The organism is Pandoraea capi, from assembly GCF_902459735.1.
GTDB classification, from domain to species: Bacteria; Pseudomonadota; Gammaproteobacteria; order Burkholderiales; family Burkholderiaceae; genus Pandoraea; species Pandoraea capi.
In genome coordinates this window covers 114158-344843 of the sequence record NZ_CABPRV010000005.1, presented here as the reverse complement: position 1 = coordinate 344843, position 230686 = coordinate 114158, and the positions used below count along the sequence as shown (strand labels likewise).

General features: G+C 62.1%; 222 protein-coding genes, 3 tRNA genes, 1 other RNA gene and 2 pseudogenes (2 of these 228 cut by a window edge). 71 read left to right on the top strand and 157 right to left on the bottom strand.

The genetic code is table 11. The features are described from left to right. The 14 genes from PCA20602_RS13505 to PCA20602_RS13435 all read right to left on the bottom strand — a co-directional run. Positions 1–207 carry the start of a phage terminase large subunit family protein gene (locus tag PCA20602_RS13505; protein ID WP_246182148.1) on the bottom strand. The gene continues 1947 nt to the left of window position 1, outside the view, so the window shows 207 of its 2154 coding nt (coding positions 1–207); the start codon lies at positions 205–207; its stop codon lies beyond the left edge, outside the window. Next, positions 143–736 (bottom strand): hypothetical protein, encoded by a 594-nt coding sequence (locus tag PCA20602_RS13500; protein ID WP_150721648.1) that lies wholly within the window; start codon positions 734–736, stop codon positions 143–145. The genes PCA20602_RS13505 and PCA20602_RS13500 overlap by 65 nt, the downstream gene beginning before the upstream one ends. 134 nt (positions 737–870) lie before the next feature. Beyond that, the gene (locus tag PCA20602_RS13495; RefSeq protein ID WP_174981095.1) at positions 871–1452 is read right to left on the bottom strand and encodes a phage tail protein; all 582 of its coding nucleotides are present in this window, start codon (positions 1450–1452) and stop codon (positions 871–873) included. A gap of 471 nt (positions 1453–1923) precedes the next feature. Further along, positions 1924–2325, bottom strand: a complete 402-nt coding sequence (locus PCA20602_RS13485) for a hypothetical protein (RefSeq protein ID WP_150721645.1) — start codon at positions 2323–2325, stop codon at positions 1924–1926. Between the two features lie 50 nt (positions 2326–2375). Continuing rightward, on the bottom strand, positions 2376–2765 hold the full coding sequence (locus tag PCA20602_RS13480) for a nuclease domain-containing protein (protein ID WP_150721644.1): 390 nt from the start codon (positions 2763–2765) through the stop codon (positions 2376–2378). A gap of 17 nt (positions 2766–2782) precedes the next feature. Continuing rightward, positions 2783–3055, bottom strand: a complete 273-nt coding sequence (locus PCA20602_RS13475; protein WP_150721643.1) for a DUF3310 domain-containing protein — start codon at positions 3053–3055, stop codon at positions 2783–2785. Next, on the bottom strand, positions 3052–3369 hold the full coding sequence (locus tag PCA20602_RS13470; RefSeq protein WP_150721642.1) for a hypothetical protein: 318 nt from the start codon (positions 3367–3369) through the stop codon (positions 3052–3054). Before PCA20602_RS13470 ends, PCA20602_RS13475 begins: the two co-directional genes overlap by 4 nt. Continuing rightward, complete coding sequence (locus PCA20602_RS13465; RefSeq protein ID WP_150721641.1) at positions 3366–3848, bottom strand: DUF1064 domain-containing protein; 483 nt, start codon at positions 3846–3848, stop codon at positions 3366–3368. Before PCA20602_RS13465 ends, PCA20602_RS13470 begins: the two co-directional genes overlap by 4 nt. 9 nt (positions 3849–3857) lie before the next feature. Continuing rightward, positions 3858–4331 carry a hypothetical protein gene (locus tag PCA20602_RS13460; protein WP_150721640.1) on the bottom strand — a complete coding sequence of 158 codons (474 nt, stop codon included), beginning with the start codon at positions 4329–4331 and terminating at the stop codon, positions 3858–3860. Positions 4332–4540: 209 nt separating this feature from the next. Continuing rightward, positions 4541–5197, bottom strand: coding sequence for a DUF6475 domain-containing protein (locus PCA20602_RS13455; protein WP_150721639.1), 657 nt, complete (start codon positions 5195–5197; stop codon positions 4541–4543). Next, entirely contained in the window at positions 5194–5994 is an 801-nt protein-coding gene (locus tag PCA20602_RS13450; RefSeq protein WP_150721638.1) for a helix-turn-helix domain-containing protein, read from the bottom strand. Before PCA20602_RS13450 ends, PCA20602_RS13455 begins: the two co-directional genes overlap by 4 nt. Beyond that, entirely contained in the window at positions 5991–6254 is a 264-nt protein-coding gene (locus tag PCA20602_RS13445) for a helix-turn-helix domain-containing protein (protein WP_150721637.1), read from the bottom strand. Before PCA20602_RS13445 ends, PCA20602_RS13450 begins: the two co-directional genes overlap by 4 nt. Positions 6255–6371: 117 nt before the next feature. Beyond that, entirely contained in the window at positions 6372–6611 is a 240-nt protein-coding gene (locus tag PCA20602_RS13440) for a hypothetical protein (RefSeq protein ID WP_150721636.1), read from the bottom strand. Then, positions 6601–6909: a DNA-binding protein gene (locus PCA20602_RS13435; RefSeq protein ID WP_150721635.1), complete on the bottom strand. Its 309-nt coding sequence runs from the start codon at positions 6907–6909 to the stop codon at positions 6601–6603. The genes PCA20602_RS13440 and PCA20602_RS13435 overlap by 11 nt, the downstream gene beginning before the upstream one ends. 156 nt (positions 6910–7065) lie before the next feature. On the opposite strand from PCA20602_RS13435, the gene PCA20602_RS13430 reads away from it, so the two are divergent. Together PCA20602_RS13430 and PCA20602_RS13425 are read left to right on the top strand one after the other, a co-directional pair. After that, on the top strand, positions 7066–7293 hold the full coding sequence (locus PCA20602_RS13430; RefSeq protein WP_150721634.1) for a hypothetical protein: 228 nt from the start codon (positions 7066–7068) through the stop codon (positions 7291–7293). 298 nt (positions 7294–7591) lie between these two features. Next, positions 7592–8119, top strand: coding sequence for a hypothetical protein (locus PCA20602_RS13425; protein WP_150721633.1), 528 nt, complete (start codon positions 7592–7594; stop codon positions 8117–8119). A 2-nt stretch (positions 8120–8121) separates the two neighbouring features. Here the strand turns inward: PCA20602_RS13425 and PCA20602_RS13420 are convergent, their stop codons facing one another. Next, positions 8122–8367: a transcriptional regulator gene (locus tag PCA20602_RS13420; protein ID WP_150721632.1), complete on the bottom strand. Its 246-nt coding sequence runs from the start codon at positions 8365–8367 to the stop codon at positions 8122–8124. Positions 8368–8452: 85 nt separating this feature from the next. Between PCA20602_RS13420 and PCA20602_RS13415 the strand changes: the two genes are divergently transcribed. The 3 genes from PCA20602_RS13415 to PCA20602_RS13405 all read left to right on the top strand — a co-directional run bounded on the left by PCA20602_RS13415 (position 8453) and on the right by PCA20602_RS13405 (position 10775). Beyond that, positions 8453–8863 carry a hypothetical protein gene (locus PCA20602_RS13415; RefSeq protein WP_150721631.1) on the top strand — a complete coding sequence of 137 codons (411 nt, stop codon included), beginning with the start codon at positions 8453–8455 and terminating at the stop codon, positions 8861–8863. Between the two features lie 932 nt (positions 8864–9795). Next, on the top strand, positions 9796–10050 hold the full coding sequence (locus PCA20602_RS13410) for a hypothetical protein (RefSeq protein ID WP_150721630.1): 255 nt from the start codon (positions 9796–9798) through the stop codon (positions 10048–10050). 23 nt (positions 10051–10073) lie between these two features. Next, positions 10074–10775 carry a hypothetical protein gene (locus tag PCA20602_RS13405; protein WP_150721629.1) on the top strand — a complete coding sequence of 234 codons (702 nt, stop codon included), beginning with the start codon at positions 10074–10076 and terminating at the stop codon, positions 10773–10775. 172 nt (positions 10776–10947) lie between these two features. On the opposite strand, the gene PCA20602_RS13400 is transcribed toward PCA20602_RS13405, so the two are convergent. Beyond that, positions 10948–11427, bottom strand: coding sequence for a hypothetical protein (locus PCA20602_RS13400; protein ID WP_150721628.1), 480 nt, complete (start codon positions 11425–11427; stop codon positions 10948–10950). 398 nt (positions 11428–11825) lie between these two features. On the opposite strand from PCA20602_RS13400, the gene PCA20602_RS13395 reads away from it, so the two are divergent. From PCA20602_RS13395 to PCA20602_RS13380, 5 genes are all read left to right on the top strand, one after another. Continuing rightward, positions 11826–12074, top strand: a complete 249-nt coding sequence (locus PCA20602_RS13395) for a hypothetical protein (protein WP_150721627.1) — start codon at positions 11826–11828, stop codon at positions 12072–12074. A gap of 135 nt (positions 12075–12209) precedes the next feature. Beyond that, on the top strand, positions 12210–12356 hold the full coding sequence (locus PCA20602_RS25630; protein ID WP_174981092.1) for a hypothetical protein: 147 nt from the start codon (positions 12210–12212) through the stop codon (positions 12354–12356). Next, positions 12353–12706 carry a hypothetical protein gene (locus PCA20602_RS13390; protein WP_150721626.1) on the top strand — a complete coding sequence of 118 codons (354 nt, stop codon included), beginning with the start codon at positions 12353–12355 and terminating at the stop codon, positions 12704–12706. Before PCA20602_RS25630 ends, PCA20602_RS13390 begins: the two co-directional genes overlap by 4 nt. Further along, on the top strand, positions 12703–13608 hold the full coding sequence (locus PCA20602_RS13385) for a hypothetical protein (protein ID WP_150721625.1): 906 nt from the start codon (positions 12703–12705) through the stop codon (positions 13606–13608). Before PCA20602_RS13390 ends, PCA20602_RS13385 begins: the two co-directional genes overlap by 4 nt. A 2-nt stretch (positions 13609–13610) precedes the next feature. Then, complete coding sequence (locus PCA20602_RS13380) at positions 13611–14138, top strand: hypothetical protein (protein WP_150721624.1); 528 nt, start codon at positions 13611–13613, stop codon at positions 14136–14138. Between the two features lie 7 nt (positions 14139–14145). Here the strand turns inward: PCA20602_RS13380 and PCA20602_RS13375 are convergent, their stop codons facing one another. Further along, positions 14146–14832, bottom strand: coding sequence for a hypothetical protein (locus tag PCA20602_RS13375; protein ID WP_150721623.1), 687 nt, complete (start codon positions 14830–14832; stop codon positions 14146–14148). A gap of 34 nt (positions 14833–14866) precedes the next feature. On the opposite strand from PCA20602_RS13375, the gene PCA20602_RS13370 reads away from it, so the two are divergent. The 6 genes from PCA20602_RS13370 (at position 14867) to PCA20602_RS13345 (ending at position 19263) form a co-directional block, all read left to right on the top strand. After that, complete coding sequence (locus PCA20602_RS13370) at positions 14867–15478, top strand: DNA polymerase III subunit beta family protein (protein WP_174981090.1); 612 nt, start codon at positions 14867–14869, stop codon at positions 15476–15478. After that, positions 15475–16068 carry a DUF551 domain-containing protein gene (locus tag PCA20602_RS13365; RefSeq protein WP_150721621.1) on the top strand — a complete coding sequence of 198 codons (594 nt, stop codon included), beginning with the start codon at positions 15475–15477 and terminating at the stop codon, positions 16066–16068. The genes PCA20602_RS13370 and PCA20602_RS13365 overlap by 4 nt, the downstream gene beginning before the upstream one ends. Beyond that, entirely contained in the window at positions 16065–16331 is a 267-nt protein-coding gene (locus tag PCA20602_RS13360) for a hypothetical protein (protein WP_150721620.1), read from the top strand. Before PCA20602_RS13365 ends, PCA20602_RS13360 begins: the two co-directional genes overlap by 4 nt. A gap of 382 nt (positions 16332–16713) precedes the next feature. Then, complete coding sequence (locus tag PCA20602_RS13355; protein WP_150721619.1) at positions 16714–17085, top strand: hypothetical protein; 372 nt, start codon at positions 16714–16716, stop codon at positions 17083–17085. Then, positions 17078–19000, top strand: coding sequence for a hypothetical protein (locus PCA20602_RS26025; RefSeq protein WP_246182147.1), 1923 nt, complete (start codon positions 17078–17080; stop codon positions 18998–19000). The genes PCA20602_RS13355 and PCA20602_RS26025 overlap by 8 nt, the downstream gene beginning before the upstream one ends. Then, positions 18997–19263, top strand: a complete 267-nt coding sequence (locus tag PCA20602_RS13345; RefSeq protein WP_150721618.1) for a hypothetical protein — start codon at positions 18997–18999, stop codon at positions 19261–19263. Before PCA20602_RS26025 ends, PCA20602_RS13345 begins: the two co-directional genes overlap by 4 nt. A gap of 1 nt (position 19264) precedes the next feature. On the opposite strand, the gene PCA20602_RS13340 is transcribed toward PCA20602_RS13345, so the two are convergent. After that, positions 19265–19813: a hypothetical protein gene (locus PCA20602_RS13340; protein ID WP_150721617.1), complete on the bottom strand. Its 549-nt coding sequence runs from the start codon at positions 19811–19813 to the stop codon at positions 19265–19267. Between the two features lie 33 nt (positions 19814–19846). Between PCA20602_RS13340 and PCA20602_RS13335 the strand changes: the two genes are divergently transcribed. Beyond that, positions 19847–20671: a DNA adenine methylase gene (locus tag PCA20602_RS13335; protein WP_150721616.1), complete on the top strand. Its 825-nt coding sequence runs from the start codon at positions 19847–19849 to the stop codon at positions 20669–20671. Beyond that, on the top strand, positions 20668–22080 hold the full coding sequence (locus tag PCA20602_RS13330) for a DNA cytosine methyltransferase (protein WP_217432419.1): 1413 nt from the start codon (positions 20668–20670) through the stop codon (positions 22078–22080). The genes PCA20602_RS13335 and PCA20602_RS13330 overlap by 4 nt, the downstream gene beginning before the upstream one ends. Positions 22081–22115: 35 nt before the next feature. Here the strand turns inward: PCA20602_RS13330 and PCA20602_RS13325 are convergent, their stop codons facing one another. Continuing rightward, positions 22116–22409: a hypothetical protein gene (locus tag PCA20602_RS13325; RefSeq protein ID WP_150721615.1), complete on the bottom strand. Its 294-nt coding sequence runs from the start codon at positions 22407–22409 to the stop codon at positions 22116–22118. 137 nt (positions 22410–22546) lie between these two features. On the opposite strand from PCA20602_RS13325, the gene PCA20602_RS13320 reads away from it, so the two are divergent. Both PCA20602_RS13320 and PCA20602_RS13315 read left to right on the top strand, forming a co-directional pair. Continuing rightward, positions 22547–22777, top strand: coding sequence for a DUF4224 domain-containing protein (locus PCA20602_RS13320; protein WP_150721614.1), 231 nt, complete (start codon positions 22547–22549; stop codon positions 22775–22777). Then, a complete protein-coding gene (locus tag PCA20602_RS13315) occupies positions 22740–23936 on the top strand; it encodes a site-specific integrase (protein ID WP_174981087.1) in 1197 nt (398 codons plus the stop codon). The genes PCA20602_RS13320 and PCA20602_RS13315 overlap by 38 nt, the downstream gene beginning before the upstream one ends. A gap of 731 nt (positions 23937–24667) precedes the next feature. Here the strand turns inward: PCA20602_RS13315 and PCA20602_RS13310 are convergent. Both PCA20602_RS13310 and PCA20602_RS13305 read right to left on the bottom strand, forming a co-directional pair. Further along, on the bottom strand, positions 24668–24988 hold the full coding sequence (locus PCA20602_RS13310; protein WP_150721612.1) for a cellulose synthase: 321 nt from the start codon (positions 24986–24988) through the stop codon (positions 24668–24670). A 587-nt stretch (positions 24989–25575) separates the two neighbouring features. Then, entirely contained in the window at positions 25576–25878 is a 303-nt protein-coding gene (locus PCA20602_RS13305; RefSeq protein ID WP_150721611.1) for a hypothetical protein, read from the bottom strand. 204 nt (positions 25879–26082) lie between these two features. Between PCA20602_RS13305 and PCA20602_RS26280 the strand changes: the two genes are divergently transcribed. Then, entirely contained in the window at positions 26083–26469 is a 387-nt protein-coding gene (locus PCA20602_RS26280; protein WP_150721610.1) for a type II toxin-antitoxin system ParD family antitoxin, read from the top strand. Positions 26470–26596: 127 nt separating this feature from the next. On the opposite strand, the gene dusA is transcribed toward PCA20602_RS26280, so the two are convergent. Beyond that, positions 26597–27610: a tRNA dihydrouridine(20/20a) synthase DusA gene (gene dusA, locus PCA20602_RS13295; RefSeq protein WP_150721609.1), complete on the bottom strand. Its 1014-nt coding sequence runs from the start codon at positions 27608–27610 to the stop codon at positions 26597–26599. Between the two features lie 267 nt (positions 27611–27877). Here dusA and PCA20602_RS13290 point away from each other — a divergent pair, with 267 nt between their 5' ends. Continuing rightward, positions 27878–28762 (top strand): EamA family transporter, encoded by an 885-nt coding sequence (locus tag PCA20602_RS13290; RefSeq protein WP_150721608.1) that lies wholly within the window; start codon positions 27878–27880, stop codon positions 28760–28762. Here PCA20602_RS13290 and PCA20602_RS13285 read toward each other — a convergent pair. Together PCA20602_RS13285 and PCA20602_RS13280 are read right to left on the bottom strand one after the other, a co-directional pair. Next, entirely contained in the window at positions 28731–29195 is a 465-nt protein-coding gene (locus tag PCA20602_RS13285; protein ID WP_150721607.1) for a GNAT family N-acetyltransferase, read from the bottom strand. The genes PCA20602_RS13290 and PCA20602_RS13285 overlap by 32 nt on opposite strands. A gap of 178 nt (positions 29196–29373) precedes the next feature. Then, positions 29374–29450: transfer RNA gene (locus PCA20602_RS13280), tRNA-Met, on the bottom strand. Positions 29451–29660: 210 nt separating this feature from the next. Between PCA20602_RS13280 and PCA20602_RS13275 the strand changes: the two genes are divergently transcribed. The 6 genes from PCA20602_RS13275 (at position 29661) to PCA20602_RS13250 (ending at position 34791) form a co-directional block, all read left to right on the top strand. After that, positions 29661–30272 carry an NUDIX hydrolase gene (locus PCA20602_RS13275; protein ID WP_246182158.1) on the top strand — a complete coding sequence of 204 codons (612 nt, stop codon included), beginning with the start codon at positions 29661–29663 and terminating at the stop codon, positions 30270–30272. A gap of 95 nt (positions 30273–30367) precedes the next feature. After that, positions 30368–31126, top strand: a complete 759-nt coding sequence (gene aat / locus PCA20602_RS13270) for a leucyl/phenylalanyl-tRNA--protein transferase (RefSeq protein ID WP_150721605.1) — start codon at positions 30368–30370, stop codon at positions 31124–31126. Positions 31127–31128: 2 nt separating this feature from the next. Next, positions 31129–31914, top strand: coding sequence for an arginyltransferase (locus PCA20602_RS13265; RefSeq protein WP_069344450.1), 786 nt, complete (start codon positions 31129–31131; stop codon positions 31912–31914). A 185-nt stretch (positions 31915–32099) separates the two neighbouring features. After that, complete coding sequence (locus tag PCA20602_RS13260) at positions 32100–33128, top strand: quinone-dependent dihydroorotate dehydrogenase (RefSeq protein WP_150721604.1); 1029 nt, start codon at positions 32100–32102, stop codon at positions 33126–33128. Positions 33129–33187: 59 nt separating this feature from the next. Further along, positions 33188–33985 (top strand): transporter substrate-binding domain-containing protein, encoded by a 798-nt coding sequence (locus PCA20602_RS13255; RefSeq protein ID WP_150721603.1) that lies wholly within the window; start codon positions 33188–33190, stop codon positions 33983–33985. 146 nt (positions 33986–34131) lie between these two features. Next, positions 34132–34791, top strand: a complete 660-nt coding sequence (locus PCA20602_RS13250) for an amino acid ABC transporter permease (RefSeq protein WP_069344453.1) — start codon at positions 34132–34134, stop codon at positions 34789–34791. 110 nt (positions 34792–34901) lie between these two features. Here the strand turns inward: PCA20602_RS13250 and PCA20602_RS13245 are convergent, their stop codons facing one another. From PCA20602_RS13245 to PCA20602_RS13235, 3 genes are all read right to left on the bottom strand, one after another. Then, entirely contained in the window at positions 34902–36311 is a 1410-nt protein-coding gene (locus PCA20602_RS13245; protein ID WP_069344454.1) for a lactate utilization protein B, read from the bottom strand. A 107-nt stretch (positions 36312–36418) separates the two neighbouring features. Then, positions 36419–37144, bottom strand: coding sequence for a (Fe-S)-binding protein (locus PCA20602_RS13240; protein ID WP_150721602.1), 726 nt, complete (start codon positions 37142–37144; stop codon positions 36419–36421). 90 nt (positions 37145–37234) lie between these two features. Continuing rightward, the gene (locus PCA20602_RS13235; RefSeq protein WP_150721601.1) at positions 37235–38713 is read right to left on the bottom strand and encodes a hypothetical protein; all 1479 of its coding nucleotides are present in this window, start codon (positions 38711–38713) and stop codon (positions 37235–37237) included. Between the two features lie 260 nt (positions 38714–38973). Here PCA20602_RS13235 and PCA20602_RS13230 point away from each other — a divergent pair, with 260 nt between their 5' ends. Then, on the top strand, positions 38974–39798 hold the full coding sequence (locus PCA20602_RS13230; protein WP_069344457.1) for an IclR family transcriptional regulator: 825 nt from the start codon (positions 38974–38976) through the stop codon (positions 39796–39798). A gap of 74 nt (positions 39799–39872) precedes the next feature. On the opposite strand, the gene pbpG is transcribed toward PCA20602_RS13230, so the two are convergent. The 4 genes from pbpG to PCA20602_RS13210 form a co-directional block, all read right to left on the bottom strand. Then, complete coding sequence (gene pbpG, locus PCA20602_RS13225) at positions 39873–41138, bottom strand: D-alanyl-D-alanine endopeptidase (RefSeq protein WP_069344458.1); 1266 nt, start codon at positions 41136–41138, stop codon at positions 39873–39875. Between the two features lie 188 nt (positions 41139–41326). After that, positions 41327–42154, bottom strand: a complete 828-nt coding sequence (locus PCA20602_RS13220) for a nitroreductase (RefSeq protein ID WP_150721600.1) — start codon at positions 42152–42154, stop codon at positions 41327–41329. Between the two features lie 142 nt (positions 42155–42296). After that, positions 42297–43232 carry a DMT family transporter gene (locus PCA20602_RS13215; RefSeq protein ID WP_150721599.1) on the bottom strand — a complete coding sequence of 312 codons (936 nt, stop codon included), beginning with the start codon at positions 43230–43232 and terminating at the stop codon, positions 42297–42299. Positions 43233–43300: 68 nt separating this feature from the next. Next, a complete protein-coding gene (locus PCA20602_RS13210) occupies positions 43301–44251 on the bottom strand; it encodes a histone deacetylase family protein (protein WP_150721598.1) in 951 nt (316 codons plus the stop codon). Positions 44252–44756: 505 nt separating this feature from the next. On the opposite strand from PCA20602_RS13210, the gene PCA20602_RS13205 reads away from it, so the two are divergent. Further along, positions 44757–45317, top strand: a complete 561-nt coding sequence (locus PCA20602_RS13205; RefSeq protein ID WP_069344463.1) for a phasin family protein — start codon at positions 44757–44759, stop codon at positions 45315–45317. 385 nt (positions 45318–45702) lie between these two features. Here the strand turns inward: PCA20602_RS13205 and lpdA are convergent, their stop codons facing one another. The 4 genes from lpdA to aceE all read right to left on the bottom strand — a co-directional run bounded on the left by lpdA (position 45703) and on the right by aceE (position 52622). Continuing rightward, positions 45703–47481, bottom strand: coding sequence for a dihydrolipoyl dehydrogenase (lpdA, locus tag PCA20602_RS13200; protein ID WP_150721597.1), 1779 nt, complete (start codon positions 47479–47481; stop codon positions 45703–45705). Between the two features lie 20 nt (positions 47482–47501). Beyond that, positions 47502–48083 (bottom strand): Ntn hydrolase family protein, encoded by a 582-nt coding sequence (locus tag PCA20602_RS13195; RefSeq protein ID WP_047907736.1) that lies wholly within the window; start codon positions 48081–48083, stop codon positions 47502–47504. A 79-nt stretch (positions 48084–48162) separates the two neighbouring features. Further along, complete coding sequence (gene aceF, locus PCA20602_RS13190) at positions 48163–49839, bottom strand: dihydrolipoyllysine-residue acetyltransferase (RefSeq protein ID WP_150721596.1); 1677 nt, start codon at positions 49837–49839, stop codon at positions 48163–48165. A gap of 95 nt (positions 49840–49934) precedes the next feature. Then, complete coding sequence (aceE, locus tag PCA20602_RS13185; RefSeq protein ID WP_150721595.1) at positions 49935–52622, bottom strand: pyruvate dehydrogenase (acetyl-transferring), homodimeric type; 2688 nt, start codon at positions 52620–52622, stop codon at positions 49935–49937. Between the two features lie 343 nt (positions 52623–52965). Here aceE and PCA20602_RS13180 point away from each other — a divergent pair, with 343 nt between their 5' ends. The 4 genes from PCA20602_RS13180 to PCA20602_RS13165 all read left to right on the top strand — a co-directional run bounded on the left by PCA20602_RS13180 (position 52966) and on the right by PCA20602_RS13165 (position 59667). Continuing rightward, positions 52966–55449 (top strand): PAS domain-containing sensor histidine kinase, encoded by a 2484-nt coding sequence (locus PCA20602_RS13180; RefSeq protein WP_224786829.1) that lies wholly within the window; start codon positions 52966–52968, stop codon positions 55447–55449. Next, a complete protein-coding gene (locus tag PCA20602_RS13175) occupies positions 55446–56114 on the top strand; it encodes a response regulator transcription factor (protein WP_069345158.1) in 669 nt (222 codons plus the stop codon). The genes PCA20602_RS13180 and PCA20602_RS13175 overlap by 4 nt, the downstream gene beginning before the upstream one ends. Positions 56115–56394: 280 nt before the next feature. Beyond that, complete coding sequence (folD, locus tag PCA20602_RS13170) at positions 56395–57246, top strand: bifunctional methylenetetrahydrofolate dehydrogenase/methenyltetrahydrofolate cyclohydrolase FolD (protein WP_150721594.1); 852 nt, start codon at positions 56395–56397, stop codon at positions 57244–57246. A gap of 342 nt (positions 57247–57588) precedes the next feature. After that, a complete protein-coding gene (locus tag PCA20602_RS13165; protein ID WP_150721593.1) occupies positions 57589–59667 on the top strand; it encodes a M3 family metallopeptidase in 2079 nt (692 codons plus the stop codon). Positions 59668–59894: 227 nt separating this feature from the next. On the opposite strand, the gene PCA20602_RS13160 is transcribed toward PCA20602_RS13165, so the two are convergent. The 17 genes and pseudogenes from PCA20602_RS13160 to ndk all read right to left on the bottom strand — a co-directional run bounded on the left by PCA20602_RS13160 (position 59895) and on the right by ndk (position 77445). Further along, positions 59895–60527 (bottom strand): DUF4189 domain-containing protein, encoded by a 633-nt coding sequence (locus tag PCA20602_RS13160; protein ID WP_150721592.1) that lies wholly within the window; start codon positions 60525–60527, stop codon positions 59895–59897. A gap of 300 nt (positions 60528–60827) precedes the next feature. Further along, positions 60828–61364 (bottom strand): phosphoribosyltransferase, encoded by a 537-nt coding sequence (locus tag PCA20602_RS13155; protein ID WP_069345154.1) that lies wholly within the window; start codon positions 61362–61364, stop codon positions 60828–60830. A 27-nt stretch (positions 61365–61391) separates the two neighbouring features. Next, positions 61392–62732, bottom strand: coding sequence for an adenylosuccinate synthase (locus tag PCA20602_RS13150; protein ID WP_069345153.1), 1341 nt, complete (start codon positions 62730–62732; stop codon positions 61392–61394). Between the two features lie 73 nt (positions 62733–62805). Next, a complete protein-coding gene (locus PCA20602_RS13145) occupies positions 62806–63966 on the bottom strand; it encodes an ATP phosphoribosyltransferase regulatory subunit (RefSeq protein ID WP_150721591.1) in 1161 nt (386 codons plus the stop codon). A 42-nt stretch (positions 63967–64008) separates the two neighbouring features. Continuing rightward, the gene (locus tag PCA20602_RS13140) at positions 64009–64197 is read right to left on the bottom strand and encodes a DUF2065 domain-containing protein (protein ID WP_150721590.1); all 189 of its coding nucleotides are present in this window, start codon (positions 64195–64197) and stop codon (positions 64009–64011) included. 71 nt (positions 64198–64268) lie between these two features. Then, the gene (hflC, locus tag PCA20602_RS13135) at positions 64269–65168 is read right to left on the bottom strand and encodes a protease modulator HflC (protein WP_150721589.1); all 900 of its coding nucleotides are present in this window, start codon (positions 65166–65168) and stop codon (positions 64269–64271) included. A 12-nt stretch (positions 65169–65180) separates the two neighbouring features. Beyond that, complete coding sequence (gene hflK / locus PCA20602_RS13130; RefSeq protein ID WP_246182146.1) at positions 65181–66518, bottom strand: FtsH protease activity modulator HflK; 1338 nt, start codon at positions 66516–66518, stop codon at positions 65181–65183. 326 nt (positions 66519–66844) lie between these two features. Then, positions 66845–67924, bottom strand: a pseudogene (hflX, locus tag PCA20602_RS13125) (GTPase HflX); the annotation flags it as partial. Positions 67925–68023: 99 nt separating this feature from the next. Beyond that, a complete protein-coding gene (hfq, locus tag PCA20602_RS13120) occupies positions 68024–68260 on the bottom strand; it encodes an RNA chaperone Hfq (RefSeq protein ID WP_010807283.1) in 237 nt (78 codons plus the stop codon). Positions 68261–68386: 126 nt separating this feature from the next. Further along, positions 68387–69724, bottom strand: coding sequence for a ribosome biogenesis GTPase Der (gene der / locus PCA20602_RS13115; RefSeq protein WP_150721587.1), 1338 nt, complete (start codon positions 69722–69724; stop codon positions 68387–68389). Between the two features lie 79 nt (positions 69725–69803). Next, on the bottom strand, positions 69804–70997 hold the full coding sequence (gene bamB, locus PCA20602_RS13110; protein WP_174981110.1) for an outer membrane protein assembly factor BamB: 1194 nt from the start codon (positions 70995–70997) through the stop codon (positions 69804–69806). A 98-nt stretch (positions 70998–71095) separates the two neighbouring features. Continuing rightward, positions 71096–71725, bottom strand: a complete 630-nt coding sequence (locus PCA20602_RS13105) for a YfgM family protein (RefSeq protein ID WP_150721585.1) — start codon at positions 71723–71725, stop codon at positions 71096–71098. Between the two features lie 32 nt (positions 71726–71757). Further along, positions 71758–73134 (bottom strand): histidine--tRNA ligase, encoded by a 1377-nt coding sequence (hisS, locus tag PCA20602_RS13100; protein ID WP_069345145.1) that lies wholly within the window; start codon positions 73132–73134, stop codon positions 71758–71760. A gap of 76 nt (positions 73135–73210) precedes the next feature. Then, complete coding sequence (ispG, locus tag PCA20602_RS13095) at positions 73211–74491, bottom strand: flavodoxin-dependent (E)-4-hydroxy-3-methylbut-2-enyl-diphosphate synthase (protein WP_150721584.1); 1281 nt, start codon at positions 74489–74491, stop codon at positions 73211–73213. 18 nt (positions 74492–74509) lie between these two features. Beyond that, positions 74510–75577: a helix-turn-helix domain-containing protein gene (locus tag PCA20602_RS13090; RefSeq protein ID WP_174981078.1), complete on the bottom strand. Its 1068-nt coding sequence runs from the start codon at positions 75575–75577 to the stop codon at positions 74510–74512. A 261-nt stretch (positions 75578–75838) separates the two neighbouring features. Next, positions 75839–76960: a dual-specificity RNA methyltransferase RlmN gene (gene rlmN, locus PCA20602_RS13085; RefSeq protein ID WP_150721582.1), complete on the bottom strand. Its 1122-nt coding sequence runs from the start codon at positions 76958–76960 to the stop codon at positions 75839–75841. Between the two features lie 59 nt (positions 76961–77019). Further along, positions 77020–77445, bottom strand: a complete 426-nt coding sequence (gene ndk, locus PCA20602_RS13080; RefSeq protein WP_150721581.1) for a nucleoside-diphosphate kinase — start codon at positions 77443–77445, stop codon at positions 77020–77022. A 406-nt stretch (positions 77446–77851) separates the two neighbouring features. On the opposite strand from ndk, the gene PCA20602_RS13075 reads away from it, so the two are divergent. Beyond that, positions 77852–78553 carry a Bax inhibitor-1/YccA family protein gene (locus PCA20602_RS13075; protein ID WP_150721580.1) on the top strand — a complete coding sequence of 234 codons (702 nt, stop codon included), beginning with the start codon at positions 77852–77854 and terminating at the stop codon, positions 78551–78553. 294 nt (positions 78554–78847) lie between these two features. On the opposite strand, the pseudogene rlmD reads toward PCA20602_RS13075, so the two are convergent. The 12 genes and pseudogenes from rlmD to PCA20602_RS13020 all read right to left on the bottom strand — a co-directional run. Then, a pseudogene (gene rlmD / locus PCA20602_RS13070) lies at positions 78848–80245 on the bottom strand (23S rRNA (uracil(1939)-C(5))-methyltransferase RlmD); the annotation flags it as partial. Between the two features lie 134 nt (positions 80246–80379). Next, on the bottom strand, positions 80380–81156 hold the full coding sequence (locus PCA20602_RS13065) for a 3'-5' exonuclease (RefSeq protein WP_150721579.1): 777 nt from the start codon (positions 81154–81156) through the stop codon (positions 80380–80382). 152 nt (positions 81157–81308) lie between these two features. Further along, the gene (rpoS, locus tag PCA20602_RS13060) at positions 81309–82415 is read right to left on the bottom strand and encodes an RNA polymerase sigma factor RpoS (protein ID WP_150721578.1); all 1107 of its coding nucleotides are present in this window, start codon (positions 82413–82415) and stop codon (positions 81309–81311) included. 15 nt (positions 82416–82430) lie between these two features. Then, positions 82431–83219, bottom strand: coding sequence for a peptidoglycan DD-metalloendopeptidase family protein (locus PCA20602_RS13055; protein ID WP_150721722.1), 789 nt, complete (start codon positions 83217–83219; stop codon positions 82431–82433). 85 nt (positions 83220–83304) lie between these two features. Further along, the gene (locus tag PCA20602_RS13050; protein ID WP_150721577.1) at positions 83305–84441 is read right to left on the bottom strand and encodes a protein-L-isoaspartate(D-aspartate) O-methyltransferase; all 1137 of its coding nucleotides are present in this window, start codon (positions 84439–84441) and stop codon (positions 83305–83307) included. Beyond that, the gene (gene surE, locus PCA20602_RS13045) at positions 84438–85199 is read right to left on the bottom strand and encodes a 5'/3'-nucleotidase SurE (RefSeq protein ID WP_150721576.1); all 762 of its coding nucleotides are present in this window, start codon (positions 85197–85199) and stop codon (positions 84438–84440) included. The genes PCA20602_RS13050 and surE overlap by 4 nt, the downstream gene beginning before the upstream one ends. A gap of 159 nt (positions 85200–85358) precedes the next feature. Further along, positions 85359–86177, bottom strand: a complete 819-nt coding sequence (locus PCA20602_RS13040; RefSeq protein ID WP_069345135.1) for an ABC transporter permease — start codon at positions 86175–86177, stop codon at positions 85359–85361. A gap of 45 nt (positions 86178–86222) precedes the next feature. After that, the gene (locus tag PCA20602_RS26210) at positions 86223–86345 is read right to left on the bottom strand and encodes a hypothetical protein (RefSeq protein ID WP_281354658.1); all 123 of its coding nucleotides are present in this window, start codon (positions 86343–86345) and stop codon (positions 86223–86225) included. 6 nt (positions 86346–86351) lie between these two features. Next, a complete protein-coding gene (locus PCA20602_RS13035; protein ID WP_150721575.1) occupies positions 86352–87164 on the bottom strand; it encodes an ABC transporter ATP-binding protein in 813 nt (270 codons plus the stop codon). Then, positions 87164–88195: an ABC transporter substrate-binding protein gene (locus PCA20602_RS13030; protein WP_150721574.1), complete on the bottom strand. Its 1032-nt coding sequence runs from the start codon at positions 88193–88195 to the stop codon at positions 87164–87166. Before PCA20602_RS13030 ends, PCA20602_RS13035 begins: the two co-directional genes overlap by 1 nt. Before the next feature lie 108 nt (positions 88196–88303). After that, positions 88304–89506: a CaiB/BaiF CoA transferase family protein gene (locus tag PCA20602_RS13025; protein WP_150721721.1), complete on the bottom strand. Its 1203-nt coding sequence runs from the start codon at positions 89504–89506 to the stop codon at positions 88304–88306. A 342-nt stretch (positions 89507–89848) separates the two neighbouring features. Continuing rightward, a complete protein-coding gene (locus tag PCA20602_RS13020) occupies positions 89849–90574 on the bottom strand; it encodes a helix-turn-helix transcriptional regulator (protein ID WP_150721573.1) in 726 nt (241 codons plus the stop codon). 392 nt (positions 90575–90966) lie between these two features. On the opposite strand from PCA20602_RS13020, the gene PCA20602_RS13015 reads away from it, so the two are divergent. Further along, positions 90967–91437 carry a hypothetical protein gene (locus PCA20602_RS13015; RefSeq protein WP_150721572.1) on the top strand — a complete coding sequence of 157 codons (471 nt, stop codon included), beginning with the start codon at positions 90967–90969 and terminating at the stop codon, positions 91435–91437. A 210-nt stretch (positions 91438–91647) separates the two neighbouring features. Here PCA20602_RS13015 and PCA20602_RS13010 read toward each other — a convergent pair whose 3' ends face one another. The 12 genes from PCA20602_RS13010 to ffs all read right to left on the bottom strand — a co-directional run bounded on the left by PCA20602_RS13010 (position 91648) and on the right by ffs (position 103718). Further along, complete coding sequence (locus tag PCA20602_RS13010) at positions 91648–92979, bottom strand: hypothetical protein (RefSeq protein WP_069345179.1); 1332 nt, start codon at positions 92977–92979, stop codon at positions 91648–91650. Between the two features lie 324 nt (positions 92980–93303). Beyond that, positions 93304–94053, bottom strand: coding sequence for a peptidase C39 (locus tag PCA20602_RS13005; protein WP_150721570.1), 750 nt, complete (start codon positions 94051–94053; stop codon positions 93304–93306). A 12-nt stretch (positions 94054–94065) separates the two neighbouring features. Beyond that, positions 94066–94776, bottom strand: coding sequence for a C39 family peptidase (locus PCA20602_RS13000; protein WP_240493735.1), 711 nt, complete (start codon positions 94774–94776; stop codon positions 94066–94068). Positions 94777–94828: 52 nt separating this feature from the next. Continuing rightward, entirely contained in the window at positions 94829–96208 is a 1380-nt protein-coding gene (locus PCA20602_RS12995; protein ID WP_150721569.1) for a hypothetical protein, read from the bottom strand. Between the two features lie 30 nt (positions 96209–96238). Beyond that, a complete protein-coding gene (locus tag PCA20602_RS12990) occupies positions 96239–96874 on the bottom strand; it encodes a hypothetical protein (RefSeq protein ID WP_150721568.1) in 636 nt (211 codons plus the stop codon). After that, positions 96871–97377 carry a hypothetical protein gene (locus PCA20602_RS12985; protein ID WP_150721567.1) on the bottom strand — a complete coding sequence of 169 codons (507 nt, stop codon included), beginning with the start codon at positions 97375–97377 and terminating at the stop codon, positions 96871–96873. Before PCA20602_RS12985 ends, PCA20602_RS12990 begins: the two co-directional genes overlap by 4 nt. 5 nt (positions 97378–97382) lie before the next feature. Next, the gene (locus tag PCA20602_RS12980; protein ID WP_150721566.1) at positions 97383–97949 is read right to left on the bottom strand and encodes a hypothetical protein; all 567 of its coding nucleotides are present in this window, start codon (positions 97947–97949) and stop codon (positions 97383–97385) included. A 705-nt stretch (positions 97950–98654) separates the two neighbouring features. Next, the gene (locus PCA20602_RS12975; protein WP_150721565.1) at positions 98655–100013 is read right to left on the bottom strand and encodes a sigma-54 dependent transcriptional regulator; all 1359 of its coding nucleotides are present in this window, start codon (positions 100011–100013) and stop codon (positions 98655–98657) included. A 250-nt stretch (positions 100014–100263) separates the two neighbouring features. After that, positions 100264–100866: a recombination mediator RecR gene (gene recR / locus PCA20602_RS12970; protein ID WP_150721564.1), complete on the bottom strand. Its 603-nt coding sequence runs from the start codon at positions 100864–100866 to the stop codon at positions 100264–100266. 34 nt (positions 100867–100900) lie between these two features. Next, positions 100901–101227, bottom strand: a complete 327-nt coding sequence (locus PCA20602_RS12965) for a YbaB/EbfC family nucleoid-associated protein (RefSeq protein WP_010807314.1) — start codon at positions 101225–101227, stop codon at positions 100901–100903. 169 nt (positions 101228–101396) lie between these two features. Next, positions 101397–103307 carry a DNA polymerase III subunit gamma/tau gene (dnaX, locus tag PCA20602_RS12960; RefSeq protein WP_150721563.1) on the bottom strand — a complete coding sequence of 637 codons (1911 nt, stop codon included), beginning with the start codon at positions 103305–103307 and terminating at the stop codon, positions 101397–101399. Between the two features lie 312 nt (positions 103308–103619). Continuing rightward, positions 103620–103718: signal recognition particle sRNA small type (gene ffs, locus PCA20602_RS12955), an RNA gene on the bottom strand. A gap of 303 nt (positions 103719–104021) precedes the next feature. Here ffs and trxA point away from each other — a divergent pair. The 3 genes from trxA (at position 104022) to PCA20602_RS12940 (ending at position 107047) form a co-directional block, all read left to right on the top strand. After that, the gene (gene trxA, locus PCA20602_RS12950; RefSeq protein ID WP_150721562.1) at positions 104022–104345 is read left to right on the top strand and encodes a thioredoxin TrxA; all 324 of its coding nucleotides are present in this window, start codon (positions 104022–104024) and stop codon (positions 104343–104345) included. Between the two features lie 190 nt (positions 104346–104535). After that, positions 104536–105798: a transcription termination factor Rho gene (gene rho, locus PCA20602_RS12945; RefSeq protein WP_039399112.1), complete on the top strand. Its 1263-nt coding sequence runs from the start codon at positions 104536–104538 to the stop codon at positions 105796–105798. A 235-nt stretch (positions 105799–106033) separates the two neighbouring features. Continuing rightward, the gene (locus tag PCA20602_RS12940) at positions 106034–107047 is read left to right on the top strand and encodes a tetratricopeptide repeat protein (protein WP_174981075.1); all 1014 of its coding nucleotides are present in this window, start codon (positions 106034–106036) and stop codon (positions 107045–107047) included. 166 nt (positions 107048–107213) lie between these two features. Here the strand turns inward: PCA20602_RS12940 and PCA20602_RS12935 are convergent, their stop codons facing one another. Beyond that, positions 107214–108266: an extracellular solute-binding protein gene (locus tag PCA20602_RS12935; RefSeq protein WP_150721560.1), complete on the bottom strand. Its 1053-nt coding sequence runs from the start codon at positions 108264–108266 to the stop codon at positions 107214–107216. Positions 108267–108850: 584 nt separating this feature from the next. Here PCA20602_RS12935 and PCA20602_RS12930 point away from each other — a divergent pair. Then, entirely contained in the window at positions 108851–109810 is a 960-nt protein-coding gene (locus tag PCA20602_RS12930) for a patatin-like phospholipase family protein (protein WP_150721720.1), read from the top strand. Between the two features lie 213 nt (positions 109811–110023). On the opposite strand, the gene PCA20602_RS12925 is transcribed toward PCA20602_RS12930, so the two are convergent. The 5 genes from PCA20602_RS12925 to PCA20602_RS12905 form a co-directional block, all read right to left on the bottom strand. After that, entirely contained in the window at positions 110024–110734 is a 711-nt protein-coding gene (locus PCA20602_RS12925) for a C40 family peptidase (protein WP_150721559.1), read from the bottom strand. Between the two features lie 333 nt (positions 110735–111067). Further along, positions 111068–112672 carry an ABC transporter ATP-binding protein gene (locus PCA20602_RS12920; RefSeq protein ID WP_150721558.1) on the bottom strand — a complete coding sequence of 535 codons (1605 nt, stop codon included), beginning with the start codon at positions 112670–112672 and terminating at the stop codon, positions 111068–111070. Next, entirely contained in the window at positions 112669–113778 is a 1110-nt protein-coding gene (locus tag PCA20602_RS12915) for an ABC transporter permease (RefSeq protein WP_150721557.1), read from the bottom strand. The genes PCA20602_RS12920 and PCA20602_RS12915 overlap by 4 nt, the downstream gene beginning before the upstream one ends. 1 nt (position 113779) lies before the next feature. Next, on the bottom strand, positions 113780–114835 hold the full coding sequence (locus tag PCA20602_RS12910) for a microcin C ABC transporter permease YejB (RefSeq protein WP_150721556.1): 1056 nt from the start codon (positions 114833–114835) through the stop codon (positions 113780–113782). A gap of 2 nt (positions 114836–114837) precedes the next feature. Then, positions 114838–116697: an extracellular solute-binding protein gene (locus PCA20602_RS12905; RefSeq protein ID WP_150721719.1), complete on the bottom strand. Its 1860-nt coding sequence runs from the start codon at positions 116695–116697 to the stop codon at positions 114838–114840. A gap of 409 nt (positions 116698–117106) precedes the next feature. Between PCA20602_RS12905 and PCA20602_RS12900 the strand changes: the two genes are divergently transcribed. Beyond that, positions 117107–118006, top strand: coding sequence for an aspartyl/asparaginyl beta-hydroxylase domain-containing protein (locus PCA20602_RS12900; RefSeq protein WP_246182145.1), 900 nt, complete (start codon positions 117107–117109; stop codon positions 118004–118006). Positions 118007–118124: 118 nt separating this feature from the next. Here PCA20602_RS12900 and PCA20602_RS12895 read toward each other — a convergent pair whose 3' ends face one another. The 8 genes from PCA20602_RS12895 to cysS form a co-directional block, all read right to left on the bottom strand. After that, the gene (locus tag PCA20602_RS12895; RefSeq protein ID WP_174981071.1) at positions 118125–119357 is read right to left on the bottom strand and encodes an MFS transporter; all 1233 of its coding nucleotides are present in this window, start codon (positions 119355–119357) and stop codon (positions 118125–118127) included. 155 nt (positions 119358–119512) lie between these two features. Next, entirely contained in the window at positions 119513–119854 is a 342-nt protein-coding gene (locus PCA20602_RS12890; RefSeq protein WP_069345115.1) for an FKBP-type peptidyl-prolyl cis-trans isomerase, read from the bottom strand. 158 nt (positions 119855–120012) lie between these two features. Next, a tRNA-Ser gene (locus tag PCA20602_RS12885) sits at positions 120013–120106 on the bottom strand. A 256-nt stretch (positions 120107–120362) separates the two neighbouring features. Continuing rightward, complete coding sequence (locus PCA20602_RS12880) at positions 120363–121613, bottom strand: aspartate kinase (RefSeq protein ID WP_069345114.1); 1251 nt, start codon at positions 121611–121613, stop codon at positions 120363–120365. 778 nt (positions 121614–122391) lie between these two features. After that, positions 122392–123858, bottom strand: a complete 1467-nt coding sequence (gene tilS / locus PCA20602_RS12875) for a tRNA lysidine(34) synthetase TilS (protein ID WP_174981069.1) — start codon at positions 123856–123858, stop codon at positions 122392–122394. 115 nt (positions 123859–123973) lie between these two features. Continuing rightward, entirely contained in the window at positions 123974–124942 is a 969-nt protein-coding gene (locus PCA20602_RS12870) for an acetyl-CoA carboxylase carboxyltransferase subunit alpha (RefSeq protein WP_069345112.1), read from the bottom strand. A 201-nt stretch (positions 124943–125143) separates the two neighbouring features. Beyond that, positions 125144–126292 carry an endonuclease III domain-containing protein gene (locus PCA20602_RS12865; RefSeq protein WP_150721553.1) on the bottom strand — a complete coding sequence of 383 codons (1149 nt, stop codon included), beginning with the start codon at positions 126290–126292 and terminating at the stop codon, positions 125144–125146. A 26-nt stretch (positions 126293–126318) separates the two neighbouring features. After that, positions 126319–127722: a cysteine--tRNA ligase gene (gene cysS / locus PCA20602_RS12860; RefSeq protein WP_150721552.1), complete on the bottom strand. Its 1404-nt coding sequence runs from the start codon at positions 127720–127722 to the stop codon at positions 126319–126321. A gap of 256 nt (positions 127723–127978) precedes the next feature. Here cysS and PCA20602_RS12855 point away from each other — a divergent pair, with 256 nt between their 5' ends. The 4 genes from PCA20602_RS12855 to PCA20602_RS12840 are packed head-to-tail and all read left to right on the top strand — an operon-like array spanning position 127979 to position 130764. Continuing rightward, entirely contained in the window at positions 127979–128695 is a 717-nt protein-coding gene (locus PCA20602_RS12855) for a tetratricopeptide repeat protein (RefSeq protein ID WP_174981066.1), read from the top strand. Positions 128696–128744: 49 nt separating this feature from the next. After that, a complete protein-coding gene (locus tag PCA20602_RS12850) occupies positions 128745–129350 on the top strand; it encodes a peptidylprolyl isomerase (RefSeq protein ID WP_150721550.1) in 606 nt (201 codons plus the stop codon). A gap of 45 nt (positions 129351–129395) precedes the next feature. Further along, a complete protein-coding gene (locus PCA20602_RS12845; protein WP_150668310.1) occupies positions 129396–129890 on the top strand; it encodes a peptidylprolyl isomerase in 495 nt (164 codons plus the stop codon). Positions 129891–129918: 28 nt separating this feature from the next. Continuing rightward, positions 129919–130764 carry a UDP-2,3-diacylglucosamine diphosphatase gene (locus tag PCA20602_RS12840; protein ID WP_246182144.1) on the top strand — a complete coding sequence of 282 codons (846 nt, stop codon included), beginning with the start codon at positions 129919–129921 and terminating at the stop codon, positions 130762–130764. Between the two features lie 133 nt (positions 130765–130897). Here the strand turns inward: PCA20602_RS12840 and cysE are convergent, their stop codons facing one another. Together cysE and PCA20602_RS12830 are read right to left on the bottom strand one after the other, a co-directional pair. Continuing rightward, positions 130898–131707, bottom strand: coding sequence for a serine O-acetyltransferase (gene cysE / locus PCA20602_RS12835; protein WP_150721549.1), 810 nt, complete (start codon positions 131705–131707; stop codon positions 130898–130900). A gap of 326 nt (positions 131708–132033) precedes the next feature. Continuing rightward, on the bottom strand, positions 132034–132843 hold the full coding sequence (locus PCA20602_RS12830; RefSeq protein ID WP_150721548.1) for an RNA methyltransferase: 810 nt from the start codon (positions 132841–132843) through the stop codon (positions 132034–132036). A 310-nt stretch (positions 132844–133153) separates the two neighbouring features. On the opposite strand from PCA20602_RS12830, the gene PCA20602_RS12825 reads away from it, so the two are divergent. Further along, a complete protein-coding gene (locus PCA20602_RS12825; protein ID WP_174981064.1) occupies positions 133154–134020 on the top strand; it encodes an inositol monophosphatase family protein in 867 nt (288 codons plus the stop codon). A 134-nt stretch (positions 134021–134154) separates the two neighbouring features. Here PCA20602_RS12825 and gltX read toward each other — a convergent pair whose 3' ends face one another. The 6 genes from gltX to ssuE all read right to left on the bottom strand — a co-directional run bounded on the left by gltX (position 134155) and on the right by ssuE (position 139950). Next, positions 134155–135546 (bottom strand): glutamate--tRNA ligase, encoded by a 1392-nt coding sequence (gene gltX / locus PCA20602_RS12820; protein ID WP_150721547.1) that lies wholly within the window; start codon positions 135544–135546, stop codon positions 134155–134157. A gap of 255 nt (positions 135547–135801) precedes the next feature. Further along, positions 135802–136017, bottom strand: a complete 216-nt coding sequence (locus tag PCA20602_RS12815; protein ID WP_010807342.1) for a TOBE domain-containing protein — start codon at positions 136015–136017, stop codon at positions 135802–135804. A gap of 109 nt (positions 136018–136126) precedes the next feature. Next, entirely contained in the window at positions 136127–137170 is a 1044-nt protein-coding gene (locus PCA20602_RS12810) for an ATP-binding cassette domain-containing protein (RefSeq protein WP_150721546.1), read from the bottom strand. Then, a complete protein-coding gene (gene ssuC, locus PCA20602_RS12805; protein ID WP_150721545.1) occupies positions 137167–138030 on the bottom strand; it encodes an aliphatic sulfonate ABC transporter permease SsuC in 864 nt (287 codons plus the stop codon). Before ssuC ends, PCA20602_RS12810 begins: the two co-directional genes overlap by 4 nt. 153 nt (positions 138031–138183) lie before the next feature. After that, entirely contained in the window at positions 138184–139335 is a 1152-nt protein-coding gene (ssuD, locus tag PCA20602_RS12800; RefSeq protein WP_150721544.1) for an FMNH2-dependent alkanesulfonate monooxygenase, read from the bottom strand. Between the two features lie 18 nt (positions 139336–139353). Further along, a complete protein-coding gene (ssuE, locus tag PCA20602_RS12795; protein WP_150721543.1) occupies positions 139354–139950 on the bottom strand; it encodes an NADPH-dependent FMN reductase in 597 nt (198 codons plus the stop codon). Between the two features lie 283 nt (positions 139951–140233). Between ssuE and PCA20602_RS12790 the strand changes: the two genes are divergently transcribed. The 4 genes from PCA20602_RS12790 to PCA20602_RS12775 all read left to right on the top strand — a co-directional run bounded on the left by PCA20602_RS12790 (position 140234) and on the right by PCA20602_RS12775 (position 144735). After that, positions 140234–141016, top strand: coding sequence for an AraC family transcriptional regulator (locus tag PCA20602_RS12790; RefSeq protein ID WP_150721542.1), 783 nt, complete (start codon positions 140234–140236; stop codon positions 141014–141016). A gap of 139 nt (positions 141017–141155) precedes the next feature. After that, on the top strand, positions 141156–141521 hold the full coding sequence (locus PCA20602_RS12785) for a tRNA-binding protein (protein WP_150721541.1): 366 nt from the start codon (positions 141156–141158) through the stop codon (positions 141519–141521). 194 nt (positions 141522–141715) lie between these two features. Then, on the top strand, positions 141716–143365 hold the full coding sequence (locus PCA20602_RS12780) for a phosphoethanolamine transferase (RefSeq protein ID WP_150721540.1): 1650 nt from the start codon (positions 141716–141718) through the stop codon (positions 143363–143365). Positions 143366–143493: 128 nt separating this feature from the next. After that, positions 143494–144735, top strand: a complete 1242-nt coding sequence (locus tag PCA20602_RS12775) for an MFS transporter (protein ID WP_150721539.1) — start codon at positions 143494–143496, stop codon at positions 144733–144735. 194 nt (positions 144736–144929) lie between these two features. Here the strand turns inward: PCA20602_RS12775 and PCA20602_RS12770 are convergent, their stop codons facing one another. The 26 genes from PCA20602_RS12770 to PCA20602_RS12645 all read right to left on the bottom strand — a co-directional run bounded on the left by PCA20602_RS12770 (position 144930) and on the right by PCA20602_RS12645 (position 174089). Then, a complete protein-coding gene (locus PCA20602_RS12770; RefSeq protein WP_150721538.1) occupies positions 144930–145823 on the bottom strand; it encodes a hypothetical protein in 894 nt (297 codons plus the stop codon). Positions 145824–146670: 847 nt separating this feature from the next. Next, entirely contained in the window at positions 146671–147744 is a 1074-nt protein-coding gene (gene hisC / locus PCA20602_RS12765) for a histidinol-phosphate transaminase (RefSeq protein WP_150721537.1), read from the bottom strand. Beyond that, the gene (locus tag PCA20602_RS12760) at positions 147741–148928 is read right to left on the bottom strand and encodes an O-succinylhomoserine sulfhydrylase (protein ID WP_069345093.1); all 1188 of its coding nucleotides are present in this window, start codon (positions 148926–148928) and stop codon (positions 147741–147743) included. The genes hisC and PCA20602_RS12760 overlap by 4 nt, the downstream gene beginning before the upstream one ends. Positions 148929–149195: 267 nt before the next feature. Beyond that, positions 149196–150716, bottom strand: a complete 1521-nt coding sequence (purF, locus tag PCA20602_RS12755; protein ID WP_150721536.1) for an amidophosphoribosyltransferase — start codon at positions 150714–150716, stop codon at positions 149196–149198. Positions 150717–150771: 55 nt separating this feature from the next. Then, positions 150772–151716 (bottom strand): CvpA family protein, encoded by a 945-nt coding sequence (locus tag PCA20602_RS12750; RefSeq protein ID WP_150721535.1) that lies wholly within the window; start codon positions 151714–151716, stop codon positions 150772–150774. A gap of 1 nt (position 151717) precedes the next feature. Then, the gene (locus PCA20602_RS12745) at positions 151718–152749 is read right to left on the bottom strand and encodes an SPOR domain-containing protein (protein WP_150721534.1); all 1032 of its coding nucleotides are present in this window, start codon (positions 152747–152749) and stop codon (positions 151718–151720) included. A gap of 45 nt (positions 152750–152794) precedes the next feature. Further along, the gene (folC, locus tag PCA20602_RS12740) at positions 152795–154093 is read right to left on the bottom strand and encodes a bifunctional tetrahydrofolate synthase/dihydrofolate synthase (RefSeq protein WP_150721533.1); all 1299 of its coding nucleotides are present in this window, start codon (positions 154091–154093) and stop codon (positions 152795–152797) included. An 83-nt stretch (positions 154094–154176) separates the two neighbouring features. Continuing rightward, complete coding sequence (gene accD / locus PCA20602_RS12735) at positions 154177–155052, bottom strand: acetyl-CoA carboxylase, carboxyltransferase subunit beta (protein ID WP_069345089.1); 876 nt, start codon at positions 155050–155052, stop codon at positions 154177–154179. Positions 155053–155246: 194 nt separating this feature from the next. Next, a complete protein-coding gene (gene trpA / locus PCA20602_RS12730) occupies positions 155247–156071 on the bottom strand; it encodes a tryptophan synthase subunit alpha (protein ID WP_150721532.1) in 825 nt (274 codons plus the stop codon). Then, a complete protein-coding gene (locus PCA20602_RS12725) occupies positions 156025–156954 on the bottom strand; it encodes a DNA-methyltransferase (protein ID WP_242558755.1) in 930 nt (309 codons plus the stop codon). Before PCA20602_RS12725 ends, trpA begins: the two co-directional genes overlap by 47 nt. A 74-nt stretch (positions 156955–157028) precedes the next feature. Then, positions 157029–158231 (bottom strand): tryptophan synthase subunit beta, encoded by a 1203-nt coding sequence (trpB, locus tag PCA20602_RS12720; protein ID WP_150721531.1) that lies wholly within the window; start codon positions 158229–158231, stop codon positions 157029–157031. Positions 158232–158290: 59 nt separating this feature from the next. Next, complete coding sequence (locus PCA20602_RS12715; RefSeq protein WP_150721530.1) at positions 158291–158950, bottom strand: phosphoribosylanthranilate isomerase; 660 nt, start codon at positions 158948–158950, stop codon at positions 158291–158293. Then, a complete protein-coding gene (gene truA / locus PCA20602_RS12710; RefSeq protein WP_150721529.1) occupies positions 158947–159747 on the bottom strand; it encodes a tRNA pseudouridine(38-40) synthase TruA in 801 nt (266 codons plus the stop codon). The genes PCA20602_RS12715 and truA overlap by 4 nt, the downstream gene beginning before the upstream one ends. Positions 159748–159947: 200 nt before the next feature. Further along, positions 159948–162905: a FimV/HubP family polar landmark protein gene (locus tag PCA20602_RS12705; RefSeq protein WP_174981061.1), complete on the bottom strand. Its 2958-nt coding sequence runs from the start codon at positions 162903–162905 to the stop codon at positions 159948–159950. 200 nt (positions 162906–163105) lie between these two features. Then, complete coding sequence (asd, locus tag PCA20602_RS12700) at positions 163106–164236, bottom strand: aspartate-semialdehyde dehydrogenase (RefSeq protein WP_072617453.1); 1131 nt, start codon at positions 164234–164236, stop codon at positions 163106–163108. 60 nt (positions 164237–164296) lie between these two features. Then, a complete protein-coding gene (leuB, locus tag PCA20602_RS12695; RefSeq protein ID WP_069345084.1) occupies positions 164297–165364 on the bottom strand; it encodes a 3-isopropylmalate dehydrogenase in 1068 nt (355 codons plus the stop codon). 99 nt (positions 165365–165463) lie between these two features. Then, a complete protein-coding gene (gene leuD, locus PCA20602_RS12690) occupies positions 165464–166114 on the bottom strand; it encodes a 3-isopropylmalate dehydratase small subunit (protein WP_069345083.1) in 651 nt (216 codons plus the stop codon). 122 nt (positions 166115–166236) lie between these two features. Next, complete coding sequence (locus PCA20602_RS12685; RefSeq protein ID WP_023596599.1) at positions 166237–166365, bottom strand: entericidin A/B family lipoprotein; 129 nt, start codon at positions 166363–166365, stop codon at positions 166237–166239. A 55-nt stretch (positions 166366–166420) separates the two neighbouring features. Then, positions 166421–167830 carry a 3-isopropylmalate dehydratase large subunit gene (leuC, locus tag PCA20602_RS12680; protein ID WP_069345082.1) on the bottom strand — a complete coding sequence of 470 codons (1410 nt, stop codon included), beginning with the start codon at positions 167828–167830 and terminating at the stop codon, positions 166421–166423. A 284-nt stretch (positions 167831–168114) separates the two neighbouring features. Further along, entirely contained in the window at positions 168115–169416 is a 1302-nt protein-coding gene (gltA, locus tag PCA20602_RS12675) for a citrate synthase (protein WP_150721527.1), read from the bottom strand. A 29-nt stretch (positions 169417–169445) separates the two neighbouring features. After that, entirely contained in the window at positions 169446–169718 is a 273-nt protein-coding gene (locus PCA20602_RS12670; RefSeq protein ID WP_150619538.1) for an FAD assembly factor SdhE, read from the bottom strand. Between the two features lie 10 nt (positions 169719–169728). Continuing rightward, complete coding sequence (locus tag PCA20602_RS12665; protein ID WP_039368514.1) at positions 169729–170433, bottom strand: succinate dehydrogenase iron-sulfur subunit; 705 nt, start codon at positions 170431–170433, stop codon at positions 169729–169731. Positions 170434–170445: 12 nt separating this feature from the next. Further along, positions 170446–172221 carry a succinate dehydrogenase flavoprotein subunit gene (gene sdhA, locus PCA20602_RS12660; protein ID WP_069345080.1) on the bottom strand — a complete coding sequence of 592 codons (1776 nt, stop codon included), beginning with the start codon at positions 172219–172221 and terminating at the stop codon, positions 170446–170448. 3 nt (positions 172222–172224) lie between these two features. Beyond that, complete coding sequence (gene sdhD, locus PCA20602_RS12655; protein WP_069345079.1) at positions 172225–172590, bottom strand: succinate dehydrogenase, hydrophobic membrane anchor protein; 366 nt, start codon at positions 172588–172590, stop codon at positions 172225–172227. A gap of 1 nt (position 172591) precedes the next feature. Next, complete coding sequence (sdhC, locus tag PCA20602_RS12650; protein ID WP_069345078.1) at positions 172592–173005, bottom strand: succinate dehydrogenase, cytochrome b556 subunit; 414 nt, start codon at positions 173003–173005, stop codon at positions 172592–172594. A gap of 232 nt (positions 173006–173237) precedes the next feature. Next, positions 173238–174089, bottom strand: coding sequence for a GntR family transcriptional regulator (locus PCA20602_RS12645; RefSeq protein ID WP_139133428.1), 852 nt, complete (start codon positions 174087–174089; stop codon positions 173238–173240). Between the two features lie 351 nt (positions 174090–174440). On the opposite strand from PCA20602_RS12645, the gene PCA20602_RS12640 reads away from it, so the two are divergent. The 7 genes from PCA20602_RS12640 (at position 174441) to PCA20602_RS12610 (ending at position 183401) form a co-directional block, all read left to right on the top strand. Continuing rightward, positions 174441–175424: a malate dehydrogenase gene (locus PCA20602_RS12640; protein ID WP_069345077.1), complete on the top strand. Its 984-nt coding sequence runs from the start codon at positions 174441–174443 to the stop codon at positions 175422–175424. Positions 175425–175663: 239 nt separating this feature from the next. Then, the gene (locus PCA20602_RS12635) at positions 175664–176029 is read left to right on the top strand and encodes a tyrosine-protein phosphatase (protein WP_150721526.1); all 366 of its coding nucleotides are present in this window, start codon (positions 175664–175666) and stop codon (positions 176027–176029) included. A 44-nt stretch (positions 176030–176073) separates the two neighbouring features. Beyond that, positions 176074–176571, top strand: a complete 498-nt coding sequence (locus PCA20602_RS12630) for a hypothetical protein (RefSeq protein WP_150721525.1) — start codon at positions 176074–176076, stop codon at positions 176569–176571. Positions 176572–176778: 207 nt separating this feature from the next. Continuing rightward, positions 176779–179487, top strand: a complete 2709-nt coding sequence (acnA, locus tag PCA20602_RS12625; RefSeq protein ID WP_069345075.1) for an aconitate hydratase AcnA — start codon at positions 176779–176781, stop codon at positions 179485–179487. 477 nt (positions 179488–179964) lie between these two features. After that, positions 179965–181470 carry a DNA-3-methyladenine glycosylase 2 gene (locus tag PCA20602_RS12620; RefSeq protein WP_150721715.1) on the top strand — a complete coding sequence of 502 codons (1506 nt, stop codon included), beginning with the start codon at positions 179965–179967 and terminating at the stop codon, positions 181468–181470. Next, positions 181467–182057, top strand: a complete 591-nt coding sequence (locus PCA20602_RS12615; protein WP_217432417.1) for a methylated-DNA--[protein]-cysteine S-methyltransferase — start codon at positions 181467–181469, stop codon at positions 182055–182057. The genes PCA20602_RS12620 and PCA20602_RS12615 overlap by 4 nt, the downstream gene beginning before the upstream one ends. A 165-nt stretch (positions 182058–182222) precedes the next feature. After that, positions 182223–183401: a DUF2863 family protein gene (locus PCA20602_RS12610; RefSeq protein ID WP_150721524.1), complete on the top strand. Its 1179-nt coding sequence runs from the start codon at positions 182223–182225 to the stop codon at positions 183399–183401. A 137-nt stretch (positions 183402–183538) separates the two neighbouring features. On the opposite strand, the gene trmB is transcribed toward PCA20602_RS12610, so the two are convergent. Next, positions 183539–184234, bottom strand: a complete 696-nt coding sequence (trmB, locus tag PCA20602_RS12605) for a tRNA (guanine(46)-N(7))-methyltransferase TrmB (RefSeq protein WP_150721523.1) — start codon at positions 184232–184234, stop codon at positions 183539–183541. A 533-nt stretch (positions 184235–184767) separates the two neighbouring features. Here trmB and PCA20602_RS12600 point away from each other — a divergent pair. After that, positions 184768–185415 carry a BspC domain-containing protein gene (locus PCA20602_RS12600; RefSeq protein WP_150721522.1) on the top strand — a complete coding sequence of 216 codons (648 nt, stop codon included), beginning with the start codon at positions 184768–184770 and terminating at the stop codon, positions 185413–185415. Between the two features lie 199 nt (positions 185416–185614). On the opposite strand, the gene PCA20602_RS12595 is transcribed toward PCA20602_RS12600, so the two are convergent. After that, complete coding sequence (locus tag PCA20602_RS12595; protein WP_150721521.1) at positions 185615–186763, bottom strand: M14 family metallopeptidase; 1149 nt, start codon at positions 186761–186763, stop codon at positions 185615–185617. A 65-nt stretch (positions 186764–186828) separates the two neighbouring features. Beyond that, the gene (gene yaaA / locus PCA20602_RS12590) at positions 186829–187608 is read right to left on the bottom strand and encodes a peroxide stress protein YaaA (RefSeq protein WP_150721520.1); all 780 of its coding nucleotides are present in this window, start codon (positions 187606–187608) and stop codon (positions 186829–186831) included. 58 nt (positions 187609–187666) lie between these two features. Here yaaA and PCA20602_RS12585 point away from each other — a divergent pair, with 58 nt between their 5' ends. Together PCA20602_RS12585 and PCA20602_RS12580 are read left to right on the top strand one after the other, a co-directional pair. Then, positions 187667–188182 carry a putative toxin-antitoxin system toxin component, PIN family gene (locus PCA20602_RS12585; RefSeq protein WP_150721519.1) on the top strand — a complete coding sequence of 172 codons (516 nt, stop codon included), beginning with the start codon at positions 187667–187669 and terminating at the stop codon, positions 188180–188182. Positions 188183–188366: 184 nt separating this feature from the next. Continuing rightward, on the top strand, positions 188367–189554 hold the full coding sequence (locus PCA20602_RS12580; protein ID WP_150721518.1) for a pyridoxal phosphate-dependent aminotransferase: 1188 nt from the start codon (positions 188367–188369) through the stop codon (positions 189552–189554). A gap of 60 nt (positions 189555–189614) precedes the next feature. On the opposite strand, the gene PCA20602_RS12575 is transcribed toward PCA20602_RS12580, so the two are convergent. Both PCA20602_RS12575 and PCA20602_RS26205 read right to left on the bottom strand, forming a co-directional pair. Further along, entirely contained in the window at positions 189615–190271 is a 657-nt protein-coding gene (locus PCA20602_RS12575; RefSeq protein WP_150721517.1) for a glutathione S-transferase family protein, read from the bottom strand. Between the two features lie 136 nt (positions 190272–190407). Further along, on the bottom strand, positions 190408–190542 hold the full coding sequence (locus PCA20602_RS26205) for a hypothetical protein (protein ID WP_281354657.1): 135 nt from the start codon (positions 190540–190542) through the stop codon (positions 190408–190410). 198 nt (positions 190543–190740) lie between these two features. On the opposite strand from PCA20602_RS26205, the gene PCA20602_RS12570 reads away from it, so the two are divergent. From PCA20602_RS12570 to PCA20602_RS12540, 7 genes are all read left to right on the top strand, one after another. Next, positions 190741–192306, top strand: a complete 1566-nt coding sequence (locus PCA20602_RS12570; protein WP_150721516.1) for a 3-hydroxyacyl-CoA dehydrogenase — start codon at positions 190741–190743, stop codon at positions 192304–192306. A gap of 15 nt (positions 192307–192321) precedes the next feature. After that, positions 192322–193101: an oxepin-CoA hydrolase, alternative type gene (locus tag PCA20602_RS12565; protein WP_150721515.1), complete on the top strand. Its 780-nt coding sequence runs from the start codon at positions 192322–192324 to the stop codon at positions 193099–193101. A gap of 215 nt (positions 193102–193316) precedes the next feature. Next, positions 193317–194033, top strand: a complete 717-nt coding sequence (locus PCA20602_RS12560; RefSeq protein ID WP_174981104.1) for a histidine phosphatase family protein — start codon at positions 193317–193319, stop codon at positions 194031–194033. 175 nt (positions 194034–194208) lie between these two features. After that, a complete protein-coding gene (locus PCA20602_RS12555) occupies positions 194209–195312 on the top strand; it encodes a phosphotransferase (RefSeq protein ID WP_150721513.1) in 1104 nt (367 codons plus the stop codon). Between the two features lie 11 nt (positions 195313–195323). Beyond that, complete coding sequence (locus PCA20602_RS12550; RefSeq protein ID WP_150721512.1) at positions 195324–196559, top strand: acyl-CoA dehydrogenase family protein; 1236 nt, start codon at positions 195324–195326, stop codon at positions 196557–196559. 356 nt (positions 196560–196915) lie between these two features. Next, a complete protein-coding gene (locus PCA20602_RS12545) occupies positions 196916–197608 on the top strand; it encodes a glutathione binding-like protein (protein ID WP_150721713.1) in 693 nt (230 codons plus the stop codon). Positions 197609–197929: 321 nt separating this feature from the next. Further along, on the top strand, positions 197930–198265 hold the full coding sequence (locus PCA20602_RS12540) for a YegP family protein (protein ID WP_150721511.1): 336 nt from the start codon (positions 197930–197932) through the stop codon (positions 198263–198265). A gap of 152 nt (positions 198266–198417) precedes the next feature. Here PCA20602_RS12540 and PCA20602_RS12535 read toward each other — a convergent pair whose 3' ends face one another. The 24 genes from PCA20602_RS12535 to PCA20602_RS12420 all read right to left on the bottom strand — a co-directional run bounded on the left by PCA20602_RS12535 (position 198418) and on the right by PCA20602_RS12420 (position 221195). Beyond that, positions 198418–198873 (bottom strand): MaoC family dehydratase, encoded by a 456-nt coding sequence (locus tag PCA20602_RS12535; protein ID WP_069345057.1) that lies wholly within the window; start codon positions 198871–198873, stop codon positions 198418–198420. A gap of 179 nt (positions 198874–199052) precedes the next feature. Continuing rightward, positions 199053–199511 (bottom strand): DUF1178 family protein, encoded by a 459-nt coding sequence (locus tag PCA20602_RS12530; protein ID WP_150721510.1) that lies wholly within the window; start codon positions 199509–199511, stop codon positions 199053–199055. A gap of 72 nt (positions 199512–199583) precedes the next feature. Beyond that, entirely contained in the window at positions 199584–200177 is a 594-nt protein-coding gene (locus PCA20602_RS12525) for an NUDIX domain-containing protein (RefSeq protein ID WP_150721509.1), read from the bottom strand. A 78-nt stretch (positions 200178–200255) separates the two neighbouring features. Next, complete coding sequence (locus PCA20602_RS12520) at positions 200256–200567, bottom strand: DUF2818 family protein (RefSeq protein WP_150721508.1); 312 nt, start codon at positions 200565–200567, stop codon at positions 200256–200258. Positions 200568–200690: 123 nt separating this feature from the next. Further along, a complete protein-coding gene (gene nuoN, locus PCA20602_RS12515) occupies positions 200691–202160 on the bottom strand; it encodes an NADH-quinone oxidoreductase subunit NuoN (protein WP_150721507.1) in 1470 nt (489 codons plus the stop codon). Positions 202161–202180: 20 nt separating this feature from the next. Beyond that, entirely contained in the window at positions 202181–203662 is a 1482-nt protein-coding gene (locus PCA20602_RS12510; RefSeq protein WP_150721506.1) for an NADH-quinone oxidoreductase subunit M, read from the bottom strand. Between the two features lie 18 nt (positions 203663–203680). Next, positions 203681–205732, bottom strand: a complete 2052-nt coding sequence (nuoL, locus tag PCA20602_RS12505; RefSeq protein ID WP_069345052.1) for an NADH-quinone oxidoreductase subunit L — start codon at positions 205730–205732, stop codon at positions 203681–203683. Positions 205733–205746: 14 nt separating this feature from the next. Then, positions 205747–206058 (bottom strand): NADH-quinone oxidoreductase subunit NuoK, encoded by a 312-nt coding sequence (gene nuoK, locus PCA20602_RS12500; protein WP_023596640.1) that lies wholly within the window; start codon positions 206056–206058, stop codon positions 205747–205749. A 9-nt stretch (positions 206059–206067) separates the two neighbouring features. Further along, on the bottom strand, positions 206068–206703 hold the full coding sequence (locus PCA20602_RS12495; protein WP_150721505.1) for an NADH-quinone oxidoreductase subunit J: 636 nt from the start codon (positions 206701–206703) through the stop codon (positions 206068–206070). An 80-nt stretch (positions 206704–206783) separates the two neighbouring features. Beyond that, on the bottom strand, positions 206784–207275 hold the full coding sequence (gene nuoI / locus PCA20602_RS12490; protein WP_039399235.1) for an NADH-quinone oxidoreductase subunit NuoI: 492 nt from the start codon (positions 207273–207275) through the stop codon (positions 206784–206786). A gap of 23 nt (positions 207276–207298) precedes the next feature. Then, entirely contained in the window at positions 207299–208363 is a 1065-nt protein-coding gene (nuoH, locus tag PCA20602_RS12485; RefSeq protein ID WP_044455301.1) for an NADH-quinone oxidoreductase subunit NuoH, read from the bottom strand. Beyond that, entirely contained in the window at positions 208364–210676 is a 2313-nt protein-coding gene (gene nuoG, locus PCA20602_RS12480; RefSeq protein ID WP_150721504.1) for an NADH-quinone oxidoreductase subunit NuoG, read from the bottom strand. 29 nt (positions 210677–210705) lie between these two features. Next, complete coding sequence (gene nuoF / locus PCA20602_RS12475; RefSeq protein WP_069345048.1) at positions 210706–211998, bottom strand: NADH-quinone oxidoreductase subunit NuoF; 1293 nt, start codon at positions 211996–211998, stop codon at positions 210706–210708. Next, a complete protein-coding gene (nuoE, locus tag PCA20602_RS12470; RefSeq protein ID WP_069345047.1) occupies positions 211995–212495 on the bottom strand; it encodes an NADH-quinone oxidoreductase subunit NuoE in 501 nt (166 codons plus the stop codon). Before nuoE ends, nuoF begins: the two co-directional genes overlap by 4 nt. 170 nt (positions 212496–212665) lie before the next feature. Further along, positions 212666–213919 (bottom strand): NADH-quinone oxidoreductase subunit D, encoded by a 1254-nt coding sequence (locus tag PCA20602_RS12465; protein WP_150721503.1) that lies wholly within the window; start codon positions 213917–213919, stop codon positions 212666–212668. 9 nt (positions 213920–213928) lie between these two features. Beyond that, a complete protein-coding gene (locus PCA20602_RS12460) occupies positions 213929–214528 on the bottom strand; it encodes an NADH-quinone oxidoreductase subunit C (protein WP_069345045.1) in 600 nt (199 codons plus the stop codon). A gap of 12 nt (positions 214529–214540) precedes the next feature. After that, positions 214541–215020, bottom strand: coding sequence for a NuoB/complex I 20 kDa subunit family protein (locus PCA20602_RS12455; RefSeq protein WP_010807413.1), 480 nt, complete (start codon positions 215018–215020; stop codon positions 214541–214543). 48 nt (positions 215021–215068) lie between these two features. Beyond that, positions 215069–215428, bottom strand: coding sequence for an NADH-quinone oxidoreductase subunit A (locus PCA20602_RS12450; protein ID WP_039368621.1), 360 nt, complete (start codon positions 215426–215428; stop codon positions 215069–215071). Between the two features lie 130 nt (positions 215429–215558). Then, a tRNA-Leu gene (locus PCA20602_RS12445) sits at positions 215559–215643 on the bottom strand. A 142-nt stretch (positions 215644–215785) separates the two neighbouring features. Next, positions 215786–216154, bottom strand: coding sequence for a preprotein translocase subunit SecG (secG, locus tag PCA20602_RS12440; protein ID WP_150721502.1), 369 nt, complete (start codon positions 216152–216154; stop codon positions 215786–215788). A gap of 102 nt (positions 216155–216256) precedes the next feature. Then, on the bottom strand, positions 216257–217057 hold the full coding sequence (gene tpiA, locus PCA20602_RS12435) for a triose-phosphate isomerase (RefSeq protein ID WP_150721501.1): 801 nt from the start codon (positions 217055–217057) through the stop codon (positions 216257–216259). A 148-nt stretch (positions 217058–217205) separates the two neighbouring features. Further along, positions 217206–218210 (bottom strand): NAD(P)H-quinone oxidoreductase, encoded by a 1005-nt coding sequence (locus PCA20602_RS12430; RefSeq protein WP_150721500.1) that lies wholly within the window; start codon positions 218208–218210, stop codon positions 217206–217208. A gap of 419 nt (positions 218211–218629) precedes the next feature. Next, complete coding sequence (locus PCA20602_RS26200) at positions 218630–218998, bottom strand: response regulator transcription factor (protein WP_150721499.1); 369 nt, start codon at positions 218996–218998, stop codon at positions 218630–218632. Positions 218999–219260: 262 nt separating this feature from the next. Next, positions 219261–221195, bottom strand: coding sequence for a sensor domain-containing diguanylate cyclase (locus tag PCA20602_RS12420; protein ID WP_174981057.1), 1935 nt, complete (start codon positions 221193–221195; stop codon positions 219261–219263). A gap of 512 nt (positions 221196–221707) precedes the next feature. Between PCA20602_RS12420 and mutS the strand changes: the two genes are divergently transcribed. Further along, positions 221708–224389 (top strand): DNA mismatch repair protein MutS, encoded by a 2682-nt coding sequence (gene mutS, locus PCA20602_RS12415; RefSeq protein ID WP_150721712.1) that lies wholly within the window; start codon positions 221708–221710, stop codon positions 224387–224389. 10 nt (positions 224390–224399) lie between these two features. Next, positions 224400–225797 carry a hypothetical protein gene (locus PCA20602_RS12410; protein WP_150721497.1) on the top strand — a complete coding sequence of 466 codons (1398 nt, stop codon included), beginning with the start codon at positions 224400–224402 and terminating at the stop codon, positions 225795–225797. A gap of 204 nt (positions 225798–226001) precedes the next feature. Here the strand turns inward: PCA20602_RS12410 and PCA20602_RS12405 are convergent, their stop codons facing one another. Further along, a complete protein-coding gene (locus PCA20602_RS12405; RefSeq protein WP_069341654.1) occupies positions 226002–226529 on the bottom strand; it encodes an FKBP-type peptidyl-prolyl cis-trans isomerase in 528 nt (175 codons plus the stop codon). 86 nt (positions 226530–226615) lie between these two features. Here PCA20602_RS12405 and PCA20602_RS12400 point away from each other — a divergent pair, with 86 nt between their 5' ends. After that, the gene (locus tag PCA20602_RS12400) at positions 226616–227872 is read left to right on the top strand and encodes a ribosomal protein uL16 3-hydroxylase (RefSeq protein ID WP_246182143.1); all 1257 of its coding nucleotides are present in this window, start codon (positions 226616–226618) and stop codon (positions 227870–227872) included. 179 nt (positions 227873–228051) lie between these two features. Next, positions 228052–228309, top strand: a complete 258-nt coding sequence (locus PCA20602_RS25620; RefSeq protein WP_072617452.1) for a hypothetical protein — start codon at positions 228052–228054, stop codon at positions 228307–228309. Between the two features lie 133 nt (positions 228310–228442). On the opposite strand, the gene PCA20602_RS12390 is transcribed toward PCA20602_RS25620, so the two are convergent. The 3 genes in view from PCA20602_RS12390 to dapA are tightly spaced (at most 50 nt apart) and all read right to left on the bottom strand, a layout consistent with a single transcriptional unit that may run on beyond the window. Then, positions 228443–229234, bottom strand: coding sequence for an MBL fold metallo-hydrolase (locus tag PCA20602_RS12390; RefSeq protein WP_150721495.1), 792 nt, complete (start codon positions 229232–229234; stop codon positions 228443–228445). A gap of 8 nt (positions 229235–229242) precedes the next feature. Beyond that, on the bottom strand, positions 229243–230385 hold the full coding sequence (gene bamC, locus PCA20602_RS12385) for an outer membrane protein assembly factor BamC (protein WP_150721494.1): 1143 nt from the start codon (positions 230383–230385) through the stop codon (positions 229243–229245). Between the two features lie 50 nt (positions 230386–230435). Next, on the bottom strand, positions 230436–230686 hold the 3' portion of the coding sequence (gene dapA, locus PCA20602_RS12380; protein WP_150721493.1) for a 4-hydroxy-tetrahydrodipicolinate synthase. It continues 667 nt past the right edge of the window; only the last 251 of its 918 coding nucleotides appear in the window; its start codon lies off the right edge, out of view; the stop codon is at positions 230436–230438.

Genomic DNA, 230686 nt, shown 5'->3' with positions numbered 1-230686 from the left:
AGCGACCTCAACCGTCGACGTCTCCCAGTTCCCGGACGTGCTCCCAGCTTCCTTTGCCAGCTTGCGGTACTTGTCCGCCCATGCTGGCACGCTAATTCGCGGTGGAGGTGTCCATGCGCGCCGAACAGACGCCCGCAGCCGCTCAGCCTTCCCTTTCAGAGAAATTGGCTTCAGGTTCGCCGAGTTGGGCGATTTGCTTGTGGACATGCGCAGTTAGGGCCTCGACAACTCGGTCGGCCTCGACGCCCAGCTCGGCAGCCAAAATCGGCCCTACCCTGGTCGGCCAGTTAAGCCACGCATCGCGCTGCGCCCGGAACTCCTCGAAGAGGATTGCTGTTGCGGTATCCAGCTCGACGAGGGAGCCAGACTTTCGTTCGTACTCGAGCTGAGCCATCAACCCGAGATAGTTCTCCTTGAAGCACCGCGCCTCGTCAAAGTCGAGCAACTCAACGTTGCCCAAGAGGATCCGATTCGCTGCGTCGCCAGCACTCTCGCCAGCTTCAAGTGTTACCTCTGACGCCGCCTGGGTAACAGTCTTTCGTTTGTTACCCTTTGGGGCTTGGGTAACAGTTTGGGTAACAACCGAAATCCCGTCGCGGCGGTATCTTTTCAGAAGCGCATTCGACTGGTCGACGTCGATGTCATCGCCCGAAAACACAAGCCAGCCGCGCTCCTTCCACTTCGTGACCGTCTTTCGACTGACCCCGTGGAGTGTCGCGAACTCGCTTTGATTCATGTATGGATCTGTTACCTGTTACCCAAATTTCAAAACTCAGCGCTGGGCGAATTCCGCGAGTCTTCGCTCCCGCCCTGCATGATCCCCGGGGAAGGACCCGCGCTCATTTTTTGTGCACTCGTGCCAGGGAGTGGTTACCGCCGACGGCTGGCGACGAAGGCCAACTCATGCCGAAGGATTTGCGGGAATTTCTGGCGGATCTTCGCCATCACCGCCTTCTCAACGGCGTCGTTGGCAAGTGATTGAGGGATCGAAGGACCGAACAACTCCTTGATCGGCAACCCTGATCGCATCACCTTTCCGTTGCGTACGACTTTCTTATGCCCTCGACCGGCACGCTCGAACACACCACGGTGGCCGTTCGGCATGTTCGCGATGAATGCGTGCTTAAGCACTTTCCGGCCGGATTTGACCTGAACGCTCACACCACCTTTACCTTGACGCGCACCATAGTTGATCAGGCCAATGGGACGTCCTGTCGCCTTTAGCGTGACAACGAGATTCGCGACAGAAGCGCGCTTGATCGAAAACGATTTCTTGATCGAGCTGGCCTTGATGTTGTATCCGACAGCCCGGACCTCCTTAGAGGCCTCCGTTCGGGCTTGGGTGGCCGTCTTATTCAGAGCCCGCACTACTGCCTTTTTCTCTTCGCCAAGGTATCGCGAGAGATCAGCAGATATGCCGCGCAGATCAGATCGAACATTCAGGCTCAGCATTCTCCGGTCACCCTCGCTTAAGCCATGCCGCAGGAAGACCTCCGTCCTTGGGCTCCCGGGGATAAAGCGGGACATCGATCATCAAGCGCGACGGCGCCCCGGCCGGGAACGCCGTTACACATACGAGAGCGAAAGCCCCTTCGGGCAGTAGCGCTGCATCAGTTGTGGCCGCAGTAATCAACGAAGCCACTCGGCGCGCACCGTTTTGCCAGATTGCGGATCGAACTAGCGCGATCTCCCCCAACAGGGCGTCCGCATCGGTGATCTTTGAAGGACGCGCCATGGAAACTCGCAAAAGAAATGCCCGCATCACACATAGTGATGCGGGCTAACGCCGCTAGGCGAGGAGGAGACATGCAGAAATGCAAAAAGCCCGCACAGTGGCGGGCTTTCGTTTTCGCTGGACGAGCGAGGCTTGCGAAGAATAGTAGACCAACTTTTCTCAGTTTACAAGCCCCAAATCGGAAATATCTATGCGCCCAACAGTTCTTGCTGGGATATCAAGTGCTTGGCAACGAACTTAGGAAGCAATGCCACTTTCGCCGCATGATAAGTCTCATGAGGGGTTATCGCACGGGCACTACGCCAGACCTGAGCGCCACATTCCTTGTTTCGCATGCTCACCGAGATCGCGGCACGTTGTTCGGCCGGCAATTGGTCGACACAAAGTTGGACCTGCTCGGCCACGCGATCATCCGCCCATTGGTAATCAGTCTCATCATCTCCATCCCATTGCGGAGTCACATACTGACGACACGTCATATCGGTGGGGCGATAGAAATGCGACAGCGTCTCCGCATGCGACTGGCGAATCTGCCAGCGGTACCAGTCCCGGAGCAGCTCTTCGATCTGGTCAGATTGGTCTCTCGTCATTGCGCGGCCTGCTCCATCAATAAAATTCGTTGACTCGTTTGTCCATCACCCTACGTCGCGAACTTCGCTTCGCGAATCGGCTCCCACTCCCGATATGCCGATCGCCAAGTGCCAAATTTCACTTCTTTCGTCGCCCGCCCCTGGTCAAGCCATGCGTGACATGCCGCACATCCAGGCACCGTATATTTGTCGTGCGCCTTGACCCCCATCCCCTTTCCGTGCCGCTGTTCGTTCGAGTGGCACGGCACCACGGTCTCAGCCGTTGGTAGACAGATACCAGGCACAATCAAATAGCAACGCTCGCCGCGGCACGCTTCCAGCATCTTCTTGTCCTTGCCGGGTTTGGGCTTTTTCTTGTGCGTCGCGCCTTTGAGCACGGCTGCGCCGCTATGTGGATTGATCGGCGTTTTGGCCTTGCGCTTGAACGACGTTCGCACCATCGGCTTTTTCCGTTGCATCACGCTTGCCGCTCACGCTTCTGGATTTCTCGACGGATGTACCACTCGGCCTTCTTCAGGTCCTCGATCGCGTCATTCTTCAGGTCTGCGCGCCAGATGTACTTGATCGCATTGCCGAGGTTAAATCCCATATGCTCCGTGATCGCGATGCACTCGACACCGCTCGGGTGCTTGGTGTAATGCGCCGGGCTATTCACAGCGTCACCCGCCGGCTGCGCCGACCCTGGCGGCGAACTGGTCGTCCGCCCTGTCGGGCGATATCCGCCGCTCATCGCCGCTCCTCACAAAGTTGCTGGTGCGATTTGACGTATTGATCATATGTACGGAGGGGCGTCCAGCTCGGGTAATACGGTGCCGTAGCAGTCGTCGGAACGCAGGAATAATCCGGTTGACGCGAAGCGCCCTTGGTCATCGCCAAACGAAATCGGCGCTTCTCGTTGATCGTATCCATATCAAGCAGTCCCTCGCCAACCAGCAACAGGCAAGCTTCACGTGTTTCTCGGTTCGTGTGGCCTGCGAGCGCAGTAAGCGTCTCGACGCAGTACCAAATACCTCGATCCATCGATTCCAGAATGTCGTGTTTCATTTGATCTCCACGATGCACAAACCCTTCAACGCCATCAGGTGACGCTTGATCCGATATTCCGGCGTAATCACCCCTTTAACGTCTTCGATCACGGTTTCCTCGCCGCGCTCGTATACAAAATCGGCCACGTAGCGCAGAGGAGGAGCCTTGCGTCCATTGATTACAACTCCGGGGGCCAGCAAATAAACAACCTGCCGCTCAAGCTCGTGAATTTCGCAGCGCTCCTGCATTGCCATTAGCTGCGACCATCGTCGCGCTTCAGCGCGACTGTCGAACTGAATGCCATCCACCTCACATTTCTTATTGCCGTACTTCGAGCGCCTCTCTTCAACCGCTCCATTCGGCAGGGGCACGATAGGTGCGCGCGCCGGTTCCGCTGGGGTCAGCGCAACCGCGCCGACCTGCGATCGAATTCGGGCCGTGCCAACGCGCCCATTCGCAACCACACTCTCCGGAAACGTTAGTCCCTTGCGTGCCATATCGCTCTGTCAGGCCACGTCGACCAGCAGTTTCTGCAACTGCTTGAACTTCGCCGCCTCGCCGGCCATCTTCTCGAGGCCCTCTTCAATCGACAGCGCCGCCGTTTCAATTTCCGATGCAATGGCCTTGGTCTCGGTCTCGACGTGCTTGTGCAGCGCCGCCAGACGCTTCGTGATGGCAGACAGCAGGTCGATCGGCGATTTCGGTTCGTTCGTCACCACTACTTTCTCCTTCGTTTCGCTAACAACCGCCTTGTCTGCGATGGCGGTCGGCTTGACCTGAACGCGGCGGTAGTGCCCCGTCTTCACCTCCTGCACCAGTCCGGCATCGCGCAGCGCCGCCAAGCAGCCCTGCAAGATGCGCATATCGATGCTCGCTCGCGTCGTTCGAATCAGCGCCGAGCCGATCTGCGCCAACGTCCAGCATTCCTGAATCGGCACGGCCTCAAACACCTTCTGTGCAATAGCCGTCTGGCCGCGCAACTTACTTTCAAATCGACTCGGGGTCATTCGTCATTTCCCTTTGTTATGCAGGTAGGCGATGTATGCCCTCAGTTCTTTCTCTTGCCTCTCTGCTACCTCGTCACCGCAGCCCCTTCGCACCCTAGCGATGAATGCCCGTGCGAGATCGCCATTTCCGACCTTCGCAGCGCTCGCCGCTTCCTCGAAGCGCCGCCAGCACTCGGCGCGTGTCATGCGCGGAGTCGTGGCGGCTCTCCGTTGTGCGCGATCTTCTTAAATTCGTCAGCCGTCATCCGCGTGTATCCGACCAACGGCGTGACACTGCCACCCGAGAGAACCGCGCGGGCAGTGGTCGCGTTGCCAATCAGAACAGGGGCCGCCGATTCGAAGTTGTTGCGGGAGTTCGATGCCTCGACGATTCCAACCAGCGCCGGCGGATACTCCGGCGCCTGGCTGCGGGTGCGATAACCCCGATACCGGTTGACGAACTCGTTGCGCACGAACGGCCATTCGCTGTCCTCTTTCGTACCCATCAGCACCCAGCCGCCCATTTCGAAAATCACCCGGTGGATCAACGCGTCGTCGAACACGACCGAAACATGCGTTCCGACCTCGCGCACCGCCTTGTCGACCTTGTGCCACGCCAGAAGCGCTGAGTCCTGCGTAGAGCCTTCGAGCATCTTCACGACGTCGGCGGGCTTCGGAAGGAACTGGCCGGCATCGGGGTTTGCGGCGTGGCGTCCGAGCGCGTCTCGCACCGCGGCGATATCGAAGACCTTCATCGCGCCCCACCAGACCTGCCCGACAAAGTCGGAGTAGTCCTGCCGGTAGAAGGCATAGACGTTGCTGATGAGCGAGAAGAACTCGGCGGAATCTTCCGGTCTCATGCGCGCTCCCCTGCCATGACGCGAGCTGCCTGGGCGGCAGCGATTTCGCGGTTACGCTGCTCAAGCTGCTCCTGCTTGTTCATTCCGACACCGGCAGCACCGCCAGCCAGAGCCTTCTCGTTGCGCACCCAATTGCGCCAGGTAGCGTCCCAATCTGTCTTGCGTCCTTGATGCCCAGATTTGGCAGTCCAGTAATCTCGGAACTTCTCGGCAACGCGTCGGACGTGATCGGCATTCCACGTCGGTTGCTCTTGCAGCGCCCAATCGCCGAGAGCCTTGGTGAGAATCCAGTTTTCGGGCAAGCGCGTTCCGCGCGCTCCACTGTTCCTTACCTGTTCATTACTGTTAACTACTGTTACGGGTACCGAATTCGGGCCTGTTTCCGGTGAAATTTGGGACTGTTCGGAGGCAGAATTGGGACTGTTTGCGGGCGTTTTCGGTACTGTTCCGTTTTCGGAATGGTTCCGTTTATGGAACTGTTCCGATTTCGGGATGCTTTGACTTCTCGGGCCAACCTTCACCTCAACACCACGCTCTGCATTGATCTGGTAGACGACGATCTGCTTCGTGCGACCAGTACGCTCCCCCGTGTCGGTGATCCAGCCAGCCTCTTTCAGGCGATCGATGTTCGCGAGAACCGTTTTGCGGTCCTGCTCAGTCCAAGCAATCAACGTGTCGATGCTCGGAAACGAGATGAACTCCTCACTGGCAAAATCAGCCAGCGCCATCAGCACCGATTTCGTCGGGCCCTTCCCCACCTTCTGGTGGCGCGCCCATGTGATTGCGTCGAGACTCATGCGGTTGCCCCGACCTTGACGCGATAGCACGTGACTCCGCGACGGATGGGGGTCGACTGGACGTGTCCTGCCGCTTCCAGCGCCTTGATGGACTCGCGGACGGCCGACTCTGACATGCCGCAGTCACGCGCCAAGCGGCTGACTTTCGGGGACGATTCACCCGTCGACAAGACCGCGTGATGGCTGAGGGCCAGCAGAACGATCTTCTCGGTGTGGCGCAACTCGATGCCCCACGCTTGATTTACGCGATGGAAGCTCATTCAGTGGTCTCCGGGTGAGCGCGGCCGCGGCACGGCCAGAACATGAGCGCCGTCGGGACAGCGACCGCAAAAAACACGACAAGGGCAATCCAGTCGGCGGCAGTCATCGACGCGCACTCAGTGATCGCACGGCAAGGTGCCGTCGTCGTTCTGGCATGCGCCGCAGGACAGACACACCGGCACGACGCGTTCAGTCTCGATTCGCATCGCCCCCAGAGTTGCCGAGCGATAGGTGATATAAGCGTCGAGGTATGCATCGGTAGCCTTGTCGACAGCGGTTTTATCGACCTCGACGTTGAGGCGAAAGCGCACTTCCGCCGCTTGATTCAGAGTGGGTGCGGTTGCGTTAGGCTGCACGGGCCACCACCTTTACGCGGCGCTCGAACCCGCACTCCCCGCCGCCCTCGCGTGCACAACGGCAGCCCACTCCGGTCTCAGCCATCGAGGCCAGACCTTCCAAGTAGCGCGGCGTCACCATCACGAAGCCAATGAGATTGACAACGGCGTCAAGCTTGTCGATCAGCACACCGGTCTGCCCAGACAGAAAACGCGACACCTGCGAGTTGTCCCAGTCAAGCGCCTCCATCGCCTCCTTCCTCTGGTCGCCAGTCAGCAGCAAGCGCAGAGACTTTTCGATATTCGGACGTTCAGCCATGTCCAATCTCCTTCAATTCAAGTTGCGTGCTGTTGCACGACGAAAAACCTACGATGCAAGGCATGAAAACCACACCCTGCGAGATAAAAATGAGCACTCACCGTCATGCGAGAATGGTGTTTCCACACAACCAGTTCACTCAATCTAGGAGTGCTCATGAGCGACAAACCGTACAAAATGACGTTGGCCGATTTCAGGACCTCGATATGGAGGCGCCTAGAGAACCTTCCAGACGACACCGAAATCACCTTTGGCAGCGGAGATTTATCCTTCTACCGCACGAAGAACCGCGAGTACCGCGCGGACGACATGTCTCCGAAAGTCGTGCAAATCGAGTTCAATCAGGTCTACGAAGTGCTCGAGGACCCCGAAGAAAACGCCTGAGTGCGGTAGCGCTCACGAACTCGAGCGCTTTCTACTCCACGCGGAACAGCCACGCCACGCGCGAGGCACTCGACAACAAAAGCCGCAGCTTCGGGCGATCGGCAGAAATAACTATCGGCAAGCCGCGCTACCTCACCGATTTGCTCGAACACATGCACAGCGGGACGCCGAGTAGCCGAAGCAATGCTCACTCGGCATTCACTTGGCACGTAGTCGAGACTGAAGACCGTGGTTTCACTTGCCATCGCCATCTCCATCAGCGCCGCCCCCTAACCGCCAGTTCATTTGCGCTAAAACCATGGAACCGATTACCGCACTGAGTACCGCGCTCGCCGCATTTCGAACCACCATCGACCTTGCAAAATTTGCCGTAGGAGCGCATGACGATCTGAAGCTCGCTGAGGTGAAGCAAATGCTGAATGAACAGATCTTCGAGATCACAAACGCCGCGCTTCAACTGCAAGAGAAGCACTCGGCGGCTCGAGATGAGATTGATGCGCTCAAAGACGACAAGCGAAAGCTCAGTGCACAAATCGCTCAGCTTGAAGAGCGGAGTTTTGAGCGGGCGAAGTACGACCTTCATGAGCTTTCGCAAGGCGTTTTCGTCCTCGCCGAGGTACAGCCCAGCGAGCCGTCCAGAGGACCGCACTACCTTTGCCAGCCCTGCATGGACAACGAAACGAAGAAAGTCGTGCTCCAGCTTCAACAGAAGAGCGGGCGCATAAACCTTGTGTGCAATCACTGCGACTCGGTCTACTTCACCGGCCGCACCTATCAAATTGACCACAGAGCACTTTCGGCGAGACTTGCTGGCGGAGATATGTGAATTCACTGGCTCTCTCCAACGGATCCCTCGAATTCTCTCGGCCACATTCGTATGCAGACGTCCAGGGGAAGCATTTCACGGCGAGTAACCGCTCCGCGAGTCGACTCCTCAATCGGATATGCGAAATGTGACGGCACGTTTCTGCGCCCCGATTTCCATGAGCTCACATCCGATGGGTGCGCGCCAATATCCCTCGCCAGCTTTCGTTGGCGGCCGCGTTCGGCGTCGAGGTAGGTTTTGAGGTCCATGGCAAAACGATAGCGTAACGCGAACATTAAATCAATAGCGTTACGCGAATTCCTGCAAACCCTAAGATGGGATGCAATACACGTCATGAAGACATGCCACGAAATCCGTAAAGATCAGCTACGCGCGCTCACAGAAGAACTCGGTGGGGTTCGAGCGCTGTCCGAGGCAATCGGAAAAGGAGAGGTGCAAATCCGTCAGTGGCTCAATGCATCGAGAGACTCGCGCACAGGCAAGCCACGAGGCATTGCCGACGATATCGCTCGGCATATCGAAGAGGCCACGGGAAAACCTGTCGGCTGGATGGACAATGACCCCGAACTAGCCGGTGTGCCGGGCTGGCTAGAGCTCTCAGACATCCAAAGATCACAGGTAATCGGATTTGCGCAAGGTCTGTTGGCACAAAGCAGACCGACACATTCTCGCCCCTATACCGAAAGCGGCGACGAAGCCCCTCGCAACAAAGCAAAGACAGCGATTCAACGCAAAGCCAGCTAATCAGCACCACCGACCCTAGCCGCGAGGCTGATGAGCCACGCGGCTAGGGGCGCGCGGTGTTCCGGTAGCACATTCACTCGATGCGAAATCGAGCCATCTTTAGCAAAAGTCACAGATAGCGTCGATACGTTACTCGACCGAAAGCGCTCGGCCGCGTCCACGACGCCCATCCCCGTTTCTGCTGCATTGCCTTCCCGCCCCTGATCGCTGAATACGCTAAGCCGCGCGGCCGATTTCATCACTCCCCCTAATCGGAAGTTCTCATTTTTAATTACTGTATATCCATACAGTAATTAAAGTCCACAACTTTCCCCACCCACTATCCGCGCCTATCAAAAACGATAGCGCATCAAAAAATGTTCGCGTTACGCTATTGTTATTATGTTCGCGTTACGCTAACATTAAATCCAGCGCAGCACACATCGCTGCCCGCCCGCAGGTCGGGGCGCTCCTTAAAAACTCAGTTACCGATAGAACACGCCGATGGCGTTCGCGACTTGCGCGGACGCGGCTAGGCGCAGGGCGGAACCCTCTACCCCTGAGACAAAGACCGGAGGCTATTCAAGCGCGGGCTGGCCGCGTACGCGGGGCTATAGATCGCCGCTTGGATTGAAGAGATGCAGCGCCGCCGGGAGCCGACTCAGTCGGGTGTTGTCCGGGACGCTGCATCCAAATGCTGTATCTGAGGCGGCTTTCTTCCGAGAGCCGCGCCATATACACAAGGAGGTTTGCCATGAGCGCAAGTGATGGACGGAAGACGTTCAACACACACGGGGCGGGTTCGCGAGGTCAGAACCCATATCAAAAGAACGATCCCCGCCACTGGGCATGGGATCAGTGTTGGTCCGACGCACAGCATGCGGCCGCGCTACGTGCTCTCGAAGAGAGTCGCGCTGCGTTTTACGCGTAGCCCAATACTCGAGGAAGTCGACATGAATTCACGTCAGCGCCGCCGCGCATATCGCGCGCTTCCCAAGCCTGGCACGAAGTTGATTTTCAACGCCAAAGTCGGGGTCCGGCTGGTAACGGTGGTAGGGAAATCGGCGCCGGTCATCGAACTGGGCGGTTGCCCCGCCGCGTATAGCTACGCGGGCACGCGCCCCAGCCTGCGGCGAGTGAAATGCAACTGGGCCGGCAGCAACGGCGCCACCGTTACGCCACATATTTCGCGACTTCGCGCCGCATAGCCAGATACACGAGGAGAGAAACCATGCACGACATGCAACAGGCCGTGAACGCCGCTTTCGCAAACGTGATCGCCTCCGGCGCGATTGAAAAGGCAATTCAAGAACGCGTCACCAAGACGATCAATGACTTGATCAACGACCAGATTTCGGCGCACTCGGACTTCGGGCGGCAACTTCGTGACCACGTCAAAGCAGCCCTCCAGGTCGATTTCAGTCACCTCGGCCTCCCTGGTTACAACGATTTATTGCTCAAGATCATTCGCGGGCAGGTTGAGGCCCAGTTGAATTCGTCTGTTGGCAAGCACGTTGAGACGCAGATGGCGCAGCTGCTTGTGCCAGCGCCGGCACAGATCAAGCTCTCGGAACTGGTCGCTCAGTTCATCAAGGACAAGGACGAGCGGCATTACGGCTGCTCTTGCGACGGGTCGGAACAGATCACATTGATCGTCGAGGGCAGTGAATCCCCCCGCGGCTATCACCGCATCTACCTCGACAAGGAAGAGGGCAAGTCGAAGTATCAGTGCGAAGTGCAACTCGCCCTCACCGACGAAGGCGAGGTGTACAGCATCAGGATTGATGACGAGGAAGTGAAGAAGTCACTTTTCGTCGGCCCGCTTTACGGATTCGATCTGCGAATTTTCCAGATGCACGCGGCCGGAACCAAGATCCTCGTCGACGGCAACGAGCACACCATCGACACTCGCTACCCCAATCGAGAGTACTGAACTCCCCGGCGAGGGAACGCCCCCCGATGATGCAGGCGTGACGGCCGCCAGGGTGCGGCACCTTCAAGAAAGCAGCCCGACACGTCGGCTCGGCGACGCTAAATATCCCGTATCCCCTCGACCATGATGGATCGCATTGTCGGCTACTGCCTTGAGGGTAAGCGCTTCTTTTTTATGCGGAGCCTTTGTCCCGCTCAGCATAAAAGTCTGCCAGGAGTGCTTCTGCGTAGTCTTCCGCGAGGGTGTTAGGCTGGATGTTGTTCTGGAACTTGGATTGCCCAAGAAGAATTACCTCCCTGGCATCCATACCAGATCGAATCACCTCTTCACGATCGATACCAAGCCGCGCTGCATACTCCATCGCAATCTCTTTAAATGCCTTTTGGGATACGATCCAGCTCGAAAGGAGCTTTCGATCAGCTTTGAAATGCGCTCCAAAACGCATGTGCTTCTGGGCGATCACATGCATGGGACTATTCAAAAGACCTTGCAAGCGCTCAACCTCCCGCTGGAGATCCTCGATCTCATCCCGAAGCGTCTCGTTGTAGCTCTGGCTGTACGCCCGATCAGCCGCATCAAAACTCGCACGGAGATTCTGATCTTCGATCTGCGCATTTTTTCTAGCAATCTCGATTTCGTCGTCGCTGTACATGGTGCCCCGTCTTGTGCCGGTGATTGATTTGAATCCATCGAATCCTACAGCAACCAGTGAGCGGCAGAATTGAACCTATCAAAAGTGATAGCGACGGCGTAAGGTGAGTTCGATTGCGGACACGCGCCGCGCCTGCCGCACAAACCACAGGCTGTACTTTCGAAATACAAACCCTGCTTTGTACGCACCTTCAAGTGAGCAGATCCGCGTCGGCGCGGCGACGTTAAATAGCCCGTATCCCCGTTTTGCTGGCACTCGGGTCTGCTCGCCTGAAGGTGTTTGCCTCACTCGCAAAAGAGCGAGCCTGACCGCTCACAGGCCCATGACGGACATGGTTAAAGCCGTATCGCCCCGGTGTTCTGCCGGGGCGTCCTTTCCTTCCCCTTTTGAGGTTCCCCATGAGGCTCGTCGCGCTCGCGGCTCTGCTCGCCCTTCTCACTGCTTGCACCGATCCCGATACCGCGCGCCGCGCTCTTGAGGGCGCCGGATATACGGACGTTCGGATCGGTGGCTACAGCTACTTCGGTTGTAGCGAGAAAGACAGTTTCTCCACGTCGTTCACTGCAAAGGGGCCGACCGGCGTACCCGTGTCCGGCGCCGTCTGCTCGAACGTGATCTTCAAGAACGCAACTATTCGACTCGACTGAGGAGGGCAGCATGCACGCAGCAGAGATTCGCCAGTACCAGATCGGCTGGAACGACGCCAAGTGCGGTCGCCCGTGTCTCTCCACTGAACTCGCCTACCGAATGGGGTACGGCGACGCTTCTCACTGAGGCGCAGCATGTTTCAACGCCTCGTTGTCGGCCCCGTGAACGCCGTCTTCCTCCGCTACAACCAGTGGACGATTGAACACAAGCGCGCGGCTTGGGCATGTCATCTGTCCGCACTCGCCGGTGCGATCGTCGCAAAGCTGATTTTCAACGTATGAGCAGTGCCCCGAACAGGGCGGCAGCGAAGCGTTTGTGGGAAGTGCTGCGCCCGTTAGCCAACAAGCAGCGTTTGCACTCAAAGCGGCCTGCGCTCCAAGGGTCAGCGAGGTATCACGAAGAGATCGAAGCAAGACAGGAACTCATCGAAGCGCTTGCCGCAAACCCGCAGGTCGTTATTGCCGCCCTCGCCTTCTACATCAAGACCGACGCCCAGCGACGCACCGACGTCGAAGAGAACGCCGCTCGCTGGGAGCACATGGAAACCAACTACCCATACGGCGGACACCCTTCCAAGGGATTCCGAGAGCACATCCGTACCGCCGTCGACCGCGAACGAGGAATGAAATGACCGCCGTACCGTCCTTCAAACAGAAGATCAACGACAAGGAAATCCGCCGCGCGGATGCGATGAAAATCCGCCACGAGGATATCCACATCGAACCCGGCTTCAATCTGCGCGCCTCGCTCGACCTTCTGGATGGCGACGCACTCGAAGCGGCCAAAGAAGATGACGAAAGCCTGTTCCGCCACATCATGGCGGGCGGGCAGTACCCGGCTCTCGAAGTTCGGCCGCGTGCCGAGGGTGGCGTCTGGCTTGTTGACGGTCACCGCCGGCATGCCGCGATCGCACGTGCCGACGCAGCGGGCGCACCGCTTCGCGACAAGGACGGAGAATTGATGGTGCGAATCGACGCGTTCGACGGCAACGACGCCGACAGAACGCTTCGGATCCTTTCGAGCAACAAGAAGCGGGACCTGCATCCTCTGGAGAAGGCATTCGGCTACCAGCGACTGGCCCGCTTCGGGTGGGACAACGCCCGCATCGCAGAAGGCGACCACGTGTCGCCCCAATGGGTCGGCAAGATGCTCGTCCTGGCCGGCGCAAACACGGACGTTCATCGCATCGTGTTCGCCGGGAAGGCCTCCGCGTCAGTCGCAGCCGATGCCGTACGCCAGCACGGCGAACAGGCAGGTGCGTTTCTGTCAGGTGAATTGCAGAAGGCCACAGCCGGCGGAAAGAAGAAAGTCACCGCTGGCTCGATCAAGGGCCGCGCGTATCCGCGCAAGGTCGTCAGCACGTACGTCGAGCGCGTCGGTTCCTTCGTATCTCAGTTGCCGGAAGCTCAACGTCACGCCATCGCGAACAGCGAAACTGACTTTCAGGTGCAGGTCAGCGCGAAGGCGCTGCGCGAACTGCTCTCGGCTCACTCCGACATCAGCGGCACCGCCGCAGCGGCGCAGGAGGCTTGATCATGCGAATCTGGATGCCCAAGCTGGTCGCGTGCACGATCATCGGCTACGCGCAGCTCACGCCCTATTTCGACCTGAAGGGGTATATGCGCCGCTGGTGGGTCCGTAAGCCCAAGGGGCATGACGCGAGCGCCGCCACCGACGGGCGCCGCGATACCTCGTGGGGCGCCCGCGTGCACAACACGCTTCGTAGCGACGAGGGTCGGGATCTGCACGATCACCCTTGGTGGAGCATCTCCATCGTGCTGCTCGGTGGCTACTGGGAAATCATGCCGACCGAGCAGAGTCAGCCGGCACGATTGGACAGCAATCCGGAGACGTCACTTCTGCGCGGTTATCGCCGCGTTTGGCGCGGCCCCGGATCGATCGTGTTTCGCAAGGCCACCGACCGACACCGCCTCGAAATCCCCGAAGGCAAAGATTCTTGGTCCCTGTTCATCATGGGGCCGTGGGAGCGCAACTGGGGATTTCATACGCCCCGGCAATGGGTTCCGTGGCGTGAGTATGTTGTTCAATACAGCGGAATCTGAAGAAATATCAGCAATCCTCGTTTGTCTCTCCGCGCTGAGCAAGTGGCAAATGCAGGGCAGTTTTTAGCTGCGCAAGAAATTGCTTCACAGTGGCCGCACCACCTTGTGCCTGTCGCTTGAGAGCATCAAGTTCGGACGTGCGAACTTCCTCAACTCTTATGCCGACTGCGTAGGCACGATCAAAAGCGCCTAGTTCCTGCAAACGCCTTTGTGCTGCGTGAACACTCAACACCACGCGCCTAAAGCGATCAAACGCTTTGATCGCTTCTACCGAGCCAAGCTGGTCGATCGGAATTAGCCTGAGGCTGTCCACCGCATCGTTTAGCGTCTCAGGCTCATATAGGAAAAGTGTGAGGCCCGGCATTCCATTTTCTGCTGCAAGTGAGCCCGTCTGAAGGCCGGATGAGATGACCGTTCCGGTATTTTGCGCAGCTTCGCACGCCACCTCGGCAATCGCGAAATAACGAGCCAATCGCGCTTTCTCTTCCGCAACACGTTCTTCCGCCAGTGTCTTTCTCGCGGCAGAACTTTGTCGTTCGCCAATCAGAAAAGCCCCTGCAATCGCAGCGATAGAGCCTACCGCCTGCACCCAACTGGCCCAATCACCGCTGCTTTGCGGCGGGAATCTCCAGAAAGCGGCGCCGAGTACCCCCACCGCCACGCCACCCCAAAAGCTCACTTTTAATGTGCGCATGTATTCGCTCGCTCAATTTTCGAGGAATCCTAGCATGAGCAAAGTCACCGTCTCCCTCAGCGCGTCAGTCGTTAAGGCGCTCGAACTCTTCGCCGCGAAAAACGACATTCGCTATTACCTGAATGGCTTGCTGGTCGAACTTTGCGGCGAAGACGCGTTTCTGGTCGCCACCGACGGCCATCGCATCGCGGCATTCCGCGCAACGTCTGACGTGAACGTTGACGAGCGCAAAACGGCGATCGTGCCCCGCGAACTTCTCGCGCGAATCGTCTCAGGCAGGTCCGCGCACCCGGTGCTCATAGCCGTGGAAGATGATGACACTGTCAGCGTCACGCAGGGCCAGATCACCACTTCATCGAAGGCAATCCCCGGCCTCTTCCCGAACTGGCGAAAAGTCATCCCGGCAAGCACGACGGGCATCGCTGCGCAGATCAACCCGAAGTACGTCGCGGACATCGGAAAAGCTACGCGCCTTGTAACTGGCGCTAATGGCCTTCCAAACATCCGATACAACGGCGAAGGGCCCGCTCTCGTAGACATCGGCGAACCGAATTTCGTCGCGGTGATTATGCCGTACCGAGAGACCACGGAAAAATCATACGCCCCTCCCAAGTGGGCGATCGAAGCTGCGGAGAGTCTCGTATGAGCCCCTATGAACCCCGCCCTGAAGGGCTGAATACCCAGCCAGCGCCGCCGTCTGTGGTCGAGACGATCGCGGAAGGAAGCAATCTCAACCCGGCGCCGACGTACGCCAAGCCAGCGCCGCCGCCCTCCCCTCACCGGATCGGCGTGATTGACGAACTGGCGAAGATGACCCGGATGTTCGGTGCGGCCTGCGCCGACCTCGGGCTGATCAATGAAGCACTTGGCCTTGATCCTGACGATGGCGGCGCGGAGCCGATTCTGGAAGCCATTGCCGAACTGAAAGCACGCCTCCCCCAGTGGATTACGTCGGGCCAGCGTTTGCCGGACACCGATAAAGGTGACTGCTCACGCGTCATCGTGGCGTGCCGCCGGGCGCACAACGGCCAAACGTACGTCTTCGAAGCGTTCTATCTCAATGAGCCCGAGGACACGAACGACGAAGATGGGAACCCGGTGTCGCTCGTCGGCTGGTACCAGGCCATCGAACACCCGGAATTCTCGTCGTTCTATGAGCCTGTGTGCGAGAAGGGCGACGAGGTTACCCACTGGATGCCACTGCCCGACGCACCGAATCACGAGGAAAGCACATGAGCGCTCGCACCTGGCACAAGGGACCGCCTCCTCATGTCGGGTGGTGGTTGGCTCGCCCGTTTCTCTCGCGAGATGGCGGCCTGTGGCGCTGGTGGAACGGCGAATACTGGTCGGTCGGCGCGGGCGACACTGCGGGAGCCGTCGTCATTGAGAGCGCCGCCAGCATCCCGTCGGCATGGCCCACCAACGAACTGGAGTGGACCGACTACTGGCCCGAGAACGCACGCGTGCCGCGCATAGATCCCAATGAGGTGAAATCGTGAGCCATGTTGAGCGCCGCTGCGGCAACTGCGCGCACGGAACGTTCCCGAGGACACCAACAGGCCGGATCAGGCGGAACGTCGACGGTAAATGTGCGGTGACGCTCGACCTCTGGCTCTCAATCGTCCGACGCATCGAAGGCATCCCGTGTATCGGTCGGCCGAGGTCCGCACAGACCTTGGTTTCGCCTCTCAGCCCCGCTGGGTCGTGTCCACGGTGGCAACAAGCGCCGGAACAAAGCGCCACTTCCAGAAAAGAACGCCTGAAGCGCTGCGCCGCCGGCCGTGATGGCGACTGTTCGCACGATCAGTGCCCACAGAACCGCGATGGTGAACCCGCTAAGTCCGGGCGTCATTGCCCTCTCGATTCGCACGAGGTGAAAGGATGAGCTGCTACTGCGACTACGACGTTGATCCGACCCTCTATACGAAGAAGGTCTACACGGCCCGCAAGGCCCACAAGTGCGGCGAATGCCGCCGAGCAATCGCGCCCGGCGAGTCTTACGAAAAGGTTGTCGGCGTGTGGGACGGACGCCTCGACGTCTTCAAGACCTGCCGACATTGCGCCGACGCGCGCCAGTACGTGAAGGCTCATGTCCCGTGCGCGTGCCTGGCACATGGAAACCTTCACGAAGACATGATCGAAACCGTTCGCGGGTATCAGAGCCAGTCCCCCGGCCTTCTCTTCGGCCTCTACCGCTTCATGGTCGCCGCAAAGCGTGCTGGCCGCCTCGCATTGGAGAACCAGAATGCCTGACAACAAGACCGTGACGTTTGATTTGACGCCAATGCGTGAATGGTTCCATCGACGCCATGAGATTCGTATGGAAGATGTTCGCGATAAGTTGCTTACGCAACGCTGCGCTGGTTATCAGGAAGGCTGGGAAGACGCCATGCTCGCCGCCCCCACGCCAGCCGCACAGAGCGCATGGCAAGAGGCGGTGTATCAGACGCAACGCATCATGGGCGGATGGGATGACGTCACCCAAGCGGAGTTCGAACGTACGCATGAATCGCGCCGACGCATCGTCTACACCGCACCCGCCACGGTCAGCACCAATAACGACGCGGGTTCCGGCGAAGTATCAAACGCTGCCAACGCCGCGCCCGTGAATGGCGGCGAGCGTGCCGACCACGACCGGCTCGTGCGTGAGTTGGATGTGCTTTTGAACGGCGAACGTGCCGCCTCACAAGCGAGCCTGTGCGACATCATTTCGCAGGTTCGTGCCGAGGGTATCCGGTCGCTGAAAGGCGGCGAGCGCGAGCTTACCCAAGTGATTGCCGAGCGTGACGACGCGGAAGCCATGGCCGACAAGCTGGCCAGCACCATCGGCGAATACTTCGGCATTGAAATCGGCGAGCACAGCAGCGCAAACAACCCTTGGCAATGCGCGCTTGATTTCATCTCGACGGCTGATCGTGGTTGCGAAATTTGCGGCGGCGACTGCGCATCAGCAAACCCGCCTGTACTGCATTGCCCCATGCGTGACCGCGCCGCAGATGCGCAGCACTCGGACGACGAAGCGGTCGACTTGTTCGCGCAGGCTATGAAGGCGAAGATGGCCGACGCTCGCGCCAAGGGTCGCAGTGGCTGGGAGACATGCGACCCCGCCGACCTGTCGCGGATGCTGCGTGAACACGTCGAAAAAGGCGATCCGCGCGACGTTGCGAACTTCTGCATGATGCTGTGGCATCACCGCAAGCCTATCAGCGCCGCGGATGCGCAGCAGGAGGGCGGCGATGATCGACCAGTCCTTGCGCCTTTAGTGGAGCCGGTCACGGTGAAAAAGGCCATGCTCGCAGGTCGAAAGGCGCGCGCTGTCCTGAGCGGAGGGACTGGCCCCGTGGCCGCCGTGCATCTGGTGAATATCGGCGTGACTGGCTGGGTGCACACGGCCGAAACTGCGGATGCCTACGCCAACGGATTCAATCGCGGCGCAAACTGGATGCAGTCCGCCCTCACGTCTCCCGCGAAGGTGGGCGGGGATGAGCGGGAGGCGTACTGCGCCGACATGCTCGCGGCCGGGGCGAAAGACCTCGGCAACGGCACATGGGAATGGGATGGCGGTGACTTCCTGTTCCAACTCTGGCGACAAGCCCGCGCCGCGCTGTCGGCGGATGGCAAAGCCGAGCCGGAACACACGGCGATCTACCTGTCGAAACGACTTGTAGGCCACGATGGCGAAGCGTCGTTCATCCAAGCACACATCAACCAAGCGGTGAGCGAGGCCGTAGAGGCGCTATCGGCGGATGGCGGGGATGCCGTGGTCCTTGAAGGTCTGCGCGCCAAGCTGCTTGACGGCCGTCCCGTGATTCGCGATGAGGAAGGCTTTTACGACCATCCAGCAATGCCCAGTGCGGACGAGGATGTGAACTACGAATGGCTGCTGGCCGCCCTTGGCATCGAAACAAGGTTCGTATCGATGGAAGTTGACGATCCTGCTGCGTATGACCGCTATGGCGACTCTCACGAACCCGATTGCCACTACTGGACGCCGACGGCTCCGGAAGGGGATGGCTGGCAGTTGCTCTCCGTCTACGACACCGAAGACGGCCCGTACGCGCTGTTCGGTCGCGACATTTACGCCGTAGAGCAGGCGCGCAAGAAGGAGCATACCCGCCGAATTGCCGAAGCCATTGCCGCCAATCAGGCGAAGGGGGACGTGCAATGAATAAAGAAAAGCGTCAGCCCTGCTCGGCCTTCCGTCTTGGCGAAGGGCTTTGCAAGTTCGGCTTTCCTCAGACTGGTAAAGGGTCTTCGATCTGTCGAGGCGAGCCTTGTATGACATGCGGCAAATGGACAGACGATGCCCCAATGTGCCAACGCGATGACAATCTGCCGCCGCACCTGTTCGATGAGAACGGACTTGCAAAGCACACTGAATATCGGCGTGCCGAGTTGGTCGCCGCCTCTCAGGCAGCGCAGGAGCGTTGAGTTATGCCACGTTTGCCCGCTGGCGAGCCATCGCTGCCGCATTCTTGATGGTATCTGTCACGGCTACGGGAAACGTGATCATCTCCTCAAAACGCCGATAGTAATTCGTAATAGACACCAAATCGTCACGCACGTCATTCAACTGTTCAAGCGTACCGTCGTCAATTGGAGTCCGCCTGAGGAAATTAAGACGCTGAATCAGCTCCTCATACACAACTGAATCGACACCAGTTCTATCCATCTTCCGGAGGGTTGCCTGCTGTTCGATTGACGTAAGAAAGCTGGCGGAATCCGATAAGAGGTATTTGACCTCTTTCATTGAGCGTTGATGCTCTTCCCGCACATTTGCTTCCGCCTGCATCACCTGCGCGTGTCTCTCCGCACGAGCAATCGTGAACGCTCCAGCAATTGCAGCAATCGCGCCGATTGCCTGAACCCACGCTGCCGCACCCTCACTGTGGCGCTTAAATGCATAAATCAGCGCAACCGTTACCACGCCAAGACTGATAGCCGCAAAGCCGAACTCCAAGTACCGCCATGCCTTTTGCATGTAATGCCCCGATAATTTTTGAGGAATCCTAGCATGACCTCCCCCACTCGCCCCATCATGCGATACCACGGCGGCAAATGGCGTTTGGCACCGTGGATCATCCAGCATTTGCCCAACCATCGGATATACGTCGAGTGCTTCGGCGGAGGTGCGAGCGTGCTACTGCGCAAGCCTCGCTCATACGCTGAGGTTTACAACGACCTCGACGGTGAAGTTACGAATCTATTCCGCGTGTGCCGCGATCAGGGCGAGCAGCTCGCACTCGCCTGCGAGTTGACCCCCTTCTCACGCAAGGAATTCGTGGGTGCCTATGAGCCTTCCGAAGATCCAATCGAGCAGGCACGTCGAACGCTCATCCGCAGCTTCATGGGGTTCGGCTCCGCTGGGGCTTCTGGACAGGCCACAGGGTTTCGTGCGAATAGCAACCGCTCCGGTACAACGCCATCGCATGACTGGATGAACTACCCGGATTGTCTGCGAGCCGTTATCAGCCGCCTGCGAGGCGTCGTAATCGAGAATCGAGACGCCATCGACTGTATGCGCCAGCACGACGCCCCGGAAGCGCTGCACTACGTGGATCCGCCATACGTCCACAGTACGCGCAAGCTTGCCACGCATGCGCCGGCTTACCGCCACGAAATGAGCGATGAGCAGCATCGAGAACTCGCCGAGAGCCTGCGCGGGCTGCGGGGAATGGTTGTTCTCAGTGGGTATCGATGTGATCTCTACGACAACCTGTTCAAAGATTGGGCACGCATCGATGGCCGTGCCCACGCTGATGGTGCGCGCCCTCGGGTGGAATCGCTTTGGCTGTCGCCAAACGTTCCGCGCGTCGACTTGTTGATGGAGGTCGCATGAGACAGAACGGGATCATTCTGGGCGACTGCCGACCATTGCGCTACCTGTCCGTATGCTCCGGCATCGAGGCCGCAACATGCGCGTGGCATGGCCTCGGCTGGCAGCCGTGGGCGTTCTCGGAGATCGAGCGTTTCCCGTCGGCAGTGCTCGCCCACCACTACCCCAACGTGCCCAACCTGGGCGACATGACCAAATTCAAGGACTGGCCCGATGCAACTATCGATCTTCTCGTCGGCGGAACCCCTTGCCAGTCCTTCAGCGTCGCAGGACTACGAAAGGGACTGGCAGATCCGCGTGGCAACCTCATGCTCACCTATCTTGCCATTGCTCGCCGCTACGCTCCCCGCTGGCTGGTCTGGGAAAACGTCCCCGGCGTACTGTCATCGAACAAAGGCCGGGATTTTGGCACCCTCCTCGGGGGCCTGGCAGAACTCGGGTATGGGTTCGCCTACCGCGTTCTTGACGCTCAGTACGTCCGAGTGGAATCACACTCTCGCGCCGTCCCTCAGCGACGCCGGCGTGTGTTCGTTGTCGGATATCTTGGAGACTGGCGACGTCCCGCAGCGGTACTTTTTGAGCGCGAAAGCATGCTCGGGCATCCTGCGCCGCGCCGCGAAGCGGGGCAAAGAGTTGCCGGAACCCTTACGCGCAGCGCTCTCGACGGTAGCGGCGCAGGAGGTGGAGACGGCCGCGACCAGTTCATGATCCCTACGATTGCTCGCGCCCTCACCACGAGCAATCAGAGAATCGATGCGGAGACGGAGACGTTGCTCGTTGCGCATGCTATTCAAGCCGGTGCGCTCCGAGAAAACCCCGCGAGCGGCCCAGATGGCGTAGGCGTTCAAGCAAACGTCGCATACACGTTGGAAGCGCGCGCGGAGGTGCAGGCGATCGCTTTCGACACCACCCAGATCACAAGCCCGGAGAACGGCAGTAATCCGCAGGCCGGTGGCCCATGTCACCCGCTATCGGCATCTGCTCATCCACCGGCCATCGCGTTCGATTGCAAGGCCAGCGGGCGCAACGGGTTCGCCGTCGGCGACGTCGCCGCGACTCAGCGATCGATGGGGCACGCCAACAGCCACACCAATGGCGGCGGACACCAAGCCGTCATGGTCGGCGCAGCAGTGCGTCGACTCACGGCCCGCGAGTGCGAACGCCTTCAGGGTTATGAGGACGATTACACACTAATCCAATACGGCCGTGCCATCCGGCAGGAAAAGCTCGACGAAGACTGGATCAAGTACCTGATGCGAGGCGGACGCATGACGCGCGAGGAGTGTGCGCGGGCCGCAGCAGACGGCCCGCGATACAAAGCCCTCGGCAACAGCATGGCCGTGAACGTGATGCGGTGGATCGGCACCCGTATCCAGAGCGTCGAGAACTTGGAAATTGAGAAGGCAGCATGACCACCCACCCGGCCACGGCCGAAGCACTGATCGGGTCAGCAGCCAACGAGCCGGTGATCGATCGCCAGCCGAACCTCTTCGATAAGCGCACCCTGGATCTCGTCCAGCGACTCGGACTTCGCCAGCTTCATCTCGCGTGAACCGAACGGCTCAATAAGCTCGACGCCATCAAACGGGGTAACCCTGATGGTCACGTCCCAAGTGGTAGCACTGTCGACGACTTGGATGGCGACGGTGCAGCCGCGATAAACGAAGTTGATGGGGGGCATGTTGTAAGCGGCTTCGAAGATTGGCCTGACAACAATGATAGTACGTAAGGGCGCAGTCATACGAATTGCGCCGACAGATTTGGGAATTTGGACGTAAGCGCCGCCGGCGCTCGATTGGATAGCGGGGACGCCCTTGTTAGCGCGTCCCCGTTTGCATTTTGAAGCGCGGGCGACCGCACGAACATGGGAATTGAGCGATGAGTGATTATCTGTCCGCACACGAGCTCGCAGACCTTATCGGATGCCAGCCGAATCAGCGTTCACGCATGATGCGGTGGCTCGATGACCACCGCTGGCGATATGTGGTCGACAGCCACGGACTGCCAAAGGTGGCGCGAGCCTACCGCAACAAAAAACTCGGAATTACCGAAGACAGCGCGAGCACCAAGCATGATCAAACGCCGAACCTCCTCGCCTTCGCCTCGTAAAGAGGTCGTCCCGGGCTTTGATCGCCTACGGAAATATGTTGGCAAGAACACCGTGTCCTTTTACTACCGGCACATCGACGAGAAGAGTGAGCGCCTATCGAAGGCGCCCCGCGGTGATCGGGCTGCCATCGCTGAAGCCGAAAACCTCGCGAAACAGCGAGCGCTTGAAATCAAGGCCGGTGTAATCACGGCCGGCACCGTTGCTGAGGCCGTGCAGCGCTTTCGGCGTGAAGAGGACCGCCGCCACTTCCGAGATCAATCGCGAGACGGGGCCAGCTCGCGCAAGACACGATACGAGCACCTGGTGAGGTTTTTCGGCGGCATGGCGCCGAGCGCGCTGAAGATGGTCCACGGTTACCAATATCTTGACGCCCGCCGGAACGCTGGTGTCGCTGCGACTGCGAACAAGGACATGGCCCTCATGCAGACCATGTGCAACTACTGGGTGCGATGGGGACTGATTGAGGCGAACCCGTTCATCGGTCTAATGCTTAATCAGTACGACAGTGAAGTGCGGACCGTGACCCGATCGCAGGTCGTTCGCTTCTATCTCTGGGGGTTGAAACAGCCGCAGTCATTCCGCACGGCCGGTCTGGCGGCCATGTTCACGTACCTAACGGGCTTTCGTGCCGCCGAAGTTCGCCCGTTTCACATGTCCGGCATTACTTCGGACGGGGTTCTGGTCGAAAGCGCCAAACGGAAAAAAGGGGAACGGGCAGTAAGCAAACTGCGTGCATGGTCCCCCCGGCTGCGTGCAGTCGTCGAACGAGCAAAACTGGACCGCAAGACGGCGAGCGTATTTCTGTTTCCCACCGGGCGCGGTGCGGCTTACACGAAGTCGGGTTGGAACTCGATCTGGCAAGACGCGATGTACACGTACATCGGACGCCGGGATCCGGCGATCGCGGCTGAGTTCACGGCCAAGAAGGCAGCGGAGGCGGCAAAGCGCCGCAAGCAATCGGGTGTGGTCGAGGTGCCGCTAACCATTACGAAGCATCCCGACTACTTTGCCCTGCTCGACATTCGGCCGGCGGCGATCACGGCAAAGCTCGAACAGCGGTCCGCCGATTCGTACGACTTCGCCGCACACGCGAACCCATCGACAACACACAAACACTACGATCGACGCCTAGTGAAGCGCGCCACCGCGACCGAGTAATTTGCCAATTTTTCTCACACGGCAGAGGGGAGACGGGAGGACTGGAATTTTTCCCGGCTCCCGTCTGAAACCACGCGAATACGTGGTGAAAAAAGTCGCCGTAGCGGGAAAATATTTTTCCTAATCAATTGAATTAATTGAGAAATCCTCTATTCAAGCGCTGGATTGTGATTCCAGTCGTCGTGGGTTCGAGTCCCATCGGTCACCCCAAAATTCAATGCATTCCCGGGTAGCACCCACTTCGTTTGTCAACAAACCTCCCCGTTTTTTCAATTTCCTCACTTTGTTGGTGACGCCCTTCTCACGCGTCGGCGATCATGGTGACGCATCGTTGTGCCCCGGTCCGCGTGCGCAGCGAAGTCAAACACATCGGCCTCACGGCGCTCGAGTTTTTCCGTGATCGCAACGGGACGGCCATCATTCAACGTGAAATACGCGGGATGCCCAGCGATAAGATAACTCGCTCGCTTCCCGGGGGCGGTCCACTCAGCACGCACAGCAGGATCAAATGACGCGATCCATGCGAACTGCGCGTCCTGCCAGCCGCCGTCCCCAACCGCTACATGCCTGCCCTTTCCGATTGCCGAAGAGGGCCACGCCCGGAAATTTGCGCTCGCTTGACGACCAGTTGCAAACGCAGCGACCACGTTCGCAACTTCATACCTTATCCTCGCCACGCTTTCGCTTGGCAATCTCGACGATTACGTGGAGCGACGTGAGATGACGCAAAGTTACGCGGCAGCAGCGGCAGAAGCTTTGGTGGTAGCGGTTGGGCGCGTACTACTTACGTAGGACTCCAACGCTACAATGCTCGGGACAAGTGAGCCCTCCATCGATCGCGCGAGAATGACCTCTGCGAAGTAGTCGCCTTTGCCTGCGTCCTTCACAGCGTCCAGGAGTGTGAGGGTGCCTACTACGGCGTCTTCGCCTTCACTGGTGTTCTGCCAAAGGACACCCTCTGCAATGCGCATGTCGTAGTGACAGCCGGTCTTGCTGGAGATGCTCTCGCGTCGAGTGACGTCGAGGTTGGTGAGTTCTTGTTCGCTGGGCATTCGTCGGACTTCCTGTGAAAACGAATGTATGGGTCTTTGGGATTGGGATGAGTCCGAAATGCGAGGGCGAATAAATGAGCTAGCGGACGTTGAGCTTGATCCGCGAAAGCCGTGGGTCGACATGGAGATCCAAACGGGAATCAACGGACGACGTTGGCAAAACGTTGCCAGGTGGCAGCAGCGGGCCAGTGACGACATGCTTGAAGCGAGCAGGTACACATCACCGACGCTGGCGCGCATCGGAAGGGGAACAATTGAAGCGACTTTTAGCTACGCAATGCTCGACATATGACCGTCATACCGTTCAGAAAATTCTCTCTACTCAGCCGTGTCCGTCGAAGGCTTTTTCGACGAAGGCGCGCGAACAGCTTGGCGTTACGGCCCTTGGACCGGGCCAAGACGTATTACAACCCCAAGCAATTTCGGCGTCAAAGATAGGGACGTCCGATTGGGCGCTGGCAAAGTCGTCATGACGAGTGCGCTGATGCACCTAGTGGCAGCGGTCGCATCTTGATTTTTGAAGTTCGCGTACGGGACTGATGAAAGGTGATACGCGGGGACCGCCGATATTGACGGCCCCACAGGTTTTACCCCTTCACTTCGGGGGGGCAGCCGTTACCACGTGAGTAAAGAATGATGCTCGGACTAACCGTTCTGTCCGACGAGACCACCGCATGCGCGAACGTGTCGAAGTAGATCGCATGCTCCGGATCTGTCACAGGTGCTTTCTTTATCTCCTTGCTCGTCGCATCCCACTCAAAGCCTAGGTACTTCCTCTGCTGGTAGAACCAGACGACATGCCCTGGGCGTGGCAGCGTCTCAGGGATCTCGAATCCATTGTCTCCCCCATTGCCATTGCCCTTTCCGCTGTCACCATTCGAAGTGCTCATAAAGGCCCCCAATGATTTAGGTAGATTCAGCCGGCAAACCGGCCAATTCCATCATCGCAGCAGTGCCGGACCTTGAGTTTCAGCAAACTCCGAATAAATTTTTCGATGCGTCGACTCTCGAAATGCACCGACAAGACGCGAAAACGAATTTGATAAGCGCGCTAGAGCGGCCACCAACCCAGCCAACTCGAACCAGAGGAAATCATGATCAGTGCTGAACTCGGGCAAACGCTTGAGAGCTACGTTGCCGAGCGAGTCGAGAAGGGCCAGTACGGCTCGAAGAGTGAGGTATTGCGCGAGGGCGTCCGGCTTGTTCAGGACCGGAAAACGCAGTTTGCCGCGCCGGGCGCCGTCATCGAGAAGAGCATCGCCGATGCCGAAGCCGGTCGGGGTCAGCCTGCCGCCGACGTGTTCGACCGCCTTGAGAAGAAGTATCAGGCCGTTCGCGTTCCCGGTTGTACCGCCCGGCGGGCGGTTCGGCCTCCGTCACCGCGTCTACGGCAACGATCAAATCTTCTATCGTGTGGTCGAATCGATGTCGTCCACATCCTGCACAGCGCGCGAAATTACGCTGTGATCTTGTTTCCCTGAGCACGCCGAGCCTCGGTATGCGATGTCTTAGCGAGGCATCGCATACCCAACCTCTGCGCACCGCCCAAATCGCGCGCGATGCCCAAGAACCGAAGTCGCGATACGGCGTTGCGCCGAGCTCGATCCATCACATCACCGCTACCGACACGTCGTCGTCACGCTCGGCAAATGCGGCCGCACGCAATTGCGCACGCGCCTCTTCGAACGCACCGACACCCGCTTTGAGACGCTTCGGATCTGACAACACACGACGCCAGCCACGCGCGCCCGGCACACCGCGATACAACCCCAGTGCATGACGCGTGATCGCCCCCAGATACTGCCCCTTTTCGACCTGCGATGCGGCATATTCGATGAGCGCATCCTCGACCTCCTCGCGCGACTTCGACGGTGACGCATCGCCATAGAAACGCGCGTCGACTTCGGCCAGCACGTAGGGGTTGTGATACGCCTCACGGCCGAGCATCACCCCATCGACGTGCTGCAGATGCTGCTCGACTTCGTCGAGCGTCTTCACGCCGCCGTTGATCAGAATCTCGAGATGCGGGAAGACTTGCTTGAGACGATAGGCGTAGTCGTACTTCAGCGGCGGAATCTCACGATTCTCCTTCGGGCTCAGCCCTTTGAGAATGGCATTGCGTGCGTGAACGATGAATGTGGTGCAGCCGGCCTCGGCGATCTTGCCCACAAAGTCCTCGACGAACGAGAAAGATTCGACATCGTCGATCCCGATGCGATGCTTGACCGTCACCGGCACTTGCACAACGTCGCGCATTGCCTTCACACAATCGGCGACGAGCGACGGCTCGGCCATCAGACAGGCGCCGAACGCACCGCGCTGGACTCGCTCCGACGGGCAGCCGCAATTCAGATTGATTTCGTCATACCCCCACTGCTCGCCAAGCTTCGCGGCCCGCGCCAGATCCTGCGGCTCGCTGCCGCCCAGTTGCAACGCCACGGGATGCTCCACCGCATCGAAGTCGAGATGACGCGCAACATCCCCATGCAACAACGCACCGGTCGTCACCATCTCGGTATAGAGCCACGTGTGACGCGACAACTGACGGTGGAAAACGCGACAGTGCGAATCGGTCCAATCCATCATCGGTGCGACGCTGACGCGGCGGGCAGGCAAGCTCATGCAAATCCTCTGATACGGCAAACGCTGTTGTGAATGCCATTCACAAACGACATCGAACAGAACAGCGCGTCTTAATAAATGTAGCCGAAAGTATACGTCATGCCCTTATCGGGCGTCGGACTTGGGTGTGCGGAACCTCCGAGAACCAGGCACCGCAACATCCCCACTATCCGACAGCTTTTCGGCACCACATGTCGACGCACCGGGAGTACACTTCGTTGTCTATTTTGATAACAAGTTAATTAATACCGCGCTAGGAGACACCTCATGACACCGAAGGACCTGTTGCAGGCACTGATCGTCGTACTCGCCTGGGGCGTCAACTTCGTTGTCATCAAGGTCGGTCTACATGGCGTGCCGCCGATGTTGCTAGGCGCGCTTCGATTCCTGCTCGCCGCATTCCCAGCGATCTTCTTCATCAAGCGTCCGCAGATTCCATTGCGATGGCTCGTCGCGTATGGCGCAACGATTTCGTTCGGTCAGTTCGCCCTGCTGTTCACTGCAATGTATGTCGGCATGCCGGCCGGACTGGCGTCGCTGGTGCTGCAAGCGCAAGCCTTTTTCACTCTGGGACTCGCGGTGATTTGCCTCGGCGAACGCTTCCGCGCGCAAAACGTCTTCGGATTGCTGATCGCAGCAGCCGGCCTCGCCGTCATCGGCATGCAAGGCGGCGGCGCCATGACACTGATCGGCTTCGTGCTGACGCTATGCGCCTCGCTCAGTTGGGCGACGGGCAATATCGTGACGAAGAAGATCGGCAACGTCGATCTGGTTGGCCTCGTCGTCTGGGCTAGCCTGATTCCACCGATTCCCTTCGCCCTGCTCTCCTACTGGTTCGAAGGCCCCGAACAAATCGCGAATTCGCTGACACACATCTCCGGGTCGTCGATTTTCGCGATCGCCTATCTCGCCTTCATTGCCACACTCGTCGGCTACTCCCTGTGGGGGCGCCTGATGACGCGCTACCCCGCCAGTCAGGTCGCGCCGTTTTCGCTGCTCGTTCCGATCATCGGGCTGGCGTCAGCAGCACTGCTACTCGACGAAACGCTCACGCGCGCGCAAATCTGGGGCGCAGCGCTCGTCATGGCAGGCCTCGTGGTCAACGTCTTCGGCGCGAAGATCAAACAACGTCTGCTGCCGGCTTCGCAGTAGCAAGCCGCATGTGCAACAACGGAAACGGTCGACCCTGACCGTCAAGCGCCGAGCGCCCTGTCACTTCGAATCCCTCGCGCCGGTAAAACGCCAGCGCTTGCGGATTCTGCTCGTTGACGTCGACGCTCATACAGTCGAGCTCGCGCACCGCATAGGCAAGTAGCGCCGCACCGATCCCCTGCCGACGCACCTCGGGCGCCACGAACAGCATCTCCACATTGCCCGGCGACGCACCGAGAAATCCGCGAATGGCACCTGCGTCGTCACGGAAGACGCGCAAGGTCACTGCCGCCAGATACTCGTGGCGGATTTTCGGACGCAGCCACGCGATGTCTTCGTCGCTCAGAAAATCATGCGTCGCCCGTACAGAGGCTTCCCAAAGCTCGGTGATGACGTCGAACTCGCTTTCGTTTGCAGTGAAGATGCCGGACATGAAGTGCCCTGTCGTTGGATGTCGATTGATTGAGATACCCGCGTACGAACGTGCTCACCACACGACGAAGCGACGTGCAGCGCAACATGATCACAGCAGCGAATGCGCAAATACGCGCAAATGGCAAAAACTGAAACGCAAAAAGCCTGATTTCTTGGGGAAATCAGGCTTTCGAATTTGGTTGCGGGGACAGGATTTGAACCTGTGACCTTCGGGTTATGAGCCCGACGAGCTGCCAGACTGCTCCACCCCGCGTCTGAAGAATTAGATTATATGACAATTGCCATCGCAGTGCAACATGACCGGCTGAATATTTTTCCAGTCGCCGTCCGCACATCGATGAAAACGGCGCGCAAGCCGACGTGCGTCCCGATACCACGGGTTATCCCGGCACCGGATGTGCGTCGCCGCACAGCGCGCGTCGCCGATGATACACTCGCAGCAACCATGAACCGACGTCCTCTCATCCAATTCTGCTCCGCCTGCGGCCACCCGGTCGAGTTGCGCATCCCGCCCGGCGACAATCGCGAGCGGCATGTCTGCACACACTGCGGCACCATTCACTATCAGAACCCGCGCAACGTGCTTGGCACGGTGCCTGTGTGGGGCGATCAGGTGTTATTGTGCAAGCGCGCCATCGAACCGCGACTCGGTTACTGGACGCTCCCCGCAGGCTTCATGGAAATTGGCGAGACGACAGCCCAGGCCGCCGCGCGCGAGACGCTGGAGGAGGCCGGCGCCATCGTCGACGTAGGCGCCCTGTTCTCCGTACTCAACGTGCCGCACGTGAGCCAGGTTCATATTTTCTATCTGGCACAGATGCGCGAGCCGCAGTTCGCCGCCGGTGAGGAAAGTCTCGAAGTCGCGCTCTTCTCGGAAGACGAGATTCCCTGGGACGACATCGCCTTTCCGACCGTCGCCAAAACGCTGCGCTTCTTCTTCGAAGATCGTCGCGCAGGGGCGTTCGGCGTGCACCTCGAAGCGTCGTCGGAAGTCGTACCCGGCACCCCGGTCCCGACGCTGTCCGTGCATACGGCGCACACCGAGGACATCCTCACGCCGATGCTGCGTGTCTAAGCGCACCGGCATTCGCGGCGCCTGCCCTCCCGATTTCGTCGACTTCATCGGATTGCCCATGACGTCGACGCCAAATCCGCAAAGCTAACGTCGTCATGGTCGTCTGGCTCGAAGCAAACGATCCCTTCCCAAGCGTGGACGAAGCGCTCGACGCCTCAAGCGACGCGCCAGGACTGCTCGCCGCCGGGCTCGACCTCTCGCCTCAGCGTCTGCTTGCCGCCTATCGGCAAGGCATCTTCCCCTGGTACTCGCAAGGACAACCCGTGCTGTGGTGGAGTCCCGATCCGCGGATGGTGTTGCGGCCCGAGAGCTTCGTCGTCAGTCACAACTTCCGCAAATTGCTGCGTCGCGTGCTGCGCGAAGATGCTTGGGAAATCCGTCTCGACGCCGACTTCCCCGCCGTCATGCAGGCTTGCGCGCAAGCCCCGCGTCGCGGACAAGACGGCACGTGGATCACGCCCGCCATCGTTGCCGCCTACCGCGCGCTACACGATGCCGGACTCGCGCACAGCGTGGAAACGTTCTACGAAGGCGAGCGTGTCGGCGGCCTGTACGGTGTGGCGCTCGGGCGCATGTTCTACGGCGAATCGATGTTTGCCAAGCGTAACGACGCGTCGAAAATCGCCCTCGCCGCCCTCGTCGCGTTTGCACGCACACACGCAATAGAGGTGATAGACTGCCAGCAAAGTACCGCTCACCTGGCGTCGCTCGGCGGGGGTGAAATTCCCCGCCAGACATTTCTGGCCCATGTGAAAAAGGCGGTCATGGCCCCCGCGCCGGTCTGGCGTCTGGATAAACAGATGCTCAGCGCACTGGCCTACGGTAACGCAGCAGACAAGGCTCACGAGGTTTAGCAGTGACCCATCCGAACGAACTGCCGCTCTCTCCGCTGTCCGCCCTTCAGTTCTACGCAACGGCGCCCTATCCCTGTAGCTATCTAGACAACCATACGGCACGCTCGCAGGTTGCCACCCCCAGTCATCTGATCAATTCGGACGTCTACAGCGAACTTGTGCGCGCGGGCTTTCGCCGCAGCGGCGTGTTCACCTATCGTCCCTATTGCGACGGCTGCCGCGCCTGTGTTCCCGTGCGCGTGCCCATTGCACGCTTCGTTCCGAATCGCACGCAGCGGCGGATCTGGAAGCGCCACGCATCGCTCGCCGTCAACGTCTCCGGGCTTCACTACACCGAGGAGCACTACCAGCTCTACATGCGCTACCAGTCGCGACGGCACGCCGGCGGCGGCATGGATCACGACAGCCGCGAGCAGTACGAGCAGTTCCTGCTGCAAAGCCGCGTGAACTCCCGCCTCGTGGAATTTCGCGAACCACCCGGCCATCAGGGCGCGGGCACGCTGCGCATGATCAGCATGGTCGACATCCTCAGCGACGGGCTATCGTCGGTCTACACGTTCTTCGATCCGGACGTCGAAGGTGCGTCATACGGCACGTACAACATCCTCTGGCAAATCGAGCAGGCGCGTGCGCTCGGCTTACCGAACGTCTATCTCGGCTACTGGATCCAGCAGAGCCGGAAGATGGTCTACAAGGCCAATTTCCGCCCCCTGCAAGGCCTGATCGACGGCCAATGGCAAGACATGCCCGACGCCATGCTCGATGCAGCGGGTCAGGCGGATCAGTAAGCCCCTTCGCAATCCCTGGTCGATGCGGCGTGTCTGCGACACATCCATTGTCGGCAGTGCGCACCGCGTTCATTTCGCGACGGAACTTACGCAAATTGAGAGTACGCAGAGCGTAGAAAAAGACGCGCTCCGCGCCCGGGATACCGGTAAAATGGCGATTTTCCGATTCTGCCGAACCCGACATCGTGCTTGCGCCTCTCTATCCTCTGGCCCGTCGCGCCCTGTTCTGTCTTGATGCCGAACAGGCTCACCACCTGACGCTGGCCACGCTGCGTGGCGTCGCCGCGCTCGGCCTCTCTGGCCTCGTCGGCCAGACGCTGCCCGAAGACCCACGCACGGTGATGGGCATCCGCTTCCCGAACCCGGTCGGCCTTGCCGCCGGCCTCGACAAGGACGGCAGTTGCATCGACGGCCTCGCCGCCCTCGGCTTCGGCTTCGTCGAAGTGGGAACGGTCACACCGCGCCCGCAATCCGGCAACCCGAAGCCCCGCATTTTCCGTCTGCCGCAAGCCGAGGCGATCATCAACCGCATGGGCTTCAACAACGGCGGCGTCGAGCAATTTCTCCAGAACGTGCAGTCGGCCCGCTACAAGGGTCCGCTGGGCCTGAACATCGGTAAGAATGCCGACACGCCCATCGAGCGCGCCGTCGACGACTATCTCATCTGCCTCGAGAAGGTCTATCCGTACGCAACTTACGTGACGGTGAACATCTCGTCGCCCAACACCAAGAATCTGCGTCAATTGCAAGGCGGCGACGAACTCGACGCCTTGCTCGGCAAGCTCAAGGACAAACAGCGCGCGCTGTCTGATCGTCACGGCAAGTACGTGCCGATCGCACTGAAGATTGCCCCGGACCTCGACGACGAACAGATCAAGGTGATCGCGGGCACGCTCACGCGCCACGGCTTCGATGGTGTGATCGCGACGAATACCACGCTCTCTCGCGAAGCCGTCGCCGGTCTGCCGAACGCCAACGAAACCGGCGGCCTGTCGGGACGCCCCGTGTTCGACGCCTCGAATCGCGTGATCCGCGCCCTGGCGACCGAGTTGGGCGGCGCGTTGCCAATCATCGGTGTGGGCGGCATTCTGTCGGGCGCGGACGCGCAGGCGAAGCTCGATGCGGGCGCCAGTCTGGTACAGGTGTACAGCGGCCTGATTTACCGCGGCCCCGAGCTGGTGCGAGAATGCGTGCAAGCGCTGCGTACGGTCTGACAGGTCGAACGTTGGCGCCCCATCATCCGCCTCATCTGCCAAAGGGAAAACCAGACACTATGAAATCCTGGCTCAAGACGCTTTGCCTCGTACCGCTCGCCGCCGCAGCACTCATCGGTACGTCGCCGGCCCGCGCCGCCGACCTGCTCGACACCGTGAAGTCGGCGGGCGTGCTCAAGATCGGCATCGAAGGCACCTACCCGCCGTTCAACTACCGCGACAAGAGCGGTCAGCTCGACGGCTTCGACGTGGATGTCGCTAAAGCCGTGGCACAACGCCTCGGTGTGAAGCCCCAGTTCGTCACGACGGAATGGAGCGGCATCATCGGCGGCCTTCAGGCCGGCAAGTTCGACGTCATCGTCAATCAGGTCGCGATCACCGACGAGCGCAAGAAGTCGCTGGACTTCAGCGAGCCGTACACGTATTCGGCAGCCCAACTGATTCGCCGTAAAGACGACAAGCGCCCGTTCGCCACGCTCGACGCGCTCAAGGGCCACAAGCTGGGCGTGAGTCTTGGCAGCAACTACGACACGATGGCCAAGGCCGTGCCGGGCATCGACGTGCGTACGTATCCGGGCGCGCCCGAGTATCTCGCCGACCTCGCCGCCGGCCGTGTCGACGCTGCCCTCAACGATCAGTTGATGATGGCCTACCTGCTCGAGAACGCGAAGCTGCCGCTCGAAGCCGGCGCCGTGCTGCCCGGCACCAATCAGGCCGTCGGCATTCCGTTCAAGAAGAACAATCCGAAGTTTGCGAAAGCCATTAACGACGCGCTGACGGCCATGAAGCAAGACGGCTCGCTCGCCAAGCTCTCGCAGAAGTGGTTCGGCAAGGATACGTCCAAGCCGGCGCAGTAAAACGCAAGCCGCGTAGCGATAATCTTCGGCCGTCGGACCGCCATGACGCCCGACGCCGGAGATGACCCCACGGCCGGCATCACGCCCATCACGCGGATGCCGGCCGTCGTCTTTGCGCGCCACGACATATCATCAGACATCCCCCCATGAATCCATTCGAACTCGCTGCCCAATCCATGCCGGTGCTGTTGCAGGGCACCGTGCTCACGATCAAGTTCGCCTTGATGTCGATGGTGTTCGGCCTGGCGATCGGCATCATCGTGGCAATCATGGGCATCGGCAAAGTACGCGTGTTTCGCGGCATTGCGCGCGCCTACGTCAGCATCATGCGCGGCACGCCGCTGCTGGTACAGATCTTCGTGGTCTATTACGGTTTGCCGGGCATCGGCATCTCGCTCGACCCGACGCCCGCCGGCGTGCTCACCCTCAGCCTGAACGTGGGCGCGTATCTGTCGGAAAGCATGCGCGGCGCGCTCGAAGGCATGCCTCGCGGGCAATGGCTTGCGGCGTATAGCCTCGGTCTGTCGTACTGGCAGACGCTGCGCTACATCATTGCGCCGCAAGCGCTGCGCATGGCCGTGCCGAGTCTTGGCAATAGCCTGATCAGCCTGATCAAGGATACGTCGCTCGTGTCCGTCATTACCGTGACGGAATTGCTGCGCTCGGCGCAGGAAGTGATCGCGTCGACGTATCAGCCGCTACCGCTCTACCTCGCGTGCGCCGCCATTTACTGGGTACTATCGACGGGACTGTCGGCCCTGCAACGTCGCATCGAAAAACGCCTCGCCCTGCCCGCTCGAACCTGACGGTTACGCAGGCGACGTAAAAAAAGCTGGCGCTCCCACAGGAAGCCAGCTTTTTTCATTTCGGCGAAGGCACTTTGGCAGCGCCGCCGCGAATTCGCTACGTCGCAGACTCAACGCGGTGCGCGACGCTCGCGATACATCGCACGGAACGTCTTGCCGCTCGGCGCCGGCATCTCACGCGTATCGGTCCAGCCACCGGCAAGCGGCAGCTTCGAGATGCTGCCGCGATCGCGCCCCATCCGCCGCAGCGCCCACGACCCGAGGCTCGAGAGCGTTGCATACAGACGCGGACGCCGAGCCGCAAATGCCCACGCCGCCAACGCCGCGCGCTCCTGCCACGGACGCAACCCGCGATCCACCTGACGCTCACGCAGCTTGCGCAACAGATCCGAAATCGGAATGCCGACCGGGCAGACCCGATTGCACTCACCGCACAGCGTTGCCGCCTGCGGCAGATCGAGCGTCTTTTCCAGACCGACGTAGCTCGGCGTGAGCACCGACCCCATCGGCCCCGGATACACCCATCCATACGCATGGCCGCCGATCTTCTGATACACCGGGCAGTGGTTCATGCACGCACCGCAACGAATGCAGCGCAGCATCTCCTGAAACGCGCCACCGATCAGCCCCGAACGGCCGCCGTCGACGAGCACGAAATACATGTGATCGGGACCGTCGACTTCTCCTTCTGCGCGCGTGCCGGTGAGTAACGAGAAGTAGTTCGACGTGCCCTGCCCCGTCGCCGAACGTGGCAGCAATCGCATGGCGGTCGCCAGATCTTCGAGCGTCGGGAGTACCTTCTCGATGCCCGTCACGGCGACGTGAACACGCGGCATGATCGTGCACATGCCTTCGTTGCCCTCGTTGGTCACCACGGCAACGGAACCGGTCTCTGCCACGAGGAAGTTACCGCCGGTCACGCCCATGTCAGCCGACAGAAACTGCGGACGCAGCATCTCGCGCGCCTCGCGCGTCATCAACGGAATTTCCGTCAGACGCGGCTTCTGGTGCACGCGCGCGAACAGATCGGCAACCTCGTCCTTGTCCTTGTGGACGACCGGCGCAATGATGTGCGACGGCGGCTCGTTGTCGTTGATCTGCAAGATGTACTCGCCAAGGTCCGTCTCGACGGACTGCACGCCCATATCGGCAAGCACCTTGTTGAGTTGCAGCTCTTCGGTGACCATCGACTTCGACTTGATCACCTTCTTGACGTCGTGCTTGCGGGCGATCTCGGCGATCAGACGCGCGGCGTCCTGCGTCGACTCGGCGAACAGCACGGTGGCGCCGCGTCGCGTCGCTTCGCGCTCGAAGATGCCCAGCCAGACGTCCAGATTCTCGATGCCACGATTGCGCCGCTCCTTGAGCGCCTCACGGGTGGCTTCGAAATCAATTTCCTCGATGGCGGCGGCACGCGCCGTCACGAACTTGGTTGAGAGTTTCTTGAGGTTGGCTTGCAGACGCTGGTCCGCGAGCTTTTGCCCGGCGCGCGCCTTGAATTGCATCGATTGAACTTGCATCGCGACTCACGAGAAGCGAAGACCGGACGCGCCAGCGACATCAGCAACGCGCATGGGCCCGGAGATCGGTTGGATCGGAAAAAGAGCGGCGTGTTTATGCATCGCGCTCATGCGTCCCCGGCGAGCACCTGGGCGATGTGCAGCACGCGCGTTTTCGTATCACCGGTGCGACGCAGACGCCCTTCGATGTTCAGCATGCAGCCCAGGTCGCCCAGCACCACAGCCGGTGCACCGCTCGCCGCAATGTTGGCGCACTTCTCGTCGACGATAGCTGTCGAGATGTTGCCGTACTTGAGCGCGAACGTACCGCCGAAGCCGCAGCACGCCTGACAGTCCTTCATCTCGGTCATCCTCACGCCCGGCATTTTCGCCAGCAGCGCGCGCGGCTGCGTCTTCACGCCGAGCTCACGCAGGCCGGAGCAGGAATCGTGATACGTCACTTCACCGTTGTAATCGCCCGGCACGGTGTCGATGTGAAGCACGTTCACGAGGAAGTCCGTCAGTTCGTAGACGCGCGGGCGCAGACGTTCGTAGCGCCCCATCAGTTCGGGGTCGTCGGCAAAGAGATCGCCGTAGTGCGCCTTGACCATGCCGCCGCACGATCCCGACGGCACGACCACGTAGTCGAAGGATTCGAATTCGTCGAGGAATTTTTGGGCGAGATCGCGGGCGATGGCCCGCTCGCCGGAGTTGTAGCCCGGCTGGCCGCAACAAGTCTGGGAATCGGGAATCACGACCTCGCAGCCGGCTGTCTCAAGCAGCTTGAGCGTAGAGAAACCGATCTCCGGGCGCATCATGTCGATCAGACATGTGACAAACAGTCCGACGCGCATTGGGGGAATCCTCTTTTCGGGAATAATGCGCCATTATAAGTCGCTGGGCCGCACCGGCCCAGCGTGGATTCCCGCATGCCGCGTGAGCGCTTATGCCATGTGCGGCACGTTCTTGCTGTAGTAGCCCCAGGAATTCGCGCGCGACGGCGGCATCCGGTCGGACGCAAGGGCGGTAGCTTCCGGCGACGCCTGCCGGCCACACGAATGCGCGCGCTGTGCCTCCGCTACAGCGCGCAGATCGGCGCTCATCGCGTCCATCCGGTCGGTGAGCGAATCGCGCAGCCTGTCCACCTTGTCGGAGACGTCGCCGACTCTTCGGTCCACCTTCTCAGAGACGTCGTCGATTCTTCGGCCCAACGTGTCAGAGACGTTGCCGATGCTTCGCCCCATCCCGTCAACCTTGGCAGAGAGGTCGTCAATGCTTCGCCCCATCCCGTCCACCTTGGCAGAGAGGTCGTCGATTCTTCGATCCATCCCATCCACCTTGTCAGAGAGACCGCCAACCCTTCGATCCATCCCCTCCACCTTGCCAGAGACGTCGCCGATTCTTCGATCCATACCGTCCAACTTCTGCTCGACGCCCGACATTCTGTGCTCAAGACCGCGCAAGTCACGGGACATCTCCTGCTGTCCTTCCATGAGATTGCCGAGACGATTCCACACCATGTCGTCCAGACGCTGCGAAGTTTTCGCCTGAATACCCTCAAGATACGTTCTCATTTCCGTCTCCTCATTTCGTAATAGTTGCTTCGTTGACTCCAACAGGCTCTCCGTCGCCTTCCACCCACGCTCGCGATCGAATCCGCGGATACTCCCCAGACTCACAATGCGGATGAGCATCGTCACCGCAAATCCGATCACGGCAATCACCAGACCTACCTTTGCAAGCGCCAGTGCCGCAACAGTCGCCGCCACCAGATACAAACCGCCCGAAAGCGAAAATCGCTTGCCGTAATGCTTCTTGTCGGGCCAGACCTGCCTGGACGCCAGCGCTGCCGCTCGGCGGGCATCGGCAAGGCACCGGCTGATCTGCGCAATCGCCACGGCGCAATCCGCCTTGACGTCGGCATAGGCCGCTCGCTCGTCGCAGACGCCGGCGAATATCCTGGCTTCCAGTTGGGCAGCACGATCGCGTAGTCGTGTGCAATGCTCAATGGCCTCCTCCTCTTTCAGCAGCACGTCGTCGAGACGCGCCAGAATCTCGCGAAAGCGTTTCGCGGATGGCGTCAGGTGCTCCGGATGCCGAACCTCCAACTGATCGCGAACCCGCGAGTACACCCCGTGTTGAGCAATCGACGATCGGTACCGCCAGCACCCATCCCACAACCCACCCTTCCAGTAGCCGGACGTCGCTTTCCTGAATGCCTTCTGAAAAGACGCCTCCAGCTCACCGATATCGTGGGTACTCATCCCGAGACGAGACCTTGCGTTGGCGATACTGGCGAACCTTCCGGCGATTTCGGCCCGCGTCCCGGCAATGGACGCGCCCACGCCGGCGTCAACGCGCTGCATCCGCTTCTGCCCCACTGGCCACTTCGCGACCGCCGGTGCGTACACATACCCGAACATGCGCAACACCTCCGTTTTGACGCGTCGACCACTCACGTTGCAACGCAGGGGTCAGGCGTCGTTGATGAAGTAGGGAGGCATGCTAGCGACGCGCGATTCGGGCCACTTTCGGTTTCGGCACCCAGATACTGCAACTTCGACGCATCCCTTGTGGAAGTCACATCCGGCGTCGCGTTTTCGCAGAAGTCCTCTACAGGAAGGGTGCGAATTTTTCACAATATGATATAGAATTGATGCTATACGAAACTCGGCCCTACCTCATGAAAGACGACACCAGTCAAAGCACGGAGTCGCGCACGTCCATTCAGGTAATCGAGCGCATGATGCGTCTGCTCGATGCACTTGCCGGTCATGCCGATCCCGTCAGCCTCAAGGAGTTGGCGCAAGCCACTGAACTTCATCCATCCACCGCGCACCGCATCCTGAACGACATGGTGGCGTGCCGCTTCGTCGATCGTTGCGATCCGGGGACCTACCGTCTCGGCATGCGTCTGCTCGAACTCGGCAATCTGGTCAAAGCGCGCCTGTCGGTACGCGACGCCGCCCTCACGCCGATGCGCGGGCTGCACCGTATCACGGGGCAGACGGTCAATCTGTCGGTACGCCAGGGGGACGAAATCGTCTACATCGAGCGCGCCTACAGCGAGCGCTCGGGCATGCAGGTCGTGCGCGCCATCGGGGGCCACGCGCCGTTGCATCTCACCTCCGTCGGCAAGCTGTTTCTTGCGGCCGACGAAGCCTCACGCGTGCGCGCCTATGCGACACGCACCGGACTCTCGGGTCACACGCGCAACAGCATCACCGACCTGCAAAAGCTCGAACGCGAGCTGACGCACGTCCGCAAATCGGGATATGCGCGCGATAACGAGGAACTTGAGTTAGGGGTGCGATGCATCGCTGCCGGGATTTATGACGACAGCGGCAAGCTGGTCGCGGGACTGTCGCTATCCGCACCGGCCGACCGATTGCAAGATGCCTGGCTCGCGAATCTGAACGAGACGGCGCTGCAAATCTCGTCGTCACTCGGCTTCCATGCCCCCAATCCAGACACGAACGGCCTGTCGCAAATGGCGACGGTGGAGTAGAGCAAAAGGTGCAAAACAAAAGGCGCTCCCGAGGGAGCGCCTTTCTTTTGATGCCGGGTCGCTGACGCGTCGAATTACAGCGCGTGACCGTTGTTGGTCGCAACCTGTGCCGTCGGCACGTTACCTGCGGTGCGCTGCGGCGTAGCGCCGCCACCTTCCAGCAGCCACTTACGAACGCGCGTGGCGTCTGCGAAGCGCGAATACTTGCCCGTCGAGTCGAGCAGAATCATGATCACCGGGCGGCCTTCGACGTTCGCCTGCATCACGAGACACTGACCGGCTTCGTTGATGTAGCCCGTCTTCTGCAAGCCGATTTCCCAACCCGAATGACCGATCAGGTGGTTGGTGCTGACGTAATGCAATTCGCGACGACCGGTGTTGACGTCGTAGTTACTGTCCGTTGAGAAACGACGAATCATCGGGTACTGATACGCAGCCTTGACCATCTTCACGAGGTCACGCGCGCTCGATACGTTCTGACTCGACAGGCCCGTCGGATCGTTGAAGTGCGTGTCGTTCATGCCGAGTTGCTTCGCCTTGGCGTTCATCGCGGCGAGGAACGCCGGACGGCCACCCGGGAAGTAACGCGACAGTGCAGCAGCCGCACGGTTTTCCGACGACATCAGCGCAATGTGCAGCATGTCTTCGCGCGACAGACGCGAGCCCACCGACAGGCGCGAGCCCGTGCCCTTCTCGTAGTCGCGATCTTCGTCGGTCACTTCCATGACGTCCGTCATCGGGACACCCGCGTCGAGCGACACCATGGCCGTCATCAGCTTCGAGATCGAAGCGATCGGCAGCACCGCTTGCGAATTCTTGTCGAACAGCGATTCACCCGTGCGTTCGTCGACGACATACGCGACGGAGGAGCGCAGCGCGAGCGCATCGGGCGTCTCATGCAGGCCGAAGGCACGGCCCGTCGACAGACGCTCCGGTGCTTGCGGTGCAAAGTTGACGGTGCGATACGACGTCACGACACGGCGCTTGCCGTTCTTGTAGACGACGCGTTTGACGGCGACCTTTTTCGCTGCGGGCCCGTCGTCTTCGACGGCGGCGAGCTTGCGTGCCTTGCCGTTGACCTTCGCGCTCTTCACTTCACGAGCGGCAGGTGTGGCGGCGGCACGCTTGGCACCGGATTTGGACGTAGCAACGGCTTTCGTCGCCTTGGGATTCGCGCACGCGCGTTTCTGGGCAGCAGTCTTGGCCGTCTTCGAGCAATCGCTCGTCTTACCGGCGGCGTGAACGACTGCCGGGGCACCGGCGGCGAGCGAGATCGCCACGACGGCAGCACCCCAGAGACGGGAGCGGCACAGACGCGCAAGGGTGGTGATCGCGTACATAGATTGGGAGTAGCGTAAGGTTGGCAGGCAACGAGTTTGGGAGAAGTTTAGTAACTTCCGAAAAAATAAGCAATATGAATGACTTAGCTGAAATACTTAAACCGGCATCTGGCAGTTTTGTGCAGCGCAACGCGCTCAATTCCACATTTGCCACATTTTGCCAAATAACGCCAACCGCTTGATATTCGTCAGGTCAGGAAGTGCGCCCACTCCTGGAGGGGCGCACGCTCGGTGACGAGACCGTTTTCAACGGCATTCGGGTCCGCGTAACCCAACGCCATGCCGCATACCACCATCCGGGTCTCCGGCAAACGCAGCTCGTCGGCAATGACCTGGTGGAACGTGGCAAACGCCGCTTGCGGACAGGTATCCAGCCCGCGCGCCCGTGCCGCAATCATCACACCTTGCAGGAACATGCCGTAGTCAAGCCAACTGCCCTGCTCCAGATGCCGGTCGATGGTGAAAATCAACCCGACCGGCGCGTCGAAGAACGTGAAGTTGCGCGCGTGCTGACCATGCATCCTCGCCTTGTCCGCGCGTCCGATGCCCAGCAAGCCGTACAGATCCCACCCCACTTTGCGACGCCGCGCCTGATACGGCTCGGTCCACTCGCGTGGGTAGTACGCGTACTCCTCCTGATGCATCAATCGCTGCGCCGGGTCGTTGAACGCTTCCAGCAGGCGCGACGTCAACCGCTTCAGCGCATCGCCCGAAAGCGCGTACGTCTGCCATGGCTGGATGTTGCTGCCCGATGGAGCACGCGACGCAACCGACAGGATGTCCGCCACGGTCGCCTGCGGCACCGGCGTCGGCAGATAGGCACGAATCGATCGACGGCTGCGAATGGCCTCGTCGACATATTCCACGCGCAACCCCGCGTTATCGTTGACAGCCGGGGGATGCGTACTTTCCCCAGCCTCCGGCGGCACGTGGATGTTCGCCGCGCTCGACGCGCTAGAAATATCGGTGGCGCTCGACGCGCGGGAGGCGTCAGCGGACTCAGCGGAGTTAGGCATGGCAGGAACGTTTGCAGAGATAGCGGAATCAGCGGTGGACGTTGTTGCCGACGTAGCGGCTGTACGCGGATCTGGGTGTTTCATAACGCTTCGTTGCTTCGTTGACGGCTGACGGCAAAGAGGGAGCGACGTGGCGCGACGCTCATGAGGTCGAGGGCGCCGCCCGGCGCTCGATCACGAGCGCAACGCCCAACGCGGCCACAATCATCCCCGCCGCACTCAGCGGGGATAACGTCTCGCCGAACAACAACCACGCCATGACGGCCGTGGTCGGGGGCGTCAGATACATCAGACTGGAAACCTTGGTCGCCGCCCCTCGACGAATCAGCAGGAACAGCAGCGAGATGGCGCCGATGGAGAGCGCAAGCACCGACCACGCCAGAGCGCCGATCATCTCCGCGTTCCAGCGCACCTGCATCGTCTCCAGCGCCCATGCGGCGGGCAACGTCACCAGGAATGCGGCACCGAATTGCACCACCGTGCCCACACGCAGATCGAAGTGCGAGCAAAAGCGTTTCTGGTACAGCGTACCGGCCGTAATCGCAACCAGACTGAGCACGCACAGCGCGATCACCCCCACCCCGACGCCGCGTACGCCCACCTTGTTGGCCACCACCAGGCCGACCCCGATGAAGCCGCACAGCAGCCCCAGCCATTGACGGCGCGACACAGGTTCACCGACAACACGCGCGAAAAGCGCGGTCAGAAGCGGTTGAATGCCAACGATCAATGCCGCCAACCCTGCGGGCGCCCCGTGTTTGATCGCCGCCCAGACACCACCGAGATACACCGCCTGAATCAGAATGCCGGAGATCGCGAGATGCGCAATTAACGGCCAGTCAATGCGCTCGGCGCGAACTGTCGTCACCTCGCGGACATTCCCCTCCAGCCCATGCCGCATCGGCCACGGCGTGCGCGTCAACCACATGATCGGCAACATCACCACTAGCGTGCAACCGTAGCGCCAGGTAAGAAACGTCAGCGGTTCGGCATTGGGCATGCCGTACTTGGCCACGATGAATCCCGTGCTCCAGATCAGCACGAACCACCACGGCATGGTCGCCGTCCAGATGGCCATTCGCCCGCTCCTCGTCGATTCAACAGCGGCGGGATGGGATGTAGGGGACGGGTTCATTCGAGGCTCACTCATGCGTACATCCCGCCTGACGACGCGCGATCTTCGCCACGGCTGCTCCAGTTGATCCGGGCGAACTGGCTGGCAAGCCGGATCGTTGCAAAGTGCGCCGCCACGGTCTGCCCGATGTCGCGTCCGTAGCCTCCTGCCATCGCTATCGCGACCGGCAAACCGCGCTCTGCGCACGCCGTCAGCACTCGATGGTCGCGTGCGAGCAGGCCGTCGTGCGTGAGCGCGAGGCGTCCGAGACGGTCATTTTCCAGCGGATCGGCGCCGGCAAGATAGATCGCGAGTGTCGGCGTGAATTGCGCAAATAAGTCAGTGAGCGCGTGGCCGAGCGCGACGAGGTATTCGTCGTCGCCGCAGCCATCGGGCAATGCCACGTCGAGATCGCCGGTCGCCTTGTGAAAAGGGTAGTTGTGCTCGCCGTGCAGCGACAGCGTAAAGACACTCGGGTCGTGCTCGAAGATGGCAGCGGTGCCGTTACCCTGATGCACATCGAGGTCGATGATCGCCACGCGTGTGCCCGGTCCGAGTTCCGCTTGCATCGCGCGGGCCGCCACGGCGGCATCGTTGAAGACACAGAAGCCCTCACCTCGGTCAGCGTAGGCATGATGCGTGCCCCCGGCAAGGTTGGCCGCCACGCCGTCGATCAGGGCCGCACGGCACGCGGCGACCGTTGCGCCGGCCGAGCGACGCGACCGTTCGACCATCTGCAGCGACCAGGGAAACCCGATACTGCGCTGCTCTTTCGGATCCAGCTCACCTGCACCTACTCGTGCGACGTACTCAGCCGAATGGACACGACCGAGCATCGTATCGTCAGCAGGCAACGCTTCGGCGAGCTCGACCTGGGGTAATTCACGCGCAACGCGCTCGCGCAAGCGCGCGTACTTTTCCATAGGGAACCGGTGACCCGGCGGCAATGGCAGGACGAAATGATCGCTGTAGAACGCTTGCATCGATGCAGGTGGCCGACGGTGATGGCGCGCGAAAAGCGTTGAATGACAGCGGCACTGGCGAACGGCAATCGCGAAGCCTTCCTCTAAACGAGGGTCGGTAACATGCGCGTAGCCGTCCTGCCAGTGCCGGAACTCATCGATATTACCATCGCCCGACAAGGGACGCGGGGCGCCAGAATGGTGCAAATCGATGGGGTAAATTCGGTGCAAAGCCGCATCCACCAACGATTTGCCACGGATGACAGATTCGCCGCAACGCGGTGTCACATCGTCGCCACGGGATCCCAAGCTTTTGATTTCTTAAGTCTTTATTGAATTTGTGCGCCGCACAAAAATAGCTTGACAGTCACAAAAATATCTCTACACTTGCAATTGTGCGATGCACAAAAGAAATCGCACCGAATTTGAGAAGGCCCCAACCGTGGTTTCACCGCCATAAGGTGAGAACCAACGAGCGAACACGGAGTGGGTCCATATGCTGTGTAAGACACCATAGGAGAACGCCATGTCGTTTCTGACCCCCGAGCAACTCGCTGCCGCCCACAAAGCCAATCTGGAAACCCTCTTCGGTCTGACCAACAAAGCCTTCGAAGGCGTTGAGAAGCTGGTCGAGCTGAACCTGCAAGCCGTGAAGGCATCGCTGGCCGAGACCGCCTCGACCGCACAGAAGGCTTTCGCAGTGAAGGACGCCCAGGAGCTGCTCGCCCTGCAAGCCAACCTGGTTCAGCCGGCTGCCGAGAAGGCACTCGCTTACGGCCGTCACCTGTATGAAATCGCTTCGTCGACGCAAGCCGAAGTGACCAAGGTCGCCGAAGCCCAACTGGCGGAAGGCTCGCACAACGTGCAAGCCCTGTTCGACAATCTGGCCAAGAACGCCCCGGCCGGTTCGGAGTCGGCAGTTGCGCTGGCCAAGTCGGCACTGTCCGCCGCCAACAGCGCGTTCGACAGCGTGCAGAAGGCAACCAAGCAAGCCGTTGAAATCGCCGAAACGAACTTCGCTGCTGCGACCAGCGTCGCCTCGAAGGCTGCGGCTCAGGCTTCGCGTGCTGCCACTGCCAAGAAGTAATCGATAGCGCCCCTGCATTGAGGAGGGACGCCCTCCGCAAGTCACCATCGTTGTAGCGGTGGCCCGAGCGGAAGCCACGCCCAGTTGTCTCCTCGGTACCGCAGGTACCTTTCGGACCCGGCCTTGCGCCGGGTTTTCTTTTGGGTGTGCGATGCGATCGCCATGTCGTCGAATGACCGAACCGCCCTGCGCCCCTCCCCCCCCCCGGCACACTCATCGCACAATAAAAAACCGTCACCCCGGATTGGGATGACGGTTTTTTCACGCTGCCATCGGCAGTCCTCCCGCGCTTGCGAGGAGAACTATGTGGCATGGACGCGTTTCACCGTCCCGCAATCGCCCGTCACTGCATGAGCGGGCGATGCGTTCTGGCATTCACGCCAAATTACTTCTTGCGCGGCGGCGGAACGTCGGTGCAGACACCTTCATAGATCTCGGCGGCCATACCGACCGACTCAGCCAACGTCGGGTGCGGGTGAATCGTCTTGCCGATATCGACCGCATCTGCGCCCATCTCGACTGCCAGGCACAGTTCGCCGATCAGATCGCCCGCATGCGTGCCGACGATGGCGCCACCCACGATGCGATGCGTCTCTTCGTCGAACAGCACCTTGGTGAAGCCTTCGTCACGACCGTTGGCAATGGCGCGGCCCGACGCTGCCCACGGGAACACGGCCTTGCCATACTTCACGCCTTCGGCCTTCAACTGGTCTTCGGTCTTGCCAGCCCAAGCCACTTCCGGATCGGTGTATGCCACCGACGGGATCTGGATCGCGTCGAAGTAGGCCTTCTCACCTGCGGCCGCCTCAGCGGCAACGTGCGCTTCGTGCACGGCCTTGTGCGCAAGCATCGGCTGACCGACGATATCGCCGATCGCGAAGATGTTCGACACGTTGGTACGCATCTGCTTGTCCACCGAGATGAACCCGCGATCGCCGACCACCACGCCTGCCTTCTCCGCACTGATCTTCTTACCGTTCGGGCTACGGCCCACGGCAACCAGCACGAGATCGTAGCGCTGCGGTTCGGCCGGCGCCGCTTCACCTTCGAACTTCACGTAGATACCATCGGCCTTCGCCTCGGCACCCACGGTCTTGGTCTTGAGCATGACGCGACCAAAGCGCTTCGCGTTCATCTTCTCCCAGACCTTGACCAGATCGCGGTCGGCACCTTGCATCAGACCGTCGAGCATTTCCACGACGTCGATCTCGGAGCCCAATGCGCTATAGACCGTCGCCATTTCCAGACCGATGATGCCACCACCGATGACGAGCATCTTCTTCGGCAACTGACGCAATTCCAACGCGCCAGTCGAATCGACGATGCGCGGATCTTCCGGCAGGAACGGCAGCTTCACGGCTTGCGAACCCGCGGCGATGATCGCCTGAGCGAATTTCACCACGCGCTTGGCCCCGTCCTTGTCGACCACTTCGACGTGGTTGGCATCGAGGAATGCACCGACACCATGGACGACCTCGACCTTGCGCATCTTGGCCATTCCGGCCAGACCACCGGTCAGCTTGCCGACAACGCTTTCCTTGTAAGCACGCAGTTTATCGAGATCGACTTCCGGCTTCGCGAACGAGATGCCGTGATGGCCGAGCGACTGCGCTTCTTCAAGCACCGCCGCCGTATGCAGCAACGCCTTCGACGGAATACAGCCGACGTTCAGACACACGCCGCCGAGCGTTGCGTAACGCTCAACCAGCACCGTCTTTCGGCCCAGGTCAGCACTGCGGAACGCTGCGGAGTAACCGCCGGGGCCTGCGCCCAGCACAAGCACTTCACACTCGATATCGGCGCCGCCGGTATGCTGTGCGGCGACCGGTGCCGGGGCACTCGCTGCAGCGGGGGCGGCTGCCGGCGCAGCCGGAGCAGGCGCGGCGGCCGGTGCGGCTGCAGGAGCCGCCGGCTTGGCCGCTGCTGCGTCTTCGGCTTCGACGATGGCAATCAGCGTACCTTCGCTGGCCTTGTCGCCCACCTTGATCTTGACTTCCTTGACCGTGCCCGCCACTTCGGACGGCACTTCCATGGAAGCCTTGTCGGATTCCAGCGTAATGAGCGACGCATCCTTGGCGATCTTGTCGCCGGGCTTGATCATCACTTCGATGACATCCACGCCCTCTGCGCCGATATCCGGCACCTTGACTTCAATGAGACTCATGCGGGGTCTCCCTGTCGCATTTATGACTTGATGGTGGTATCGATCGGAAACGCATGCACCTGAAACGGGCCAGCCGAACTCTTATCGAATTCTGCGCCCGCCTTGACGCCCGCCTCGGCGATGGCACGTGCGCTCAGATCCTGGTCGTAGAGGGCATACATGGCGCCGAGCGCGAAATTACGCCCCGACCCGATGCCCCAGAACCGATCGAAAACAAACACTTCCCGGTAGGAATAGACCCCGTAGATTCCGGTCGGATTCGCGATCACGCTGGTGATCTGCGACGACTCGTACGGGTCGTCTTCCTCTTCCTTCGTGTTGAGGAAATACTCTTCCTTGAGCTTCTGGTGGACGCGGCAGAACGTGCGAAAGACTTCGTCGCGGGAATGCAGACGACATTCGTCCGCCATGCCGGAGAGAATAGCGCGCATGACCGGAAAGTGCGCTGTCGTGCCGGCCAGACCGACATACGAATCGCCCACAAGAAAGACCTTGCGGTTCTCTTCGTACGATTGCGAAAGCCGCGTATCGCCGAACGTGACGAGCGAATCGGCGGCAATGGCGATCTCACCTGCCTTCTTGACGACTACCACGGTGGTCATGTTGCCCTCCCCGTCCAGAATCCTGAAGCGTGCGCGAGGGCCGCTGGCGCATTGATACGCTACCGGCGGCCCGTGCCCATTACAGCATCGCGCGACGGAAGTCCGCCAACAGTTGACCCAGGTAGGCGTTGAAGCGAGCGGCTTCCGCGCCATCGATCACACGGTGATCGTAGGACAGCGACAGCGGCAACGTCAGCTGCGGCAGGAACTGTTGCTTACCTTCGTCCCACACCGGCTTCTGGTACGAACGCGACAGACCCAGAATCGCCACTTCCGGCGCATTGATGATCGGCGTGAACGTCGTACCGCCGATACCGCCGAGCGATGAAATCGAGAAGCAACCACCTTGCATCTGATCCGGCTTCAGCTTGCCCTCGCGAGCGAGCTTCGCCAGTTCCGACGTTTCGCGAGCGATCTCGAAGACACCCTTCTTGTCTGCGTCGCGAACGACCGGCACCACGAGGCCATTCGGCGTATCGGCTGCGAAACCAATGTGGAAATACTGCTTGAAGACCAGATTGTCGCCGTCGAGGCTGGCGTTGAACGTCGGGAACTTCTTCAAAGCCAGCACGCAAGCCTTGATCACGAACGCAAGCATCGTCACCTTGATGCCGGCCTTCTCGTTTTCCTTGTTCAATTGCACGCGGAACGCTTCGAGCTCGCCGATATCCGCTTCGTCGTTGTTCGTGACGTGCGGGATCATCACCCAGTTACGATGCAGGTTCGCGCCGGAGATCTTCTTGATGCGCGAGAGCGCCTTCGGTTCGACCGGACCGTACTTCGAGAAGTCGACCTTCGGCCACGGCAGCAGATTCAGCTCGCCACCACCTGCCGGCGCAGCGCCGCCAGCCGTCGGGCGATTACCTGCGAGCGCGCTCTTGACGAAATTACGCACGTCTTCGACCACCACGCGGCCCTTGGGACCGGTGCCCTTCACTTGCGTGACATCCACACCAAGTTCGCGGGCAAACTTGCGCACGGAGGGGCTTGCGTGGCTGATAGGCTGACTACCCGAGGCGGCAGGTGCTGCAGCGACCGGCGCAGGCGCCGGAGTTGCGGCGGGTGCCGGTGCGGACGCCTGCGCTGCCGGCGCGGGCGCAGCAGCAGGTGCGGCTGCCTTCGCCGATGCAGCAGGTGCCGCCGCTGCGGCGCCTTCGAGCACCAGAATCAGCGAGCCTTCGGAGACCTTGTCGCCGACGTTCACCTTCAATTCCTTCACAACGCCAGCGGCCGGGCTCGGCACATCCATCGACGCCTTGTCCGACTCCAGCGTCACCAGCGATTGCTCGGCCGTCACGGTGTCGCCCACCTTGACCAGCACTTCGATCACGGGCACATCGTCGTAGCCACCGATATCCGGCACCTTCACGTCGATCTTGCTCGTGCCACCGGTCGCCTGCGGCGCCGCCGGCGCGGCAGCCGGTGCAGGCGCTGCGGCAGGTGCTGCCGGTGCGGCTTGCGGTGCAGCAGCAGGCGCAGGTGCTGCGGCACCATTGGTTTGCGCGCCCGAGCCGTTCGCCGTCTCGAGCGTCAGAATGACGGAACCTTCGGATACTTCGTCGCCAACCTTCAGGCTAAGCGCCTTGATGACGCCGGCGGCCGGGCTCGGCACATCCATGGTGGCCTTGTCCGACTCCAGCGTGATCAGGGCCTGCTCGGCGTCGATCTTGTCGCCCGCCTTCACCAGCACTTCGATTACGGGCAAGTCCTTGAAGTCACCGATATCGGGGACTTTCACTTCGATCACTTGACTCATTTTCCACAGTCTCCTCGAGGCTGCGCTTGACATGCAGCATGCGCCCGCCTGCCGCTGGGGGGCGGCCGACAGGCGCTCGCTGCATGCAGCGGCCTTTAGACGGTCATCGGGTTGGGTTTATTCGGATCCAGGTTGTACTTGGCGATGGCTTCGGCAACCTTGCTTGCCGGTAGCGTGCCTTCGTCGGCCAGTGCCTTGAGCGCCGCAACCGTGACCCAGTTACGATCCACCTCGAAGAAGTGACGCAGCTTTTCACGCGTATCCGAGCGACCATAACCGTCGGTACCCAGGACCACATAGCGGCCGCGGACGAACGGACGAATCTGATCTGCGTAGGTACGGATGTAGTCGGTCGATGCAATGACCGGACCACGCGTTTCATTGAGGCACTTCTCAACGTGCGACAGGCGCGCCGTCTCGGTCGGGTGCAGCAGGTTGTGACGCGTGACGTCGTTGCCTTCGCGGGCCAGTTCCGTGAAGCTCGGACAGCTCCACAGGTCCGACTCGACGCCCCAATCGTTCTTGAGCATTTCAGCGGCGGCAATCACTTCGTTGAAGATCGTGCCCGAACCCAGCAGCTGCACGCGCGGTGCCTTGCTGTTGTCCGTACCACGACGGAAGGCGTACATACCCTTCAGGATGTCCTGCTCCACGCCTTCCGGCATGGCCGGGTGTGCGTAGTTCTCGTTCATCACCGTCAGGTAGTAATACACGTCTTCCTGATCCTGCACCATGCGACGCAGGCCGTCCTGAACGATCACAGCGAGTTCATACGCGAACGTCGGATCGTAGGGCAGGCAATTCGGGATCGACGATGCCCACAGCAGCGAGTGACCGTCTTCGTGCTGAAGACCTTCGCCGTTCAGCGTCGTACGACCGGCCGTGCCGCCCACGAGGAAACCACGAGCGCGCATGTCGCCAGCAGCCCACGCCAGATCGCCGATACGCTGGAAGCCGAACATCGAGTAGAAGATATAGAACGGGATCATCGTCTCGCCGTGCGTCGAGTACGACGTCGCAGCTGCGATCCAGTCGCACATACCGCCAGCTTCATTGATGCCTTCCTGCAGAATCTGACCGTTTTCAGATTCCTTGTAGAACATCAGTTGATCCTGATCCTGCGGGATGTAGCGCTGACCGACCTGGCTCCAGATACCGATCTGGCGGAACAGACCTTCCATACCGAAGGTGCGCGACTCGTCCGGCACGATCGGCACAATGCGCTGACCCAGCGCCTTGTCCTTGAGCAGCACGTTGAGAATACGCACGAATGCCATCGTCGTCGAAATCTCACGGCCTTCGGCGGTCGCCTTGAGCAGTGCATCGAACGCGTTCAGTGCCGGCACCGGCAGCGAGGCAGCCTTGGTACGGCGCTGCGGCAGATAGCCGCCGAGTTCCATACGGCGAGCGCGCATGTACTCCAGTTCCTTCGAACCATCCTCGAACTTGAGGTACGGCACGTCGGCAATCTGATCGTCCGAAATCGGCAGCTTGAACTGGTCGCGGAACTTCTTGAGCGACTCCACCGGCATCTTTTTCTGCTGGTGGGTGATGTTCATGGCCTGACCGGCTTCACCCATGCCATAGCCCTTGATGGTCTTGGCCAGAATGACGGTCGGCTGACCCTTGTGGGTCGTCGCAGCCTGATACGCGGCGTAGATCTTGTGCGGATCGTGACCACCACGGTTCAGCGCCCAGATGTCCTCATCCGACCAGTCGGCCACCATGGCCTTCAATGCCGGCGTATTGAAGAAATGCTCGCGAACGAAAGCGCCGTCCTTGGACTTGTACGTCTGATATTCGCCGTCCACGCATTCCATCATGCGCTTCATGAGCAAGCCCTGCTTGTCGCGGGCCAGCAGCGAATCCCAGCGGCTACCCCAGATCACCTTGATCACGTTCCAGCCGGCACCACGGAATTCGGATTCGAGTTCCTGAATGATCTTGCCGTTACCGCGCACCGGACCGTCCAGGCGCTGCAGGTTGCAGTTGATCACGAACACGAGGTTGTCGAGTTGCTCGCGACCGGCCATGCCGATAGCGCCCAGCGATTCCGGCTCATCCGTCTCACCGTCGCCGAGGAACGCCCAGACCTTGCGGCCTTCGGTCTTCACGATGGAGCGCGACTCGAGGTACTTCATGAAGCGCGCCTGGTAGATCGCCATGATCGGACCCAGCCCCATCGACACCGTCGGGAATTGCCAGAAGTCCGGCATCAGCCACGGGTGCGGATACGACGACAGACCGCCGCCGTCCACTTCCTGACGGAAGTTCTCGAGCTGGGTCATTTCGAGACGGCCCAGCAGGAACGCGCGGCTGTACACGCCCGGCGACGAGTGACCCTGGACGAACACCAGGTCACCACCGTGCTTGTCGGACGGCGCATGCCAGAAGTGGTTGAAACCAACGTCGTAAAGCGTTGCGGCCGAGGCGAACGAGGCGATATGGCCGCCGACGTTCGTGTCCTTACCGGCACGCAGCACCATCGCGATCGCATTCCAGCGGGTGTACGAGCGAATCGTGTGCTCGACGTCCTGATCGCCCGGAATACGGGCTTGCTGGTCGACGGGGATGGTGTTGATGTAGGGGGTGTTTGCCGAGAACGGGTGATGCTCACCGTTGATGCGAGCGAACTCGATCAGCTTCTCGAGCAGGTAGTGCGCGCGCTCCGGGCCTTCGGCAGCCAGCACGCCTTCGAGCGAGGCCAGCCATTCTTGCGTTTCTTGGGGATCGGCGTCCGCAGGGGATACGATCTTCAGGGCTTCTTCAGGTACGGCGGACATGGTGTCTCCTTGTCTGTCGTTAGCGGGTTGGCATTAATGGTCGTAACCCGCTTCATGGACGGGCCTACCGGCATTTTTACCGGGGCATTGTACGAAGGATATTCCCGCCTTCGCAAGCGAAATTTCAGATTACGATAGCAATTTTCATAATGCGGAATTCTGCTGCAGTGCACATAAAATCAAAGGGTTGCCGGCCCCATCAGATCACGAATATCGAGCGTACCGATCGGTCTTGAGAGGACTTTGAGCGGCATTCTTACCGAAAAGATCGGACACTTCCGAAAAGCAGCGCTCGACCGACTATGACAGCGGGAAACGGGCTGGCCTGCGCTACAATCTCGCCATGCTTTCGCCACGCCTCGCAAACTCCTCCCCGCCGTCCCGGTCCGCTGCTACGCCAGCCCGCTCCAACCGTTGGTTGCAGGGGTTTGCGGAGTCGCATTACTACTTGCTGGTGCCGCTCGTCTCCATTGTGATCTTCCTCGTGGTGATGAGCTTGATCCTGTGGAGTCTGAACCGCCGGGAAACGGAGCAGCAGCAGGACACCCTGTATCGGAACGTCGCATGGGCGCAGCAGCAGATCCGTCTTAACATGCTGGCCATCCAGGACCAGATCAGTTCCCTTGCGCGCGACACGGCTGCCAAACCTCAGGATGTCGCGCACTTCCAGAACACGGCTAGCGAGTTGATGCAGAATCATGCGGATATCGTCTTCATGAACTGGCTCGACGCGTCGCAGCGACCGAAATGGGCCGTCCCCGCCGACTCCCCGTTCGCCTCGCGCCTGCAAGGCTCGGCGCAACACCCGATGGAGGACGAACTCCTCGTGGCGTTTCGCGCGGCGCGCGACTCCCGACGCTCCGCCTATTCCACCCTGATCTACGACGCCTCCGGGGCGAGCTACATCGTCGTGCAGGTGCCGGTATTACGGGAACGAGAGTTTCTCGGCACCATCAGCGCGGTCTATTCGGTCGAAGGACTACTGATCCACGAACTACCGCAGGAACTGGGCGACAAGTTCAAGGTGTCGTTCATCGACACGCATAACAACGAGCTCGCCACGACCTCCACCCGACCGCCGTTGCCTCGCGACGTCTCCTACGAACTGCTGCTCGATCCGCCGGGACATAGTCTCGCGGTGCGGATCTACTCGTATCCAGCCGTCGGTAACTTCGTCAACAACACGCTGGTATGGCTGATCGCGGGGCTGTCCTGCTTCGTGCTGTGGAGCCTCTGGAGCCTGTGGCGGCACACTCGCCAGCGATTCGAGGCACAGCAGGCGCTGTTCAATGAGACGTCTTTCCGACGAGCGATGGAGAACTCCATCGTGATCGGGATGCGAGTGCTCGACCTTCAGGGTCACATCACCTACGTGAACCCGGCGTTTTGCCGCATGACGGGCTGGGACGAGCCCGATCTCATGAATCGTGCACCGCCCTATCCGTACTGGCCCAAAGACGATATCCACGAAATGCAACGCCGCATCGATATGACGCTGCGTGGCAAAGCGCCGTCTCATGGCTTTGAAATTCGGGTGCAGCGCAAGGACGGTACGATTTTCTACGCGCGCATGTTCGTCTCGCCGCTCGTGGATGCTCACGGTCGCCAGACCGGCTGGATGTCCTCGCTCACGGACATCAGCGAACCCAAGCGGGCGCGCGAAGAACTCGCCGCCGCCCACGAACGATTCACAACGGTGCTGGAAAGCCTTGATGCCTCGGTGTCGGTGCTCGCCGTCGACAAGGCCGAACTGCTCTTTGCAAACCGCTATTACCGGCAATTGTTCGGCACTCGCCCGGAGGGCCATCTCGAATTGTCCGGCGGCGGCGAACTGTCACCGACATCGCTCGACCACATCGACATGGTCGACGCGTTTGCCGGACTGCCCGCAGCGTCGCTGACCGATACGGCCGCAGAAACGCAGGAAATCTACCTGCCCACGCATCAGAAATGGTTCGAAGTCCGACGACAATACATCCAATGGGTCGACGGACACCTCGCGCAGTTGCAGGTGGCGACGGACATTACAGCGCGACGCCACGCGGAAGAACTGGCCCGACAGGAAGAAGAACGCCTGCAATTTACGGGACGTTTGACGACGATGGGCGAAATGGCCTCCTCGCTCGCACACGAGCTGAACCAGCCGCTTGCCGCCATCAACAATTACTGCATGGGCACCGCCGCACTGGTGCGCGCGGGCCGCACGTCGCCAGAAACCTTACTGCCTGCGCTCGAAAAAACGTCTCAGCAAGCCGTGCGGGCTGGCATGATCATCAAGCGGATTCGCGCATTCGTGAAGCGTAGCGAACCGAAACGTCAACCGTCATCGATCTATGAGATCGTGGCAGATGCCGTGGGCCTCGCCGAGATCGAGGCGCGCAAGCGCCGCATTCGCATCGTCACCGAGCTTCCGGCAGGACTGCCACAGATCAACGTCGACCCGGTGCTGATCGAACAGGTCCTGATGAACCTGCTCAAGAACGCGGCGGAGGCCATGCACGGCTATACGCCGCCGCCCGGTCAGCGACGCGATCCGACCGTGCGCCTGCACGTGGAAAGACGAGACAAATCCGTCGAATTCCAGGTATCCGATCACGGGCCCGGCGTCGACGAAGCGACTATCGAACGACTGTTTGAACCGTTCTTTAGTACTAAGTCGGACGGCATGGGCATGGGCCTGAATATTTGCCGTTCGATCATCGAATCGCATCACGGCCGTCTGTGGGTAGAAAACAATGAAATCGACGGCGTGCGGAATGGTTGTACTTTTTGTATTCTGTTACCGTTAGAAAGCGATACGACATCCGGATCCGGGGGAGGACTATGACGACACCCAATATCAATACCGATCAAGAAACCGTCTTTGTCGTCGATGACGACGAGGCTGTCCGCGACTCGCTTCGCTGGCTTCTCGAAGCCAATGGGTATCACGTGCGAGGCTTTGGCAGTGCTGACGATTTTCTTCAGTTCTGCGGCGACGTGACCCAGAGCAATCGCCCCAACAACCTCGTGGGCTGTCTGATCCTCGATGTCCGCATGCCGGGCATGAGTGGTCTTGAGCTCCAGGACGCGTTGATCGAGCGAAACATCAACCTTCCGATCATCTTCGTGACAGGGCATGGCGACGTGCCGATGGCCGTCGAGACGATGAAAAAGGGCGCGATGGATTTCATCGAAAAGCCGTTCGACGAAGCCGAACTTCGTTTGCAAGTCGAAAAGATGCTGTCGAAGGCCCGCCAGGAAGCCAGCAGCCATCGGGAACAGCAAGCGGCAGAGGAACTGCTGAGAAAGCTCACCAGCCGCGAGCATCAGGTGCTGGAACGCATTATTGCCGGCCGTCTGAACAAGCAGATCGCCGACGATCTCGGTATCAGCATCAAAACGGTCGAAGCGCATCGCGCCAACATCATGGAAAAGCTGAACGTCAACACCGTTGCCGATCTGCTTCGTCTCGCGCTGTCGAAGCGTTCGAGCGGCTCACCCCGCCCCTGAGTCAGTCGCAGTCTTGACTGCCGTTGCATGAACGGCGCCGCGCTCATTCGTTGACCGGCGTCTGATTTGGCAGCACCGACGGGCGCATCAGCCGCCCGTCGCTCCCTTCCGCGCTTCCACGTGCTTGCCGCGCTTGTCCTGCCGGGACGGCCGACAGCCCTCTCCCGCCTGCCCCATCGCGCCGCTATAATACGGTCTTTGCTCATGTCACCCACGTGACTGGCGCTGCTCCATCCGGCCTGCGGGCCTGCCCCCATCCTTCATACGACATCCACGCATCATGACTGCCACCCTCATCGACGGCAACGCCCTCGCCAAACGCATTCGCGCCGAAGTCGCCACGCGCGCCGCCGCCCTCACTGCCCGTGGCCACCAGCCAGGCCTCGCCGTGGTCCTCGTTGGTGAGGATCCTGCCAGTCAGGTCTATGTGCGCAACAAGGTCAAGGCATGCGAAGACAATGGCCTGTATTCGTCGCTCGATCGCTACCCGGCAGACCTGACGGAAAGCGCCCTGCTCGCGCGTATCGATGAATTGAACCGCGATCCGAAGATCAACGGCATTCTCGTGCAACTGCCGCTGCCCAAGCACATCGACAGCCACAAGGTGCTCGAAGCCATTGCACCGGAAAAAGACGTCGATGGCTTCCACGTGTCGAACGCTGGCGCGCTGATGACCGGCGCACCGCTCTTCCGCCCGTGCACGCCTTATGGCTGCATGAAGATGCTTGAATCGGTGGAATTCCCGCTGCGTGGCGCGGTCGCCGTCGTGATTGGCGCATCGAACATCGTGGGCAAGCCGATGGCCATGATGCTGCTTCAGGCAGGTGCGACCGTCACGATTTGCAACAGCAAGACTCGCGATCTGGCCGCACACACCCGCAACGCCGACGTGATCGTGGCTGCCGTGGGCAAGCGCAACATCGTCACCGCAGACATGGTCAAACCGGGTGCTGCGGTCATCGACGTGGGCATGAATCGTGACGACGAAGGTAAATTGTGCGGCGACGTCGACTTCCAGGGCGTCAAGGAAGTGGCAGGCTTTATCACGCCGGTTCCCGGCGGCGTTGGCCCCATGACCATCACCATGCTGCTGGTCAATACGATCGAAGCCGCAGAGCGCGCGCTGGGCTGATCATCGATCACCGGCACGATATCGCTGCATGGCAGGGCGCGCACGACCGAGCGGTCGTGTGCGCCCTTTTCATTGGGGCTCAAAACGGTCCACAGGTTTTGACGACGAAATATCCGGCAATTGCATCGGAACATCCCGAAAAACACGCCTGCGGCGAGTGACAAATTGCGCGCCCACCTCAACGCCTTTTGTATCTGCTTTGCCGAAAATCCATACAAAACAAGGTTTGGCAGCGTTTTCCCGCCGATTGTCACCAATCGCTTCGGTTGAAAAAAACGACTGGAAAATTCGACAGGTTGCCCCCACACTCTTCGTAAGCCCCTTCAAGTGGATAACGAACGCATGAATACGCCGCAAACCAATCCTCTTCTCGATATCGAAGGACTTCCGCGTTTTGCCGAAATCCGCCCGGAACACGTCACGCCTGCCGTTGACGTGCTGCTCGAGCAGGCACGCGCAGCGGTGGACCGGGCAGCAGATCCCACTACGCCGGCGACCTGGGCCAATATTCTCGACGCCGTGGAAGACGGCACCGAAGGTCTGGGCCGCGCGTGGGAGATCGTCGGACACCTTAACGCCGTGGCCGACACGCCTGAGCTGCGCGCGGCTTATAGCGAGAATCTGCCCCGCGTGACAGAGTTTTCGGCAAGCGTTGGCCAGAACCTCGCGCTGTTTGATAAGTACAAGGCGATCGCCGCTGGGACGGAGTTTGCCGGGCTCTCGTCCGCGCGCAAGAAAATCCTCGACAACGAGATGCGCGGCTTCCGGTTGGGTGGCGCAGAACTCCCCGAGGACCAGAAACCACGATTTGCCGAGATTCAGGAAGCGCAAGCCGATCTGGCCAAGCGTTTTTCCGACCACGTGCTCGACGCCACCAACAAGTTTTCTCTCGTCATCACCGATGAGCAGGAAATTGCCGGCCTGCCAGACGACGACAAGGCTGCCGCACGTGCGGCTGCGGAGCGCGATGGCGTTGAAGGATGGAAATTCACGCTGCATTTCCCATCGTATTTCCCGGTCCTTCAGTACGCAGACAATCGCGCTCTGCGGGAAAAGCTCTATCTCGCGAACGTGACTCGTGCCTCAGAGCTCGGCCCCAAGTTTGGTGAGGGCGACGCGGGTTGGGACAATACCGGTATCGTCGTCGAGCAGTTGGCGCTGCGTCGAGAAGAGGCGCAAATGCTCGGCTTCAAGAATTACGCCGAGGTATCGCTCGAACCGAAGATGGCCGAATCGCCGGCACAAGTCCTTGAGTTCCTCGAAGATCTCGCACGCCGCGCGCGTCCCTATGCCGAACAGGATTGGGAAGCGCTTCAGGCTTTTGCCGCCAAGGCGCTCGGCATCGACAAACTGCAACCTTGGGACACCGCTTACGCGTCGGAGAAACTGCGTCAGGAGCGTTACGCCTTCTCGGAAACGGAAGTTCGCCAATACTTCCCCCTGCCCAAAGTACTGGACGGTCTGTTCCGTGTCGCCGGCACTTTGTTCGGCGTCACGATCCGCCCGCAAGACGCCGAAACCTGGCACCCGGACGTGCGCTTCTTCCGCATCGAACGCGATGGGGAACTGGTCGCGCAGTTCTACATGGACCTGTTCGCTCGCGAAGGCAAACGCGGCGGCGCATGGATGGACAGCGCCCGTACGCGCAAGCGCCTGCATGATGGCTCGCTGCAAACGCCTGTCGCCTATCTCGTCTGCAATTTCCCGGCACCGGTTGGTGACAAGCCTGCATTACTGCCGCACGACGACGTCATCACGCTGTTCCACGAATTCGGCCACGGCCTGCATCACATGCTGACGCAGGTCGAAGATGCCGGTGTCGCAGGCATCAACGGTGTCGAATGGGATGCGGTGGAGTTGCCGTCGCAGTTCATGGAGAACTTCTGCTGGGAATGGGATGTGCTCGAACACATGACGGCACATGTCGAAACCGGCGCTCCGTTGCCTCGCGAGCTGTTCGACAAGATGATCGCGGCACGCAATTTCCAGAGCGGATTGATGATGCTGCGTCAGATCGTCTTCTCCGACTTCGATATGCACCTGCACTATGACTTCGATCCGCGCGGCAAGGAGTCTGTGCTCGAGGTTGCACGCCGCATCAACGATCGTTTGCATGTGACGCCACAGGCAGAGTTTTCGCGTTGGCCGAACACGTTCAGCCATATCTTCGCCGGCGGTTATGCGGCAGGGTATTACAGCTACAAGTGGGCAGAAGTACTGTCCGCAGATGCTTACTCGGCGTTCGAAGAAGCAGCCAAAGTCAGTGGATCGGTACTGGATACCGCGACCGGTGCGCGCTACCGCGATGAGATTCTTGCTGTGGGCGGAAGCCGGGAGGCCATGGAGTCGTTCGTTGCCTTCCGCGGCCGCGCTCCGCAAGTGGATGCGCTGCTTCGCCATAGCGGTATGTCGGCAAGCTGACACTCGGCGAGCGTATCGATGAAAAACGGGCGTCTGACGAAAGTCGACGCCCGTTTTGCGTTCCGCACATGAGGAGAGCAAGCAGCTTCGTACAGGGTTGTGCTTTTCACTCACGCACGAAGCTCACACAGACGCCTTACCACCGCCCAGTCAGCACACTTGTGTCTACGATCGTGTCGCCGCCAGTTTGCTGCAAGCGCCACACTCCCTTACCGTGCACGCTGCCCTTAGCTATCGTCGTCACATCCGTTGGGGCGCCAGACGTAGCTATGCGTTTCCTTATCCAGGCATCTGGCCGCCTGAAATCGAACGGTACAGCCGTTCTCGTACGTCCGGGTGCATTCGCCGTTAATACATTGAGTCTGCATTCGCACCACCTGCCCCGTCGGGATCCGGCATTGCGTCGGCGCCGCCTGTACCGCTTTGGGCGGCGGTAAACGCCGTCCCGCACGTTGCCCGCTATCGAACCAGACCTGAGCGCTCTCCATGGCGCATTGCCCTCCCCGCTGGCAGACCACGAACGCATCCTGCGCGGCGGATTCTTGCGTGTCACCCAACGCGACCCCCACCTCACCGTTGCTGGCACGCACGACAGCCCAATAGGCCGGGCCGTTCCCTGCCATCAGTACGTCGCAACGCCCGCCCCTGCTTCCCGGCGCCAATTGCGTCCGGCACCGATCCAGTGCCGCCACCTTGGCTTTGGCCATCGACGTCTGGTTGGTCACATAGACATAGCGCAATCCATTCGCCGTGCGAAGCCCAGCCACGGCAGAGGCCGCGTATGCCGACACGCTGGTCAAAGGGGTCGCACCGGCAATGCCTGCGGCGCAAAGCAAGAAGAGGCGAAACAACCTGTTCATGACGAAACAGTCGGCCCAGAGTCAGCCATCAACGGAAGCAATAGCGCATCAGACCATACGACAAGCCCGAATGAAGCCGCAAACTAAAGGGGTTTTGCCCGCTTAATAGGCTGCCGATGGGGGTATCAGTCCCGCGCAGCGTGTTTTCGGCGGGGTCACCGCACACGGTCCAACGCGCGAACAATCCGTGGGCCAAATACAAAACAGGCGGTGCATCTTTCGATATCACCGCCTGTCATGACCGGAGAGACCCGATCAGGCATACCGGTATTCCGGCAAGCCCAGGTACCTCAGAACCTGTTAGGTCCCACGTTTGATCCACGCCGACAGGTTATGCGGGCGAAGCGTGTCGTACTCTTCGAACGGCTGGTGAATCCACGGATTCGTCGGCAGGAAATCGACCGCGTAGTCCGGCGCCACCTTCGAGCACGCCTTGTGCCACAGCACCGCCGAACGCACGTCCGTCACCTTCGGGAAACGCTCCTTTAGGTGCTTGCCAACGCGCTCAAGCGTCACGCCGGAATCGACCAGATCGTCGACCAGCAGCACACGGCCCTCAAGCTCGCCGCGCGTGATGGTGATGTACTGAGCGATGTCGAGGTCACCACGAATGGTGCCTTCGGCTTCCCGATACGAACTCGTTGCCAGAATGGCGAGCGGCACGTCGTAGATGCGCGCGAGCTGATCGCCCACGCGCAAGCCACCACGGGCCAGACACAGGATCTTGTCGAACTTCCAGTTGGACTCATAGACCTTGAGCGCCAAGCGCTCGACCAGTCGATGGTATTCGTCCCACGAGACCCAGAGGTTCTTATCGTCGTTTTGGGGCTGATTCATGGTGTGTCTTGCCAGTCCTGCTGTTTTTCAGTTCTTGAAGGGGTGGCGCAAAAGGATCGTTTCGTCACGATCCGGACCCGTCGACACCATATCGATCGGAATACCGCTCACTTCCTCGATACGCTTCAGATAGTTCTGCGCCTGAACCGGCAGTTGATCCCAAGACGTCACGCCCACAGTGCTCTGCGACCAGCCCGGGAAGTCCTCGTACACCGGCTCGCAGCGAGCCACGTCGACCGCACCGCGCGGCAGGATATCCACCGACTTGCCGTCGATCTTGTAGCCCACGCACAGACGCACCGTTTCCAGACCGTCCAGCACGTCGAGCTTCGTCATGCACAGACCCGTCACACCGTTGATCTGGATCGAGCGCTTGAGTGCTGCGGCATCCATCCAGCCCGTGCGGCGCGGACGACCCGTGACCGAACCGAACTCCTTGCCGACCGTTGCCAGTTGCAAACCGATGGCTTCCTGACGAGCGGCGTTATCCGCATCGTACAGTTCGCTCGGGAACGGACCAGCGCCAACGCGCGTGCAATAAGCCTTCGTGATGCCCAGCACATAGTGAAGCTGCTGCGGGCCCACACCGGCACCTGCCGAAGCCGCACCAGCAACGCAGTTGCTGCTCGTCACGAACGGATAGGTGCCGTGATCGATGTCGAGCAACGTGCCTTGGGCACCTTCGAACAGCAGTTTGCCGCCAGCGCGGTTGACGGCGTAAAGCTCTTGAGAAACGTCAGCGATCATCGGACGCAGGCGTTCGGCGTAGCTCAACATCTTATCCAGCGTTTCCTGGAAGTCTACAGCCGGCGCGCCCAGATACTGGGTCAGAACAAAGTTGTGGTAATCGAGGTTTTCGCGCAGACGTTCAGCGAACGTCTTCGGATCGAACAGATCCTGCACGCGCAGCGCACGGCGACCGACCTTGTCTTCGTAGGCCGGGCCGATGCCACGACCGGTCGTGCCGATCTTGCTCGCGCCGCGACGGGCTTCGCGCGCCTGGTCGATGGCAACGTGATACGGGAGGATCAGCGTGCAGGCCTCGGAAATGCGCAGACGGCCACAAACGTTAAGGCCGGCGCTTTCGAGCTCTTCGATTTCCTTGAACAGCGCTTCGGGCGACAGCACGACACCGTTACCGATGTAGCACGTGACGTCCTTGTGCATGATGCCCGACGGAATCAGACGCAGGATGGTCTTCTTACCGCCGATGATGAGCGTATGTCCGGCATTGTGGCCCCCTTGGAAACGCACCACGCCTTGCGCGTGATCGGTCAGCCAGTCGACGACCTTACCCTTACCTTCGTCGCCCCATTGGGTTCCGATAACGACGACGTTGCGTCCCTGATTCAAAGCATTGCCGGACATAACAATAGTTGGTTTGGTTAAAAACGTATTCTACCCGTGTTGGCGCAGGCGAGTGCCGCTTTTTTCAGCGAATTCACCGGGGCGTCACAACCCACTGGCCATCTTTTTCGACGAGGACACGGTCTCCCGTGAATTCCTCGAAATCCTGAGCGTGGCCCGGCAGCATGCGGATTACGACCTCCCCCGCATCGCGCAGGCTGTCGATTTTGGCACGCAAGCCCGGCACATCATCCGCTGGCGCCAAAATCGCGTTACTACGCGCCTCAACTGGCGAAATCGCCGCCAACTCGCGCAAATCGAGCGAAAAACCGGTCGCCGGCCGATCACGACCGAACGCTTGACCAACCTTGTCGTAACGGCCGCCGCGAGCGATGGCGTTGGGAATGCCATCCACGTAGGCGGCGAACATCACACCACTGTGATATTGATAGCCACGCAGATCGGCCAGATCGATCGACAGTACCGCCGGGCCGCCCTGGCCTTGCGATTCCGCCAGATATGCCAGATCGTTCAATGCCGACGTTACGCCGGGCAGGTCCGGCAGAACCTTACGCGCACGAGCGAGTGTTTCGGCCGGCTCACCATACAACGTGGTCAAGCTTAGCAAGGCATCGCGAACATGCTCGGGAAGGTCGCGCGTCAACTCCTGCAACTGAGGCACATCTTTGGTCGCGAGTGCGCCAAACAATTGGCTTTCAATAGCCTCGGCCGCCGGAACCCCCTCCAGCAACGCTTCCAGCACGCCCGCGTGGCAAAGATCGATACGAATCTGTTTCAGGCCAGCCAGTTGCAAGCAGAACAGCAACAATTCCTGAATTTCAAGATCGGCCTCCAGCCCACTGTGACCGAAGATTTCGGCACCGATCTGGAACGGCTCGCGCGTGGCAAGCAGATTACGCGGACGGGTGAACAACACGCTTCCCGCATAGCACAGACGCGTTACGCCCTTCCGGTTCAGCAAATGCGCATCGATCCGCGCGATCTGCGGCGTGATGTCCGCGCGCAGACCCATGGTACGCCCCGAGAGCTGGTCGACGAGCTTGAACGTGCGCAGATCGAGATCATGGCCGGTACCGGTGAGCAGCGACTCGACGTACTCGAGCATCGGCGGCATCACGAGTTCGTAGCCATAGGTACGGAAGCGATCGAGCATGAGACGGCGCAGATCTTCGATCTTGCGCGCCTCGGACGGCAGCACGTCGGCGATATTTTCGGGAAGTAGCCAGTTAGGCATGGGAATTTCGGAATTCAGACGGCGCGCAAAAAGCGCCTTTGATTAATCGATCAGCAACATCAGAACCAGCCCTAGCAGGACAGCGGCCAGGCCGAAGAAACGAATCTGGCCGGACGGCATTTCCGTTATTTTACGAAAACTTTGCCGCCACCGGTCCGGGGCGACAAACGGAAACAGTCCCTCGACGATCAGCATGAGGGCGAAAGCGAGAATGATTGTGCTGCTGGTCACTTGGGGACTCGGCCAAAACGCCACCGCCCGCGATGACGCGGGCGGTGGCAGCTACTCGGATGTCAGAGGCGTTATTTTCCCGCTTTTCCGGCCGGCGCGCCAGCACCACCGGAACCGCGCATAAATCGGAAGAAATCGCTGTTCGGGTCGGCGATGATCACGTCCCTCTTGTCACGGAAGGTCGCCTTGTACGCTTCGAGACTCTGATAGAACTGAGCGAACTGCGGATCACGGCCGAATGCCTGCGCATAGATGCTTGCGGCAGCGGCGTCGCCCTCGCCCTTGACCTGCTGGGCTTTGGCATACGCTTCGGCAACGGTCACATCACGCTGACGATCGGCATCAGCACGGATCTGCTCGGCTTCAGCCGCGCCCGTCGAACGCAGTTCGTTCGCCACGCGCTTACGCTCGGCGGCCATCCGGCTATACACCGAATCGCTGATACCGGCGGCGAGGTCGACCCGACGCATACGCACGTCGACAATTTCGATACCCACCTGCGCAGCTTCGTCGCCCACCTTCTGCTTGACCCACTGCATCACCTGGTCACGCTGCGTCGACACGACTTCGGTCACAGTGCGCTTCGTGAACGCTTCCTGCAAAGCCGAGCGAATCTGCTGCGTCAGACGATCCTGTGCAAGGCGGTTATCGCCCTTGAAGCTCACATAGAACTTGCGCGGATCGATGATGCGCCACTTCACGTACGAGTCGACAATCAGGTTCTTCTTCTCGGCCGTGATGAAGCGCTCCGGTTCCGGGTTGTCGATGGTCATGATGCGCTTGTCCAGATACAACACGGTCTGGAGCGGCGGCGGCAACTTGAACTTCAGGCCCGGCTGGTTGTAGACATCCTTGATCTCGCCCAGCGAGAACACTACGGCATAACGGCGCTGGTCCACCACGAACATGGTCGAGGCGAGCACGATCAGCAAGACGATCAGCGCGACGATAACGGTTCCAATACGGTTCATGCGCTTATCCCCTTAGCGTGAATCGCGGTCGCGGTTGCGCAGTGCCGCGCGCGATCGATCATGGTCGACATCATTGTTGTCATCAGTGGCAGGCGCTCCCGCGGCCGCCCCCGTACCTGCGCCGGATGCCGGCGCCGGGGTCGACGCGTCGCTGCGCGTGCGTTCCATGATCTTGTCCAACGGCAGATACAACAAACTGTTGTTCTTCGAATCCACCATGATCTTGGTGGTGCGCGAGTAGATCTGCTGCATCGTATCGAGGTACATACGCTCGCGGATCACACCAGGCGCCTTGGCATAGGCTTCCTGCACCGACTTGAAGCGATCGGCGTCACCCTGAGCCTGCGACACCACACGCGCCTTGTAACCGGCGGCCTCTTCCGTCAGACGCGACGCCGTACCCTTGGCACGCGGAATCACGTCGTTGGCATAGGCCTGCGCTTCGTTCTTCGCACGCTCCAGATCCTGACCGGCCTTCACAGCGTCGTCGAACGCCGCTTGCACCTGCTCCGGCGGTTGAACACTCTGCATCGTGACGCTCGTCACGAGAATACCCGTCTTGTAGCTGTCGAGAATGCGTTGAATCGACGTCACGAGTTCATTCGCGATCTCTTCACGACCGGCGTAGAGCACGAAGTCCATCTTGCTCTTGCCGACAATCTCGCGCACAGCCGTTTGCGCCGCCAGATTCACCGATGCTTCGGCGTCCACGTTATTGAACAGGAACTCGGTCGCGTCCTTGATCCGGTACTGCACGGCGAAGCGCACATCGATGATGTTTTCATCGCCCGTGAGCATCGATGAGTCCTTAAGATCCGTATCCCGAATCGTGTTGGAACGACCGATTTCCACGGACCGGATCTGCGACATGTTGACGACTTCGACCGACTGGAACGGGTACGGCAAACGCCACTGGATCCCCGACGTCGTCGTGTACTTGTACTTACCGAACTGGGTGACGACACCGACCTGGCCTTCCTGGACGATGAACACGCCCGTCGCCAGCCAGATCAGGAACGCGAGTGCGACGACAACGCCGACACCGATACCCGAACCTCGCGAGCCGCCGGAGAAATTATTGTTCGAACCGCCATTACCGCCCCCGCCGTTCTTACGGCCGAAGATACGGTTCAGACGGCGATTGAAATCGCGCCACAATTCGTCGAGATCGGGCGGACCGTCCTGCTGCGGGCCTTGCGGTCCGCGCTGCGGCTCCTTCTGATCTTGCGAATTCGGATTGTTCGCCCGATCGGGGCGATTCGGCTCCTGATTGCCGGACGGCGTATCGCCGCCGCCGTCCCGCCCCCAGCGCGGGTCGTTCAGGGAGAAAATCAGGCCAACTCGTCGCATCAAAGCTCTTGGAAGCATAGGTAGAAGCGTGGTGACTGAAGCGGGTTGGGCGTTGCGACCGGCGCGCCTCGCATCGGAGCACGCATGTTGCCGGTTCGCGCGTGGTTCCCGAATCTGGTTTGCCGATCGGCGGCCTTTCCCGGCCTCCGTCTAGTCTCTTGCCAGTTCGTCACCCGCGTCGGAGTGCTGCCGGTATTCCCCGGGGCAACCCACCCTTCGCGGTGCGACGTCTCGTGTTATCTGTCTTCTGCGCGCGGCACATCGTCCCAACGGTCGATGAGCCGGACATCGGGCGCTTCGTGCTGCGATTGTAACCCACCCGTGCCGGCCACAACCGCCTCGCTGATGGCCTCGCGCAGCAGGTCCAGGCCCTGGCCAGTACGCGCGCTCAAAAAGACACGCGTAATGCGCCCGTCTTCGTCCCGCTCGATTCTCGGCCCTTGTGCCGCCAGTTCCGGTACTGCGTCGATCTTGTTCCAGACGAGAATCTGCGGGATGTCGGCCGCATCGATCTCCGCCAGAACGGCGTTGACCTCGGCCATTTGCTCCTTGCGCACCTGACTCGACGCATCCACCACATGCAGCAGCATGTCGGCGTGAACCGTCTCCTCAAGCGTCGCCCGGAACGCCGCGACCAACTGGTGCGGCAACTCGCGGATGAATCCGACAGTATCAGACAGCACGATGTTCCCGACATCGCCAAGATAAACGCGACGAGAGGTCGTATCGAGCGTGGCAAACAGCTGATCGGCGGCGTAGGCATTGGCCTTCGTCATCGCATTGAACAGCGTGGATTTGCCGGCGTTGGTATAGCCCACGAGCGAAATCGACATCGTGCCGCTGCGCTGACGAGCGCGGCGCTGCGTGTCGTGCTGGCGCTGGAGTTTTTCGAGCCGGATCTTGAGCGATTTCACACGCTCGCCCAGCAGACGACGGTCGGTTTCCAGCTGCGTCTCACCCGGCCCCCGCAGACCGATACCGCCCTTCTGGCGCTCCAAGTGAGTCCAGGCGCGCACCAGACGCGTAGATAAATACTGCAACTGCGCGAGTTCGACCTGCAACTTGCCCTCATGACTCTTCGCGCGTTGAGCAAAGATATCGAGAATCAAGCTGGTACGGTCGACCACACGGCGTTGCAGAAGGTGTTCGAGGTTACGCTGCTGACCAGGTGTCAGTGCGTGATTGAAAATCACCAGATCGACGTCGAATTCGGCAATGGCCTCGCGCAGCTCTTCAGCTTTACCGCTGCCGATGAACAATTTGGCATCGGGGCTGTGGCGACGACCGGTAATGGTCACGACAGGCGTCGCGCCTGCGGATTGCGTCAGAAGGTCGAGTTCCTGGAGACTGGCTTCGAAATCGAGTTTGCCGAAATCGATGCCGACGAGCGCGGCGTTGGTGGTCAAGCTACGCTGGGAATGGGTATTGGGACTGTTGGACAAGAGCGGGCGGCGGGGAAGATAAATTCGCCCGGCCGGAGAGACTCCCGGTCGGGCGAGCCTGAATCAGGACTGCTCGGCTTCCGGATGGAAATTCACCGGACGCGCAGGAACGACCGTCGAAATGGCGTGCTTGTAGACCATTTGGGTGACCGTGTTGCGCAGCAGGACGACATACTGGTCGAACGACTCGATGTTTCCCTGCAGCTTGATACCGTTGACCAGATAGATCGAGACGGGAACATGCTCCTTACGCAAGGCGTTCAGAAACGGGTCTTGTAGAAGTTGCCCTTTGTTGCTCATAAGTTACTCCATTGTATTTTTAGCAAATGACCGTAAGCCAGGGCGTGTGCGCGCTTCCCACCCTGACTTCCACACTATAGCCGATTTTGCTAGCGTCGCCAGCAAAACCCCGCCCCGGACTGGCTTTCACTCGCCCTTGGCGTAAGGGTTCGCGCTGTTGCGGAACTCTATGCGTAATGGAGTGCCCTTCAACTTAAAAGTTTCGCGGAAACGGTTCTCGAGATAGCGGCGATAGCTATCGGTCACACCATCCAGACTATTCCCGTGGATGACAATGATCGGGGGGTTCGAGCCCCCTTGGTGTGCGTAACGCAACTTGGGACGCGAGAAGCCCGAGCGGCGCGGTTGCTGGTGTTCCACAGCCTCAATGAGCGCCTTGGTCAGCTTCGGCGTCGGCAGCTTGCTCATCGCCGCTGCGTACGCTTCGTCCACCGAGCGCATCAGCGGGCCGATACCGGTCGCCTTTGCGGCCGAAATGAAGTGGAAGTTCGCAAAACCGAGGAATTTGAGCTTTCGCTCAAGTTCCTGCTTCGCCTGCTCACGGGTGTACTCGTCCAGGCCGTCCCACTTGTTCACGCCCACGACCACGGCACGGCCGGACTCCAGAATGAAGCCCGCGATGTGCGCATCCTGGTCCGAGATGTCCTGACGGGCATCGAGCATGAGGATCACGACGTTCGCATCTGCGATCGATTGCAGCGTTTTCACAACCGAGAATTTCTCGATCGCCTCGAAGACTTTTCCGCGACGACGCAGACCCGCCGTATCGATCAGCGTGTAGTTCTTGCCCTGACGCTCGAAATCGATATGAATCGAATCGCGCGTAGTGCCGGGCATGTCGAAGGCGATCACACGCTCTTCGCCGAGCAGCGTGTTGACCAGCGTCGACTTACCGACGTTCGGACGCCCAACGATGGCGATCTTGACGCGCCCGTCGTTCTTGCCGTCGTCTTCACTTTCATCCGGGTTGGCGTAGAACGGCGCAATCGCCTCGTCGATGACTTCCTTCACGCCATCGCCGTGGGCGGCCGAAATCGCCAGCGGGTCGCCGAGACCCAGTTCGTAGAAGTCATTCGCCACCGTGGTGTACTTCATGCCCTCGGCCTTGTTGACCACGAGCATGATCTTGCGCCCCGTCTTGCGCAGGTAGTCGGCGATGATCTGATCTTGCGGCGTGAGGCCCTGACGGCCGTCGACGATATAGATCACCACGTCGGCTTCGACCACGGCCTGTCGCGTCTGCTTGGCCATTTCGTGGAAAATGCCTTCCTTGGCCACGGGCTCAAAGCCACCGGTATCGATCACCAGATACGGATGCTCGCCAACGCGCCCCTCGCCATAGTGACGGTCGCGCGTGAGCCCGGGCATGTCGGCGACGAGCGCGTCGCGCGAGCGGGTCAAACGGTTGAATAGCGTCGATTTGCCGACGTTGGGGCGCCCTACGAGCGCGATCACGGGTTTCATGAATAAGCCCTAAAAACGAAGACGGCCGGCGCGCTGCCGGCCGTTCCCGGAAAATGCCCGGGTGCTTGCCGGTTACCGGTTATTCCGGGCGGAAGCCATAAATATTGCCATCGCGGGTTTGCACGACCAGTGTCTGGCCGGCAATGACCGGCTGCGCACTGATGGCGCCGCTCAGCTTGACGCGGGCGAGGAACTCACCGTTGTCCCGCGACAGGAAATGCAGATAGCCCTGCTTGTCGCCCACGACCACGACACGGCCGAGCGCCAACGGCGCCGACAGATCGCGGTACTTGAGCTTGTCGTTCTGCCACAGTGTACTGCCATCGGCAGCGTTGAACGCGTAGACGGCGCCATCGGTATTGACAGCCGCCACCACCCGCTCATCCTGCGTCACACCATTCGGCGACGAGAAATCACGCGCCCACAGGCCGTTGCCGGTCTGCACGTCGGCACATCCCACACGACCCTGGAACGTTGCGCCGCACACCTGACGGCCGAACACGACCGGTGAACCCGTGACGTCATTCACACGCTCAACCTCGGTCACACCCTTCGGATACGACAGCGGCGTGATCCACTGCGGGTTGCCCGTGTTAGCGTCGAGTGCGACCAGTTTGCCGCCCGGGAAGCCGGTAATGACCGAACGGTCGCCCAGGAACGTCATGCCGGTCCCCGTGCGCAGCGTCAACGTCGTCGACGGCTGCGAGTACGACCAGCGCACCGAACCGGTGCCCGAGTCGAACGCCGTGACGCGGTTGTTGATGGCACGCACCACCACCAGGCCCCGCCCGACCAGCGGTGCAGTGAGGACTTCGCTGCCCGCGTTTGCCTTCCATGCCGGCTTGCCGTCGTGATCGAACGCGATCACGTCGCCCTTGTGCGTGGCGACGACGGTCGTCTCTCCGTCGCTGCCCGGCCCGGCCGTAATGTCTGTATCAGCCTTGGCGGACCAGTTCGACGCGCCCGTTTCCGCATCCACACGTACGATGCTGCCGTTCGCACCTGCCGCGAACACCGCGTTGCCAACGGCCACCGGCGCGAAGCTGTAAGCACCGGCCTTGCCAACGCTCGCCGTCCAGATCTGCTTGACGGTCAACGCTTGCTTGATCTCCGTGAGCGGCGTCGGCTCATGCGCCGGCTTGCTGCCGAAGAGCCCGCAACCACCCAGCGTGCCAAGTACGGCCAGCGTCAGCACCGCTGTGCCCGCACGCTTGAAAATGCCCCGGCGCGACGAGGCCGCCAGGCCAACCTGTGCAGACTGAGACGTGGCCATCGTTTGCGGCATCGATCGACGGAAGTCGTTAAGGATCATCATGTACCCGGTTATGCGTTATGGGAGGGTAATACTTGCCAACGGATTGCCGACGCGCATCAGGCCCCCAGCGCGTCGAGCTTGAACTGAACAAACTGGCGCATGCCCGAATCCTGCTTGTCGAGCTTGTCGAGCGCGAGCTTGTAAGCCGTACGAGCGTCGGCCACCTTGCTCTGCGCGACGAGCACGTCGCCGCGACGGTCGGCAAACACACCAGCGTACGGCGCCGGCGGATTGTCCAGTAGCTTGAGCGCCTCGTCATACGCCTTCTCGTCGAGCAACACCCCCGCCAGACGCAGTTTGGCGAGTTGCTTGTACTCGTCGTCCCTGGCATTCGACACGGCCCATTGCAACTGCGCCTTCGCACCTGCCGCATCGCCCGCATCCGCCAGCGTCTTGGCGGCGAGCAGTGCAGTCATTTGCGCATACGGCGTGCCGCTGAACTTGCTCTCCATATCGGACGCAATACGCGTGACCTTCGCCTTGTCCTTCGCGTCGATGGCGGTTTCCAGCTCGCCATACAGCACACCGGCCTCCACCGTCTGCTTACGCTCGTAATAGCGCCACAGATTCCAGCCGCCATAGGCGAGCATGATGACGACGAGCGTCCAGATAACGTAATTGCCGTACTGCTTCCACCAGGCCTTTACGTTCTCGATCTGTTCCTGTTCCTCGTGATAGCTGCTCATTCGCCGGTATTCTCCGTGTCTGGCGTCGTGAATTAATGAAGGGTTTCGTTGCCCGGACCGTCTTCACCCAGGCTTTCGTTCACGCTTTCGTCTGCACTCGCAACGATAGCGTCGATCAGATACTCGGCGAGCCCGTCGAACGGCACGCTCGTCTGATTATTCGTCTGTTCGGCGGCACGCAGATGCTTGACTTCGGCAGTGCCCGAAGCCACTTCGTTCTCACCGATAATGACCGCGAAATTCGCGCCGCTCGCATTCGCGCGCTTCATCTGCGACTTGAAGCTGCTGCCATTGCCATCCGGGCTGCAGTGGAACACCACGTTCAACCCCGCGTCGCGCATGCGTTCCGCAGCGATCAACGCTGGCGCCACCGCCGATTCACCCTGATGCACGACGTAGACATCGGCACCTTCGGCCTGCGGCACGAGATCGTCTTCGCGCAGTAGTTCGAGAATACGTTCGACGCCCATCGCCCAGCCGCATGCCGGCGTGGCGTCACCGCCCAGTTGTTCGATGAGCGGATCGTAACGCCCCCCACCGGCCACCGTGCCCTGCGCACCCAGCTTATCGGTCACCCACTCGAACACGGTCAGATTGTAATAATCCAGACCACGCACCAGACGCGGATTGATCGTGAACGGAATGTTGTTCGCCTTGAGCAGCGACTGCACGCCCTCAAAATGCTTGATCGACGCCTCGCCGAGGTAATCGATGAGCTTCGGCGCTCCTTCGACCATCTCCTGCATTGCCGGGTTCTTCGTATCGAGCACGCGCAGCGGGTTCGTGTAAAGGCGACGCTTGCCGTCTTCGTCCAGCAGATCGACGTGCTTCTCGAGGTACGCAATCAGATCGGCACGATGACGCGCACGCTCCTCACCCTGCCCCAGGGAATTGAGTTGCAGGTGGATACCGGTCAGACCGAGATCGTCCCACAGGCGCTGGCACATCAGAATGATTTCAACGTCGGCATCCGGCCCCGCCAGACCGAGCGCTTCCACACCGACCTGATGGAACTGACGATAGCGGCCGCGTTGCGGCTTCTCGTGACGGAACATCGGGCCGAAGTACCACAGGCGCTTCGGGCCACCGTACAGCAGGTTGTGTTCGAGCGTCGCGCGAACGGCAGCTGCGGTACCTTCCGGGCGCATCGTCAGTTGTTCGCCGTTGAGCGAGTCGGTGAAGCTGTACATCTCCTTCTCGACGATATCGGTCACTTCACCGATGCCGCGCGTGAACAACTGCGTATGCTCGAGAATTGGCGTACGGATCTGTTGGTAGCCATAGGCGCGCAGCATGGCGCGCACGGATTCCTCGAAAAACTCCCACAGGGCTTCGTCCTGCGGGAGGATATCGTTCATGCCTTTGACCCCGGCCAGTTTGGCGAGGCGATTCTTCTTTGCGTCAGTCATATTCTCTTGTGTTCTGCCTGCATGCTGCCGGCGTCCAGCCCAAATGCCGGCTTGAATGCCGACTTGAATGCCCGACTTACGCGGCAACGACGCCTTCGGCCTCACCGTAGTGGGTCTTCACGTAGTCGTCGACGATCTGCTGGAACTCTTCCGCGATATGGTCGCCGCGCAGCGTGCGCACCTTCTCGCCGTCGACGAACACCGGCGCCGCCGGCGACTCACCCGAACCCGGCAAGCTGATACCGATATTCGCGTGCTTCGATTCGCCCGGGCCGTTCACGATGCAGCCCATCACCGCAACGTTCATGTTCTCGACGCCCGGATATTGAGCCTTCCACACCGGCATTTGTTCACGCAGATATTTCTGAATACTCGCCGCCAGTTCCTGGAACACGGTACTCGTCGTGCGGCCACACCCCGGACAGGCGATGACCATCGGTGCGAACGCGCGCAGGCCCATCGTCTGCAGGATTTCCTGCGCCACCACAACTTCGCCCGTACGCGCGCCGCCCGGTTCCGGCGTCAGCGAAATACGGATCGTGTCGCCAATCCCTTCCTGCAACAGCACCGACAACGCTGCCGTCGAGGCAACGATGCCCTTCGAGCCCATACCGGCCTCGGTCAGCCCGAGGTGCAACGCGTAGTCGCAGCGCTTGGACAGCTCGCGGTACACCGCGATCAGATCCTGTACCGCGCTCACCTTGCACGACAGCAGAATCTTGTCGGCGGACAAACCGACACGCTGCGCCAGATCCGCGGATTCCAGTGCCGACGTGATGAGCGCTTCGTACATCACGCTCTGCGCATCCCAAGGCGTAGCACGCGCCGCATTCTCGTCCATGATGCGAGCGAGCAGCGTCTGGTCCAGGCTGCCCCAGTTCACGCCAATACGCACCGGCTTGTCGTACTTGATCGCCATTTCGATCATTTGCGCAAACTGCGTATCGCGCTTCGCACCCTTGCCGACGTTGCCCGGGTTGATACGGTACTTCGACAACGCTTCGGCGCATGCCGGATAGTCGGCAAGCAGCGTATGACCGTTGTAATGGAAGTCGCCGACCAGCGGCACGGTCACGCCCATACGATCGAGCTGGTTGCGAATCTCGGGCACGGCAGCCGCGGCTTCCGGCGTATTCACCGTAATACGCACGAGTTCCGAACCTGCTTGCGCGAGTTCCTTGACCTGAATGGCCGTGCCGATCACGTCTTCCGTGTCGGTGTTGGTCATCGATTGCACGCGAATCGGCGAATCGCCGCCAACCGTCACAAGCTGGCCGCCCCAGCGAATCCCGACCTTACGGGACTTGCGACGGGGTGCCGGACCACCGATGATCGGCATGCATTCTACAGAAGCCATGATTACCCTCTTTCGGTCTCACTGGAGCGTCAGACGCGCCACATTGCCCGCATTACGGGACTTGATCTCGACCGGTTGACCGTTGAATTCCAGCGATTCGACGCCCGCGACGTTACCCACAACGACTTTAAGCGGCGCATCGCCCGTAATTTCCTGTTCGGCACCTGCACGCATCAGTTGGGAGAACAGCACCTTGCCGTCCTTCGAACGCACTTCCACCCAACTGTCTGCCTTCAGGCGCAACGCAATCTTGCCATTGCCCGGCGCACCTGCGCTCGACGCCTTCACTTCAGCCGGCGGCGTCGCTGTGACCGCAGGCGCCATAGCAGCACTGGCCAGCCCGGCGACCACGTGCGTCGGGTCGACCGCGGCAATCAGGCCAGGCCCCGCGGCGGCCGCACTGGCGGACGCGTTATCGACCGTACCTTCCGTATTCCCGTTGTTGGCCGAATTCGTACCGTCCGCCCCCGGCGGCGTGCCGTTTGCATCGGCAACGACCGGCTGACTGGCGGGTTCCGCCGCTTCCGTCGCGCCTTGGGCCGACGCACCGCTAGCCAGTTCCGCCGGCTCGGTCGCACCGCGCCCGGCCTTGTGGGCGTTGCCGAAGTACCAGGCAGCACCGGCGATCACCACCAATGCCGCGAGCGCCCACGGCCATTTCGCTTGCGAGGCGGCCACCGGCGAACGGAAACGCACAGGGCTCTTCGGGATGCTCGGCTGCCCCGACTGTGGCTGCGGAATCTCGATCGCGGCCTGAGGCGTTCCACCAACGCGGCGCAACGATTCGATCATCGGCTCTGGATCGCCGCCCACCATACGGGCATAGCTACGCACCACACCCTGAATGAACGGCATTTCCGGCAACGCGTCCCACTCGCCAGCTTCAAGACGCTTGAGCTTCTGCACGGAGACTTTCAATCGCGCCGACACGTCTTCGACCGACATGCCGCGCTTCTCGCGCAATGCCGCCAGTTGCGCCCCCACTTGCGCGCCCAGCTCAGCCCATCCGGCAGGTGCTCCCTGCGGCAATCCCTGGCCTTGAGCCCCGGCTTGTCCGCCTGCATCCGCCTGATTCTGGTTATCCATCGATACGCCCCCGTTCGTAAGCAGCCGCCCGCAGCGGCTGAGGATATGCTGGCGACAGTCCCGCTGCATCGTCCGCCGTGCGCGCAACGTGAAGATCTGCGCGACGCTCCGGAAGACTCGACAAGGAACTGACGGAATCGCGCGGGGCATGAAACATGTCCCGCGCAAGGAATGCTTTAGTGCAAGACTGATCCGACGGACGGCATGGTGCGTGCGGGGCCGACGGCCCTCGCCACGGTCCACGCCCGCCCATGCGCCCCGTCATACGGTACGCACCTCGACCGCGATTTTCCCGAATTTGCCACGCTGCGCCAACCGCGTGCGATCCTGCACTTCGCCGGCCAGCTGGCCACAGGCGGCGTCGATGTCATCGCCACGCGTCTTACGCACGGTCGTGACCAGGCCCGCATCGAGCAGAATCTGCGCGAAACGCTTGATCTGCGGATCCTTCGATCGCAGCAGACCGGACTCAGGGAACGGATTGAAAGGGATCAGATTGAATTTGCACGGCACGTCGCGCGTCAGGGCGACGAGCTCGCGCGCATGCGCTTCGGTGTCGTTCACACCGTCGAGCATGCAATACTCGAACGTGATGAAGTCACGCGGCGCCACTTCAAGGTAGCGCTCGCACGCGCCCATCAGCTCGCGTAACGGATATTTTTTGTTGAGTGGCACAAGCACATCGCGCAGCGCATCGTTCGGCGCGTGCAGCGAGACGGCCAGCGCCACGGGCAGTTCCTGCCCCAGACGGTCCATCATCGGCACCACCCCCGATGTCGACAAAGTTACGCGACGGCGCGACAGCCCATAGGCATTGTCGTCGAGCATGAGGCGCATGGCGCCCACCACATTGTCGAAATTGAGCAGCGGTTCGCCCATGCCCATCATCACGACGTTGGTGATGACACGCTCGTTCTTGCCTTCGCGCCCGAGGTCACGACGCAGTGCGAATTCGGCCATCCAAAGCTGACCGATGATTTCGCCGAGCGTCAGATTGCGCGAGAACCCCTGCTTGCCGGTCGAACAGAACCGGCAGTTGACGGCGCAGCCCGCTTGTGACGAAACACAAAGCGTGCCACGCGTCTCCTCGGGGATGTAGACGGTCTCAACGGCGTTGCCGTTGCCTACGTCGAGCAGCCATTTGCGCGTGCCATCGGCCGACAAATGGTCGGTGATGGCCGCAGGCGCAACGATGTTCGCGCGCGTCTTCAGCTTCTCGCGAAGCGATTTGGCCAGATCGGTCATGCCGTCGAAATCGGCGGCCCCCATCTGGTGGATCCAACGCTGGAGCTGGCGCGCACGGAACGGCTTTTCGCCGAGCGTGCCGCAATAGGCGGCCAGACCGTCCGGATCGTAATCAAGCAGATTCGTAAGGTTGGTCATGGCCCTGGTCCGTCAACATCCCTTCGGTATCTTCCTGCGATTGAGCGACTATACGCGGCTTAGCGCGAGTAGACGTTCATGCCCGGGAAGAAGAAAGCCACTTCCACAGCGGCGGTTTCGGCAGCGTCCGAACCGTGCACGGCGTTGGCGTCGATGCTGTCAGCGAAGTCAGCGCGGATCGTGCCCTTATCTGCCTTCTTCGGGTCGGTGGCGCCCATCAGTTCGCGGTTCTTCGCGATGGCGTTTTCACCTTCCAGTGCCTGGATCATCACCGGGCCCGAGATCATGAAATCGACCAGGTCCTTGAAGAACGGGCGCTCCTTGTGAACAGCGTAGAACTGCTCGGCTTCTGCGCGCGACAGATGCACCAGCTTGGCAGCGGCGATCTTCAGGCCTGCGGCTTCGAAGCGGCTGTAAATCTGGCCGATCACGTTCTTAGCAACGGCATCGGGCTTGATAATCGACAAAGTGCGTTCGACTGCCATGAAAAACTCCAAAAAATTAAGCAGTTATATAACCAACATGAACCCGTAATTGTAGCACGAAGGCTGTTATGATGGGGATGGAACCTACAGTGCGCGTACCGCTCAAACGCAAGACGGCCGGGACTATCCGGCTTTTCGCGAAGTGGACACAGGGATGCGCGTCCCGGACCTTACCTAAATGGGAGGGTTTGGGTGCTGACGGTGGATTGAAATTCAGGCTTTTGCCCAAAGATTTCAGGAATCGTCCGAGCGCTTTCCCGGATATCTTTGGGTATCCTTGAGCTTCGACGACAAGCCGGAGCAACGGCTGCGGGGGATTCGCCGGCCGGAGTGCCGGCCATCGTATGCGTCATGAGGCGCCTGCCGGCCCCGCCAACAGGCACAACGACCACGGAGAACACAATATATGAACCAGGATTTCCAACGCTTCGGCTACGGTGGGACGGGTGGCGTCTCGACCGCACAGGTGCGCAACAAGGTGCTGCGCAATACGTATTGGCTGCTCGCGCTGTCGATGCTGCCGACGATTGCGGGGGCCTGGCTGGGCGTGACGTACGGCTTCGCGCTGTTTGCGGGCAGCCCGATGGTCAGCGTGATCTTGTTCCTTGCCATCGCTTTCGGCTTCATGTTCGCCATCGAGCGCTTCAAGAATAGTGGCGTGGGCGTCGCCCTGCTGCTGGGCTTCACGTTCTTCATGGGCCTGATGCTCACGCGCCTGCTGAGCTTCGTGCTCGGCTTTTCGAACGGCGCATCGCTCATCATGCTGGCATTCGGCGGCACCGCCGTGATCTTTACGGTGATGGCATCGGTCGCCACGGTCAGCAAGCGCGACTTCAGCGGCCTGGGCAAGTGGCTGTTCATGGGCGTGATCGTGATCCTGCTGGCGTCGGTCGCCAACATCTGGCTGCAACTGCCGGCCTTGATGCTGACGGTGTCGGTGCTCGCCATCGCGATCTTCTCGGCGTACATCCTTTTCGACGTACAACGCGTGGTGAACGGCGGCGAAACGAACTACGTCACTGCGACGCTGGCGATTTACCTCGACCTGTACAACATCTTCACCAACCTGCTCGCCATTCTTGGCGTGCTGGGCGGGAACCGCAACTAAAGCGCGGAAGGTAGCGACGGTGCCAGTTTTCCGGCACCATCCGTCGGCTCGACGGACAAAAAAAGCCAGCCCTTCGGGGCTGGCTTTTTCTTTGCTCGCGGTCTTTGCTCGATGTCTTTGCTCGGCGCCCTCATACGGCGCGAGAAGTGCCCGAACGCGCTCCGCCGCTCAGACGTCAGGCGCGTCGTGGATCACACCTTCGCCGCCAGCAGCGCCAGCAATGGCTTCTACGCCTTCATCGCGCTCGGACGCCTCGGACACGCGAATACGCGGTACCCACGGCTGACCAATGCTTTCGTGCTCGAAAACGGCCATCGACTCCACATGCGAGGTGTGCGGGAACATGTTGACGACACCCGCGAGCGTGAGACGGTAACCAGCCTCGTGCACCAGCAGGCCCGCGTCACGCGCCAGCGTGGCAGGGCTGCACGAGACATAGACGATGCGCTTGGGCAGACCTTCATAACCTTGTTGCGCCAGCTCTGCAAGCGCCTTCGAGACGGCCAGCGCCCCTTCACGCGGCGGATCGATCAGATAGCGATCGAATGCTCCCAGCGCCCGGATATCTTCTGCGGTAATGTCGAACAGGTTCCGGCAAGCAAATTCCGTACGCTCGGCGACGCCATTGCGCTGTGCATTCGCCAGCGCGCGCTCCGTCAATGCCGTACTGCCCTCAATGCCCATCACCGTACCGGCGCGACGCGCCAGCGGCAACGTGAAGTTACCCAGCCCGCAAAACAGATCGAGCACCCGCTCGTTCGACTGCGGCGCGAGCAGGCGCAACGCCCGATGCACGAGCACGCGGTTGATCTGGTGATTGACCTGCGTGAAGTCCGTCGGCTTGAACGGCATGCGGATCTGATATTCCGGCAGCGTGTAGTGAAGCTCCGGCGTCAGCGGATAGAACGGCACTGCCGTATCCGGCCCCTTCGGTTGCACCCAGAACTGCACGTGATTCGCGTCGGCAAAAGCCCGCAGGATATCTTCGTCGGCAGGGGTCAGCGGCTCGAGAATTCGCAGGACGAGCGCCGTGACATCGGCGCCGATGGCCAGTTCGATTTGCGGCAGACGCTCGCGAATCGACAGCGACTCCACCAGTCGACGCAGCGGCACCAGCATGTCCGACACGTGACGCGGCAGCACTTCGCATGAATCCATGTCGGCCACGTAACTGCTCTTACGCTCGTGGAAACCGATCAGTACGCCGCCCTTCTTCGGCACATAGCGCACCGTAAGGCGAGCCCGGAAACGGTAGCCCCAGTCCGGCCCCTGAATCGGGCGAAGCATCGCCTCGGCCCTGACCTTTCCGAGACGCGCCAGATTATCCTCCAGCACGCGCTGCTTAATGGCGATCTGGGCACGCGGCTCGAGATGCTGCATCGAGCAGCCGCCGCATTTGCCGAAATGCGGGCACTGCGGTTTGGCGCGCATCGAGCTGGAGCGCAGCACGCTGATCGTCTCGGCTTGCTCGAACTTGGGTTTGCGGCGGTAACTGAGGTACGTGACACGTTCGCCCGGCAGTGCGCCTTCGACGAAGATCACCTTGCCGGGTTTGAATTCCGGCGTGCCCGGCTCGCCCTCGGACGCGGTACGGCCAACGCCGCGCGCCTCCATGTCGAGCGATTCGATATCGATAATGCCGGGCTCGGCGCTGGGCCGATTGCGCGAAGAGTTTCGGGAGGAACGGGTCACGTCTTTATTCTCATATGCGACAGCAAACCCGGCATTTTAATCGATTCGTCCGCGAGTTATGCACGGCGGATGTTTGTCGGGTTTTCGCTGGCGCACACGCCCGTTGCAAAAACGGGCAAGTCCCCCCCCCCGGATTAGCCCCACGCGCCAAGGTATTCCTTCCAATGCGCCGCCGGCTCCTGCTCGAGAGAGCGCTTCACGAAGTCGATCTCCTGCTCGTATTCGGCCTGACGCAATCCGCCGCGCATCAACTGGTAGCGGCAGTAAACCAGATAGGTATTCACCACGTCCGTCTCGCAATAATTCCGGATCTCTTCGAGCTTGCCCTCGCGATAGGCCTGCCACACCTTGCTGCCGTCCATGCCGAGCTTGCCCGGGAATCCGCACAGCTTGGCCAGATCGTCGAGCGGTGCATTCGCGCGCGCCTGATACATCGCGAGCAGATCCATCAGATCCAGATGGCGCTGGTGATACCGGCTGATGTAGTTATTCCACTTGAACTCGCGGTCGTCCTCGCCCATATCCCAATAACGCGGCGCGGAAATGCCGTGGATCATCGCGCGGTAGTGCAACACCGGCAAATCGAAGCCACCGCCATTCCAGGATACGAGTTGCGGCGCGTACTTCTCGATCGTGCGATAGAACCCCGACACAAGCGCCCCCTCCCCGTCCTCCAGCGCGCCCAACGACTTCACACGAAAACCGTCGCGATCGCGAAAGACACAGGAGATCGCAGCAACGCGCTGCAAATGCAGCGGCAGGAAGTCGTGCCCCACCTTTTCGCGGCGCGCGGCAAACGCCGCTTCGGCGACTGCGTCATCCGTCAGTCCGGCATACGCAGGCTCAAGTTTGCGCAGACCGTCGACATCGGGAATCGTTTCAATATCGAAGACGAGAACGGGAGATGACATGGTGAAATTCAGAGGAAAAAATCAGAAGGTGTCGCCATTCGACGTCGATGCGTCCGCCCATCACGGCCCTTCATGGCCCGTCAGACCGCGCCCCATCGCCATGAATCGTCAGGCGGGCGAGAAACGTTGGTGTGGGCGACACGCCTCGCTGGTCAGAGCACGGCGTCCTTGCGCACACCGTTCGACGCGAAATAGCGCTTGAGTTTGACGAGTGCCTCTTGCTGGATCTGCCGCACGCGCTCACGGGTCAGCCCCATTTCGTCGGCCAGTTCTTCCAGCGTTGCGGGTTCCACACGGTTAAGGCCGAACCGTCGCTCGATGACGTAACGATGCTTGGTCGACAGCCGCGACAGCCAGAGCCGCATGAGATCTTCCAGTTCGCGATGCTGCACTTCCTGCTCGGGCGCTTCGCTGTGATCGTCGGAAAGCAGATCGAGCAGACTGCTGCCGGGATCGATATCGAGCGGCGCGTCGAGCGAGGCCACATGCTCGTTGAGCGCCAGGATATCGGTGATCTCCTCCGGCGTCTTGCCCGTGAGATCCGCGATATCCTCGATGCTCGCGTCGCGCTGCTCGCCACCATCGACGTAAGCCGCGCTTTTCTCGAGGTGACGCTTCGCGCGTAGCACCTGATTGAGTTCGCGGATGACGTGTACCGGCAAACGCACCGTGCGCGCCTGATTCATGATGGCGCGCTCGATACTCTGCCGAATCCACCACGTTGCGTACGTCGAGAAACGGAATCCACGGCCCGGGTCGAATTTCTCGATGGCGTGCATCAACCCGAGATTGCCTTCCTCGATCAGATCGAGCAACGGCACGCCACGATTGAGATAACCCTTGGCGATGCTCACGACGAGACGCAGATTGCGCTCGATCATGACCTGACGCGCCGCGAACTCGCCGGCTTGCGCGCGCGTGGAGTAATCAAGCTCCTCCGCGGGCGTCAGCAGCGGTTTGACACTGATGCGATTGAGATAGTGCTGAACGGTGTCGGCCGTGAGTTCGGCCTGCAGCACGGTGCCGAAGTCGTCGGCGTCGGCGGACTTGCGTTTGCGGCCCGATCCAGAACCGGAGTCGGAGCCCTCTTCGCCAGCCTCACCGTCGGATGACGAGGCGTCGTCATCCTCCGCCTCGCGCTCGTCGAAAGCGTCGTCCACGTCCTCATCCTGCCGGGATTGCCGATCGTCAACGTCCTGATCGGTCTCCGGGGCAGCGAGGTCTTCCTCTTGCGAAGTACGACGCTTTCTCTTGAGCATTCGACCCTGCCTATTTTAGTGAGGCGGCAAATACTTCATCGGATCCACAGGCTTACCGTCCTTACGCACCTCGAAATGCAGCATGACACGATCTGCATCCGAGTTGCCCATTTCGGCGATTTTCTGACCCCGCGTCACGGAGTCGCCTTCCTTGACCAACAGTTTGCTGTTGTGCGCATACGCCGTCAAGAAGGTGGCATCGTGTTTGATGATGATGAGGTTGCCATACCCGCGAAGGCCGGCCCCCGAGTACACCACTTTCCCCGCGCCAGCGGCGTAGATCGGATCCGAGACCCTGCCACCGATATTCAGGCCCTTGTTCTTCGAATCGTCGAAGCGGCCCACCACGTCGCCTTTGGCCGGCCACGACAGTTGCAAGTCACCGCTGGACACTGCCGACGGCGCCCCCGAAGCCGCCGAGCTGGTGGCCGGCGGCGTCACGACAGCCGGCGGCACGGCAGCGGCGTTATTGCCATTCGAGGCCGGCGTGCTGGCCACCGGCGGCGGCAACGGCGTACCGGTGTCGCCCGCAGGCGGCTTCACGCGCAGCACCTGACCGACTTCGATCTGGTCGGGGTTCTGAATATTGTTCCAGCGCGCGATATCGCGATAATTCTGCCCGTTCTCCAACGCGATGCGATAGAGACGGTCCCCCGGCTTGACCCGGTAAAACCCCGGCGGAACCGGCGTGTTGTCGACGATGGGCACGGTAGCGCCCGGTACACTGCTGTCGGTCGTCGTACCGCCTACGGTACGGTCGACGACCGGTGCGCCGACTTGTCGCGATGCGCACGCTGCCAGCATGCTCAGCAACAGGACACTGGCAACGCGTTGTTGGAAACCCGCTCGCAAATTCACTCAAATCCTCCGCAGAATTGGCCCGACGGGCTCAAATGATGCCCGATTTTAAGGGGACGAATAACACCCTATCAAGCTGCGTCTCGCGCCATTGGCGCGCACCGATGCGCTCGATGAGGGTCAAAATTTGTTGCTCACCACCAACGGGGGCGACGAGACGCGCCCCCACCGCCAGCTGATCGACCAGCGCATCCGGAATCTCGAGGCCTGCCGCGGCGATCACGATGCCGTCGAACGGCGCCACCGCCGGCAGCCCCAGCCGCCCGTCGCCGTAATGCAGACGGATATTCGGCACCCGCAACGGCCGAAGATTGGCTTTCGCACGTTCGTGCAGCGGCCGCACCCGTTCGATCGAATAAACGTCCTTCGCGACACAGGACAGCACCGCCGCCTGATAACCGCAGCCAGTACCGATCTCCAGCACCTTCTCCAGGGGACGCCCGCCAGCGAGCAGCAGCTCAATCATGCGCCCGACCACGGACGGCTTCGAAATCGTCTGCCCATGACCGATCGGAAGGGCGGCATCCTCATAAGCCTGATTGGCCAGCGCCGCGTCGACGAACCCGTGGCGCGGCACAGTCGCAAGCGCTGCCAGCACGCCCGGGTGTTTGACGCCCGAGGCCGCCACGCGTTCAGCCATGCGGGCGCGCACGCGCTCCGACGTCAGGCCGATCCCGTCGGGGGAAACACCGACCGACGAGATCCCGGCCGACACTTTCACACCTGTCGTGGGCCGCACCGTACTTTTGCTCGAAGGCGCGCCAGGCGCCGGTTTGGACACAACGGTGGCATTTGGCGCCTTACCGCCCGGCCTGACCGGAATTTTCACACCATGAGGCGCGGGCTGCGCGTGTGGCGTCGCCGCCGGGCGCGCCAGCCCTTTGGGCACCACCGCGTGCGAAGCGTGCGCACCGGCTGGACGCGCAGAAGCACCCGCCAGCGACGTCGAAGCCGCACGCAAACCATTGTGACTGCCTACCGCCGACGTCTTCCCCACGCCTTGATTCGCCGATGTCGCTGTGCCATTCGGCGCCTTGCGCGTCATGGCCGCAGGCGGCGCCCCGGCCGGACTCGCACGCGACGACTTGTCGAGCACCGGCGCCTTGCGCTGCCGGCGGGTCATCACTTCGGCCAGAGGGAGGGGAAAACGCTTCGGCGATGTCGTCATCGTTGGGCCACCCCTGCGCTGGCCAGCCAATCGTGCACGACGCCAAGTCGTGCGGTATGCGTGAGATCCAGTTGCAAGGGGGTGACCGAGACGTAGTCGTGCGCCACGGCGTGGAAATCGGTGCCTTCGCTGCTATCGCGCGCGTCGCCGGCTGGGCCGATCCAGTAAATCGCTTCGCCGCGCGGATTTTCCTGACGGATGACCGGCTGCGATTGGTGTCGTTTGCCGAGGCGCGTCGCCAATGCACCTTTCAGGCGCTCGTACGGCAAATTGGGAATATTGACGTTCAGCAGGAACGGCGCGCCCAACGGCCGCTCCATGTAGCGCTCGACCACCTCGCGCGCCACGAGCGCCGCGCTATCGAGATGCCCCCAGCCTTTGTCGACCTGAGAGAACGCGAACGAAGGGATCCCGAAAAGAAACCCCTCGGTGGCGGCGGCCACGGTCCCCGAATAGAGCGTGTCTTCGCCCATGTTCTGACCGTTGTTGATACCCGAGACCACGATATCGGGACGCTGGTCGAGCAAGCCAGTCAACGCCACGTGGACGCAATCGGTCGGCGTGCCGTTGATAAAAGTGAAATCGTTGGGCGCTTTGAAGACGGAAAGCGGCCGTTGCAAGGTCAAGGAATTGGACGCACCGCTACAGTTCTGTTCGGGCGCCACCACGGTAATGTCGCCAAGCGGTGCCAGCGCTTCGTAAAGCGCGGCCAGGCCTGGCGCCTGATACCCATCGTCGTTGCTGAGCAGGATTCGCATGCGGCAATTGTAACCGAGGAAAGGTGCTCCGATATGACGCCATGGCGCCAACTTTGGCGTTCCGCCCTGCCCCATGCACCACCAGGTCGTCGCGCCTTCACAGTAGCGTCACGGCGACGAGACCGCGATGGAACGGCGTCGCCATGACGCCGGACTCCGCTACATCTTCTCCGTTTCTCCGGCTTGCGGCTGCCAGACGAGCAAACGTCGCTCGACCACGCCCACCAGCCCATCGAGCACCAGCGCGAACGCGGTGAGAATCAACACCCCGGCGATGACGGCGTTGATGTCGAACGTGCCTTCCGCCTGCAAAATGAGATAACCCACACCGCGCGCCGAGCCCAGGTACTCCCCGACCACTGCCCCGACAAACGCCAGACCGACCGAGTTGTGCAGGCTCGAGAACACCCAACTGGTTGCGCTGGGCAGATACACGCGACGCAGCAACTGGCGTTGGTTCGCCCCGAGCATGCGCGCATTGGCGAGCACCACCGGGCTGACTTCCTTCACGCCCTGATACACGTTGAAGAAGACGATGAAGAACACCAGCGTGACGCCGAGTGCGACCTTCGACCAGATGCCAAGCCCGAACCACACGCCGAAGATCGGGGCGAGGATCACGCGAGGCATCGAGTTGGCGGCCTTGATGTACGGGTCGAGCAGTGCACCGGCGCTGGGCGAGAGCGCCAGCCACAACCCCACCGCCAGACCGAGCACGGTGCCGATGGCAAACGCCAGCATCGTTTCGAGCAAAGTCACGCCAAGGTGCAGATAGATCTCTCCGCTAACGAACCACTGCCAGATCTGAAGCAGCACCTTTTGCGGTTCGCCGAAGAAAAAGGCGGCCTTGTCCGGGCTGTCGAAATAAAACGCGGGCAGCAGCGTGGGACTCGTGAGGACATACCAGACGAGAAAGGCCACCACCAGCAGCAGCCATTGCCACAGCCGCAGGTGCCGCATGAACGAACGATTACGCATGACGAACGAATTCCGGGAATATCAGACGAGCGACAGGCCGAGTCCTCAGACCAGCCAGTCGAACAAGCCAAAGCCGTCCGGCAAATCGAACCAGTCCATCCAGTCGAGCCAACCCGGCCAGTTGAGCCAGTTTAGCGAGACGGTAAGAAAACCTGCGATTTGCCACATGACGATTCAGACCGCCTTTAACTGTTGTGCATAGCCCTTGAGGACTTCCTCGCGCAGCACATCCCATATCTGGGCATGCAACTCGGTGAAGCGGGGATGATTCCGGATTTCCGCTACGTCACGCGGGCGCGGCAGATCGATCCGAAACTCTCCGATCGGGTGCGTACCCGGCCCGGCCGCGAGCACCACGACGCGATCGGACAAGGCAATGGCCTCATCCAGATCGTGCGTGATGAACAACACGGCACGACGCTTGGCCGCCCACAACTCCAGCAACTCGTTCTCCATGAGCTGACGCGTCTGAATATCGAGTGCCGAAAACGGCTCGTCCATCAGGATGATGTCCGGATCCAGAATCAGCGTCTGCGCCATGGCGACACGCTTGCGCATGCCCCCGGAGAGTTGATGCGGGTACCGGTCGCCGAAACCGCCCAGCCCGACACGCTTGAGCCAATCATGCCCGCGTGCCTTCGCTTCGTCGGGTGCCACACCGCGAAACTCCAGCCCGGCAGTCACGTTGTCGATCGCGTTGCGCCAGGGCATCAGGGCTTCGGCCTGAAACATATAGCCGGCCCGGGCGTTGATCCCCTTGAGCGGCTCCCCGAACACCTTGATCGATCCGGACGACGGCGCCAGCAAACCCGCGGCCACATTGAGCAGCGTGGACTTGCCGCAGCCCGTCGGCCCGACGACGGAGACGAATTCGCCGGGCGCGATGTCGAGCGACGTATCGGCCACGGCCGTATAGCGTTTGGCGCGATCGTCGCGCGCGACGAAGGTACAGTTAATGCTTTCGAAACTCAGAGCCGGCGCAGTCATCATTTGTACTTGGCGTCGGCTTTCTTGGTGAACTCGTTCGTGAACGTCTTCGACAGATCGATCGACTTGCCCTTCACGGTCTCGTCGAACGCCTGCAACGTGCGCAGCGCAGTCGCCGGGCCGTCCGCCGGAATCAGACCGTCCGGCGAGATGGCTTCCTTCACCCGGCTCCACGCGTCGAGGTAAAGCGCGCGGTCCCCCAGCAGATAGGCGTCGGGAACCGTCTTGATGAGGTCGGCCTGCCCTGCCGTCTGAAGCCAGCGCAGCGCGCGGACCATCGCATTGGTCAGTGCTTGCGTGGTGTTCGGATTCTTCTGAATGAACGATTCGTTCGTGTAGAGGCAACCGGCCGGCATGTTGCCACCGAACACGGACACCGTTTCCTTGAGCGTACGCGTATCCGAGATCACACGAATCTCCTTGTCGCGCTCGAGCATGGTGATCACCGGGTCCAGGTTGACGATCGCGTCGATGTTGCCCGAGCGGACCGCGGCCAGCGCGCCCGACGACGCCCCGACACCGACGAAGGCCACCTCATTGGGCTTGATGCCGCCCTTGGCCAGCACGAAGTTCGCCATGATGTTGGTCGACGAACCCGGCGCCGTCACACCGATCTTCTTGCCACGCAGATCGGCAATCGACTTGTAATTCGGCATCGTCTTGTTCGACACGCCGAAAACGATCTGCGGCGCACGCCCCTGCAACACGAAGGCGCGGATGAACTGGTTCTTCGCCTGCAACAGAATCGTGTGTTCGTAGGCCCCCGAGACCACGTCGGCACTCCCGCCGACGAGTGCCTGCAAAGCTTTCGAACCGCCAGCAAAGTCGGAGATTTCGACATCGAGTCCTTCGTCCTTGAAGTAATTCAGGCGCTCGGCAATCGTGAGGGGCAAGTAATAGAAGAGGTTCTTACCCCCGACCGCGATGGCGACCTTGGTCTTCTCCAGCTTGTTTTGCGCGAAGCCGGGGCGAATGCCTGCGCCAATCAGGCTGGTAGCGGCCAGTGCCGTGACGAACTGACGTCTTTGCATGGTGTTGTTGTCTCCGTGGTTGCAACGTACTTTCTTTGTTTGTTCGACGTGCTTTATTCTCGGACCGCAGCCAGAACTGCGCCCCGTGATGCTGCGCGTAGCGACGTCTCAGATAACGCCGTTCTCGCGCAATGCCTTGATTTGCCCGGCATCATAACCCAGTTGCCCAAGCACCTCGTCCGTGTGTGCGCCCAGCTCGGGGCCGAGCCACTGGGTCTCGCCGGGTGTGTCGGAGAGCTTCGGCGAGATGTTGGGCAGATCGATCGGCGTACCGTCGGGGAACGTATGACGCTGGATCATCTGACGCGCAATGAACTGCGGATCCTTGAACATGTCGGCCACCGTGTAGATCCGGCTCGCCGGCACGTCGGCGCCCTGAAGCACCGCCAGTGCCTCGTCGATGGAATGCACCTGCGTCCACCGACCGATAGCCTCGTCGATCTCCTGCGTACGAGGCACACGGCCATCGTTATGGGCCAGCCCCGGATCTTCGGCCAGATCGGTGCGTCCGATGGCGTGCATCAGACGTTTGAAAATCGGATCGCTATTGCCGCCGACGACGATCATGCCGTCCGCGCACGGATAGGTGTTCGACGGCACGATGCCCGGCAGCGACGCACCGGTACGCTCCCGCACCATGCCCGCCACGCTGTACTCCGGCACCACACTCTCCATCAGATTGAATACCGCCTCGTACAAGGCGACATCGACGACCTGCCCTCGTCCGCCATTCATGTTGCGGTGATGCAGGGCCATCATGGCGCCGATCACACCATGCAGCGCGGCAATCGAGTCGCCGATAGAGATGCCGATGCGCGGCGGCGGCAGTTCCGGGTACCCCGTGATATGACGCAACCCACCCATCGATTCGGCAATCGCACCGAAACCGGGACGGTCACGGTACGGGCCCGTCTGGCCATAGCCAGAAAGCCGCACCATCACCAGCCCGGGGTTCTCGGCACAGAGTTGCTCGTAACCCAACCCGAAACGCTCGAGCAGTCCGGGCCGGAAATTCTCGACGACGATATCGGCCTGCGCCGCGAGCTTGCGCACGATGGCCTGCCCTTCCGGCGACTTCAGATTGATCGTGACCGACTTCTTGTTGCGCGCCTGCACGGCCCACCAGAGGGAGGTCCCCCCTGCGTCGGGATGCAGCTTGCGCCACTTGCGCAGCGGATCGCCATGCTGCGGGTCTTCGATCTTGATGACCTCGGCGCCGAACTCGCCCAACATGCGGGCCGCGAACGGGCCGGCAATGAGCGTACCGAGTTCGAGCACTTTGACGCCGGCAAGCGCACCGAAGCCCGGCACGCCAGCGGCCTGCGCGGAACGATCGGGAGCACCGGAAGACGGCAAGGAGGATGTGACAGATGGCGAGGATGCCGAAGCAGCACCTTGCGGCGGCGTAGATTCGAACGGCGTGGACGACTTGGACAACGCTGGGACTCCTGAGCCTGGCCGACACGCATCACGGTCGGCGCTCGAGACGCTGCCGGTCGGCGGCGCCCGTGCAAATAGTTGGCAAATGAAGTTCGTATAGTAATTCGACAGCGGGGATCGGCCAACAAACTCAGGGGAAATCCGGAATCGTCCGAGCCGGTTTGTCGCAATATCCGATATCCACTAACCGAACCGAGCCCGGACGAGACCTTCTCAGGTCTCGAACAGATGGCGCGCACCGCGCTGCGCTGCAATATAAATTGCCTCACCGCGATTGCGCGCGCCGAGTCGCCGGTACAGCGCAGACACATGGGTCTTCGCCGTGCCCTCGGAGATCACCAGTTGCTGGCAGATCGTCTTGATGGACAGCCCGCGTGAGAGGAGCGCCAGAATTTCATATTGCCGTTGAGAGATGCCGAGCAGCGCCGATTCAGCAAGCTGCGTCGCCTTGTCGCCCCCAAGCGGAAACACCGGCAGGCGAGATAGCGGCAATGCGTCGCCCAGCGCCTCTTGCCGCCAGAGCACCAGCAGCGTTGAGAGCGCCTCTTCCGGCACGAAACGACCGCCCGAGAATGCCAGATCGAACACGGAGCGAACACGCGCGACGGAATTGGGCCACGGCAGGCAGGCGGCCACGCCAGCCTGCAACCACCGAATGATCTCGTCGGGAAAACCCGCATCGCCTACGACGACGACGGGCACAGGCGGCACGCATTCGGCGGCAATCGCGCACAGCGTGTCGACCGCCGGCGTCCGCGCGACAGACTCATCGAGCACCAGCGCGCGACGCGACGGCAACTCGCGCAGCCAGACCCAGTCCTGCGTGGTCACATGCTCCACGTGCCGCAAGACCGGTGGTGTCACGTTCGCATCGGTTTGCAATGCGATTTGCAGGCCGCTCAGCCAGGTGGCAGCCTCACCTACGACCAGCACACGCATGATTTCCCCTGATATTCCGGTCGGCACCCCCGCGCCGCCGCCCCATTTTTGTCATGCTTACCGCGCCTTTGGCCTTATTGATATGCCGGTGACATGCACGTCGCATCTCACCCGGACAAAAACCGAAGAAACCCTCCAGTTCTCGCCATACTTTACGCATAAGGCGTCGCCTTGCTTTCAAGGCAGTTTATGCGTGAAGCCCGCGCAACGGCGAGTCCGCCCGTCACGAATGCCTGTGCTTGTTGCCTGAGCGCGACAAACCGCAATCTGCGTAAATTATTTACTCAATTTTCGGAGATTCCGCTATTACTTTTTCCCTTTCCTTTCTCGAATCGCGCAATAGAATACAAAAAGTCTGTGAGGACAGCACACGGAGCCCGGGGGGGCAGGCCATGTTCAAGATCACCGTCAGCACGACGCGCAGGGCGATATTTTGTGTTGCCGCTGCGTGCATCGCGAATACTGCACAAGCCGATGTCAATGGCCTTGGCGGCATTGGCGGCGCCGTTCCGGTAGCCGTCAGCGATGCACTGCTTGCCAGCACGCACGCCGCCAACCTGCAACGCAGCCTCGTCACCAGTATCGGCAATGCCGCGCCTGCGGCCCTCGCGCCGGCCCATTCAACAACGATCAGCACCGCCAACAACGTTCGCTTGTGGGACGAAGTGATCCCGCCGGCCCCGTCGCCTAAGCCGGCGCAAGGGTCATTGCCGCCCTCAGCGCAGCCGCGCACCATCGTTGCCGTCTCGGCGGCACAGCCGATGCCGCAAGTGCAACAGGCGCCAGCGACCATGATGGCGACGAGCTTCAAGGCGAATGCCGGCGCTGTCGTCACGCGCATGCACGCCGGGCCCGCACGCTAACCGAATCACCACCGAGCGCAGCGACAAACGCCAACGCCCGGCAGTCCCACTGCCCCTTCGGTCACATCGTTACCCATTCAGAACACCAAAACCTGTGCGCACCGACGTCGGATGCACGCAGAACACTCGCGCGTCCGTTCCTGCTGACGGAACTGAAAGGCGCCGCCCCTACGGATGAGAGGCGAGCGCCGTTGACAGCTTTCGCTACGTTCAGAACGTGTACGGGAAGCGGACACCGATCACATAGTTCGGTGCATCCGGCGACATGCCGGCGTTGACGTACCCATTCACGGTCCAATGCTTGTTGATGGCGTAGTTGATGCCGAAGTTGAGCGACGCCGCGTTGGTCGTACTGCCCGCCACCGTCGTCCAGCCCGCGCCCGGCGACGCCGTCTTGGTCGCCCGCGAAATCGCGGTCGAATACGAGATCGACAGCGCCGTCTTGTCGTTGAGCGCCAATGCCATCCCCGCGCCGACCTGGACGATATCGCCCAGCTTGACCTTCGCAGGGGACGTGGTGCCTTCGATGGTCGAAATGTCGTCAAACGAGCGCGCCACGTTGTACGTGTAGGCTACGTTCGCGAACAACACGATCGGATCGTAAGTCCGCAGGAACGACAGGCCCGCCGTAATTGCCCAGATGCCGTTCCCTGTGGGCAGACGCGACGGGGTGGTCAGGTTGTTGTTGCTCGGGTCGGGCGTGCCGAGCTTGATGCCGAACGGCGACGTGCCGGTCGGCGCCGTCACGCGCAACGACGCCACGATATCGGGCCAGTTCGCATTTTCCTTGACGAGCTGGTAGTAGATCGACGCGTTCACGTCGCCGATATTCGCGGAGTTCTTGCTGATGTCGCTGATCGACGACGCCGCACCGCCTACGCCCCCGGAAATGAAGTCCGAGTTGCGATACAGGTACGGCACGTCGAACGACACGCTCAACCGGTCGGTGATCCCGTAACGCGTATTGACGTCGAACGTCCACACGTTGGCCTTGGTCTGGCCGAGGTTCAACTGACCGAGGAAGATGGCATCGAGCGCGAGAAAACCGCTCAGCACCAATTGACGGCGATCGTAGTAGCTGTAGCTGATACCGGCGTCGATGGTGAGCTTGCGGTCGAACAGCGGGGCGTGCTGCGCCTGCACCACGGCTTCTTCGGCCGGCGTGCGCTGCGATTCGGTCTCGCTCTTCTGCATTTGCTGCGTCTCGCCGATCGGCGTGGCCGAGGTCGGCCCGGCAGCCCCGGCAGCGCCGCCGCCCGGTGTGCCTGCCGAGCCGGCGGCAGAGCCGTCGCCTGGCGAGACTTGCGCGATCTGCGCGGTATCCCATGCGGTCAGACCGCGCCCGCGTTGCGCCATCTCGATATCCGTGAGGCGCTGCTTGAGAGAAGAAATTTCCCGCTGCTGCCGGTCAACCATATCCATCAACATCTGGATACGGTTGTCCGGCGATGGGTTCGTATGCTCCTGAGCCTGGGCCGATAGCGTGAAAAGCAGTACCCCCAACGGAATAGCGGCAACGGGAAAAAAGCGGTGAGTGTTCATGATCCCCCCCGGGTGAAAAAGCGGACGGGCGTCCGCGCGCAATCCAACAAACACGTATTGCCAACAACGGTTGTCCTTGCTGCTCGACTGCGGGGTGATGCGTGCGAAACCCGGACCGGGCTCTGCCGACATCACCTTCTTGTACGCCGCGAGTGCTCTGCGGCGGCGCCCCACGTCTTGTTGTCATGGCGTCCTGTCGGACGTTGCGGCCGAAGCCGGACCGTTCATGCACGACAGTCCGGCGACGTCACTACCCTTGCCACTGCGATCACTGCCTTCACCGAGGCCACGGCAACGACTGTCGTGACCTCGCGTGTCTGAACGTCAATGGCGCACGGCGATCATGTTCGCCATCGCGTTCTGCACACCGAGCTGACGCAGCCCTGCCGACGTGAGCGCGCCCGTCTGCAAGTTCAGTTGCAACGTGTTCATCACCTGTTGCGCGTTGCCTGCGACTTGCACGACCTGCATGATCTGGTTCATCGCGCCGCCCGCACCACCGGCGATGCTCTGCCCGAGGTTGCCGTTCGGCGTGTTGAGCGCGAGTTGCATGCCGGCCGACGAGATCGCCACGCTGGCGCTCAGATTGCCCACCGTGGTGTTCGAGCTGCTGGTACTGCTTCCGCTCACCGGCACCAGCAGCGCGAGCGATATGCCCGGGCCGTACTGGATGATGGCTTTGTTCATGGCGTTGTTTGCGTCGCCTGCAACCTGCGTGATCTGTGCGACGCCGTTCATCAGCACGTTGGCGCCACCGGTAACCGATTGCGTCGTGGGCGCCGTCGCATTCACGACACCGGGGATGATCGCCGTCGAGCTACCGGTCTGGACCTGACCGTTAGTCACGCCGAGCACACCGGTCGCCATCAGGCTCGCCCCGGTCGGCATCTGCCACTGCGATTGCATGACGAGCTGAAAGCCCGTGATCATGTTCTGTTGTGCGTATTTGCCGGTCGCATGCGAGAGGACTTCATCGCTTACAGGCGTCCAGCTCTCGGGCACCACACTCGACGCAAATGCCGGCACGGCGCTTGCGAACAGCGGGATGGCCAACATCGGGACATATCGATTCATGATGGTCTGGTCTCAAAACAGATCCGCCCGGATGATGCCGAAGTCCACCATCGGGGTCGGTGACGTCCCGGTCGCCAGCGCGCCATCGCGCAACTTGGCTGCCAGGGATTCATTGCCTTTGAGCAGCGGTGAATCCTCCAGAAACGGCTTGCCGATGACCGCCAGCACCAAGCCATTCCACTGCTTGGCAAAATCGGCCTGCTCGATGATGCGATTGCCCAGCGCCGGATCGGAGACGAACACCCGACCGTCCTTCGCCGCCTTTACGACCACGAAGTGCTGATATCCATTGACGTCGATGAGCGCAATGACCGGGATCTTCAGGTCGTAGAGCGCACTGACATCGACTTTGAAACCTCGCCCCTCGAGTCCCAGCGTCTCCACGAATTTCTTCATGTCGAGCATCGAGAAGCCGTTCTTGATGACCGTGTCCGGATTGGAGAAGGCCATCATTCGCTGAATCATTTCCGTCTCGGGAATGTTGATCCCGTAGCCGTATCGCAGCAGCGTCGAGAGCGCTGCGGACCCACAACTGAAGTCGTATTCCTGCTGGACCAGATTCACGTAGTGCATCGACTTGAACGAGCGCATCTTCTTGACCGCCGGTACACCGATCGAAGACTCCAGGTTCACCGATGCATACTGCGCGTGCCCGGCCACGCTTGCGCACGCCAGAGCGCAAACCGTAGCGATCCTTACGACGGCACGACGCGTATCGCTCATGACACACCTCATGAAAAAACCGGTCCGGGATTCCCCGGACCGGTCAGGTACATCACTTGATTGCCGAGATGGCGAGGCTGTTGGCCTGAACGTTGCCGATACCGGCTGCCACGTTCACACCCACGTTGCCGCTGGCCCATTGCAGGGCACCGTTGCCAAGTGCTGCATTGGCGACGAAGTCACCCGAGGCCTTCATGCCTGCGACCTGGTCGGTTTGTGCCGTCGAGTTGGCAGCACCGCCCTTGTACCAGCCATGCGCGCCTTGCGAGACAGCCGCCGACAGGTTGTTGCCCTGCACGTTGCCGACACCCGAAGCCACGTTCACGCCGACGTTGCCGGTCGCCCCTGCCAGTGCACCGTCACCCACGCTGGCGTTGACCATGAACTGCGAGATCTTGGCCGAGCCTTGCGAGGACTGGTTCGAGAACACCTGGGCCGACGCATACACCGGCTGCGCGTTGAGCGAGGCGATGGCGACGTTGTTGGCCTGAGCGTTATCGGCACCTGCTGCCACGTTCACACCGACGTTGCCGTTGGCGTTAGCCAGCGCGCCGTTGCCGAGCGTTGCGCCCATCGTCTGATACGTTGCCGTATTGACGTGGAGCGTGAGCGCGCCCTTCTGCCACGTGGTGGCCTTCGTGTAGGTGTTCGAGAAGCCCCACAGTGCGCCCGCCGCGATCGACTCGCTCGAGACCGAAGCCTGACCTGCGTTGAACAGACCATGGAATGCGGCATCGAAGCTCTTCTGCGTGTTCAGGAAGCCACCGGCGAGGAAGCCTCCGGCCGCTTGCGACTGCTGGCCGTAAGCGTAGCCACCCCAGGCGGAACCTTGACCGGCACCGGCATTGCCAACGATGTAGCCGCCATACAGTGCGAGGCCACCCGGCAGCGGGATGATGCCGCCACCGATGATGCCGCCGGCTGCTGCCACGTTGGAATACTGATACCCGCCACCGGTCACGAAGCCGCCCGAACCGGAGCTCGACTGGCCTGCGACATACCCGGCACCGGCCTGGAACGACTGGCTGGTGTTCAGGTGGCCGTTGGCCTCGGCATTCACCCACGACGTCGTGTTGTTATACGACGTGGTGGTTGCGCCGCCGATCAGATACGCGCCGCCCGTGTTCGAGACCGTGGTGGTCTTCGAATTGACGCCCGTCGTCACATGCCCCGTGACATAGGAGCCGAGCAGCGGGCCCGTCAGGTTCACGTGATGCACGTCGACCTTCTGGTTGTTCTGCACGACGGCGTTGCCGGTGTTATCCACCGTGACGCAGCCGCGAATCCCGATCAGACCGAAAATACCGACCAGGTTCAGAACGTTGGTCTCGTTGCCGATGAACGAGAAGCTATATTGCTGGTGATGGGGCGACGCCATGGCGGTACCCGTTGCTACCAGCAGTGCAGCCGCTGCAATTGCTTTCGTTTTCATGACCATCTCCTTGACGAGAGAGTTACCCAGTTAAAAAGATGTGCCCGCCGGGGGACGGAGCACAAAAACATTTGCGGTTACATTGCCTATCCCAGCCGACTGGTTCACCTGCAACACTCCACTGGCTCCACGGAAGGCGTCACTGGAAATCGACGCCGTGCGGAACTGATCGTTGAGGTTGTGGTGGCCAGCCGGGCCACCCTTGGAGATCGCAGCGGATAGTGCCGTATCCGATACGCTCGCCACTCCAGACGCATCGCCAGTCACAATGACGGTCGCGTTGCGTTGAAGATTGCCGGCACCGCTCGCCTGGTTGACTTGCGTCAGCCCCGAGGTGCCTGAAAATGCGTTGCCCTGAATTGCGGCGCTCGCGGCGCCCGTCGTCGTCGTGACGAGTGCCTGTTGATTCGTGCTCGACATGCCGGTCGTCACACTGCCGCCATTGGCAATGAGCGCGCTGTTGGCCTGAGCGTTGTTCACACCGGCGGCCTGATTCACGCCCAGTGCGCCCGATACCCCCACAGCCACGCCGCTTTCGACGGTGGCGTGCGTGCCGGCGAGCTCACCGCTCACGAGCCAAAGGTCTTGCGCCTGACACGTTCCGGCGACGGCAGCCACTGCCGCAGCCAGCGCGATGGCGCGCATCACATTGCGATTTGCGCTCATTTGGCGGCTCCTGCTGCACCCAGCGTCGTGAGCGGCGCCAGCGCCGAGTTGATGACCGACGGGACGAGCGTGCCGATACTGCCGATACCGCCTCCGCCACCGGCGCCTGCGCCAAAGCCGCCGCCGACGCCGTTAGTGGTGTTCAGGCCGTTGCCGCCGCGAGCGTTACCGACCAGCACGCCCATCACCGGATTGATGCCCGACTGCACGGAACTCGTGACGAGGCCGGCATTGGCGCGGCCCGTGAGCTCACCATCCGTCACCTGACTGACGGCGCCCATTGCCGTATTGAACGGCCCCGTCGGGAAAGCCGGGACGGCGATGCCGATCGGATTCTGTTCACGGGGCAGGCCGCGGTAGGCGATCTGCGGGCCGATGTTGCGTTCGATCACCAGATCGCCCGGCGTCGCCGGTTCGGCCTTCGCCTGACCGGGGATCATGGCCGGGGTCAGCGCCACGAGCATCGTGGCGAGGACCGCAGGCGAGAGAGAGAATTGGGTCATGTCGATCACCGCGTGGTATAGGTCACACGCGTCACCTGGACGTTGCCCACGCCGTTCGACAGTTGTTGCGGACGCGGCGTCGGGGCAATACCACCCGGCAGTTCGTCCCACAACGTCACGCCGTTGGCGATCGCCATCCCAGGCGACTTGACCATCGCAGCGCCCTGCAAATTGCGGCCGCGCTGGCTTCCGAGTTGTTCGTCGTCGATTCGGGCTGCGGCAAGCGGCATTCCTGAAGCGCCAACGCTCTGGCTGTCGTCGTTACCGGCGACCACCGGGGTTTGTTCCGCTGCCGGTGCCGCCGCGCTGTCGCTCACCGGCGCGACCGAGGCCGTCGGCATCACGAGACCGACATCGGCGTCGGAGATCTGCGCTGCCGGCAGCGTCGGCGTCGAGAACGAGGCCGGCACCATCGATCCGGTGAGCATCGCCACTTGCATGAAGGCGGCGCGCGAGACGTCCTGCGCCTGTGCCGGTGCGGCGCACAGTCCGAGCGTCACGACGATGGCTGCGCTCAGAGCGCTTGCGCCTTGTCGTACGCGGTACTGCATTTCGGTGGTGAGAATTCGCATCGCTTTGTCCTCCTTGCCCGGACCAATAAAGCGACTTCCGTGCCACCCGGCTTAAGTGGTTGAAAACATTGACGGAAATTTTTTCGACCAACACGGGGATCCGGCCGGGTCGCTGAAAACGTTTCAGCATTGATACGTGGGCCCGGTCCGTCCCCGGCTGTCACGTCATCGACGCACTTCGCAAACATTCCGAACTGCGAACGATATCGGCGTCAGTAGCGACGCATGTCGCAGACGCCCTGTTTGCAAGGGTTTCGCATGACACTTTTGCGGCGGATTGAGAGCGATCGACGAATACGACATGGAGCAGTCACATTCGGGCGAAGTGATCGCGACGGCGCGACAGGCCCCGGATGTTTCATCTTTGATGTGCGTGCGGGACAACCCTTGCCTGCGATTTTTTCGAATCGGCGCCGAAGGCAGCGGGCCTTTTCGAAACACTTCCAACGAGGGAGGCCACGCATTGCGTACGACGCGACGGCGGCGTCGACCAGCAGAGAAAATGCCGGAATCGCCCGTCGTTATTGACGATGGCAGGGGTCGCGAAACGCGAGGACAGGGAGAAAATCGAAGGGAGAAATGCGCGTTGCACACACAGATGGGAAGCGCTTCGGAGAAACATCAACTGCGCAATCTTCAGGACCCCAAAAAGAAACGACCGCCCTGCTCATCACAGGACGGTCGCCCTCTCTTCGCCAGAAGATATCAGGCCGGCACGCCCGATTCGTCACCGCGCAATCCGTACCGGCACATGAGGCGGTACAGCGTAATGCGCGAAATTCCCAACTCTGCGGCCACATCCGTCAAACGGTGACAGTGGCGCAGCAACGCCTGCTCGATGGCCGTTCGTTCGGCCTCCGCGCGAATTTCCTCGAGCGTGCGCACCAGTGTCGGCACCCATGGCAGGAGGTCAAGATCCTTGGCCGAAATCATGCGGCTATCGGCCATCACGATGGCGCGGCGCACACGGTTGATCAACTCGCGCACGTTGCCCGGCCAGTGATATTCATACATCGCCTGAACCGCGCATTGCGTGAAGCCACGGATCTTGCGATGGTTGTCGCCTTTGAAGCGTTGCAGCACATGATGCGCAAGGATCTCGATGTCCTGGCCACGTGCGCGCAGCGGCGGTTCATCCACCCGAAGCACGCACAGACGGTGGAATAGATCCATGCGGAAACGTCCCTCTTTCACGGCAGTTTCCAGATCGACGTGCGTTGCCGAGATGATTCGGACATTGACCGGAATCACTTCGTGACCGCCGAGACGCTCGATCGCCCCTTGCTGCAGGAAACGCAGCAGGCTCGCCTGACTCTCGATGGGCAGATCGCCGATTTCGTCGAGGAACAGCGTGCCGCCGTTCGCCGACTCGACGCGACCGACCTTACGTGCGTTCGCGCCCGTAAAAGCGCCCCGTTCGTAGCCGAATAGTTCGGACTGCATCAGATGTGGCGGAATGGCGCCGCAGTTGATCGCGACGAATGGCCCCTTGGCACGCAAGGAGCGCTCGTGAATCGCTACGGCACTCAGTTCCTTGCCGGTCCCCGACTCGCCCGAAATGAACACCGGGGCGTCGGTATTGGCGACTTTACGGATGGTGCGAAAGAGCTGCTGCATCGCTTCGCATGTGCCGACCATCTCCTGATCGCCACCGACTTGCGGCGTGATGATCGGCACTTCCGACAGCGACGCCATGCCCCATGCGTGCCCGATCGAATGCGCGAGCTGATCGTTGGTACAAGGGACATTGACGTAGTCGAAGCAATAGTCACGAATGAGCCGTCGGATCGACGTCGTCGTGAGTTGTTCGGGATTTGTCGCGGCAACCCAGCCGACGGTTGCCGGCTGCATGCAGGACTCGAACGCGCCCATCTCGCGGTCGCTATAACCGCTCGCCAGGTCGATGAGTGCTGCGCTGGTGACCCCCGGATTGAGAATGCGACCGACGTCGCTGGCGCTCTTGGCCGGCACAACCTGCCAGCCTTGCTCTCCCAGGAACGACAGCAATCCGTCGCTGTGCTTTCGGGAGGCGTAAATCAGGGTGCGCCCGGTATCGTTAGCCATACCTTAACTCCCTGCCTAAGCAGTGCCTGCACGCAGTTTTTTGGTCTTGGACCGGGATCTGCGCGACAGGTTATACGGCCCCACGCCGCCCGGGAGTTATGGTGTTCCCCGTGTAGTTGGGTCCCCAAGTCGGCAGGTTTAGTCTAGAAGACGGGGATATGCGCAGATATAGCGAATAACAGCTAATCCGATTGGATGAGAGTACGAGTACCTACGCGCAAAGGCGGACGACGTCACGTCCGCGCCATGCTCAGAGCGTATGCCTGTCGAGCACGGCACGGGCGATCGTTCCGGCATCGACGTACTCCAGTTCGCCCCCGACCGGCACGCCTCGCGCGAGCCGGCTCACGCGCAGACCGCGCGCCTTGAGCGTCTGTCCGATGTAGTGTGCCGTGGCTTCACCTTCGTTGGTGAAGTTCGTGGCGAGCACCACTTCCTTGACCACGCCGTCGGTAGCGCGACGGATCAATTGCTCGAAATGGATCTCGCCCGGCCCCACGCCGTCGAGCGGCGAGAGATGGCCCATGAGCACGAAGTACAACCCTTTGAAGGTCATCGTCTGCTCAAGCATGTTCTGATCGGCGGGCGTTTCCACCACGCACAGAAGGCTCGTGTCGCGCTCGGGATCGAGGCACGTCTCGCAGATTTCGACTTCGGTGAACGTGTTGCAGCGCGCGCAATGGCGAATCTGCTCGGACGCATGCACCAGCGCTTCGCCCAGCCGCACCGCGCCCTTGCGGTCGCGTTGCAGCAGATGGTAAGCGATGCGTTGGGCGGACTTCGGTCCGACACCCGGCAATGCGCGCAGGGCATCGACGAGTTCCTGCAGGCTCGAGAGCTGGGGCTGAGGCATGCGTCGTCTTTCTATCGAAGCTGGCGGAAAACGCTCAGAACGGCATCTTGAAGCCCGGCGGCAGCGGCAGACCGGCGGTCAGGCCTCCCATCTTTTCCTGCGCGGTCGCTTCGGCCTTGCGCACGGCGTCGTTGAATGCCGCCGCGACGAGGTCTTCAAGCATGTCCTTGTCGTCAGCCAGCAGGCTCGGGTCGATGGTCACGCGACGCACGTCGTTCTTGCAGGTCATCACGACCTTCACGAGGCCCGCGCCCGACTGCCCTTCGACTTCGATCTGCGCGAGCTGCTCCTGCGCCTTCTTCATGTTTTCCTGCATTTGCTGGGCCTGTTTCATCAGACCTGCGATGTTTCCTTTCAGCATGTTGGCTCCTGAATAAATCGTGTGGGGTGTCGTCTGAGGTGTCGTGCAGGCTGCGGGCCGCGCAGCGTGCCGGCGTATTCGCCATGCTCGCTGTACGCACCGACCGCGCCAAACACGCGTTTGGGTGCCGGATTCGAAAACCCGGAACCCTTTACGAAAGCGAACTTGCTTATTGTACCGGTCGAATGCTTCCCGGAAGGATCTGCGCGTCGAATTCGTCGATCAATTCGCGCATGACCGGATCGTCGGCGATGGCCTGTTCGGCCGCGCGCTGGCGCGCCGCCGCCGCTTCTGCGGCGAGCGAAGCCGCCGTCGTACCGACCTGCCCCAGTTCGACGTGCAGTTGCACGTCGCCGCCGAAATGCTCGACGAGTGCCTGACGCAATTTGTCGGCGGTGGCGGCGTCGGCCAGTTGGCGAAGCGGCACGCGCAAATGCAAGGCGCGTCCCGCCACTTCCGTCAACTCGCTCTGAAACGCCAGTTGCTGCGCCAGACCACGCGCCGGCAGCGCTTCCGCCAGGGCCGGCCATTCGCCGGTAAATACCGGCGGCACGCCGTCGACTTCACGATAGACGCAAGCGCGCGGCGGCTGGACAGGCGCGGCAGCGGGAGCCGCCGCAGTACTGGCAGGCTCAGGTTCGGGGTCGGCACCGGCAGGCGCTTCGTCCGATGCGCGGGGCGCGCTGGCGCGATTGGCGCCGGCAGCACTCCCGGCGCGACCGGCCGTCCCCTTGCGCCCGGCATTGAGCGCGGCGAGCGCGGCTCGGGCGGGCGACATCGGGGCACCGTCGGCCGGGGCGCCCGGCGCACTGCTGCGGGCTGCCGGTGCGCGACGCGCTTCCGGTTGCGCCGCAGGGGAAGATGCGGGTGACGACGGCGCAGAGGCACGTGGCGCCGGCTCCGCCATCGGCGCACGCGCCGGGGCGCTCGTGGCGACTGCACGCGCAGATTGCGCGGCTTGCGGCGTCGGCGGCTCGGCGAGCGTGCCACCGGCGAGCAGCGGCGTGAATGCCGCCATGCGCAGCAGCGCCATCGAGAAACCGGTGTATTCGTCGGGCGCGAGACCAAGCTCGCCGCGCGCTCGCGTGGCGATCTGGTAATAGAGCTGAACCGCCTCCGGCGACAGCGCTTCGGCCAGTCGTCGCACGTCGGCGGCTTCCGGCCAGTCATCGGACACGGCTTGCGGCGCGTACTGCGCCAGCGCGATCTTGTGCAGCAAGCTGCCCAGATCCTGCAAACCTGCGGCAAACGAGAAGCTGCGCTCTGCCATTTCGTCGGCAATCGCGAGCAAATCGGTGCGCGACTCGTCCTTCAACGCGTCGAGCAAGCGCACCAGCACGCTCTGATCGATGGCGCCGAGCATGCCGCGCACGGCCGTCTCAGTGAGCGGGCCCGCCGCATAGGCGATGGCCTGATCGGTGAGCGACAACGCATCACGCATACTGCCGCCCGCCGCCTTGGCGAGCAGACGCAGCGCTTGCGGCTCGTTCTCGATCCCTTCTTCGCCGAGAATATTCGTGAGGTGCGACACGATGTGCCCGGCCGGCATCTGCTTCAGATTGAATTGCAGGCAGCGTGAGAGCACGGTGACCGGAATCTTTTGCGGATCGGTCGTCGCGAGAATGAATTTGACGTGCGCGGGCGGCTCTTCCAGGGTTTTGAGCATCGCATTGAACGCGTGCCCCGTGAGCATGTGCACTTCGTCGATCATGTAGACCTTGAAGCGCGCATCCGCCGGCGCGTAGACCGCCTTTTCGAGCAACGACGTCATTTCGTCGACACCGCGGTTCGACGCGGCATCCATTTCGACGTAGTCGACAAAACGCCCTTCGTCGATGGCCTTACAGGCCTTGCAAACGCCGCACGGCTCGGCCGTGATCCCCGTCTCGCAATTGAGCGCCTTGGCCAGAATGCGCGAAAGCGTGGTCTTGCCGACGCCGCGCGTACCGGTGAACAGATAGGCGTGATGCAGGCGCTGTTGCTCGAGCGCGTGCGTCAACGCACGCACGACATGCTCCTGGCCCACCAGGGTCGAGAAGCCTTTGGGGCGCCATTTGCGCGCGAGTACTTGATAGGTCATGCCAAATTGTAACAGTTCGGCGTTGGGCTTCCGCACCGATGTCAACGCCCGATCGAACGTCGAACGGCGTCGCTTTTCATGCCGGAATCGGCACGCTATCAGTGCAATAGAAAAAAATGTCGGGCGATTCTACCAAGCCCGTCCGCCCCACGCGAGGCGCGGAGCCACGTGATCGCTTTCCTCACGAAAACGAAGGCGCAAACGACGGTGAACGCGTCGCCGCCCATCGACAATGGGGACGATTCGTGCAGGCTTCAAGCGGTGGAGATATTTGCGCAGAACGCGCGAGAACATCGGCAAAACAAGGAATTAGGTGACGAGCCTGACCCTCGGCACTGGTAGAAAACGGCTGTGGCTGCTTCGTTCCCGACCTGACCAGATTGGCCGCGCCACCATGCGAGGAGGCCCGTCAGGAAAAGATTCTACCAGAGTCGACGCGCCAACAGAAGCCCAAAGCGCGAGATTATGGGACGCGATACGCCGCCGGGCACCTCTCAGCCTGTGTCGGCAGCGCGCGCAAGCCTTGGAAATTTCCGCTAAGATGATCGCAAACTGCATTGGCGAGCGCTATTGAATGCCGCGATTGCAGCCTCCATATGGAGAATGCACGCCCGGGAAATGCTGGGTGACATCTCCAGCGTCGGTGAAAGCGAACGGCGCCTAGCGCCACTTTCATCGGACGTTTCCGAATAGTTATACGAGGCAACAATACTCATGAGCGAAATCAAGTACATCTCCGACGCCAGCTTCGACGCGGACGTTCTGAAATCCGACAAGCCGGTGCTGCTCGACTTCTGGGCGGAATGGTGCGGCCCCTGCAAGATGATCGCCCCGATCCTCGACGAAGTGTCGAAGGAATACGGCGACAAGGTGCAGATCGCCAAGATCAACGTGGACGAGAACCAGGGCGTGCCGGCCAAGTTCGGCATTCGCGGCATCCCGACCCTGATTCTGTTCAAGAACGGCGCTGTCGCCGCACAGAAGGTCGGCGCCCTGTCGAAGTCGCAACTGACCTCGTTCCTCGACGGCAATCTGTAATCGATCGTCGACGGTAAGTGCCGGGGCCTTTGTCGCCACAGTGCGACACCCCGGCGCCGGGCAAACGGCGCAGTGCTTGCGCATGACGCTGCTTGCTATATAATCCGCCCAAAAGCACCCCAAAGTTCTTCGAGCGTTCGCTCACTTTTCCCTGATCCTTCACTTGTCGTCCAGTGGACGGCACCTCCGTATGCATTTATCCGAACTAAAGTCCCAGCACGTCTCCGAGCTGCTAGAAATGGCGAACGGTCTCGAAATCGAGAACGCCAACCGCCTACGCAAGCAGGAGCTGATGTTCGCCATTCTGAAGAAGCGCGCAAAGTCCGGCGAAACCATCTTTGGCGACGGTACGCTCGAAGTGCTGCCGGACGGCTTCGGTTTCCTGCGCTCGCCTGAAACGTCGTATCTGGCCAGCACGGACGATATCTACATCAGCCCGTCGCAGATCCGCCGCTTCAACCTGCATACCGGCGACACGATCGAAGGGGAAGTGCGTACGCCGAAGGACGGCGAGCGTTATTTCGCGCTGGTGAAGGTCGACAAAGTCAACGGCCACCCGCCCGAGGCCTCGAAACATAAGATCATGTTCGAGAACCTCACGCCGCTGCACCCGAACAAGCCGCTGCTGCTCGAGCGCGACATTCGCGGTGAAGAGAACGTGACGGGCCGCATCATCGACATGATCGCCCCGATCGGCAAGGGCCAGCGCGGCCTGCTGGTCGCCTCGCCGAAGTCCGGCAAGACCGTGATGCTGCAACACATCGCACACGCCATCACGGCCAACCATCCGGAAGCCAAGCTTTTCGTGCTGCTCATCGACGAGCGCCCGGAAGAAGTGACCGAAATGCAGCGCTCGGTGCGCGGCGAAGTGATCGCGTCGACGTTCGACGAGCCGGCCACGCGTCACGTCCAGGTCGCAGAAATGGTCATCGAGAAGGCCAAGCGCCTGATCGAAATGAAAGAAGACGTGGTGATTCTGCTCGACTCGATCACGCGTCTGGCCCGCGCCTACAACACCGTGATCCCGGCATCGGGCAAGGTGCTGACCGGCGGTGTGGATGCCAACGCCCTGCAACGTCCGAAGCGCTTCTTCGGTGCTGCACGTAACGTCGAAGAAGGCGGCTCGCTCACGATCATCGCGACGGCACTGATCGAAACCGGCAGCCGCATGGACGACGTGATCTACGAAGAATTCAAGGGCACCGGCAACATGGAAGTGCACCTCGAGCGTCGTCTGGCGGAAAAGCGCGTCTATCCGTCGATCAACCTGAACAAGTCGGGTACGCGTCGCGAAGAGCTGCTCATCAAGCCGGAAATCCTCCAGAAGATCTGGGTGCTGCGCAAGCTCATCTATGACATGGACGAGGCCGAAGCCATGGAATTCCTGCTTGGCAAGATCAAGCAGACGAAGAACAACGCCGAGTTCTTCGACCTGATGCGCCGCGGCGGCTGATCCCGACAGCCCCGCCCCGCGTCACGAGAAAAAGCCGCGACACCCTGTCGCGGCTTTTTCATTGCGCGTCGTCAGACGTGCCCCTCCCCCTGTTCGTCATCATCCCGCCAGTTAGCATCGTGGATCGCACCGCGACGATGCCGGCTGTCACGATGCCTGTTATATGATGGGACGATACTGCGCGCGAGCCGCCGGTACGCCTTCCCCTCAAGCTGTTCCCGAAGGAGAAATTGCAATGTCCGAGAAAGACGAATTGATGGCGGAAGCGTTCGCCCACCTGGAAGCTGGCGATCCCGAAACGGCCCTGGAAATCGGCAAACGGCTTGAGTCGCTGCAGTACTCGGGCGCCTATGAGGTGCAAGCCATGGCCTACGCAGACATGGACGACACGGCGCAGGCCGTCGCCGTGCTCGAAGCCGGTGTGGCGCATGCCCCGGGCGTCTGGCTGCTCTGGCAATTGCTGGGCAACTACCGCTCCGATCTCGGACGCTTCGACGCCGCCATCGAAGCCTACGAGGCCGCCGGCAATTGCGCGCCGGACGAAGACCTCGTGATCGTCGACTTCAACCACGCCAACGCCCTCGCCCGTCAAGGCGATCTCGCGCTCGCCCAGGCCCGCCTCGACCGTACGCTCGAAAGCCCGCACCTCGCACAGGCCGGACGCGCCTTCATCGAGAATGCCATCGCGCTACGCATGCACCTGTTCGTCGCTCAGGGGGAGCCGAAGGCCGCCATCGCCACGTACGAGGCCCTGGCCAAGCAGGAACACGACGAGGAAGGCAGCAACGTATCGATGGCGGATGTGCTAGCCGAACTCTCGCTCGCCTACAAGCAATCGGGCGACAACGCCAAGGCTTTGGCAACCGCCCTCGACGCCGTACAGTCGTACAAGTGGAGCGACGCCGCCCTGTGGGCGCTGCGCGCCGCGCGCGACGAGCAATCGGAAACCGCCCGCGCCATGCATCTGATCGTGGAAGGCCAATGGTACGAGCCGCTGGAAGATGAAGATCCGGATGGCCCCGCACCGGAGTTCGTGACCACGTACGACGTGGTGGCCGAAGATGAAGCCGAAGCCCTGCGACTGATTGCCGAATGCGAGCCGCCGCAGGTACGCGAATCGCTTCGCATCGCCGAGACGCACCTGATCGATAACGAAGACGCGTCGGCCACGGCGTACAAAGGCGTCTACGCTACCGGCGATTACCACATGTATCAGCCGGGCGAGGAAGACGAGTCGCTGGACGACTGAGCGCGCCGCCCCAACAGGCTTCAGGTCGCTCACGCGGCTTGCCTGTGACGACCAGCGCCGAAGTTAACGCCAAAGCGCCAAAGGGCGCCGGATCCAATCCGGCGCCCTTTGCGCTTGGTGCGGGCAATACTGACATCGCGGGCATCACCCGCGATGTCCTTGCCGCTTATTTGTAGCCAGCGCGGTCGAGAATGCGCTGCGCTTCCGGCAGATTTTTGGCGACGGTACCGATGGAGACGTCCTCTGCCTTGAATTCGCCGAGTGAAGCCAGCGCCGGGTTATCGACCTTGGTCGTCGTCACGGCCGGCCATTCGTTGTTGCCGTTGGCGAAGTACTGTTGCGCTTCGTCACTTGCCAGGTACTCCAGGAATTTCACGGCATTGGCGTGGTTCGGCGCGTGTTTGGCGATACCGGCGCCCGCAACGTTCACGTGCGTGCCCTTGCCGGCCTGATCGGGCCAGATGAAGCCGACTTTCGACATCAGCGCCTTGTCTTCCGGCTTGTCCGAACGCGCCATGCGCACGTAATAGTACGAGTTCGCCAGCGCCACGCCGCACTCGCCCGTCGCCACGGCCTTGATCTGGTCGGTATCGCCACCGCGCGGCGCACGCGCGAAGTTCGTCACCATGCCCTCGGCCCATTTCTGCGTCGCCTGGGCACCATCACGCGCAATGAGCGCCCCGACCAGCGACAACATGTACGGATGCGACCCCGAGCGCGTACAGACCTGCCCCTTGTGCGACGGATCGGCGAGTGAGGCGTACGTCTGCACGGTCTTCGGGTCGACCTTGTCCTTGTTGTAGACGATCACGCGAGCGCGCGTCGAGAAGCCATACCAATCTGTGCCCGCCTTCGTGTTTGCGGCGTGCAGCTTGGCCGGAATACGCGCATCGAGCGTAGCTGACTTCGTCGGTTGGAATAGTCCCGCTTCATCGCCCTTGGCCAGACGTGCCGCATCGACCATCAGGATGACGTCGGCCGGGCTCTTCGCCCCTTCGCTCTTCAGACGCTCCAGCAATGCAGCGTCATCGGCCTCGATGCGGTTGATCTTGATACCCGTCTGCTTGGTGAAGGTGCCGTAAAGCTGCTCGTCGGTCTGATAGTGACGCGCCGAGTACAGATTCAGCACACCGTTGTCCGCCTGCGCGGCGAATGCCGCCGCCATTGTCGTGCCGAGCACCGTCAGTCGCGCCAGCTTGCCGATCGTCTTCGCCTTCATTAGCCATTCCCCTTGCCGTTGTGGTTTTACAGAGAGGAACAGGATAATGAAAAATTTCAATCAACACAAACGATTCCCATTCTCATTGATTCAGATGTTCATTATCGAGAACAGGGAGTGGCGCGGGGAGATGGAGGTGACGACCGACTGCACCCCAAAGGTGGGATGCCTCGGACAGACGCCAGGCAGCGGAGTGGCAGGTCACACAAGCAGACTTCGCACATTGCGTGCGTTGCGGCAGGTGAGACGCTCCGCCTCGGGAAAGGTTCCGTGTCAGGTCGCCGCACACTGATGACACCCTCGAAAAGTGAACTGATTTGTGCCTTCGCCGCTCCAATCGCCGTAAAATTGCGCGTCGACGCTCGCCAGCCTCCCCATTCCAACGATCTATGGTGCGGCGAGCGTTTGTCCTGCCCTGCCGGAGTTTTCCCTTGTTGTCGTTGAATCGAATCCTGCGTCGCGCTGTCACCCTGACGGCCGCCGATGCCCCCATTGTGTCCGCCACCGCTTCATCCGCTGCCTCGACGCGCGGCTGCGTGGCACGCCGACTCACCTCGTCGCGCACGGCGTTTGCCGCGCTTGGCATGGCCGCCGTGCTCGCAGGTTGTGCGAGCGCCCCGCTGACGAGTCAGCCCGCCACGTCGACCACGGCGCAGCCACCCGTCGCACAAACCCCCGTCACGCCGGCGACACCCCTTACACCGCTTGTGCCGCCCAAGGTCGTCCGCCCGCTGAAGATCGGTCTCGCCCTCGGTGGCGGTGCCGCGCGCGGCTTCGCCCATGTGGGCGTGATCAAGGCACTGGAAGCCCGTGGCATCCACGCGGATATCGTCGTCGGCACGAGTGCAGGCAGCGTCGTCGGCGCGATGTATGCGTCCGGCCTGAACGGCTTCCAGCTCAATCGTCTGGCGTCGACGATGGACGAAGCGTCGATCAGCGACTGGACGATGCCGTTCCGCTCGCGCGGCATGTTGCGCGGCGAAGCGCTTCAGTCGTACGTCAACAAGATCCTCAAGGACCGCACGATCGAACAGATGCCGCGTCAGTTGGGCATCGTCGCCACGGATCTGCAAAGCGGCGCCCCGATCCTGTTCCGTCGCGGCAATACCGGACAGGCCGTACGCGCATCGAGCAGCGTGCCGGGTGTGTTCGAGCCGGTCCATATCGGCAATCGCGATTATGTGGACGGCGGGCTCGTCGCCCCTGTGCCGGCGGAATATGCCCGTCAGATGGGCGCGGACTTCGTGATTGCAGTCGATATCTCCGCCAACCCGACCGCGCAGGCGACACAAGGCCAGTTCGACATCCTTATGCAGACGTTCACGATCATGGGGCAATCGATCAAGCAATACGAGCTGGAGAAGAACGCCGATGTCGTTGTTCGTCCGTCGCTCGCCAAGATGGGCGCCTCGGACTTCCAGGGACGTAACCGTGCGATTCTGGCGGGCGAGGAAGCCGTCGCCAAGATGTGGCCGGAGATTCAGCGCAAACTTGCGGAGGCGCAGTCGGAAGCCACGCGCGGCATGCCACAGGCAGCGCGCTAAGGCGCTTGAGCCACAAACCCAGGCCGGGGCGCGACGATGCCTAACGCATTGCCATCGGCCTCGTAGGGACGCTCGCCGGGCCCAGTGGACCAATGCCGCTCATCGAGCACCCCCATGCCCGCACAGCGATCCCATCGCACAAACAAAAATGCCGCCCGGTGGGCGGCATTTTCATTGGCACAGAAGCTCGCAAATGTCACGAGCTTCGGCAGCTTACATCGGGTGATCGTTCTTGAAGAGCTGTTCGACGCGCGTGAGTTCTGCGCTGGCCTTGAGCGTCTCGACACGGCGAGCGCCGTTATAACGCGCCGACCAGTACGATTCGCGCAGGTCTTCCACGCGGATCTTGCCGCCCGTGGCCGGGGCATGCACGAACTTGTCGCCACCGATATAGATACCGACGTGTGAGAAGCTGCGGCGCATGGTGTTGAAGAACACCAGATCGCCCGGCTTCAGATCGGTCTTGGCGATGCGCTCACCCACCTGGCTCATCTCTTCCGAGCGGCGCGGGAGCATGAAGTTGAGTGTGTCCTGGAACACATAGCGCACGAAGCCGCTGCAATCCAGACCGCTGTCCGGCGTATTGCCACCGTACTTGTAGCGAACGCCAATGTAGTTCAGCGCGCCAAGTACGACGTCCGATGCCTTGTCGGTCACGTTCGAGAGCAGCTTCTGCGCACGTTGCACACGCGACTCTTCGACGACCGGTTGTGCGGCATCGGCACTGACCGTGGCGGTGCCAGCGGCGCTTTGGGTGTTCTGGGAAGCGTTGCTCGCCTGGATGGCCGCAGCGGCAGCGCGTGCAGCGGCCGTCGGGCCGTTGTTGTAGTCGTCAGCCTTCGCCGTCAACGAAGCGGTGACGAGGCCAGCGGCAGTGAACGCGAGAAGGAGAGTCTTGCGGGTGCGCTTAGGTTTCGTCTGCATTGGTCGCCGGGTTGGTTGAGTCGGATGGCCGATGAGTAGCTCGTCAGGGTGCAACAGGATGCTGCCGTGTTGAATCCTTCGAGTCACGCCCGGCAGACCCACCGCCGAACTTGTTTCTGAACTGACTTCGGAACTGTTCCGTTATCTGATCGGTTAACTCGTTGAATAATCAACTTAATTGGTACGCGATAGTAATGTGAACGTCACATGATGTCAAAAGGTAATAGAAAAAAACAATCAGTGCAATCGGAAAATTTTCATTAACAATCAAGCCTTTGCGATTTGGGCGACGTTCCGCGACGTTATATGACGTTTCGCCCCCATGTCACAAACCTACAGCATGGCTGCGGCCACCAGCTCGCGGGTATAGTCGTTTTGCGGATCAAAAAATACTGATTCCGTATCGCCCTGCTCCACCAGATGGCCGTCCTTGAACACCAGCACCCTGTGCGCCATGGCCCGCATGACCGCCAGATCGTGGCTGATGAAGAGGTAACTCAGGTTGTACTTGATCTGCAATTGCGCGAGCAGATGGAGCACCTGCTGCTGGATCGAGACGTCGAGCGCACTGGTCGGTTCGTCGAGCACGAGGATCTGCGGATCGACGACCAGCGCACGGGCAATCGCAATCCGTTGCCGTTGGCCGCCGGAGAATTCATGCGGATATCGGGACATGGCGCGCGCGTCGATCCCGACCTCGCGCAGCACTTCGGCCACGCGTGCGCGACGGTCGTCCTCGCTCATCTGCGGACGATGCAGCGCCAGCCCCTCGCCCACGATTTCCTCGATGGTCATGCGAGGGGATAGCGAGCCGAACGGATCCTGAAACACGATCTGCATGCGCGAGCGCAGGGTGCGCTGTGCCGCACCGCGATACGACGTGAGCGGCTCGCCCTGAAACTCGATCTGGCCGGCACTGGCGCGTTGGAGGCCGAGCATCGCCATGGCGAGCGTCGTCTTGCCGGAACCCGATTCGCCCACCACCCCAAGCGTCTCGCCCTGACGCAGCGACAAATCGACCGGATGCACCGCGCGAAAGCGCCCGCGCTGGAACCAGCCGCGAACGCCGGGCTGCGCGGTCGCATAGTCCACCGTCACGCCACGCCCTTCGAGCAACACGGGCGCGATGGGCAGCACCGGATGAATCTCGCGCTGCGGGCGGCTGTCGATCAGCTTTCGTGTGTACGGATGCTGCGGATTCGTGAACAGCGCCTCGGTCTCGGCGCACTCCACGAGCACGCCCTTTTCCATCACCGCCACACGTTGCGCAAACCGTCGCACGAGATTCAGATCGTGGGTGATGAGCAGTACCGCCATGCCGCGCTTCTCTGCGGCGTCGCGCTGCAATTCGAGGAGCAGTTCGATGATCTGCGCGCGAATGGTGACGTCGAGCGCGGTCGTGGGTTCGTCCGCGAGCAGCAACTTGGGACGGCAGGCCAGCGCCATGGCGATCATGGCGCGCTGACGCTGACCGCCCGACAGTTCGTGCGGGAAGTGCGAGACACGGCGCTCAGGCTCGGGAATGCCAGTGCGACGCAGCAATTCGATGGCACGTGCCTTGGCGTCCTTCTTCGACAACCCTTCGTGCAACTCCAGCGCCTCGGCGATCTGCTCGCCGATCGGATACAGCGGATTGAGCGCTGTCATCGGCTCCTGGAAGATCATCGCGATATCGTTACCGCGCAGCCCGCGCATCTCGCGCTCGCTCGCCGATGCCAGATCCTTGCCGTCGAGCAGAATCCGTCCCTGAATCTCAGCGTCCTGCAACAGGCGCAGAATCGCGAGCGCCGTCACACTCTTGCCCGAGCCCGACTCACCGACCAGGGCGACCCGCTCGCCACGCTCGATGGCGAGGCTCACGTTCTTCACGGCTTCGGTGTCGCCGAAGCGCACCGAAAGATTCTCGATACTGAGCAAAGGAGAAGCCGGCGCGTTCACATCGCCCCCCCGGCCGCAGCCTGCTTGTCCGCGACACGCGTGTCGAGCGCATTACGCAAGGCGTCTCCCATGAACGTCAGCAACAACAGCGTGAGCACGAGCACGACGAAGGTCGCGAGCGAGATCCACCACGCGTCGAGATTCGCCTTGCCCTGATTGAGCAGCTCGCCGAGGCTCGGCGTCGGCGGCGGCACACCGAGCCCGAGGAAGTCGAGACTCGTGAGCGCCAGAATCGCCCCGCTCATGCGAAATGGCAGGAACGTGATGACCGGCGTCATGCTGTTGGGCAAGACATGCCGACGAATGATCTGCCAGTTCGACAACCCCATCGCCCGCGCCGCGCGCACGTAATCCAGTTGCCGGTTGCGCAGAAATTCGGCACGCACATAGTCGGACAAGCCGATCCAGCCGAATAACGACAGCAGCACGAAGAGCAGCCACAGATGCGGCTCGAAGATCGACGCGAAGATGATCAGCAGATACAGCTCCGGCAACGATCCCCAGATTTCGATGAGACGTTGCAACGTCAGGTCGATCCGTCCACCGTAGAAGCCCTGTACCGCCCCGGCGAGCACGCCGAGCAAGGTGCCGGAGACCGTGAGCGCCAGCGCAAAGATCACAGACAGCCGAAAGCCGTAGAGCAATCGCGCGAAGACATCGCGGCCGCGATCGTCCGTCCCGAGCCAGTTCTCCGACGACGGCGGCGCCGGATTCGGCACCTTCGCGAAGTAGTTGATGGTGGCGTAGCTGTAACGCACCGGCGGATAGATCGCGAAATTGTCGCCCGAGCGGATACGGTCTTCGATGAACGGATCGAGGTAATCCGTGGGCGTCGGGAAGTCGCCGCCGAAGGTCGATTCCGGGTAGGTCTTCACGAGCGGGAAATACCACTGCCCCTCGTAGCGCACGACCCACGGCTTGTCGTTGGCGATGACCTCGGCAAAGAGGCTGACGCCGAACAGCACCACGAACGCGATCAGGCTCCAGTAGCCCAGCCGATGACTGCGAAAGCGCCGCCAGACGCGCCAGCGCGGCGAGCGCGCCGGCGATGCGAAATAAGACGACGGTGAGGACGGGCGTGGCGATGGCGTGGCGGATCGGGTCACGTCAGTGCTCCACTCGATCGAATTGAATACGCGGGTCGACCAGCACGTAGCAGAGGTCGGAGATGAGTTTGGTCACGAGGCCGATGAGCGTGAACAGATACAGCGAGCCGAGCACGACCGGATAATCGCGGCGCTGTACCGATTCGTACGACAACCGCCCCAGACCGTCGAGCGAGAACAGCGTCTCGATCAGCAGACTGCCCGCGAAGAACGCACCGATAAACGCGGCGGGAAAACCGGTAATGAGCGGGATCAGCGCATTGCGAAAGACATGCTTGAACAGCACCTTACGCTCGGAAAGCCCCTTCGCGCGCGCCGTCAGCACGTACTGTCGGCGAATCTCGTCGAGGAACGCGTTCTTCGTCAGCATGGTGATGACGGCAAAACTGCCGACCACCGACGCCGTCACCGGTAACGTGATGTGCCACAGATAATCGGTAATTTTGGCCGGCCACGACAGATCGCTCCAGTTATCCGACACGAGTTCGCGCAGCGGGAACAACTGCCAGAACGTGCCGCCGCCGAATAGCACCAGCAGCAACACGCCGAGCACGAACCCCGGAATGGCATATCCCACGAGCACGACCAGACTCGTGAGCGTGTCGAAACGCGAGCCGTTGCGCACCGCCTTGGCAATGCCCAGCGGCACCGATATCAGGTAGGTGAGGAAGAACGTCCATAGCCCCAGCGAGATCGACACCGGCAACTTCGAGACGATCAGCGACCAGACGCTCTGGTGATGGAAATAACTCTGCCCGAGATCGAAGCGTGCGAAGCGTTTGAGCATCAGCCAGTAGCGCTCCATCGGGGTCTTGTCGAAGCCGTAGAGCGCCTTGATCTGGGCGAGTTGTTGCGCGTCGATGCCGCGACGTCCGCGATAGTCGCTGCCGCCCCCGCCACCGCTGGCCTCACCGCCGCCACCGCGCCCCTTGAGTTCGAGCATCACCTGCTCGACCGGCCCGCCGGGCACGAACTGGATGACCGCAAAGGTCAGCGTGATCACGCCGAGCAGCGTCGGGATCATGATCAGCAATCGTTTGAGAATGTAGGCCCACATGATTAACGATCGACTCCAGTCGGGGCTGCCACGGCCGGCGCATTGCCCGTGCGGCCCGAGCGTGAATCCCACCACATCGAGACCAGCCAGCCTTCTGCGGTGAAGTACAGCGGCAACTTTTCGGGGTAACGCAAATTCTGTTTGTATGCCATGCGATGCGTCGACGAGAACCAGTGCGGCACGATGTAATAGCCGTGCATCAGCACCCGGTCCAGCGCGCGGGCCGCGGCCACCAGATCCTCATAGGTATGGGCACGCACCAGGTTGCCGAGCAGCGAGTCGACGGCCGGGTCCTTCAGACCGATCACGTTGTCCGAGCCTTCAACGCCGGCCGACTGGCTACCGAAACGGTCGAGCAGCTCGGTGCCGGGAATCTGCGAATCGGGATAGCGCAGCGAAATCATGTCGAAGTCGAACGTCTCGATACGCTTCTGATACAGCGCGAAGTCGCTCGTACGGAAATTCAGCGTGATGCCGAGCTTCGCCAGATTTCGTGCGTACGCGGACGCCACCGGTCCCATCGACCCGCCGTCATCCAGAAACTCGAAGACGAACGGTTCGCCCTTCGCGTTACGCAATGCCCCATCGCGATAGGTCCAGCCCGCCTGCTCCAGCAGTTCACGCGCTTCGCGCAGGTTGTCGCGCAGGCTGGCGGGCGGCGTCGTCGTCGGCTGCACCACCATCGGACCGAACACCGCCGGGTCCAGCTTCTTTCGCAACGGCTCCAGCAGCTTGAGCTCCGCGTCGCTGGGCATGCCGCGCGCGGCCAGATCGCTGTTGGTGAAGTAACTGTAGATACGCTGGTACTGGTTGTAGAACAGTTGGCGATTGAGCCACTGATAGTCGAGCGCGAGGTCCAGCGCCTTGCGCACGCGAACGTCGCGGAACAGATCGCGGCGCGTATTCAGGATGAAGCCCTGCATGCCTGCCGCGTTGTGATGCGCAAATTCGCGCTTGATCAGTTCGCCGTCCTTGAATCGCTTACCGACGTAGCTGCGCACCCAACTGCGCGCGCGGTATTCGGTGATGGCATCGAACTCGCCAGCCTTGAAGCCTTCCAGGCGCACGATGTCGTCGGAGTACAGCTTGTAGACGATGCGCTCGAAGTTGTACGTGCCGCGTCGCACCGGCAGGTCGTTGCCCCAGTACTTCGGGTCACGCTGGAAAGTGATGCGACGCCCGCCGTCGTAGGACTCGATCCGATAGGGGCCGCTCGCCACGGGCGGCTCGAATGTCAGCGCATCGAACGCCTTGCGCTTGCCGTCTGCCCCCACGGCCCACTTGGGCGAGAACACGGGCACCGACGACACGAGTAGCGGCAGATCGGGGCTCACCCGCCGGAAATCGAAGCGCACGCGTGACTTGTCGATCACCGTAACGCTCTTCACGTCAGCCAGCATCACCTTGAAGCCGGGTGCCGACTGCGGGCTCATGAGCGTGTCGAACGAATATTTGACGTCTTGCGCCGTGACCGGATCGCCGTTGTTGAAGCGTGCCGCGGGGTTGATGTGGAACGTGACCGAGGCCCCGTCGGGCGCGACGGCGATGTCGTCCGCCAGCAAGCCGTAGACAGTGGCCGGTTCATCGGCACTGCCGATGCCGAGCGTCTCGAACATCAGCCCCGATACCCCCGGCGCCGAGGTGCCCCGCAAGGTGAACGGATTGAATTTGTCGAAGCTGGTGCGACGGTCGGGGTTCGCGAGCGTCAATGTGCCGCCGCGAGGTGCATCGGGATTGACGTAGTCGAAGTGCGTGAACCCCTGGGGATATTTCGGCTCGCCGTACTGGGCGATGGCGTACTTGGCGTGCGCCGCCGGCGCCGGGAGCATGCCGGCCGCCAGCAGCGTGGCGACGGGCGCCATGCTCGCGAGCGTCAGCACTCGGGAAATGCGACGAAAGCCGAAGCGAACCGCGCGAACGGAGGAGACGGCGAGATCGGCGCGCGGTGCCGGGATGGCCGATGACGCCAGCGAGGTCACAAAAGTGCGAATAGTGCCTCTGGCCGTGTGTGGATGCCGTGATGTGCGCGCGTTCATGCGTCTCCTGTGTTGGTCGGCGAGCGCCAGCCTGCTCGGGGTCCGGACGCATCCAGCCCCACCCCTTCGATCCGGACGAAACATCTCGTAACCCATCGCTCACGCACATTTCCCGCACGAGACTTGGCGGCGCGGCCGGACCGCGCGACAATTGTACCCAAAAGCCCGGCGTTCACCGCACTGAAAGACACATCCCCGCCGGCCCGGTTCCCCCATCCCGCCCTGGAGGCCGACGTTGAGTGCTACACGATCGCCCGCGCAGAACCCTAACCGTACCCTGCCCCGCTGGCTCGCCAGATTTTTCTTTCGGTGTGTGGAAGCGGCGCAACGCAGCATCGCGCGACACTCACTGGTCGGCGATAAGCCCATCTTCGATAACGCCCAGTTCCCCTGGGTCGAAGCCATCGAGGCCCAGGCGCCAGCCATCGCGAAAGAACTCGAAGCGGTGCTGGCAACCCCGGGACGCCTGCCGGCATTCCACGAGATCTCGCCCGACGTCGCCACCATCACGCAGGACCACCAGTGGCAGACGTTCGTCTTCCTCGGCTATGGCATGCGTGCACAGCGCAATCTCGCGCGCTGCCCGGCCACGGCCAAAGCACTCGACGACATCCCCGGTCTGCGCACGGCGTTTTTCTCCATCCTCTCTCCGGGCAAGAAAATTCCACCGCATCGCGGCCCGTATAACGGGGTGTTACGCCTGCATCTTGCGTTGAAGGTGCCGCGCGAGCGCGAAAAATGCTGGATCGAGGTCGATGGCCAGCGTTATGTCTGGCAAGCCAATCGCGTGGTGATCTTCGACGACGCTTACGAGCATCAGGTGCACAACGATACGGACGAGACGCGCGTGGTGCTGTTCGTCGACTTCGAGCGTCCGTGCAAGGTGCCCGTTTCATGGCTCAACAAGCTGCTGCTGGCGTTTGCGCCGCTCACACCGGAATTGCAGCAGGCCAAAGCCAATCACGAGAAGTGGGAACGCGATTACTACGCGACACCCGAACCGGCGGCAGCATCGGCAACATCAACGACATCGGCAGCACCGGCCGCACCCGGCGCATCGCATCCCGGCACCGCAGCGAGCCGCTCACCTGTCGCGCAAGCGGAAACGGTCGGCGACGAGCGCGCCCACGGCTGATCCGTCGCGCATAAAAAAACGCCAGCGAATCGTGTTCGCTGGCGTTTTTCATTTCACCGTCATCCCTTGCCGGTGTTGCAGGCAAGATCGACCGGTCTGCGTTCGGCTTGCGTTCGACTTATGCGCGTCGACCGGTCTGCGATAGCGCATCCTGTGCGGGCGGCGGCACGAAGTTCGCCGCGAGTACGGCGACAAGCGCGGCGGCCAGCATCGCGCCGATACCGAGCGCCGCGTCGCCGAAATGCAGATAGGCGAACTTCATTGCTTCGATCACGGCGACAGCGACCACGATGGTGATCATGCTCAGCATGCCCGCCACCGTCGCCCGGTTGGGACTGTCGACCGCAAAGAGCGACTGGCGATACACCACACCGTAGCTCATGCCCATGCCGAACGCGTGCAGCGTCGTGCCGATGAGCAAGGCCGGGTAGCCGGGGGCAAGAATCGCCGTACCGACGAGCGACACGGCCGCACCGACCAGCATGGCGGCGACGCCCGTCGCGAGCAACCGGCCATTCGACCAGCGTCCGACCTGACGCGCGAGCAGCACGTTGCCGAGAATCAGCGCCGCGAAAACCGGCACCTGCAACATGGCGTACTGCATCTGCGACAGCCCCGCGCGCTCGATCAGGAACACCGGCCCGAGCGCAATCCACGTGAGCAGCGGCGTGACGGCCAGGCCCGTGAGCACAGCGCCGCGCCAGAAGCGACCACTGGAGAGCGGGAGCTTGTAGCCCTGCCACAACTGGCTGGCATTTAACGCATTGCGGTCGTGCCGTGAGAGTTCCGGCATCGTTCGGTAGAGCCCGACAAATGAGAACACGGCGACGATGGCGATGAGCCAGAAGATGCTGCGCCACGGCCAGAACGACACCACAGCGGCCCCGGCGAGCGGCCCGAACAGCGGCGAGAGCAGCGAGACATTCGCCATAAGCGCCATGACGCGCACGGCCGTCTTCTCTTCGAAGGCCTCATGCACCGTCGGATAACCGACCGTCAGCACAAAACAGCAGCCCATCCCTTGCAGGAAGCGCAGGAGGATGAACTGCGGCATCGACTGCACATAGTGCACGGCCAGACAGGCGACGATGAACATCGCGAGGCCTGAGAGCAGCACACGACGGCGACCGAAGCGATCGGCGAGCGGGCCGAGCAGCCATTGCAGGCTCGCGTTGCCGAGCATCGCGGCGGTCAGTGCCAGCGTCGTCGCTTCGGCGCTCGCGCCAAACTCGCGCGTCACCAGCGGCATGCCGGGCATGATCATGTCGTTCGAGATATAGACCGCGAACTCGAAGAGCACCAGCGAAAAGGGAAACCAGAATCTGGAAACAGACGTTACTGAGTGAGACACCTCGTAAAGGCTCCTTTGTATCACCGGCGCTCGTGACGCCGGCACACATGAATTTGAAACGTCGAAAAGACAACACCCCCGGCGCCTGCGAGGCACCGGGGGTGTCTGTTGCTTCGACCGTGCCGCTAAGTGTGTGACTTGCGGCGTTCGATGCTTCAGACGTCCAACAGATCGACCTCGAAGACCAGGGTGGCGTTCGGCGGAATCACGCCGCCTGCACCGCGTGCACCGTAGCCCAGTTCGGCCGGAATAATGAGCTTGCGCTTGCCGCCGACCTTCATGCCCTGAACGCCTTCGTCCCAGCCACGAATGACCATGCCGCCGCCGAGAACGAAATCGAACGGCTGATTACGATCCTTGCTGGAATCGAATTTCTTGCCGTCGGTGAGCCAGCCCGTGTAGTGAACGGAGACGCTCTTGCCTGCAACAGCTTCTGCGCCATCGCCCACTTGCAGGTCTTCGTATTGCAGGCCGGAATCGGTAGTGATAGTCGACATGATTGTCCTCGCTCGAAATTCGACGGAAAGATAACGGGGGTGCTACTTTACCTTATTCACGCACGGCTGCGTACCTATGCCGCACAAGAACAATGGGGATAGCCGAAAAAGAAAAAGCCCCGCGAGTCCTCGAACTCGCGGGGCTTTGTCACCGCTTTTGGCGGAGACGGAGGGATTCGAACCCTCGATCCAGGTTTTGGCCCAGATGCTCCCTTAGCAGGGGAGTGCCTTCGACCTCTCGGCCACGTCTCCCAAACTTGCGTTGCACCAGGGAGGTGATGCAACGAAGCCGTGATACTACCTACTGTTCTCGATGCCGTCAAACATTATCCGCATCGAAATCCAACTTTTTTTGCGTACGTGTCATGCGCTCGACACGTTCCGAGGAAATTTCCCGCATCTACGCGCGAATTTTCCGCGACGCACCGCATGCATCCCACTCGCATGCGGCGCGTTTTTCCGCAAATTTCTACTGCCGGCTCAACAACTTCCGAACCGCTTCGACGGCTTACGCCTGATCGAGTTCGAAAGCCTTGTGCAATGCGCGCACGGCGAGTTCCATGTACTTCTCGTCGATCAGCACCGAGATCTTGATTTCCGACGTCGAGATCAACTGAATGTTGATGCCCTCTTCCGACAGCGTGCGGAACGCCTTGCTGGCGATACCCACGTGCGAGCGCATGCCCACGCCGACGATCGACACCTTCGAGACCTTCGGATCGCCCAGCACTTCAGCGGCGCCGATATGGCCCTGCACATCGTTTTGCAGCAGCGTCATCGCGCGCTGATAGTCGCCGCGCGGCACGGTGAACGTGAAGTCGGTCTTCCCATCGACGCTCAGGTTCTGGATGATCATGTCGACATCGATATTCGCGTCGGCGATCGGGCCGAGGATCTGGTAGGCGATGCCCGGACGATCCGGCACGCCGCGCACGGTGATCTTGGCCTCGTCGCGCTGGAATGCGATACCCGAGATGATGGCCTTTTCCATTTGTTCGTCTTCCTCAAAAGTAATCAGCGTGCCCGAGCGCGCTTCTTCGTCGAGCGCGATCATCGGGTCGGTCAGGCTCGACAGCACGCGAGTCTTGACCTGGTACTTGCCGGCGAATTCCACCGAACGGATTTGCAGCACCTTCGAGCCGAGGCTGGCCATTTCCAGCATCTCTTCGAAGGTGACCTTATCGAGACGACGCGCTTCGTCGACCACACGCGGGTCCGTCGTGTACACGCCATCGACGTCGGTGTAGATCAGGCATTCGTCGGCCTTGAGTGCCGCGGCAACGGCCACTGCCGACGTATCCGAGCCACCGCGACCGAGCGTGGTCACGTTGCCGTTCGGATCGATGCCCTGGAAGCCGGTGATCACCACCACGCGGCCAGCGTCGAGATCGGCCATCACGCGCTTGTCGTCGATTTCCGAAATGCGAGCCTTGGTGAAAGCGCTGTCGGTCTTGATCGGTACTTGCCAGCCGGCGTAGCTCACGGCATCGACGCCGGCCTCTTTGAGGGCCATTGCCAGCAGGCCGACGCTCACTTGCTCGCCCGTGGCGGCAATCGCGTCGAGTTCGCGCGGATCCGGATTGGCCGAAATTTCCTTGGCCAGGCCCAGCAGACGATTGGTTTCGCCGGACATTGCCGACGGCACCACCACCATCTTGTGACCGGCCTTATGCCATTTGGCCACGCGCTTGGCGACATTCTTGATGCGCTCCACCGAGCCCATCGACGTGCCGCCGTATTTGTGTACGATCAGAGCCATAACATTGCTAACACATTGATTTAAAACCGTTTATGAATCCTGCGCGGATACCATCGGAAGGGTATCGGAGACGTTTCGATTCGCGGAACTTTTGATTATCGCACGAATGTATCGCGACGGCTTCGGTTTGACGCACAACGCGCTGTTGCGCCCCGCCCTGACCGTGAGTTGCAGCAGATTATGCTGTCAGCGACGGATTCGCTTCGCGACCATGCCGCATGGAATATGCGGACATATCCGATTCAGCAGGAAGAAAAGGGAGGGGCGAGGACGTATGAGGGACGTTCCGGACGTCTATCGGAGGGATTCGGGCGTTTGACGAAGACATCGGGGATGTGACGGAGAGACGTGGGCGTTTGATGGAGGCGTCGGAGGCGTGGCGGGGAGACGCGGGCGTTTGAGGGTGGCGTCGGAGGCGTGACGAGGGGACGCGGGCGTTTGACGGAGGCGTCGGAGGCGTGACGGGGGGACGCGGGCGTTTGAGGGTGGCTCCGGACGTCTGTCGGAGGGATTCGGGCGTTTGAGGGAGGCTTCGGACGGTCTGTCGGAGGGATTCGGGCGTTTGATGGGCGGGGATTGGGGGGACTCAGACGTAGCGACTTTAAGTTGGAGCCTAGTCGAGTGCCTCCAATCCCCGCTGCCCGGAAGGTTGCCAAGGATGGGGGGGCGAAGCACAGAGGTTAGAGGCGCAGAAGCACAGAAACACAGAAGCAAAGAGCGAGAGCGCGCGACAGAAGAGAAAAATCGCGCGACGCAAGCGCATCACGCAGAAGCGCCATCAAGCCTCATCACGCCAGGTCAAGTGCCATCGCGCGCCGCCCTGCGTGCGTTGGGTGCCGCCGTCCACGCCGAGGCGGGGAACAAAAACAATCTGCGTTCCTTGCCAGACGATCGGCACATTGCGCAGCCAGGCGGCCACGCCCCGACTCTGATACCAGTGCTTCAGCGACCGCGAGTGTCCGTCGGCGCGTTCGCGCCATCGCTCGCCGCCTGCCCGGGCCTTCGCGACCAGCGGCGTGGCTCGCAACACACTCTCGTCCACGCTGCCGTCGGCAGACGCTTCGTCTTCAACGGGCGTGAAGACGATGGTCCCTTTCCATTGCGGCAAGGCCCATTCGCGCTCGCCTGACCAGCGCAGCACCGCCTCGTCGACGACATCATCCGGGTCGGCGACGTCGTACACCGCCGTCCATTGCAGTTCATCGCGATACAGGCGCAATACGGCGGTACCGTGTGGCAATTCCACCGACGCCTCCGGTTGCGCATCACGAATCTGCCGCACCCATTCGTCGAGCCGCGCTTCCGGTGGTGTCGACAATCCGCGACGCACCACCCAGTAGCGCAGCAGATTCGCGAGACGCGCCGCATCCAGCGCTTGCAGACGACGGCGTTGCAGGCACTCGGCGGCGTCCGCGCGGACCACTCGCGCTGCGTCGAAGTCGAGTTGCGCGAGTTGATCGAGCAGCGTTTGCGCTTGCGCAGCGTGCCGCGCAAATCGCGCCAACGTCTCGCGGTACGCCGGGACGTGTGCCGCAATCGCGGGCATCACGTCGTGACGCAGTGCATTTCGCAGGTAATGCCGATCGTCGTTGGACGGATCTTCGACCCACGTGAGCGAACGCGCCTGAGCATACGCACGCATCGTCTCCCGCGAAACATCCAGCAACGGCCGCAGCAATCGTACCCCTCCAGCCTGCGCGCCAGCACCGGGCACCTCCCCCTCGACTGCCATCGCCGCCACGCCTGGCAGCCCGGCACCGCGCAGCATCTGCAACAGCACCGTCTCGGCCTGATCGTTCGCGTGGTGCGCGCTGAGCAACCAGTCGACGTCGTGCGTCCGGCAGCTCGACGCCAACGCTGCGTAGCGCGCCGCACGCGCTGCGCCCTCGATCCCCTGCCGGGCATCGCTCGGCACGCTCACCCGAATCGCATCGAAGGCAAATCCGCGCAAACGCGCCTCACGCTCGCACACGACAAGCCAGTCGTCGGCATGCGGGGAGAGTCCGTGATGGATGTGAATGGCGAGGGGTTGCGCGACGGCATGGCCGGCTTCGCGGCGCTTGTGCACCCAATACGCGAGTGCGTCGAGCAGCACCATGGAGTCGAGTCCCCCGCTCAGCGCAAGGGCGAGACGCGGCTCGGAAGATGACGGAGAAACGTGCTGCGAAGCGATGTTCGCAGGGAGATGTCCGGGAGCATGTGCAATGACGTGCGCCGTCAGCGCCACACGCAAAGCGACGTCCACATGTGCAACTGCCGCGTCGCATCGGGCAGATGCGAACGCGGCAGAAGAAGCATTGAGATGCGGCATCGGATTCGGCGTCATCGTCACGACGGACGACAACGCATTGGCAGGCGCCTTACTTCGCGCCGGCTTCCTTGAACTTGCCATAGCTCATCAGACGCTCGAAGCGACGCTCCAGCAATTCCTTGTGGCTGATGCCCTGGAACTGACGCAGCGAGTCGGCCAGCGCGCGCTTGAGCATGCCAGCCATGCCCAGCGGGTCACGCTGTGCACCGCCCAGCGGCTCGTTGACGATCTTGTCGATCAGGCCCAATGCCTTCAGACGGTGTGCCGTGAGACCCAGCGCTTCGGCCGCTTCAGGCGCCTTGGCAGCGCTCTTCCACAGAATCGACGCGCAACCTTCCGGCGAGATCACCGAATACGTCGAGAACTGCAACATCATGACCGTATCGGCAACCGCCACGGCCAGCGCGCCGCCCGAACCACCCTCACCGATGATCGTGGTGATGATCGGCGTCTTGAGTTCAGCCATCACATAAAGGTTGTGACCGATCGCCTCCGACTGACCGCGCTCTTCGGCATCAATACCCGGATAAGCCCCCGGCGTGTCGACGAACGTGAAGATCGGCAGCCCGAACTTCTCGGCCATCTTCATCAGGCGCATCGCCTTGCGATACCCCTCGGGACGCGGCATGCCGAAGTTACGCATCGCGCGCTCCTTCGTATCGCGGCCCTTCTGGTGACCGATGACCATACAGGCCTGACCGTTGAAACGGGCCATGCCACCCACGATAGCGTGATCGTCCGAGAAAGCGCGATCGCCATGCAGTTCGTGGAAGTCAGTGAAGATGTCGCGCACATAGTCGAGCGTGTAAGGACGCTGCGGGTGACGCGAGATTTGCGAAACCTGCCACGGCGACAGGTTTGTGTAGATGTCTTTGGTGAGCTGCTGGCTCTTCTTGGAGAGGCGCTCGATCTCTTCGGAAATGTCGACGGCGGAATCGTCCTGCACGAAGCGCAACTCTTCAATCTTCGCTTCGAGTTCGGCGATCGGCTGTTCAAAATCCAAAAAGGTGTTCTTCATCAGGTTTCCCCGGAAATGCGGCAGCGTATTGTACCGCCGGTAACGTCTACCCGATCGAGATAGGCAACTTTCATCGCCTCTCGGCTCGCAATAGCCGTCGAAAATGACTGGACGAGACGGGATGGACGCGGATTATACGGCCTCGGGTCTAAAGAAACCGTAAAACGATCAAAAAGCGCCCGATCACCGACCGGCAGTCGGTCAATACTCGACCGGCACCGGTTCGAGGCTTCGCCACATGTACCACGTGGCAACGGAGCGCCAGGGCTCCCAGTTGGCGGCGACTTCCCGCGCTTCGCTGCGCGTGACGGGCTCGCCGCTGAAGTAATTGACGCTGATCGCGTTGATCAGGCCGACGTCGTCGAGCGGCAGGACATCGGGGCGCAGCAGGTTGAACATGAGGAACATCTCGGCCGTCCAGCGGCCGATGCCCCGAATGCCGGTCAGCTCGGCAATGACGGCCTCGTCGTCCATGCTCGCCCATGCATCGACGTGCAAGGCGCCCGACTTGAAGTGCGTCGCCAGATCGAGAATGTATTCGGCTTTGCGACGCGACAATCCGCAGCCGGCCAGCGCATCGTGCCCGACCTTGATGAACTGCGAGGGGGAGAGCTTCGGGCAAATCGCCACCACGCGATCCCACACGGCCTGCGCCGCCTTCACGGAGATCTGCTGACCGACGATGGAGCGCGCCAGCGTGACGAACGGCTCGCCGCGCCCCGTCAGATGCGCGGGACCGAACTGGGGAATCAGCTTCTTGAGAATGCGGTCACGCTTCATGAGGTCGGCGCATGCCTGATCCCAGAAGTCGGGACGCGATGCCCCCGGCGCCACCGGCAAGGGCACGACACCCGTGACTGCCTGCTCGACGACATCTTTCTCGATACGCTCGATCTCGGGCGTGACGATACGCGTCTCGCCGTCACGCTTGGCAATGACACGACGCGTGCTCGCCGCCGAGGACGCGTCCGCTTTGGCAGATGTCCCGGAAGACGTCTTGCGCGGCGCTTTCGCTCCCGTCTTCGATGCCACCGGCTTGACGGCCTTCGGCAGCGGCCTGGCAGCCTTTTCCATCTTTTCTGTCTTGTCCGCGACCTTCCGGCTCGCGGTCTTGCGGGCCGTGCCGGTGCCGGACGTCTTCACGGGCGCCCTGCCCGCCGACGTCTTGCCAGCCGGTTTGGCCGACGCCGCACCGGCCGCCGTGACAGCCTTGCGCGGCGCGCGACGCACGCTGTCGCCAGCCGTCGCTGCGGATCGGGCTGGCTTCGCCACGCCCGCCGCTCCTGCCGCACGCTTGGCTGTCGTGGTCTTGGTCGCAACCTTTGCGGCTGCGGATTTACGAGTCACCATGAGTTTTTTGCCTCGATGCGTCGCGCTCAGGCACGACGCCATTCGGTGGCGCCTCCGGGACGGTCTTCGAGCACGATGCCCTCGGCCAGCAATTCGGCACGGATGCGGTCAGCTTCGGCGAAATTACGATCGCGCTTGGCCTGCGCACGCGCTTCGATACGCGCTTCGACCGACGCACGCAGCGCATCGGCATCTCCGGCACCTTCGTCGCCCGTCGCTCCCTGGAGGAACGATTGCGGATCGCGCCCGAGCAAACCGAGCGTGCCGGCCAGCCCTTGCAACTGACGCACCAGCACGGGATCACGCTGCTTGTTGATTTCACCGGCCAGTTCGAACAGCACGGAGATGGCGACTGGCGTATTGAAATCGTCGTTCATGGCAGCAGCGAAACGCTGCGCGAACGGCTCGTTCCAGTCGAGCGGCGCGCCATCGCCCACGGCGTCCTTCAACGCGGTATACAGACGCGTCAGACCGCCTCGTGCGTCGTCCAGATGGGCATCGCTGTAGTTGAGCGGACTGCGGTACTGGGCGCGCAGAATGAAAAAGCGCACGACTTCCGCATCGAACTTCGCCAACACTTCGCGGATGGTGAAGAAGTTGCCGAGCGACTTGGACATCTTCTCGTTGTCCACGCGCACGAAGCCGTTGTGCATCCAGTAATTGACGAACGTCTCACCCGTGGCGCCTTCGCTCTGCGCGATTTCGTTCTCATGGTGCGGGAATTGCAGATCCGCACCACCGCCGTGAATGTCGAAATGGTTGCCGAGCAACTGGCAGCTCATGGCCGAGCACTCGATGTGCCAGCCAGGACGACCTGCCCCCCACGGCGACGCCCACTTCGACTCGTCCGGCTCGGTCTCCTTCGCGCGCTTCCACAGCACGAAGTCGAGCGGATCCTGCTTCGCCGCATTGGCCGCCACGCGCTCGCCCGCGCGCAGGTCTTCGATCGACTTGCCCGAGAGCTGGCCGTAGCTGGCAAATTTGCGCACGGCGTAGTTCACGTCGCCATCGTCGGCCTGATAGGCATAGCCGTTACGCTGCAACGTGCCGATCATGTCGACCATCTGCGGAATGAAGTCGGTCGCACGCGGTTCGTGATCGGGACGCTGAACGCCGAGCGCGTCGGCATCTTCATGCATGGCGGCAATGAAACGCGTCGTCAGCTCGCGCATCGTCTCGCCGTTCTCGACCGCGCGCTTGATGATCTTGTCGTCGATATCCGTAATGTTCCGCACATACGTCACGCGATAGCCGAGCGTGCGCAACCAGCGCTGCACCATGTCGAACACCACCATCACGCGCGCATGACCGATGTGACAGTAGTCGTACACCGTCATCCCGCAGACATACATGCGGACTTCGCCAGCGACGAGGGGAACGAACGACTGTTTATCTCGCGCGAGCGAGTTGTAGACACGGAGTGAATCCATAGATATGCGCTTGACCGGGCGGCAACAGCACCGGACGCTGCGACGATATCCTCACGTAAAACCGGAGCAATATCGCGAGGCGGGCTGCGCGCCGTGCGGTAGAAAAAACGAACCTGCGAACCGCCTCCACCGCCACATCGAGAAATGGCGCGGGCCGGGCGCAGGTGTTTTGTTAGAATGCGGCCGAGTATAGCATCTCTTGCGCACCTCTCAGGTATCCCAAGCACCCACTATGACGCAACGAAGCCGGTCACTTTTGCACTCGTCCACGCGCATTCCTTCGCGCCTTGCCATCGGCATCCGCCCGGTCGCCGCTGCCGCTCGCAGCGCCCGCGCCCTGATGCTCGCCGGCGCCACCCTCGGCCTCGCCGGCGCGCTGTTCGCGCTGCCTGCCGGGGCACAGGCCATCACCGATCCGCCCCCGCCAGCCCCGCTGCAAACGCCGCAACAAGCCAGCGAATCGGCCATCAACAAGCTGGTCGACGCGGGGAATTTCAATGCGGCCCTGACGAAGATCGACGAGCACCTGAAGCAATACCCGCGCGACGCGCAGGTGCGCTTCACGCGCGGTCGCGTGCTGATGGAAATGGGACGAAATGCGGAAGCCATCGACGCCTTCACGGCGCTCACGCAAGACTTCCCCGAACTGCCCGAGCCGTTCAACAACCTCGCCGCGCTCTATGCCCAGGCGGGCGAGTACGACAAGGCCCGCGCCGCACTCGAGAGCGCGATTCGCAACAACCCGAACTTTGCGGTGGCCTATGCGAACCTCGGCGACATCTACGCCAAGCTCGCGCAACAGGCTTATCAGAAATCCCTGAAGCTCGCGCCCACGGCCCGTGTGTCGAATCGCGAAAAGCTACTCTCGAACATGCTGACGCCGCAACGCGCCGCGCCGGTGAGCCAAACCCCTGCCCCCGCGAAAGCGAATGACGACGCCGCGTTGAAAAACGTCGGCAAGTCGGGCAACTAAGCGCAGCGCTTTGACTCGAAGCGATTCCCCTCACGTCATGGAGACACGCATGTCCTTTCCGAATCGTCTGCGTCGCGCCGTGCTCGGCGGTGTCGGCAGCGTTATCGCCGCCGCAGCGCTGAGCAGTGCGAGCCTGCCCGCCTTCGCCCAGAACGCGCAACCACAGGTGCAGTTCAAGACGTCGCTCGGCAACTTCGTGGTCGAAGTCAACCCGAAAGCGGCGCCCAAGACGGTCGAGAACTTCCTGCAATATGTCAACGACGGCTTCTACAACGGCACGATCTTCCATCGCGTCATCAACGGCTTCATGATTCAGGGCGGCGGCTTTACCGCGAACATGGATCAGAAGCCCACGCGCGCCGCGATTCCGAGCGAATCGAAGAACGGTCTGAAAAACACGATCGGCACCATTGCGATGGCCCGCACGTCGGACCCGAACTCGGCGACCGCGCAATTCTTCATCAATGTGAAGGATAATGCGTCACTGGATTACCCCAACCCGGACGGCTTCGGCTATACGGTATTCGGCAAGGTGGTGTCCGGCATGGACACCGTCGAGAAGATCAAGGGTGTGGCCACGACCCGCAAGGGCATGTACTCCGATGTGCCCGCCACCACGGTCGTGATCGAATCGGCCAGCGTCGTCAAGCGCTGATAATCCTCCGGCCCATCAGGACCATTTCATCAGAAGGAAAGCATCATGGTTGAACTGCACACCAATCACGGCGTCATTCGTATCGAACTCGACGAAGCCAAGGCCCCCAAGACGGTCGCGAACTTCCTGAACTACGTCAAGAACGGTTTCTATGACGGCACGGTGTTCCACCGCGTCATCAACGGCTTCATGGTTCAGGGCGGCGGTTTCGAAGCCGGCATGAAGCAAAAGCCGACGGAAACGCCGATCGAGAACGAAGCCAACAACGGCCTGAAGAACGACAAGTACACGCTGGCCATGGCGCGCACGAACGATCCGCACTCGGCCACGGCCCAGTTCTTCATCAACGTGAACGACAACGACTTCCTGAACCACAGCGCACCGACGCCGCAAGGCTGGGGCTACGCCGTGTTCGGCAAGGTCGTCGAAGGCCAGGAAGTGGTCGACGCGATCAAGGGCGTGAAGACCGGCTCGAAGGGCTTCCATCAGGACGTGCCGGTCGACGACGTCGTCATCGAAAAGGCCGTGATCGTCGCGTAAGCGCACGCACTGCGAACTGCGACACTCGATGCCAGTATCGACTGCGCGGTGCCCGCAATGCCCGGTGACACCACGGGGCGACGGGCCCGCGCTTTTCATTTCCGATCTTCACCTCTCGCCGGCCCTGCCGCGTACGGTGCAAGTCTTCGAAGACTTCCTGCGCGGTCCCGCGCGTGAAGCGTCCATCCTTTTCATCCTCGGCGATCTGTTCGAATACTGGATCGGCGACGACATGCTCGATGCCGACCGGGCTCACGACGCCCGCGCCGAGGGCGCCGCAGAACCGCTCGGCGTCTTCGCACGTCGCATGACAGCGGCCATGGCGGCACTGTCGGCCAGCGGCGTGCCGATTGCGGTCATGCGCGGCAATCGCGACTTCCTGCTCGGCCGTCGCTTTGCGCAGGCCGCCGGTGCGGTCATGCTCGACGATCCGTGCGTCTTCTCGTTTCTCGGTCAGGCGCTCGTGCTCAGCCACGGCGACCAGTTGTGCACGGACGACGTGGGCTATCAGCGCTTTCGCCGGATCGCGCATTCGCCGCTGGGCAAAGCCTTTTTCCTGACGCTGCCGCTGCGCTTGCGCATGGGCATCGCGGATCGTATCCGGCGGCGCAGCGCCGCCAAGGGCGCGCATCGCATGGCGTATGCCGATGCCAACGCGAACGCCATCGCCGCCCTGCTCGACGCCGCAGGAGAGCGCACACTCGTGCACGGGCACACGCATCGCCCTGCACGGCATGCGCATGGCCGTCGCGTGCGCTGGGTACTGCCCGACTGGGAGTTCGACATCGATCCGCCGCGCGGCGGTTACCTGCAATGGGACGCCCACGGGTTGCGCGCTATCGATCTCTCACCGTCGACCGTCGCTCCCGGCTGATTCAAGCCCGAAGCAATCGGCGTCATGCGCCACCGCCAACGAAACGGCCCGCTCGAAAGCGGGCCGTCTTCACATTCGTGCGCGGGATAGTACCCATCGCGCCCATCACGCCCATCACGCCCATCGTCACGCGTCACATGTCCTGAATTTCCTTACCGAGCTTGCGCAGCTCCGCAGTATCGATCTTGCTCGCGCCGAGCGCTTCGAGATGTGCGCCGAGCTGGTTCAGCGCCGCCACCATCACGTCGATCTTGTGCGACTGATCGGTCGCATTCTCGATGAGGCCGTGAATCGCCAGCGAGACGGGATCGTCCGCGTTCGGCGTGATGCCATAGGCGGAGAATTCCGTCTTGCGTGCATGGCTGCCCGCGCCACTCGATCCGCCCGCCGGCGCATCGCCGCCCTGGCGCGGCGTGTCCGATCGCGTCTCTGCACGCACGATGCGCGCCGGATTGCCGACGGCGGTGCCTCCCGCGGGCACGGGCTTCACGACGACCGCATTCGACCCGATCTTCGCCCCCTCGCCGACCGTGAAGCCGCCGAGCACCTTCGCGCCCGCACCGACGATCACCCCCGGCTCCAGCGTCGGATGCCGCTTGGCACCGCGCGCGAGCGATGTGCCGCCGAGCGTCACGCCCTGATAGATCGTGCAGTCGTCGCCGATCACCGCCGTCTCGCCGATCACGACCCCCATGCCGTGATCGATGAAGACCCGGCGTCCGAGCGTCGCTCCCGGGTGGATTTCGATGCCAGTCAGGAAGCGGGCGTACTGCGAGACGTAACGCCCGAGCCATTTGAAGCCGGACGTCCAGCACTGATGGGCGACGCGATGCAACATCACGGCATGCAGCCCGGGATAGCAGGTGAAGACCTCCCAGTTGCTGCGGGCGGCGGGATCCTTCTGACGGATGGCGGCGATATCTTCGCGAAGACGAGTGAACATAAGCCTGATGACGGTCCTGTCGTGCGACGTCCGGCCGTCTTGGGGCGGATCGACGCGAGTTTGCAGTGGCACGAAAGCGCAACGCGGGCCGGTCGTGACCGGCGGCGAACGGCGCAGAATGTGCAGCGAGGTGCAGGGGGATGGCGCGCGCAGAAAGGCGACGCGTCACATCAGTTGGCGCAGGGCCAACAACAGTGAACGTGATAAGGCAGAGAGGCGGCGCAACGCTGGCGCAAACGGGTCATATCCGCGAGAGGCTGATAAGCTTGTGACTGAAGATTGTATGGGATTTTTCCTCAGCCCGCTTTCTCCTCGCTTTTTCGCCGTCAACGGCGAACCTTGCGCTCCAGAATGTGCTTCGCAATGCCCCGCAGAATGTTGACCTCCTCGCGCTCCAGATGACTCTTGGCGAAGAGACGGCGCAGGCGCGTCATGAGCTTCTTGGGATTGTCCGGATCGAGGAAATCGAGATCGACCAGTGCCCGCTCCAGATGCGTAAGCATGCCTTCAACATCGTCACGCGTGGCGAGCGCTTCGGCGGTCGCAGCCGAAGGCGATGGTGTCACTGCTGCGGCGACGCTCGCGATGTCGCCGCGTTCATGGGACAGACACGCCATGCGCATCTCCCACGCGATGAGTTGCACCGCTTGCGAGAGATTGAGCGAGCTGTAGACGGGATTGGCCGGAATATGCACGAGCGCATTGCAACGCTCCACATCGGCGTTCGACAAACCGGTGCGCTCGCTGCCAAAGACGAACGCGACGGCGTCGCCCTGCCCGGCGTGTTGCACGGCGATGGCCGCACTCTCGCGCGGCTCGGCATTGGGCGGACCGTACTCACGCGAGCGCGCGGAGAGCGCCACCGCCCAGCTCACGCCCTGCAATGCGGCCGCAAGATCCGGCACGACGAGTGCGTTCGCGAGCACGTCGTCTGCCCCGCTCGCCAGCGCCACCGCTTCAGGGTCACGCAGGACTTCGGCCCCTGCACGCGGCGCGGCGAGCACCAGTCGTCCGAAGCCCATCGTCTTGATCGCCCGTGCCGCCGATCCGACGTTACCGGGATGGCTCGTCTCGTTGAGCACGAAACGCACTTGATCGAACACGGACGACGGGGAGGCAGCAGCAGACTGGGACATGAGACGACGGATGGTGAAAAGCCTAGCGTGGAAAGCGAGATGATAACGCGGCTCATCGAAACGTATCGAAACTGCCTTGATACTGCCTTAAGCAACATAAAAGGGGTCAGAACGTACAGTTTCCAGAGCGCGCCGCCTGTGTTTTTGCTAAAATACGCGTTTTCGCCCTGCAATCGAGCCGCCACCCTCCGTGCGCGGCGCTTGTCGGGCATCGCTCTTGCTCAATTCGTTCGCTTTGTCCGCCTTGTTCGACGACCGGCCCAACGGGGGCCGTACGTATCGTCGGCGATGGCCTTAACAGGAATCTGTCATGCAGCATCCCATGCTCAATATCGCGGTGAAGGCCGCGCGCCGCGCCGGCCACATCATCAGCCGGGCCTCCCTCGATATCGATACCGTCAAGGTCAGCAAGAAGCAGCACAACGACTTCGTGACGGAAGTGGACAAAGCGGCTGAGCAAGCGATCATCGAAGTTCTCTTGTTGGCCTATCCCGACCACGCCATCCTCGCCGAAGAATCGGGCGAAGAGCATGGCAATTCCGGCTCGGAATACCAGTGGATCATCGATCCGCTGGATGGCACCACCAACTTCATTCACGGCCTGCCCTACTACTGCACGTCGATTGCCCTCGCCCACAAGGGCGTCGTCTCGCAAGCCGTGGTCTACGACCCGACCCGCAACGAACTCTTCACCGCCTCGCGTGGCCGTGGTGCGTTCCTCGACGGCAAGCGTATCCGTGTCTCGCGTCGTGATCGTCTGGCCGACGGCCTGATCGGCACGGGCTTCCCGTTCCGCGATCTGCAAGGCGTAGATAACTATCTGAAGATGTTCGGCACGATGACGGAACACTGCGCCGGCATTCGTCGCCCGGGTGCCGCAGCACTGGATCTGGCGAACGTGGCCGCCGGCCGCATGGACGGCTTCTTCGAGCAAGGCCTGAATCCGTGGGACATGGCCGCAGGCAGCCTGCTGATCACCGAAGCCGGCGGTCTGGTCGGTAACTACACGGGCGAATCGAACTTCCTGTTCGAAGGCGAAATCCTCGCGGGCAACCCGAAGATCTACGCGTCCATGGTCAAACTGCTCGACGCCTATTCGCTCACCAAGCGTCCGACGCCGTCGGCCAAATCCGGCAAGACCCTCTCGCTGAACGCCGAAGCCGATCCGCAAGCGTAAGCGAACACACGGGGAGCCGCGCCTGCTGCGCCCCATGCGAAAAAACCCCGGCGATGCGCAAGCATCCCGGGGTTTTTCGTTCCTGGCGCCACCGTTGGCAGCGCCGGAAATTCCAGCGGTTCCGGCGGACGCGATCAGGCGCCCAGACGTGCCAGCACCGTATCGCGGCCCAGCAGTTCGAGCACGGCGTCGATCGCCGGGGTGTGGGTCGTGCCAACCACGAGCAGGCGCACCGGCATCGCGAGTTGCGGCATCTTCATGCCGTGCTGCGCGAGCGTGGCCTTGAACGCGGGCGAGATGGCTTCCTTCTTCCACTCGGGCAGCGCCGCAAGGGCGGCGGCCAGATCCTTCACCGCCACACGGGCCGCATCGGTCAGATGCTGTGCCACATCTTCGGCCGACGGCGTCGGCTGACGATAGAACATCTCGGCGCTCGCGGCGATGTCCTTGATCGTGTTCGCACGATCCTTGAACAGACCGACGACACCCGCGAGCGACGGGCCGCCATCGATCGAGACGCCAGCCTTTTGCAGGAACGGCTCGGTCAGCCCGGCCAGACGGTCATTGTCCGCCTGCTTCAGATACTGGTTGTTCAGCCACAGCAGCTTTTCCGGATTGTGCTGTGCCGGCGACTTGCCCAGATGCTCCAGATCGAACCACGTCACGAACTGCTCGCGCGAGAACACTTCCGCGTCGCCGTGAGCCCAGCCCAGACGCGCCAGATAGTTCACCACGGCTTCCGGCAGATACCCTTCTTCGCGATACTGCACGACGCTCATCGCGCCGTTACGCTTGGACATCTTCTCGCCCTGCTCGTTGAGCACCGTGGGCAAGTGTGCGTAGACCGGCGGCTGCTTGCCGAGCGCTTCGAAGATGTTGATCTGACGCGGCGTGTTGTTCACGTGATCGTCGCCGCGGATCACGTGCGTGATGTCCATGTCGATGTCGTCGACGACCACGCAGAAGTTATACGTCGGCGTGCCGTCCGGGCGCGCGATCACGAGATCGTCGAGCTCTTCGTTCGAGATCTCGATACGGCCCTTGACGGCGTCTTCCCACACCACGCTGCCCGTGAGCGGGTTCTTGAAGCGCAGCACCGGCTGCACGCCTGCCGGCGGTTCGGGCAGCACCTTGCCCGGCTCCGGACGCCAGCGGCCGTCGTAACGCGGCTTCTCGCCACGCTCACGCTGCTGCTCGCGCAGGGCATCGAGTTCTTCCACGCTCATGTAGCACGGATAGACGTGACCGCCCGCCTTCAGTTGCTCGAGCACCTCGCGATAGCGATCCATGCGCTGCATCTGATAGAACGGCCCTTCGTCGTAGTCGAGACCGAGCCATTCCATGCCTTCCAGAATGACCTCCACGGCTTCCTGCGACGAACGCTCGAGATCGGTGTCCTCGATGCGCAGAACGAACGCGCCGTGGTTGTGACGCGCGAAGGCCCACGGATAGAGAGCGGAACGGATATTGCCCAGATGGATGAAACCGGTCGGGCTAGGCGCAAAGCGGGTGCGGACAGTGGTCATGGTTTGGCTTCGGTGCATCGCGTCGGCGACAAACAAAAACGCCCGCAGCGGAGGGTCTCGCGCAGGCGGGTCGCCAACATTCGGAAGCCGTCATTATATCAGCCGAGTGCGTGCATTCGCGGCACAGTCCTAGCCGGGACTCGGAATTTCCTGCTACGTGCATCGGACGGTCGCCCCCGCGCGCGTCCGATGCAGGCGTCCAGCTCAGGAAAACGGGGCGCTGACACGGGGCCAGCGACGTGACAGACGGTGGGCTTAGAGCTTGGCAAGCGACACTTCGGTGGCCTTGACCAGGGCCACGACTTCGGAGCCGACATCGAGACGCAACTCGTCGATCGAGCGCGTGGTGATGACCGACGTCACGATGCCGCTCGGCGTCTCGACATCGACTTCGGAGAGCACGGGACCGCGCAGGATTTCGCGAATACGGCCCTTGAACTGGTTGCGGACGTTGATAGCAGTGATACCCATGGTGAACTCCTGTGTTCGTAAGATCGGTTCAAAAATGCGCAATGGCGCTGAATAGCAATGGAAAACGTTTGGAAAAGCCGGTGACGCGCCCCCTCGGGCCAGATGAGGATCAGATGGCCCAGCGTACGGTCGCCGCCGGCCACAACGGCTCGGCAGGAGTCGTATGCGAGGACGGCGCCACCTCGGTTTGCAGCACACGAGCGAGCACCTGCGCTTCGAGGCCGGCGAATTCGACACTGCCGCGTGCACGCGGACGCGACAGCGACACCGCCTGATCCAACCCCAGTTGCCCCTGTTCGATGAGCACCACGCGATCGGCCAGCGCGACGGCCTCCTGCACATCGTGCGTGACGAGCAATGCCGTGAACCCATGTGCGCGCCAGAGGCGTTCGATCAACGCGTGCATTTCGATGCGCGTAAGCGCGTCGAGCGCGCCGAGCGGTTCGTCGAGCAGCAACAGATCCGGCTGGTGCACCAGCGCACGTGCCAATGCCACCCGTTGACGCTGGCCGCCCGACAGGCGGCTCGGCCAATCGTTGGCGCGCTCGGCGAGGCCCACTTCGCGCAGCACTTCCAGTGCTTGCGCGTGCGATGACTTCGGCAAGCCGATGGCCACGTTCTCGATGACCGTGCGCCACGGCAGCAGACGTGCGTCCTGAAACATGATGCGCGTCGTGATGGGCGCTGCGGCCTTGCCCGATGCGCCGCCGAGCGCATGGCCGTCGAGCGCGATGCGTCCCGCATCCGGCGACTCCAGGCCGGCGATCAGGCGAAGCAGCGTCGACTTGCCGCAGCCGCTGCGCCCCACGATGGCGGCAAAGCCGCCGCGTGGAATCGCCAGCGAAAAGTCCGACAGCACCGAACGCTCGCCGTAACGCTTGCCGACCGACTCGATACGCAGGCCGTCCGACGCCGTTGCAGAACTTGCCGCACTTGCACCACTCGCGTCACTCACCGGACGCACCACTTTAAGATTCGTCCCCGCTGCCGCACGCGGCGCGCCGGCAGGGATCCCCACAGGCAGTTGCGTGCCGAACGGATCGGCCTGCGGATCGAGCGCCAGCTTGCGGGGGCTTGCCGTGGCACGCTGCTCGGCGGTCCATTCGGCTTCGATGTCGGCGCCCGCGACCGGGGCCAGTTGTTGTGCGCTCATGCGGCGGCTCCTCGTTGAAAGGCCGGATGCCAGCGCAACCAGCGAAATTCCAGTTCCTTGGCCAGCACGTCGGCCAGCTTGCCCAGCAGCGCGTAGAGCAAGATCCCCACGAGCACGATGTCGGTTTGCAGGAACTCGCGTGCGTTCATCGTCAGATAGCCGATGCCCGATTGCGCCGAAATGGTTTCCGCGACGATCAGCGTCACCCACATCAGCCCCAGCGAGAAGCGCACGCCCACGAGAATCGACGGCAACGCGCCGGGCAGAATCACATCGCGGTACAGTGCCCAGCCGCGCAAGCCGTAGCTGCGCGCCATTTCGACCAGCGCCGGATCAACGGCGCGAATGCCGGCATACGTATTGAGATACATCGGGAAGAACACCCCGATGGAGACGAGGAACAGCTTGGCCTTTTCGTCGATGCCAAACCACAGGATCACGAGCGGGATCAGCGCCAGATGCGGAATGTTGCGCAGCATCTGGAACGACGAATCGAGCGCCGTTTCGGCCACACGCGACAGGCCGGTGAGCATGCCGAGCAGCAATCCGAGCCCGCCACCGATAATGAAGCCGATCACGGCGCGTCCGGTCGACACGCCGATGTCGCGCCAGATCTGGCCAGTGACGGCGAGTTGCCAGGCCGCTTCCACGACCGCGGACGGCGCGGGCAGCACACGCGTGGACAGCCAGCCTTGCTCGGCAGCCAGTTGCCAGAGCGCGAAGAGCACGATGGGCACGGCCCACGGCGCGAGACGGCGGGCCAGCGTGCGCCAGTAATGTGGCAACGCGCCGGGCGGGCGTGTGGCGCGTGTGGCAACCGAAGCCACATCGGTCAGGGTCGTTGTCGTAGGTTGGGTCATGCGAATTTCCCCCGGGGCGCTACGGCCCCGTTTGCGTTCCAGTCAAAGTGAAGTCAATGCGTTGCGATGCCGGGGCATCCGATGCGGCTATCGACATCGGACATGAGATCGGCGCGAAACCGGCTTGAGGCTGAACACGAGCATTCAGATCCCTCAGCTCTGCGATGCCCGCGGCACGATGTTGTTGGCCATGACTTCGCCGATGGGACCTGACAGCGCGACATTGCCAAGCTTCGCGCGCACCCGGTCCGGCAGATGCGGGAACACCAGTTCGGCGAAGCGATAGGCCTCTTCGAGATGCGGATAACCCGACAGAATGAAGGTGTCGATGCCCAGATCGGCGTACTCGCGCAGCCGCTCGGCCACGGTCGGGCCATCGCCCACGAGCGCCGTACCCGCTCCCCCGCGCACCAGCCCCACGCCGGCCCACAGGTTCGGTGCGATCACGAGCTTGTCGCGACGTCCGCCATGCAGCGCCGCCATGCGCCGCTGCCCTTCCGAATCCATCTTCGCGAACTGCGTCTGCACACGGGCGATGGTCTCGTCGTCGAGCTTTCTGATGAGCGAATCGGCGGCTCGCCATGCTTCGTCCTCGGTCTCGCGAACGATCACGTGCAAACGCAAACCGAAGCGCAACGTCCGGCCCAGCTTCGCGGCACGTGCGCGTACGTCGGCGATCTTTTCTGCCACATCGGCCAGCGGTTCGCCCCACGTCAGATAGACGTCGAGCTGCTCGGCGGCAATCTGGCGCGCCGCTTCCGACGAGCCGCCGAAATACAGCGGCGGATGCGGCGCCTGCACCGGCGGGAAGAACAGTTTGGCGCCCTTGGCCTTGAGATGTTCGCCTTCGAAATCGACACTTTCCCCGGTGTGCGACTTCTCGAAGATGCCGCGCCAGATGCGCAGAAACTCGTCGGTCACCGCGTAGCGTTCGGCATGATCGGCAAAGAAGCCGTCACCTTCGAGTTCGCCCGCGTCGCCCCCTGTCACGACGTTGATCAACAGCCTGCCCCCCGACAGACGATCGAACGTCGAAGCCATGCGCGCCGTCAACGCAGGCGAGACAATCCCGGGGCGAATGGCAACGAGAAACTTCAGGTTGCGCGTTGCGCCGATCAGGCTCGACGCCGTCACCCAGGCGTCTTCGCACGAACGTCCCGTGGGCAGCAACACACCTTCGTAACCGAGCGAATCGACCGCGCTCGCGATCTGCCGCGCGTAATCGAAATCGAACACGCGCCCGCCGTCGGACGTGCCGAGATAACGGGTGTCGCCATGCGTGGGAATGAACCAGAACACTTGCATACGAACGGACTCCGGCGATCAGGCAGCGAGCGTGGCGCGCACGGCACGATGGCCCTGCGCAACCCTGGCCGGCCACTGACGAATCACTTCGCGCTCGTGCAGCCACTGCGAGAGCTGATCGACGCTCGCCTTCAGACGCTCGGCAATCGCGGCATCCAGCGTGGCGCCCTCTTCCTTCGGCACCTGCTGGTCGACGGCGAACACGCCGCGCAGAATGTGTTGCGCACCCAACGCGGAGAGTACGGGCTTGAGCGCGTAGTCGAGTGCGAGCAGGTGCGCCGGACTGCCACCGGTGGCGAACGGCGCAATGAGCTTGTCGGCCAGGCCGTCTTGCGGCAGCACGTCGAGAAAGGCCTTCAGCAGGCCGCTGTAAGCCGCCTTGTACACGGGCGTCGCAACCACCACCGCTTGTGCGCCGGCCACTTGGGCGAGCGCGTGGCGCAGGTCGTCGTGCGATGTGTCGGCGGCGAGCAGCGCAGCCGGCGACAATGCCCGAATGTCGATGCGGCGGACTTCGATGCCGGACGCAGTCAGTTCGGATTCGACGAAACGCAGCAACCGGGCGCTGCGCGAGGCGGCCGACGGGCTGCCCGAGATCGTAACGGCGTATGTCATACTTCCCTGCCAAAGACGGGCCGCTGGCCCTGTGGAATCGAAGCGCATCGCGTAGTCGCCGGGCCTCACGCCCCCCCACCTTCGCGGTGCCGGCCGGGAACACTCCGGCCACTGAAGACCCAGTGTAGCGACCCGTTCTGCGCGGCCGAACCAATCAATCCGGGATAGCTTTGCGCGTTTTTTCATAACCTGAAGTCATGCACCTTGGCGGCCTTATGCTCCGGAAGCACCGAAACGGTGATGAAGGTGAGCGCGGTCCGCCAACGAGCGTTTTTCATTTGTCATGTCCACCGCCGCCACGCGCCTAGAGCTGCGCGAGTACCGTCCGACCGATAGCACCGACACACACGACTTTCATCAGGTCGTGATCGGGCTATCAGGACGCATGTCGCTCTCGCTCGACGGCGATGCCACGACCTACGGGCGTGTCGGCGCGCGTAACGGCGTGGTGATTCCGGCAGGCGTGCGTCACGACTACCGGGGCGACGGGCCGAACCGGCAGGTCGTGCTCGACGTGCCCGCGAACATCGCTCGGGAGACGGGCACGGCGCGCGCGTTCGCCCATGAGGCGTTCTTTGCGCTCGATGCGTCGCTGCTCGCGCTGGCCAACCGGGTGAGCGACAGCGTCAAAACCGGGCGCGCGCTCGACGCCGACGATCCTGTGGTACGCGAATGGCTGGAAGCGCTGGTCGCGCGGCTGACCCCGGTGCGCCATGCGTCGCGAACGCTTCGACTGGATCTGACGCAGGTCGACGCGAGACTGCAAGCCGATCTGGCCACCCCGCTGGATACGGCAACGCTCGCCCGGGAAGCCGGCATGAGCGTGCGGCACTTTCACGACTGCTTCGTCGCGATGACGGGCGAAACCCCTCATCGGCACCTCATGCGTTTGCGGCTCGCCCGCGCTGCCTCGATGCTGCTGACGGTCGACACCCCGCTTGCCGACATCGCGCTCGACGTCGGCTTCAACGACCAGAGCGCCCTCACCCACGCGTTTCGCCAGCATTACGGACTGACGCCTGCGGCGTGGCGCCGGGTGCGAATCGCGCAGGGCATGGGCGGCTGACACTGCTGCGCCACCGCCGCCAGCCCTTCCTCATCTGCCAACTCCCATCCGCCGCCTGCCGTATTTCACAAGCCTGCCGGGCCAGTCGCGGGTTACGCTCGCCGCTAAATCATTGATCGGCAAGGCAAGGGAGCAAGACATGACGGATTTCAGCGACAAGACAGACGCGGCAACCCCTATCGAATGGCAAGACTTCGAGAAGATCGAGTTGCGCGTGGGCACCGTCGTCGCGGCTCGCATCAACGAAAAGGCAAGGAAGCCCGCTTATGTGCTGGCAGTGGATCTCGGGGAACTGGGGGTGAAAACGTCGAGCGCGCAGATCACGGTGCACTACACACCGGAGAGCCTCGTGGGCCGACAAGTGCTGTGCGTGTGCAACTTCGCGCCGAAGCGCATTGCAGGCGTCGTCTCGGAAGTCCTGGTGACGGGGTTCGCGGATGCCACCGGGGCCATCGTGCTGGCCGGCGTGGAGCGCACGGTGCCCAATGGCGCCCGGCTGCATTGACGGCCAACGCTAGGGGTTCCTAAGAAATTACTGAATACCGACTGTCGTTCGTCCCAAAATTTAGGCAGTAGCGACACCAATCTCCCAATCTCTGGTCGAATCGCATCGATCGAGCGATGTGTCATAGCCACCGCCCGACAGTAATTATCGACAGGCATGCCTCGACGTGCCAGCAGCATTGGGGGATCTCCACCTTGAAATCACTTCTTTACCGTCTGTGCCTCGGACTGGGCGGGCTTGCAGCGTTCTGGGCGCTGGGCATGATCAGTGCGAGCGAGTACGGCAAGAGCGCGGCGATCATGGCGACCGCGCTGCCCGGCCTCGCCGGGTTGTGCCTGTTGCTCGGCGCGCGTCCCGCCTGGCTGAGCGCGACGACGCTCAGCGTGATCGCCGTCTTCTTCCTTGACGCAGCCACCAAAGGGTTCCTTCGCGACTACTTCGGCCTGCGTCCCAACCACCTGCTGGTGTTGCAGGCGGTGTTCAACACGAATGCGTCGGAGACCGGCGAATTCTTCCGCCACAACTGGCGCGACGTGGCTGAGGCCAGCGCGGTATTTGCCGTCCTCATGACGGGTGTCGTGGCGCTTGAGCGCCGACTGACACGCCGGGAAGCGACGCAGCCGTCTGCACCGCTGCGCCGCCGCAGCAAGGTCGCCGTGGCCACGCTCTTCACCGGTTTTCTCGCGTTGCATCTGAATCCGACGATGGCCAAGGAAAACCCGCTGCTTTACTGGCCGATTCGCTACTTCGATTACAAGGGACAACTCGCGCATGCCGACGAATTGCAACGCACGCTTGAGCACAGCATGGCGAAGCCGGACGAATGGCAAGTGCAGTACCGCGGGCCGGCGCGCAAGACGGTCGTCTGGGTCATCGGCGAGAGCCTGAACCGCAACAACATGTCGATCTACGGTTACCCGCGCAACACCACGCCGATGCTCGGCTCGTTGCGCGACGATCTGACGGTATTCCACGACGTGGTGTCGTCCGAGCCGGCGACGATGGCCTCGCTCATGAAGATGCTCACCCCCGCAAGCCTCGACGATCCCGATGCCTGGACACGTCAGCCCGACCTCGTCATGCTGGCCAAGGCTGCGGGGTATCGTACGTACTGGATCTCGAATCAGGTGCCCAACGACGGCTGGCTGGGGCTGGTGGCCAACCGTGCCGATGAGCGGGTGTTCATCAACAAGGGGGCCGGTCGCGGCGAGAACAATCTGGACGGCAACCTGCTGCCGGACTTCGAGGCCGCACTGGCAGGCGATGCGCAACGCAAGCTGATCATCGTGCATCTGCTCGGCGCGCATCCGACCTACGACATGCGGTACCCAGACGAATTTGCCCGCTTCGACAATACCGACGACAGCGTGATGGCGAACCTCGAAGCGCAGGGACGCTCGCTCTGGGTGCGTCATGCACGCAACGACTACGACAATGCCATCGCTTACAACGATTACGTGGTCTCCAATCTGATTCGCAAGACCATGGCGACATCGCCGCAATCCGATGCCAGCCTGCTGTTCAGTTCGGACCATGCACAGGAAGTCGGTCACACCCGCAATCATGCCGGGCAATCGGTATCCGACGCGTCCGGCTACGAGATCCCGATGCTGGTGTGGCAGCGCGATACGCCCCGTGCGCAGACGCGCACCGCATGGGAAGCGCGTCCGTATCAGACCGACCGTCTGGAACACACGATGCTCGGATTGCTCGATATCGAAACGCCGTATTACGACGCGTCGCAAGATCTGCTGAGCGAGGCGTTCGTTCCGGTACCGCGACGCATTAATGGCCGCCCCTATCTGCCATCGGTATCGGCGTCGGCATCCTTGAACAAGGGCTGATGCGACCGTCCGGCAGGTCGCTTCGCGTGAGCGGCCACGGCTCGCGAATTCAATAGCAAGAAACGGAGCGCCGCCGCATCACGCCTGCCCTAGACTCCCTTCGAAATAACGTTCCCGAAGGGAGTCCCATGTCGATCACATCCGTCATCACGTCGCTATCGCGGGCGAATCTCGCGGCACAATTCAGCGAGCAGATGACGCTGGCCGTGATTCCGATTATTGCCGTCATCGCGCTGAACGCCTCGGCGGAACAGACCGCATCGCTGCAAGCCGCCACGACATTACCGTTCCTCCTCCTTTCACTGCCGGCGGGAGTGCTTGCCGACCGCTACCGGCGCAAACCGCTCATGATCGCGACGGAGTTGCTGCGTGCCATGGCGTTGCTGATGCTCTTTGCGTTGCTGCAAGCGCATTGGTTGACGCTGACGGCGCTGGGTGCAATGGGCTTCGCCATGGCGACGGGAACGGTCGTCTTCGGTGCCGCCGCGCCGTCGCTCGTCGCGACGCTGGTCGGTCCCTCGCATTTGCTCGCCGCGAATCGGCGTCTGGAAACCGCGCGCAGCATCGCGTTCACCGCAGGCCCGGCGATTGGCGGTGTGCTCGCCGGCGTGGCGTCGGGCAAGGTCGCATTTGCCACTGCCTTCGCGTTGTCGCTGGGCAGCGCGTTCTGGTTGTCACGCCTGCCGATGGAGGTGCCACGGGCGGCGTCGCGCCGCCATTTCATCCACGAACTCGGCGAAGGCATTCGCTTCATCGTGAGCCATACCCATCTGCGCTCGATCGTGACGACCGCTTTCGTGTTCAACACGTCCTGGTATCTGCTGCTTTCGGTCTTCGCGTTTTACGCGATCGACACGCTGGCCTTCTCGGCACGCGGCGTTGGCGCCGCGCTCGGCGTGTACGGCTTTGGCATGGTGTGCGGTGCGGTGGGTTACGCACGCATTGCGCAGCGCTTGCGCTTCGGTCTGCAGATCCTGCTCGGCCCGGCCTGCGCCGCGCTCGCGGCAGTGCTGATGGCATCGACGACCGCATTTGCGCGGACCGGCACGGCAAGCTTCGCGTTATATGCCGTTGTGTTCGCCGCCTTCTTCCTCTTCGGTTTCGGCCCGATCGTCTGGACGATCTCCACGACATCGCTACGCCAGATCGTCACGCCCGGCGAGTTGATCGCGCGCGTGTCGGCCGTCACGATGACAGCCACGTTCGGAGCGCGCCCGCTCGGCGCCTTCGTCGGCGCGTGGATCGCGGCCGCGTTCGGCGTGAAGGCGTGCCTGTTCGCAATGACGGCAGGTTTCGCACTGCAACTGGCGATCATCGCCCGCTCACGTTCGACAACGTTGACGTCACTCGACATGGCACACGGGCACTGATCGCCACACTGGCGGGTGTTACGCGACATGTCGGGTCGTGTTCTCGTCGCAAGGCACAGATACCGACGAGGGCAACAGGGACCGGTGCAATGTTGCGCACCGGTCCCGGCCCCGCACCGCCCGTCGGCAGCACACCCCCACCCCCTATCGTCCTGCTCGCGCGCCCCTTCCGGCGGCTCTTTGCTTTTTCCCCATTACCTGCGCGCCACCTTCTCGTGTACCGCCTGATCGTCATCGCTGTAGGAAAACTGGGCGCGACCTCCCTTCGCCGCCGGCAATGCAATGCGAACGATCGGGATGGCCTGCGCATAAAGATCGAAGTACTTCTGCTGATCCGCGCGGGCACTGGCGAGCCCATCCGCATTGCCATCGCCATAGAAGAACGCGATGATAGGCAGGTCCTTGCCAACCCCCTGCGCCCACGTGGCCAGGCGCAGTTCATTCCACTGAACCCAGGCCCAATCCGGAATCATGTGCTTCGCCAGGATCACCTGCACGAACCGGTCTGCCTGATCTCTGGCACTTTCCCGAAGATTGAAGCCGCACACCTGCGACATCTTGTCGAACGCGGCATCCCACATCGCAAACCATTGCGCCGCGGTCGTCACCCCCACGATGTCGCATGGACGACTCTCCACCGGATACGCCTTCGACTCGCCACATCCCTGCTCATCCCGGTAAGACGTCAGCCCATCCATCGAAAACCCGCAAAGCACTTCGATGTTGCCGATCTTGTCCGTCGGCGTGCGCATCCTGGGATAGAAGATGAAGCCGTTGGTGCGACTAATCGGAATCAGCGAGAAGTTCGCGTCCTGACGCAGCCAGGAGAACGACGTCCCCCCGCTCTCGATCGACGACGCGCTCGGCTCCCACGGCGTGCCATCGGGCACGTTCTGCGTGGCGCGAATCGGCACGCCGCTGCATAGCACGGCCGGAAGCTGAGGACCACCGCAATCCATCACGGTCGAGTTGTAATAGACGTAAAGCTCGACGATCGTCTCCAACCCCCGCGTGTGCAGGCTCTTGATATCGCGTGGTGCAGATACGCCCGGCGATTGGCCGCCTACCGTTCGCGTAGGCACAGACATGCAGGCGCTCAGCAAGCACACAAACAACACGACGCTACATTGGTTCACCAGAGAACGCCTCATGACGAGATCCCCCATTTCGTGCGGTTTCGCTGACAAGGAAGGCGAACTTCACCTCACAGGGGGGATTTTTGCAGCGGGATTTACGGGCGACAACTGACAAGGTTGACAGTTGTCGCGCATCACACGTTTCGCGATCCTGCCCGCATGGCCTACGAGGCAACATCGTCGGAAGGGCCGTCCACAAGGAACGCAATCATGACGCCACCACATCGCAACGGGCAGCCCGACGCCGGATTCGGCGTGGCATCCGCTTTCGCAGCCCTGCCCGACGGCCGGATGTACACCCGCGACAGATCGGGCATCTCCTGCTTCGATGCCGCCGCGAATCTGGATCCCCCTTTCGGCACAGGCGGCCATGCGCCACTCGATTTTTCGAGTGACTATCCGGCACTGCGGCATTGGAACGTCAGCCAGATTGTCGTTCAGGCCGACGGGAAACTCGTACTCGCGGGCACCGTCGGCGGCACCACCGCCCGCCGGCGACCTGTTGGTCATGATGCGAAGCCTCGCGATTCAACCCGATGGGAAGCTGCTGACGACCGCCCGGTCGTTCGGTGTCGAACCGGCACTCACACGACTGAGTCGATATCTGCCCTGAGCGGCAAGACTTTCCCTTGCCAACTGACAGGGTGGACCGTCGTTGCCGAATTCTGCCGGCACGAGACTACGCGGATGAACCCCTCGATGAAGATGATCAACGACCGACGATCGCGTGCTGCGGAGTGGCGAATCCACGTCACTCCGCGCAGAGGAAGCACTGATGTCTTGTGCTGCGCGACGTGGGTCAGGTCGCCCCAAGCAATGCGCTCAGCGCATCGGAGAGTGCCACGCATTCCGCTTCCGTTCCCACCGTAACCCGCAGGAACTGCGCGATGCGCGCATGCTTGAAGTGACGCACGATGATCGAGCGCTCACGCAGCGCTGCGGCCAGTTGCGCCGCATCGTGTGCCGGGTGACGCACGAACACGAAGTTCGCCTTCGACGGCAGCACTTCGAAACCGAGCGCCGTCAGTCGCGACGTCAAGGCTTCACGGCTTTCGATGACCGCACGACGCGTCTCGTCGAAATACGCTTCGTCTTCGATGGCCGCCACGCCCGCCGCCTGTGCAAGACGATCGAGCGGGTACGAGTTGAAGCTGTTCTTCACACGCTCCAGCGCTTCGATCAGATCCTTGTGCCCGATGGCGAAACCCAGACGCAACCCCGCCAACGAACGTGACTTCGACAGGGTCTGCACGACCAGCAGGTTAGGGTACTTCGCGATCAGACCGGCCGCCGTCTCGCCACCGAAGTCGATATACGCCTCGTCGATGACGACCACCGAGCCCGGATTGCCTGCGAGCAGACGTTCGATCTCGCCAGACGCCAGCACGCGTCCCGTCGGGGCATTCGGATTCGGGAAGATGATGCCGCCGTTCGGCTTGAGGTAATCGTCGACGGCAATCTCGAACGTGTCGGTGAGCGGCACGGTTTCGAACGCCACGCCATACAGCCCGCAATACACGGGATAGAAGCTGTAGGTGATGTCCGGGTACAGAATCGGCTTGTCGTGTTTCAGCAAGCCCTGGAACACGTTCGCCAGCACTTCGTCCGAACCGTTGCCCACGTGCACGTTGGCGACGTCGAGGCCGAAGCGCGTAGCAATCGCCTGCTTGAAACGGCGGGCGTCGGGATCGGGGTACAGCTTGAGCGCATCGGCATCGGCACCGAGCGCCTCGCGAATGGCAGCGACGACGCGTGGCGACGGACCGTACGGATTCTCGTTGGTGTTGAGCTTGATGAGGCGCTGCATCTGCGGCTGCTCACCGGGGACATAGGGCGTCAGATCGGCGACGCCGGCACTCCAGAATTGGCTCATGACTTGAAACCGCGTGCCAGATCAGCCTGAATGTCGGCCGGCGACTCCAGACCGACCGCCAGACGGATCAGCCCTTCGGTAATGCCCGCTGCAGCGCGCGCTTCCGGCGTGATACGGCCGTGCGTGGTGCTCGCCGGGTGCGTGATGGTCGTGCGCGTATCGCCGAGGTTGCCCGTGATCGAGCACACACGCGTGCTGTCGATCACGCGCCAGGCGTTCTCGCGTTGCTCGGCAGGCGTCGCGCCCTTGAGTTCGAAGGCGACGATAGCGCCGCCCGACTTTTGCTGACGCTTCGCCAGTTCGTACTGCGGGTGCGACGGCAGGCCCGGATAAAACACGCGACCGACCTGCGGCTGCTGCTCAAGCCACTGTGCCAGTTCGAGCGCATTGGCCGATTGCTTCTCCACGCGCAACGACAACGTCTCCAGCCCCTTGAGCAACACCCAGGCGTTGAACGCCGAGAGCGTCGGGCCGGCGCTGCGCACGAACGTGAAGATCTTGCCCATGATGAAGTCCTTCTTGCCGACGATGGCGCCGCCCAGCACGCGCCCCTGACCGTCGAGGTACTTCGTGGCCGAGTGCACCACCACGTCCGCGCCGTACTCGATCGGACGCTGCAACACCGGCGTACAGAAACAGTTGTCAACGACGAACAGTGCACCCGCTTCTTTCGCGATCTTGCCGATCGCTTCGATGTCGGCAATGTCGGTGAGCGGGTTGGACGGCGTTTCCAGGAAGAACATCTTCGTGTTCGGACGGATCGCGGCACGCCATGCGTCGAGATCGGTCGGATCGACGAACGTCGTCTCGACACCGAAGCGGCTGAAGATCGTCGAGAAGACGTTCAGCGTCGAGCCGAAAATGCTTTGCGAACTGACGAGGTGATCGCCCGCCGAGAGCGCGGTCATCACCACGGACACGATGGCGCTCATGCCCGAGGCCGTCGCCATGCACGCCTCACCACCTTCGAGCGCGGCCAGACGGTCCTGGAACATCGATACGGTCGGGTTGGTGAAGCGCGAGTACGTGAAGCCCTCTTCCGAGTGCGCGAAGCGCTCGGCAGCCTCGGCCGCACTCTTGAAAACGAAGCTCGAGGTCAGGTACAGCGCCTCGGAGTGTTCACCAAACTCGGAGCGTTGCGTGCCCGCGCGCACCGCCAGGGTATCGAAGTCGAAGGAATCCATCGTGTGTCTCGTCATTGGGTCGGCGCGCTCGCCGGCCAAAAAAAGAAAAGCCCGTTTCGCTTGTCAGCAAAACGGGCTCGAAATCCATCTGTCTAGGCCTCGCTTTAGCTGTTTCGGGGATATTCCCCCACGTCCGCAAGCTGAAATCAAATCGACGTGAGAAGCAGTGTAGCACGTTGCGGGCGAGGACGGAAAAACTCCGCCGCCCCGCCCGGCAGCCCCGATCCGTGGGGACTTCCGGTCATCATTGCACCGGTTGCACCAGGCTCAGAGGCCCAGTTGCGCGCCGCGCGGTTCGTTTTCATCGCCTTCGCTGGACTCCACGACCGGCGCCTTCGGCGCCTTGCGTTGCTGCTCCAGACGATTGAGGTACTCCGGCGTGACATCGCCCGTGATGTAGTTACCGTCGAAGCACGAAGCATCGAAGTCGGAGAGCGCCGGGTTGATGTCGCGCACGGCAGCCTTCATGTCTTCGACGTCCTGATAGATCAGTTCGTCGGCGCCGATGATGCGCGCCACTTCCTCATCGCTGCGATCGTGCGCGACCAGTTCGCTGCGCGTGGGCATGTCGATGCCGTACACGTTCGGGAACTTCACGGGCGGTGCCGCCGAGGCGAAGATCACCTTGCGGGCGCCGGCGTCACGCGCCATCTGCACGATTTCCTGGCTGGTCGTGCCGCGCACGATCGAGTCGTCGACGATCAGCACGTTCTTGTCCTTGAACTCCACGCGCATGGCGTTGAGCTTCTGGCGCACCGACTTCTTGCGCATCGCCTGACCGGGCATGATGAAGGTACGGCCGACGTAACGGTTCTTGAAGAAGCCTTCGCGATAGTTCAGACCGAGACGCTTGGCGACCTGCATGGCGGCCGGACGGCTGGAGTCCGGAATCGGCATGACGACGTCGATGTCCTTGTAGTCGATTTCGCGACGAATCTTCTCGGCGAGGTAGTCGCCCATGCGCAGACGGGCGTCGTAGACCGGCACGCCATCGAGCACCGAGTCCGGACGCGCCAGATACACCAGCTCGAAAATGCACGGATGCATCGACGACGATGCCGAGCATTGCTTCGACGTCAGTTCGCCGTCGTTGCTGATAAAGATCGCCTCGCCCGGCTTGACGTCACGCTCGAACGCGAAGCCCATGCCTTCGAGTGCCACCGACTCCGACGCCACCATCCACTCCGTGCCGTTCGGACCTTCGGAGCGGCCGATGCACAGCGGGCGGATACCGTTCGGATCGCGGAAGGCGAGCAGGCCGAAGCCGGAGATGATGGAGACGATGGCGTACGAGCCGCGCAGACGGTTGTGCACCTTGCTCACGGCCTGGAACAGCGACTCGACGGACAAGCCGTCGCGCGAGCTTTCCTGCAACTCATGCGCGAGCACGTTGAGCAGGACTTCCGAGTCGGAGGTGGTGTTGATGTGACGACGGTCGACGCGGAACATCTCGTCCTTGAGCTGTTCCCAGTTCGTCAGGTTGCCGTTGTGGGCAAGCACGATGCCGTACGGCGCGTTCACGTAGAACGGCTGGGCCTGTGCGGCGCTCGACGAACCTGCCGTCGGGTAGCGCACCTGGCCGATACCGACTGTGCCCGGCAAATCGCGCATGTTGCGCGTGCGGAACACGTCGCGCACCATGCCGTTGCCCTTGTGCATGTAGAAGGACTGGCCATCCGTCGTTGCGATACCGGCGGCGTCCTGGCCGCGGTGCTGCAAAAGCAGCAAGCTATCGTAAATGAACTGGTTGACCGGGGATTTGGAGACTACACCGACGATGCCACACATGGCATGAATCCTTCAAAAAACATCGAAATCTGCGTCAAACGGACAGTATTATCCGTCATTCGGAAACCTTGTGCAGGCCGGTCGACGGCGTGGGCGTTCCGCCGGGGGCTGCCGAGCCGCCCGATCCCCCTACGCCACCGCTGCGCATGCCCCAGCCCTGCTGGGCGTTGGCCGCGTCCCCCGTCCCCTGGGCATTCAGCCCCGCGCCGGACAGCGCCGTACCGCTGGTGTCGCGAAGCGCGCCACCCATGAGGTTCGACAACCGCGTCGAAACGGCTTGCGCCGCGCCGTTCTTCACTTCGTTCGTCACGTCGTTGACGATACCGCTTGCCGCACCGCTCTGGCCGCCGGAAGGACGCTGTGCACCGTCGCCCGACTGACCGCCCTGCCCGCCCTGACCATTCTGGCCGCCGCGATAGGGTTCCAATTGTGGCAAGGGAATCGTCGTTCCCATCGGATTGACGTTCGGCACGACCGTCTCTGGCTTGCGCAAGTAATGCTGCACTGCCTCCGGCAGGTACGGCGTCAGCCGATCCAGCCCCGCCTCGACCCATGGCCGCGTCAGCGACTGTTGCCAGACCGGTTGTTGCGGCAATGCCGTTAACTTGGCGGCGACCATCAACAACATCAAGAGCAGAATGCCGCGAACGATGCCGAATAACATGCCCAGCCCGCGATCGGCCGGACGCAGGCCGATCATATCGGTCATACGCCCCACCAGCGCACTGACGATTCCCGCGCCGAACACCACCGCCACCAGCACCAGCAGGAAGCCCAGCGCACCTTGCGTCAGTTCGCCGCCGGGAAGGTCGGCAGGCAGCCAGTGCGCCACGGCCGGGCCGACGGCGCGCGCCACGAAGAACGCCACGACCCAGCCCACCAGATTGAACAACTCGCGAACCAGGCCGCGCAACATGCCCAGCAACATCGAACCGAGCAGAATGGCGATGGCCGCGTAATCCACTACGGTCAACAGACCGCTATGCACCGTATCGCCCAAATCAGCCTGCCTCGGCGACCTGCGCCGTCAGTCCGGCGTCGCGAATCTTCTTGCCGGCGGCTTCCGCTGCCGTACGATCCGGGAACGGGCCTGCCCGCAACAGGTACAACTCGCGGCCATCAACGGTGCTCTTGACCATGTAGCTCGGCACGTTCACCAGCTTGAGCTTGACGAGCCACGCCTGTGCCCGGTCCTGCGTCGAGAAGGCCCCGATGCGAACCAGATACTTGCCATTCGAGGCCGGTTTCTGCGCGGTATCGTGCGTGTCCGGCTTGGCGGCGGGTTTGGCCGTGGCATTGTTCTGCGCGAACTGCGCGATCGGATCCGCCACGTTGTTGTTCGGCTGCTGCGGCTTGGCCGGTGCCTTGGCGGCGTCGTGCGACTCCGGTTTGGCTGCCGGCTTGGCGTCGGCGTGCTGCTCCGGCTTCTTGACCTCGGGCTTGGCTTCCGGCTTCACCTCGGGCTTCGCTTGCGCGACTTGCGGCTCAGGCACGGCGCTCGGCGCGGGGGACGGCGTCGGGGCGACGCTGGCCGACGGCGGCACGGCCGTCGGTGCCGGCGCGGGCTTGGACGACGCCGCGAGCGTGCTGCTGTCGATGGCTTCCTCGCCCTTGTCGAGCGACGCATCCGATGGTGCAGTCGCCGCAGTCTGAGGCTTCACGCGCACAGGCGGCGAGTTGGCATCCTTACCGGGGATCTGGATGGCGATGTCGTCAGCCGTCGGTTTTGGCTCGGGCGCCAGCACCATCGGCAAAATGATGACGGCCGCAAGCACCAGCGCAAGCGCGCCGACCAGGCGGCGGCGCGCGCGTTGCTTTTCGGGCAGCAGCGGGTCGAGTTGCTCGTGCTCGCTGTACTCGCCCCCTCCTCCCGCCGTACGGGTGCCGGTGCGGCCGCTCCTGCGGCTACCGCGCTTCGGGGGAACGGCTTCGGCGTCTTTCTTGCGGAAGGAAAACAATCCCATAGGCCCTTGGCTCAGGTCGAAACTTGCGTCGTTGGATTGATCATCGCGCATCTTGTGCGTGCTGCGCATGACATTTCTCGTAAGCAAATGTCACGACATACGCGTCGACACACCTCAGTGGCGCTGCAACTTGCGGTGCGACATCACGCCCGCCACTGTAAAGAACGATCCAAAAACCACAATTCTATCATTCTCGCCGCACTGCTCGAGCGCGGCGGCGTAAGCTTTCTCAGGCGATTCGAAGGTTTCCATCGAATGATCGGCATCTTCGACGAATCCGACGGCACGCAGCTTCTCTTCGAGCAGCGCCGGACTCGCGGCACGCTCGGTCGGCAGCGCGCACAGACGCCAGTGATCGACCTTGTCGACGAGGTGGCGCAGCACGCCTTCGATGTCCTTGTCGGCCATCGCGCCGAACACGGCGTACGTGTACGGGAAGAAGCCCATCCCGTCGAGATTGTGGCCGAGCGCTGCCGCGGCGTGCGGATTGTGCGCCACGTCGAGCACCACGGCGGGACGCCCCGGCAGCACCTGAAAACGCCCCGGCAACTCGACGGACGCCAATCCCAGACGGATATCCTGCGCCGACACCGGCAGCACGTCGCGCATCGATTCGAGCGCGGCGAGCGCCGCCGAGGCGTTGAGCAACTGGTTGGCGCCACGCAGCGCCGGGTACGCAAGCGCCGGACGACGCATCTGGCGCCCGCCATAGCTCCACTGCTGCTTGTCGCCCTGATAGTTGAAGTCACGCCCGAACAGCCACAGGTCGGCGCCGATACGCTCGGCCTCCGAGATCAACGTGGCCGGCGGCATCGGATCGCCACAGACCGCAGGCTTGCCCGGACGGAAGATGCCCGCCTTCTCGGTGGCGATCGCCTCGCGCGTATCGCCGAGATACTGCTGGTGATCGATGTCGATGCTCGTGATGACGGCGCAATCCGCATCGACGATGTTCACGGCGTCCAGACGCCCGCCCAGCCCCACTTCCAGAATCACGGCATCAAGCCCCGCCGTGGCGAACATATGCATGATCGCGAGCGTGGTGAACTCGAAATACGTGAGGGAGACCGGTTCGTCGAAGCTAGTGCGCGCCTTCTCGACCGCTTCGAAATGCGGCAGCAGCGTGGCATCGTCGACGATTTCGCCGTTGAGGCGTGCACGTTCGTTGAACGAGATCAGATGCGGCGACGTGTGGCAACCCACGCGGTAACCGGCGGACAGCAGAATCGCTTCGATGATGGCGCAGGTCGAGCCCTTGCCGTTCGTGCCGCCGACCGTGAAGACGGGGCAGGGGAATGTCAGACCGAGGGCGTCTTTCACGCGGCCAATGCGCGCGAGTCCCATATCGATGCCCACAGGGTGAGCGGTTTCCAGATGGGCGAGCCAGGCGTCGAGGGTGGAGTATGTCGGCATGGTATGCGGGCAGAAAAACAAAAACGCGGACGTCTCTAACGTCCGCGCTTTCTATTGCGTTCGATGCGTTGGATCCGCTCGACTTACGCGACGGCGTCTGCCGGCTGACACTGCATCAGGGCGATCAGGCGGGCGATTTCTTCACGCAGCTTGCGACGGTCGACGATCATGTCGATCGCGCCCTTCTGCAACAGGAACTCCGAACGCTGGAAGCCTTCCGGCAGCTTCTCACGCACGGTCTGTTCGATCACGCGCGGGCCGGCGAAGCCGATCAGCGCCTTCGGTTCCGCAATCACTACGTCGCCGAGGAAAGCGAAGCTGGCCGATACACCGCCCATCGTCGGGTCGGTCAGCACGGAGATGAACGGCAGCTTGGCGTTGGCCAGCTTGGTGAGCATGGCCGTGGTCTTTGCCATCTGCATGAGCGAGAGCAGGCTTTCCTGCATACGCGCACCGCCCGAAGCGGTCACACAGATGAACGGCACGCCCTGCTCCAGCGCATTCTGCGCGCCGCGCACGAAACGCTCGCCGACCACCGAACCCATCGAGCCGCCCATGAACGAGAACTCGAAGCAGGCCACCACGACCGGCAGCGTGTGGATCGCACCGCCCATCACCACCATCGCGTCGGTTTCGCCGGTGTCGTCCATCGCTTCCTTGATGCGATCCGGGTACTTGCGGCTGTCCTTGAACTTCAGCGCGTCGACGGGGACGATTTCCTGACCGAGTTCATAACGGCCTTCCGAGTCGAGCAGCGAGTCCAGACGCGCGCGCGCGCCGATGCGCATGTGATGGTCACACTTCGGACAGACGTGCAGATTCGCCTCCACGTCGGCGCGATACAGCACGGCCTCGCACGACGGGCACTTGATCCACAGCCCTTCCGGGATGCTCTTGTTGCGCTGCGTCGGATCGGTTTGCTTGATCTTGGGGGGCAGCAGCTTATCGAGCCAGCTCATAGTTACTCCTTGCGAAACGCCCGCTACGTTGTGGCAGCGGGCGCTTTCGGGGGTTCACGGCGACCGTGTAATACGATCGTTTCAATTCAGCGTTTTATCGGGCGGTAAAGCGGACAATCCAGCCGATCCCACTGCGGGCGGCACCGACACCCCGTCAGTACCTTCCCGCCTCCCGGCAAATTTCTGCCGCGAATTTACGCCGTTTTGGCGCCCGAGTCGAGCGCCTGACGGATACCGCCGATAAATTCAGCCAGCGATTTTACCGCGTTCTGGCCCTCCAGATCACGCGGCGTGTTTTCCAGCAACTGGACGATGGCGCTGCCGATCACCACGGCATCGGCCACATTCGCCACCGCGCGGGCCGTTTCGGCGTCGCGAATACCGAAACCCACGCCGACCGGCAGGTCTGCCTCCGCCTTGATCTGGGGGATCTTCGCGGCCACGCTGGCCGTATCCAGACTGGCGGCGCCCGTCACCCCCTTCAGGGAGACGTAATACAGATAGCCGCTCGCCTGACGCGCCACCGCCGCAATCCGGGCGTCGGTCGACGTGGGCGCGAGCAGGAAGATCGGATCGATGGCGTGCGCACGCACGGCGCCGGCAAAGGCTTCGGCCTCTTCGGGCGGGTAATCGACGACGAGCACGCCGTCCACGCCGGCTTTGGCGGCACGCTCGGCGAAGGCGTCGAGCCCCATCGCTTCGATCGGGTTCGCGTAGCCCATCAGCACGACCGGCGTACGGTCATTGGTCTGACGGAACGCGGCCGCGTAGCCGAGCACTTCGGCGAGGCTCACGCCCCGGGCGAGCGCGCGCTCGGAGGCACGCTGAATGACGGGCCCGTCGGCCATCGGGTCGGAGAACGGCACGCCGAGTTCGATGACGTCGGCGCCGTTGTCGGCCAGCGCGTGCATGAGCTTTACCGTCCAGCCCGGCTCGGGATCGCCGGCGGTGATAAACGGGATGAGGCCTTTTTTACCCTGCGCTTGCAAGGCTTGGAACGTCGCTTGAATGCGGGACATGATCGGAAAGTCTCTGAAGTCGTTGGTTGGCGAGCGCGTGGTAGTGCGCGTTCAGCTCATAGCCGACGAAACGCCGGCCGTGCAGCGCGCAAGCCACGGCAGTCGTGCCGCTGCCCATGAAAGGGTCGAGCACGAGACCGCCGGGCGGGCAACTGGCCAGCACCATGCGCTCAATGATATGCAGCGGTTTTTGCGTCGGATGGTCGACCCGTTCGGGGTCTTGCCGGTGCAATCGCGAAATCGACCACAGATCCTTGGGGTTGTACCCCAGCTCCAGCCATTTACTGCCTTCGAAGATACGGCGCGAGCGCGCCTTCTTCGTGGCGGCGTCGTACGGCACGCGCACGGCATCGAGGTCGAAGTAATAGTCCTTCGAAACCGCGAAAAAGCCGATGTTGTCGTGCACGGACGAGAACCGCCGCGTACTGCCGCCCATGCTGGGCACGCGGCGATCCCAGATGATCTCGTTGATCATCAACATGCGCTGCTTAAGAAAGACGAACAGTTCCGGGGCGTACTGCCACGTGCAGAACAGGTAGAGCGAGCCGCGCGGCGCGAGCTTCGGAATCGCCGCTTCGAGCCACCCGTACGTCCAGCCGAGAAAATCCTCGCCGGAACGTTTGTCGGAGTCGTTGCCGTAATCCTTGCCGAGCCCATAGGGCGGGTCGGCAAGGATCAGGTCGACGCTACCGTCTTCCAGTTCGTGCAGATGTTGCAGAAAGTCCGCATGACGTAACGTGATGTCGCCCGGCGCCCATCGCGCGCGCAACTCGCCGGCCGCTTCCAGGGCCTCGAGACGCGCGGCGGCGGCTTCGGTGGCATCCACGGGACGCTCGGTCCCGGGGACGTCGCGGCGCGCCTTGCGATCAGTCAGATCGGTCATGCTGGTTCTGTTGTCCTTCACCGCTCAGGTGCTTGGTCGGGTGCTTGGGATCGGTGGTCGTCGACGAATGCGACTTATGCGCCTTCCGGTGCCGGCTTCGCCAGCGCCATCACGGTGTGCATGTCCTTGTCGCCGCGCCCCGAAAGATTGACCAGAACGATCTGATCCTTCGGCAGCGTCGGCGCCAGCTTGCACGCATAAGCGAGCGCATGGCTCGACTCCAGTGCCGGGATGATGCCCTCGATCCGGCAGCAGTCGTGGAACGCACGCAGGGCTTCCTTGTCGGTAATGCCCACGTACTCGGCGCGCTTGATGTCATGCAACCACGCATGCTCAGGTCCGACACCCGGGTAGTCCAGGCCTGCCGAGATCGAATGCGTCTCGGTGATCTGCCCGTTGGCGTCCTGAAGCAAATACGTGCGGTTGCCGTGCAGCACGCCGGGCGTGCCACCGATGATCGACGCCGCATGACGGCCCGTCTCGATGCCGTCACCCGCCGCTTCCACGCCGATGAGCTTCACGTCCGGCACATCGATGTACGGATAGAAAATGCCCATCGCGTTCGAACCGCCGCCCACGCAGGCCAGCACGTAATCCGGCTGACGGCCGGCCAGTTCCGGCATCTGCACCTTGCACTCTTCCCCGATCACGCTCTGGAAGTCGCGCACGAGCATCGGATACGGATGCGGGCCGGCCACGGTGCCGATGATGTAGAACGTGCTTTCGACGTTCGTCACCCAGTCGCGCATGGCTTCGTTGAGCGCATCCTTGAGCGTCTTGGAGCCGGACTCCACCGGCACGACGGTCGCGCCGAGCAATTGCATGCGGTACACGTTGGCGGCCTGACGCTTGACGTCTTCCGAGCCCATGTACACCACGCACTCCATGCCGAAACGCGCAGCGATGGTCGCGGTGGCCACGCCGTGCTGACCGGCGCCGGTCTCGGCGATCACACGGCGCTTGCCCATGCGACGCGCGAGCAGCGCCTGACCGATCACGTTGTTCACCTTGTGCGCGCCCGTGTGGTTCAGGTCTTCGCGCTTGAGGTAGACCTGCGCGCCGCCCAGTTCCTGGCTCCAGCGCTTGGCGTGATAGATCGGCGACGGACGGCCGACGTAGTGCTTCAGTTCGTAATGGAATTCTTCGAGAAAGGCCGCATCCTGCTGACACTTGGCATAAGCCTCACGCAGTTCATCGAGCGCGTGAATCAGCGTCTCGGCCACAAAGACACCGCCGTACTGGCCGAAATGGCCGCGGGCGTCAGGTAAATCGTACATGGTCGTCACTCTTCGCGTTACCGGGTGCGCGGCCCTTGCGGCCGCCCCGGCGGGTTGCATTAGCTTTCGGCGTCGGCTGCCAGAACCGCTTGCACGAACGCCGTCATGCGGGCGTGATCCTTCACGCCCCGCGACGCCTCGACACCGCTCGATACATCGACGGCATAAGGCGTCACCCGACGGATGGCATCAGCAACGTTGTGTGCGTTCAAGCCACCACTCAAAACGGCCCGACGCGCGATGTCTTTTGGAATAAGTGACCAATCGAAAACCTTTCCTCCACCGCCATAGCCCTCGACCAGAGCGTCGAGCAAGATCCCTTGCGCGGCGGTGTATGCATTGGCGAATTGTAGCAAATCGCCGCTGTCTTTCGTCTCCGGGCCGATACGCATAGCGCGCATATACGGACGGTTCCCTGCTGCGGCCGACAACGCGGCGCACTGCTCGGGGGTTTCGTCCCCATGAAACTGGAGTGTGGTGAGCGGCACGGCGTCGACGGCGCGCGCGATGTCATCGGCGCCGGCGTTGACGAACAGGCCCACGACGCTGACGTACGGCGGTACCCGGCGGGCCAGTTCCGCGGCGCGCGTCAGGTCGACGTAGCGCGGGCTCGGCGGATAGAAGACGAGACCGATGGCGTCGACACCGAGCGCCACCGCATGATCGATGTCGGCGGGCTGCGAAAGGCCGCAAATCTTGATACGCGTACGAGATTTCATGAACTTGCCCACGGCATCGGGAACGGCCAGGCAGCCCAGTTGGGCTCCGGCACCTGGAATGACTCAGGATACCCCACGCGAGCGAGATAGAGGCCGTCGGGCATGAACGTCGGGGCGGCCTGACGGCGGTCGCCGCTGGCGAGCACGTGCGTCATCCAGCTCGCCGGCTGGCGTCCCCGCCCGATCGACACCAGACATCCCATGATGTTGCGCACCATGTGATGCAAGAAGGCACTTGCGCGGAAGCGGAAGAGGAAGAAATCGCCCTGCTGCTCGATGTCGATGGCATAGAGGTGCTTCACGGGCGTCTTCGCCTGACACTCGGACGAACGGAACGCCGAAAAGTCATGCTCGCCCACGAGCACCTGACTGGCGGTGCGCATGGCTTCCAGATCGAGCGGCGTGTGGAGCCATCCCGTGCGGCCGTGCAGCAGCGGCGAGCGCACCGGATTGGCGTACAGCACGTAGAAGTACGTGCGCTCGTAGGCGGCGAAGCGCGCGTGAAAGTCGTCCGGCATGGCTTGCGCCCATTGCACGGCGACCGTCTTGGGCAGGAACGCGTTGACGCCTCGCACCCACGAGAACATCGCCCGGTCCAGGCCGGTATCGAAATGCACCACCTGACCGATGCCGTGCACGCCGGTATCGGTGCGGCCCGCTACGGTCGTGGGCAGCGCAACGCCGCCGAATTCGCGCAATGCGGTTTCGAGCGCCTGCTGCACGGTGTTGCCGTGCGGCTGCGATTGCCAGCCGGAGAACGCCGTGCCGTCGTAATGGATGCCCAGTGCGATTCGCATATGAAAAAGAAAAATGGGCGCTCAACCAACGAGCGCCCCAAACTACGGTCAATCAGTTCTGTACGGGCCGTAACGGGTGAACCCGACTCGATTCGTGCGCAGCCGGCGCGCCCATCCGAGGTGAATCCGATCCGGCGGCTGCGCGGGACACCGCATCGCACGGCGCGATATCACGCCGCGAACACCAGTGCCGCTGCGCGTTACTTCCCAAGTTCGGCCAGTCGTGCCCGCGCGATGGATTGCTGCGCCGCATCGCCACCGGCGATCACCTCTTCGAGCAATTCACGCGCACCCTCGTCGTCGCCGATGGTCTGGTACGCCGTGGCGAGTTCGAGCTTCGTGTGGAACTCGTCCGGCACGCCCGGCTCTGCGGCGCGCGGCTCGATCGGCTGAGCGTTCGACGTCGGCGCGGACGCTACCGGCTCCAGGGCAACGGCGTCGGGCGCCACGACCTGCGGTTCCTGCGGCGTTGCCGGCGCCTCGGCGTAAGGCGTCTGCGGCACGGGGGCTGCCAGTGCTTCGTGCTCGACCAGCGCTTCCTCGCCGAGCGCTTCGGGCAACGTCGGCGCGGTGACGAATGCCGGTGCAGCCGGGGCTGCCGCAGCGTCGTCCCCCTTCAAATCCAGACTGAAATCCGACAGGTCGAACGACAGCGGACGCAGCGACGGCGCTTCATGCGCCGAATCGGTGTAGCTGCGCGGCGCTTCCGGCGCGCTGGCGGCCTGCTCAGCCTGTTTCATCGCGGCGTCGAAATCGGCGTCGCTCAACTCGCCATCGAGATCGTCGGCCAGATCGGACATGTCATCGGCCATATCGCCGGAATCCGCGCCGCGCGCCTGTTCGAGACGCGGATCGCCCGGAGGCGCCATCGTGAACTGCACCGAACCGATGCCTTTGCTCAACGACGGCAGCGCATCGCTCGAAATCGTGCCGACGTTCGCCGGCTGGCCTGGAATGCCCAGATCGAGGTCGCCGAGCATGCCTGCCACACCACCATCCGGCGTCGTGTCCTGGTCGGCCTCCGATGCGGGCGCTTGCGCCGGTTCCGGTTCGGATGGCGACGGCGCTGCTACGGCCACGCCACCGATGGCAGCCGCAGCACCCAGCGCTTCGAGCGACGTGAGCGTGGCTTGCGCCGGATCGTCCTGCGGCGCAGCCGCGACCTCGCCCGCTTGCTCCGCGAACGCGGCATCCCAATCGATTTCCGGCTCGCTGGCGGCCTCGGCAGGCACATCCTGCGCTGCGTGCGACGCCTCATCCATCAGCGGCTCAGCGGGCACATCGAAGGCTTCTGAGGCGATCGGCGACGCGTCGGCTTGCGCGCTGGCAGCCAACTCATCGGTCACGTCATCTTGCGCGGCATCCCATGCATCGAGTTCGTTCGTCGTGGCGTCGGTCGCGGCGGGGACTTCGCCCTCCGGCGCGGGCCAGGTCGCCTCGGCTTCCGGGTGCAGGTGTTCGTCGGCTTCCGCCTGATTGGCCGCGTACATGGCCGCAGCCCCTGCTGCGCCAGCCGCTGCAACGCCTGCGGCAGCCGCCACGCCGGACGATACCGGAGCATCCGCTTGCGCGGCCGCCTGCGGTGCGACGGGATGGTCGCTGCCGTCGTGGCCATCGCGGCCATCGTCATACGGCCCCGGCTGCCCGGCCGACGGCTCGGCACGACGACGTCGCATCAGCCACCACAGGCCGAGCAACACCACCAGCGCGCCTGCGCCCGGCAGCACGTAAGGATTCTGCGTCACTGCGCGCCAGTTCATCGCAGCATTCGGCACCGGCTTCGCATCGGCCTTCGTATCGGCCGCCGGAGCGCTTGCCGCCGTTGCCGCAGATGCGGCGGCTGCTGCGGCCTCGCTGGCCGACGCAGCTGCGGTCGCGGCGGAAGCATTCGCGTCAGCCGACGCCGCCGAAGCCGCATCAGCCGCTTCGGCCGGTTTGGCATCGGCCGTCGCCGGCTTGTTCGCTACGGCGCCTACCGGCGCGGTCGTCTTGCTATCGGCGGGTTTCGCCGTCTTCTCTTGCGCAGTCGCCCCGGAAGCGGTGGCGGCCTGCTGCTCCAGATTAGCGACGGCCTGATTCTTCATCGCCAACAGCTTCTGGAGATCTGCTACGTTCTTCTGCAACTCATTCACCCTGCCCTGGGCCTCGGTCTGTGCCTTGCCCTGGGCGATTTGCTCTTCTTCGCTGCCACTGGAACGACCGGCCGAACCGGCCGCCCCACCCTTGCCGGGTCGAGACAGCTTCAATTCATCGCGCGTGGCGGGAGCCGCAGCTTCCGGTGCCTTGCCCGCTTCGATCGCGCCCTGTGCACTGCGGCCACCGGCCGGTGCTGCCTGCTGCGCCGTCGATTCGGCCAGCCGCGCGCGATACGCATCAAACTGTTCCCGCGCCGCCGACACGAACTTGCGTGCCTGCGCGGGAGGAATATTCTGCACCTGCGCATCGGCGGGACGATTCAACGTCGCCCCAAGACGCAGCCGATTGGGATCGTTGCCAATGAATGCCGAGCGGTTCGACTCGAACAACGCGGTCATCATCTGCGCCAGCGTCGTGCCGCCCTCTCCACCCGTGTACTCCCGGGCGATAGACGACAGCGAATCGCCCCGACCGACCTTGTGCGTGTCATCACCCGACGCCGCACTCCCGACCGAAGCGCCGCCCGTTTGGGTGGTAGCTGCGGGCGTCGACGCGGGCGCAGGCGCCGGTGCGGTAGCCGGGGCCGGGGATGCCGACGACTGGGTCGCAGCGGCAGGCACCACGGCCTGCGGCTGTGCCGCGCTGGCTTCGGGAATCGCCGACAACGTCACGGCGTTGGACTGACGGCCCGTGCGCCATTCGAGCACCAGCAACAAATCGAGGAAGGACGTGCTGACCGGCTCCGCCGAGTCGACGTGCACGAGATACGTGCCGCTGTACCCGGCTTCGCGCCCACCCGTCGGTGTGACCGACACGGAGAGCTTCTCGAGCGTCGGGTCGTAGCGCAGCCCCGCTTGTTTGAACGCCTCACGCGGCGCGAGCTTCACCGACAGTCCGTCGGCCTCGGCCTGCGACACGTTGCCCAGCACGATCACGGCACGCAACGGCTGGCCCGGACCCGAGCGCACCTGTTGCGGACCGAACTCGGCGGCCCCGGCGTTGAGAAGCCCGAGGCTCCACAAGACAGCCGCTGCCGCACTCAAGCGAAACGAACTACGGGACGAATTTGCGCGCTTGCCGGTCGAGTATTTCCGCACTGTGTCTTGTCTAGCCTGTCAGTCGTTTGTCACTGGCGCCCCCAACGAATTGGAGGGCCTCCCAAAGCGCGGACGGCGGCCTCGCGGGCCGCCGTTCTTCACGCACTACCGATACGCTGCAACGCTCAAGCGTCGAGCAGGATCCGCAGCATGCGACGCAGCGGTTCTGCCGCGCCCCACAACAGTTGATCGCCCACCGTAAATGCCGACAGGTACTCAGGACCCATCGACATCTTGCGCAAGCGACCCACCGGGATCGTCATCGTGCCGGTCACGGCCGCAGGCGTCAAATCAGTCATCGACGCTTCGCGCGTGTTCGGCACCACCTTCACCCAGTCGTTCGCCTGGCCGATGATGTCGGTCAGTTCGTCTAACGGCACATCTTTCGTAAGCTTGATGGTCAGCGCCTGGCTGTGGCAACGCATGGCGCCGATACGCACGCACAGACCGTCGACCGGAATGGCGCGCGTGCCCGGGAAACCATCGCCCAGACCCAGAATCTTGTTGGTCTCGGCACCGCCCTTCCACTCTTCCTTCGACTGACCGTTGCCCAGGTCCTTGTCGATCCAGGGAATCAGGTTGCCGCCCAGCGGCACACCAAACTGCTTGGTTTCGTCGGCCGTCAGCGCGTGCTGCTTGGCGAGCACCTTGCGGTCGATCTCGAGAATGGCCGAGTGCGGATCGTCGAGCAGCGCCTTGACTTCCGCGTTGATCGTGCCGAACTGCGTGAGCAGCTCGCGCATATGCTGCGCGCCGCCACCCGACGCTGCCTGATACGTCATCGACGTCAGCCAGTCCACCAGACCATGCTGGAACAGACCGCCCAGACCCATCAGCATGCAGCTCACCGTGCAGTTGCCGCCGACGAAGTTCTTCGTGCCCTTGGTTAGCGCGTTCTTGATGACGTCGAGGTTGACCGGATCCAGAACGATGATCGCGTCATCCTTCATGCGCAGCGTCGATGCTGCGTCGACCCAGTAACCGTTCCAACCCGCAGCACGCAGCTTCGGGAAGATCTCTGTCGTGTAGTCACCGCCCTGGCAGGTAATGATGATGTCGCATTTTTTCAGCTCGTTGACATCATTGGCGTCTTTCAGCGAAGTCTCGTTCTTCGCCATCGACGGGGCTTTGCCGCCCGCGTTGCTGGTGCTGAAAAACACCGGCTCGATCAAGGCAAAGTCGTTCTCCTGCTGCATACGCTGCATCAGAACCGAACCGACCATGCCCCGCCAACCTACCAGACCTACGGTTTTCATTTATCCACTCTCTTATCGTTGCAATTGCGCCGAGGGGCGTCTCACGACGCCCCGTCAACGTTATAGTGCGGCCACCACTGCCGCACCCATTTCGCGCGTACCGACCTTGGTCGCGCCTTCCTGCCAGATATCGGGCGTGCGCAACCCCTGCGCCAGCACCTTCTTCACTGCATTCTCCACGCGGTCGGCCTGCTCGGCACGGCCCAGCGTGTAACGCAGCATCATGGCAGCCGACAGGATCGTCGCCAACGGATTGGCCACGCCCTTACCGGCAATATCGGGCGCCGAACCGTGCGACGGCTCGTACAACCCCTTGTTGTTGGCATCGAGCGATGCCGACGGCAGCATGCCGATCGAACCCGTGAGCATCGCGGCCTCGTCCGACAGGATATCGCCGAACATGTTACCCGTCACCACCACATCGAAGTTCTTAGGTGCCTTGACCAGCTGCATCGCGGCATTATCGACATACATGTGCGAGAGCTCGACGTCCGGATACTGCTTCGCGACCTCGATCATCGTGTCGCGCCACAGCTGCGACGTCTCCAGCACATTGGCCTTGTCGACCGAGCAAAGACGCTTGTCGCGCTTGGCCGCCGCCTGAAATGCCACGTGCGCGATACGCTCCACTTCGGGCACGCTATAGCGCATGGTATCAAAACCTTCGCGCGCACCTTCGAAAGCCCCGTCCGGCGATTGACGGAAGCCCTTCGGCTGACCGAAATAAATGTCGCCGTTCAGCTCGCGAATGATCAGGATATCCAGCCCTGCCACGATTTCCGGCTTCAGGCTCGACGCATCTGCCAGTTCCTTGTACAGAATGGCCGGACGGAAGTTGGCGAACAGTTGCAGATGCTTGCGCAGCCCCAGAATCGCCTGCTCGGGACGCAGCGCGCGCTCGAGCGAATCGTACTTCCAGTCACCCACGGCGCCGAACAGAATGGCGTCCGCTTCCTTGGCCAGCTTGAGCGTAGCGTCCGGCAGTGGATGACCCGCAGCCTCGTAGCCAGCGCCACCCACCGGCGCCTCTTCCAGTTCGAACTTCTCGCCAAGGGCGTTGAGCACATTGACGGCTTCCGTCACGATTTCCGGACCAATGCCGTCACCCGGCAACACAGCGATTTTCATGCAATCTCCTTGGATGTACCTGACGCCCTCTCAACGAACGCGCAAGCACCTTCAATACACGCGGCGCACTCGGTCACCCGGTGCGCCCAGCACATGGAATCAGCCCGGCAAGCGCGTTGCGAGCCACGGTTGCTTGGCGATCCGCTCAGCTTCATAGGCGCGAATCTTGTCGGCGTGACGCAGCGTAAGGCCGATATCGTCGAAACCGTTCGTCAGGCAATACTTGCGGAACGGGGCGATGTCGAACTCATACGCGCGGCCGTCCGACGTGATCACCGCCTGCTTGTCCAGATCGATGGTCAGCTGATAGCCGTTGAACGCAAACGTGTCGTTGAACAGGTGATCGACCTGCATCTCGGACAGCGCGATCGGCAGCAGCCCGTTCTTGTAGCAGTTATTGAAGAAGATGTCGGCAAAACTCGGCGCAATCACGGCGCGGAAGCCGTATTGCTGCAACGCCCACGGCGCGTGCTCACGCGAGCTGCCGCAGCCGAAGTTCTTGCGTGCGAGCAGCACGGTCGCGCCCTGATAGCGCGGCTGGTTCAGCACGAAGTTCGGGTTGAGCGGACGCGTGCTGCAATCCTGCCCCGGTTGCCCCACGTCGAGATAACGCCACTCGTCGAACAGGTTCGGGCCGAAGCCCGTGCGCTTGATCGACTTCAGGAATTGCTTGGGGATGATCGCGTCGGTATCGACGTTTTCGCGATCCAGCGGTGCCACCAACCCCGTATGGACGGTAAATTTTTCCATCACGAACCACCTGATCAAAACAGTTCGGTTACGGCCCGCCACTTCGGGACATGGCCGTCAAAACCGGGAATCTCAAAGGTGCGCGCGCCGGGCATCCCGCCCGTGCAAAGCGCACCATCGCATCACTTCTTCGCGGCGTTCTCGAGGGCCGAGCCAGCGGCTTGCGTATCCTTGCCGAGGCCCGCCATCGTGTTGCAACCTGCTACGCCCAACAGCAGCACCGCACCGATCAGCATCCACAGTTTCTTCATGGTCTTTTCTCTGTCAAAGAAATTGTCAAACGACGGATAAATCGATGCGTGCGCGTCAGACGAGACGTCGCACGTCCACGAAATGACCTTCGATGGCAGCCGCTGCCGCCATCGCCGGGCTCACCAGGTGGGTACGCCCGCCTGCGCCCTGACGGCCTTCGAAGTTGCGGTTCGAGGTCGAGGCACAACGCTCGCCCGACTCCAGACGGTCGGCATTCATCGCCAGACACATCGAGCAGCCCGGTTCACGCCATTCGAAGCCGGCGGCCTTGAAGACCTCATCCAGACCCTCCTGCTCGGCCTGCTGCTTCACCAGCCCTGAACCCGGCACGACCATCGCCAGACGCACGTTCGACGCGACACGTCGACCGAGCTTCTTCACGACATAGGCTGCCGCGCGAATGTCTTCGATGCGCGAGTTGGTGCACGAACCGATGAACACCTTGTCGACGTTGATGCTCGCCATCGGGGTGTCCGGCGTGAGCGCCATATACTCCAGCGCGCGCTCCATGGCGCTGCGCTTGACCGGATCTTTTTCCTTCTCGGGGTCCGGCACGCGATCTTCGATGCTCACCACCATTTCCGGCGACGTGCCCCAGCTCACCTGCGGGCGCAGCGTGTTCGCGTCGATTTCGACCACGTGATCGAACGCGGCACCGGCGTCGGTGTGGAACGTGCGCCAGTAGGCTTCAGCCTGCTGGAATTCCACGCCGGACGGGGCAAACGGACGGCCCTTGACGTAGTTGATCGTCGTGTCGTCGACGGCAACCAGACCGGCACGCGCACCGGCTTCGATCGCCATGTTGCACACGGTCATGCGGCCTTCCATCGTCAGCGAACGAATGGCCGAGCCGGCAAACTCGATCGTGTAACCGGTACCGCCTGCGGTACCGATGCGGCCGATGACGGCCAGCACGATGTCCTTCGCGGAGCATCCACGCGGCAGCGTGCCTTCGACCTTCACGAGCATGTTCTTGCTCTTCTTCATGAGCAAGGTCTGCGTCGCGAGCGTGTGCTCGACTTCCGACGTACCGATACCGAACGCCAGCGCCCCAAAGGCGCCGTGCGTCGACGTGTGCGAGTCACCGCACACCACCGTCATGCCCGGCAACGTGGCGCCCTGCTCCGGGCCGATCACGTGCACGATGCCCTGACGGACGTCGTTCATCTTGAATTGGGTAATGCCGAAGCTGTCGCAGTTCGAGTCGAGCGTATCGACTTGCAGGCGCGACACCGGATCGGCAATGCCTTGCGTACGGTCCGTGGTCGGCACATTGTGGTCCGACACGGCGAGGTTGGCGGACAGGCGCCAGACCGGCCGCTGCGCGAGTTTTAGACCCTCAAACGCCTGCGGACTGGTCACCTCGTGCAACAGGTGACGGTCGATGTAAAGCACGGTCGTGCCATCGTCCTCGGTATGCACGACGTGTGCATCCCACAACTTGTCATACAGCGTCTTGGCCATGATAAAAACGCGGGGGCGGAATATGGTTCTGGGAACGAAAACTACTGTTCTGTGAACTTTTGATTATGCCATAGCGCTTTCGCGCCGGCGGAATACGAAATCCCCGGGAAACCGGGCGGTAAACGCACGATAAACCGGGGATTTGTGCGAATCACGGTAGCTTGTGCCGTGGATTCGAATATAGCGCAACGAGGGCTCGTTGCGGAGCGCACCGCCTTGCCGTTTCGGCAAGGTTACGGTGCCGGCACGGCAAGCGGGGGCCGTGCCGGACGCCTCGACAACGCTTAGCGCTTGTCGATGGTCGCGACTTCGCGCGGCGTGTGGCCGATGAACAGCTGACGCGGACGGCCGATCTTCTGGTCCGGTTCGCCGATCATTTCGTTCCACTGCGCGATCCAGCCCACGGTACGGGCCAGTGCGAAGATGCAGGTGAACATCGAGGTCGGGATACCCAGTGCGCGCTGAACGATACCCGAGTAGAAGTCGACGTTCGGGTACAGCTTGCGCGACACGAAGTATTCGTCTTCCAGTGCAATCTTCTCGAGCTGCATGGCGAGCTTGAACAGCGGGTCGTCGTGCAGACCCAGTTCGTTGAGCACTTCGTAGCACGTCTCGCGCATCAGCTTGGCACGCGGGTCGTAGTTCTTGTACACGCGGTGACCGAAGCCCATGAGCTTCACGCCCGAGTTCTTGTCCTTCACCTGCTTGATGAATTCGGGGATCTTGTCCGGCGAACCGATCTGCTCGAGCATGTTCAGCGCGGCTTCGTTCGCACCACCGTGCGCCGGGCCCCACAGACATGCGATACCGGCAGCGATACAGGCGAACGGGTTCGCACCCGACGAGCCGGCCAGACGGACGGTCGACGTCGAAGCGTTCTGTTCGTGATCGGCGTGCAGGATCAGGATACGGTCGAGCGCGCGCACCAGCACGTCGTTCACCTTGTACTCTTCGCACGGGTTGGCGAACATCATGCGCATGAAGTTCGCGCTGTACGACAGGTCGTTGCTCGGGTACACGAACGGCTGACCGATGCTGTACTTGTACGCCATGGCGACGAGCGTCGGCAGCTTGGCGATCAGACGAATCGCCGACACTTCGCGGTGATTCGGATTATTGATGTCCAGCGAGTCGTGGTAGAACGCCGACAGGGCACCGACCGAACCGGTCAGCACGGCCATCGGGTGGGCGTCGCGACGGAAGCCACGGAAGAAGAAGTTCATCTGCTCGTGAACCATCGTGTGACGGGTCACGGTGTCGACGAAGTCCTTCTTCTGCTCCGCGTTCGGCAGCTCGCCCTTGAGCAGCAGATACGAGGTTTCGAGGAAGTCGCAGTGGGTGGCCAGCTGCTCGATCGGGTAGCCGCGGTACAGCAACTCACCCTTGTCGCCATCGATGTAGGTGATGGCGGAATTGCACGACGCCGTCGACATGAAGCCGGGGTCATACGTGAATTTGCCGGTCTGGCCATACAGCTTGCGGATGTCAATCACATCCGGGCCCATCGTACCCTGATAAATCGGCAGCTCTACGCTGGGCGAATCGTCAGAGAAAGATAGGGTGGCTTTAACATCAGACGGAGTCATATCGCTTCCTCAAAAAAATTCCAAAACCCCTACACGGCACGCAGAAGCGCCAGCAGGCGCCGCACGTCCGGCCCGTCCAGATCCGCCTCGGGCTCTTTACGCGCTAGCAGCAGATCCATCAAATCGTTATCGCTCAAGTCGAGCAATTTCGTGAGGGCGCCCACATCCTCGTCGGTCATCGAAGCTTCGTACCTGGCGAAGAATCGTTCGAGAATGAGGTCGTTTTCCAGCAAACCGCGGCGTGCCCGCCAGCGCAGGCGGGCACGTTTTACCGGATCGGACTGGTGATTGGTATCCGGCATGATCAATGCATCAGACGGCGCGACGCACCATCAGCTCCTTGATCTTGCCGATCGCTTTCGTCGGGTTCAGACCCTTCGGGCACACATCCACGCAGTTCATGATCGTGTGGCAGCGGAACAGGCGGTACGGATCTTCCAGGTTATCCAGACGCTCGCTGGTCGCCGTGTCGCGGCTGTCCGCGATGAAGCGGTAAGCCTGGAGCAGACCGGCCGGGCCGACGAACTTGTCCGGGTTCCACCAGAAGCTCGGGCACGACGTCGAGCACGATGCGCACAGAATACACTCGTACAGACCATCGAGCTCATCACGTTGCTCGGGCGACTGAAGACGCTCCTTCTCCGGTGCCGGCTCGGGGTTGATCAGGTACGGCTTGATCGAGTGGTACTGGTTGAAGAAGTGCGTCATGTCGACGATCAGATCGCGAATGACGGGCAGACCCGGCAGCGGCTTGAGCACGATCTTGTTCGGCAGATCGTTCATGTTGGTCAGGCAGGCCAGACCGTTCTTGCCGTTGATGTTCATCGCGTCCGAACCGCACACGCCTTCGCGGCACGAGCGGCGGAAAGCGATACCTTCGTCGATCTTCTTGAGCTTGACGAGGGCGTCGAGCAGCATGCGCTCATGACCGTCGAGTTCGACCTCGTAGGTCTGCATGTACGGTGCGGCGTCCTTGTCCGGATCGTAGCGGTAGACTTCAAAAATGCGTTTCATGATCTTGCGAATCCCTTAGAACGTCCGCGCCTTGGGCGGAACCGAGTCGACGGTCAGCGGCTTCATCTGCACCGGCTTGTAATCCAGACGGTTGCCTTCGCTGAAGAACAGCGAGTGGCGCATCCAGTTGGCGTCGTCGCGCTCCGGATAATCGCTGTGCGCGTGTGCGCCGCGGCTTTCCTTGCGGGCTTCGGCTGCGATCATGGTGGCCTTGGCCACTTCGATCAGGTTGTCGACTTCCAGCGCTTCCATTCGCGCCGTGTTGAACACCTTCGACTTGTCCTTCAGGTGGACGTGCGACACGCGCTCGGCCACTTGCTTGATCTCGTCCACGCCTTCCTTGAGCAGGTCCGACGTACGGAACACGCCAGCGTGCTTCTGCATCGTCGCGCGGATGTCGTTGGCGATGTCCTGGGCGTACTCGCCCGAGCTGGAGCCTTCCAGACGACCCAGACGCGCCAGGGCGTTCTCGCCGGCATCGGCGGGCAGCGGCTTGTGGTCACCATGGTTCTTGACGAAGTCGACGATGTGGTTACCCGCAGCACGGCCGAACACCACGAGGTCGAGCAGCGAGTTCGTACCCAGACGGTTGGCACCGTGGACCGACACGCACGAGCACTCGCCCACGGCGTAGAAGCCGTTGACGGGCACCGACGAGCCGTCCTTCTGCAGGACGACCTGACCGTTGTAGTTCGTCGGAATACCGCCCATCTGATAGTGGATGGTCGGCACGACGGGGATCGGTTCCTTGATCGCGTCGACGTTGGCGAACTTCAGCGCGATTTCGCGAATCGACGGCAGGCGCTTCATGATCGTCTCGGCACCGATGTGCGAGAGATCGAGCAGCACGTAGTCGCCGTTCGGGCCGCAACCACGGCCTTCCTTGATTTCCTGGTCCATCGAACGCGACACGAAGTCACGCGGCGCCAGATCCTTCAGCGTCGGGGCATAGCGCTCCATGAAACGCTCGCCGTTCGAGTTACGCAGAATACCGCCCTCGCCGCGCACGCCTTCGGTGATCAGCACGCCCGCGCCGGCCACGCCGGTCGGGTGGAATTGCCAGAATTCCATGTCTTCGAGCGGAATGCCTGCACGCGCAGCCATGCCCAGACCGTCACCGGTGTTGATGAACGCGTTGGTCGATGCAGCGTACACACGGCCGGCACCGCCGGTCGCGAACAGCGTGCACTTGCCTTCGAGCAGGTAGACTTCGCCGGTTTCGAGTTCCAGCGCCGACACGCCGAGGACATCGCCCTCTTCGTTGCGGATCAGATCGAGCGCCATCCACTCCACGAAGAAGTGCGTCTTGGCTGCGACGTTCTGCTGGTACAGCGTGTGCAGCAGCGCGTGACCGGTACGGTCGGCAGCCGCGCAAGCGCGCTGAACGGGCTTCTCGCCGTAGTTGGCCGTGTGACCGCCGAACGGACGCTGGTAAATCGTGCCGTCCGGGTTACGGTCGAACGGCATGCCGAAGTGTTCCAGTTCGTAGACGGCGTTCGGCGCCTGACGGCACATGAACTCGATCGCATCCTGGTCGCCGAGCCAGTCGGAGCCCTTGATGGTGTCGTAGAAGTGGTAATGCCAGTTGTCTTCGCTCATGTTGCCGAGCGAAGCGCCAATGCCGCCCTGAGCGGCCACGGTATGCGAACGGGTGGGGAACACCTTGGACAGCACTGCCACCGACAGACCGGCCTTGGCCAGTTGCAGCGAAGCGCGCATGCCCGAACCACCTGCGCCCACGATGACAACGTCAAAGCGGCGGCGCGGCAGCGAATTTTTAATTGCAGCCATTCTTTACACTCTCCACAGAATCTGTGCGGCATAGCCGGCACAAGCCAGCAGCCAGACGATCGTCAGCGCGTACAGCGCCAGTCGGATACCGACGGGCTTGACGTAGTCCATCCAGATGTCGCGCACACCGACCCACGCGTGATAGAACAGCGCGAGCAGCGTGACGAACGTGGCCAGCTTCATCCACTGATGCGAGAAGATGCCAGCCCAGCCTTCGTAGGAGAAATCCTTGGCGGTGAAGAACCACACCAGCAGGATCACGGTGTACACGGCCATGATGACCGCGGTCATGCGCTGCGCAATCCAGTCGCGCAGGCCGTAGTGGGCGCCGACGACGAGGCGCTTGGAACCGATATTGTTCTGTGCCATCTTAGAACGCTCCGAACAGCTTGAGGGCGACGGCCAGCGTCAGCACCAGCGACACGGCCAGCACGACCACAGCCGAATTCTTGCCGCCTTCCTTGCTCACTGCGTCGTGATTGAAGTCCATGCGCAGATGGCGCACGCCGGCACAGAAGTGGTGCAGGAAGCCCCACGACAACGCCAGGATGACGAGCTTGACAAACCAGTTGGAGGCGACGCTTCGCAGAGTGTCGAAGGTCAGTTCCGACGTGAGGCTCTGTTCGAACAAATACAGCGCGAACGGCAACAGAAGGAACAAGATGACACCGCTAATACGGTGCAGAATCGAAACGATACCAGCCGGCGGGAGACGGTACGAGACAATCTGTCCGATACCGATATTCCTGTAGACTGGCCGCTCTTTTTTTACCACTTCAGCCATGCTAGACCCCATGTAGTTACATCAGCCCCGGATTTTAGCGCCGATTCTAGTGCGTTGCACCATACCGGTTCCAATGCTCCGGAAATTCCTGCCAACGGCGCACGACACGCCGCCCCCAAGCCTCGACTCCCAGGGACTTGCCAGCCACGACACTGGCGCATTCCCGAGAACGTCTCCCTACCCTCTCAATACCAATTCAAATCAGATTCATCGACAGAATCAATGTCATGCATCAACTCAGTTCGTTCTGATAATGATGTTCGGTGGTGACATACCAACCCCGGCGCACTTCCACCGGTTTGTCGCCGTAGGTGAAGGACACACGCTCCACACTCAGCAACGGGAATCCCTTCGGCACTTTAAGCAGATCCGCGGTCATGTCGTCTGCGGCCACGGCGCGGACTTTTTCCACGGCGCGAATCATGCGCGTACCGAATTCGTCTTCGAACAGGCCGTACATCGGCCCTTTATACTCATTGAGCCTTTCTGCGGTCAGCCCGCGAAACAGCGAACCCGGCAACCAGATTTCGTCGAGCACCGTCGGACGGTCCGAGAAATCCATCATGCGACGGATCAGGATCACGCCATCGCCCGCGCGCAAATCGAGCTGACGCGCGATTTCCGCCGGCGCACGCATGCGGCGGCACTCGATCAGGCGGCTGGGCGGGTGATGGGGTTCGCCCGAATCGGGCGCAAGACGCAGGAACCGGAACTGCACCCGGTCCTCATGATGGGTGGCCACGAAGGTGCCCCGGCCCTGACGGCGCACGAGCAGATTCTCGGCAGCCAGTTCGTCGATGGCCTTGCGCACGGTTCCCTGACTCACCTTGTAACGGGAGGCCAGATCGACTTCGCTGGGAATGATTTCGCCGGGCTTCCATTCGCCGGCTTGCAGGCTCTGGGTAATGAGCCCCTTGATCTGCTGATACAGCGGGCTGAATGTCGGCGACGCTCCGGCAGCCGCACCTTGTTGCAAGGCCTGAGCGGCCTGAGTCACTGGTACGGCGTCGCGCGCGCTGTCCGATCGCTGCGGGGCGTCGACAGGCGGCGTAGTGTTGGATGTGTCGCGAACGTTCGCATTCATGGCGGGGATTTGACCACAAATCAAGACCTTCGTCCATCGAATAACAGCAATAATCCTATGTCTTATATAAGACATAAGATAGAGTTGACATTCGATGTGGCGACTCCTACACTGGCGCGGGCTAACAGGGGCCTGCAGCTGCAGCACGGCTATCTTATAAGATAAGAAAGACCGGTGCTTCGCACATATCGACCGCAGTACACCCCGCGCAGCCCGCAAGCTTCCGTAGGTCAAGGAATTTTAGAAGCTTCATGTGACGCGGCGCTGTCAGCCTGGCAAAAAAATCTGCCACCCGGACGGCGAGCCTCTCTTGAGCTTCGCAGGAATTTGTACACGTCTGGAGAGATTCTCATGGCAAAACCCGCAATGCGTGTCGCCGTCACCGGCGCCGCTGGCCAAATCGGCTACTCCCTGCTGTTCCGTATCGCCAATGGCGACATGCTCGGCAAGGATCAGCCCGTCATCCTGCAACTGCTCGACCTCCCGCAAGCTCAAGCCGCCGTCAAGGGCGTCGTGATGGAGCTGGAAGACTGCGCATTCCCGCTGCTGGCTGGCGTTGTCGTGACCGACGACCCGAAGGTTGCCTTCAAGGACGCCGACGTCGCCCTGCTGGTGGGCGCCCGTCCCCGTTCGAAGGGCATGGAGCGTAAGGACCTGCTCGAAGCCAACGGCGCAATCTTCACGGTGCAAGGCAAGGCCCTGGACGAAGTCGCCAGCCGCAATGTCAAGGTGCTGGTCGTCGGTAACCCGGCGAACACCAACGCCTACATCGCCATGAAGTCGGCCCCGAACCTGCCGAAGGAAAACTTCACCGCGATGCTGCGTCTGGACCACAACCGTGCCCTGTCGCAACTCGCCGCCAAGACCGGCAAGCCGGTCGCCAGCATCGAAAAGCTGGCCGTGTGGGGTAACCACTCGCCGACGATGTACGCCGACTACCGCTTCGCCACGATCGACGGTCAAAGCGTCAAGACCCTGATCAACGACGACGTGTGGAACAACGACGTGTTCCTGCCGACCGTCGGCAAGCGCGGCGCCGCCATCATCGAAGCCCGTGGCCTGTCGTCGGCCGCTTCGGCAGCCAACGCCGCCATCGACCACATCCATGACTGGGTGCTCGGCTCGAACGGCAAGTGGGTCACGATGGGTATCCCGTCGGATGGCTCGTACGGCATTCCGGAAGACGTGATCTACGGCGTGCCGGTGATCTGCGAAAACGGCAAGTACAAGCGTGTGGAAGGCCTCGAGATCGATGCCTACTCGCGTGAAAAGATGAACATCACGCTCAACGAGCTCGAAGAAGAGCGCGCCGGCGTGGCGCATCTGCTGGGCTGATCCTCCAGGATCGCCCCAGGGAAACGGCCCCGCGAGATGCAAAAAGCATCGCAACGGGCCGACAGCGCGCCGGCGGCTACCCCCAGTGCCGGCGCCACTTCCCTAACCTGGTAGCACCTGAACGTTCCTTGAATCCAGAGTGACGACATCGCGTAAGCGCCCCATAGCGACGCAAAACGGGCAAGCCCCGTTGTCGCAATAGGCTCCCGCCACTCCCTCAAGCCTCATCGAGCGATTTCTTGGCCAAGCGAATGCAGCGTCTGATTGCCGCAAGCAACGCAACGCTCCGGACGACCGGCGTCGACAATGTCCGCGACGAGCGTATTGTCCCCTGCCCTGCCCGCGACTTCGCGCATCGTTTCGCGCCCATCTCGCGCTCGTTTCGCCAAGCATTCCGCGCTCTCGATTTCCCCCGTTTTTCCGCACCGTCTGCCCCCAGCACGATCCGGGAAAAGCCCCGCCACATCCGGCGAAACCCAGAATTCCGCAACGCAGCACGATCGATCGCGACACCGGTTCGTCCCGCCGTCGCCCATTGCGCCTGCCTGAAAGGAATTGAAAAAATTTGTGTGGTGACGTCGAACGACGCAGAGTTCGTACGATAATCTGCGCTTTTGTGAACGTCGGACTTTCCCTCTGGAGACTCACCATGAAGAAGCTTTGCCTGACTGCGCTGGTTGCCTTGTGCTCTGTTGCCGTCTTGCCGACCGCGTTTGCCGCTGAACCGGCGAACAAGACCACGGCCAAGAAGGCTGCGCCGAAGAAGAAGGCGCCGGCCAAGAAGAAGGCCGCAGTGGCTGCGGCACCAGCGCAACCGGAAGAAGGTTCGGAACTCTGGAGCTGCAAAGAGAACAATAAGTTGTACCTCAAGGGCAACATGAAGCGCGACACAATCCTGACTATGTTCTGGCAAGGTCGCAGCTACAAGTTGCCGCGCCAGCAGACGACGACCGGCGCCGACCGCTTCTATGACGCCGCAAGCGGCATGGATCTGGTCGTGATCCCGGCCAAGGCGATGCTGTTCAAGCACGAACGCAATCCGATGGATGACACGCGTCTGGCTGACGAGTGCGTGACGCGGGCGATGTCGGAGGAAAACAAGGCTGCCCCGACGCAATCGAACGAACTGATCAAGGTCACGAACTGAGCGAGTGCTCAGTGGACGCCGACGCAGCCCGTGTAATGCGCCAGCCGCTTTCCTGCTGTAGCTTTTGCAAGATTTGCAGTAACCGGTACGCCGGATATTCGACGTACAGGTGTCGCAGCGAGCACTCACGCAGGTGCTCGCGCGATACCGTCCCCCGTTAATGGCATCACCACCGCTTTGTTTTTCTGTATCACTCAAGGAAAGATCATGGCCCACAACCTCCACAAAACGCTTAAAGAGTTCAAGCTCGGCGGCAACAAGAAAGGCAAGTTCTACTCGCTGCCCCAACTGGGCAAGGCCCTGGGTGTGAACGTCGATCGTCTGCCGGTATCGATTCGCCTCGTGCTCGAGTCCGTGCTGCGCAACTGCGACGGCAAGAAAGTGACCGAAGAGCACGTCAAGCAACTGGCCGGCTGGAAGCCGAACGCCGAGCGCACCGACGAAATCCCGTTCGTCGTGGCCCGCGTCGTGCTGCAGGACTTCACGGGCGTGCCGTTGCTCGCCGACCTGGCCGCGATGCGTAACGTCGCAGAGCGTCAGGGCACGAACCCGAAGCGTATCGAGCCGCTGGTTCCCGTGGATCTGGTGGTCGACCACTCGGTCACGATCGACCACTTCCGCGAGAAGAAGGCGCTCGACCTGAACATGAAGCTGGAATTCCAGCGCAACAACGAGCGCTACCAGTTCATGAAGTGGGGGATGCAGGCGTTCGACACGTTCGGCGTCGTGCAACCGGGCTACGGTATCGTTCACCAGGTGAACCTCGAATATCTGGCACGCGGCGTCCACAAGAAGGACGACGTGTACTACCCGGACACCCTCGTGGGTACGGACAGCCACACGACCATGATCAACGGTATCGGCGTGGTGGGCTGGGGCGTGGGCGGCATCGAAGCCGAAGCCGGCATGCTGGGTCAGCCGGTGTATTTCCTCACGCCTGACGTCGTCGGCGTGGAACTGACGGGCCGTCTGCGCGAAGGCGTGACCGCCACCGATCTGGTGCTGACGATCACGGAAATGCTGCGTCGCGAGAAGGTCGTCGGCAAGTTCGTCGAGTTCTTCGGCGAAGGCACCTCGAGCCTGGCGTTGCCGGACCGCGCCACCATCGCCAACATGGCCCCGGAATACGGCGCCACGATGGGCTTCTTCCCGGTCGACGAAAAGACGATCGACTACTTCGAAGGCACGGGCCGCACGAAGGAAGAAATCAAGGCATTCGAATCGTACTTCAAGGCCCAGAACCTGTTCGGCGTGCCGAAAACGGACAGCATCGACTACACGAAGACGCTCAAGCTGGATCTGGGCACCGTGGCGCCGTCGCTGGCTGGCCCGAAGCGTCCGCAGGACCGCATCGAAATCGGCAACGTGAAGCACACGTTCCAGGACCTGTTCACGAAGCCGGTCGCCGAGAACGGCTTCAACCTGACGAAGGAACAGCTCGAAACGACGTACAAGACGGCCGGTGGCATCGACGTCAACAACGGCGACGTGCTGATCGCCGCCATCACGTCGTGCACGAACACGTCGAACCCGAGCGTGCTGCTCGCCGCCGGTCTGCTCGCGAAGAAGGCCGTGGAAGCCGGTCTGACGGTCGCCCCGCACATCAAGACGTCGCTCGCCCCGGGAAGCCGCGTGGTGACCGAGTATCTGGAAGCGGCAGGCCTGCTGCCGTATCTGGAGAAGCTCGGCTTCGGCGTGACGGCTTACGGCTGCACGACCTGTATCGGTAACGCCGGCGATCTGACGGCCGAGCTGAACGAAGTCATCACCAAGAACGACATGGTCGCGGCCGCAGTCCTCTCGGGCAACCGTAACTTCGAAGCGCGTATTCACCCGAACATTCGCGCCAACTTCCTGGCATCGCCCCCGCTGGTCGTGGCTTACGCCATCGCCGGCAACGTGCAACGCGACCTGATGACCGAGCCGGTCGGCAAGGGCAAAAACGGCCGCGACATCTTCCTGGGCGACATCTGGCCGACCAGCGACGAGATCCACAAGCTGATGAAGTTCGCCATGAACGCCAAGGTGTTCAAGGCCAACTACGACTCGGTGAAGGAGCCGAGCCCGCTGTGGGCGAAGGTGAAGGGCTCGAAGGGTCAGGTCTACGATTGGCCGACGTCGACGTACATCGCTGAACCGCCGTTCTTCGACGGCTTCGCGATGGAACCGAATGCCGACATCAAGCCGATCCAGGGCGCACGCGCACTGGGCGTGTTCGGTGACTCGGTCACGACCGACCACATCAGCCCGGCCGGTTCGATCAAGGAAACGTCGCCGGCAGGCAAGTGGCTGCTCGATAACGGCGTGCTGAAGGCCGATTTCAACAGCTACGGCTCGCGTCGCGGCAACCACGAAGTGATGATGCGCGGTACATTCGCGAACGTGCGCATCAAGAACCTGATGATCCCGGCGAAGGCCGACGGTTCGCGCGTCGAAGGCGGCCTGACGATTCACCAGCCGAGCGGCGAACAGCTCTCGATCTACGACGCCGCCATGAAGTACGTTGGCGAAGGCACCCCGACGGTGGTGTTCGGCGGCGAGGAGTACGGCACGGGTTCGTCGCGCGACTGGGCCGCCAAGGGCACGCAGTTGCTGGGCGTGAAGGCGGTCATCACCCGCTCGTTCGAACGCATCCACCGCTCGAACCTCGTCGGCATGGGCGTGCTGCCCCTGCAATTCAAGGGCTCGGACAGTGTGGAATCGCTCGGTATCACGGGCGAGGAAACGTACGACATCGAAGGTCTGACGGCCGACATCAAGCCGCAACAGGATGTCACGCTGGTGATCCATCGCAAGAACGGCGAAACGCAAAAGGTGCAAGTCCTGCTGCGTATCGATACGCCGATCGAAGTGGACTACTACAAGCACGGCGGGATTCTGCCGTTCGTGCTGCGTCAGTTGCTGGCAGCTGCCTGAGTCTTCTGGCAGACGTAGCCACTTAGACGTTATGCATTGTGCCGTCGGCGGGTGGATTCCCTCCCCCGACGGCGCGCTAAACCCGGCCCTCGCGCCGGGTTTTTTTGTGGTGTTTTTCCCCTGGGGTTGAGCCTCGCCCCAGAAAACCCGCTGCCCCTTATTTCCCTCACCCTCCCACAACGCAGCGGGACAGACGCCAGCGGACACTTCCCGACACTCCACCGAAAGTCGCATCGGTAAGCGCCCCCTGGCGTCTGCCTGCCTTGCCCAGGGCTAACACCACACCCTACTTTCCCGCACTTCTGCCCTCCCTTCTGCCCTCCCTTCTGCCCTCCCTTCTGCCCTCCCTTCTGCCTTCCCTTCTCCCTTCCCGTCCACTTTTCATCTTGCGCTTTGCTTGTCATGTCCGAAAATGACTAGCTTGACGTACGGCTCGCGCGTAGAGTGGGGCCCATGTTCCCCCGCACCGCCCTCCCCATGACGCTCGACCCGGAAGTCTGCTACAAGGCCGTCTCCGCCCGCGACCGGCGCTTCGACGGCTGGTTCTTTGTGGGTGTTTCGTCCACAGGCATTTACTGTCGGCCGGTCTGTAACGTCCGGACGCCCCGCTTCGAAAACTGCTCGTTCTACGGCAGCGCCGCCGCTGCGGAAAAGGCCGGCTACCGCCCCTGCCTGAAATGCCGCCCGGAACTCGCCCCCGGCAGCGCTCGCTTCGATGCCTCCCGTGAACTCGCCGATGCCGCCGCCGCCATGATCGACGAAGGCTTCCTCAATCACGCCGCCCTGCCCGATCTCGCCGCCCGTATCGGCATCACCGAACGGCACCTGCGACGCATCTTTGCCGACGAATTCGGCGTCTCCCCCGTCGAATACGCACAGACGCAACGACTACTGCTCGCGAAGCGTCTGCTGACCGATACGGCTTTGCCGGTGACGGAGGTCGCGCTGGCGTCCGGATTCGGCAGCGTCCGGCGTTTCAATGGCCTGTTTAAATCACGCTATGGCTTTGCACCGGGCCGGCTGCGCCTTAGCGCCCATAACGCGCGCATGGCCCGCATGGCGGCACTACCGGACGGCGATCTGGTCTTCCAGCTCGCCTATCGCCCACCCTTCGCCTGGCACGCCCTGCTCGATTTTCTCGGTGACCGCGCCATCGAAGGCGTCGAACGCCGCGAAGGCGATGTCTACACCCGCACGCTGCGCATCGAGCGACAGAACGCACAGCCGATCACCGGCTGGTGCCGCGTCTCCCCGCTGCCGGATCGTCATGCCCTCCAAGTGACGCTGCCGCCGGCGCTCGCAGGCAGCGTGCCGCAAGTGCTGGGCAAGCTGCGTCATCTGTTCGATCTCGGTGCCCGCCCGGACGTCATCGATGCCCACCTGGGCCCCCTCGCAGGCGCGACACCGGGCCTGCGTGTGCCGGGCGCCGTCGACGGCTTCGAGATCGCCTTACGCGCCATCGTGGGCCAGCAAATCACCGTCAAAGGGGCACGACGTCTGCTCGGCCGCCTCGCCCAACGCTTCGGCACGCCACTGCCGGCCCCCGCCCACGGATTGACGCACACCTTCCCGAGCGCCGCGCAAATGCTCGCCGTTCCCGTCAACGCCCTCGGCGAAGCCGGTATCATTCGAAGTCGTATCGCCGCAATTCACGGTGTAGCACAGGCGATCGTCGAGGGGCGCCTGCGGCTCGATCCGCTCGCACCGATCGACTCGACGATGGCGTCGTTACTCGCCATCAAGGGCATCGGCCCCTGGACCGCCCAGTACATCGCGATGCGTGCCCTCGGATCGCCCGACGCGATGCCCGTGGACGATCTGGTGCTGCGTCAGGCGCTCGGTGTCGCCAATGGACGCGCCGTAGCCTCGCGGGCCCATCAATGGGCTCCGTGGCGCGCGTACGCTGCGCTGCATATCTGGCGCGCAGCGGCCCAAGGACCGGCAGGCCAGCCGGTCGAGACTTTGCAGGAGGCAATTGCATGACCCGTATCACTTCCGCCACGCCAGTGACCCACTACGAAACGCTGTACGAGAGTCCGCTGGGCCAGATGCTGCTCGTCGCGAACGGCGACGCGCTGACCGGCGTTTATTTCTCGCATCAGAAGTATTTCCCGCAGGACGGCGATGTGCGCCGCGATGGCGACGGCGTTGCCGTGCTGACAGCCGCCAAACAGCAGCTCGACGAGTATTTTCACGACGGACGCCGCCTCTTCGAACTGGACCTCGCCCCCGAGGGCACGCCGTTCCAGATGAGCGTGTGGGATGAACTTCGCCGCATTCCCTTCGGTGAGACGCGCAGCTACGGCGATCTCGCGCATGCCTTGGGCGACGCCAACAAGTCGCGCGCCGTCGGCGCCGCCAACGGGCGCAATCCGATAACGATTATCGTGCCGTGCCATCGCGTGATCGGCGCAGACGGTACGCTCACGGGCTACGCCAGCGGCGTGGAACGCAAGCTCGCCCTGCTCTCGCTCGAAGGCGCAGCGCTCTCCCCCGTCAAGGGTGCGAGCGCCGCGACGACGCGCCATACGCGACTCTCCGCCCCGGCCAATCTCGCGTTCGACTTCTGAACGCCCCCGAAACGCCACGTCCCGCAACCGCCACGTCGCAGCGAACTTGGGGTGACGTGGAGGCAACTGGCGGCAGGCGTCGACGCGATTGGTGCAAGCGTCCCATCTATCGCGTTCACGCATGCCGTACAATCGTGAGTTCATGTGTTTCTGCTTTGCACGACTATGCGCTCACGCACCGCCAAACGACTGACCCCCGACGCCGAAAAGCTGGTCGGCCACGCGCTCGCGCTGGCTGCCTCGGGTAGCCGCATCGAAGACCGCTTCTGGGAAGCCCAGCTCGACACGTTGCTCACGCGCGTACTGCGCACGGGCAACCAGCCGGCGATCGACGCCGCGCTCGACCATCTTCAGGCCAACCACAGCGAAGCCTATGGCGCACTCGCCGATCTGATCGAATCGCAAAGCGAATCCGCAGAACCCGAAGCCGACGGCGAAATCTGGGACGGCCTGCTCGTCGCCATCCCCATTCTCGCGTGGACGCGTTACGCGATTCCCTCGGGCCCGGTGAAATCCGACGCTCTCATGCCGGTGCGTGCCCATCTGCACGCCCACGTACTGGCGGAATCGGCTCGCGTGGCCATTTCGCCCTACCTCTACAGCATCGATCAGCTCCCGCGCACGCACTGCGAATCGTGGAAGGTCACGCAACAACTCGTGCAGGCCGCCGTCAGCAACGCCGAAGTGAAGCAGCCCGGCAGCGACTTGCCGGAAACCGCGCCGATCCTCGCCGATCCGCGCTTCCTGCTCGCCGCCGTGACCGTGCCCAAGGGCGCGCCGATGTTCCGCTGGCAGGAAGATGGCGCACGCCACGCAGAGCGCGGTCAATGCCAGGAAGCCTGGTCGGCCCAAGGCGGTCCCAACCTGAACGCGCTGCTGCCGGGCTGCGAGATCGAATGCCTGCTGCCCGACGCTTACTACGCCAGTTGCCGCGAAGCCGACGAGCGTATCCGTCCGCACACGATTCGCACGGCGCTGCGTTATCTGGAAGATGTGCTCACGCTCACGCCGCCGGAACTGCGTGCCGTCGTCGCCGGCTTCGGCGAGCAAAATATCGACGAGTACCGCATCGGCTTCACGCAGCGCGGCAGCAACGACGTGATCTACGGTGTGGTTTGGCCGCTGTATGGCCGCGAGAATGGCGAAGTCGAAGGCGGTGCCCTCGATGAAGTCACGGACCTGCTCAAGGTGTGCGGCGTGACGGACATTCGCAAGCATCCGGGGCGCTTCGATCCAGAGTATTGCGACGATTGCGGCGTGCCGCTCTATCCAGACCCCGTCGGCGAAGTCGTTCACGCGGAAATGCCGGAAGACGCCGAACCGAGCCGTCCCCACTTCCACTGATCGTCGATCCGACGCCGACGTTCGCCTCCGGGCACATCGGCGTTGCAAAACGCAACCGGCCGTGCGCGCATCCCGCACGGCCGGTTGCGTTTATGGGCGACCGAATCGACACTGGCGACCGAATTGCATCCGCAAGATCATTGGGACGGCAGCGTGACCACGCAGCGATGCAAGCCGTGTCCAGACGCCAGGTACTTGCGTTCGAAAGGTGTGATGGGCTCCACGGATGCAGGGTCGTCCTGCGGCGGCCACGCTTCGACGTGGGGCGTGACGCCGCTCAACCACGTCACCGCCAGCGCGAATTCGTCGATGTAGATGTCCCAGTTGCTACGACACTCCAGCACGCCGCCGAGGGCGACGACCGTCGGGAACACGGCATGCGCATGCCATCGACGAGCCAACTGACCGATCTTCGGCCACGGATTCGGATAGAGGATGTAGTGACGCGCAGGACGAATGCCCGCGTCATGAAGCTGTCGCCAGAAGTCCACCAGATCGGCGCGCACCCACACGAAGTTCTCGGGCCACACACCGTCCCACCAATCCTTGCCGCGCACGATGCGGCTCTCCGACTGATCGATGCCGATGACGAAGTGATCGGGGAACTGTGTGGCCAGCCGCAGCGTGCTCTCGCCGACACCGCATCCGGCATCGATGATCAACGGCGCAGCGCCTGCATTGCGCCACGCGGCGATGGCGGCATCGAATGCCGCAGCACTGTAGGCCGCAAGCGGCTTGCGAAAGGTCGCGTTGCGATGACGCGCCACGAGCTCTGCGAGTTTGTCGTGCGGACCGGTTTGGGCACTGTCGACAGTGCGTGAATTTGCAAACATACCGAAGCGTAGGAACGGGAGATGGCCTGAGGCGACGCGCAAACGTGCATTGCACAAACCGCGTGAAATAGCGTGAATTACGCCGCTATTCGAGCGATTGCGTGAACGCCTCAGATGCCACAATGCGCCCCCTGTTACCGCAGGACACGCGCTTTCGCCGCGAAACACGCGTGTGGATGGCGCAGTGTTTGCACGATCGATGCAGTCTCGCCGGAGGATCGAAGCGCGTTGCGCCGCATCGAATCACGTCGAAACATCGCTCAGACAGGGCCGCATTGTAGCGTGGTGTAACTTTCACGAGGTGCACTGTTACGTCTGCGGGCTTACCCGGCGGGCGTCGGCGGCTTTTTTTCGGTTAAGATGGATGCCGCTTCGCCGCTGTCTTTCAAAATGCGGTCAAGCTTCTTCGCGAGCGGTGTGTGCGAGCGGTTCTTGAAATGAGTCGTCGCATGCCCGCATTGCTCAGCAATACTCAGGGCCGGTTCATGCGAACAGCCTGAACGGTCTGTCAGCCCCCGAGATTACGTCAAGCAATGTCGAATCGATTTTTTCAACGCGCCGCAGGCGTCGTGATGCGAGCCGTGCGCCAGGTCGCCGGCATCGCCGCGGTCTCTGCGCCGCTCTGTCTGTCGGGCTTCACTGCCCCGGCACAGGCCTTCACGCTCGAACAGCATCGCACGCTGGTCGAGCAATTCATCAACACCCGTCACGCGGATCCGCTGGTGGCCGATTGCGCTGCGCACGCGAGTTTCGTCGTCGCTACGCTGCCCGGTTACGAGAGTGTGGAGTATGGCGAGACGGCGCTCGATGCGGGGCACGCGAAAGTCGAACCGTGGAACGGTCCGTTCGACGATCGCAAGCAACGTGTCGACGTCACGCAGATGGTGGAGCTCGACGGTGTCGGCAAGCGCACGACCGGTCAGACCGACAACATCCACATTCGCTGTGGCTACGCCGATGGCCGCATGATGGGCTTCGATTACACCTCGCCGCTCTCGCAGGTGGAGCAGCCCGTGAAGCGCGCCACGCGCAGCAACACGCGCGGCAAGGCATCGCACGCCACGTCGAAGTCAGGCAAGCGCACCGCGACGGCCAAATCGTCGGGAAGCAAGTCGACGGCGAAGTCGGGCACCGCGAAAAAGAGCGCGACGAAAAAGAGCACGACGAAAAAGAAGAACTGATCGTCGGACGGTCGCAGGTAGCAGTATGACGCACGGCGCATTGCGCGCCGTGCGTTGTCGCGTGCGTAGCCTTTCGCTATGGCATCCGACGTGGCGCCTGACGTGCCCCCCGACATGAAACACATTACGACGCTACGACATCCATCGGGGCGACGCGCAGCCCCCCCCGTCACGGCGTGCCCGCATGCGACATCGCCGTTCAGACCTGATCGGCCTGTAGCTGCGCCCAGATAGCGGCAAGCATCGACGCGCCCAACGCAGCACTGCGCGCCCCGCTCCATCCGACTTGCGGATTGGGGCGGTTCGCGTTGTCCTTGAACGGCATTTCGAGCGTGAGCGACAGGCAGCCGAAACGGTGCGCGATCCATTTCGAGGCCAGCTTCAGCGACTCGGGACCGTGCTTGCCCGGGGGATAGCCGAACTTGTCCTGAAAGTCGAGGCTCGCCGCTTTCAGCCGTTCGCCGAAGGCTTTCTCGCGCGCGAGCACGGCATCCGTGCCCCATTCGACACCGTCGTTGCCCGCGAGAAATACGTAAGGCAACGCCTCGTCGCCATGGATGTCGAAGAACATGTCGCAGCCGGTCGCCTCGATGGCGGCGCGCACGTGATACACCTCGGGGCTGCGCACGAGATCAGGCGCTGCCCACTCGCGATTGAGGTTCGCGCCCGTCGCGTTCGTGCGCAGGTTGCCGCGCGACGACCCGTCGGGATTCATGTTCGGCACGACGTAGAACACCGCGTCGTCGAGCAAGGCCGGTGCGAGCGGATCGCCCGCCCAGTCACCCGCGCCGAGCAAACGGCGCAGCATGCCCTCGACGAACCACTCCGCCATCGTCTCCCCCGGATGCTGCCGCGCGATCACCCAGATGCGGCGCTTGCCGGCACGCGGCTCGCCCACCGTGAGCAACGTCATGTCGCGACCGTCGACGGTCTGCCCCAGCGAGCGAGAACGCACCAGCGGCGAATTCTGCGAAGTACCCAGCAACGCCAGATGACGCTCCTCCCCATACGGCTCGAAGTACGCCAGATACACGCTGTCGTGGGCGGGCGTGAAGGCCACCGTCATGACCTGCCCGTCATACGACGTCGGCACACGGAACCACGTCACCCGGTCGTAGGACGCCACGGCACGATAGTTTTCCCAGCCACGCGGATAAGACGTCTGCCCGGCGTTATCGAACACGATGCGGCATGGCACGCCTTTCACGCCCTGCACACAAAAATGGAACCACTGCGCGAATTCGGCGGCGCCGTCCTGCGCAATACGAACATGGATGTCGTCGGCGCGCTCGGCGCTCACTACCTGAATGGCGCCGCTGTCGAACCGGCTGCTGATGCGTACGGTCATGGCGAGTCTCGCTGGCGAAAAAGGAAAGCCCCGGGACATTGCCCGGGGCTAAGAGAAAGCTGGCGTCAGGCCACGCGGCGACGGAAAACCCACAGCGAATCGTTCGAGACGCTGTCGTCGAACGCATACCCTTCGGTGTCGAAGGCCTTGAGTTGCTGCACGTCGATCACCCCGCGCTCGATGGCGTAACGGGCCATCAGACCGCGAGCGCGCTTGGCGTAAAAGCTGATGATCTTGTACTTGCCGCTCTTCCAGTCCTCGAACACCGGCGTAATCACCGGCGCTTCGACCAGACGGCGCTTGACGACCTTGAAGTACTCTTCCGACGCGAGATTGACCAGCACACGGCGCGTCTCGCTATGCTCGGCGAGCGATGCGTTGATCGTCTGCGTCACACGCTCACCCCAGAATGCGTAGAGATCACGGCCACGCTTGTTCACGAAGCGCGTGCCCATCTCCAGACGGTACGGTTGCAGCAGATCGAGCGGGCGCAGCACGCCGTAAAGGCCCGACAGAATGCGCAGGTGCTTCTGGGCGAATTCGAGCTGGCGGGCGTCGAGCGTGCGGGCGGAAAGGCCCTCGTAGACGTCGCCATTGAAGGCAAGTACGGCCTGCTTGGCGTTGGTGGTGTCGAAGCGCGGCGACCACTCGGCGTAGCGCGTGGCGTTCAGCGCGGCGAGTTGATCGGAAATGCTCATGAGCGAGCCGACCTGTGCCGGGCTCAGTTCACGCAGACCTTCGATCAGTTCGGCAGCGTCGTCCACGAACTGCGGCACGGTGTGCGTGCTCACGTGCGGCGGCGTTTCGTAGTCGAGCGATTTGGCCGGCGAGAGAACAATTATCATATCGGGTGCAGCGTTCCTGCTTGATCAAGAAACTAACGAGAAACCGTCATTCTATCCAATGCTTCAAAACGCTGTTGCCACGCCCGCTGATCGGGCCTTCGCCGAGCATCTCGACACGCTCGCCACGCCGCCGCGCGTGGTCCTCGACACCAATGTGTGGATCGATTTGCTCGTCTTCGACGATCCGGTGGCGCGCCCGGTGCGCGACGCCATCGTCGAGCGCCGCCTCACCGCGCTGATGGCGCCGCGCTGCCGCGACGAGCTGGCCATCGTCCTCACGTACCCCCAATTCGCATCGCGTGAGATCGACAACGAGGCTGCGCTGGTCTGGGTCGACACCCACACGCACCGCATCGTCGTCCCCGAAGACGCCCCTGTGCCCGCGCAACTCCCGCTGTGCCGCGACCGAGACGATCAGAAGTTCCTCGAAGCCGCCCGCGACGGGCATGCGCACTGGCTCGTCAGCAAGGACAAGGCCGTGCTCAAGCTGCGTAGCCGCGTGGCGCGTCAGTTCGGCTTTCGGATTCTGACGGCGAGCGCCTTCACGTCGCTGCTGGTCACGGCGGGTCGTTGATTGTCATTGAAGACGCTGCATTGAAGACGCTGAACGGGGACACGTCCGAAAGCCCGCTAAGAAAATACCGGCGGACGGCCTATCGATAGTCCGAAATCGCTGGCGCCGTGACCGTGGACGGCCCGCAGCGGCGGCGCGACGGCGTTAGAATGGCGACCTGATCACTGCATCGTCTACCGCCAACATGAACGCGCCTCACACTGGATCCACCACGCCTGCGCTGGTTGCGCCGCCGCTCGCGTCGCGCCTGCCGAACGTCGGCACCACCATCTTCACCGTCATGTCGGCGCTGGCTGCCGAGAAGCAGGCGGTGAACCTCGGGCAAGGCTTCCCCGACTTCCCATGCGACCCGAAGATCGTCGACGCCGTCTCGCGCGCCATGCGCGAAGACCACAACCAGTACCCCCCGATGGCCGGTGTGCCCGCGCTGCGTCAGGCTATTGCCGCCAAGATCGGCAAGCTCTACGGCCAGGCGTACGACTGGAACACGGAAATCACGGTGACGGCCGGGGCCACGCAGGCCCTGCTGACGGCGATTCTCGCCACGGTGCATCCGGGCGACGAAGTCATTGTGTTCGAGCCAACGTACGACAGCTATGTCCCGTCGATCGAGCTGGCCGGCGGCAAGCCGGTGTTCATTACCCTCGAGGCCCCTGAGTTCCGGATTCCGTTCGACAAGCTGGCCGCTGCCATCACACCGCGTACGCGCCTGATTCTGTTCAACACGCCGCACAATCCGAGCGGCACCGTGTGGCATGAGCAGGACCTCACGAAGCTGGCCGACATCGTGGCAGGCACCGACATCCTGCTGATCTCGGACGAGGTCTACGAACACATGGTGTACGACGGCAAGCGGCACGAGAGCGTGGCGCGTCACCCCGAACTCGCGCGCCGTAGCTTCATCGTGTCGAGCTTCGGCAAGACGTATCACGTGACGGGCTGGAAGGTCGGTTTCGTCGCGGCGCCGGCGTCGCTGTCCGCCGAATTCCGGAAAGTGCATCAGTTCAACGTGTTCACGGTCAACACGCCGATGCAGGTCGGTCTGGCCGACTACATGCGTGACCCTGCGCCTTATCTGGAACTCGCAGGTTTCTATCAGAAGAAGCGCGACCTGTTCCGCGAAGGTCTGGCGGGCACCCGCTTCAAGCTGCTGCCATGCGAAGGCACCTACTTCCAATGCGTGGATTACAGCGCGATCAGCGACATGAGCGAAGCCGACTTCGCGCTTTGGCTGACGGGCGAGATCGGCGTTGCGGCGATCCCGGTCTCCGCGTTCTATCACGAGCCGCATGAGTCGGGCGTGGTGCGCTTCTGCTTCGCCAAGCAGGACGACACGCTGCGTGAAGCTCTGAAGCGCCTCGCCAAGGTCTGAACTGACGGCAATCGGCGCCGCCCCGGCGCCGATTGCGCTCAACCCGGGCTCAACACGGGCTCAACCTGCCTTCTTGGCCTGTTGTGCCTGCTGATAGGCCTTCTGCTCGGCACGCATGCGCTGGAACGACTCGCGCTCGGAGAGCATCTTGCCGTAGGCTTTCCAGTCGATGCCTGCCGCATTCAGGAAGTCTTCGCCATACACGGCTTGCGTGGCCATGCCGAGAATGGGCAGATGGATACCCGCGGCGACGTCGACCATCGTGAACGTTTCGCCCGCCACGAACGGCGCGAATTTAGCCAGACGCTTGAACGCCACGATATTCCGGCGCAACAGCTTCTCGGTGCGATTGCGCGTGCCTTCCGACACCGTGCCGCCGAAGAACGCCTGCGAGTAGATCTCGCGCACCACCAGTTCCAGATGCAGCTCCACCATCGTGAGGAGTTCGCGCTCTTTCGCCTGCCGCCACGGATCGGCAGAGAACAGCGCCGGCGTCGGATGCGTCACTTCCAGGAAATCGCAGATCACCTGCGACTCGGCCAGATAGCCGTTTTCCGTTTGCAGATACGGCACCTTACCCAGCGGCGAGCATTGCAGCAGCGGCTCGTCCTGGCACGGGATGGATTCGGACTCTTCGAAGGGCAGCCCCTTCTCGTACAGCACAACCTTAACCTTGTTGTAATAGTTGCTGACTGGAAAGCCGTACAGCTTCAACATGATGTCTCCCATGTGAGTAAGCCGGGTTTGCCCGCCCGTCGGTAACCGACTAGCGAGCGCCGGGTACCGGAAGTGTACCGTCACTGCACAACGGTTCGTGAGCGGAATTCAACCGCTGCCGTCCCGAATTTCGGTGTCATGTCCCATAGCGCTCCATCGCACCCAGACGCCCGCCTAACCCCTTGCCCTGACCGCTCAGCGGAACAATCGCTGGCAACGGCGGCGAGATCGGCGACAATAGCCGCAACGCGATTTGGGCATCGGTTTGCATCGCCCGGCAACTCGGCAGGAAATTCATTTCCCGACCGACCGGTCGGACGATAGAATGACGAGTCACGTCGACGGCATCGAGCTGCGGGCCTTCAGGCGGGCGGGCTTGCATGCCGACCTGCGCAGATCCGCGAGATGCCGCGCACCATCAAAACGATATCGGTCGACGACCATCGACCCCAACTTCGAGACACGCCGAATGACTGCATCCCCCTCTTCCGCTGCGCCTGCCGCCCCGATCACCTCGCGCCCCGCCATCGAAGTCCTCGGCATCGTCGGTGCCGGCGCCATGGGTCGTGGTATCGCCCAGATCGCCGCGCAAGCCGGTCTGCGCGTCAAACTCTACGACACCAACGCCAAGGCCGTACAAGCCGCGCTGGATGCCTTGCGTGACACGCTGGACAAGCTGGCGGCCAAGGGCAAGATCGAGGCATCGAGCGTCGACGCAACGATGGGCCGCCTGCAGGCCTGCAACGCGCTGGAGGATCTGGCCGACTGCCAACTGGTCGTCGAGGCCATCATCGAGAAGCTCGAGATCAAGCGCGACCTGTTTCGTTCGCTTGAAGGCATTGTCGCTGCGGATGCGATTCTGGCGTCGAACACGTCGTCACTGTCGATCACGGCGATTGCTGCTGCGTGCGAGCGCCCGGAGCGCGTCGCCGGGTATCACTTCTTCAACCCGGTGCCGCTCATGAAGGTGGTCGAAGTCATCGACGGCCTGCGCACCGCCCCGGAAGTCGGCGACGCCCTGCTCACCCTCGGCCAGCGCATGGGGCACACGGCCGTGCGCTGCAAGGACATGCCCGGCTTCATCGTCAACCATGCCGGTCGCGGCATGAACACCGAAGGGCTGCGCGTGGCGAGCGAAGGGATCGCGAGCTTTGCCGACATCGATCGCATCCTGCGCGAGCAGGCGGGTTTCCGCCTCGGCACGTTCGAGTTGCTCGATCTGACGGCCCTCGACGTCTCGCATCCGGTGATGGAATCGATCTATCACCAGTTCTACGAGGAAGCCCGCTTCCGCCCGTCGCCGATCACCGCCGTGCGCTTCGCCGGCGGCCTGCTGGGACGCAAGGTCGGTGAAGGCTTCTATCGTTACGTCGACGGCAAACAACAGGTACCGCCCGAAGCACCGGTGCCGGACACGCTGCCGGCAAGCGTCTGGGTCAGCCGCGCCGATACGCGCGGCTTCGCCGCCGTGGTCGAACTGCTAGGCGCGACGGGGGTGACCATCGAAGGCGGCGACAAGCCGTCGGAGACGGCGCTGATCGTCGTCACGCCGCTCGGCCTCGATGCGACGACCTGCGCGGTCGAGCAGGGCCTGGACGCCACGCGCACCGTTGCCGTGGACACGCTGTTGCCGCTCGCGGGTGCGAAACGCCACACACTGATGACCACACCGGTTACCACGCCGGAAGCCCGCAACGCCGCCCACGCACTGTTCGCGCAGGGCGGCACGCCGGTGACAGTGATCCGGGACTCGGCGGGCTTCGTCGCGCAGCGTGTCATCGCCACCATCGTGAACATCGGCGCTGACATCGCGCAGCAACGCATTGCGACGCCGGGCGACATCGACCGCGCCGTCACGCTGGGCCTCGGTTACGCCAAGGGACCGCTCGCGCTCGGCGACGCTGTCGGCGCGCGTCAGTTGCTCACCGTACTGCGCAACCTGCAATCGTTCTATGGCGACCAGCGCTATCGCCCGTCGCCGTGGCTCACGCGCCGTGCGCAGCTCGGCGTGTCGCTGCTCACCGAAGAACAGTGATCCGGAGACCCGCTCATGGCCGCTGAACTGCTTGCCGAACGCGTCGACCACACGCTGGTCCTGACGCTCTCCAACCCCGGCGCCCGCAACGCCCTGCATCCGGACATGTACGCCGCCGGGGTCGAGGCACTGGCCACGGCCGAGCGCGACGCCTCGGTGCGCGCCGTGGTGCTCACCGGCGCCGACAACTTCTTCTGCGCCGGCGGCAACCTGAACCGTCTGCTGGAAAACCGTCAGAAAGACCCGTCCGTGCAGGCCGCGAGTATCGATGCGCTGGCCGAGTGGATCGAAGCCTTGCGTGCCTGCCCGAAGCCGATCATCGCTGCCGTCGAAGGCGCAGCGGCCGGCGCCGGCTTCTCGCTGGCGCTGGCGTGCGACCTGCTGGTCGCAGCAGACAACGCGAAATTCGTGATGGCGTACGTCAAGGTCGGTCTGACGCCGGACGGCGGTGGCTCGTGGTTCCTGTCGCAGGCACTGCCCCGCCCGCTCGCCACGGAGATCCTGCTCGAAGGCAAACCGGTGACGGCAGCGCGTCTGGCGACGGCCGGGCTCGTCAATCGTGTCGTCGCGCCGGGTCAGGCCCGCGCGGAAGCCCTGAACTGGGCGACGGATCTCGCCCAGTTGTCGCCGAATGCCGTGGCCCGTATCAAGGCGCTTGTCGAGAGCGGCGCGAGCGAGACGCTGACGTCGCAACTCGGTGCCGAGCGCGATAACTTCGTGGCGTCGCTGCATCATGCGGATGGTCTGGAAGGGATCAGCGCCTTCCTCGAGAAACGTCCGGCACAATACACCTGATCGCTCGTCGGATGAACGGCATGCATGACGCGTTCCGTTCATCCGACATGTGCTTCCTGCGCACTGACGAGTCCCGTCGGTTGTCGCATCGGGACGCGCGCCATCGGTCACTGCCGGGCACGCCGCGCCAGGCCAAGGTACGCTGACGGCTGCCCCACGTTCAGGAGAATTTCCGCATGAGTTCACTCGGCCATCTCGGCCCCGCCGCCGGTCCGCTGGCGTTCACCCTGCCGCAGCGCCGCCGCATCTATCTGATGCGTCACGGCGACGTCACCTACTTCGACGACAGCGGCAAACCGATCGATGCCGATGCCGTCCCGCTCAATTCACTGGGCCGCACGCAAGCCACCGCTGCCGGACGTGCCTTCGCCGCCGAACACATCCGCTTCGACCGCGTGATCGTCAGCGGCCTGCCGCGCACGCGCGAGACCGCCGAGCGAGTCCTTGCCGAAACAGGACAGCGAATCGATATCGAGACGTGGACGTGCTGGCAGGAGATTCGCGCCGGTAGCATCTCTCATCTGCCCCCAGCCGAACTGGCGCAGGCCTTTCTCAGCGCGTTCGATGGGCTGGTGCCCGAGGACACGCGTTTCATGAACGGCGAGTCTGTGCGTGAGCTGCTCGATCGTGTGGTTCCGCCGCTCACCGAACTTCGGGACGACAAGTCGTGGGACACGGTACTGCTGGTGTTGCACGGTGGCGTGAATCGCGCAATTCTGTCGCATGCCATGCACCCGGACGGCCGCCTCTTTCTCGGTCAGCTCGCACAGACACCCGCGTGCATCAACGCCCTCGACGTCGGCGACAAGCCCGGAGACTGGGTGGTGCGCCTCATGAACTATGCGCCGCCGCAGCCGTTGCACCGTGACAACCGGCTCACCGTCATGGAGAAAATCTTCGCGTCGTTTCTTGGCTCGCGTCAGGGGCGTTAAGCGTGCAAGCGTCACGCGCACCTCGTCAGTCCTGATGTCGGCGCACGGAGCGGGCCATCCCGATCCGTCGATAAGCATCCGCGCCCCACTGAAGTCGTCTCTCTGAAGTCGTCGTAACCGGCAAACCCTACGAATTCGTCTCGATCAACGCAGCACCGGAAATGCAGGAGACAGCATGGCCGAGGAGCTTGTACAGGACTTTTCCGCATTTGCAGGCGAACGCACGTTAGGCGATCGCATTCCCTTCGACGCCGCAGCGCTCGAACGCTGGCTGACTACCCACGTGGATGGCTACGCCGGCCCGCTCGTCATCACACAGTTCAACGGCGGACAGTCCAATCCGACCTACCGGCTGACGACGCCCGCGGCCGCCTACGTGCTGCGCACCAAACCCGCCCCGGCGGCCAGACTTCTCCCATCCGCACATGCCATCGAGCGCGAGTATCGCGTGATGGATGCGCTGTCTCGCACCGACGTCCCCGTCGCGCGCATGCGAGGCCTGTGCGAAGACGAAAGCGTGATCGGACTCGCGTTCTATGTGATGGATTTCGTAGACGGTCGCGTGCTGTGGGATCCGTCGCTCCCGGGCATGACATCGACGGCGCGCAGCGAGATCTACGACGAAATGAATCGCGTCATCGCCGCGCTGCATCGCGTTGACTATCGCGCCGTCGGCCTCGAATCGTATGGCAAGCCGGGGGACTACATGGCGCGTCAGATTGCGCGATGGAGCAAACAGTACCGGGCGTCGGAGACGGACACCATCGACGCGATGGACCGGCTCATCGACTGGCTGCCCGCCCATTTGCCCGCCGTCACGGCAAGCGCCCCTGAGCGCACGACCCTCGTGCACGGCGACTTCCGTCTCGACAATCTGATCTTCCATCCGAGCGAGCCACGCGTGCTCGCCGTGCTCGATTGGGAGTTGTCGACGCTGGGCGATCCGCTCGCCGACTTCAGCTATCACTGCATGGCGTGGCACGTCAGTCCCGGCGTGTTTCGCGGCATTGCCGGACTCGACTGGCCAGCGCTCGGCATTCCCGATGATGCCGACTACATCCGTCGATACAGCGAGCGCACGGGTATCGCCCGGCCTGCGCAGTGGGACTTCTATCTCGCGTACAACATGTTCCGTATCGCGGCGATCCTGCAAGGCATCATGAAGCGCGTGAGCGACGGCACCGCCGCCAGCGCACAGGCGCTGGACGCCGGCAAACGGGCGCGTCCTATGGCGGAACTCGCGTGGGCGTATGCGCAGCGAGCACAAGACAGTCACTGAACGGAGATATCATGGATTTCAGCTATAGCCCGAAAGTCGAAGCGCTGCGTGCGCGTCTGTCCGCGTTCTTCGACGAGCACATCTTTCCGAACGAGCAGCGCTATCTGGAAGAGATCGACGTCGCGCGGCGTAACGGCAACGCGTGGCAGCCGTCGCAAGTCATCGAGCGTCTCAAGCCCCTCGCTCAACACGCCGGGCTGTGGAACCTGTTCCTGCCCGACTCGGGGCGCGGCGCAGGGCTTACCAATGTCGAATACGCGCCGCTGTGCGAGATCATGGGACAGGTGCCGTGGGCGCCGGAGGTCTTCAACTGCAACGCGCCCGACACCGGCAATATGGAAACGCTGGAGCGTTACGCCACTGACGCACAGAAAGCGCAATGGCTCGAACCGCTGCTGCGCGGCGAGATCCGTTCCGCCTTCCTGATGACGGAGCCGGACGTGGCGTCGAGCGACGCGACCAACGTGCAGTGCCGCATCCGGCGTGAGGGTGACGACTATGTCGTCAATGGTCGCAAGTGGTGGTCCACGGGCGCGGGCGACCCGCGCTGTGCGCTCTACATCGTGATGGGCAAAACGGATCCGGACGCCCCGAAGCACGCGCAGCAATCGATGATCCTGATCCCGGCGGACGCGAAAGGTGTGTCGCGGGTGCGTCCGCTCACCGTCTTCGGCTACGACGACGCCCCGCATGGTCATATGGAGATCGTGCTCGACGACGTTCGCGCGCCCGCCAGCAGCCTGCTGCTCGGTGAAGGACGCGGCTTCGAAATCGCGCAGGGACGCCTCGGCCCTGGCCGCATCCACCATTGCATGCGGCTCATCGGACTGGCCGAGCGCGCCCTTTCGCTGATGTGCCGCCGCACGCTCTCACGCGAAGCGTTCGGCAAGCCGATTGCGGCGCAAGGCGTCACCCGCGAGCGCATCGGCGAAGCGCGGTGCCTGATCGAGCAGGCGCGTCTGCTCACGCTCAAGGCGGCCGACATGATGGACACGGTCGGCAACAAGGCCGCGCGCGCCGAGATTGCCATGATCAAGGTCGTCGCCCCGAACATGGCATGTCAGGTGATTGACTGGGCGATTCAGGCGCATGGCGCGGCGGGGCTCTCCGGGGACTTCCCGCTGGCTTATGCCTACGCCAGCGCCCGCACGCTGCGCTTTGCCGACGGCCCTGACGAAGTCCATCGCAACGCTATCGCGAAGCTGGAACTGGCGAAGTACGCCGCGAACGCGTCCGACGGTCATTGACCCGCAGTCGGGCGACGAGACGCAGGTGGCCCCACGTGTCGAAAACGCCCCTCAGCTCAGGGAGCGACAGCATCGATCGCCCCCTCCTACGGGCTTCCGACGCTCCCAGACCCCACGCCCGGCAGGGAAAAACGTTCTGTGGTGTAATTTGCGAGCCGTTTTCTCCGGGGACGTGAGCGATTCGCGCCCCCGGTGTGCTTCGCTGCCGTCACCATGCCGGGCGCCCCGCGCAATCGTTGCTGCGCCAGACAAGGCGTGACGTCGACCAACGCCCGAGCGTCGCTGTCGAACGAGACGAATCGAATCGTTCCATGGCGTTCGCCGACGTCCCCTACCGTTCCAACAAGGAGCCGCAATTGATTCAGGTCTATTCTTGGGCCACGCCCAACGGCCACAAGGTCCACATCATGCTCGAAGAGTGCGGGCTGGCCTACCACGCGCATGCCGTCGACATTGGCGCGGGCGACCAGTTCAAGGATGAATTTCTCGCCATTTCGCCGAACAACAAGATCCCGGCCATCGTCGATGAAGACGGCCCGGACGGCAAACCGATCTCCCTGTTCGAGTCGGGCGCGATCCTGCTGTATCTGGCAGGCAAGACGGGCCGCTTCCTGCCGGAAGACGTCCGCGGCAAGTACGAAACGCTCGAATGGCTGATGTTCCAGATGGGCGGTGTGGGGCCGATGCTCGGGCAGGCGCACCACTTCCGCATCTACGCGCCGGAGAAGATCGATTACGCGATCAAGCGCTACACGAACGAAGCGCGACGTCTGTACGGCGTGCTCGACAAGCGTCTGGGCAACCATCCCTATGTCGCGGGCGACATGTACACCGTAGCGGACATCGCCATCTGGCCGTGGCTGCGCTCGTGGAAGAATCAGGGCGTGGAGCTCTCGGACTTCCCGAACGTGCAGAAATGGTTTGAAGCGATCGAGGCACGCCCGGCGGTGCAACGCGGTATCAAGGTGCTCGCCGACGCCCGCAAGCCGCTTCAGGACGACAAAGCGCGCGAAATACTCTTCGGCGCGACGCAATACGCCCGACGCTAATCACCCGGTACGGCAACTTGCCGGTCGCCGCCCTCCGGTCGGTCTGGGGGCGGCAACGGGTTTCCCCTTGCCATGACGACGGCACGCTGCGTGAACTTCTGCGCACCGTGCCGTCGGACACCATCTCTGCCGCTTGGGCCACAGATCGCCATTCGGCGGGACGTCACTTAAAGTGGTTTACACTTCGAAACAAAGTGCGGTATCGCCGAAATGCGGGCGGTGCTAATCTAGGCGCATTCTCGGGCGCGGTGCACAGCCGTCGTCCCCTTGCAGTTCGCAGTCCCTCGCCGCTGGCTTTTGGAAGATCCGGGAGATCCACATATGTCAGGCAAGTTCGAACTCAAGCGCAGCCCCAACGGTGAATTCCACTTTCATCTGCTGGGCGAGAGCGGGCATACCATTCTTTCCTCCGAAACGTACAAGGCGCGCGCATCGGCGCAGAACGGCATCGAGTCCGTTCGCAAGAATTCGGGGGAAGATCACCGGTTCGAGCGCAAGACGTCCACCTCGGGACGCCCCTACTTCGTGCTCAAGGCGCGCAACGGCGAGATCATCGGCCAGAGCCAGATGTTCTCCACCGCCGAGCAAATGGAAGACGGGATCAAACAGGTCAAGCACGACGCACCTGCGGCCTCAGTGAGCGATTTGTCGCATTGAGCACCGCTTCGACTCGGCATCACGACGTATCGCCTTCATGCGTGGCAAGCGAAGTTTGGCAAACCTGACACTGCTTGGGCGTCGCAAGATCACGATCGGTCTGCGCGAATCGGGCGAGATGTGCCGTAGTGTGCCGGTGTTCGATGCGACGCTCAGGCGCCGCGCTTTCGATACAACCCCGTGCCCCGGAAGCGGCAGACTTCCTCGCCGTGCTGATTGGTGGCGGTCCAGAGTTGGCGCACGATGCCACGGTCGGGACGGCTCTTGGATGCGCGCACTTCAAGCGTGCTGCTGGTGACCGTTACCGTGTCGCCGGGGCGCACGGGCTTGAGCCATTCGATCTGCTCCACGCCCGGCGATCCCATGCTCGACGAGCGGGACAGCAGCTTGTCGACGTTCATCCGCATCATGATGCTGCACGTGTGCCAGCCGCTGGCGACCAATCCACCAAAATGCGACTCGCGTCCGGCCGCTTCGTCGACGTGAAACGGCTGCGGGTCGAACTGACGGGCGAAATGCACGATTTCGTCAGCCGTGAACGTGTATTCCCCCAGATCGAAGGTGTCGCCGACCGCAAAGTCCTCAAAGTAGTACTCGAGCGTTGCCATGCCAACCTCCCGTGGTGCGAGTGATCGATACGCGGCCAGATCAGGCCGGCGTCAGAGGGACATTATGCATGAGCGCACGACGTCGCCATCCGCCACGCGATGTACCGGGGATAGACGAACGGCGGGCGGGACCCTTGAGGGAATTTGAGGAGACGGGACGGAAGATCTCAGTCGGATCGTTATTGCAGCGTTTCCTTCACGCTGTCGGGCAACGGCAGTGACATGACATCGATCCCTTCGTCGGCGAGCGCCTCGGCTTCCTCACGTGACGTCGTACCGCGAATGTTGCGCTCGGGCGCTTCCTGATAATGAATCTTGCGGGCTTCCTCGGCAAAGTTCGTCCCGACGTCTTCAGTATTTGCCATGACGTGCCGCACAGCTTTCATCCACAGCGTCTGCAACTGACGCTGCGTGTCGGCAACCTCGGGCGAGGCTGCCCTCGCCGGCGCGGCAGCACTGGCCTGCGTCGCCCCCGACAGATTCAGGCGCGGTGCAGACGGCATGCGCACGATAGCCGTATCGCCGCACACCGGGCAACTCACCAGTCCCCGGGACTGCTGCGAAACGTAATCGTCCTCCGAGCCGAACCAGCCCTCGAAGGTGTGCTCATGGGCACAACGCAAATCAAAAACCTTCATGATGCGACGGAAATGTCTCCGCCCCGGCGGGTGGCCGGGACCAGGATGCAAAAGTGACCGTGAAACGGTAAATCAGCGCAACGGCGAACGCTCGCCGGGCTGCCAGACTCCCGATAATATCTTTTCCAGCCAAAACGCGCCGATGATCGTCTTGACGTCCGTGACACGCCCGTCGCGCACCCATGCCAGCAGTTCCGTCGCCGGCATCTTGAAGACGTCGAGAAACTCGCCTTCGTCGAGCTTCTGCTCGCCCTTCGTGAGGTCGCGCGCCAGCCAGATATCGATGAACTCGGTCGAGTAGGAAATCACCGGGTGAATGCGCGTGAGATAGTCCCAGCGCTTCGCCATATAGCCCGTCTCTTCGAGCAGTTCACGCTGACCGCACACGAGACCGCCCTCGGCTTCGTCGAGCTTGCCGGCAGGCAATTCCGTCATCACACGCTGCAACGGATACCGATACTGACGCTCCATAAGCACCTGGCCGTCTTCGAACAGCGGAATCACCATCACGGCGCCCGGATGCGTGGTGTACTCGCGAATGGCGGTCTTGCCGTCGGGCAGACGCACCCGATCGCGCTTGATGGTGAGGAAGGCCCCGTCGTACACGGTATCGCTTTCGATGCCCGTCTCGATCAGGTGCGAATCGTCATGTTCAGGTTGGGTCATAAGCCCTCCACGGCTAAAAATTGGCGAACCCAAAATACAAAACGCCGCCCTGGGGCGGCGTGTTGCTAGGCCATCATCTCACGCGGCAGCCGCCGGTCGATGACGCCACAAATACCGATATACGAATCCCGGGAACGCGAACACGACGAAAAGGCTGGCGGTCACGGCGTAAAACTCCCAGCCCTGCGAGAAGACGTTACCAATGCCGGACTCGATCAGATAACCGAGCGCGCCGACCACGAAGTACGCCACGATCATCTCGACCAGACGCAGCCATAGCGACTTGGTCGCCGCCCTACGCGCGATAAATCCGAACAGCCGCTGGTTCACGAACGGCAGGTTCGCGCCCAGCACGGCCAGCAGAATCACCAGCGTTCCCCCTGCCGACATGCCCATCGTTCCTATCTCCCGCAACGTCCCGCAATGTCCCGCGCGATTCCGTCGTTCAAACGACAAGGCAGATCGTTCCGATCCGCCCTGTCCTGTTCCCTAAATGCCTTTGCTTGCCGCCGCTTAGCTGGCCAGCGTCAGCTTGATCGTACGCAGGCACCAGTCCATCAGCGAACCCGGCATCAGGCCCAGATAGAGCATGGCCAGACCGTTGAGCGACAGCACGAAGCGCATCGTACCGCTGCCTTGCAGCGCGTTGGTGTCTTCGGCCTTGTCGAAGTACATCAGCTTCACGACACGCAGGTAGTAGAACGCGCCGATCAGCGATGCCACCACAGCCACCACAGCCAGCCACACCATACCGGCGTTCACGACCGCTTGCAGCACAGCCAGCTTGGCGTAGAAACCTGCCAGCGGCGGAATACCGGCGAGCGAGAACATCAGCATCAGCATGACGAACGCAAACCACGGGCTACGCTGGTTCAGACCCTTCAGATCCGAGAGGTTCTCGGCTTCGAAGCCCTGACGCGAAAGCAGCAGCACGATACCGAAGGTGCCCAGCGTCGTCAGCAGATAGATCACGCTGTAGAACATCGACGAGCCGTAAGCATCGGCGATACCGTCGATCTTGCCGCCCACTACGCCCGAGAGCATGCCCAGCAGCACGAAGCCCATGTGCGAGATCGTCGAGTACGCCAGCAGACGCTTGACGTTGGTCTGCACGATAGCCGTCAGGTTACCGATCACGAGCGAAAGCACTGCCAGGATGATCAGCATCTGTTGCCAGTCGATCGCCAGCGGCAGCATGCCTTCGACGAGCAGACGCAGCAGCAGTGCGAAGGCACCCAGCTTCGGCGCACCGCCGATCAGCAGCGTGACCGGGGTCGGTGCGCCCTGGTAGACGTCCGGCACCCACATGTGGAACGGTGCCGCACCGAGCTTGAACGCGAGACCCGCGACCACGAACACCACGCCGAACACCAGCACGATCTTGTTCACGGCGCCCGAAGCGATCACTTCGAAGACCTTGGCCAGTTCGAGCGAACCCGTCGCGCCGTACATCATCGACATGCCGTACAGCAGGAAGCCCGAAGCAAGCGCGCCCAGCACGTAGTACTTCATGGCCGACTCGGTCGCATTCGTCGAATCGCGCCACACGGCGGCGAGTGCGTACAGCGACAGCGACATCAGTTCCAGACCCAGATACAGCGTCAGGAAGCTGTTGCCCGAGATCATCACCGACAGGCCCAGCAGCGAGAACAGGCTGAGGACATAGAAGTCGCCACGGGCGAGACCGCGCGCTTCCAGATACTTCTGACCGTAGATGAAAGTGACGAACGTCGCCAGACCACCGAAGGCCTTGAGCAGGTTCGACATCGGGTCGGCGACGAACACATTGCCGAACAGGTAATGCGACGCCGGGTCGGCGGAGTTGCACGCCCACAGCACCGACACGACAGCCGTCGTGATGAGTGCCAGCACGTAGTTGAGCTTGCGCGTCTGGCCGAGGAACGCGTCGCACATCATGATCACGAGGATCATGAGCAGCAGGATGGCCTCCGGCAACGCAGGCAGCAGATTAATGTTTTGCATGATCTAGATGTCCTCCCCGATTACGGCAGCTTGGTCTGCGCCACGTGGGCGAGGAGGTTAACCACGGAGGTATGCATCAGGTCCGTAAAAGGCTTCGGATAGATACCCATGAACAGCGTGAGGGCCGCCAGCACCGCAAGCATGAAGAACTCGCGCTTGTTGATGTCGACCAGTTCGCGCACGTGATCGTTGGCGATGGCGCCGAAAATCACGCGCTTGTACATCCACAGCGAGTACGCAGCACCGGTGATCAGCGAGGTGGCAGCCAGCAGGCCCACCCAGAAGTTCAGCTTCACGGCGCCCAGAATCACGAGGAACTCGCCCACGAAGCCCGACGTTGCCGGCAGACCGCTGTTGGCCATCGCGAACAGCATCAGGAAGGCGGCGAACTTCGGCATCGTGTTCACCACACCGCCGTAGTCGGCGATGTTGCGCGAGTGCATGCGGTCATACAGCACGCCGATACACAGGAACATGGCGCCCGACACGAAACCGTGCGAGATCATCTGCACCATCGCGCCCTGCATGCCGATTTCGCTGAACATGAAGAAGCCGAGGATCGCGAAGCCCATGTGAGCGATCGACGAGTAAGCCACGAGTTTCTTCATGTCCGTCTGCACCAGTGCCACGAGGCCGATGTAGACGATGGCGATCAGCGCGAGCGCGATCATGAAGCCCGACAGGTAATGGCTGGCGTCCGGTGCGATCGGCAGCGAGAAGCGCAGGAAACCGTACGCACCGAGCTTCAGCATGATGGCAGCCAGCACCACCGAGCCGCCCGTCGGGGCTTCCACGTGGGCATCCGGCAGCCAGGTATGCACCGGCCACATTGGCACCTTCACGGCGAAGGCCATGAAGAAGGCGACGAACAGCAGTATCTGCACGTTCATCGGCAGCTTCGCGGCGTACCAGTCCGTCAGCGTGAACGAACCCGTCACGTTGTACAGATAGATCAGCGCGACCAGCATCAGCAGCGAGCCGAGCAGCGTGTACAGGAAGAACTTGAACGCCGCATACACGCGGTTCGGGCCGCCCCACACACCGATGATCAGGTACATCGGGATCAGCGTGGCTTCGAAGAACACGTAGAACAGCAGGCCGTCTTGCGCCGAGAACACGCCGATCATCAGACCCGAGAGGATCAGGAACGCGGCCATGTACTGCGCCACGCGCTCCGTGATCACTTCCCAGCCCGCGATCACCACGATCACCGTGATGAGCGCCGTGAGCACGACCAGCCACAGCGAAATGCCGTCGATGCCCAGGAAGTAGTTGATGTGGAAGCGTTCGATCCAGCTCGACTTCTCGACGTACTGAAACGCCGAGGCCTTCGCGTCGAAATTCGAGATCAGCGGCAGCGTGACCAGGAAGCTCGCCAGCGAACCGATGAGCGACAGCGCACGTGCGCCGCCCGGATTGCGGTCGTTACCCACCGCGAGGACAAGAATCCCCGAAACGATGGGCAGCCAGATGGCCAGACTCAGAAGCGGTATTGATTGCATTGTTATTGGCTCCCCCTATTACTTGCCGTTCAACGTCACAAACAGCGTCAGGAGCCCGAGCATGCCGATGATCATGGCGAACGCGTAGTGGTAGATGTAACCGGATTGCACGAAGCGGATGACACCCGCGAACCAGCCCACCAGACGCGCGCTGCCGTTCACGACTGCGCCATCGATCAGGCCCTGATCGCCCGCCTTCCACAGGCCGCGACCAATCTTGAGCGCGCCCTTGGCGAAGACCACTTCGTTGATCTTGTCCATGTAGTACTTGTTATCGAGCAGCTTGTAGACGCCCGAGAACTTGTTCTTCAGCGCTTCCGGAATGTCCGGGCGCTTGAGGTAGAAGAACGCCGCGAGAATGATGCCCAGGGCCGACAGTGCGATCGGCAGCGTGCCGAACGAGTGCAGCGCCATGGCCACCCAGCCGTGGAACTCGTGGCCGAGTTCTTCCATCGCCGGGTGATTCTCGCCGATGAAAATCACGTCCTTGAACGCTACGCCCTGCTTGAAGAACTCGCCGAAGAGCATCGGGGCAATCGCGATGGCACCGATGATGACCGACGGAATCGCCAGCAGAATCAGCGGAATCGTCACGACAGCAGGCGACTCGTGCGGCTTCTGTCCCGGCGCGAGACCGTGGTGCTCGTCGTGGGCGTCCTCTTCTTCCTCGTGGTGCGCGTCGTGATGGTCATGCGCATGCGCCTGACCGAAACGCTCCTTGCCGTGGAAGACCAGGAAGTACATACGGAACGAGTAGAACGCCGTGACGAACACGCTGGCGACCACTGCGAAGTAGGCAAAGCCCGACCCCGGCAGGTGCGAGGCGGCAACCGCTTCGATGATCGAGTCCTTCGAGTAGAAGCCCGAGAAGAACGGCGTACCGATCAGGGCAAGCGAGCCCAGCAGCGACGTGATCCACGTGATCGGCATGTACTTCCACAGGCCGCCCATGTTGCGCATGTCCTGATCGTGGTGCATGCCGATGATGACCGAGCCGGCACCGAGGAACAGCAGCGCCTTGAAGAACGCGTGCGTCATCAGGTGGAAGATGGCGACCGGGTAGGCCGACACGCCGAGCGCGACCGTCATGTAACCGAGCTGCGAGAGCGTCGAGTAGGCCACGACACGCTTGATGTCGTTCTGGATCATGCCCAGGAAGCCCATGAACAACGCCGTGATCGCACCGATGATCGTGATGAACGACAGCGCGGTGTCCGACAGTTCGAACAGCGGGGACATGCGGCTCACCATGAAGATACCGGCCGTCACCATCGTTGCCGCGTGAATCAGCGCCGAGATCGGGGTCGGACCTTCCATCGAGTCCGGCAGCCAGACGTGCAGCGGGAACTGCGCCGACTTACCCATCGCGCCGATGAACAGGCAGATACAGGCGACGGTGATCAGGCGCCAGTCGGTGCCCGGGAACGACAGGGCCGCGACTTCGTTGGCCTTGGCGAACACTTCGCCGTAGTTCAGCGTGCCGGTGAAGGCCAGCAGCAGGCCGATACCGAGCAGGAAGCCGAAGTCACCGACACGGTTGACCAGGAACGCCTTCATGTTGGCGTAGATCGCCGTCGGACGCGTGTACCAGAAACCGATCAGCAGGTACGAGACCAGACCCACCGCTTCCCAGCCGAAGAACAGTTGCAGGAAGTTGTTGCTCATCACGAGCATCAACATCGAGAACGTGAACAGCGAGATGTACGAGAAGAAGCGCTGGTAGCCCGGATCTTCCGACATGTAGCCGATGGTGTAGATGTGCACCATCAGCGACACGGAAGTGACCACGCACATCATCGTCACGGTGAGCGTGTCGACGAGGAAACCGATCTCGAGCTTGAGTTCGCCGATGCGCGCCCATTCGTAGACCGTGGCGTTGAAGCTCGCCCCGTTCAGCACGTCGATGAAGGTCATGACCGACAGAACAAACGCGACGAGTACGCCGAGGATCGTGACCGTGTGGGCGCCCGCGCGTCCGACTTGCTTGCCGAACAGGCCGGCAATCATGGAGCCGACGAGCGGCGCCAGCGGAATCGCGAGCAGCAGGTTGGGATTCAATGTGGATGCCATAACAGCGTTCGCTTTTAACCCTTGAGGCGGTCGAGATCTTCGACGTTGACCGTTTCGAGCTTACGGAACAGCGTGACCAGAATGGCCAGGCCAATCGCAGCTTCTGCGGCGGCCACCGTAAGAATGAAGAACACGAATACCTGGCCGGCAATGTCGCCCAGGTAATGCGAGAACGCGACGAAGTTCAGATTGACCGCGAGCAACATCAGCTCGATGGCCATGAGCAGCACAATCACATTTCTGCGGTTGAGGAAGATACCGGTAATGCTGATCGCGAAGAGAATCGCACCCAGCACCAGGTAATGCGCTAGCGACAACGACATCATGCTGTCTCCTTATTCCGCCGCCGGCTTGTCAGTGCCGGTGGATTGCTGCCGGGCTTCGGCGGGCATCGACACCAGACGCACGCGGTCGCGCTTCTTCACGCGCACCTGCTGGCTCGGGTCGGTCTGTTTGTGGTCCTTACGGGTACGCATCGTGAGCGCAACGGCTGCCACGACGGCCACCAGCAGGATCAGACCTGCCACTTCGAAGGCGAAGATGTAGTCGGTGTACAGCGCAATACCGAGCGCCTTGGTGTTCGGCACATCCGGTGCCGACACGGCCTTGACCGGAGCACGCGTGGCGCCGTAGCCGCGCATCAGCACGAGCGCCGCTTCGACGATCATGATCGCGCCGACGGCACTCGCCAGCGGAATGAACTTGCCGAAGCCGCGACGCAGTTCGTCGAGATTGATGTCGATCATCATCACCACGAACAGGAACAGCACCATCACCGCGCCGACGTAGACGAGCACCAGCATGATTGCCAGAAACTCGGCTTCGAGCAGCATCCAGATCGCCGCAGCGTTGAAGAAGGCCAGCACCAGGAACAGTGCAGACTGCACGGGGTTGCGCGAGGTCACGACCTTGAGGCCGGAGATCACGAGGATCAGCGCAAACACGTAAAAAAGAAAGGTTGTGAATTCCATAATCACCGGGTGTGCCGAGAATTAGCCAACGTCTGTTGCCGTACCGGGCGCGCTACACAGGCAACGCGCCCTGCCCTGCTTTAACGGTACGGCGCATCGGCCGCCTTGGCCGCCGCGATTTCGTTTTCGTAACGATCGCCCACCGCGAGCAGCATCTCTTTGGTGAAGTAAAGATCGCCGCGCTTCTCGCCGTGATACTCGAGAATGTGCGTCTCGACGATCGAGTCCACCGGGCAGCTTTCTTCGCAGAAGCCGCAGAAGATGCACTTGGTCAGATCGATGTCGTAGCGCGTGGTACGACGCGTGTTGTCTTCACGCACGTCCGATTCGATCGTGATGGCCATTGCCGGGCACACCGCTTCGCAAAGCTTGCAGGCGATGCAGCGTTCTTCGCCGTTCGGATAACGACGCAGCGCATGCAGACCGCGAAAACGCGGCGACAGCGGCGTCTTCTCTTCCGGAAACTGCACCGTCACCTTGCGTGCGAACGTGTAGCGCCCCGTGAGCGCCATGCCCTTGAGCAGTTCCAACAACAGGAAACTGCCAAAAAAGTCCTTGATTGCCCTTACCATGGGATTCCTCTACTCCGTTCGCCTCAGCCCCAGATGTTCCAGGGCGACATGATCCAGCCCCCAACCACGATCACCCAGAGGATCGTCAACGGCAGGAACACCTTCCAGCCCAGACGCATGATCTGGTCGTAGCGGTAGCGCGGGAACGTCGCACGCACCCAGATGAACACCGACAGCAGCAGGAACACCTTGAACGCCAGCCAGAACACACCCGGGATGAACGACAGGAAGCCGAACGGGGCACTCCAGCCACCCAGGAACAGCACCGACGCCAGCGCCGAGATGATGATCATGTTGATGTACTCGGCCAGGAAGAACAGGGCGAAGCCCATGCCCGAGTATTCGATCATGTGACCGGCCACGATTTCCGACTCGCCTTCCACCACGTCGAACGGGTGGCGGTTCGTCTCGGCAATGCCCGAGATGAAGTAGACGACGAACATCGGCAGCAGCGGCAGCCAGTTCCACGACAGCAGATTCAGCCCCATGCCTGCGAACATGCCGTGCTCTTGCGAGCGCACGATGTCCGACAGGTTGAGCGAGCCGGCCGTCATCAGCACCGTGACCAGCGCAAAGCCCATCGCGATTTCGTAGGAAATCATCTGAGCCGATGCTCGCATGGCGCCGAGGAACGCGTACTTCGAGTTCGATGCCCAACCGGCCAGAATCACGCCGTACACACCGATCGACGAAATCGCGATCGCGTAGAGCAGACCGGCGTTCACGTCAGCCAGCACGGCACCCGGCTGGAACGGGATCACCGCCCAGATCGCGAAGGCCGGCAGCACCGCCATGACCGGCGCGATGGCGTAAATGCCCTTGCTGACTTGCGACGGCGTGATCACTTCCTTGAGCAGAAGCTTCAACACGTCGGCGATCGGCTGGAGCAAACCGGCCGGACCCACGCGGTTCGGACCGAGACGCACGTGCATCCAGCCGATGAGCTTGCGCTCCCACAGAATCAGATACGCCACGCACAGCAGCAGAATCACGGCAACGACGAGAATGCGGACCAGCGCCCACACCGTCGGCCAGGCAACGCCCAGCAACTGCGTGCCGTATTGATTGATGACTTCGTTCAGGCTCATTTACGCCTTCTCCACCGAAATTTCACCGAACATCGCGCCAAGCGCGGCGGACGCCGGCGTGGCTGCCGGAACACGCACCACATTGGCAGGCAGCGTTTCCGAGCGAGCGGCCGGCAGCGTAACCACGGCGTCGCCCTGACGCACGCGCACCGCGTCGCCCTTGGCAAGCCCCAGGCTGTCGAACAGCGCAGCCGGCAGCGTGGCACGCAGCGCAGCCTTGGCATCGTTGGTCAGTTGCAGCGACGGTGCGCGGCGCACCAGGGCATCGGCAGCGTAAATCGGCACATCGGCCAGACGCTCCAGCCCCTGAGCCGCCGCCTTCGGCGCAGCCAGTGCGGCCTTGGCACGGTTGTCGAGCGATGTTGCCGAGAAACCGGCCAGCGCTTCGTCGCGCACTTGCTCGGCGGTGTCCTGCTCGAAGCCTTGCAGCTTGAGGAGGTTGCCCAGCACGCGCAGCACCTTCCAGCCCGGACGCGCTTCACCCAGCGCACGCACCACACCGTTGAAATGTTGCGGCAGGCCTTCGGCGTTGACGAACGTACCGGCCGTTTCCGTGAACGGCGCGATCGGCAGCAGCACGTCGGCGTATTCAAGACCGTGCTTGAACGGCGAGAGCGAGACGACCATCTTCGCAGCGTTCAGTGCCGTGAGTGCTTGCTTCGCATCAGCCGAGTCGAATTCCGGTTCGGCGTTGAGCAGCAGGTAAGCCTGACGCGGTTGCGCGAACAGCGCAGCGGCGCCCTTCGCATTCGTCGCCTTCACGGCATAACCGCCGACCGTGTTCGCGCCCTCCGTCAGGAAGCCCAGCTTGGCGCCGGTGATGTCAGCGATCACTTGCGCGACGGCGTGCAGTTGAGCGAATTGCGGATGCTGCACCACAGCGTTACCCAGCAGAATCGCACGACGCTCGCCGTTGATCAGCGACGCGGCAATGGCCTTGGCCGAGTCGCTTGCGCTCACACCGGCCAGTTCTGCCGGAGCGGCGACGCCCTTGGCAGCGGCAGCGGCCACGGCGATACCGGCCAGCTCGCTCACCCAGGCGCTCGGCGCAGCGATGATCTTGTTGGCGAGTTTCACCAGCAGATCGTCGTCCGAGCCATGCAGCAGATTCAGTTGACCACCGGCCTTCACTGCCGAGCGCAGACGCGAGGCGAACAGCGGATGATCCTTGCGCAGGAACGAACCGACGACCAGCGCGCTTTGCAGCGTATCGAGTTCGGCGATCGGCAAGCCGAGCCACGGGGCACCCTGAGTGCCGCCCGACACGTCCGTCTGACGCAGACGGAAGTCGACGTTGTCGCTACCCAGTGCGCGCACGAACTTTTGCAGCAGGTGCAGTTCTTCGATGGTCGCGTGCGGCGACGCCAGCGCGGCGACGGCATCGGCGCCGAAGTCGCGGATGATGTCCGTCAGACCGTGACCGACGTACTCAAGCGCCGTCTGCCAGTCGACTTCATGCCACTCGCCGCCTTGCTTGAGCATCGGCTTCGTGAGGCGCTCGTCGCTGTTCAGACCTTCGTACGAGAAACGGTCCTTGTCCGAGATCCAGCACTCGTTGACCGCTTCGTTCTCGAGCGGCACAACGCGCATGACCTTGTTGTTCTTCACTTGCACCACGAGGTTCGCACCCACGCCATCGTGAGGACTCACCGACTTGCGGCGCGACAGTTCCCACGTACGGGCGCTGTAGCGGAACGGCTTAGAGGTCAGTGCACCGACCGGGCACAGGTCGATCATGTTGCCCGACAGTTCGGAGTCGACCGTCTTGCCCACGAACGACGTGATTTCCGAGTGCTCGCCGCGACCCAGCATGCCGAATTCCATGACGCCGGCCACTTCCTGACCGAAACGCACGCAACGGGTGCAGTGGATGCAGCGCGACATCTCTTCCATCGAGATCAGCGGGCCCACATTCTTGTGGAACACCACGCGCTTCTCTTCCTGATAGCGCGATGCCGACTTGCCGTAACCAACGGCCAGATCCTGGAGTTGGCACTCACCGCCCTGATCGCAGATCGGGCAGTCGAGCGGGTGGTTGATCAGCAGGAACTCCATCACCGATTGCTGTGCCTTCACAGCCTTCTCGGAGTTCGTATGCACGATCATGCCGCTGGCCACCGGCGTAGCACATGCCGGCACTGCCTTCGGGGCCTTCTCGACCTCGACCAGGCACATGCGGCAGTTCGCAGCGATGGACAACTTCTTGTGGTAACAGAAGTGGGGAATATAGGTGCCGTTCTTCTTGGCAGCCTGGATCACCATGCTGCCTTCGGGCACCTCGACCTTTTGGCCGTCAATTTCGATTTCAACCATAGCGGTTCAATGCCAAGCGTCAAAAGGGATTAGTGAGCGCCGACCAAGCAATGCTTGTGCTCGACGTGGTAGGCGAACTCGTCCCAGAAGTGTTTGAGCATGCCGCGCACCGGCATCGCTGCGGCGTCGCCCAGCGCGCAAATGGTACGGCCCATGATGTTCTCGGCCACCGAGTTGAGCAGGTCCAGATCTTCCTTGCGGCCTTCACCGTGCTCGATACGATTGACCACGCGCCACAGCCAGCCCGTACCTTCACGGCACGGCGTGCACTGACCGCACGATTCTTCGTAGTAGAAGTACGACAGACGCAGCAGCGACTTCACCATGCAGCGCGTTTCGTCCATGACGATCACCGCGCCCGAACCCAGCATCGAGCCAGCCTTGGCGATGCTGTCGTAGTCCATCGTGGTTTCCATCATCAGCCCGGCCGGCACGACAGGCGCCGACGAACCGCCAGGAATCACTGCCTTCAACTTCTTGCCGCCGCGCATGCCGCCGGCCAGTTCGAGCAGCTCGGGGAACGGGGTGCCCAGCGGCACTTCGTAGTTACCCGGCAACTCGACATCGCCCGACACCGAGAAAATCTTGGTGCCGCCGTTGTTCGGCTTGCCCAGTTCCAGATACTGCTGCGGGCCGGTGGCCAGCAGGAACGGAACGGCAGCGAACGTTTCGGTGTTGTTGATGGTCGTAGGCTTACCGTACAGACCGAAGCTCGCCGGGAAAGGCGGCTTGAAGCGCGGTTGGCCCTTCTTGCCTTCGAGCGATTCGAGCAGTGCCGTTTCTTCGCCGCAGATGTACGCACCGTAACCATGGTGGCCATGCAATTGGAACGAAAAATCCGTACCGAGAATGTTGTCGCCCAGATAACCGGCAGCGCGCGCCTCATCCAGGGCCTCTTCGAAGCGTTCGTACACTTCGTAGATTTCGCCGTGGATGTAGTTGTAGCCGACGGTGATACCCATCGCATAACCGCCGATGATCATGCCTTCGATCAGCGAGTGCGGGTTGTAGCGAAGAATGTCACGGTCCTTGAACGTACCGGGTTCGCCTTCGTCCGAGTTGCAGACGAGGTACTTCTGCCCCGGGAATGCACGCGGCATGAAGCTCCACTTCAGGCCGGTCGGGAAGCCTGCGCCCCCGCGACCCCGCAGGCCCGACGCCTTGACGTCGGCAATGACCTGCTCCGGCGTGATGCCCTCTTTCAGGATACGTGCGAGCTGCTGGTAACCACCGCGCTTGACGTAGTCCTCGAGGTGCCAGTTCTCGCCGTTCAGACCGGCGAGAATCAGCGGTTTGATGTGACGGTTGTGCAGCGACGTCATGCTTTCTCTCCTGCGGCGCCCTTGGCCTTGAGCTCGTCGATAAGCGCGTCGACCTTTTGTTCGCTCATGAAGCCGCACATGCGATGGTTGTTCACCAGCATGACGGGAGCATCGCCGCAAGCACCCATGCACTCGCCTTCCTTGACCGTGAAGAGGCCGTCGGGCGTGATATCGCCATACTCGACGCCCAATTTTTCCTTCAGGTACTTGGCCATCTCTTCGCCACGCGTGAGCTGGCAAGGCAGGTTCGTGCACACGGTCAACTTGAACTTGCCCACGGGGCTCGTGTTGAACATGGTGTAGAAGGTTGCGACCTCTTGCACCGCGACTGCGGGCATTTCGAGGTAATCCGCCACGAACTGCATCACTTCGGGCGACAACCAGCCTTTTTCGACCTGCGCTACGGCAAGCGCGTGCATCACCGCCGACTGCTTCTGCTCGGCAGGGTATTTGGCAACGGCGCGGTCGATTTTCTTCAGGGCTTCGGGAGAAAGCATTTCCGATCCGACTGTTTTCTAAAACGTTATCCCCGCTCGTGCCAGCGCGGGCGCGTCGACTTTGTCGACTGCCCACGCACTACTGGCACGGCTACTGGAACGGCAATGGCATCGACCTGCGAAACCCTGCCGAATAAAACCTGCGGGCGCCTGGGGCGCCCGCTGCGCATTTAGCGATCGATCTCGCCGAACACGATGTCCTGGGTACCGATGATCGCCACAGCGTCGGCAATCATGTGACCCTTCGCCATCTCGTCGAGCGCAGAAAGGTGGGCAAAGCCCGGCGCGCGAATCTTCAGGCGATACGGCTTGTTGGCGCCGTCCGACACGAGATAGATACCGAACTCGCCCTTCGGATGCTCGACAGCGGCATACGTCTCGCCGGCGGGCACGTGGAAGCCTTCGGTGAAGAGCTTGAAGTGGTGAATCAGCTCTTCCATGTTCGACTTCATTTCGACGCGCGACGGCGGTGCCACCTTGTGGTTATCCGTGATCACGGGCCCCGGATTCGCACGCAGCCACTTCACGCACTGGCGGATCAGGCTGGCCGACTGGCGCATCTCTTCCACGCGCACCAGATAACGGTCGTAGCAATCGCCTTCCTTACCCACCGGAATCTCGAACTCGAGGCGGTCATACACTTCGTACGGCTGCTTCTTGCGCAGGTCCCAGGCGATGCCCGAGCCGCGCAGCATCGCGCCGGAGAAACCGAGCTGCATCGCACGTTCCGGCGACACCACGCCGATACCTACCAGACGCTGCTTCCAGATACGGTTGTCGGTGAGCAGCGTTTCATACTCGTCGACACACTTCGGGAAACGGATGGCGAAATCTTCGATGAAATCGAGCAGCGAGCCTTCGCGTGCTTCGTTCATCTTCTTGATCGCGCGCTCGTTGTGGAACTTGGACGCGCGATATTTCGGCATCGTGTCCGGCAGATCGCGGTACACGCCACCCGGACGGTAGTACGCCGCGTGCATGCGGGCGCCCGAGACGGCTTCGTATACGTCGAACAGGTCTTCGCGCTCACGGAAGGCGTACAGGAACACGGCCATTGCGCCCACGTCGAGGGCGTGCGAGCCGATCCACATCAGGTGGTTCAGCACGCGCGTGATCTCGTCGAACATCACACGGATGTATTGTGCGCGAATCGGCACGTCGACGCCGAGCAGCTTTTCGATCGCCATGACGTATGCGTGCTCATTGCACATCATCGACACATAATCGAGACGATCCATGTACGGCACGGATTGCAGGAACGTCTTCGACTCGGCGAGTTTTTCGGTCGCGCGGTGCAACAGGCCGATGTGCGGATCGGCGCGCTGGATCACTTCGCCGTCCAGCTCGAGCACCAGGCGCAGCACGCCGTGCGCTGCCGGGTGCTGCGGACCGAAGTTCAGGGTGTAGTTCTTGATGTCTGCCACAAGGCCACCTTAATGTTTCAGACCGGCGTAATGCTCTTCGCGGATGATACGCGGCGTGATTTCGCGCGGCTCGATCGTCACCGGCTGGTAGATCACTCGCTTCTGCTCGGGGTCGTAACGCATCTCGACATAGCCCGACGTCGGGAAGTCCTTGCGGAACGGGTGACCGATGAAGCCGTAGTCCGTCAGAATGCGGCGCAGGTCCGGGTGACCTTCGAACACGATACCCACCAGATCGAACGCCTCACGTTCGAACCAGTTGGCCGAGCTCCACAGATCGATCAGCGATGCCACGACCGGCAGATCGTCTTCCGGTGCGAACACGCGCACACGCAGACGCCAGTTGTGGGTGAGCGAGAGCAGATGCGAGACGGCAGCGTAGCGCGGGCCATCATGGGCGCCATCGCCGTAAGCCGAATAGTCCAGGCCGGCAACGTCCATCAGTTGCTCGAACTTCAGTTCGGGATGATCGCGCAACGTGCGCGCCACTTCGAGATAGTCGCTCGCCTTGACGGTGAGCGTGAGCTCGTCGAGGGCTTCCACCAACTGCTCGGCACGGGGGCCAAGCACGTTTTGCAGGGTGGTTTTGAGTTTTTCTAGTGTAGACATGGGCGGTAGCGGTTATTTACGCGCGATCGTCGCAGTCCGCTTGATCTTCGACTGCAACTGGATGATGCCGTAGACCAGCGCCTCGGCCGTCGGCGGACAGCCTGGCACGTAGACGTCGACTGGCACGATGCGATCGCAACCGCGCACCACCGAGTAGGAATAGTGATAGTAGCCGCCGCCGTTGGCGCACGACCCCATCGAGATCACCCAGCGCGGTTCGGCCATCTGGTCGTAGACCTTGCGCAGCGCGGGCGCCATCTTGTTGCACAGCGTACCGGCCACGATCATCACGTCCGACTGACGCGGGCTAGGGCGGAACACCACGCCAAACCGGTCCAGATCGTAACGCGCCGCGCCGGCGTGCATCATTTCAACGGCACAGCACGCGAGGCCGAACGTCATCGGCCACAGCGAACCCGTGCGCGTCCAGTTGATGAGTTTGTCAGCCGTGGTGGTGACGAACCCTTCGCGCAAAACCCCTTCGATGCTCATATGCTTACCCTGAATCCTTCTGCAATGCTGCCAATGACGATGACGGTCTTATTCCCAGTCGAGCGCACCGCGCTTCCACAGGAAAACGAAACCGACGAGCAGTTCAAGCAGGAAACCCATCATGGAGATAAAGCCCACCCAGCCGATATCGCGCAGAGCAACGCCCCACGGAAACAGGAATGCCGTTTCAAGATCGAACAGGATGAAAAGGATGGCGACGAGATAGTAGCGCACATCAAACTTCATGCGCGCGTCTTCGAAAGCCTCGAAGCCGCACTCGTACGGAGAGAGTTTTTCGCTGTCGGGATTGTTGGGGCCGAGGAATTTACCGACGCCAATCAGGACCGCCCCAAGACCGCCACCTACCAGAAGAAATAGCAGGACGGGATAATAGGTTCCGAGGTTCAACTCTACCCTCTTTCGGTTAGTTCAAAGAACCGCTCTCGTCGATGGTGTGGGGACCGGAAAGCGGATGAACGGTGAGCACAAAATAAAATGCCAGCCAAAGCATAAACGCAAGGCTGGCATCGTAGAACTGTGGTGCCGACGGCGAGACTCGAACTCGCACAGCTTTCGCCACTACCCCCTCAAGATAGCGTGTCTACCAATTTCACCACGTCGGCATTCATAGTCTGCAATCCGCTGTCACTTACGAATCGCTTCAAGACCGCTATAGTAGCGCTCTTCCGCATTTTGTTCAATGCACAAATCGATTTTTTTTCAACTTTCTTTACAACGTATTACGTGTCACAAACGTACTGCGAATTACTTCGGCACGTCTTGCGGATTCGCTGCCGATGCCGGTGCCGGAGCACTTGTCGCAGCCGGCGCGGAGGCCGTTGCCGGTGCCGTTGCCGCAGGCAAATTACCAAGGACACCGATGTTTGCCGCCGGCTTGTACGAACCGAGATAAGTGAGGCCCAGCGTGGTCACGAAGAACACGGCAGCCAGTACAGCCGTGGTACGCGAGAGGAAGTTGGCAGAACCCGATGCGCCGAAGAGGCTACCCGACGAACCGCTGCCGAATGCCGCGCCCATGTCGGCGCCCTTGCCATGCTGCAACAACACCAGACCGATGATGCCCAGCGCGGAAAGCACCTGCACCACGATCAACAACGTTTTCAACAACCCCATCTGATCACCCGTAGAGAAGAATCCAATTCGTCCAGACAACCGCGCAAATTGATGCACCGCGTCATGACTTATTTCACGCCGTTACAACGAACGGCATTGACGTCAGCGCGACAGACCCGCCTCGCAAATCGCCAGAAAATCGACTGCCTTCAGTGCCGCACCGCCGATCAGACCACCATCGACGTCCGCCATCGAGAACAGCTCGGCCGCGTTATCCGGCTTCACACTGCCGCCATACAACACTGCCACCTCAGTTACCGCCTCGCCCTTCGCACGCAGCAACGAACGCAGATGCGCATGCACTTCCTGCGCTTGCGCCGACGTTGCCGTCTTGCCGGTGCCGATCGCCCAGACCGGCTCGTAAGCGACCACGATCTGCACGGCCTGCTCAAGCGTCAATGCCGCCAGCACGGTTTCAAGCTGACGCGACACCACGGCCATCGTCTCGCCTGCCTCGCGCTCTGCCAGCGTTTCACCGATGCACACGATCGGCGTCATGCCGGCGTCGAGCACGCGCAACGTCTTCGCGGCGACGCTCGCATCGGTCTCGCCGTGATACGCGCGGCGCTCCGAGTGCCCCACGATCACAAAGCGTGCGCCGAACTCGGCGATCATCTGCGCAGCCACTTCACCCGTGAAGGCACCGCTCACCTGCGCCGACACATCCTGCGCGCCGAAGCCGAGCACCTGCCCCGAGAGGCGGGTCTGGCATTGTGCGAGATAGGGGAACGGCACACAAACGGCGGCGGTCACGCCCGGTGCGCTCAGCACAGGCGAAGCCAGCAGGTCGCCCAGCAGCGCCTCATTGCCGGCCAGACTGCCGTGCAGTTTCCAATTGCCCACGACGAGCTTGCCAGCCTTGCGGCTAAGGGTGCGAGCCGAAGCTGCGGTACCAGTTGTCACGCCTTATCCCCCAATGCGTATGGACGAAAAACCTCTCATTCTAGTGCGTCCGGGGCATGGGGGTCAATTTCGACGGCTTTCCATCGAGCAAGACCGCATCAATTGGGATCTTGATGCGGTTTCTCCCGACAAATCACAACAAACGTGCTTACCAGGTCAGCACGATCTTGCCGACGTGCGTGCTTGTTTCCATCAATGCGTGGGCCTTGTCCGCCTGTTCGGCCGGAAACGTCTGATAAATCACCGGACGAATCTTGCCCGCCGCGAACAACGGCCACACCTTGTCGTGCAGGTTCTGGGCGATCGCCGCCTTGAACGCCACCGAGCGCGGGCGCAGCGTCGAGCCCGTCACCGTCAGACGGCGGCGCAGCAACGCGCCCATATCCAACGTCGCTTTGCTGCCGCCGAGCAGCGCGATGATCGCGATGCGACCGTCGAACGCCAGCGCCTGCACTTCGCGCGGCAGATAGTCGCCGCCCACCATGTCGAGCACGACGTCTACGCCGCGATCCTTGGTGAGTTCCTTCGTCACGGCGACGAAATCCTCGGTCTTGTAGTTGATACCACGCTCAGCACCCAGCGTTTCGCAGGCGCGCGCCTTATCGTCGGACCCGGCCGTCGCGAACACACGATGACCGAGCGCCACGGCCAACTGGATGGCCGTCACGCCGATACCGCTCGTGCCGCCCTGTACCAGCAGCGTTTCCTTCTCCCCCGCTTCCGTTTCGCCAAGACGTGCGCGATCGAACACATTGCTCCACACGGTGAAGAACGTTTCGGGCAACGACGCCGCCTCGACATCCGACAGCCCCTCCGGCACCGGCAGCACTTGCGCGAGCGGCGCGGCGCAGTACTCCGCGTAACCGCCGCCCTGCACCAGCGCACACACCCGCGAGCCGACCTTCAGGCCCCAGCGGTTGTCGGCGCCATCAAGCGCACCGTCCACGATCTCGCCCGCGACTTCCAGCCCCGGCAGATCCGACGCGCCGGGCGGCACCGGATACTGTCCGATGCGCTGGAGCACGTCCGGACGATTCACCCCTGCCGCACTCACCTTGATGAGCACTTCGCCCGGCTTGAGTTCGGGGCGTGGTCGCTCGGTGAGCTTGAGCACTTCGGGGGCGCCGTACTGGGTGATCTCGATGGCCTTCATCGTGTCTGTCCTCGGTTCTCGGAGCGGCGCCGCGTGGGTGCGGCGCCGCTCATCGTCATGGAATGCGATGGCGACGTGCGAGCACGCACCATCCGTATGAATAATGTCGAGCCGGTACCTTATCACCGACTGCGCAATCGCGTCGGCTGTCAATGCGGGTCGCGCGCCTCGACGAGAACATTCCGCATTTTCGGGACGTCGTCAGACCGGCACTTTCCCGCAACGCGAACGCGGCGCTCGATAACGCACGGCGGCACGACGATGCACCGACATAAAAACCCTTCGGGGAAGCCGCAAGACGACAGCACGACGGCGTCGCAACAGGAGATGTGACTGGCGCGCCGCAACGCTCATCGGGGAACGTTCGCGACGCGCCGGGTTGACCAGCAATCTGAGGGCTTGTCCTGCGCCTGCATCCCCTAGGCGACGCCCTCGCCCTCTTCGTCGATCAGCCCGTGCCGCACGGCGTAGCCGATCAGTTCCGCGCTATCGCCAAGCGCGAGCTTGTGCAGAATGTGCGCGACGTGAGACTCGACCGTGCGTCCGTTCAGATGCAACGCATGGGCGACCTCATTGACGGCCAGGCCGTCGACCAGCATATGAAACACTTCATTTTCACGCACCGACAGGCTGAGATGTCGCGCCTCGTCGTCGCGTACATCGGTTCTCGACCGCGTTTGCGGCCGCCGATGCGATGCTCGCGGCAAATCACGGCGCGCCCCGTCGCACCCCCCTGCGTCGGAAGCCGCCCGCGTGCCCGCACGGCCTCGTCCGCCTTCAAGTTTCATGCCCGCCTCCTCTGAGAAGACTTCCCACCACCCGAACCATCGGCGATATCGGACAGCCTGTGCATCGCCAACGACGGGCGTCGCTCATTGTGCGTCAGACAATTTGTGTTCGTAACTTCAGGGAAGATGATCGCCGCCGCACTTTCGATTGCCTGCGGCTAACGCGCGAGAGGCGACGCCGGTTGCCGGCCCCGTTGGATGGGAACACGTCGCCGCGACGCCATGCCGCCCCGGTGAGTGCCCGCTTACCTTCCGATGGCGCTTACCGAATGCGGCCGGAAGTGCCGGTCGCGTTTTCCCGGCTGAGGACGAAGCGCCCGCGTCCGCAGTGCTTGGCGTCGTACAGGGCGCGATCGGCGGCTTCTAACAGCATGTCGGACGTCCTGTCCTCGCCGCTCGGCACGATGGCCACGCCAACACATGCGCCGACCGAGACCTCGCCCACCGAGAGCATCATCGGTCGCGACGCCGCATCGAGAATCGCCATCGCCGCGCGCTCGACGTCGAGCAAATCCTGGACATCGCGCATGATCACGGCAAACTCGTCGCCACCGAAGCGGGCAATCACATCGCCTTCACGCACATTCGCGATCAGACGCTTCGCCAGACGCCGCAGGAGTTCATCGCCCAGCGCATGCCCCCAGGTATCGTTGACGACCTTGAATCGATCCAGATCGACGAACAGCAGTGCTTGCGCGCCCGCCCCCTCGCGCGCCCGGCGCACCGCGCCCGACAACGCTTGATCGAAGCCCTTGCGGTTGAGCAATCCCGTGAGGTGATCCGTATGCGACTCACGCCGCCAGCGCCGCTCGTTCGAGCGCTCCACCGAAATATCGCGCACAAACACGTGCACCCCGGCCAGCACGTTATGCGAGGCCCACTCCGGTTGATAGCTCACTTCGAAGCATCGATACGACGCATCTTCACCGAAGTCCCACACGAACGTCGCCGCTTCGCCCGCGAGCGCACGCGCCAGATGCGGCGCGAATTCGCGATACAGCGACGGTCCGAGCAACTCGCGCGCCGTGGCACCCAGAATGCGTTCGCGCGGACGCCGCAACCGCACCTCGCACGCCCGGTTCACGAAGGCGAAGCGCTCGCCGCCATCGAGGAACGCCACGAGATACGGCACCCGATCCGCGACCTCCTGCATGCGCCGCACGTTCGCGCGCGCCGCCTCGCGCGAGATCTCCAGCGCCTCGGTCCGGTCGCTCAGTTGCTGCATCATGGCGCGGAAGGTATTTGCGAGCGCGCCGATCTCGTCTGCCCGTTGCACGGGCAGTGACTGCATGGCGCGCATGTCGCCTGCGCTGCGCTCCACGAGGTCGCGCAGCGTGTCGAGCGGACGCAGCAGACGACGCGCGACCCACCACATCACGAGCGCGACGATCCCGATGGCGACAATCGCCAGCAGGAACACCTGACGTCGCACGCGCGAGATCGGGCTGAACGCCTCTGCGCCCGGCAGGACCGCCACGACGAACCACCCCGTCGTCGCCATCGGTGCGCGGGCCACCAGCGGCAGCATATGCACGATGTCGTTCGAATCGCCGTCGCGCACGCCACACAACGTCTGCGATGGCCCGACGGCCGTCAGAATCTTCGCAACGTCGACCTGAATGACGTACCTCGGTGGATTTTCGTTCGAGATGAGGCAATAACGCCCGGTCTCGCCGACACTATTGCTCGCCAGATCGACGATGAAGTTCTGCCGCAGCAAGTTGATGGCGCCGCCCACGACGGCAATGACCTTGCCCTGCGCGTTTGTCACGGGCACGGCAAGCACGACACCCGGCGAGCGCGTGATCTTGCCGGCAATCACGCTGGACGCCGCCTGCGGCGCGCCGGCGAGCAACTGCCTGAAGTAGTCGCGATCGGCGATATTGATGGGCGTGTCGGGGAACGTCGAGTCGTAGAGCATGTGCCCGTCGGGCGCAGCCACGAACAACGTATTGAATGTCTCGGGCATCGACACCGAGAGTTTGGCGAACGTCTCGAACTGCGCGGGCGTCATGGTAGCGGGGTCGCCAATGTTGCGGGCCATGCGGTGGAGCGCAAGAAATTTGGAGCGCAACTTGTCGTCAAGCTGATCGGCGGCAAGTTTGACGTGCGTGTCGAGCTGCGCCTGCATCGCGCTTCGCAACTCGCCATAGACGAAGAACTCGATCCCGACGGCCAATCCAACGATCAATATCATCGAGACGAGTGCGGTCGCCGCTGCGACCCGTCCCTTCAACGACTTCACCATACTGGCCCGAACGAGAGTAACTTTTATCTTGCTTTTGCATATTTTTGCGAGAGCTTACCACCCAAAACGGCACGTTTTCGGGAAACTTGAGAAAAACTCGGCCCCTTCGTGTAACCGACTCACCGACATCGATGTGTGACATCTGCGTGGTATCCGCGCGGTATCGATAGGGATTGAGTAACGGAGGATGTCGAACCCGTCGTAAAATTGCGCATCCAACGCGCCACGATGGTGCGACCCGCCCGATCGACGATTTGACGCAGCGCCAGCCGCCGGCCCCATTGCCGCCCGCCGCGAGACGCATCCGACCGACGATTTGGCCGTATGCATCGTGACCCGACTCGCCCGACCCGAATTCATTCATGACGAGCACCCAAGCGACACCCGCCCCAGACGCATCGACTGCATCGACCGCATCGACGATTGCGCCCACGAATTCCGCTAACGCCGCGGCTCCGGCCATGACGCCGATGATGCAGCAGTACACCCGCATCAAGGCCGAGCATCCGAACATGCTCGTCTTCTATCGCATGGGCGACTTCTACGAGCTGTTCCACGACGACGCCGCCAAGGCCGCGCGCCTGCTCGACCTCACGCTGACCGCGCGCGGTCAGTCCGGCGGTCAGCCGATCCGCATGGCTGGCGTGCCGCATCACGCCGTGGAGCAATACCTCGCCAAACTGGTCAAGCTTGGCGAATCCGTCGCCATCTGCGAACAGATCGGTGACCCCGCCACCTCGAAAGGCCCCGTCGAGCGCAAAGTCGTTCGTATCGTGACGCCCGGCACGCTGACTGACGCCGCGCTGCTCAGCGACAAGGTCGACCAGTACCTTCTCGCCGTCCAGATGCCGCCCGCGCGACGCGCCAGTGAACGCGTCGCGGGGCTGGCATGGCTCTCGCTCGCGAGCGGCGAGTTGCGCCTGATGGAGGTCGCCGCAGACAAACTGCCGCGCGAACTCGAACGCATCCGCCCGGCCGAGACGCTCTTGCCCGACAGTGCGGTCGAAGCCTTCGCCGGGTTCTCGCTGGGAACCACCACGCGCGTGCCCGACTGGCACTTCGACATGGCGGCCGGCACACAACGCCTGCGCGACCAGCTCGGCGTGGCCAGCCTGACCGCTTTCGGGTGCGACGGGCTCGATCCGGCGCTGGGCGCGGCCGGTGCGCTCTTGCAGTACGCCGCGGCCACCCAAGGCCAATCGCTGCGCCATGTGCAAAGTCTGAATGTAGAGCGGGAAGCCGCCTATATTGGCCTCGACGCCGCAACGCGTCGCAACCTCGAACTGACCGAGACGCTGCGCGGCACCGAATCGCCCACGCTTCTCTCGCTGCTCGACACCTGCGGCACGACGATGGGCAGCCGCCTGATGCGTCACTGGCTGCACCATCCGATGCGCGATCAGGAAGTCCCGCAGTCGCGCCAACTGGCGATTGCCACACTGCTCGAAGGCCCTGGCGCCTGGCGCGCGCTCAACACCGAGCTGCGTCACGTGGCCGACGTGGAGCGCATTACGGCGCGACTGGCCTTGCTGACGGCGCGTCCGCGCGACCTCTCGAGCTTGCGCGACGCACTGCGCCGCCTGCCCGAGCTGCACACCACGCTGCGCGCCGTCGAGTCGCGCTCACCGCTGCTGGCGATCCTGCACGAGGATCTCGCGATTCCCGACGGCGCCCTCGCCCTGCTCACCGGCGCCGTTGCCGAGGAACCCGCAGCCATGGTGCGCGACGGCGGCGTCATCGCGCGTGGCCATGACGCCGAACTCGACGAGTTGCGCGACATCTCCGAGAACTGCGGTCAGTTCCTCGTCGATCTGGAAACGCGCGAACGCGCACGCACCGGCATCAACAATCTGCGGGTCGAGTTCAACAAGGTGCACGGCTTCTACATCGAAGTCACGCGCGGCCAGACCGACAAGGTGCCGGACGACTATCGCCGCCGCCAGACGCTGAAGAACGCCGAGCGCTACATCACGCCGGAACTCAAGACGTTCGAGGACAAGGCGCTGTCTGCCCAGGAACGCTCGCTCGCGCGTGAAAAGATGTTGTACGACGCGCTGCTGCAATCGCTGCTGCCGCACATTACCGAGTTCAAGCGTATCGCGCAGGCGCTCGCTCAGCTCGACGTGCTGGCCTCACTGGCCGAACGCGCCGAAACGCTCGGCTGGGTGAAGCCCGAACTGGTGCAGGACCGTGTGGTCGACATCCGTCAGGGCCGCCACCCGGTCGTCGAACAGCAGGTCGAGCGTTTTATCGCCAACGACTGCTCGCTGGGCGACCCTCGCCGCTTGCTGCTCATCACCGGCCCGAACATGGGCGGTAAGTCGACGTTCATGCGCCAGACGGCGCTGATCGCCCTGCTCGCGTACGTCGGCTGCTACGTGCCCGCCGAATCGGTGCGCCTCGGACCGCTCGACGCGATCTTCACACGCATCGGCGCCTCGGACGACCTCGCCGGCGGGCGCTCGACATTCATGGTCGAGATGACCGAATCGGCCGCGATCCTGCATACGGCCACCGATCAGAGTCTCGTGCTGATGGACGAGATCGGGCGCGGCACGTCGACGTTCGACGGCCTCGCGCTGGCATGGGCCATCGCCCGCCATCTGCTCGGCCACAACCGCTGCTATACGCTGTTCGCCACGCACTACTTCGAACTCACGCAGTTGCCCGACGAATTCCCGCAATGCGCGAACGTCCACCTGTCTGCAGTCGAACACGGCGAAGGCATCGTGTTTCTGCACGCCGTGCAGGATGGCCCGGCCAGCCAGAGCTACGGTTTGCAGGTCGCGCAACTCGCGGGGGTGCCGATGCCGGTCATTCGCGCGGCACGCAAGCATCTCGCCTTGCTCGAACAACAGGCGCTCGACCCCGCGGCACCGCAACTCGATCTCTTCGCCCCGCGCGCGGCCGTCGATACATTCAATGCGTTCGATGCATTTGAAGACGAGACCGAGAATTCGGACAATGCCGGTGCAGCTTCCGCGATCAGCGGGGGCGGCGATCGTACCGCAGCACTCGATCCGGCGGCCGAGGCGACACTTGCACGCCTGGCGCAGATCGATCCGGACGACCTGCGTCCGCGTGAAGCGCTGGATCTCCTCTACGAACTGCGAGGCCTGTTGAACGGCCGCACGAACGACTGACGTCACGCCAATGCCAAGCTTGCGTCGCCTGCATCGCCATCGCCCTGCGCCTGCCCCGGCTAGCGCTCGCACCGGTCTGCTGATCGCGTGCAGCGTGACGCTTGCGCTGGCGATCGCGGCCACGCAGGCGTTCGGTTCGCCGGCAAGCGCAAAACCTGCGAGAAAGGCGGCCGCGAAATCGCAGTCCAAGGCACCGGCGAAACCGCCGCCGTTCGAGTTCGCCGTGCTCGGCAACACGCCGCTCAACAGCACCGAAGTTCCGGTCGCGCGCAGCGTGCTGGCGAGCATCGGCGACAGCGATGCGGCATTCGTAGTCCACGCAGGCAATCTCAAGAACGTTGGCGAATCGTGCCGCGACGATCTCATCACCCAGCGCCTGAGTCTGCTCGCCAGTTCCCCCAAACCGATGATCTACGTGCCCGGCGCGAACGACTGGGCGGATTGCGAGCGGGCGTCGGACGGCAGCTACAACCCCGTGGAGCGGCTCGACTATCTGCGAGATCACGCCTTCGACGATGACGCCCTGCTCGGCCCGGGACCGGTCGGCTACGCACAGTTCGATCTCACACGGCAAAGCGACATGGCGCGCTTTCGCCAGTATCACGAGAACGTTCGATGGCTCTATCGCGGCGTGGTCTTCGTCGGCGTCAATCTGCCGGGCAACAACAATAACTACCGATCCGCCGGCGGCCGTAACGGCGAGTTCGAGGACCGCGTCATCGCCACGCGCGTGTGGTTGCAGCACGCACTCGTCTACGCCCAGCAGAAAGACGCCATCGGCATGGTCATCGTCGCGCAGGCCGATCCCGAGTTCGAACCCGTGCGCAGCAGCGGGCTTAAGGGCATCTTCTCGGACCGTAACGGACGTCGCGGCGTCGACGGCTACAAGGATTTCCGCACGCAATTGCAGCGACTGGCCGCGCGCTTCAAGGCACCGATTCTGCTGATCGACAGCGGCAAGACGATGCATCACACGCAACCGCTGCGTGATGCGCATGGCGCATTGGTGAAGTCGTTCACGCAGTTGAGCACCTACGGATCGCCCGCCGCAAACCGATGGGTTCGCGTAACCGTCGATCCCAGGAAGTCGCAGCTGTTCAGCTTCGAAAGCGCAACACTGCCAGCAAACAGTCCGACGGCACCGGCAGTCAATGGCCCTCGCCCCGGGAGCGCGGCCTCCGCATCTAGCCTCACATCGAACGTCCTGACGGGCGCAACGGGCACCGCAGCGTCTGCGCCACAAGCCACGCCTACGATGTCGGCTGCGCCTTATTCCGCCCTCTATCCGGCATCAGGACTCTCTACCAACAGTCCCGCAGTCAGCTCGGATCCGAATCAGGGCGTGATGCCGATCGGCCCGGCACTCCTGCCAAGCGCCGCGTCGCACGCCCCGACACGCGGCAAATAGGCGCCTCGAGCCTGTCGTGGAGCCGCGCACGACACCGGCACTCGAATCACGCTGTCGAGGGCAAAAAGGGCAAAAAGGGCAAACACAAAACACAAACGCCAGTCAGGCGCATCGTCATGTCACGATGCGCCTGACTGGCGCTCATGGTCCCTACAGTCCTGCTACGCTTCGCGATACGTCATACGACGTACCGCGTGAGACGCATCAGTGCAGCGTCGGGGCGTCGTCTTCGTCCTCGTCGACGATCTCGAGACCCGATGCGCCGTGCGCATGCTGGTGCTCGATTTCCTCTTCCGTGGCCTGACGCACGTCCGTCACCTTCAGTTCGAAGCGCAGTGCCATACCCGCGAGCGGATGGTTGCCGTCGAGCACGACCTTGTCTTCGGCAACGTCCGTCACCGTGTAGATGAACGTGTCGGCTTCCTCGTCGCCGTCTTCCGGCGTGCCTTCGAACTGCATGCCGACTTCGAGCGGTTCCGGGAAACGGCCACGCTCTTCGATCTTGATCAGCTCGGAATCGTAGTCGCCAAAGGCGTCCGTCGGTTCCAGTTGCAGTTGCGTTTCAAAGCCTACGTCCTGCCCGTCGAGCGCTTCCTCGATCTTGGGGAACGTGCCATCATAGCCGCCGTGCAGATAAACCATCGGCTCGGCGCCGCTTTCTTCGATCAGGTTGCCCTGAGCGTCCGACAACTTATAAGTCACCGAGACGACGGTATTCTTTTCGATCTTCATCAAACTCTCCGAAAAACAGCCCGCATTATACGCGCAGCCGTATGACAGCGCCCCGGCAGTGGCTGTATCGATTACATCGATTACGCATGACGACCTCTCGCAAGACATCGCCCAAGCGCGACAACCCGCCTCAAACGGCACCTTCATCGCTCCTCGGCGGCCTTGCTGCCGACGCGTTCATGAAGCGCTACTGGCACAAGCGCCCGCTGCTCATCCGGCAAGCCATTCCCGACTTCACTGCGCCGCTCTCGCGTGAAGCGCTGTTCGCGCTCGCGGCACAGGACGATGTGGAATCGCGTCTGATCAGCCATGCCCGCAAGCGCTGGCAGCTCGAACACGGCCCGTTCGACGCCGACGACTTACCGCCGCTCACCCGCAAGCAGTGGACGCTGCTCGTGCAGGGCGTGAATCTTCACGCACCGGCGATCGACGCACTCATGCAGCAGTTTCGCTTTATTCCCGACGCGCGTCTCGACGATGTGATGATCAGCTACGCGACCGACGGCGGCGGTGTCGGCCCACATCTCGATTCTTACGACGTGTTTCTGCTGCAAGCGCATGGCAAGCGTCGCTGGCGCATCGGGCCGCAGCGCGACACCACGTGGCTCGAAGACGTGCCGCTGCGCATCCTCAAACACTTCGAAGCCGAAGAAGAATGGGTGCTGGAACCGGGCGACATGCTGTACCTGCCTCCGGGCTACGCGCACGATGGCGTCGCCGAGGGCGAGTGCATGACATACTCCATTGGATTTCGCGCGCCGCTGGAGCAGGAGATGCTCCAGAACTTCCTGTACTACCTCGCCGAAAACGCAGCGGAACTGCCATTTGCGCGCCACTTCGCCGGTCGATATGCCGACCCGAAACAGCCCGCCGTCAAACATCCCGCCGCACTGCCCGATGCCATGATCGACACCTTGGTGACGCAACTCGAACGTGTGCGCTGGGGGCAAAAGGAAGTGGAGGATTTTCTCGGCCGTTGGCTGAGCGAACCGAAGTCGCACGTGTTTTTCGATCCGCCGGAAAAGCCGCTCGCGACGAGTCGTTTCGTGCAAGAAGCGTCGTCACGCGGATTGATGCTGTCGGCGAAGACGCAATTGTTGTATCGACGCAACCGATACTACGTCAACGGCGAACCGCTCGAAGTGCCCGTCAGCACGCGCGCAACGTTACGCGCGCTCGCCGATCGACGTACGCTGGATGCGAGCGAATGTGCGAATTTCGAGCAAAATAACCAAGAAATCGTTGAAATTCTGTACGATTGGTACGCTTCGGGATGGCTGCAACTCGGGGCGGACTCGAAGGCCATGCGAAAGTTGCGCGCTGTAAGGAAAAAAGCGGGGTAAATGCGCGAGTTTGACGTGACGCGTTGGGGAAAACCCAATATAATTTCTCGCCAAGCAGCTTGCATGACCAAGGGTAATCCTCAATTGCCAATGTCTCGCAATCGGCTTTGCGCTGGCAAGAGCGTATTACCGTAACTAATATTCAATTCGCTTGTCTTCTACCATAAAAGGACGTGATCATGAAGAAGTCTCTCCTCGTCGCTTCGTTGTTGGCTATCGCCCTGACCGCCTGCGGCAAGAAGGAAGAAGCCGCTGCTCCGGCTGCTGACGCTGCCGCTTCGGCTGCTACGGCTGCTTCGGACGCTGCTTCGGCTGCTGGCGCTGCTGCTGATTCGGCTGCTTCGGCTGCTGGCGCTGCTGCTGACACGGCCGCTTCGGCTGCTGGTGCTGCTGCTGACGCCGTTGCTTCGGCTGCTGACGCTGCTGCCAGCAAGTAAGCTCTCGCTGCCGCAAGGCAGTTGAGCAAAAAAAGCCGGTCTTACGACCGGCTTTTTTACGTCTGTACGTTTTGCAGACACCACACAGCGCCGGCTGGACCCGACTCCCTCGTGAGGGGCGTCGCACACAGCGTTAGCACGTCAACCAGTCGAATCCCCCCGCCTGCGTAGCGACCAGGATCTCCGTCGCCTCCGCGCCGATCACCGCCGACATCGCTGCCATCGCCAGATCAGGTGTGTTGTTCTGCTCGCTCAGATGCGCGCAGATGACGCGCTGAAGCTTCGCGCGATCGATGGCCCCGAGAATCTGCGCCGCCGCATCGTTCGCCAGATGGCCATACGTGCCACCGATACGCGCCTTGAGTGATGGCGGATATTTGCTGTTCGCCAGCATTTCGCGATCATGGTTGCACTCAAGCACCAACGCATCACAACCGCCGAGCGTGGCAATCAGATGCGCCGTGGGACACCCGGCATCCGTGAGCACGCCAAGACGCCGTGCGCCATCGGAAAACACGAACTGCAAAGGCTCGCGAGCGTCGTGAGGCACGGTGTAGGGATGCAGTTCGAGATTGCCGACAGCCAGCCGCTCATCGGAGCGACACCAGCGCACGAGCGCGTCGTCGCCCTCGCCCTTGAGCGTAGCGCCGACCTTGACGGCCTGCCCCGTTCCCCAGCTCATGATGAGCGGGATTCGATACTTGCGAGTGAGGGAGAGTGCACTGCCGATGTGATCGGCGTGTTCATGCGTGATGACGATGGCATCGAGCGACGCCACGTCGACCGAGCGCGCCGCCAGGCGACGCTCGACCTCTCGCATCGAGAAACCGCAATCGAGGAGAATGCGTGTCGTGGAGGCGCCTTCCGACGCCTCCACCAGCAGGGCATTACCTTCGCTGCCGCTGCCTAGACTGGCGAACCGCACGCCCCGCCTTAACGGAGCTGGTTGCCGATCACGCTGATGATCGTTTGCGCAATCTGCGAGTTGTCGACGTTACCCTTGTCGTCGAGCACCTGCACACGCGTCTGGCTGTCGCCACGACCTTGTACGTTGACGCTGTACTTCTTGGCCTTCTTCTGATCCTGCACTTCCTTCGCATGGAACAGGCTGTAGAAGAACCCGTTGTCTTTCGCCAGCGATGCCGGATCGACATAGCTCACGAAGTACAGGCCCTTCGCGCGATCGCGGTCGTCCACCGTGAAGTTGCCACGGTCGAGCGCCACGCCCACACGGCGCCATGCACGATCGAACGGCTCGTTGATGTCGAGGTAGGCGGCGTCTGCCGTCTTCACTACCTGCGCCGACGGACCGCTGGCCTTCGCGTTCTCAACCTGCGCCTTGGCCTGATCGGCCTGCGCACCGAAGCGCTGCATCAGCTTGGTCAGCATGATCGCTTCGAGGCCCGGATCGTTCGGTGCCGGCTCCCACTTGGTCGTGTCCTTCTGCGAATTCGTGAACACTTCCACCATGCGACGGTGCGTGATGTAGATGTCCGTGCCGCCGTTCGGGTCACGCTCGACACGCGTACGGAAACGATCGCGTTCGCCGGTCGAGTACAGACCATCGAGCACCTTGCCGAGCAAGTCGCGGATGATGTCCTGATTCAGCTTGGCGCGGTTCTCGGCCCAGTCGGTTTCCATCACGCCGGTATCCGACGAATCGATGGTCAGCACGAAACCGTTTTCCTGCCAGAATTCGCGCAGCGTCGGCCACAGATCGCCGGCCGGCTTCTGGATCACGAGCCAACGCTCGTTGCCATCGCGCACGACCTTCATGCCCGGCACCTCCGGCAGCACCGTGTCGGTCGGATTGGCAGCGACGACCTTCTGCTGACTCTCGTAGTTCGACAACGTGGCGGTGCCGCCCGGGCTCACATACTTGCGGTCGGTGGCCTGTACGTTCGTCAGATCCGGCGGAACGTCGAGCGAGGGGCCGGTCTTCGAGCTCTTGTAGTCGACCTTGTCGGACGACAGGGCGCTCGACAGGGAGCTACAACCGGCAACGAGGGCCAACGAGGCAATAGCGGCCCATGCCAGCACGGGACGAGCTACGGAATTACTGACGATTCGTTTCATGAGTCGCAAAAAAAGGGTGGGCAATCGAACCCGGGTGCCTGAACGACAGCTTAAGCAACAGCAATGTTGGCCGACTTGAGGGCTTTGAGCACCGTGTCCTGATACGGTTGCGCCAGCGGCGTGAGCGGCAGGCGGATGCCCGACGCGATCATGCCCATCTTTTGCAGCGCCCATTTCACGGGGATCGGATTGGCTTCGACGAACATGGCGCGATGCAGTTCGAACAACTTGAACTGCAATTCACGTGCCTTGGCCACATCACCGGCCAGCGCCGCCGCGCACAACTCGTGCATCGCACGCG

Bases quoted from the DNA above. Each gene is read 5' to 3' on its own strand.
- PCA20602_RS13500 (WP_150721648.1), bottom strand. From the start codon at position 736: ATGAATCAAAGCGAGTTCGCGACACTCCACGGGGTCAGTCGAAAGACG.
- PCA20602_RS13495 (WP_174981095.1), bottom strand. From the start codon at position 1,452: ATGCTGAGCCTGAATGTTCGATCTGATCTGCGCGGCATATCTGCTGAT.
- PCA20602_RS13485 (WP_150721645.1), bottom strand. From the start codon at position 2,325: ATGACGAGAGACCAATCTGACCAGATCGAAGAGCTGCTCCGGGACTGG.
- PCA20602_RS13480 (WP_150721644.1), bottom strand. From the start codon at position 2,765: ATGGTGCGAACGTCGTTCAAGCGCAAGGCCAAAACGCCGATCAATCCA.
- PCA20602_RS13475 (WP_150721643.1), bottom strand. From the start codon at position 3,055: ATGAGCGGCGGATATCGCCCGACAGGGCGGACGACCAGTTCGCCGCCA.
- PCA20602_RS13470 (WP_150721642.1), bottom strand. From the start codon at position 3,369: ATGAAACACGACATTCTGGAATCGATGGATCGAGGTATTTGGTACTGC.
- PCA20602_RS13465 (WP_150721641.1), bottom strand. From the start codon at position 3,848: ATGGCACGCAAGGGACTAACGTTTCCGGAGAGTGTGGTTGCGAATGGG.
- PCA20602_RS13455 (WP_150721639.1), bottom strand. From the start codon at position 5,197: ATGAGACCGGAAGATTCCGCCGAGTTCTTCTCGCTCATCAGCAACGTC.
- PCA20602_RS13450 (WP_150721638.1), bottom strand. From the start codon at position 5,994: ATGAGTCTCGACGCAATCACATGGGCGCGCCACCAGAAGGTGGGGAAG.
- PCA20602_RS13445 (WP_150721637.1), bottom strand. From the start codon at position 6,254: ATGAGCTTCCATCGCGTAAATCAAGCGTGGGGCATCGAGTTGCGCCAC.
- PCA20602_RS13435 (WP_150721635.1), bottom strand. From the start codon at position 6,909: ATGGCTGAACGTCCGAATATCGAAAAGTCTCTGCGCTTGCTGCTGACT.
- PCA20602_RS13430 (WP_150721634.1), top strand. From the start codon at position 7,066: ATGAGCGACAAACCGTACAAAATGACGTTGGCCGATTTCAGGACCTCG.
- PCA20602_RS13425 (WP_150721633.1), top strand. From the start codon at position 7,592: ATGGAACCGATTACCGCACTGAGTACCGCGCTCGCCGCATTTCGAACC.
- PCA20602_RS13420 (WP_150721632.1), bottom strand. From the start codon at position 8,367: ATGGACCTCAAAACCTACCTCGACGCCGAACGCGGCCGCCAACGAAAG.
- PCA20602_RS13415 (WP_150721631.1), top strand. From the start codon at position 8,453: ATGAAGACATGCCACGAAATCCGTAAAGATCAGCTACGCGCGCTCACA.
- PCA20602_RS13410 (WP_150721630.1), top strand. From the start codon at position 9,796: ATGAATTCACGTCAGCGCCGCCGCGCATATCGCGCGCTTCCCAAGCCT.
- PCA20602_RS13405 (WP_150721629.1), top strand. From the start codon at position 10,074: ATGCACGACATGCAACAGGCCGTGAACGCCGCTTTCGCAAACGTGATC.
- PCA20602_RS13400 (WP_150721628.1), bottom strand. From the start codon at position 11,427: ATGTACAGCGACGACGAAATCGAGATTGCTAGAAAAAATGCGCAGATC.
- PCA20602_RS13395 (WP_150721627.1), top strand. From the start codon at position 11,826: ATGAGGCTCGTCGCGCTCGCGGCTCTGCTCGCCCTTCTCACTGCTTGC.
- PCA20602_RS25630 (WP_174981092.1), top strand. From the start codon at position 12,210: ATGTTTCAACGCCTCGTTGTCGGCCCCGTGAACGCCGTCTTCCTCCGC.
- PCA20602_RS13390 (WP_150721626.1), top strand. From the start codon at position 12,353: ATGAGCAGTGCCCCGAACAGGGCGGCAGCGAAGCGTTTGTGGGAAGTG.
- PCA20602_RS13385 (WP_150721625.1), top strand. From the start codon at position 12,703: ATGACCGCCGTACCGTCCTTCAAACAGAAGATCAACGACAAGGAAATC.
- PCA20602_RS13380 (WP_150721624.1), top strand. From the start codon at position 13,611: ATGCGAATCTGGATGCCCAAGCTGGTCGCGTGCACGATCATCGGCTAC.
- PCA20602_RS13375 (WP_150721623.1), bottom strand. From the start codon at position 14,832: ATGCGCACATTAAAAGTGAGCTTTTGGGGTGGCGTGGCGGTGGGGGTA.
- PCA20602_RS13370 (WP_174981090.1), top strand. From the start codon at position 14,867: ATGAGCAAAGTCACCGTCTCCCTCAGCGCGTCAGTCGTTAAGGCGCTC.
- PCA20602_RS13365 (WP_150721621.1), top strand. From the start codon at position 15,475: ATGAGCCCCTATGAACCCCGCCCTGAAGGGCTGAATACCCAGCCAGCG.
- PCA20602_RS13360 (WP_150721620.1), top strand. From the start codon at position 16,065: ATGAGCGCTCGCACCTGGCACAAGGGACCGCCTCCTCATGTCGGGTGG.
- PCA20602_RS13355 (WP_150721619.1), top strand. From the start codon at position 16,714: ATGAGCTGCTACTGCGACTACGACGTTGATCCGACCCTCTATACGAAG.
- PCA20602_RS26025 (WP_246182147.1), top strand. From the start codon at position 17,078: ATGCCTGACAACAAGACCGTGACGTTTGATTTGACGCCAATGCGTGAA.
- PCA20602_RS13345 (WP_150721618.1), top strand. From the start codon at position 18,997: ATGAATAAAGAAAAGCGTCAGCCCTGCTCGGCCTTCCGTCTTGGCGAA.
- PCA20602_RS13340 (WP_150721617.1), bottom strand. From the start codon at position 19,813: ATGCAAAAGGCATGGCGGTACTTGGAGTTCGGCTTTGCGGCTATCAGT.
- PCA20602_RS13335 (WP_150721616.1), top strand. From the start codon at position 19,847: ATGACCTCCCCCACTCGCCCCATCATGCGATACCACGGCGGCAAATGG.
- PCA20602_RS13330 (WP_217432419.1), top strand. From the start codon at position 20,668: ATGAGACAGAACGGGATCATTCTGGGCGACTGCCGACCATTGCGCTAC.
- PCA20602_RS13325 (WP_150721615.1), bottom strand. From the start codon at position 22,409: ATGACTGCGCCCTTACGTACTATCATTGTTGTCAGGCCAATCTTCGAA.
- PCA20602_RS13320 (WP_150721614.1), top strand. From the start codon at position 22,547: ATGAGTGATTATCTGTCCGCACACGAGCTCGCAGACCTTATCGGATGC.
- PCA20602_RS13315 (WP_174981087.1), top strand. From the start codon at position 22,740: ATGATCAAACGCCGAACCTCCTCGCCTTCGCCTCGTAAAGAGGTCGTC.
- PCA20602_RS13310 (WP_150721612.1), bottom strand. From the start codon at position 24,988: ATGCCCAGCGAACAAGAACTCACCAACCTCGACGTCACTCGACGCGAG.
- PCA20602_RS13305 (WP_150721611.1), bottom strand. From the start codon at position 25,878: ATGAGCACTTCGAATGGTGACAGCGGAAAGGGCAATGGCAATGGGGGA.
- PCA20602_RS26280 (WP_150721610.1), top strand. From the start codon at position 26,083: ATGATCAGTGCTGAACTCGGGCAAACGCTTGAGAGCTACGTTGCCGAG.
- dusA (WP_150721609.1), bottom strand. From the start codon at position 27,610: ATGAGCTTGCCTGCCCGCCGCGTCAGCGTCGCACCGATGATGGATTGG.
- PCA20602_RS13290 (WP_150721608.1), top strand. From the start codon at position 27,878: ATGACACCGAAGGACCTGTTGCAGGCACTGATCGTCGTACTCGCCTGG.
- PCA20602_RS13285 (WP_150721607.1), bottom strand. From the start codon at position 29,195: ATGTCCGGCATCTTCACTGCAAACGAAAGCGAGTTCGACGTCATCACC.
- aat (WP_150721605.1), top strand. From the start codon at position 30,368: ATGGTCGTCTGGCTCGAAGCAAACGATCCCTTCCCAAGCGTGGACGAA.
- PCA20602_RS13255 (WP_150721603.1), top strand. From the start codon at position 33,188: ATGAAATCCTGGCTCAAGACGCTTTGCCTCGTACCGCTCGCCGCCGCA.
- PCA20602_RS13250 (WP_069344453.1), top strand. From the start codon at position 34,132: ATGAATCCATTCGAACTCGCTGCCCAATCCATGCCGGTGCTGTTGCAG.
- PCA20602_RS13245 (WP_069344454.1), bottom strand. From the start codon at position 36,311: ATGCAAGTTCAATCGATGCAATTCAAGGCGCGCGCCGGGCAAAAGCTC.
- PCA20602_RS13240 (WP_150721602.1), bottom strand. From the start codon at position 37,144: ATGCGCGTCGGACTGTTTGTCACATGTCTGATCGACATGATGCGCCCG.
- PCA20602_RS13235 (WP_150721601.1), bottom strand. From the start codon at position 38,713: ATGTTCGGGTATGTGTACGCACCGGCGGTCGCGAAGTGGCCAGTGGGG.
- PCA20602_RS13230 (WP_069344457.1), top strand. From the start codon at position 38,974: ATGAAAGACGACACCAGTCAAAGCACGGAGTCGCGCACGTCCATTCAG.
- pbpG (WP_069344458.1), bottom strand. From the start codon at position 41,138: ATGTACGCGATCACCACCCTTGCGCGTCTGTGCCGCTCCCGTCTCTGG.
- PCA20602_RS13220 (WP_150721600.1), bottom strand. From the start codon at position 42,154: ATGCCTAACTCCGCTGAGTCCGCTGACGCCTCCCGCGCGTCGAGCGCC.
- PCA20602_RS13215 (WP_150721599.1), bottom strand. From the start codon at position 43,232: ATGGCCATCTGGACGGCGACCATGCCGTGGTGGTTCGTGCTGATCTGG.
- PCA20602_RS13210 (WP_150721598.1), bottom strand. From the start codon at position 44,251: ATGCAAGCGTTCTACAGCGATCATTTCGTCCTGCCATTGCCGCCGGGT.
- PCA20602_RS13205 (WP_069344463.1), top strand. From the start codon at position 44,757: ATGTCGTTTCTGACCCCCGAGCAACTCGCTGCCGCCCACAAAGCCAAT.
- lpdA (WP_150721597.1), bottom strand. From the start codon at position 47,481: ATGAGTCTCATTGAAGTCAAGGTGCCGGATATCGGCGCAGAGGGCGTG.
- PCA20602_RS13195 (WP_047907736.1), bottom strand. From the start codon at position 48,083: ATGACCACCGTGGTAGTCGTCAAGAAGGCAGGTGAGATCGCCATTGCC.
- aceF (WP_150721596.1), bottom strand. From the start codon at position 49,839: ATGAGTCAAGTGATCGAAGTGAAAGTCCCCGATATCGGTGACTTCAAG.
- aceE (WP_150721595.1), bottom strand. From the start codon at position 52,622: ATGTCCGCCGTACCTGAAGAAGCCCTGAAGATCGTATCCCCTGCGGAC.
- PCA20602_RS13180 (WP_224786829.1), top strand. From the start codon at position 52,966: ATGCTTTCGCCACGCCTCGCAAACTCCTCCCCGCCGTCCCGGTCCGCT.
- PCA20602_RS13175 (WP_069345158.1), top strand. From the start codon at position 55,446: ATGACGACACCCAATATCAATACCGATCAAGAAACCGTCTTTGTCGTC.
- folD (WP_150721594.1), top strand. From the start codon at position 56,395: ATGACTGCCACCCTCATCGACGGCAACGCCCTCGCCAAACGCATTCGC.
- PCA20602_RS13165 (WP_150721593.1), top strand. From the start codon at position 57,589: ATGAATACGCCGCAAACCAATCCTCTTCTCGATATCGAAGGACTTCCG.
- PCA20602_RS13160 (WP_150721592.1), bottom strand. From the start codon at position 60,527: ATGAACAGGTTGTTTCGCCTCTTCTTGCTTTGCGCCGCAGGCATTGCC.
- PCA20602_RS13155 (WP_069345154.1), bottom strand. From the start codon at position 61,364: ATGAATCAGCCCCAAAACGACGATAAGAACCTCTGGGTCTCGTGGGAC.
- PCA20602_RS13150 (WP_069345153.1), bottom strand. From the start codon at position 62,732: ATGTCCGGCAATGCTTTGAATCAGGGACGCAACGTCGTCGTTATCGGA.
- PCA20602_RS13145 (WP_150721591.1), bottom strand. From the start codon at position 63,966: ATGCCTAACTGGCTACTTCCCGAAAATATCGCCGACGTGCTGCCGTCC.
- hflC (WP_150721589.1), bottom strand. From the start codon at position 65,168: ATGAACCGTATTGGAACCGTTATCGTCGCGCTGATCGTCTTGCTGATC.
- hflK (WP_246182146.1), bottom strand. From the start codon at position 66,518: ATGCGACGAGTTGGCCTGATTTTCTCCCTGAACGACCCGCGCTGGGGG.
- hfq (WP_010807283.1), bottom strand. From the start codon at position 68,260: ATGAGCAACAAAGGGCAACTTCTACAAGACCCGTTTCTGAACGCCTTG.
- der (WP_150721587.1), bottom strand. From the start codon at position 69,724: ATGAAACCCGTGATCGCGCTCGTAGGGCGCCCCAACGTCGGCAAATCG.
- bamB (WP_174981110.1), bottom strand. From the start codon at position 70,997: ATGGCCACGTCTCAGTCTGCACAGGTTGGCCTGGCGGCCTCGTCGCGC.
- PCA20602_RS13105 (WP_150721585.1), bottom strand. From the start codon at position 71,725: ATGAGCAGCTATCACGAGGAACAGGAACAGATCGAGAACGTAAAGGCC.
- hisS (WP_069345145.1), bottom strand. From the start codon at position 73,134: ATGACTGACGCAAAGAAGAATCGCCTCGCCAAACTGGCCGGGGTCAAA.
- ispG (WP_150721584.1), bottom strand. From the start codon at position 74,491: ATGGCTTCTGTAGAATGCATGCCGATCATCGGTGGTCCGGCACCCCGT.
- PCA20602_RS13090 (WP_174981078.1), bottom strand. From the start codon at position 75,577: ATGGATAACCAGAATCAGGCGGATGCAGGCGGACAAGCCGGGGCTCAA.
- rlmN (WP_150721582.1), bottom strand. From the start codon at position 76,960: ATGACCAACCTTACGAATCTGCTTGATTACGATCCGGACGGTCTGGCC.
- ndk (WP_150721581.1), bottom strand. From the start codon at position 77,445: ATGGCAGTCGAACGCACTTTGTCGATTATCAAGCCCGATGCCGTTGCT.
- PCA20602_RS13075 (WP_150721580.1), top strand. From the start codon at position 77,852: ATGAACCAGGATTTCCAACGCTTCGGCTACGGTGGGACGGGTGGCGTC.
- PCA20602_RS13065 (WP_150721579.1), bottom strand. From the start codon at position 81,156: ATGTCATCTCCCGTTCTCGTCTTCGATATTGAAACGATTCCCGATGTC.
- rpoS (WP_150721578.1), bottom strand. From the start codon at position 82,415: ATGCTCAAGAGAAAGCGTCGTACTTCGCAAGAGGAAGACCTCGCTGCC.
- PCA20602_RS13055 (WP_150721722.1), bottom strand. From the start codon at position 83,219: ATGCTGGCAGCGTGCGCATCGCGACAAGTCGGCGCACCGGTCGTCGAC.
- PCA20602_RS13050 (WP_150721577.1), bottom strand. From the start codon at position 84,441: ATGACGACATCGCCGAAGCGTTTTCCCCTCCCTCTGGCCGAAGTGATG.
- surE (WP_150721576.1), bottom strand. From the start codon at position 85,199: ATGCGAATCCTGCTCAGCAACGACGATGGGTATCAGGCGCCAGGCCTG.
- PCA20602_RS13040 (WP_069345135.1), bottom strand. From the start codon at position 86,177: ATGCGTAATCGTTCGTTCATGCGGCACCTGCGGCTGTGGCAATGGCTG.
- PCA20602_RS26210 (WP_281354658.1), bottom strand. From the start codon at position 86,345: ATGTGGCAAATCGCAGGTTTTCTTACCGTCTCGCTAAACTGGCTCAAC.
- PCA20602_RS13035 (WP_150721575.1), bottom strand. From the start codon at position 87,164: ATGACTGCGCCGGCTCTGAGTTTCGAAAGCATTAACTGTACCTTCGTC.
- PCA20602_RS13030 (WP_150721574.1), bottom strand. From the start codon at position 88,195: ATGCAAAGACGTCAGTTCGTCACGGCACTGGCCGCTACCAGCCTGATT.
- PCA20602_RS13020 (WP_150721573.1), bottom strand. From the start codon at position 90,574: ATGCGTGTGCTGGTCGTAGGTGAGGCTGCCACCTGGCTGAGCGGCCTG.
- PCA20602_RS13015 (WP_150721572.1), top strand. From the start codon at position 90,967: ATGTTCAAGATCACCGTCAGCACGACGCGCAGGGCGATATTTTGTGTT.
- PCA20602_RS13010 (WP_069345179.1), bottom strand. From the start codon at position 92,979: ATGAACACTCACCGCTTTTTTCCCGTTGCCGCTATTCCGTTGGGGGTA.
- PCA20602_RS13005 (WP_150721570.1), bottom strand. From the start codon at position 94,053: ATGAATCGATATGTCCCGATGTTGGCCATCCCGCTGTTCGCAAGCGCC.
- PCA20602_RS13000 (WP_240493735.1), bottom strand. From the start codon at position 94,776: ATGAGCGATACGCGTCGTGCCGTCGTAAGGATCGCTACGGTTTGCGCT.
- PCA20602_RS12995 (WP_150721569.1), bottom strand. From the start codon at position 96,208: ATGAAAACGAAAGCAATTGCAGCGGCTGCACTGCTGGTAGCAACGGGT.
- PCA20602_RS12990 (WP_150721568.1), bottom strand. From the start codon at position 96,874: ATGAGCGCAAATCGCAATGTGATGCGCGCCATCGCGCTGGCTGCGGCA.
- PCA20602_RS12985 (WP_150721567.1), bottom strand. From the start codon at position 97,377: ATGACCCAATTCTCTCTCTCGCCTGCGGTCCTCGCCACGATGCTCGTG.
- PCA20602_RS12980 (WP_150721566.1), bottom strand. From the start codon at position 97,949: ATGCGAATTCTCACCACCGAAATGCAGTACCGCGTACGACAAGGCGCA.
- PCA20602_RS12975 (WP_150721565.1), bottom strand. From the start codon at position 100,013: ATGGCTAACGATACCGGGCGCACCCTGATTTACGCCTCCCGAAAGCAC.
- recR (WP_150721564.1), bottom strand. From the start codon at position 100,866: ATGCCTCAGCCCCAGCTCTCGAGCCTGCAGGAACTCGTCGATGCCCTG.
- PCA20602_RS12965 (WP_010807314.1), bottom strand. From the start codon at position 101,227: ATGCTGAAAGGAAACATCGCAGGTCTGATGAAACAGGCCCAGCAAATG.
- dnaX (WP_150721563.1), bottom strand. From the start codon at position 103,307: ATGACCTATCAAGTACTCGCGCGCAAATGGCGCCCCAAAGGCTTCTCG.
- trxA (WP_150721562.1), top strand. From the start codon at position 104,022: ATGAGCGAAATCAAGTACATCTCCGACGCCAGCTTCGACGCGGACGTT.
- rho (WP_039399112.1), top strand. From the start codon at position 104,536: ATGCATTTATCCGAACTAAAGTCCCAGCACGTCTCCGAGCTGCTAGAA.
- PCA20602_RS12940 (WP_174981075.1), top strand. From the start codon at position 106,034: ATGTCCGAGAAAGACGAATTGATGGCGGAAGCGTTCGCCCACCTGGAA.
- PCA20602_RS12935 (WP_150721560.1), bottom strand. From the start codon at position 108,266: ATGAAGGCGAAGACGATCGGCAAGCTGGCGCGACTGACGGTGCTCGGC.
- PCA20602_RS12930 (WP_150721720.1), top strand. From the start codon at position 108,851: ATGGCCGCCGTGCTCGCAGGTTGTGCGAGCGCCCCGCTGACGAGTCAG.
- PCA20602_RS12925 (WP_150721559.1), bottom strand. From the start codon at position 110,734: ATGCAGACGAAACCTAAGCGCACCCGCAAGACTCTCCTTCTCGCGTTC.
- PCA20602_RS12910 (WP_150721556.1), bottom strand. From the start codon at position 114,835: ATGTGGGCCTACATTCTCAAACGATTGCTGATCATGATCCCGACGCTG.
- PCA20602_RS12905 (WP_150721719.1), bottom strand. From the start codon at position 116,697: ATGGCGCCCGTCGCCACGCTGCTGGCGGCCGGCATGCTCCCGGCGCCG.
- PCA20602_RS12890 (WP_069345115.1), bottom strand. From the start codon at position 119,854: ATGTCGACTATCACTACCGATTCCGGCCTGCAATACGAAGACCTGCAA.
- PCA20602_RS12880 (WP_069345114.1), bottom strand. From the start codon at position 121,613: ATGGCTCTGATCGTACACAAATACGGCGGCACGTCGATGGGCTCGGTG.
- PCA20602_RS12870 (WP_069345112.1), bottom strand. From the start codon at position 124,942: ATGAAGAACACCTTTTTGGATTTTGAACAGCCGATCGCCGAACTCGAA.
- PCA20602_RS12865 (WP_150721553.1), bottom strand. From the start codon at position 126,292: ATGGTGACTCGTAAATCCGCAGCCGCAAAGGTTGCGACCAAGACCACG.
- cysS (WP_150721552.1), bottom strand. From the start codon at position 127,722: ATGGATTCACTCCGTGTCTACAACTCGCTCGCGCGAGATAAACAGTCG.
- PCA20602_RS12850 (WP_150721550.1), top strand. From the start codon at position 128,745: ATGTCCTTTCCGAATCGTCTGCGTCGCGCCGTGCTCGGCGGTGTCGGC.
- PCA20602_RS12845 (WP_150668310.1), top strand. From the start codon at position 129,396: ATGGTTGAACTGCACACCAATCACGGCGTCATTCGTATCGAACTCGAC.
- PCA20602_RS12840 (WP_246182144.1), top strand. From the start codon at position 129,919: ATGCCAGTATCGACTGCGCGGTGCCCGCAATGCCCGGTGACACCACGG.
- cysE (WP_150721549.1), bottom strand. From the start codon at position 131,707: ATGTTCACTCGTCTTCGCGAAGATATCGCCGCCATCCGTCAGAAGGAT.
- PCA20602_RS12830 (WP_150721548.1), bottom strand. From the start codon at position 132,843: ATGTCCCAGTCTGCTGCTGCCTCCCCGTCGTCCGTGTTCGATCAAGTG.
- PCA20602_RS12825 (WP_174981064.1), top strand. From the start codon at position 133,154: ATGCAGCATCCCATGCTCAATATCGCGGTGAAGGCCGCGCGCCGCGCC.
- gltX (WP_150721547.1), bottom strand. From the start codon at position 135,546: ATGACCACTGTCCGCACCCGCTTTGCGCCTAGCCCGACCGGTTTCATC.
- PCA20602_RS12815 (WP_010807342.1), bottom strand. From the start codon at position 136,017: ATGGGTATCACTGCTATCAACGTCCGCAACCAGTTCAAGGGCCGTATT.
- PCA20602_RS12810 (WP_150721546.1), bottom strand. From the start codon at position 137,170: ATGAGCGCACAACAACTGGCCCCGGTCGCGGGCGCCGACATCGAAGCC.
- ssuC (WP_150721545.1), bottom strand. From the start codon at position 138,030: ATGACCCAACCTACGACAACGACCCTGACCGATGTGGCTTCGGTTGCC.
- ssuD (WP_150721544.1), bottom strand. From the start codon at position 139,335: ATGCAAGTGTTCTGGTTCATTCCCACGCATGGCGACACCCGTTATCTC.
- ssuE (WP_150721543.1), bottom strand. From the start codon at position 139,950: ATGACATACGCCGTTACGATCTCGGGCAGCCCGTCGGCCGCCTCGCGC.
- PCA20602_RS12790 (WP_150721542.1), top strand. From the start codon at position 140,234: ATGTCCACCGCCGCCACGCGCCTAGAGCTGCGCGAGTACCGTCCGACC.
- PCA20602_RS12785 (WP_150721541.1), top strand. From the start codon at position 141,156: ATGACGGATTTCAGCGACAAGACAGACGCGGCAACCCCTATCGAATGG.
- PCA20602_RS12775 (WP_150721539.1), top strand. From the start codon at position 143,494: ATGTCGATCACATCCGTCATCACGTCGCTATCGCGGGCGAATCTCGCG.
- PCA20602_RS12770 (WP_150721538.1), bottom strand. From the start codon at position 145,823: ATGTCTGTGCCTACGCGAACGGTAGGCGGCCAATCGCCGGGCGTATCT.
- hisC (WP_150721537.1), bottom strand. From the start codon at position 147,744: ATGAGCCAATTCTGGAGTGCCGGCGTCGCCGATCTGACGCCCTATGTC.
- PCA20602_RS12760 (WP_069345093.1), bottom strand. From the start codon at position 148,928: ATGGATTCCTTCGACTTCGATACCCTGGCGGTGCGCGCGGGCACGCAA.
- purF (WP_150721536.1), bottom strand. From the start codon at position 150,716: ATGTGTGGCATCGTCGGTGTAGTCTCCAAATCCCCGGTCAACCAGTTC.
- PCA20602_RS12745 (WP_150721534.1), bottom strand. From the start codon at position 152,749: ATGCGCAGCACGCACAAGATGCGCGATGATCAATCCAACGACGCAAGT.
- folC (WP_150721533.1), bottom strand. From the start codon at position 154,093: ATGCCGACATACTCCACCCTCGACGCCTGGCTCGCCCATCTGGAAACC.
- accD (WP_069345089.1), bottom strand. From the start codon at position 155,052: ATGAGCTGGCTCGATAAGCTGCTGCCCCCCAAGATCAAGCAAACCGAT.
- trpA (WP_150721532.1), bottom strand. From the start codon at position 156,071: ATGTCCCGCATTCAAGCGACGTTCCAAGCCTTGCAAGCGCAGGGTAAA.
- PCA20602_RS12725 (WP_242558755.1), bottom strand. From the start codon at position 156,954: ATGACCGATCTGACTGATCGCAAGGCGCGCCGCGACGTCCCCGGGACC.
- trpB (WP_150721531.1), bottom strand. From the start codon at position 158,231: ATGTACGATTTACCTGACGCCCGCGGCCATTTCGGCCAGTACGGCGGT.
- PCA20602_RS12715 (WP_150721530.1), bottom strand. From the start codon at position 158,950: ATGAAATCTCGTACGCGTATCAAGATTTGCGGCCTTTCGCAGCCCGCC.
- truA (WP_150721529.1), bottom strand. From the start codon at position 159,747: ATGCGAATCGCACTGGGCATCCATTACGACGGCACGGCGTTCTCCGGC.
- asd (WP_072617453.1), bottom strand. From the start codon at position 164,236: ATGAAAACCGTAGGTCTGGTAGGTTGGCGGGGCATGGTCGGTTCGGTT.
- leuB (WP_069345084.1), bottom strand. From the start codon at position 165,364: ATGAAAATCGCTGTGTTGCCGGGTGACGGCATTGGTCCGGAAATCGTG.
- leuD (WP_069345083.1), bottom strand. From the start codon at position 166,114: ATGGAAAAATTTACCGTCCATACGGGGTTGGTGGCACCGCTGGATCGC.
- PCA20602_RS12685 (WP_023596599.1), bottom strand. From the start codon at position 166,365: ATGAAGAAACTGTGGATGCTGATCGGTGCGGTGCTGCTGTTGGGCGTA.
- leuC (WP_069345082.1), bottom strand. From the start codon at position 167,830: ATGGCCAAGACGCTGTATGACAAGTTGTGGGATGCACACGTCGTGCAT.
- gltA (WP_150721527.1), bottom strand. From the start codon at position 169,416: ATGACTCCGTCTGATGTTAAAGCCACCCTATCTTTCTCTGACGATTCG.
- PCA20602_RS12670 (WP_150619538.1), bottom strand. From the start codon at position 169,718: ATGCCGGATACCAATCACCAGTCCGATCCGGTAAAACGTGCCCGCCTG.
- sdhA (WP_069345080.1), bottom strand. From the start codon at position 172,221: ATGGCTGCAATTAAAAATTCGCTGCCGCGCCGCCGCTTTGACGTTGTC.
- sdhD (WP_069345079.1), bottom strand. From the start codon at position 172,590: ATGGCACAGAACAATATCGGTTCCAAGCGCCTCGTCGTCGGCGCCCAC.
- sdhC (WP_069345078.1), bottom strand. From the start codon at position 173,005: ATGGCTGAAGTGGTAAAAAAAGAGCGGCCAGTCTACAGGAATATCGGT.
- PCA20602_RS12645 (WP_139133428.1), bottom strand. From the start codon at position 174,089: ATGAATGCGAACGTTCGCGACACATCCAACACTACGCCGCCTGTCGAC.
- PCA20602_RS12640 (WP_069345077.1), top strand. From the start codon at position 174,441: ATGGCAAAACCCGCAATGCGTGTCGCCGTCACCGGCGCCGCTGGCCAA.
- PCA20602_RS12630 (WP_150721525.1), top strand. From the start codon at position 176,074: ATGAAGAAGCTTTGCCTGACTGCGCTGGTTGCCTTGTGCTCTGTTGCC.
- acnA (WP_069345075.1), top strand. From the start codon at position 176,779: ATGGCCCACAACCTCCACAAAACGCTTAAAGAGTTCAAGCTCGGCGGC.
- PCA20602_RS12620 (WP_150721715.1), top strand. From the start codon at position 179,965: ATGACGCTCGACCCGGAAGTCTGCTACAAGGCCGTCTCCGCCCGCGAC.
- PCA20602_RS12615 (WP_217432417.1), top strand. From the start codon at position 181,467: ATGACCCGTATCACTTCCGCCACGCCAGTGACCCACTACGAAACGCTG.
- PCA20602_RS12610 (WP_150721524.1), top strand. From the start codon at position 182,223: ATGCGCTCACGCACCGCCAAACGACTGACCCCCGACGCCGAAAAGCTG.
- trmB (WP_150721523.1), bottom strand. From the start codon at position 184,234: ATGTTTGCAAATTCACGCACTGTCGACAGTGCCCAAACCGGTCCGCAC.
- PCA20602_RS12600 (WP_150721522.1), top strand. From the start codon at position 184,768: ATGTCGAATCGATTTTTTCAACGCGCCGCAGGCGTCGTGATGCGAGCC.
- PCA20602_RS12595 (WP_150721521.1), bottom strand. From the start codon at position 186,763: ATGACCGTACGCATCAGCAGCCGGTTCGACAGCGGCGCCATTCAGGTA.
- yaaA (WP_150721520.1), bottom strand. From the start codon at position 187,608: ATGATAATTGTTCTCTCGCCGGCCAAATCGCTCGACTACGAAACGCCG.
- PCA20602_RS12585 (WP_150721519.1), top strand. From the start codon at position 187,667: ATGCTTCAAAACGCTGTTGCCACGCCCGCTGATCGGGCCTTCGCCGAG.
- PCA20602_RS12580 (WP_150721518.1), top strand. From the start codon at position 188,367: ATGAACGCGCCTCACACTGGATCCACCACGCCTGCGCTGGTTGCGCCG.
- PCA20602_RS12575 (WP_150721517.1), bottom strand. From the start codon at position 190,271: ATGTTGAAGCTGTACGGCTTTCCAGTCAGCAACTATTACAACAAGGTT.
- PCA20602_RS26205 (WP_281354657.1), bottom strand. From the start codon at position 190,542: ATGCAAACCGATGCCCAAATCGCGTTGCGGCTATTGTCGCCGATCTCG.
- PCA20602_RS12570 (WP_150721516.1), top strand. From the start codon at position 190,741: ATGACTGCATCCCCCTCTTCCGCTGCGCCTGCCGCCCCGATCACCTCG.
- PCA20602_RS12565 (WP_150721515.1), top strand. From the start codon at position 192,322: ATGGCCGCTGAACTGCTTGCCGAACGCGTCGACCACACGCTGGTCCTG.
- PCA20602_RS12555 (WP_150721513.1), top strand. From the start codon at position 194,209: ATGGCCGAGGAGCTTGTACAGGACTTTTCCGCATTTGCAGGCGAACGC.
- PCA20602_RS12550 (WP_150721512.1), top strand. From the start codon at position 195,324: ATGGATTTCAGCTATAGCCCGAAAGTCGAAGCGCTGCGTGCGCGTCTG.
- PCA20602_RS12540 (WP_150721511.1), top strand. From the start codon at position 197,930: ATGTCAGGCAAGTTCGAACTCAAGCGCAGCCCCAACGGTGAATTCCAC.
- PCA20602_RS12535 (WP_069345057.1), bottom strand. From the start codon at position 198,873: ATGGCAACGCTCGAGTACTACTTTGAGGACTTTGCGGTCGGCGACACC.
- PCA20602_RS12530 (WP_150721510.1), bottom strand. From the start codon at position 199,511: ATGAAGGTTTTTGATTTGCGTTGTGCCCATGAGCACACCTTCGAGGGC.
- PCA20602_RS12525 (WP_150721509.1), bottom strand. From the start codon at position 200,177: ATGACCCAACCTGAACATGACGATTCGCACCTGATCGAGACGGGCATC.
- PCA20602_RS12520 (WP_150721508.1), bottom strand. From the start codon at position 200,567: ATGTCGGCAGGGGGAACGCTGGTGATTCTGCTGGCCGTGCTGGGCGCG.
- nuoN (WP_150721507.1), bottom strand. From the start codon at position 202,160: ATGCAAAACATTAATCTGCTGCCTGCGTTGCCGGAGGCCATCCTGCTG.
- PCA20602_RS12510 (WP_150721506.1), bottom strand. From the start codon at position 203,662: ATGCAATCAATACCGCTTCTGAGTCTGGCCATCTGGCTGCCCATCGTT.
- nuoL (WP_069345052.1), bottom strand. From the start codon at position 205,732: ATGGCATCCACATTGAATCCCAACCTGCTGCTCGCGATTCCGCTGGCG.
- nuoK (WP_023596640.1), bottom strand. From the start codon at position 206,058: ATGATGTCGTTGTCGCTAGCGCATTACCTGGTGCTGGGTGCGATTCTC.
- PCA20602_RS12495 (WP_150721505.1), bottom strand. From the start codon at position 206,703: ATGGAATTCACAACCTTTCTTTTTTACGTGTTTGCGCTGATCCTCGTG.
- nuoI (WP_039399235.1), bottom strand. From the start codon at position 207,275: ATGGTAAGGGCAATCAAGGACTTTTTTGGCAGTTTCCTGTTGTTGGAA.
- nuoH (WP_044455301.1), bottom strand. From the start codon at position 208,363: ATGAGCCTGAACGAAGTCATCAATCAATACGGCACGCAGTTGCTGGGC.
- nuoG (WP_150721504.1), bottom strand. From the start codon at position 210,676: ATGGTTGAAATCGAAATTGACGGCCAAAAGGTCGAGGTGCCCGAAGGC.
- nuoF (WP_069345048.1), bottom strand. From the start codon at position 211,998: ATGACGTCGCTGCACAACCGTCACATCAAACCGCTGATTCTCGCCGGT.
- nuoE (WP_069345047.1), bottom strand. From the start codon at position 212,495: ATGCTTTCTCCCGAAGCCCTGAAGAAAATCGACCGCGCCGTTGCCAAA.
- PCA20602_RS12460 (WP_069345045.1), bottom strand. From the start codon at position 214,528: ATGTCTACACTAGAAAAACTCAAAACCACCCTGCAAAACGTGCTTGGC.
- PCA20602_RS12455 (WP_010807413.1), bottom strand. From the start codon at position 215,020: ATGAGCATCGAAGGGGTTTTGCGCGAAGGGTTCGTCACCACCACGGCT.
- secG (WP_150721502.1), bottom strand. From the start codon at position 216,154: ATGGGGTTGTTGAAAACGTTGTTGATCGTGGTGCAGGTGCTTTCCGCG.
- PCA20602_RS12430 (WP_150721500.1), bottom strand. From the start codon at position 218,210: ATGAAGGCCATCGAGATCACCCAGTACGGCGCCCCCGAAGTGCTCAAG.
- PCA20602_RS26200 (WP_150721499.1), bottom strand. From the start codon at position 218,998: ATGAAACTTGAAGGCGGACGAGGCCGTGCGGGCACGCGGGCGGCTTCC.
- PCA20602_RS12420 (WP_174981057.1), bottom strand. From the start codon at position 221,195: ATGATATTGATCGTTGGATTGGCCGTCGGGATCGAGTTCTTCGTCTAT.
- mutS (WP_150721712.1), top strand. From the start codon at position 221,708: ATGACGCCGATGATGCAGCAGTACACCCGCATCAAGGCCGAGCATCCG.
- PCA20602_RS12410 (WP_150721497.1), top strand. From the start codon at position 224,400: ATGCCAAGCTTGCGTCGCCTGCATCGCCATCGCCCTGCGCCTGCCCCG.
- PCA20602_RS12405 (WP_069341654.1), bottom strand. From the start codon at position 226,529: ATGAAGATCGAAAAGAATACCGTCGTCTCGGTGACTTATAAGTTGTCG.
- PCA20602_RS12400 (WP_246182143.1), top strand. From the start codon at position 226,616: ATGACGACCTCTCGCAAGACATCGCCCAAGCGCGACAACCCGCCTCAA.
- PCA20602_RS25620 (WP_072617452.1), top strand. From the start codon at position 228,052: ATGAAGAAGTCTCTCCTCGTCGCTTCGTTGTTGGCTATCGCCCTGACC.
- bamC (WP_150721494.1), bottom strand. From the start codon at position 230,385: ATGAAACGAATCGTCAGTAATTCCGTAGCTCGTCCCGTGCTGGCATGG.